The organism is Desulfurivibrio dismutans (genome assembly GCF_029210385.1).
GTDB classification, from domain to species: Bacteria; Desulfobacterota; Desulfobulbia; order Desulfobulbales; family Desulfurivibrionaceae; genus Desulfurivibrio; species Desulfurivibrio dismutans.
Window position 1 is genome coordinate 1 of sequence record NZ_JARGDQ010000007.1, and the last position, 184505, is coordinate 184505.

Below are 184505 nucleotides of genomic sequence, written 5' to 3' on the forward strand. Positions count from 1 at the left end.
AAATATGAGAGTCAAATTCAAACATGATAGCGTTTGACAGGAATGGAGAAGTTGGTGCACCTATAGAAAGCTGAAAATCATTATTCCTTTCTGGAAGACGAAATAAAATTCTTACCAACCGTTGTAAGTCTGTTGCTGACAATGAAAGTGTATTATTGGATTGTGAATATTTTAAAAAATCATCGCCTTTAATTGATGGGAAAAAATTTTTAAAATCTAATTTTAACAGATATGGTTTACTGGAGTGAGCCTTTGCATTCTGGAAAATGTTTTTTCCTTTCATATAAGCAGAAGCTGCCTGATGAACAGAGTAAGAAGGGAAAATATTTTTTATTACCCAATATTGTATCCTTTTAACCTCTTTGGCTGGTTGGGCAATTGTTCTAAAGCCACTACCCGATTTTTTTGGAATTTGATACACTTTGTAACGATAAGGGGCACTCCTGATCAAATAATCTAGCTTCGTTTTAGTGATTAGAAGATCGTCGGACATATTTCCTAATATTGTAGTCGGCATTTTTAGTCTCCAACTTGTCCGGTCGATTTTAAATATGAACGAAGGGCTCTATACTTCTCTTTTTGGTTTGTTTCATAAAAATCTACAAATTGATTTGCCCAGCGGTCAGCGTCACGATTTCTAGCAGTTTCAGTCTTATACTCCCATGAAATCCAATCATTTTGAGGTGCAGCAAGATAAAATTCATAATTCCGATAAGGTTTTAAGACAATAAGGCTAAGCGATTTCAGTAAACTTAAGTACCGTTTTACCGCCTTTTGATCGACATCAATTCCATAACCTTTTAATAAAAAAATGATCTCTTCTAATGTCGCCAGGTGAACAATTTTCAGAGAACTAATAATAAGTAGCATAATGTGACCTAGTTTCTTTTTATTAAAACTTGCAGTCTTTGGAAGTTTGCTAATCACAGACTCAATTGTTTCTGATAGGTCGATAGCATCAGAAAAGTCCTCAATGGTTATGTGGCAATCGTCATCTCTCTTTTTTTTCCAGTCATATATTGAAATTGGGTCGTCATTTCCGTTCTCTTTAGCAAGATTCTTAAGGAATGAAACTGGACCTCTCCAAATAAATGATTCTTGATGTGTGTCATCTTGATGCATCACAACAAGAAGTCTATCTTGGATCGTGTTCAGCACTGCAAATGACCCAAGTTCGGCAATAGACCCAGGGCTTTCAGAAAAAATCACAGTCAAAGAAGAGAGTTCTGCCAAATCTCTTTCAAAATGTAATAAATCTTGATAATCTGAATGGTCAAAATATTCGAAAATTTGTTCGGCAAGGACAACATTTTCACGAAAGGAGCAGCCATTTCGCTTGATGTAGGAATAGAATATGTCACGGCAGGACAAGAACTTATTCTGGTGGTTCTCAGAAATGCGCCCACCACAAAGAAAAATAAAGGAAGGAAATTGGACGATACGAGTTTTTGTTAAATCAACAGCGGATATCCATTCTGAATATATTTTTTCTGTTTTCAAAATAAGGCTCTTTACTGTGAGCGCGGCACGGTAGGCCGCTTTGGCTTATCGGCGAATACTTGGAGCCGGTGAGCCAAAGCGGCCTACCGTGCCAATAAAAGCCATCAATAGTTGCAAGTCCAGCGGAGCGCCGGACAAAGCTAAGTTAATTCAGCTTATTTCGCTAAAGAGCGTTTATACTTTCCATCAAAACTACAAACTTGTCAACATATATGCCTCTCAAACAGCTAGGCCGAACAAATAATTCTACGGGCCTGCATACCACCCGGCCACCAAGGCGGCTACTCTACCTTCCTGGGGCGAAAGATAAAAACGCGGATTTTTAGTGTCGTACCTATCACCCTTATTTGGCAAGCTAATTCATCAGAAATGGCGTGACAAGCCATTTCTGGGCGGAATGGGCCATAAACACCTACAGAACAACGCCAGATTCGGTCACCAAATGATGCAGCCGCTGGTCATGGGGTAGCAGGGGGAGTTGGGGTACTACCTGCAGGTCGAAGGCCAGGCCGATCCGTATTGCCTGGGGGGCGTGGTCGGCCAGGAAGCGGTCGTAATAGCCGCCGCCGTAGCCCAGGCGGCCGCCCTGGTGGTCGAAAACGCTGCCCGGCAGCAGGACCAGGTCGATTTCCGTTGGGTCCTGGGGTTGGCTGAAGGCCGGGTCCGGTTCGGGGATGCCGCAATAGCCGGGGCGTAGTTGGCGGTCCGGGTCGGTGAGTTGAAAAACTTCCAGGCGCTTTTCCTTTACCCGGGTCAGCGGTACCGCCAGGCGGCAGCCGGCCGGCAGGTGGGCGGCCAGGGCCGGCAGGGTTTCCACCTCGCTGCGGAAGTGCAGATAGACCATGACCACCCCGGCCCGGCGCATCGGCTTCCGGGCGGCCAGAGCGGCCAGGGCGACATGGATGGCGGCGCTTTTTTGCCGCCGCTGGGCGGGGGTTAAACCGTCCCGGGCGGTCAAAACCTGGTCTCGCAAGCGGCGGCGCTGTTCTTCGATCTGCATTGTTACCGACCTGTATTTAATGCTTACCTTATTGACCTGTAATAAATTTTTTCAATTTGCGGCAAAAGCACTCTCTTCATTTACGCGATGGCTACGAAAGAATAGTTTTAAATTTTCTTCTGCCCTTGATTCTGTAAATTGTAAAATCTCGATCGATTGTTGCAATTGTGTTTATGCTTAGCTTTTCTGCCAAGAAAACAAGGCAAGAATCTGCAAAATCCATTGGGAGGTCACGATATTTTGCAGTTAACTCTTTTAGCCGTTTGAAGTCTTCATTTTCAATATTGTGAACTTCAACAGCCCCACGATTCACCCACTCAATGAAATCAATTTGCGCATCTCTATTGAAGTCTAACAGATGCAGGGTTTCAGTTATTGACGCAAGAGTAGTGATGAGTGGTAACTTGTTGTTTTTTAAAAAATCTACGGCATCTTGGTGGTATTTGTCAGATGAGTCAAAAAGAGCGATTAACGGACCAGAGTCGATAAGAATTTTTTTCATTTTCTTTTTGCTCTGATCTTATTTTTTAATAGCTCTTTCCGGTTAGTCGATAAATTTGATAGGCCACTAGAGTATTTTCCAAATATATCTTCACCTAGTTCCCAAGGGCTAGGTTGGCTCAATTTGCCAAGATATTCTGAAATGCTTTTTCTAATTAATTCTGATTTGGTCAGGCCAAGATTCTTTGCCGTATTCTGAATAGCCTGCTCAAGTTTTGGATCTAATCTTAATGTGATCATCGTCGTATCCTCCGTATTACATATTGTAATGCGAAGGTGGATTGGTGTCAATTTTTTCTTTTCAGTACATAATGTTCAGCATAACCGGCCGGGAAATAGTCCCCTTACCCGTCCTCTTGATTGTTCCCGACCTGTATTTAATGCTTAGCTTATTGACCGGCATGGGTTATTTAAGGTAAATTCACTGAACACGCCCGGTTGATGTAACCGGGCGTAAACTTCCAGACCATCAAACATGGACAGCGGTCAAGGGTAACGTCGCCCCACCGCGAAAAAAATATGCCTGAATTACCGGAAGTGGAAGTAGTGCGCCAAGGCCTGGAGCCTTTGGTGCTGAACCGGCAAATCGCCCGGATCAGCGCCAGCGGCCTGCCTCTGCGCCGCCCCGTGCCCCTGGCCGAACTGTGCCAATGGGGCGAAGGCGCCCGGGTGACCGGGGTGGCCCGGCGGGCCAAATACCTGCTGCTGCACCTGGACAACGGCGCCCTGATGATCTTCCACCTGGGCATGACCGGCAAGATTTATCCGGCGACGAGTCGGGAACCGGCCCGCAAGCATGACCACCTGGTGCTGCACCTGGCCGCCGACCGCGGACCAGCCGGGTCGTCTAACCTGCAAATTATGGAGCCCGGTGAACAGCCACCGGTAATCGAAGCCATCCGCTTCAACGACTGCCGCCGCTTCGGGCTGGTCGCCGTCTTTGCCCCCGCCGAGGCCGCCGCCCCGCCGCTGCTGGCCGGGCTGGGGCCGGAGCCCCTGGACGAAAAGGCCTTCAGCCCCGCCTACCTGGCCCTGGCCTGCGCCCACCGGCGCACCCCGATCAAAAACCTGCTGATGGACAACAAGGTGGTGGTGGGCATCGGCAACATCTACGCCAGCGAGGTGCTGTTTGCCGCCGGGGTGCACCCGGAAACCTTAGCCCTGGCCGTTTCCCGACCCAAGCTGAAAAAGATCTGCGCCGCCGCCCGGCAGATATTGACCCGGGCCATTGCCGCCGGCGGCACCACCATTGTCGATTTTGCCAATGCCGCCGGCGAGTCGGGCTATTTCCAGGTGCAACTGGCCGTTTACGGGCGCGCCGGCCAGCCCTGTTGCCGTTGCGGCCGGGAAATTGCCCGCACGGTGCAGGCCGGGAGGGCGACTTATTTTTGCCCCCGGTGCCAGCGCCGCGCCAAGCCGCCGCAGCGCCGCCAGCCGTAATCAACCCGGCCCCGAATCGCAGGCTGGCCAACACCCGGGGGCCGCAGGTTGCGGCAAGCTTCGATGGCGACAGGTGATCGTTGGCAAAAAAACATTGTCTGGGCCAGAAAAACGGAACAAAATGAAGGCAGTGGCTCACTGTGTAAGTGCGAGCTGTTGCCCGCCACTCCATACAAGCAGGCCCCGATCCTGAGCTGTTAAAAACTGATTAAGGCGCCGACAACATGCCCATCGCTCAAAAAACGTCCGGCCGGACAAAGTTTTTAAAAATCATTCTGCCCCTGCTGATTCTCCTGCTGGGGTTTCTGCTCATGCAACTGCTGCTGTCCCAGCGCCGGGCGCCGGAGCCGCGGGAGGTCGAAGAACGCGGCGCCCTGGTGGAACTGCTGACCGTGCAGCCCGAGACCCGCCAGGTCTTGGTCCGGGGCAGCGGCACCGTCCGGGGGCAACAGGAAATCAGCATTATCCCCCGGGTCTCGGGCGAGGTTATCGCCCTGGGGCCGGATTTCGTCGCCGGGGGCTTTGTCCGGACCGGCGAGCTGCTCTTCCGCCTGGACCCGGCGGATTATGAACTGGCCCGGCAACGCGCCCGGGCTACGACGGCCCGAGCCGAGGCCCGGCTGGCGGAAATCTCCGAACGGGCCGCCGTCGCCCGCCAGGAGTGGCAGCGGTTTGAGCAGCGCGACGGGGCAAGGCTGGAACCCAGCCCCCTGGCCCTCTTTGAACCGCAACTGCAGGAGGCCCAAGCCGAACTGGCCGCCGCCGAGGCCGACCTGACCGCCGCCCGGCTGGACCTGGAGCGCACCTCGGTGCATGCCCCTTTCAACGCCCGGATCCGCCAGCGGCAACTGGAAATGGGCCAGTTCATCCAGGCGGGCGGCAATGTCGCCACTCTGACCGGCACCGACCAGGCGGAGATTGTGGTGCCGGTGCCCCAGGCCGAAGTCCCGTGGCTGGAGCTGCCCCGGCCGGGGGTGACGGCAAACGGCTCCCCCGCCCTGGTGAATTTTACTGTCGGCGACCAGGAGCACCAGTGGTCCGGCTTCCTGCGCCGGTCGTTGGGCGAGGTGGAAAGCCAGGGGCGGATGGTTCAACTGGTGATCGCCGTCGACGATCCCTACCAGCTTGCCGCCCCCCAGGCCACGCCGGTCTCGCTGCTGCCGGGGATGTTTGTCGGGGTTGAACTGGCCGGCCACCGCCTGGAGGAGGTCTTCGTGCTGCCCCGGCGGACTATCCGGGGAGACAGCACGGTCTGGCTGATGGATGAAGATAGTCGCCTGCGTTTGCGCCCGGTTAATATCGTGCGCCAGGAAAAGGAAATCGCGATCGTCGACCACGGGCTGGCGGCCGGCGACCGGGTGGTGCTCACCGAGCTAACCGGCGCGGTGGACGGCATGCTGCTGCGGGCCAACAACAACCGCGAGCAGGGCGGGCAAGTGGCGGGGGCAAAACCCGAATCTAAGCCGGAACAAGGAGCCGACCGGCCATGAACCGCCAGATTCAATGGATGGCCCATAACCACGTGGCCGCCACCCTGCTGCTGCTCTTCTTCACCCTGGGCGGCCTGATTACGGCCTTTACCATCAAGCAGGAGGTCTTTCCCGAGATCACCCTGGACCGGGTGACCATCACCGTCAACTATCCCGGCGCCAGCCCCGAAGAGGTTGAGGCGGGAATTGTTCTTCAGATCGAGGAGAGCATCGCCGCGGTTGACGGCATTAAAGAGATCAAATCCACCGCCGCCGAAGGACGGGCCACGGTCAACGCGGTGATCGACACCGGCGCCGACGTCGACCAGGTGCTGCAGGACATCAAGAGCGAAGTGGACCGGATCATCAGCTTTCCGGTCGATGCCGAGCAACCGGTGGTCAGCAAGGCGCTGATCCGCAGCGAGGTGATTTCGGTGGTGGTGTACGGCCCTGCCCCGGAGTTAACCTTGCGCCAGTGGGCGGAAATGATCCGCGACGATCTGCTGGAGTTGGAGGGCATCACCCAGGTTGAACTGACCGGGGTGCGGCCCTACGAGATTTCCATCGAGCTTGACGAGGAGATGCTGCGCCGCCACCAGCTTACCCTGGAAGGGGTGGCGGCCACGGTCCGCCAGGCTTCCCAGGATATTCCCGGCGGGGTGATCAGGGCCGAGGGCGGGGAGATTCTGCTGCGCACCAAGGAGCGCCGCTATACCGGCCGGGAACATGAAGATATCGTGGTCAAGGCCGACGCCGACGGTAGCCTGCTGCACCTGGGCGACATCGCCACGGTGCGCGACGGCTTTGAAGAGATCGACCTGATCAGCCGGTTCAACGGCCAGCCCGCCGCCATGGTCCAGGTTTTCCGGGTCGGCGACCAGAAACCCCGCGAAATTTCCGCCCTGATCCGCAATTATGTCCAGCAGCGGGAGATCGACACCGCCGAGACGGTGATCGACCTGGCCCTGTGGAACGACAACTCCGAGGTGCTGCAAAGTCGTTTTCAATTGCTGTTGAAAAACGCCGCCATCGGCCTGTTGCTGGTCTTTGTCATCTTAAGCCTGTTTCTGGAATTCAAACTTTCGCTCTGGATCATGCTGGGGCTGCCGGTCTCTTTTCTCGGGGCGCTGCTGTTCATGCCCGGCGTCGAGGTTTCCATCAACATGATGTCGCTGTTTGCCTTCATCATGGCCCTGGGGATTGTGGTGGACAACTCGGTGGTGGTGGGCGAGAGCATCCATGAACACCGGAGCCGGGGCAAGGAAAAGACCCAGGCGGCGGTGGAGGGCACCTGGGAAGTAGCGGTGCCGGTGGTCTTTTCGGTGCTGACCACGGTAGCGGCCTTTCTGCCGCTGCTTTTCATCACCGGCACCATGGGCAAGTTCATCTATTCAATTCCCCTGGTGGTGATCAGCATTCTGCTGGTCTCCCTGGCGGTCTCTCTCTTTGTTCTGCCCGCCCTGCTGGGCCGCCGGGAGAATGTTCCGGTCCCCAGCTCCGGGCTGGTGGGCAAAATCAAGGAGCTGCACCGGCGAGTCAATGACCTGCTGCAGGAGCTGATCAACGGCCCCTACCGGCGCACCCTGGACTTCTGCCTGCAGTATCGCGGCATCACCCTGGCCGCCGCCCTGGTCATGCTGATGCTGGCCGTCGGTGTGGTGGGAGGCGGGGTTGTCCAGTTTCGCTTCATGCCGGAGGTGGAGGGTGACACCATCCTGGTGGAACTGGAGATGCCCCAGGGCACCCTGGTGGAGGATACGGCCCGGGTCGAGGCCTTCATTGTGGAACAGGCTCAACAGGCCATCGCCGAGTTCGACGCCCGGCGAAAGGATGATCGCACCATCTTACGCCACCTCTATTCCATCATCGGCGGGACCGCGGCCCAGGGCGGTCCCGGCGGGGGCGGCGGCGACAGCGGCACCCACCTGGCCACCACCACCCTCTTTTTACAGCCCGCCGAGGTCCGCGAGGTGCCGGCCGCCGAGGTGGCCGCCCGCTGGCGGGAACTGGTGGGGGAGATTCCCGGCGTCCGCTCGCTGAGCTTTACCACCGACCTGGTACGTTTCGGCGACCACATCGATGTCCAGCTGGCCCACGACGACTTCGACACCCTGCTCACCGTCCGTGACCACCTGCAGGAGGAACTGGCCAAATACACCGGGGTCGGCGATATCGCCGACAATTTCCCCGAGGGCAAAAGAGAGCTGACCCTGCGCCTTAAACCGGCGGCCCGCAGCCTGGGGGTAACCGAGGAAGAGCTGGGGCGCCAGGTGCGCGGCGCCTTTTTCGGGGCCGAGGCCCTGCGGGTACAGCGGGGCCGCAACGAGGTCAGGGTCATGGTCCGCTATCCCGAGATGCAGCGGCGCAGTGTCTGGGACCTGGAACAGATGACCATCCGCACCCCGGCCGGCGGCGACGTTCCCCTGCTCCAGGCCGCCGAGGTTATCGACGGCCGGGGCTTTGCCGCCATCAATCGCACCGACCGCAAACGGGTGATCAATGTCACCGCCAGTGTCGACGAGCGCCAGGCCAATGCCGAGGAGATCCTGGCCGACCTGCAAAGCTCGGTCCTGGCTGAATTGATGGCCGATTTTCCGGGGCTCAGCTATGACCTGGAAGGGGAGGAAAAGGAGCGTCGGGAGTCCATGGGCAGCATGGCCCGGGGCTTTCTGCTGGCCCTGTTCGCCATCTACGCCCTGCTGGCTGTCCCGCTGCGGAGTTACATTCAGCCGCTGATCATCATGGCCGCCATCCCCTTCGGGATCGTCGGCGCCCTGCTGGGGCATCTGCTGCTGGGTTATAATTTGAGCATCCTGAGCGTGTTCGGCATCGTCGCTCTGTCCGGGGTGGTGGTCAACAACTCGCTGCTGCTGATTGACCGGATCAACCGCAACCGTCGCCAGCAGGGCTATGAGGGCGACTTGGGCAACTTGGACAATCGGCAGCAACCGCCGGACGGCCCAAGCCTGCCCAACGGCCCGGCAGGGCTGGGGAGATCAGAAGGTTCCGCCCGCGCCGCCACTACCCGCGAAGCGGTAATCGACGCCGGATGCCGCCGCTTCCGCCCCATCCTGCTCACCTCGCTGACCACCTTCGGCGGTCTTTTTCCCATGATCCTCGAAACCAGCGTGCAGGCCCAGTTCCTGATCCCCATGGCCATCAGCCTGGGCTTCGGGGTGCTCTTCTCCACCTTCATCACCCTGGTGCTGGTGCCCACCCTCTATATGGTACTGGAAAGGGAGCATACGTAGAGCATTAATTACCCTTACAACATGGCCGCACCCATCACCCACAGACCGATGGCGGTGGCGATCTGGGTCTTGTCGCCCATCTCCGTCAGGAAAAAGAGCACAAAGGTGGTGATGAAGGCCGTTTTGGGGATCTATTTTTTGTTGACATGCCGGTCGGCTGTAACTATTCAGTACGAAGTGACGGTTTTGAACAGACAAGCTGCACGGGTTTGTCGCTGGCACCCCGTACAGTTTGCCAGGACTCCGTAAGGGACTACGTATCAACTCACCTATCACCTGCTACTCACGGAGCTGAAAAAGCACGGGACGAATACAGCGACTTTCCCCTCCCCAGAAAATCATTCCAATATACAAGGAGATTAATATGGAACTGGAACGATGCCGTCAGGCCATTGAAAGTGCCATACAGAGCGAGATAGATGCCAGAAAATTTTATGAGCAGGTTGGTGAACGGATCAAGGATAGCTACCTTAAAGAGGTGTTTGCCGAGTTTGCCCAGGAAGAGGCCAAGCATGAGAAGATCCTGACCGAAATCCTGGAGCAGAAAAAAGTGAATGTCGCTCATTTTGACTTTCAAACGGATTTTCATGTGTCAGAGACCATTAAAATGCCAAAGGTTTCTGCAGAAATGGACCTGAAGAGTGCGATCGGCCTGGCCATGAAAAACGAAGAGATCGCCATGAAAAAATATACCAGCCTGGCGGAAAACTGTATCGACCCTGAATTGAAATCTGTTTTCATGAGCCTGGCAGCAATGGAACGGAGCCACAAGCATATTATGGAAGAAAAATTTGTGGATGTGGCCTACCCTGAGGTGTGGTAGGGAATCGTTTCAAAAATAAAGTGCCGGGCGATCATTTATCGCCCTTTGCCCCCCTGAGCTTCGCCGATCTGGCCGAGTTCATCCAGTACCACAACCCCCAAAACCGCCAACTGCAAAAGGCCATTGGGGTACCGAAAATAACCCCTAAGGCCGCTGACGCAGCTTCAGCTACTAAGACCGGAACAAGGCTCCGGTCTTAGTAGCTGAAAAGTGTCGCTGGAAATCATTTGACAACCGGCCCGGCGGTTGTTATCTACAGGGCACCAGTAACACAAAATAATAATATATAACAATATTCCGGGGAGGTCCAAAATGGTATTGCAACGCTACAAAACCGACCACAACATGCTGTTTTCGGGGGTTATCTTACTGGGACTGCTGACTTTGGGACCATTGCTGGCAGCCCCGGCGACCGCCGGCACTCTGCAGTTTTACGCCAATGGGGAAGAACTGGTCACCGAGGGTTTTCTGGCCCCCAAGCTGACCAAAGACGGCTGGCGCCTGACCTTTTCCCACGCCTATGTCACCCTGGCCGAGATTACCGCCTACCAGACCTCCCCTCCTTTTGACCCCCACGATCATAAAGACATCATCGCGGCGCAACGGATCAGCCTGCTTGGGGTGCATACCGTGGACCTGGCCGCCGGCACCGACGACGACCCGCCGGTACAGGTGGGTGAAGCAAGCCCGGCTCCGGCGGGACATTACAACGCCATTTCCTGGCGGATGCAACCTGCCGCTTCCGGGCCGGCCAAAGGTTACTCCATGCTGCTGATCGGCCAGGCCAGCAAAGGCGACCGGAAGGCTGAATTCACCATCGGCACCCGGGAAGAAGCCGTTTATCAATGCGGCGAGTTTGTCGGGGACCAGCGCAAGGGTTTTCTCACCGCCGGCGGCAGCGCCGACCTGGAGATGACCTTTCACTTCGATCACCTCTTTGGCCGGGCCGACAAGGCGGCTGACGCCCCCGTGAACCTGGCGGCCCCGGGCTTTACCCCCTTTGCCGCCGCCGGCAAAGTCCACGAAATCAGCATGGATGGCCTGCACCTGGGCCACGCCGGCGAAGGCCATTGCCGCCAGTAGAAGAAAAATCATGTTGATCAGGACCAAACAATCATACCGGGCGTTGGCGTCTGGACGAACCAGGAGCGTCAATCTGCCGGGCCTGCCTGTGCTGATGGCATTTTCAGCGCTGCTGATCGGCCTTGGCGGGCTGCTCCTGCCGGCTCCACCGGCGGCGGCCCACGGAGCCCTGGTGGAATACCGCCCGGCGCCGGGTATTGTCATCGAGGCCCGTTACGATACCGGGCAACCCATGGCGGAGGCCCAAATCATCGTTTACGCCCCGGACAACCCCACCGAAGCCTGGCACACCGGGACCAGCGATCAGCACGGCCGCTTCAGCTTCGTGCCGGACCCGGAGTTGACCGGTACCTGGACGGTGCAGGCCCGGCAGGGTGGCCACGGCGCCATGGCCCATATCGAGCTGGCCGCCGCGGACACACAACAGAAGGATCAAGCCACCGGCCCCGCCGCCGGGCCGCCGGCCACCACCTCCGGCCAGCGCTGGCTGATGGCCGGGGCGGTGATCTGGGGCTTTATCGGCACCGCCCTTTTCTTCCGTCGTCGGCCCAAAAACTGAAAAAACCCGACCGGCGACCATGTCACCCCACTCCATGTCACCCCACTCCATGACGATCCGGCAAAAAGTCCACGAATGTACTGGAAGGAATAGCGGAATGTCCTCTGCCTTACTACGCAACCTGACCATAGTAAGTGTTTTTTTGCTGCTGCTGGGCGGCGGCCCGGCAACAACGTCCTACGCCGGAAATGAAACCCGTACATTAAAGATTGCCGACGGCCGGGGCGACTGGGGATACCCCAACCCTTTTCTCCACTACCCCCGGGGGGTGGGTTATATTCGAATGTCCTGGGTGTTCGACACCCTGGTCTGGAAAGATGAAAGCGGCTTCATCCCGGCCCTGGCCCAGGAGTGGTCCTACGACCCGGAGCACCTGGCCTTCACCTTCAAGCTCAACCCCAAGGCCCGCTGGCATGACGGCGAACCCCTGACCGCCGCCGACGTGGTCTTCACCGTCGCATATTTCCAAAAACACCCCTACCACTGGGTCATGCTGGACCATGTCAAGGAAGCCAAGGCCATCGACCGCCACACCGTAACCATCTTCCTGACCCGGCCCTACGCCCCCTTTATCTCCAATATCGGCGGCATCATGCCGATTCTGCCCCGCCACATCTGGCAGGAGGTCAGCGACCCCCGTAATTTTAACGAACCCAGCGCCTTTATCGGCAGTGGTCCCTACGTTTTCAAGAATTTCGACCAGGCCCGGGGCAGTTACCTTTACGAGGCCTTTGCCGATTATTACCAGGGCCGGCCCACGGCGGAGCGCCTTATTTACCTGCGGGCCGGCCAGCCCCTAGTGGCCCTGACCGGCGGCCAGGCCGACCTGGCCAACATCCGCCCGGAGATGGCGGCCCAACTGCGGCAACGGGGTTTTGAAATTATTAGCGACCAGCGGGGCTGGAACAAAAAGCTGATGATCAACCACCGCCGCGCTCCCTTCAACGAGCGCAAATTCCGCCAGGCCCTGGCCCATGCCATCGACCGCCGGGAAATCATCGACCGGGCGCACCGGGGCTTTGGCGCCCCAGCCTCCTACGGCCTGCTCAGTGTTGACCACCCGATGTACAACCCGGACACCCCCGATTACCCCACCGACCAGGCCAAGGCCCGGCAGTTGCTGGAACACCTGGGCTACCGGGCCGACGCCCAGGGCTATTACCACCGCGACGGCCGGCCCCTCAAGGTGGAACTGCTGGCCTCCACCATCACCGCCGCCGGCGAAACCGCCGCCGACCGTGATGGCGAGGTAATCCGCCGGCAACTTAACGCCGTGGGCATCCGGGTGGAGCTGGTCAACCTGGAGCAGGCCACCACCGACAGTCGGGTGCGCAACTGGCAGTTTGATCTGGCCCTTTCCGGTCATGGCGGCATCGGCGGCGATCCCCTGATCCTGGTGGAGATGATCTCCGGCGAGGTCGGGGCCGGGTCCGTCAACAGCGCCCGGTTTGACGACAACCCGGAACTTGCCCGCCTGCTGCGCGAACAGATGACCGCCATGGACCCCGATGAGCGTCGGCGGCTGGTGCACCGCATCCAGGAGTTGCACGCCCTGGAGGTACCGGCCATCCCCCTCTACTACCCCGATTCCCTGGCCGCTTATCAACCGGCCAAAGGGGTACGGTGGTTCTTTACCCCCGGCGGTATCGGCAAGGGTGTGCCCATCCCCCAGAACAAGGTTTCCCTGCTGCCCTGAGCGATAATGAACACACGTCACCAGCCCCTTTACGCCTACCTGCTGGCCGCCCTGGTCATGGTCGGCCTGAGCTACGGCCTGCCGCTGCTTTTGCCGGGCGATTACATCGAGGCGGTTTACGGCTCCTCACAGGTGGTCCTGGATGCCGAGCAGGAGGCCCAACTCCGGCAAGAGCTGGGTGGCCGGAAGGGTTTTGCGGCCCACCTTTGGGGCCTGGTCACCCTGGACTGGGGCCATTCCCTGGCCCTGCAGACCCCGGTTTCCCGCCTGGTGCTGGAAGCCCTGCCCTGGACCCTGCTGTTGCTGGGCACTGCCCATCTCCTGGCCCTGGTCCTGGGCTTTATCGCCGGGGTGGAAGCGGCCTGGCGGCGGGGCGGGCGACTGGAAAAGGCCGGGGTCGGGGGCGCCACCATGCTCCAGGGGGTGCCGGAGATCGGCAGCGGAGTCCTGTTGCTGCTGCTGTTTGCCTACCACCTGGGCTGGTTTCCCGCCGGCGGGGCCACCACCGCCTATGCCGAGCTCAGCGGCGGCCCCTGGCTGCTGGATGTCCTCCATCACCTGGCCCTGCCCCTGCTCACCCTGGTACTGGCCTACCTGCCGGGCAATTTTCTGCTTACCCGGGCCGGCATGGTGATGATCCTGGGCAGCCCCTACCTGGAAACCGCCCGCGCCAAGGGGCTGCCGCCCCTGCGGGTACGCTACGTCCACGCGGCCCGCAACGCCCTGCTGCCGGTGCTGACCCGTTTCGGCCTGCGCCTGGCCTTCATGATCACCGGCGCCCTGGTGGTGGAGACCATCTTCGCCTACCCCGGCCTGGGCACGCTGCTGTTCACCGCCATCGGCAGCCGCGATTTGCCGGTGATCCAGGCGGTGGTGCTGCTGGCGGCCCTGCTGATGCTTTTGATCAACCTGGGGCTGGCCCTGCTCCACCGGCGACTGGACCCAAGGATCGGCCATGCCCTCTGAGTTTAACCGTATCCGCCGCGACCCCTGGCTGACCGTCGGCCTGCTGCTGTTACTGCTGCTGGCCGGTCTGAGCCTGCTGGGGCCGCTGCTGACCCCCCACGACCCCCACGATATGTCCTTCATGCCCTTAAGCACCCCTTCGGCCCAGCATTGGCTGGGGGTCAACGACGGCGGCATGGATATCTACTCCGAGCTGGTCCACAGCCTGCGCAACACCCTCTGGTTCGGCCTGCTGGCCGGGGTCTGCGGCCTGCTGCTGGGCGCAACCGGCGGCCTGGCGGCGGCCTGGTACGGCGGCTGGCTCGACCAGCTTTTGATGCGGCTGGCCGACATTATTCTGGCCCTGCCCGCCATTTTAGTACTGATCCTGCTGGCCGCCTTTTTCCGGCCCGACCCGGCCTGGCTGGCCCTGACCCTGGCCGCGCTGGCCTGGCCCAACAGCGCCAAGGTGATCCGGGCCCAGGCCCTGGGCCTGAAAAACCAACTCCACCTCCAGGCGGCCCGGCGGATGGGGGCCTCGGTCGGCTACCTGCTCCGCCGTCATCTGCTGCCCGAACTCTTTCCGCTCTATCTGGTGGCCCTGGCCGCCAAGATCCGGATGGCGGTCTTCATGGAGGCCACTTTGGCCTTTCTCGGCCTTTTTGACCCGGCTCGCAAGTCCCTGGGGATGATGATCAGCTATGCCCTGAAATATTATTACCTGGAAATCTGGCCCTACTGGCTGCTGCCCCCCATCATCTGCCTGACCCTGCTGATCATGGGCGCCACCTTCCTGGCCGTGAGCCTGGAAAAATTTTTCGACCCCCGCCTGCGCGAGCTGTGAGCTGAAGCGATGAAAACGGAAATCAAACAACTGACGGTGACCTACCGGGAGGATGACCACCGGCTGCTGGCCCTGGACCGGGTGGACCTGCAACTGCTACCGGGCCGGATCACCGCCCTAGTGGGGGAATCCGGCTCCGGCAAGACCACCCTGGGCAAGGCGCTGCTGGGCCTGCTGCCACCGGCGGCGACGGTTGACGGCCAAATCCTGCTGGGTGAGGATGACCTCACCGCTCTGGATGAAACCGCCCGCAACCAATTGCGCTGGCGGCGGGCGGCGGTGGTGCCGCAAAACGGGGCGGCGGCCCTCAACCCGGCTTACCGCCTGCTGGACCAGGTGGCGGAACCACTGCGCCGGCAGCGGGGCGTCAAGCGCCGGGAGGCCGAGGAGCGCGCCCTGGCGGGGCTGGCCGAACTGGGGCTGGACCGAGACCAGGCCCGCCGCTATCCCCATGAACTAAGCGGCGGCCAGGTGCAGCGAGGCCTGCTGGCCATGGCCCTGATTTTAGACCCGCCCCTGCTGATCCTGGACGAACCCACCGCCGCCCTGGACTGCCTGAGCAAAAACCACCTGGCCCAGCTCTTCCGCCGCCTGGCCGCCCAGCAAAAAAGCCTGCTGCTGATTACCCACGACCTGGCTCTGGCTCGGCAAACCGCCGACCAGGCGGCGGTGATCTACCTGGGCCGGATCATGGAATACCTGCCCGCCGGCCAACTGGACCGGGCCCGTCATCCGTACACTGTGGCTCTCTATCGTTCCTTTCCGGGGATGGATGCGGTCCGCGATCTGGGCGGCATTCGCGGCGATGCCTTCTACCGCCTCCTGCACGCCCATCCCGCCGTAAACGTCCAGCAGCACCGCACCTGCGGGCACGATCACCAACATCTGGTCACTCCGGCCAGCAACCACCCGGAAGAACACGCGCCGCCCGGCGCCGACGAGGACGGCCACGCGCCGGCGGCTGGCTGCCTCTTCGCTCCGCGCTGCACCCAGGCCGAGGACGCCTGCCGCCGGGAAGCTCCGGCCCTGAACCGTCTGCGGGAGCCGGACGCCCCCCAGCCGGATATTGACCAGGGCCACGAACACCAAATTCGCTGCCGGCGGGGCGGCATTATCGACCTGCTGTGCTGCCGGAAAACCAGCAAAAGCTACGGCCCGGTGACGGCCCTGCACCCCGTGGACCTGGAACTGCGGGCCGGCGAGGTCTGCTGCCTGGTGGGGGAATCGGGTTCCGGCAAGACCACCCTGGCCATGCTGGCCGCCGGGGCGCTGGAGCCGGACCGCGGCCGGGTGAGTTTTGCCGGCCGGGATCTGGCGGACTGGCGGCGCCGCGATCCCCTGGGGCTGGCTGCCCGGATCGGCATCATCCACCAGCAACCGGCCGAGGCGGTAAGCCACCGCTTCACCGTCTTTGAGATCGTGGCCGAACCCTTGCGTATTCAACGCCCGGACCTGGATGCCGCCGCCCTTGAACAGCGGGTGCTGACCAGCTTGGCCGAGGTCCGCCTGGCCACCCAGCCGGAATTTCTGCGCCGCTACCCCCATCAGTTGAACCTGGGGGCCATCCAGCGCCTCTGCCTGGCCCGGGCCCTGATCCAGCAACCGCAACTGCTGGTGGCCGACGAGCCCACCAGCGCCCTGGACCCCAGCGTCCAGGCCAAGGTGCTCAAGCTGCTGCTGGAGTTGCAGATTGAAAAGGGGCTGACCCTGCTGCTGGTCACCCACGACCTGGGGCTGGCCCGCAAAATCGCCGACCGGCTGGCGGTAATGGAGGCCGGCCGCCTGGTGGAAAGCGGCCCGGCGGCCCGGGTACTGAGTCGACCGGCGCATTCCTGCACCGCCCGCCTCATAGCCGCCGCGACAACCACTTGACATCAATCAATTTTATTCAACAATTCAGCATGGAGGCAAAAAAATGTCCTGTACCCTCTCCCCCGAAACCATCAAACAAGTAACCGAATTTCACGGCCACTGGTGTCCGGGCTTGGCCATCGGCCTGCGGGCCGCCGAGTGGGCCCTACGTGAAATGGGTCGCTCCGGCGACGAGGAAATAGTGACAGTGGTGGAAACCGACATGTGCGGCGTTGATGCCATCCAGGCGCTGGTGGGCTGCACTTTCGGCAAGGGCAACCTGATCCATCTCGATTACGGCAAAAACGCTTTCACCTTCCACCGCCGCCGGGACGGCAAGGCGGCCCGGCTGGTGGCCAGCTCCTGCCTCTTCGGGGAATCCCGCCAGGAGCTGGGCCGGCTGATGGCCAAACAAAAACAGCAGGTGTTGAACCCGGAGGAGCAGCAGCGCCTGGCCGACCTGCGAGCGGAAATCTCCCACCAGACCATGTCCGCCCCTTTTGAGGAACTGTTCACCATTAAGGCCGCCGGCCCGCTGCCCGCCAAGGCTCGGATCATGAACAGCCTCACCTGCGAGGAGTGCGGCGAAGGCACCATGGAGAGCCGCACCCGCCGGTTCCAGGAGAAGACTCTGTGCATCCCCTGCTTCGCCGACCGGGAAAGGAGGCTTTAGGGCCCGTCGCCCCACCAGCTCCCCCACCATCCGCCCACGGACGACGGGCGAGCTTTTTATTGTTTCATTTTTTTCTTTAATTTCCCTTTAACACGAAATCCATGCCCATAATTATGGCCATATGCCCACAACAGAAAGTGGTGCTCGAACCGATAAACCACGTCAGCGCCGCTGCTCTACGTGATCAATTTCGCCCTGAGCACCCTGGTGGGCCGAGGCAATCCCGAACCCGCAACGGGCGCTGATCATTTTCAGCCCGTTAAAGCAACAGGTTTTAATCTAGCCGAACAGATGCGACAATTCATCACGTTGACTTACCGACGCCCCCTTGCTAGCCTGAACACAGGCTTAACATATAATTTACCGACCAACTGTCAGCCAATAGTACCCGCAAGCGGACCACGAAGGAGGTAGACCGATGAAAACCTTGAACGTTTCCCTGTTCAGCGTAGCATTCAGCATGGTTCTGGGCTTATGGCTGCTGCCCGGTGTCGCTCAAGCCATGGGCGAGGTTGACCCCCAGCTTTTCCCTTATAACCCTTCTCTGCTACGTTACCAGCCAAGCCAGGCGACCTTCACCCCGCCCCAGACCTGCGCCGGATGCCATCCCCGCCAGTATGAGGAGTGGACCGCCTCCATGCATGCCCTGGCCTGGCAGGACCCGGTCTACCAGGGCGAACTGGCCAAAGCCCTTGATGAGGTGGGCCCCGAGGTGGCCAAACAGTGCATCGGTTGCCACACCCCCGCCGGGCTGGTCACCGGCGAAGTCTCCGGGGCCGGCGTCAGCGGCCTGAGCGACATGGCCCTGGCCGGAGTTTCCTGCGATGTCTGTCATTCAGTCAGCGGCCACAGCGGCTGGGAAACCCCATACCGGCAGCCGGAAAACGCATCCCTTATTCTCTCACCGGGGCGGGACACCGCCGATGGCCCGGTACGGACCAAATACGGCCCCTATGCCGACCAGGACCACTGCGGGGCCGGTTTTCACGAGTGCGTCGAGCAGCCCCTCCACAAGCAGGCCGAACTGTGCGCCAACTGCCACCAGGTCCACCATTATCAAACCCACACCCCGCTGGAGTCCACTTACCGGGAATGGAAGGACGGGCCCTACCAGGTCAACGGCATCACCTGCCAGGACTGCCACATGGTCGATATCGCCACCTTCCTGCGCTCGGCCGACACTTTCCAGAAGCCGCAAAGAGGGGAATACCGCCACTACTTCAACGGAGCCAACTTCCTGGTTTATTTCCTGGTGGAACAGGCCGCTTTGAAGGCCGGCGATGCCAAGCTGGCCGCTAACGCCAGGGAAAAGTACGAAATGGCCGTGGCCCGCCTTCAGACCGCCGCCGACCTGGAACTGACCCCCATCTACCGTGATGAGCAATTGGCCGAGCTCCGGGTGCGGGTAAAAAACCGGCGGGCCGGCCATAATCTGCCTACCTCACTGACCAACATCCGCCAGATCTGGCTGGAAATGACGGTCAAGGACGCTGCCGGGAAAGTGGTCATGACCACCGGCACCGTGGACGAACAGGGCAAGCTGCCTCCCTATGTCCGCAAATTCAACTCCGAAGGAATGGGAGAGAACTTTCATTTCGCCCTGGACCCCTGGGAAGTTATTTCCTTTGCCCGCCACGACACCATTCCCCCCAGAGGTTACCGGGATGTTTACTACGGAGTGAACCCAGGCCATCATCAAGGACCCTTCACCGCCGAGGTCACCCTGCGCTACCGCCAGGCCGAGCAGAAGGTGGCCCACGCCTTGCTGGCGGCGGTACCGGAAGATATCGACCTGGCTGAAATTTATGGCCTCACGGCCATGCCGGACCTGCCGGTGGTGGACATGGTCAGCATCACCCAGACCATTACCGCCGATCGCTAACAGCCCGGAGCATGAACAGGCTGTCCGGTGCGCAATGCGGCGGGGGCGCCATGGCACCCCGCCCTCGCCGTATCCCGCGGCAAACCATTTGTCTTCCCGTTTTACCGCCGTGGGAAAGCGGCTATAGGCTGGCCGGAGGAGAATGGCGGCGCTCGGTCATACTCAGGGCGTCCGTGGGGCAGGCGTTGCGGCAGAGGCCGCAGCCGTAGCACTGCAGGGGGCTGATCACGGCCCGGTGGCCGTCGGCGGTGGGGCGGCTGCCGATGGCCTGGAACGAGCAGGCTTCGGCGCAGGCACCGCAACCGTTGCAGCGCTGTTCATCCACCACCGCCAGTTGTTCCCCCCGGAACATCAGCTCCACATCCAGGGCCAGGGTTCGCAAACCCAGGCAGTCGGCGGGGCGGCAGTTGCAGATGGCACCGATGAAAGGGGTCATCATGGTCCAGATGGTATGAATGGCGCCCTCCTTTTCCAGCGCCTCCATCTGGCCGATGGCCGCCGCCGGGCTGAGCCGCTCCAGCCCCTCATCCTGAGCCATACCGAAATAGCCCATGTCCAGGTCTTCATACCAGGCGTCCGGGGTGTAGCTGACACTGTAGCAGCAGCGGTTTTCCGCCTTCAGGGCTGCCCAGCGGCAGGCGCAGGGCAGCCGCACCACCGTGGCGGCCTTGCCCACCAGGGTCCGGATATCCTCGATGGTGACCACCTGCCCGAAATGCTCCTCCTTGGCCCGTTCCTCCATGGCCCGGGTCAGCCGCGCCGGCAACCGGCCTTTACGCCGATACAGGCTTTCCAGCCGCCCCAGGGAGGCAACCCCCTCCTCGATGGTGGAGGTGAAAAAATCCTTGATGTAACCCCGGCGCCGCAGGTCGGCGGCCAGATCCCGGCCATAATTGGCGGCATTCTTGAACCAAACCTGACCATCACCATGTTTGGTGCAAAATTCACACATAACTTTCCAGCCTCCTTCTTGCCTGTTCAGTAGCGTAACTTTCAGCCCCCGGCAGGTGATCCCAGCTCCCCTGAGCCGGGATCACCTCTGTCATTATTACCGTTGGCTGAACCGCTCCAGCCAGCGATCCATCCAGCCCCAGAACCTTTCCGGCAGGCGCCGGTACCAGGAGCGTTGCCGCCATTGTGAATAGAGCATTTCGTGGCTCTGGGCAAAATCATGCTCGAAGAGTTCGGCAACCTGACCTACCAGTTGGCGGTCACGGACTTCCTGGTTGGCCTCCAGGCTCCAGCGCAGATTCCAGCGATCGATGTTGCTGGAGCCAATCGAGACCCAGTCATCACAGAGCTGGATCTTGGCGTGGATAAATCGGGGCTGGTATTCAAAAATCCTGACCCCGCTGCGCAGCAGGGAGGCGTAGAAGCGCCGCCCGGCATGGCGGACGGAGGGATGGTCGGTGTGGGGCCCGGGCAGCAGCAGACGCACATCGACTCCCCGCCGGACGGCCCGGCGCAGGCGGCGGCGGATCTTCCACGACGGAATAAAGTAGGCCGTGGCTATCCAGATCCGCTCTTTGGCCTGGCGCAGTTGCTTGAGCAACGAACGCTTAACCTCCGTGCGGGTGGGCAAATTCACGACCAAGCGGGCCAGTTGCCCGCCACGTTCGGGCTGGTCGGGCAGCGGGGAAAAGGTTGGGGATTCACGGGTCTGGTGCCGCCAGGTGCGCAGGAACATATCCATCCAGTCCGCCACCACCGGCCCCTGGATTCGCAGCATGACATCATGCCAGCCCATGGGCTGCATGGCGGTCTCGAATTCATCGGCGATCCCGGTCCCGCCGGTAAATGCCAGCCGGCCATCGATGATCAGCAATTTGCGGTGATCGCGAAACAGGTTGCGGCGCAATTTGCCGTAATGGAGTGGGTTGTAGAAGCGCAGCCGGGCCCCCGCCGCCAGCAGTTGCTGGCGATCCCTCGGCAGCAATTTGCGCGCCCCGAAGTCATCCAGCAACAGGCCGACGTAGACCCCGCGCTGGCCTGCATCACAGAGCGCGGCAATGAAACGCTCGGCGACCCGGCCCGATTCAAAGAGGTAGAACTCCAGCAGGACAAACCGCCGGGCCTGGTCGATGGCCGCCAGCATGGCCGGAAAGAACTTTTCGCCGTCAACCAGCAACTCGATCTGGTTGCCGGGGCGCCAAGGGTAGCGAAAGCGGTACTCGGAGATACTCAAGTTATTCCTCGATTCTGGGTGCAAAAGCCGCCAGCCAGTGGCCGAGACACGGAGATCCTCCCCAAGACAGATCCGGTCAAAACCAGAATTCTGTGCAATAACGGCTGCCGACCAGGGTGTCAACGAAAAATCGGTCAAATAAGCAACCTGCTGCCTGTGGAGCGCCATGACCACGGCAGCGGCTTTCTGCTTTTTACAGGACCTTGCGCCGCCGAGCAACCCGGGCAGGTATAACTTTGATTCCCGGTTTTGTTATTGACAATCATTGGGACAATTCAGGACAATGAAACGCAACAGACACGTAAAAAAGCAAAATGCCTCCGGCCGTAATGGTCGGCAATACTGGTAAGATAAATGTCTGCGAGGCCCAAAATGGCAGCCCTCCGTTCATTGCCTGCTTTACTCCTGATTGTGCTGGCCGGCCTTGGTCTGGTTGGTTGCGCCACTCAAGTTCCGGGCCCGATTCGGGAAGCCCCGGCACTGGACCTCACCCCGGACGAAATTCGCGCCGCCCCAATGCACTTCGACGGGGCCACTATCCGCTGGGGCGGAATCATCGCCACGGTGGAAAACCGGGTTGACCACGCCCTGATCCATGTGGTCTCTCGTCCCCTGGAACTTAACGGCCGGCCACGGAAAACCGATGTCGGCCACGGCCGCTTCCTGGCACAGGTGCCTGGTTTCGTCGATCCGGCAATATATACCCTCGGCCGCGAGCTGACGGTACGTGGCAAGGTGGCGGGGATAAAGCGTCTTACGGTGGGGGAGTTTGAGTATCCCTACGTGCTGGTGCAAGTGGAGGTAAAACACCTGTGGCCGATACGCGAACCTTTACCCGACTACTCCTACCCGCATCACTACCCCTACCATTACCCCCCTTGGTGGTATAACCCCTGGTACGATCCCTGGTTTCCCCAGCGCTACCCGCCTTACCGACCTCATGTTCGCTGATAAACGGCATGGCATGATGCGGATATCGAATCGCAAGCGGCTTGCGGGCAGGCTATTTCCGTGGCCAGGAGCCATTGATGACCACAAGGAGAATGGCATGCGTCAGTTAATCGTCATGTTGCTGGTGCCGATCCTGCTGGCTGGCTGCGCCACCGGCCCCCGCTACGACACCCACCAGGTGGCACTGGACCTGCTGCCGGCGACGGTATCCGAGAATCCCGAATCTTACCGGGACAACAAGGTACTGTGGGGCGGGCTCATCGTGGCCACCCATAACCTGCCTGATCACACTGAAATCGAGATGCTGAGCTACCCCCTGAACCAGGCCCAGCGGCCCCTTGCCGATCGCCCAACCCAAGGGCGATTTCTACTGCGCCAGGCGGGCTACCTGGAAGAATTGGACTATGCCCCCGGCCGGCAGGTGACGGTGAAGGGCGTTCTGGCCGCGGCTAAACAAGGACAGGTGGGCGAAGTGACGTATACCTACCCCGTGGTTGAGGCCCAAGACCTTTACCTTTGGCCGCCGGCCAGGCACGCCCCCGAGCGAACCCGTTTTCATATCGGTATCGGCGTAATCTTCGGCCGGTAGTCAGCTGTTCACGGCAAGACCAGTTCAGTTTCCCCGCCCACGATGACGGTGATCAGGCGTTCGGGGTCGAGGCGCCGCTGGAAGGCGTCGCGGATGCCCTTGGCGCTCACGCTTTCGACGTAATCGCTGTAGGTGTGCAAATAGTCCAGCGGCAGGCCGTAAAAACCCATCATGGCGAGGTTGCCCACCATGTCGCGGTTGGATGCGATGCGCAACGGGAACCCACCGATGATGTTGCGCCGGGAGGCCTGTAACTGTGCGCGGTCCGGGCCCCGGTCGCGGAAACGTACCAGGGTGTCGCGCATCACCTGGATGGCCTCGTCCGCCTGGGCGGCCTGGGTTTGGACGCCCATGACGAAAGGCCCTTCCACTTCCATGGGCACGAAAGAACTGTGAACGCTGTAAGCCAGCCCCCGACTGCTTCGCACCTCTTCGAAGAGCAGCGAGGTCAGGGAACTCCCCCCCAGCATGTGGTTGCCCACATAAAGCGGGAAGTAATCAGGGTCTCCCCGGCGCATCCCCGTTTGACCCATGAACACGTGCGCCTGCTCCGAAGGGAAAGGTACGCGGATGGTACGCGCCTCCTCAACGGGTTTGACCTCCGGCAGTGGCGCCGCGGGGCGGCCCTCGGGTAATGCCGCCGCCACCTGCGCGGCGATATCCTCGGCCTGTTCGCGACTCACCCCACCCACCAGCACCAGCACGCCATTGCGGGCCACGTATAACTCCCGGTGGAAGGCCTGCACCTGTTCACGGCTGATGGCGCCGACGCTCTCCGACGTACCCAGCGGCGACGAGGCATAGGGATGTTCCCCGAACACGGCCTCGAAAAAAAGGCGCTGAGCCACGGAGCCGGGCCGCTGGGCTTCCGCCTCCAGGGCCACCAGGGTCTGGCGGCGGGCGCGCTCCAAGTCACGCTGGAAGAATCTTGGTTGACCGAGCACGGTGGTGAAGGTTGCCAGGGCCCTTTCCAGCCAGTCGGGCTCGGTGAGGCCGCGAAGGCTCAGAAACGCCATATCGCGCAAAGCATCCGCATCGTACTGGGCGCCTACGGATTCGAAGCGCTCGGCGATGGTGTCCGCATCCCACTCGCCGGCCCCGGCCTTGAGCAGCCCGTTGGTCAGCCGGGCCAGCCCGGGCTGATCGCCGTCCCTGGCGCTGCCGGCGCGAAATATGACGCGCAGGTCCAGCATGGGCAGCGCCGGCGCCGCCATGAAATAAACCTTGAGCCCGTTCTCCGTCTCCCAATGTTCAATACCCGGCCCCGGCTCCGCCTGCGCGCCTCCCGCCGGAGTCAACAGCAGCATCAGCAGGGACCAGAACAGGAACCGCCGCCAATTCATCCGCCTAATTTTTGTCGGCGCCGCAAAAAACGGCGCCGACGGAGTACGCTTGGCAAACCCTGGTTTTCTTATTACCGACCAACCCGTTTGGCGTTTTCTTTGCGAGTCCATCATTTTTTCGCTTTGTCCTGTGTGTTTTTGTTACACGAAGTCTTGCCCGCTTGTTGGCTGCTTGCTCGAATCTGGAGCACGGATGAACGTTTACAGCCCGTTAAATCAACACTTAGCTGGCCCTGGTGCACACTTACGTCAACGCAAGTGCCCTTCAAAATACCCCGGCGGGTCGTCCGGGTCGATGGGCAGTGGCTCCAGCCAGCCCACCGTTCGCCGGTCAACGTCGAAATACTGCCGCGCCACCGCCTGCACCTGCTCGGCGGTAACCGTGCGCACCCGGTCGGTGATTTCCTCCACCGTGCTCCAGCCCAGGCCCACCGTCTCCAGCATACCGAGTTGCATGGCCTGACCCTGCACCGAATCTAGCCGATAAACCTCGCGGGCGACCACTTGCGCCTTGACCCGCTCCAGTTCCTCCTCGGACACCGGCTCCTCCTTGAGCCGCTGAAGGGTGGCGGTGAGCGCTTCCTCCAGTTCGCTGAGCCCTACGCCGGGAGCCGGGGTAGCGCTCAGGGTGAACAGGGTGTCCAGGCGGGAAAAGGCGTTATAGCCGACGCCGGCGCCGACGGCCAGTTCATGCTCGCGCACCAGCTGGCTGGCAAAACGGGCGCTCTCGCCACCGTCCAGCACGCCGGCGGCAACGAGCAGCGCATAGGATTCCCACTCCTCTTCGGCGGTCATCAATACCGGCACCTTGTAACCCATCAGCAGCACCGGCACCCGCGCCGGAGCCCGCACCACCAGACGGCGCTCGCCGCGCTGGGGCGTCTCAAGCCGGGGCTTGATCTCCGGCAGTTCGCGGGCCTCGATGGGGCCGAAATAGCGCTGCGCCATATCATATACCTGCTCCGGGTCCACGTCACCCACCACCACCAGGGTGGCGTTGTTGGGTGTGTACCACTGGTCATACCACCTACGCAGGTCAGCCACCGTGTAATGCTCGATATCGGTCATCCAGCCGATGACGGGGATACCGTAGGGGCTGTTGAGCCAAGCGGTCGAATTGACGTGCTCGAAGAGCAGGGCGTTGGGGTTGTCTTCGGTGCGCAGGCGGCGCTCCTCCTGGACCACTCGCATCTCCTGGACAAATTCCTCCTCGTCCAGGGTGATGTTGCGCATGCGGTCGGCCTCCAGCTCGAGGGAGATCTCCAGGCGATCGGCGGCGAGCAGTTGGAAGTAGGCGGTATAGTCACGGCTGGTGAAGGCGTTTTCCCGCCCGCCCTGCTCGGCGATGATCCGCGAGAACTCACCGCTCGGGTAGCGGGTGGTGCCCTTGAACATCATGTGCTCCAGGGCGTGGGAGATGCCGGTGATGCCGCCGTATTCATGGGATGAGCCCACCCCGTACCAAACCTTGGAGATCACCACGGGGGCCCGGGTATCCGGCTTTATCAGCACCTTCATGCCGTTGTCGAGCGTGAATTCATGCACATCCTGGGCTAACCCTTGCAAGGGCGACAGCAGAAGGTAAAAAATAATCAAGAAAAAGGCTGACCATTTAGGAATATTCATTTCGGCTCTTGCTCCCCGATATGTGATTGAGCGACCTCGCAACAAGTCTTGCTTTACTTCTTGACACCCGCAGCGACAAAGTGTTCATTTTCCGGCAACCTTTCGGCAGCCTTTGTCAAAAAACCTAGCCAAACAGCCCAGGAAAAACCATGAAATTTTATTTGCGGACCCTGACCATCGCCGGTTCGGATTCCGGCGGTGGAGCCGGCATTCAGGCCGATCTTAAGACCTTTTCCGCCCTGGGCTGCTTCGGCATGAGCGCCATTACCGCCATCACCGCCCAGAACACCTGCGCGGTGATGGCCATTCACCCGGTACCGGCGGCCATGGTGGGGGCTCAGATCCAGGCGGTACTGGATGATATCGGGGTGGACGCGGTCAAGATCGGCATGCTCAACACCCCGGAGGTGATTGTCGAGGTGGCCCAACGGTTGGCCGCCGGGGACTGCCCCAATATCGTTCTTGATCCGGTGATGGTGGCAAAAAGCGGCGACCAACTGCTGCAGGAAGAGGCCGTTACTGCCCTGCGCCAACACCTGATCCCCATCAGCACCATCATCACCCCCAACATCCCCGAAGCGGAAGTACTCAGCGGGCTGCCGGTGGGCAACCGTTCTCAGATGGAGACCGCCGCCCGGGCCTTGCTGGAACTGGGCGGTCGGGCGGTACTGCTCAAAGGCGGCCACCTGCGCGGCGAAGACAGCCCCGACTGCCTGGTCACCGCCGGCGCCGATCCCATCTGGCTGGAAGGCAACCGCCTGGCCACCCCCAACACCCACGGCACCGGCTGCACCCTATCTTCGGCCATCGCCGCCCACCTGGCCCACGGCCTGACCATTGCCGGGGCGGTCAGCGCCGCCAAGGAATATCTGCGCCGGGCCATCATCGCCGGGGCCGACTACCGCCTGGGCCAGGGCCACGGCCCGGTCCACCATTTCTTCGCCAGTTGGCCGCAGCCCTGAAACACCCCCAGCATAACATTACTAAATTAGTTGATGGCGGCCCCGACCGGCCGGATTATCGCCGATCTGCAAGACAACCCAGTGCGCCAGGAAGCGGCGTGCAAGCGCCCCTCACACCGAAGCCCCCCGATGAGCCGCCCGGAGCTGGACGAATATGAAAAACAGTTGCAGGCCAGAATCGACGAATCCATACTGCGCCATATTTTTTCCGGTCTTTTAAAAAGATAGCCCTCCGCAACTCCTCTTACCCAAACCGCAGGTGCGACAATTTGCCTAATTGATCTTAACGACACCAGGCCTTAAGATCGCACCATAGTAATGGCCACAATGTGGCAGTCAGCCTGCGGGCAACCAAATGAGAGGAGATTTGACCATGGAACAGAAGAAACAGGAAGCAATCGTTGCCGACAACCGCAAGGGGATCGATCTGTCCCGCCGGGAAATGCTGATCGGAACCGGCGCCTTGATGGCCGGGGCGGCGATTTCGCAGTTGGGCCTGGTTACCCCTGCCCAGGCGGCCCGGACCAACGGCGCGGCCTGGCCCTGGCCCTACGAAAAAGTGGACCCGGCCCGGGTGGGAGAAACCGCCTACCATGCCTGGTACGAGGTTTTCTGCTCCCAGGCCGTTACCACCGGCCTGTTTGAGCAGCTGCGGCAAAACGTAGGTGAGCCATGGACCGACTTCCCCATCGAGTCAATCAGCTTCGGCGCCGGCGGCATGTTGGGCTGGGGGTTGACCTGCGGCGCCCCGGTAGCGGGAGCCCTGGTTATCGGCCTGGCCGTTCCCAAGGAATATTCCAACGCCATGATCCATGACTTGCTGCAATTCTATGCGGACACTCCGATGCCGGTTTATTCCCCGGTTAACCCGAAGTTCAATGGGGAAATCCCCAGGTCTGTAGCCAAAAGCCCCATCTGCCACCAGTCGGTGGGACGGTGGATGAAGACGGCGGACCGGAGCTTTGGCAGTGATGAAAGAAAGCACCGCTGCGCCAGCGTCACCGCCAGCGTGGCCTATCGCACCGCCGAGCTTCTTAATGACTGGAAGGACGGCAAATACAAACCCGACACCGCCTGGAGTGGACCAGGCACGGTAGGCTTACCGGCCCAGCAAAACTGCATGAGCTGCCACGGCAACGATATTCCAACCGCGCCGAGGTAATTTTGTCAGGCGAGGGGTGGTACCATTTCACCCCTCGCCACTCTTTTTTTCCCGCCCCGCCTGGCGACCCCGCCATCATTGTCAATTGCCATCGGGCAAAAAACACATGACAGAGGAGCAGCTCGTCGTGGGTAAGCATTCGTTACAAGCCACAATAAAGTGGCATCGAAAAATCAAAAATAGCTTACCAGTCCAGATCGGCCAGTACCGGCAGGTGGTCGCTGGCGATTTTGGAGATCTGCATCCGGCAGCGCTGGCGCTTGACGATCTCAAATGGTCCGCGGACGAAAATCTTGTCCAGGCCACCGGTGGGGGAAAAGGAGGGGTAGGTAAGGTAAGGGCTTTGGAAATTTTCTTTATGGCTGGAAGCGCACTTAAAACCCATGATCTCGGTGAACATGGGTGCCAGGCGGGTGAACCAGTCGTTGAAGTCGCCTCCTACGACACAGGGCTCTTCCGGCCCCAAGGTGGTGAATTCCGGGGTTTTGACCAGATTGCCCACCTGCTGGGGCCGCTCGTGAAAGGACAGCCCCAGATGCAGGTTAAAGACCGCAAGAGAACGGGGGGAGCCACCGCTGACGGGCACCTCAAGGGCGGTGTAAAGACAGCCCCGGGCCTTGTGCTTGGGCAGGGTAAGATCAATATTGCGTTGGGACGTAATGGGGAAACGGCTGAGGGTGGCATTGCCGTAATGCCCTTTGCTCAGGGCCACATTTAGCCCCACCGCCCGGTGGGGGTAGTCGCAGAGCGCGGCCAGTTCCTCGGCCAGATCCAGGTGGCGGGAGCGGGGTACCCCCACATCCACCTCCTGGAGCAGCAGGATATCCGGCTCGTGGTGCTTGATGATCCGGGCGATGCGTTCGGGGCGAAACCGGCGGTCCACCCCGATGGCCCGGTGAATGTTGTAGGACATAACTCGTAAACGCATAACTGCCCTTACCGGACTCCCATTTTTTTACGCCGGGGCTTTTGCCCCAGCTTGCGGCAAAAACCGGCCAACGCCTTGAAGTAAAGATCACCCACCCGCTCGATGATATCGTTGTGGCCAGCCCCCGGTACAATTTGAAATTCCTTGCTCTGGGCACCGCAATGGGCCTGCAGGGATTCAGCCAGGCCGGGGGGGATAATCTCGTCATGCTGGGCATGAAGGATATAGGTGGGTTTTTCCACCAGGGTGATCTTCTGCAGATTGCAAAAACCGTCGGCTTCATTGTCCAGCCCGCAGGCCTGGACATCAACCCCCAACCCCAAAAGCAAGGGCAGGGTCTGGGCAATACCGCTTTCGATGATCAACCCCTCCACCTCGCCGGCCGGAGCGGTAACCGCCAGATCGATGGCCGGGACACTGCCCAGAGAGCGGCCCATAACTCCCAATCGGCCGCTCTTGCCCTGTTCGGCCAGAGTGGTACGCACCATTGGCAGCATTTGACGGGCATCACTGATCATGGCCGCCACCGAAGGGATGCCGCCGGCGGCACCGTAACCCCGATATTCGGCCACCACCAGGTTGATGCCGGCGGCGTTGAAACGGGGCCCCAATTCATCATAATCGCTGGCCACCTCACCGTTGCCATGGAAGAACAACAGGGTGGGCGCCTCCTGGGCGACCGCCCCCAGATGGTAACGAAGGGGCAGCTTAACCCCCGGGGCCACCTCCACCTCCTGGTCAAAAGCCGGAGCCGCAGGTGGCTGCCAGTCCGCTCGAGGATGGAAAAGAGCCCCGGCAATGGCGGGATGCTCCAGCTTTTTGTAACGCATTTCGCGAATATCCATTTTACAGTCCCTACTGGTGATAATATTGATGCGTGATCACGGCGCAGACTGATCACTTGCGTAAAGTTTTATCAGGGTCACCTCGGGCGGGGCCAGAAAGCGCACTGGCGGCCCCCAGGTGCCGGTCCCCCGACCCACGTAAAGGTAACGGCCGTCTTCAGCCCGGCTCAGGCCGGATGGTACCCGGTAGGCCAGCCTGGTAAAAAAGTTAAACGGCACCAGTTGCCCTTGGTGTATATGCCCCGACAACTGCAGGTCGACATGGCCGCCGGAAACTACCACCGGCTGATGCTTGAGCAGAATATTATACGTATCCGCCGGCAGTTCGGCCAACAATTGTGCTTCCTGTTCCGGTGGCGTCTGCCCCAGGGCGATGCCGGTCCGATCATCCACCCCGGCAATGCGCAGGCGGTCACCAATGGCCACACTCTCCCCGCGCAATACGGTAAAACCGGCCGCTTCCAAAAACTCCAGGGACTCCGCCGCCCCGATATAAAACTCATGATTGCCGAGAATGGCGAACTTACCCAGCGGCACCTCCAGGCGACGGAATTTTTCCGCCAGATGGGCAATCCCGTCTCCCTGACCGTCAACAATATCGCCAGTGGCCACCAGAATATCAGGCCGGGCCGCAGCAACCGCCGCCAGCATCGGCGCCAGCCGCTCTTCCCGGATCAGCAGCCCCAAATGGACATCGGTGATTTTGACAATCCGCAAAGGCCGGTCCGAAGGCCAAGGTGAGCTTGCAGTGCCGGTATCATCATCCGCCAGGGCCGGAGCAAAACCGGCCAATTCCGGCGCGGCCAGCCTTACCTCTTCAACCCTGATATCCCGGGCCTCGAAGTAACCATAACCACTGGCCGCCAAAGAGAAAAGGAGGGCCAGCTTAAAAATACCGGACGGCGTCAGCAAAGCCTCAACAAAGCCTGGAATGCCCAAAGGAGCCGGCTCATCGGTTGGCAGGGACAGCTGTGACCGGCTTCGCAACCGGCGATAACGAAGCAGCCAGGCCGGCAGCGAGAGCAGCAACGCCGCCACCGTAAACAGAAAAATAAACCCCATCCAGTAAAAACCGACATAGGCCATTGCCCGGGCCGCTCCTTCCAATTCTTGCCGTTCCAGCAAACGAACCAGAGCCGGGGCCAAGGTCAGTACCACCAAGGTAAGCACCAGCGGCCAGCGCCAGCTCCCCGGCCCCCAGGCCGCCCTCAGCCGGCGGTAGAAAAGCCAGTGCAGGCTGCCGTAAACTAAAAAAAACGCCGATAGAAACAGTAGCATTTAAGGACACTCATCGTCAGCCACCGGACCATCGGCCGATGTTTATCAATTTATTGCCCCAACGCTGACAATCTTACCAAAGCCCGCCCAACGTGTTGTTCGGTTCGCGAAAACAGGCAGTTACAAACTGCGTACCCAGTCGGCGGCGCAGCTTTTTGCGACGCCGACAACGTTGCGCTAGCCTGCGGGAACGAGTAGAATGGCCGGGATTTATCTCCGGCGAACCACACACAAGAAAATACAAGGTCGGCGCAACGCCGCCAGGCATCCCGACCTCTTACCATCCTCACGAGGGGATCAATGAGCATGGAACTAATCTCCATTGACCGGAACAAATGCAAACGCGACGGCATCTGCATGGCGGAATGCCCTTTCGGGCTCATCAGCGAGGGCGAGGATGGCGGTTACCCCGCCACCCGGCGGGCGGCGACCCGGATTTGCATCGACTGCGGCCACTGCCTGGCGGTCTGCCCCCACGGCGCCTTGACCCTGAAAGGCCAGGGACCGGAAAGCTGCCTGCCCCTGGACCGCAAACTGAACCCCAGCCCCGAAGCCACCGCTCAACTGCTGCGCAGCCGCCGCAGTACCCGCAACTACAAGGACAAGCCGGTGCCCCGGGAAGTTCTCAATGAACTGCTGGACATCAGCCGCTGGGCGCCGTCGGTAAAAAACGCCCAGCCCACCAAATGGCTGGTCATCGAATCGGCGGCGGAAAAACGCCGGATGATCGAGCTGACGGTGGACTGGATGCGGGCCAACAAATCCTTTGCGGGAGTGGTCAGCGCCTGGGAAGAAGGGAAGGACAAAATTCTCAACGGGGCCCCGAGCCTGGTGATCGCCTACGCTTCGGACAAGGCCCTGAAACCGGAAATCGACTGCACCATTGCCCTGACCTACCTGGACTTGGCGGCCCACGGCAAGGGCCTTGGCACCTGCTGGGCCGGCCTATTCCTGGCCGCCGCCTTCAACCACCCGCCCCTGCTGGAGGCCCTGGCGCTGCCGGAAAACCACCGGGTACATGGTGCCCTGATGCTGGGTTACCCCAAATACCGCTTTGCCCGGATTCCCCAGCGCCACCCGGCGGACATCACCTGGCGCTAGTAAAACTTCCGGCAGCACCACATCTTGCGGCGATCAGCCCGGCTTGCGTACCTGATGTACGCGGCGCCGGTCTGCTTGCCGCAATCTGCGGCACTGCCGGAAGTTTTACGGCAGCTTATCAGTCCGTTGAAAAACGGGCTGATAAGCTGCCCCTGGATGGGCCGCCGAATTAATTGGCACTGAAAGTGGCAATTAATTCGTGGGGTTGGCCAAATCCATCTTTGGCCAACCGTTAGTTGAAAAAGCCAGGGATGGCTTTTTCAACGGACTGTTATAGGGATTTCGCACTGCCTTACCCGGTCGCCAGCCGGGGCTGTTCGCCGTCTTCGGCAGCGGTCGGGCGTTTATCTAAACAGTAAGGTCGTCGCGGACCGTTTTACGGGGGCCGCCGTGGCCGGCGGAGCGCCAGTCGCGGATGGGGGCCACCCGCTCCAGATCCTGCCGGCGCTCGAAACGGTTGAGCCGCTCGTGGATGAACTGCCAGATGCAGGGCACTTCCTGGTGGATCTCGCAGCGGCCTTCCACCGAACCACCACAGGGGCCGTTCATCAGGCTTTTGGCGCAGCGGGCCACCGGGCAGAGGCCGCCGGTGAGATGCAGCACGCAGTCGCCGCAGCCGGCGCACTGTTCGCTCCAGACCCCCTGCTCGGCGGAACCGCCGAAGCTGGTGGTGTTGACCGCCGGGAAAACCTGGTCATTGGGGCGCAGGTTGGCGATGAAGTTGACCCCCACGCCGCAGGCCATGGAGACAATGGCATCATACCGGCCCTGCCACTGGTCAATCTCGTCGACGTACTCCTTGTCGCACTGGCGCACCAGGGTGGCGCCGATCACCTCGGCCTTCTGCCCCTGTTTCTGCTTACCCAGGCGAATCAACGAGCTGAGCAGTTCCACTTCCCGCTCACCGCCGGCGGAACAGACCGAAACACAGCCACGGCAGCCCAGCACCAGGACGCGCTTGGCATCCTTAACCATTTCCACGATTTCATTAACCGGTTTACGTTCGGCAATAATCATCTCTTTTCCCCTTTGAACGGACTGGGCCCGAGTTGCTGAAGTTTCTCGTTCATCTCCTGGGTCACCCGGACAAACTCGGGATGAAAGCCCCGTTCCAGGTGGAACATGGCCACCCGTTCGGGCTCCACTTCCAATTCCTCCAAGGCCTTTTTCACCGCCAGTACCCGACGGGCGGCCCGCTGGCTGCCCATCAGATTATGGCACTCATCGGGTCGACAGCCAATCACACAGACCCCGTCGGCGCCCTGTTCAAAGGCGGCCAGCAGGCTGGAGACTTTCAATTTGCCTCCGCAGACCAGCCGGTTGATGGTGGCGTTGGCGGGAAAACCGTCGGCGGCCAGGCCTTCCGGCCCTTCGGCCAGGGCCTGCTGGGAGGTGTAATGACAGCAGAAGACTTGAATATCCGGGGTAAAAGCCATTTTTTTTGCCCTCCCTTAGCGGCCGCCGCCGGCGGCGGCGATCAGCCGCTCGTCGGCGGACTGGTTAAGTTTAATGGCCCCGGCCGGGCACTCTTCCGGACAGATCCCGCAGGCCCGGCACTCCTTGGCGTCGATATGGGCCCGACCACCCTGGTCGATGACCGGAATCCGCCAGGGGCAGACCCGCACGCAGGTAAGGCAGGAGACACACTGATCACGCTCCACCCAGGCCGCCTTGCCGCGGGCCAGCAGATCCTCTTCGGTGAGCAGGCCCTGCTCCAGGGCCATTTCCCGCAGGGCGCCGACGATCTCGGCAAATTTGACATCCTGGGGGCAGACAAAGACACAGTTGCGGCAACTGGAACAGTAGCCGAGCAGCTCCGAGCTGAGCAGCCGCTCTTTCAGCCCCATGCGGATCATATGAATCAGCCGGCGCGGATCGAACTCCGGAATCGCCTGGCTGACCGGGCAGGCGCCGCTGCAGGCGCCGCAGGAATAACAACGGTTGAGGTGCTCGCCGCCTGGCCGGGCCGTAACCTCGGCGCTGAAGGCCGCACTTATCTCCTTATTGGTAATCGCCATAAACTTTCCCCTGTAACCTGGTAATAACTTGCTGAACACCGCCGACCTGCAAGACAAATCGGCCGAGAGCCGGAACCCGAATCAAAAACAGCGGCGAATGCTACCGAAAAGCAGCCGGTTTGTCAAACCAGAAAGTAACCTTGAAGGCTCGTAACTGTTCAGCAGTGCCCCTGATTGCGGCAAACGGGCCGGCGCCGGGTACACCAGGCACACAAGCCGGGCCGATCGCCGCAAGGCGTGGTGCTGCTGGACAGTTACACCAGAAAACGAAATTCACCCTTGCCCAGCAGATCCTGCAAATGCAGAACACCGATCAGTCGCCGCTCATCGTCGGTCACCGGCAGCACCGTAACTTCATGGCGCTGCATGATGCTCAGGGCATCGGCGGCCAGCAGTTCGGCGCTGATGCTTTTGGGGTCGGCGGTCATCACCTGCGCCAGAGTCAGTCCGGCGAAGTCCGCCCCCCTGGCCAGCATCCGCCGGACATCGCCGTCGGTAAGAATCCCCGCCATCCGGTCGGCAGACTCCATGACCAGCACCGCCCCAAGGTTTTTGCGATTAAGCTCGGCCACCGCTTCCAGCAGGGTAGCGGCGCCTTCAACCCGGGGAATCTCATCTCCGGTAAGCATCACCTCGGCCACCCTGACCTTAAGGCGTTCACCAAGGCTGCCGCCCGGGTGATTGCGCCGGAAGGCCCGGGCGTCGAATTTTTTGCGGTTGAGCAGCACCACCGCCAGGGCATCGCCAAGCGCCAGGGAAGCGGTAGTACTGGCGGTGGGCGCCAGCCCCAAAGGGCAGGCCTCACGGGGCACCGTCACCGTAAGGACCACATCGGCGCCTTGGGCCATGCTGGATTCGGGCCGGCCGGTCATGGCGATAATGGCCGCCCCCCGTTTTTTCAAGGTGGGCAGCAGCTGATTGAGTTCCGCCGTCTCGCCGCTGTATGAGATGGCAAGAATCACATCCCGGGAATCGACGATACCCAGGTCGCCGTGCATGGCCTCCACCGGGTGGAGAAAAAAGGCCGGAGTGCCGGTGGAATTCAGGGTGGCAGCAATTTTCTGGCCAATAATCCCTGATTTGCCGATACCGGTAATCACCAGCCGGCTGGGACAGGCCATGATTAGCTCCACGGCCCTGGCAAACTCCTCGCCCACCTGGTCAACCAGGGACAAAATCCCCTCGGCCTCAATCCGCAAAACCTCTCTGGCCTGTTCAATACTCATGGTTTACGGCCCGGGCATGCCAGCGTCGACCCTCCGCAGCCCAGGGCGTTTTTACGAAAGTCGCGATCCGGCGGCACGGGATAGTTGCCGTCAAAACAGGCTTTGCAAAAGTTTTCCGCCGGCGCCCCGGTGGCTTCCACCAGGCCTTCGAGGCTAAGATAATAAAGAGTGTCCAGATCCAGGTAATCGCGGATCTCCTCCACCGTCCTCTGATTGGCCACCAACTCCTCACATGAAGGAAAATCGATCCCGTAATAGCAGGGATTGCGGGTGGGCGGACAGCTGATCACCATATGCACCTCTTTGACCCCGATGCCGCGCAGCGAACGGACCCGGCTGCGGGCGGTGGTGCCGCGGATAATGGAGTCTTCCATGATGATCACCCGCTTGTTCTCTAGGAAACTGCGGATGGGGTTAAGTTTGACCCGCACCGAAAAATCGCGCATGGACTGGGTTGGCTGAATGAAGGTGCGGCCCACGTAATGGTTGCGGATAACCCCCATTTCCAGGGGAATACCCGAAGCCTGAGCGTACCCGATAGCGGCGTAGTTGCCCGAGTCGGGGAAAGGCATGACCAGATCGGCGTCGATGGGGCACTCCCGGGCCAGAATCTCCCCCATCCGCTTGCGGCTCTGGTAGACGTTAATCCCGAAAATATCGCTGTCGGGCCGGGCGAAGTAGACGTGCTCAAAGATACAGAAGCTTTTGGGCTGGTTTTGCGCAAGATACAGCGAGCGCAGGCCATCCTGATCGATGATCAGCACCTCGCCGGGCTCCACATCGCGGATGTACTGCGCTTCCACCAAATCCAAAGCGCAGGTTTCGGAGGCCACAATATAGGAGCCGTTGTTGAGCCGGCCCAGGCAGAGGGGGCGGAAACCGCCGGGATCGCGCACCGCCACCAGCTTATCCCGGGTCATCATCAAGATGGAATAGGCTCCTTTGATCCGCCGGAAGGTCTCAACGATGGCCTGATCCAACTCCATATCCAGGCAGCGGGCCAGCAGATGCACCACCACCTCGCTGTCCATGGTGGACTGAAAAATTGAGCCCTGACCTTCCAGCTCGTCGCGCAATTTACGGATATTGACCAAATTGCCGTTATGGGCCACGGCCAGGGTGGCGCCCCGGTGGGTGGCGACAAAGGGCTGGGCGTTGGTGATATGGGACGCCCCGGTGGTGGAGTAACGGACGTGCCCCACGGCCAGTCGCCCCGACAGGTGCTGAAGATCTTCCTCGCTGAACACCTCCGGCACCAGGCCCATGCCTTTGTGCTGCCGGATCTGTTCGCCGTCGGAGACCACGATCCCAGCACTTTCCTGGCCCCGGTGCTGCAGGGAGAAAAGGCCGAAGTACGTAATTTTAGCGGCGTATGGATGGCCGTAAATGCCGCAGACCCCGCACTCCTCCCGGGGGCGGTCGAATGTTTGGGCCAGGGGCGGGAGAAGCTCGGATGAACGTTTGGTAATTGTCATGATATAAGCTGTCACTGGTAATAAGAGCAACGGAGCCGTTGCCGGTTAGCGGCACAATCCTCGACACGAACACCGCGCCCGCAAAAGAGCGGAATTATACCTGTTCGGCGGCTCGGGGAAAAGTTTTTTTTCCCGTCAAAAATTTAAGGCATGGAGGAACAACGGCTGGCAAAAGCGGTCAATCAAGCCAGTGGCGCCGCTCGCGGAGGAACTCGGCTGCCAAGAGAGCGGCACCGGTTAAGGTGGCGGCGGTCAGGCCGACCAGGGGAATCCACAGTGGAAAGTGGCAGGAGGCGGGCGCCGGTGAAGATGATGGCAGGTCACGACCGCAAAAAGGGCACACCACCGCCCGGGGGTTGATTTTCTCGCAACAGTATGTACAGGTTCGCGGCGCCATACCGGCACTCTATCCCGGCTGGGTGATACTTGTCAAGAAGGAGTAGAGAAGATAGATTTGCCCTTGTCATTATCTTGCCCAGCCGGTACAATTTCCCTTATCTCAGACGGTTTAATAGTGTCCAGTTAGGCTCCGACCGGGGTCGAACAACCCACAAGACGACCGAATATTAAGTATAATCTTCAATACCAACGAACACCAAACAAAGGAGAACCGACATGGCCAGTGACAAATTATTGGAAATTACCGACGCTGATTTTGACGCCCAGGTACTGAAAAACTCCCTGCCCGTGCTGGTGGATTTCTGGGCCCCCTGGTGCGGTCCCTGCAAGGCCATCGGCCCGGTGATCGAGGAACTGGCCGAGGAATACACTGGCAAGATCGCCATTGCCAAGATGAACGTCGATGACAGCCCGTCGACCCCCGGCAAGTATGGAATCCGCGCCATTCCCACCCTGATCATGTTTAAAAACGGTGAAGTGGTTGACCAGATTACTGGCGCCGTCGGCAAGCCCCAGCTCACCGCCCTCATCGACAAGGCGCTGTAAAAGTGCCCGGCAGACAATCACCGGCAACCGGGCCGACCATCATCGGGTCGGCCCTACTCTTTGCCCTGCTGGTCCTCCTGCTGACCGTCAGCGGCTGCGGCACCAAAAACCGCGGCCAATCAGCGGAGGCTGAGGCTGACCCGCAGGTTCCCGAACTGCTGGCCATGGAGGGCATGGAAAAGTTCAACCAGGCCCGGTATCGCCAGGCCCTGGAGATCTTCCAGGGGCTTAAAGAGCGCTATCCTTTCAGTTCGGTGGGGATCCTGGCGGAACTCAAGGTGGCGGACGCCACCTATTATCTGCGGCGTTACGACGAGGCCCTGCCACTGTACCGGGAGTTTGAGAACAACCACCCCACCAACGAGGCCATCCCCTACGTTATGTTCCAAATCGGCATGTGCCATTACCAGCGGATCGGCACCATCGACCGCGACCCGGCCCACGCTTTGAATGCCATCGCCGCCTTCACCCGCCTGAACCGCGCCTTTCCCGACTCCCCATACCGGGAGGAAGCCGAGGCACGAATCATGGCCGCCCGCGACTTCATGGCCCGCCACGAGATGTTCGTCGCCGGCTTTTACCTCAACACCAAGGAATACGAACAGGCCGAAAGAAGACTGGCTTACTTGATCGACAACTATCCGGAAAGTGCAATCATCCCCGAAGCCGAGGATATCCTGGCTGCCCTGGAGGCCGGAGAGCCGCCCCGCCGGAACTGGCGAGACTTTGTGCCCGATTTCTCTCTGGGCAGCTGGCGGGATTTTATCGGCACCGTCACCGCCGCCCCGGGGGTTGAGGGCGACCACGGCCATTAAGCCCGCCGCACCACAACGGCGGAACAGGACTGCCCCATCTTGACCCGAACCGGTTCTGCCGAATTCGGCGCCCACCGCTGCCGGCAATCGCTTAGCGGCCGGCAGCTGCCCCACGGTCATATCTTTCCTGCTCGCTGTAGATACAGCCACAGTACGGCTGTCGATACAACTCCAGCTGCCGGGAAAGCTCGATTCCCTCCTGCCAGCCCGGCCGGAAATCACGGTAATAAAAACGCACCCCCTCGCGGCGGGCCGCCTGTTCGGCCACCTCACGGATCACCTCATGCTGCTGGTAGCGGCTGTAAAGCAGGGTGGAACTGAAGGCCTCCAACCCCAGTTCCCGGGTCTGCCGGGCCACCACCGCCAGCCGCATCTCGTAGCACAACCGGCAACGCTGTTCCTCGTTGAACACCACTTGCCGCAGATAATCACGCAGACCGTACCGGCGATGGTAATCCACCGGCAACTGCCAGCGTTCCGCCAGTTGCTCGAGAGCCTCCAGGCGGAGCTTGAACTCCCGGAAGGGATGAATGTTGGGGTTAAAAAAAAAGCCCCGCACCGCTACCCCTGCCCCCTGCAACACCCGCACCGGATAACAGGCGCAGGGTCCGCAACAGATATGGAGCAGCAGATTCATGCCTTTTTCTTCTCCGCCACCCGGTACAGCCTGGGCTCAATGGCGTATTTCTTGATTTTATAATTGATGATCCGCAGGCTGGTCTCCAGCAGGGATGCAGCCCTGGTCTGGTTGCCGTCGCTATTTTTCAGGGCATCGATGATCATCTCCCGCTCAAAACTCTCGACCGCGGCGATGAAGGAACTGGGGCTGACCTCCCGCAGGGAATCGGCACTCTGCAGGGTCGGCGGCAGGTGATAGCTTTTGATGGTATCCTCGTCACAGATCAGCACCGCCCGTTCCAGGCAGTTCTGCAACTCACGGACATTACCCGGCCAGTGGTACTGGGTCAGCAGATCGATGGCGGGGGTGGAGATGCGGCGAATCTTTTTATCGTTTTCAGCCGCAAATTTCTCCAGGAAAAATTCGGCCAGCAGCAGGATATCGGTTCGTCGTTCCCTTAGCGGCGGCAGGTAAATGGGAAAGACATTGAGCCGGTAATAGAGATCCTCCCGGAAGGTACCTTCAGCCACCGCCTTTTCCAGGTCCTTGTTGGTGGCGGTGATCAGGCGGACATCGCACTTCAGCGGGCGGCTACCGCCCACCCGCTGAAATTCACGGTCCTGCACCACGCTGAGCAGCTTTACCTGGACGGCGGTGCTCAACTCCCCGATTTCATCAAGAAACAGGGTGCCGCCCTCGGCCAGCTCAAAGCGGCCCTTGCGGGTCTCATGGGCGCCGGTAAAGGCCCCCCGTTCATGCCCGAACAATTCGCTTTCCAGCAGGGTCTCCGGCAAGGCCGAACAGTTGACGGTGATAAAGGGGCCGGCGGCCCGCTTGCTGTTATGGTGCACCGCCCGGGCCACCATGCTCTTGCCGGTGCCGGATTCGCCCCGCAGCAATACGGTGGCGTTACTGGCCGCCACCCGGTGGATCATCTCCAGCACTTCCTGCATGCGGCTGGAGTTACTTAAAATACTGCTGACCCGGTATTTTTCCGACAGCTCTCGGCGCAATTGGCTGTTTTCCTGTTCCAGGCGCTGCTGCTCCTGGTTGACCAGCTGTACCCGCTTGACGGTCTGGGCAATAAGGCCGCTGAGAATAGTAAGAAAGCGCAGATCCTGCTCAAACTCCTCGCCGGTCCGGTACTCCCGATCGACACTTAAGGCGCCGATGGTGTCCGGCCCCCGGCGAATGGGGACACAGAAAAAAGACAGTTCTTCCGCCCGTTTTTTTCTGGTACTGGTGCGGTCGAGAAAAAGCGGCTCTTCGCTGATCCGGGGCACCACGATGGGGGCACCGGAGGCCACCACCCGGCCGGTAATCCCCTCGCCGATCTTGTAAGTCCCCTTTTTACGGGCCTCCACCGTAATCCCGTGGGCGACCTCGGTTTCAATCTGGCCGGTAAGGGGGTTGATAATGGTCACCGCCCCGTTATTAAGCCCTTTCTGCCGGGAAAGAATGGCCAGGATTTTGGCCAGGCAAACCCGCAGGTCGGCCGAGGAAGCCAACTCGCGAGTTATTTCATAAAGACAGGCCAGGTCGGCGTAGTCCCGAGGCAGGGGGTCAGCCGCCTCGGAGTGGCCGGCACCATTTATCTCTGGTTGTTTTTTGTTTTTCCTGGTAGCAGTTGTCATCTCGAGGTTGCCATGGTCATGCACTTAAGACTAGAGTGAGTATAGATTTGTCGACATCGCCCAAAGCCGCGCCGCCGGCCACCGCTATCGGCCGGACGGCAGCATAACAAAATTGTGTAAATTTTCCGTATAAAAATACGACCATCGGCGGGAAAACTTTTCACTCCCCCAAGGTTAAGGTAAGATAGGAAGGTCCGCTTGGCGGACTCTGTCACCAACCCAGCAAACCGTCCCGAGATCATGCGCAACATTTTACCCGCCGGGCTGACCCTGCCCATCCTGGTAGCCCTATTCAAACCCCTTTGCCGATTGTTGCCCGGCCTGGACAAGGACGCCTACGTCCGCCGCACGGTGGAAGCCGGCAACCGCTTTTACGCCCGCCGCTTTCGCCGTACCCCTTTTGACCGGCGCCTGCTCTTTCTGCCCTACTGCCTGCGGGCCGCCGATTGCCCCACCACCATCGACCCCGATCAGGGCCTGACCTGCCCCCCGGAGTGCGCCCTGCCCTGCCGCTTGCGGGAGATGCGCCAACTGGCCCTGGACCTGGGTTATCTCGATGCCTACATCGTCGTCAGCGGCAAGCTGCACCAAAAGGAGGGGGTTCTGCGCAGCCGCAACTTCCTGGTCCGCCGGATCGAAGAACACCAGCCCCAAGGGGTTATCGGCTGCCTCTGCACCCGCGATCTCAGAGAAAAATACCTCACACCGGAAACCATCGGCACCAACGGCATTCTAGGTCAGCACGGCACCCCGGTCATCCCCCAGGTCTGCCTGCTGGACAACAGCCGCTGCCGCGGCAGCCAGGTTAACTGGCAAAAACTCGAACAACTGATCCGCAGCCGGGAATAAACCGCCAACGCCACTACAAGTTGCCAAGCTGCCCCCAAAAGGTAAAACGGGCCGCAGTGCCACAGGTTGCGGCAAGTTGGACGACGCAGTACCCCCGGTACGCAAGCCGGCTCGATCGCCGCAAGATGTGGTGCGGCGGCCCGTTTTACCCGGTGCTCTGCATGGCGGCGGCGATGCCATTGACACTCAAAAACAAAGCATCCCACAGGGCCTCGCGCTCCTCGCCACCGGAATCGTGGTAGCGGCGCAACAGTTCCACCTGGAGCAGGTTGAGCACGTCGGTATAGGGATTGCGCAGGGCAATGGAGCGCTGGACCTCCGGACTGCCGCCCAGCAGGTCATCCTCACCGCTCAACTCCAACAGTGCACGCCGGCCGGCGGCAAAGTCCAGACTGATCAAACGGTGAAAATCCTTTACCGCCAGATCTTTGGCCAACGCCTCGTATTCGGCGGCAATCTCCAACCGGGTGCGGCCCATCTCGCGGCGAGCGTTATCGACCAGCATCCGGAAAAAAGGCCACCGTTCATACATCTGCGCCAAAGTCTCCCGGCCATGGTCAGTACCGGACAATTCCCCCAACGCCGCTCCCGCCCCGAACCAGCCGGGTACGATGTAACGGGTCTGGATCCAGGCAAAGACCCAGGGAATGGCCCGCAGGCCGTCGAAATCCACGTCGCCGGCGGCCTTGCGGGAAACCGGGCGGGAGGCGATGGGCAACCGGCTGATCTGCTCGATGGGGGTGACCCGGGTGTACCAGGCCCAGAATTCAGGGTTTCGCACCAGTTCCCGGTAGGCCTGCATACTGAGCCCGGCTATTTTATCCATCAGGGCGGAGAATTCCACCAGCTGCTCCGGGCTGACCTCGCTTTCAACGCCCTCCAGCCGGCCGGGATCGGCATTGGCGGCCGGTTGCCCCGCAGCACCTGCCGCCTCGGCCTTTTCCTTTTGCTCCGCAAGTACCGCCATGCGGCCCGTCGTCCTGATCATGGCATGAAAAATCTGTTCCAGATGCCGATGGGCCAAGTCGGCAAAGGCATAGCGGAAGGAAATAACCTCACCCTGCTCGGTGAAGCGGAGGCGGCCGTTATGGACCACTTCCGGCATGGCGACGATGGCCTGGCCGGAATGCCCCCCACCTCGGCCGACGGTGCCGCCCCGCCCATGAAAAAGGCGCAGGTCAACCCCGTACTGCCGGCAAACACGGCCCAAACACTCCTGGGCCTGATGCAGAGCCCAGTTGGCCATCCAATAGCCGCCGTCCTTGTTGCTGTCCGAATAACCCAACATCACCTCCTGGAAGTCGTTCTGAGCCGCTAGATGCAGGCGGTACACCGGGTTGGCCAGCATCTTGTCCACCATCTGGCCGGACAGCTCCAGATCTTCTATGGTTTCAAACAACGGCACCAGTTGCAGCCGGCTTTCCACCCGGCCGTCGCGCAAGCGCCAGATCCCCGCCTCTTTCGCCAACAACAGCACTTCCAGCAGATCACTTACCTCGTGGGTCATGCTGATTATATAGCTGCCCACCGCCGCCGGGTCACTTCCCTGCAGTTCGCCGACCAGACTCAAGGTGGCCAGCAGATCCCGGGCCTCGGCCGGCAGTTCGCAACCTCTGGGCAACAGCGGCCGAGGATTGCTCAGTTCATTTTGGAGCAGGCCAAGACGGCGTTCTTCATCCAAGGCGGCGTAATCTTCCTCCACCCCGGCCAGGCGCAGCAACTCCGCCACTGTCTCTTCATGCACCTTACTGTGCTGACGAAAATCCAGCGCCACCAAGTGAAAGCCAAAGGTCCGCACCCGGATCAGCAGCCGCCCCAGACGGCTTTGGCTGACCAGCCGCCCGAAGCCACTTTTTCGCAGGCTGGCGGCCAGCAGCTGCAGGTCGGCCAGAAAAGCCGGACAATCGTAAGCCCCCCCCGGCGCCATGGCCTCTCGGGGGCGGTTAATCACCTGCTGCAGCAACTTTTCCAGGCGCGCCATGATATAGCTGATCTTCAGGCGATAGGGTTCATGCTGGTAATGACGCCGCCGCTGCTCATCGATGGTCAGAATTCGGCCATCTTCTTCCAGCGAGCGGCGCAAATCCTCGGACGGCGGCGCCTGGCGGGAAGACAGACTGAGTTCCCGGCGCAGTTCGCAAAGCTCATCCAAGTAAAGCCGCAGCACCACCCGTCGCTGATAAAGATAGGTGCGGCGGCTGACTTCGGCGGTGACATTGGGGTTACCGTCCCGATCGCTGCCGATCCAGGAGCGAAAGCGGAGCAGTACCGGCAGGGTTTCCGGGCTCTCACCATAATGCCGCCAGAGAGCCGCCTGCAGATCCCGGTAAATACGGGGCACCGTGGCCCAGATAGCGTTGCGAACAAAATACAGCCCGCTTTCCACCTCGTCGTCCACCGTGGGGCGAGTTTGCCTGATGTCGTCGGTGGTCAGCAGCAAGCCGATCTGGTTGGAAATTTCCCCCAGCAGTTCATCCCGCTCATCGGTGGTCAGGGTTTCCCGGCGTAAGCGGCCAAGCAGGGAGGCCACCTGCTTCTGCTTGTACAGAATGCTTCGCCGCCGGGCCTCGGTGGGGTGGGCGGTCAGGGTGGGCTGAATATCCAGCCGGGAGAGCACGGACAGGGCCTGCTGCAGAGTGCAACCCTGCTCCTTGAGGCCGCGCACCGCCGCGTCGATGGTTTCCCGCCGGGACCAGGCGCCGGCCTCCTCCGGCTCACGGTAAACCCGGGTAATCTCCATCTGTTCGACCTTGTTAACCAGATGAAAAAAAGCAGTGTAGGCGTGCAGCAGGTGCACGATCTCCCGGCAATCCAGGTCGGCAATCCGCTGCGCCGCCTGGCGGCGCAGCTCCGGTCGGTCTTCAACCATCGCCTGCTTGCAGAGCAGGCGCAAATCCTCTACCTGCTCCAGCACCGACGCGCCCCGCAATTCGCGGATAGTCCGCCCCAGCAAACGGCCCAGCAGCCCGACCTGACCAGCCAGGGTGGCCGAATCCTCCGGCTGCCAGCCGGTAAGGGTTGAAGTAAATACTCCCGTTTCCATATTTTTATGCCTCTGTAGTTTTTACGATACCCTGCCCTGTTTTCGGCCAAACGCTCCATTCTACAGCACTCTTTTCCGAAAGTCAGCCGGATTGTCGAGCCGGATCAGGGCCCCGTCATAGTCGCACCTGGACGGGGGCCGAGAACCCCGATGCCGCAACCAATGACTTTGGCGGATCCTGGCCGATCCCTGGCGACGAAACTCAGGCGATCAGCACAGCGGCGGCAAATTCCACCACCTGCAGACGCGCCCCCCGCACCGCCACCGCTTTGGTTTCGTCGATAATATCCGCCGGCGAAACGGCGGCGGTATCGATCAGTTGCCGCCAGCGCCGGCCGGCGGGCGGGGAAGGGAGGGAAAAGGTGCGGGGTTCGGCGGCGGCGTTGAACATGAAAAAAAAGTCCGGCTCCCCCCGACCGCCGTGCAACTGATAGGCCAGCACCCGGGCCTCGGCGGACCAGTCCTGCTGGCCCGGGGTCAAAGACTGCCAGCTGATCTCCGCCGGGCCGGCGGCCGGATCCGGGGCGAAAAAACTATCCCGCCGAAAGAGACTGTATTGCCGCCGTAGGGCAATCAGCCGCCGAAAAAAGCGCAGCAAATCACCGTTCTGTTCGGCCAGATCCCAGTTGAGCCAGGAAATTTCATTGTCCTGGCAGTAGGCGTTGTTGTTGCCCTGCTGGCTGCGGCCGAATTCATCACCGGCCAGCAGCAGCGGCACTCCCTGCGAGAGCAGCAGGATCACCGCCGCGGTGCGCGTACGCCGATGGCGCAGGGCCAGCACGGCAGGGTCGCTGGTTTCCCCTTCCACCCCGGAATTCCAGGAGATGTTGTGGTTGTCGCCATCGCGATCATCTTCGCCATTGGCCAGGTTGTGCTTGTGGTTATAACTGACCAGATCATGCAGGGTAAAACCGTCGTGGCTGGTAATAAAGTTGATGGAGTTGACCGGTTTGCGCCCGTTATGGGCATAGAGATCGGAACTGCCAGCGATCCGGGTGGCCAGGGGGGCCACGCTGCTGCTGTGGCCACAGAGGAAACGGCGAACGTCGTCACGGAAACGGCCGTTGAGTTCGGCCCAGCGGTGGTGCGAGGAAAAGGCTCCCACTTGGTAAAGGCCGGCGGCATCCCAGGCCTCGGCAATGATCTTGGTTTTAGCCAAGATGGGGTCCTCGGCGATTTTTTCCACCATGGGCGGGTTGGCCAGCACTTCGCCGTCCATGCCGCGACCCATGATGGAGGCCAGATCGAAGCGAAAACCGTCCACGTGCATCTCCATGACCCAATAGCGCAGGCAGTCCATGATCACATGGCGCACCCAGGGGTGGTTGCAGTTGACGGTGTTGCCGCAGCCGGAAAAGTTAAGGTATTCCCGGGTAACCGGATCCAGCAGGTAATAGATGGTGTTGTCGATGCCCCGGAAACTGATGGTAGGCCCGTCGGCGCCGCCCTCGGCGGTATGGTTGTAAACCACATCCAGGATCACCTCGATGCCGGCGGCGTGCAGGGCCTTGACCATTTCCTTGAACTCGCGCACCTGGTTACCGTTGCGCCCATTAACCGCGTAGGCCGCCTTGGGAGCAAAAAAAGCCAGCGGCGAATAACCCCAGAAATTTTTCAGCGCCTCCCCGGTCACCGGGTTAACCCGGGTGTTTTCCAGCTCATTGAACTCGGCCACCGGCAACAGCTGCACGGCGGTGACCCCCAATTGCTTGAGATAAGGAATTTTTTCCGCCAGCCCCCGGTAAGTGCCGGGATGCTCGACCCCGGCCGAGGGATGACAGGTGTAGCCCCGCACATGCAGCTCATAAATGATGCTTTCTTCCAGAGGGATATTGAGTGGCCGATCACCTCCCCAGTCGAAATCGTCTTCGATATAGAGGCAACGGCGCTGAAAGCTGGCCAGAGGATCCACTCGGCGGCCCTTGCGACGATAGGCCACCCCCCAGTCCGAACCGCCGGTGAGAGCTTTGGCATAGGGGTCCAGCAAAACCTGTTCCGGTTGAAAGAAATGTCCCTCCCCTTGCGGGTCGTAAGGACCGTGCAAACGGAACCCATAGCGCAGCGACGGGTCAAAATCCTTGACCAGGATATGCCAGACCTCCCCGGTACGATTAAATTCCGGATCCAGCACCAGCTCCGCCACCGGCTCCTCAGCGTTGGTCCGGAAAAAGACCAGGGAAACGGCCTCGGTATGGCGTGAAAAGAGGGCGAAGTTATAGCCCATGGGGGTCCTGCTGACCCCCATGGGCAAGGGCGAACCGCAGGAGGTGTGGGGGGCCAGCGCCAGCCCGGGCTTGACGGTTGCTTTACCTTTCATGGTTGTTTTCACCAACTCCTTAGGTTAAGATTTCTCCCATGAACCGTTCCCTGGCCCTGGTCCTGCTGATCCTGATGGCAATCATACTGCTGCACAGCCTTTACTCCTTTTACCACGGTCGTTTAGCCGAGGCCATGGTCATGTATCCTTTGCTGGTAGTCTGTTACCTGGTTTTTCTGGGGCGGGGCAAATGGAAGCTGAAAGCCGGGACCGAAGACGCGGCCGACCGACCGGCTGGCAAGTCCCCGGATGATCCGCCAAAAAACTCCTGAATAGAATCTCCCCGGACGCTGGTCCATTGACGGAACCTACCCCCAGCGGCCACCACCCATGTGTCCGCCGAAGCCGCCGAACACCCCTCCCATGACAGCAAAAAACAACGAGACAATGACAAAAATTATAATCATCGCCGGAATGGCGGCTATCGACCATTTCACCATAAAAATCACCATGGACCAGAACGGCATCCCGATGTCAACCACCACCACCTGATTACTTTTACTCTCCATAACCGGCTCCTCCACATTTTTTTACTGGTCAGACGTCAACCCATCACCACGCTGTAACAGGCTCTCCGGCTGCATAAACGGGTCATTTCCTCTGTCTTCCAGGTTACAATTTATATTTTACCAAGCCAAACAAAACCTTGCCTCAGCGGCCAATATGCATATAATAACTATATGCAAATATATGCGATTGATCCATGAAACCTAGAACTTTCATAGTAAAACGGTTGTCGCTTATTAGCAGCAGCCACCAACTACTCTAAAGGAGGCCAATATGGGACTGGCAGAAAAACTGGGGGCCAACGCCCCGACGGAATTCGGCATTGACTGGGATATCACCCCGGCGGACACCTTCGGCATCTTTGAAAGCTGGGGCGGCAAACTGCGCATCCGCAGTAAAAACGAGCGTTATTACTATTTTTATATCGACGGCTGGGCCGACCCGCCCCGTTTGCTCTTCATGGAGCGTGGGGTGAAGCACGCTCGGGTGTTGGCTCACATCATGGCCCCGCAGGAAATGGTCGACGCCTGCGTGGCCAGCCAGGGCAAGGGTTTACTGGACAAACACTACGCCATCAACGAGGAGTTGAAGCAGTGGCTGATGACCAACGTGCTGGAGGGTGGCCCCACCTCGCTGGTGGTGCCCTGTGAGCCCGAGGAACAAAAGGAGTCCACCGCCACCGGCCTGCCTGGCCTTACCGAATTGCCGACGCCGCGTGAGCTTTTGCCGTTGCGTCGCACCCCGACTTTCATTAATGAAGAAGCGATTCCGGAACTGTTCAAAAAGTTCGACTTTTTCGACACCCAGCGGCATCCGGAAGGCCGCTGCCGGGCCCTGCTGGTGGACAACGGCGACGGCCTGACGGTGAGTGATTTAAGAGGCGGAGTCATGTGGCAGCGGGGTGGTTGCGATATCACCAATCATCGTCATGTGGCGGAATATATTGACGAACTCAACCGGCAAAAGTTCGCCGGCTACGACGACTGGCGGCTGCCCACCATGGAAGAGTCCATGGCCCTGCTGGGCCCGGAACGTAACCGCAAAGGGCTGCTGATCTCCCAGGCCTTTTCCCAGGAACAGCCTTTTATCTTTTTGGCCGACCAGCGCAAGCCCGGCGGCTACTGGTTCATCGACTTTAAACAGGGCACGGTTTTCTGGGCCTCCGGCACTATCCCCGGCGGTTTTGGGCGGGCGGTCAGGGGTCTGCGGTAAGGAAAGGCATGATCAGGGGCTGGTAATGGGCCAGCCCCTCCAGCACGCCGGCGGCGTAGTTGCCGTTCATTCCCAGCAAACCGCCGGCGGCGCAATACAGACTATGTTCCCGACCGGCTTCTTTAACCCTGGCCATGGCTTCGCGGCGGACCTCCGCCGGGGCGTTGGCCACCAGCACCGCATTCAACTCACTGGCCAGCACATCAAGATCGTTGCCGGAATCACCGGCAAAGACGGTATTGGCCGGGGTAAAGCCCAGGTGCCGCATCAGAAAGCGGATGGCCGCCAGTTTACCAGCCCCCGCCGGGAGGACATCGAGCAGTCCCAGCTGGCGTTCTTCATCCACGCTCCAGACCAGGCGGCTTTTAAGGCCAGCCTGGGCCAGTCGACGGCGGATGGCAGTGAGCAGTTCCTCCCGGCCGGGGTCAGCCGCCTGCTCCTGCCCGATTGCCCCCGCGGCATCTCCGTCACCCTTGGCCGCACTTCCCGATCGGTCAAAACTGGCCGGGGTGTAGTAGCTGAGCTTGCAGTGATTCTGTTTTTCCGGCTCCTGCCGCCGGATCTCCGGCCACCCTGCCAGCAGAGGTGACAGCAGGGAAGCCAGTTCCCGGCCGTCCAGGCCGCGCCAGTCGGTGCTGATCTCCTGGCGCCAGGCAGGCCACTCCTCCCAGGCAGTGTTGTGGCCGGACTGATAAATGGTGGTGCCGACATCGCCGATGGCATAATCGGGGCGGGGAATGTCGTACTCGGCCACCGCCGCGTTGAGCAACGCAAGATGCCGGCCACTGACGTAAACGATGGTTACCTCGGGCCGCCGGGCCAGGCGGCGCAGCAGCGGCCGGGCCAGCGGGGATTCCGGCTGGGGCCCGTTGGGGAGAATGGTCCGATCCAGATCGGAGCACAAAAGCACTCCGGTCTGGCAAGCTGTGTGGTTCATCTGGGCACCTCGGCTATTTTGTCTTTTTTGGCCCCTTGGGCCCGGCTCCGGTGCCGGCAGGTAAAATTTTTCCTGCGTCACCGGAGGGGAAAAGGACAGCAACAAATAACAACAAAAATTGTTGGGTTTGCAAAAGCCGCACCTTGGCTTTGCCCTTGCCCGGCGCGGCAGAATCGGTGATAATGAAGGCTTGTCGGCTTCGTCACTGGAGACGGGAGCGGCGGCAAGGCCACCACACACAGAAAAGCACCAAACATGAGGCACTAGCATGAAAAAGCAGGGACTGGCGATGCTCCTGATCGCCTTGTTGATGTTAACCGGCCCGCTGGCCGCCGTTACCGAAGCCGCCGAGCAACCCTTTGCGAAGTGGCTGGAAGATTTGCAGGCCGAAGCCCGTGAGCGGGGTATCAGCTCCGCCACCCTGGATGCGGCCCTCACCGGCATCGAACCCATTCCCCGGGTGATTGAACTGGATCGGCAGCAGCCGGAGTTTACCCTGACCTTTGAGGAGTACCGGCAGCGGGTGGTGCCGCAATCGCGCATCGATATGGGACGCCGGCTGCTGGCCGAACACCGGGAACTGCTGGAGGAGATTGGCCGCGAGTTTCGGGTCCAACCCCGTTTCATCGTCGCCCTGTGGGGCATCGAAACCGATTTCGGCCGGATAACCGGCGGTTTTCCGGTGATCAACGCCCTGGCCACCCTGGCCCATGACGGCCGTCGCAGTAGTTATTTCCGCAGCGAACTGCTCAACGCCCTGCAGATTTTGGACGAAGGCCACATCAGCCCCGATGCAATGAAGGGGTCATGGGCCGGCGCCATGGGCCAGAGCCAGTTCATGCCCTCGAGTTTCCTCAACTTCGCGGTTGATTACGACGGCGACGGCCGCCGGGACATCTGGCACACCAGGGCCGATGTCTTCGCCTCGGCTGCCAACTACCTGGCCAAATCCGGCTGGCGTGACGACCAGACCTGGGGCCGACGGGTAACGCTGCCGGCCAACTTCGACCGCAGCCTGGCCGGGCTGGACACCCGCAAGCGCATCGGCCAGTGGCAGGAGTTGGGAATCCGCCGCCCGGACGGTTCGGCCCTGCCCGGCCGCCAGTTGCCGGCCTCCATCATCATTCCCGACCAGGAGAACCACCCGGACATGGCCTTCATGGTGTATGAAAACTTCCGCACCACCCTGAAGTGGAACCGTTCCAACTACTTCGCCCTGGCGGTGGGGCTGCTCTCCGACGCCATCGCCGAACAGTAAACGTTCAGCCGCACCCCACCTTCGGGCGATCAGCCAAGCTTACGTACACGGGGTACGCGGCACTTGGCTGCTTGCCCGAATCTGGGGCACGGCTGAACGCTTACAGCCCGTTAAGTCAGCAGGTTAGTACCCCTGGCGAACGGTTACGCCGAATAAAACAGGCGGCACACCGCTAGCGCAGGCTGATACGGGCGCCGTCTTCCAGGTCGCGGGGCGGATGGACGATTACCCGGTCACCCTCTTGCAGGCCGTCCAGCAGCTGGTGGTAGCGGCCGCCGGCCCGGCCCAGCTCCACCGGACGGAGGCGAGCGCGGCCGTTGTCCACCACGAATACCGCCCAGGCCTCTTCACCCTGGCGAAAAGCGGCGGCGACCGGCAGCCGCAACACCTCCTCTTCTTCCCACAGCACGAAACGGGCGTTGACCCGGTAGCCATCACCCAGGCGCTGCCACTGCTGGCGGGTGGCGGTGAAATCGACGATCACCAGCACCCTTTGTTCCTCCACCCCCAGGGCGGAAACCTTGGTGAAGCCGCCGGGCTCGATACGCCGCACCCGGCCGGCCAGGGGCTCCTCCCGGCCCCAGCGGGTAAAATCAACCTTCATCCCCGGGGCCAGGCGCACCGCGTCGGCGGACAGCACGTCCACCTCCACTTCCAGCGAGGCGACGTCGCCGATTTCCAGGATGGGATCACCGGGCTGCAGCGTGCGACCGCTGATGAAATGGCGACGCAACACCACCCCGTCCACCGGCGCAGTGAGTTCGATCAGGCCGTCGTCCTCATCCCGAGCCCCGGTGTAGACCAGGGCGCTGCGGGCCGATTCCAACTGGTGGCGGGCGATGGCCAGGCGAAAGCCGGCGGCCCGTTCCAGGGCCTGTTGGCGCCGGGCCTCGGCAATCATGGTGTCCAGCTCGCTGTCCGAGATCAAACGGGATGCCGCCAGTTGCCGGCTACGCGCCAATTCCGCCGCGCTCAACTCCGCCGCCGCCGCCAGGGCCTCCCGTTCCCGCTCCGCCGCAGCCACGGCGGCCACAGCCCCTTCCACCCGGGCCCGGGCCTCGGCCAGTTGTCGAGCATCCAGCGGCGGGGCCGGCGGCGCCATAAGCCTGGCCACCACCTGACCGGCGCGTACCTCGTCTCCCGGCTCCAGTTCCAGGCGCCGCACCTCGGCGGCCAGGGGGGCGGAGATCAGGTAAGCTGCGGCCACCCGGGTCCGCCCCTCCTCTTCAATGACCTGTGCCATCCTCCCTCGGCTCACCCGCTCACTGTCCACCAGCAAAGGCGTCGGCCGCAAGACCAGCACCAGCAAAAACACCATCGCCAAAGCCACTAAAATTTTACCGTAATGCCGTCGCCAAAAGCTCATCTTCACCTACCCACCTTCAAATCGACAAACCCCCCTGAACATGGCCAATAATCATTGCAATAACAGCCCGTAAACGTTCAGCCGTGCCGCAAGATGCGGTGCTGCCGGACGTTTACAAGTTTATTCGGCGGCTTTCAGGGCCGCCACCAAGTCAATGCGGTGCAGCAGCCGGCGGACGATCAGACCCGAAATCAACGCCGCCACCGCCACCACCAGGGCCGCCAGAGCGTAGGTGGAGGTTTCCAGTACCAGCGGCACCCGGTAGAGATCGGAGCGCAAACCCAGGGTCATGTACCAGCAGAAAAGCCGGCCCAACAACCAGCCCAGGGGAATGCCCAGCGCCGTCAACAGGGCCAGCTCCCCCAGCAGAATATAGTCGGTCTCCCGTTGCCTCAATCCCAGCACCCGCAAGGAGGCCAACTCCCGGCTTCGCTCGGACAGGGCGATGCGGGCGCTGTTGTATACTATACCAAAGGCAATACTGCCGGCCAACAGGGAGGTGATAAAACTGAAGGCCAGCACTGTTTCCGCCATGGTCTCCTGGAAGTTGGTAATGGCCGCCAGCCGCTGACCAACCCCCGCCACCAGCGGACTTTCCCGCAAGCGCCGGTTAACCTCGGGCCACTGCGCCGGCGACACCTGTAAAAGGGCCCCGCCCACCACGTCGCCGTCACCCAAATGACGGTTCATGGCACTTATTTCCTGGTAGGCCGCCACCCCGATATGCTCCTGCACCAGACCCGTTACCGGTAGTTCCAGCACTCGCCGTCGCCCTTCCAGGCTCTCCACCCGCACCGTATCGCCCACCTCCAGGACCAGGATTTCCGCCAGGTAATCGGTCAACACCAGGCCGTGGGTCGGCGGGCTGAGGATGGCCAGTTCGGTGTCCAGCACCCGCCGCAACCGGCCATCGGCTTCCAGTCCGTGCAACACGGTGCGAAAACTGCGATGTCCATGCCGCAAGCGCACCGGCACCGCCCGCTGTCCTTCCACCGCCGTCACCCCGGGCAGAGCCTGGAGTTCATGCAGCACCCGCTGAGGGGCAAGCTCATTGAAATTAACCGCTAGGTCATAACGCTGGGCCAGGCCGAACTCCACATCGATCATGTAATCCGCCGCGTCCTGCCAGAAGTTACCCATCATCATAATGGCGCAAGCCAGGGCCACTCCGATAACCGACAGCAGGGCCTTGCCGGGGCGGCGTTCGAAATTGCGCAGAATCATCCTTGAGGGCTGGCTCAAAAGGCCTTGCCAGCCCAGGCGCTCGATGACGGTGGGCCGGTAGGCGGCAGGAATTTCCGGGCGCATGGCCTCGGCCGGCGGCAGCAGCACCGCCCGGCGCACGGCACTCAAGGTGCCCAGCAGGGCAGCGGCTCCGGTAACCGCCGCCCCCAGCAGCAAAACCTGCCAGCTCAGATGATAGTCCAGTCGGGGAAAGCGAAAAAATTCGGCGTACACCACCGCCAGCCCCTCACCCAGCCACAGGCCGGCCAGGGAGCCCAGCCCCAGGCCCAGGCCGGTCATCAGCAACACCAACTGGCAGTAGTGCCAACCCACCTGCCAGTTACGGTAGCCAAAGGCCTTTAAAATAGCGATCTGCTCCCGCTGGGTGGAGATCAGGCGGGCCAGCACCACGTTGAGGAGAAAGGCGGCCACACTAAGAAAAATGGCCGGAAACACCCGGGCCAGCACCGCCAGTTGCGCAAACTCCGCCTCCAGGTAACTGTGGGACTGCTGATCCTCCCGCAGCAGGGCACCCACGCCACCGTAAGGCGCCAGCAGGCGATCCAGTTCGGCCACCACCGCCGGTGGCCGAGCCCGGCGATCCAGGGCCAGCACCACGCTGTTAAAGGCCCCGTCCAGATCGAAGGCGGCAGCCAGTTGGGCGCGGTTAAGCCAGAGAATGCCGTAACGCAGGTTGTCGGGGTAAAGCTCGCCGGGCTTGAGTTGATAGATATGCTCGGGGCTGACCCCGATACCACTGACCACCAGGCTTTGCAACCGGCCATTGAGCACCGCCTGGAGCTGGTCACCGGGTTGCAGGCCATGGGCATCGGCAAAGGCGTCGCTGATCACCACCTCGGGGCGGCCGGCGGCCGGCAGGCGCCCCTGCCGGATAAACAGGCGGTTTAGTTCGGGTTGCCGGCCATCGGGCAGGGAAATCAGCCGGCCGCTGATGGGATCGGCAAAGTCCCCCACCATCAGGGTGGCGTTGCTCTGCAGCCGGGTTTCCGCCAGCCGTACTCCGTCGATGGCGCTTAGCTCGGGGGCCAGTTCGTTGGGCGCTCTTTTCAGCTCGGCAAAGACCTCGGCAAAACGGTAATCCCGGTAAAAATCATCCCGGCTCAGGCGCAATGATTCCAGGGAACTCAGCGACATCAGCAGGGTGGCAAGCCCCCCGGCGATCACCACCGCGATGGCCAGGCTCTGGCCCCGCAACTGCCACAACTCACGCCATAATTTTCGATGCAGAGCTTTCACGCGAGGCCTCGTCCCAAGCCGACGGACAACTGTTGCCGCCAACTGCCTTTGCCGCCTGGTTAAAAGATTGTTTTCACCAAAACCATCTGTTACCCTGCGGACATGTTAACAGCGCCAACACCGGGAACAAAGGCTTTTCCCGCCGATTTATCCGCCAGCCGAATTTGACAAGAACAAGGAGGGACGCATGGTCCAGTTTCAGGTTGATGAACAACGTTGCATCCAGTGCGGCGAATGCGCGCTGGACTGTCCAGCAGGCGTTATTGCCATGGATGACGACAACCGGCCGCAGATGCGCGACAGTAACGGCTGCATCCAGTGCCAGCACTGCCTGGCCATTTGCCCCACGGCGGCGGTCTCCATCCTCGGCAAGGACCCTGAGGCCAGCCTGCCACTGGCCGGCAAGATGCCCAGCGGCGAACAGCTCACCGCTCTGGTCAAAGGCCGGCGCACGGTGCGCCGCTACCAGGAGGCGGATCTGGCCCCGGAGCAAATCGACGAACTGCTCAACATCGCCAGCCATGCCCCCACCGGGGTCAACGCCAACGCGGTGCTCTTCACGGTGGTGAAAAAAAGGGCGGTGCTCAATAAGCTGCGCGACGATCTGGTAGCGAAACTGGGCAAACTCAAGGAGGATGGCCGGTTGCCGGAAGGTCCGGCCGGCGAGTACATGTCGGCGGTGGTCAATGCCTGGCAGGAAAAGGGCCAGGATGTGCTCTTTCGCGGCGCCCCACACCTGCTGATCACCAGCACCCCGGCGGGCGTACCCTGCCCGGAGCAGGACTGCCTCATCGCCCTGACCACCTTCGACCTGGTGGCCCAGGCCCACGGGGTCGGCACGGTATGGGACGGAATTTTCATGTGGGCCCTGGCCGCCTGCCCGGAAATCCGCGGGCAAATGGGGATTCCCGCCGAACACCGGATCGGCTACGCCATGGCCTTCGGCGCCCCGGCGGTGGAGTATCACCGCTGCGTGCAGCGCGGCCCGGCCCAGGTCAATGAGGTGCAGCGGTAAAGGCCGCCCCGTCCTACCAGTGCAGTTCCCGGGCGGGACAGGGAATCTCGTTCACCTCGATTTTGCCGATGCGGCCGTCGCTGAGGTGGATGACCCGGTGGGCCATGCGGGCGATATCGGCGTTGTGGGTGATGAGCACGGTGGTAGTGCCCACCTGGCGGTTGATGCGCTCCAGGACCTCCAGCACCGCCACCCCGGTCTTGGAGTCCAGGGCACCGGTTGGCTCATCGCACAGCAGCACCCGGGGGCGCTTGGCGATGGCCCGGGCAATGGCCACCCGCTGCTGCTCACCCCCCGAGAGCTGGGCCGGAAAATGATCCCGTCGCTGGGCCAGCCCCACCAGGGCCAAGGCCTCGGCCGGGCTCAGGGGATCATCGGCGATCTCGGTGACGATTGCCACATTTTCCAGGGCGGTGAGACTGGGAATCAGGTTGTAGAACTGGAAAACAAACCCCACCATGAAGCGGCGGAATTCGGTGAGTTCGGCCTCGCCGGCAGCGGCCAGGTCCCGGTCGCCGCAGCGCACGATGCCGGCCGTGGGCGGGTCCAGCCCGCCCAGGATATTGAGCAGGGTTGACTTGCCACTGCCGGAAGGACCCAGCAGCACCACCAGCTCCCCCCGGTACAGATCCAGGTCGACCCCGTCCAGGGCCCGCACCTCCACCTCCCCCAGGCGGTAGATCTTCCGCAGCCCCCGGGCATGAAAAACAATTTCGGCAGACGGGGCAGACAAGCAAGGTCACCTCGTTAAGCGGAACCCATATATTTTTTAATGGAGTCAGCCATGGTCTGGCAGATCAGGCGGAAGCGGTCTTCGTCGCGCTCTAGCAGGGTGGTACGAAAACCCTGGTAATCGGTGGCAAAAGAGCTTAACGGCACCACACAGATACCGGTGGCGCCCAGCAGATAGTAGACGAACCGTTTGTCCGGCGAAGTACCAGGCTGGCTGACCAGGGACTCGACGTGGCTTTTGACCTCGGCATTGTCTATGGGCAGGGTCTGCTTATGGTTCAACGCCCCGGGCTCAAAGGCCACGCTCATGTAAAAAGCGCCGTTGGTCCGGTTGACAATCAGCCCATCCACCTCTTTAAGGATATCATAGGCGATATTGGAGGCCTTTTCATAACGTCGCACCCGTTCCTCCAGGTAACCGTCGTACTCTGGATGGCTGACAATGGCCGGCAGCACCATCTGGGGCAGAGTGGTGGAACATACCTCCACCATCTTGGCGTTGAGGATCGAGGCCACGTACTTCTGGAACATGGGGTCCCGGTCGGCGTTGTAAACCTCAATCCAACCGCAACGGGAACCGGGCCAAGGCATCTCCTTGGAAATCCCGCGCATGTTGATGGCCGGGACATCGCCGATCACCTCGCACAGAGGGCGGGTCTGCTGACCGTTATAGACGATCCGCTGGTATACCTCATCGCAGATGATAAAGAGATCGTACTTGCGGGCCAGAGCCACAATCCCCCGCAGAATTTCCTCGGGATACACCGCCCCGGTGGGGTTGTCCGGGTTGATCAGCAGAATGGCGGCCACCGCCGGGTTATACTTGATCCGCTTTTCCAGATCGTCAAGGTCGGGAAACCAGTGGTTATGAGGGTCCAGCCGGTAGGAAACCGGCCGGTCCCCGGCATGGGCCGCCTCGCCGGAGGAGTGGGTGGTATAGCTGGGGGTTGGCACCACCACCCGGGCGGTACGGCGCAACAGGCCATAAACCTTGCTGATGGCATCTCCCAGGCCGTTGAAGAAGATAATGTCATCGGGCCCAACCTTGACCCCGCCGTGACGGTTGACCTCGGCCGCCAGAAACTCCCGGGTAGCCAAAATACCGCGGGTGGGGCAGTAACCGTAGCTGGCATTCTCCATGGCATACTCGGCCACCACCTTTTTCATCCAGTGGGGAATCTCCTCACCCTTGGCCACCGGATCGCCGATGTTCTCCCAATAGGTCTTGATTCCCAGCTTCTGAAGTTTTTCGCCCACCGCTACGATGTTACGAATTTCGTAGGTCAGTTCGCCGGCGCCGATGTGCACGATGTCGGTACGCATGCCCTGAAGTCCTTATTGCCTGAATTGTTAAAATACGCTCATTGTCTTTTAATTGAAACCGTTCTCACCAGGCCCGCAACCGCTCATCACCAACACCAGTAAACGGCTCAGCAGTGCCGCCGGTTGCGGCAAGCGGGACGGCGATGCGTACATCAGTACGTGAGCCGGCCCGATCGTCGCAACCGGCGGTGCTGCTGAGCCGTTTACCGCTGGTCAATGGGTACGAAGGGGCGGCTCAGGGGCCCGATGTACACCTGGCGCGGCCGGCTGATCCGCCAGGCCGGGTCGTCCCACATCTCTTTCCAGTGGGCAATCCAGCCGGGCAACCGGCCCAAAGCGAACATCACGGTAAACATGCTGGTGGGAATACCGATGGCCCGATAGATGATGCCGGAATAAAAATCGACGTTGGGATAGAGATTGCGCTCCACGAAGTAGTCATCCTTCAGGGCCACCTCTTCCAGTTCCTTGGCCAGATCCAGCAGCGGATCGGAGAACTTGAGATCATCCAGCACCTCATCGCAGGCCTGCTTGATGATCCGGCAACGGGGATCGTAGGTCTTGTATACCCGGTGGCCGAAGCCGGCCAGCCGGAAGGGATCCTTGGGATCCTTGGCGCGCTCCACATACTGACGATAATCACCGCCGCTCTCGTGGATGCTTTGCAGCATCTCCATCACCGCCTGGTTGGCACCGCCGTGCAGCGGCCCCCAGAGGGCGCTAATCCCGGCGGACACCGAGGCGTAAAGGTTGACCCGGGCGCTGCCCACCATCCGCACCGTGGAGGTGGAGCAGTTCTGCTCATGATCCCCATGCAGGATCAGCAGCTTGTTCAGGGCGGCCACCACTTTATGGTTGATCTCGTAGGGGCGCACCGGCGAGTCGAACATCATGTTGAGAAAATTTGCACAGTAAGAGAGATCATGCCGGGGGTAAACCACCGGATACCCCAGGGATTTTTTGTAGGAAAAGGCGGCGATGGTCCGCACCTTGGAGAGCAGTCGGGCGGACATCCGGTCGATATTCTCCAACGGATTTTCGGTCATCTCCGGGTAAAAACTGCACAAGGAGTTGACCATGGAGGAGAGAATTGCCATGGGCGGGCTCTTGGGCGGGTAGCTGTCGAAAAAGCGGATCATGTCCTCGTGGATCATGGCGAAATCGTTGAGCATCTGGCTGAACTCGCCGAGTTCGGCCCGGGTGGGCAGGCTGCCGTGGTCCAGCAGATAGGCCACCTCAACGAAGCTGCAGTTTTCCGCCAGTTCGGCAATATCGTAGCCGCGGTAACTCAGCACCCCGCGCTCGCCATCGAGATAGGTGATATTGCTGATGCAGGAGCCGGTATTGGCATAACCGCTGTCGAAGGCGACATAGCCGGTTTGACCTCGCAGGGAGCGGATATCAATGGCTTTCTCACCCTCGGTGCCGACAATCACCGGCAGTTCATGGACCTGACCGTCAATTTTCAGCTCGGCTTTCTCGCCGGTATAGTAGTTATGGGGCATAACCTAAAATCCTTTGTATGGTTGGCAGAATCAGTTATTTTAACGTCGCTGGCGGCAGTTTTCAAGCAGAAAGCCGCCGGCCGCTTGCCCGAATCTACGGCACTGCTGAACGATTACGGCCCGTTATATCGACTGATTATCGGGCCTGGTGAACGGTTACGTACCCGGTAGGCGGGCCGGATTAATTTTGTCGGCGGCACCCACCGCACGGCGTCACTTTGGCCTTGCCGAACAACACCCTTGGCGTTTTTTGGCAACGCCATCAATTTTATTGAAGGAGCCGTTATGACCACGCACCAGGAACGGTTACAAAAATTTATCGAGGAAGTTACCCTCTACCCGGTTTCCTGCGAGAAATTGGCGCTGGGCCGCAGCGACCGCCAGTGGTTGGAGGCGGTGCTGGCCGCCGGGGTTAAAATTGTCCAGTTACGCGACAAGGAGGCCGACGGCCGCACCCTGTTTAACAAGGCTAAAATGTTCCGGGAACTGACCCGGGCCGCCGGCGCCCTGTTCATCGTCAACGACCGCCTGGACGTGGCCCTGCTGAGCGAGGCCGACGGTATCCACCTGGGCAACGACGACCTGCCCTGCGAAGAGGTGCGTCGCTACGCCCCGGAGTTGATCATCGGGGTTTCCTGCAACCGCGAGGAAGAGGCGGCCACCGCCGAAGCGCGGGGCGCTTCCTATTACAACATCGGGCCGCTGTTTCCCACCGGCACCAAGGAAGAGGCCCGGGAGGTATTGGGAATTGAAGCCATCGCCCGTTTTTCCCGCCACTCCCAACTGCCCATCACCGTCATGGGCGGCATCAAGAAACACCACCTGCCAGAGTTGATGGCCGCCGGGGTAAAAAGACCGGCGGTGGTCACCGCCCTAACCCAAGCCGCCGACATCACCGCCGAAACGAAAAATTGGCTGGAAAAACTCCAGCAGCACCGCGCCCTGCCGCGACCGTAACCGTTCACCAGACCCGATAATCGGCTGATTCCGGCTTGTAAACGTTCAGCAGCACCTACTTGATAACTTCCAGATAGCGGTACAGCGGTGATTCGGTGGTCAGTATCAGGCGAGTGTTGTCGTTCAGGGTGTACTGATAGGTTTCCAGGGTTTTATAAAACCGGTAGAACTCGGGGTCCTGGTTGTAGGACTCGGCGTAAATCCGGGCCGCCTCGGCGTCGGCCTCACCGCGCAGGGTCTGGGCCTCGCGGGAGGCACCGGAACGGATCTCCATCAGGTCACGTTCCATCTTGCCCAGGATCTCGGACTTGCTGCCTTCACCGCGGGAGCGCAGGTCGGCGGCGATTCTTTTACGCTCGGAGATCATCCGGTCGAAAACCCGACGCTGCACACTGTCGATATAGTTGACCCGACGCAGCATCACGTCCACCAGCTCGATGCCGTACTGCTTAACCACCTCGGCGGCCCGTTCGTGGATCATGTTGGTGATCACGTCCCGGCCCAGCGCGACATGCTCGATCTCCGCCGGCTCCAGCATGCTGACCCGCATGGTGTGGGGCTCCCAGTCCGAACTGCGGATAAACTCCACCAGGTTGTTCTGGTTGACGAAGTCCCGCACCGTACCGTCGATGATGGCGTCCAAGGTGTTCAGGGCCTGGTTTTCATTATGCACCGACTGCATGAACTGCAGCGGGTCTTGAATCCGCCAGCGGGCGGTGGCGTCGATATGGACGAAGGTCTTGTCCCGGGTGGGAATTTGGTTGGGGTCACCATCCCAGGTCAGGATGCGCTTGTCGAAATAGGTCACGTCCTGGACGAAGGGGAGCTTGAAGTGCAGACCGGCCTCGTTCACCGGCTCACCCACCGGACGACCGAACTGGGTGACCACGGCCTGGCGATCCTCGGGCAAGACATAGATCCCGTTGGCCACCAACAGGCCCAGGACGACAATAACTGCGATCAGAATGAAACGAACTATATTTTTCACGAAAGCCTCCGATTAGCTTAACCGTTGTTGTTACTGCTCAGTTGCCGGCCTTGAGGCCGCCGCCCCCGAGATTGAGCAGGGGCAGCAGGGATTTCTGTTCACTGTCGATGACCACCACCTCTTCCACCTTGGGCAGAACCTCACGCATGGTCTCAAGGTAAAGCCGCTGCCGGGTTACCTCGGGAGCCCGATCATATTCTTCCAGCAGGGCGGTGAAGCGGGCGGTCTGGCCCTGGGCCTCGTTGACCCGTTCCACCTTGTAACCGTGGGCCTCTTCCACGATCCGGCGGGCATCACCCCGGGCCCGGGGAACTTCGCGGTTGTAGATCTCCTCGGCCTCGTTGATCAGCCGCTGCATATCCTGGTCGGCCTCGTTGACCTCGTTGAAGGCAGGCTTGACCGGCTCCGGCGGGTTAACATCCTGCAACTGGACGGTGATGACCTGGATGCCGCTTTCATATCGGTTCAGAGTCTCCTGCAGCTCCCGGGCCATGGCGTCGGCCAGGACGGCCCGGCCGTCGAGCACCGCGTCGAAATCCATGTTGCCCACCAGACGGCGCAGGGTCATCTCGCTGACGTCCCGCACCGCCGGGGAAATATCGCGGATCCGGAAGAGAAAGTGGTAGGGGTTGTCCACCCGGTACTGCACCACCCATTCCATGTCGATGACGTTACGGTCGCTGGTGAGCATCAGAGACTCCTGGGTGTAGCCCTGCTTCTGGTACTGGGTGCGGTCGGCCACCCGGCGGGTGCGGAAGCCGAACTGCTCTTTACGCACCGTTTCCATGTCCACCTTGTGCACCACGTCCACCAGGGGAATTTTGAAATTCAGACCGGGATGGGTGGTGGCGTAATAGGCCCCCAACCGCAGCACCACGCCCTGCTCACCGGGGCGGATGGTGTAAAAGGATGAGGCCAGCAGCAGGCCCACCAGTACCACCCCGATGACCCCGGCGATCAGGCCGGGATTGACCCCCGGCCCCTGGCCGCCGCCGGAGTCGCGATCACCGCCGCCCTGGCCACCGCCTCCTGAAAAAAAATTCTTAATTTTCTGCACCAAAGCCGCCAGCTGCTCTTCCGGCGACTGGCCGCCCTTGCGCTGCCCCCAAGGGGGTTGCTGATTGTCCCATGACATAAAAGCCGTCCTCTGAAATACGGTTAACTTGTTTATCGAATCGGTATGATTTACCGCAGTTGAGCAGTTTGCCTTATTTCGCCGCGTGGTTCAACCCTTATTTGTCCTTCCCCCGCCCCCGGACCAGCCGTCGCCCCAGGCTGGCCTTGACTTTTTGCCTGAAGCTCAGTAGAAAGCGACCACTCGACGCCCGCTGGCCGACGGTGGGCCGAGCACCAAACAAAAAAAGCGTAACCCCGAAGGATTACGCTTTGATCGTCTTACTGGTGCCGAAGGGGAGACTCGAACTCCCACGGGGGAACCCCCACTAGACCCTGAACCTAGCGCGTCTACCAATTCCGCCACTTCGGCAGCACCTTTGAAGAGGCGATAATATAGACTCCTTGGCTTTTTTGTCAAGATAAATCGGACAAGCCCGCAAAAAGCCGCCCACACCTTGGGACGCTTACGTAAAATCAACGAGCTGCCAAACCAAAATGACACTCGCTACCCCCGGAAAACACCATGACCATGAAAATTTACACCAGCCTGGACCAGATTACCGCCCCCTTCGCACACGCCTGCGCCACCATCGGCAACTTCGACGGAGTGCACATGGGCCACCAGCAGCTGTTCAATACGGTCAGCGACCTGGCCCGCCGCCACCGGGGTACCGGTGTTGCCATCACCTTCGAACCCCACCCCCTGCAAGTGGTGCGCCCTGAAATCGGCATCAAGCTGATCTCCACCTATGAGCAGAAAGTGGAACTGATTGCCATGGCCGGCATCGACGCCCTGCTGGTAATCCCCTTTGACCGGGAGTTCGCCTCCATGGACGCCGAGCAGTTTGTCGATGATGTACTGATCAACACCCTGGGTGTCCGCGAACTGGTGGTGGGGTATGATTACGCCTTCGGCAAGGGCCGCCGGGGAGATGCCGATTTTCTCGAGACCTGCGGCAAAAAACGAGGGTTTACGGTCCGGGTGATCCCTGCCTTCAAGGTGGACGGCATGGTGGTAAGCAGCAGCAAGGTGCGGGAGTTGGTGGCGGCTGGCCGCATGGAAGATGTTACCAAGCTGCTGGGGCGCTATTACCAGTTGCGCGGGGTGGTGCAGGTGGGCAAAAAGCGGGGCGGCAGCATCCTGGGGTTCCCCACCGCCAACCTCAGCCTCAACGAGCACGACCTCTGCCCCCGGCACGGGGTGTACGTCACCCAGGTGGTCTACGGCGGCAAATGTTACGGCGGAGTGCTCAACATCGGCTACAACCCCACCTTCGCCGACAGCAAGCTGGCGGCGGAAACCCATATCTTCGACTTCAACCAGGATATTTACGGCCAGCCCATCAAGATCAACCTGCTTAAGCACCTGCGGGGCGAGCGCAAATTCGCCGGCCCCGAAGAACTGGCCGCCCAGATCGCCCGGGACGTGGCGGCGGCCAAGGAGATGCTGGCCGCCGCCGAAGAGGAGTTCTGGCTCTATTGCGCGGAAAAATACAATAGTTAGGGTAACGATCCAGCAGCACCCCCGAAAGCGGCGATCAGGTCGTTAAGTACCTGATCTACGCAACGCCGCCCTGCTTACCGCAATCTGGGGCACTGCTGAACAGTTACCTTGGTTGTGAGCTGGATAGTTACCGATCAGGTCCGGTAGTCGGCGTTGATTTTGACGTAATCCAAAGAAAAATCGCAGGTGAGATAATCGGCGTCGGCGCTGCCGGCCCGCAACTTGACGGTAACCGTGAACTCCGGGCGACGCAGCACTTCGGTGGCCGCCGCTTCCACTTCGGCCCCCAGACCGACGCCGTTTTCGACCATCACCACGTCATCAAAGGCGATGCTCACCACCTCGGGGTCAAATTCGGCCCCGGAGCGGCCAAGGGCGGCGATAATGCGACCCCAGTTGGCGTCTTCACCGAAAAATGCGGTTTTCACCAGGCTGGAGTTGGCAATGGTCCGGGCTGCGGCCCTGGCCTGGCCCTCATCTGCCGCTTGGGCCACCCGCACGGTCACCAGCTTGGTAGCCCCCTCCCCGTCACGGACGATCTGGCGGGCCAGATCCAGGCAAATCTCATCCAGTTGCTGCTGAAAAAGCAACTGTTCCTGCGAGCCGGGCACCAGCAGCGGTGCTCCGGCCTTGCCATTGGCCAGCAGCAGCACCGTGTCGTTGGTGCTGGTATCACCGTCGATGGTGATCCGATTAAAAGAGGCGTCCACGCTCTGTTTTAGCATGGTACGCAGCAGCCCGTGATCGACGGCGGCATCGGTGAGAATGAAGCAGAGCATGGTGGCCATGTCCGGCATGATCATCCCCGCCCCTTTGGCCACCCCGGCCAGATAAACCTCGACCCCGCCGATTTTGCAGCTGCGGTCGGCAGTTTTAGGCACCGTATCGGTGGTCATCATGGCCCGGGCCACCGCCTCCAGGCCCGTTTCCGTGACCCCGGCTGCTTCAATGGAAACCGCATCTCCGGCCAGGGCGGCCTGCAATTTGGGAATACCGAGCCGGAAGCATTCAACATCCAGCGGCATGCCGATGACCCCGGTGGAGGCCGGCTGCACCAGCCCTTCCTCGATCCCAAAGGCATCGGCCACCATGGCCCCGCAGAGCCGGGCATTGAGCATGCCGCCGGCCCCGGTACAGGCGTTGGCGATCCCGGAGTTAACCAAAATGGCCTGGGCCCGACCGCCGGCCAACCGCTGACGGCCCAACACCACCGGAGCGGCCTGCACCCGGCTGGTGGTAAAGACCCCGGCAGCGGCGGCCGGCACCTCGCTGACGATCAGCCCCAGGTCCAGTCGATCTTTGCCCCGAATCCCGGACTTGACCGCCGATGCTTTAAAACCTCGCACCTTCAACGTTAAAAGTCCTCAAAATCATCGTCGTCCAGCGGAAAAACCTCCTCGACATTCTTCTTCTCCGCCGACCGGCGGCGCTCACCACCGGCGGCCTTGCCACCTACCGCTGCCACCCCGGCTCCCATTCCGGCCGCCGCACCCTTACCGACTGGGCCGGGCAGAGCTTTGTGAACCGTAGCCGGCCGCTTCAGACCGCGATCACTATTCCTGGTCGACGGGCGCTTCAGGACGCCGGCCGCCCCTGGTTCGCCGTTAAAAATACTTTCGTCAATCCCGCCGATCACTGCGATCATCCGCCGCACCATGTTCCGCAGCACCGCCGACTGGGCGCTCAACTCTTCGGAAGCCGAGGCCGATTCCTCGGCGGTGGCGGCGTTGCGCTGAATCACCGTATCGATCTCACCGATGGCCGAACTAACCTGCGCCACCGCCTTTGACTGCTCGGCGGACGACTCGGCAATCTCCTGGATAAGGGTGGAGATTTTGCCGATGGACTCGGTGGTGGTCTTGAAGCTGCCGCTGGTTTCATCGACCAGGGAAGATCCGCTTTGGATTTTTCCCACCGTGCCGTCAATCAGACTGGAGGTATTCTTGGCCGCCTCCGCCGCCCGCATAGCCAGGTTGCGCACCTCGTCGGCCACCACCGCAAAACCCGCCCCGGCCTCGCCGGCTCGGGCCGCTTCCACCGCCGCGTTCAAGGCCAGCAGGTTAGTCTGAAAGGCGATTTCGTCGATGGTCTGGACAATCTTCTGGGTCTCGGCACTGGCCTTGGAAATCTCCTGCATGGAGGTCACCAGACGGCGCATGGACCCCTCGGCACTGCCGATCACATGGCCAGCCTCCGCCATGAGGTTGTTGGCCTGGCTGATATTATCGGCATCCCGCCGAGTCATGGCACTCACCTCCTCCAGGGAGGCGGAAATCTCCTCCACCGAGGCAGCCTGCTCGGTGGAGCCCTCCGCCAGACTCTGGCTGGAGGCGGAAACCTCGTTGGCGGCGGCGGCCACCTGGCTGGCCCCCTCGCCCATCTCCCGGCCGACATTACCCATGATGGAAGTCAGCCCACGATAGGTCAGAAGGCCGATGACACCGGCCAGCAGGGCTGCCAGCATCAGGGAGCCGGCAACCACCAGGGCCGTGTTGCGCATGGTGGCCCGGGCGGTTGCCTCCCGGCTGCTCACCGCCTCCCCGGTTTCGGTCCGGATGTCTCGAAGCACCCCCTGCACCCCCTGCAGGGCCGGCGCGCTTTGCCGGGCGTAAATACCGGCCGCTTGCCGGCGGTCGGCGGCCTGCTCGATGGCCACCGCCGATTCGTGCAACTCCCGGTGAGGACGCTCGATTCTGGCCAGCAACGGCGCCAGACTGGGCACCAGCTGCTCCGCCTGCCGCCGGCCCTCACCATAATACCAGAGCCCGAAACCGCAGCGGCGATAATCGGTTTCCACCTCCAGGCGGGTGGCCTGTTCGTCATCGATAAAGTCCCGCACCCGGGCGGCCCAAACCAGATGATCCACCTCCCGCTGGGCCAGTTCGCCATCCAACTGCAAACCGGTAACAATCTCACCGCTCTGCTGCTGCATGCTGCGCACCGCCAAACTGTTACCAAATCCGATCAGGACCAGCAGCAAAACAATCAGCCCGAAGCCGCCAAGGATTTTTTGCACAATTGTCATACTGTTTACCACTCCTCTCCACTTGGCATTTGCACCCTTGCCGGGCGGAACGGGACGGAATTAACAATGATGATGTCGCAAAAAGTCCGTCCATGGACTTTTTGCTCCCCGGAAAGCGAAAACGCGGTTTCCGCTTTCCTTACAAATCAATAGGTTACACAGCAAGCTATTGATTTGCGCGCCCATCCATGGGCGCGTTGATGACTTCTTGCGAAGTCATCAATAATAAGTTTGTTCAGCCCAGTAACCGACCAGCCGGCCAATCAATGTATTGATCAGGCTTTCTACCACAAGACCGAAACGGGAGCATCTTTTTTTTTAGACAACACCCTGATTTTTATAGAAAAAATACCACATTGTGACAATTATGGTAACTGCTATTGCCGACCACAGCAGCGTTTATGTTTTTTGCCGCTGCCGCAGGGGCAAGGCGCGTTGCGTCCCACTTTGTCACCCTGCCGGGTGACCGGCTGGCGGGCCCGGGCTTCGCCGCCGCCCTCTCCCCGGCTCAGTTGCATGGGCTGCCTGCGGTTGCGCTGCTGGGCTTCAAGCTCTTCCACATCGTCGCTTCTCACCAGCCGCACCCGGAACAGGGTGCGCACCGTCTGCTCATCCATCCGAGCAATCATCTCCCTGAACATCTGGAACCCTTCCCGCTTGTACTCGATCAGCGGGTTTTTCTGGCCGTAACCGCGCAGGCCGATGCCCTCCTTGAGATGATCCATGTTGAGCAGGTGCTCTTTCCAATGGTTGTCCACCATCTGCAGCAGCAACAGCCGCTCAAGCTGGCGCATGTTGTCGACGCCGATCTCTGCTTCCCGCTCCTCATAACGCGATTTGACCAGGTCCAGCAGTCGCGATTCCAGCTCGGTGGCGTTCAGATCGCTTTTGGCCGCCTCGTCCCACTCCAGAGGAAAGAAAAAGAGATCCTGGCAACGCTCTTCAAGGGCCTGCCAGTCCCAGTCCGCCGAGGGGATGTTGGCGTCCCCGATATCGGCGGCCAGGGCCTGCACCTGCTCGGTGATCATATCCATGACCGCCTCCTTGAGGTCGGTGCTTTCCAGCAGCTCCCGGCGCTGACCGTAGATCACCTCCCGCTGCTTGTTCATGACATCGTCGTACTCCAGCAGGTGCTTACGGATCTCGAAGTTATGGCCCTCCACCTTGCGCTGAGCGTTTTCAATGGCCTTGCTGATCATGTTGTGTTCAATGGGCTCATCTTCCTCCATGCCCAGGCGATCCATGATGCCGGAGATCCGGTCGGAGCCGAAGACCCGCAGCAGGTCGTCCTCCAGGGAGAGAAAAAAACGGGACGAACCGAGGTCACCCTGGCGCCCGGACCGGCCCCGCAGCTGGTTATCAATACGCCGGGACTCATGCCGGCTGGTACCCAGAATATGCAGCCCGCCCAACTCGGCCACCCCCTCCCCTAGCTTGATGTCGGTGCCACGGCCGGCCATGTTGGTGGCAATGGTCACCTTGCCTTTTTGCCCGGCGTCGGCGACGATCTCCGCTTCCTTGTCGTGCTGTTTGGCGTTGAGCACCGCGTGGGGAATTCTATCCTTCTTGAGCATCGCCGAAATCTTTTCCGACACATCAATGCTCACGGTACCCACCAGCACCGGCTGGCCGGCGGTATGCAGCTCCTTGATCTCCCGGACGATGGCCCGGTACTTGGCGGCCAGGGTTTTATAAATGGCATCCGGATAGTCTTCCCGGACCATGGGATGGTGGGTGGGGATCACCATCACGTCCAAGTTGTAGATCTTCTTGAACTCGGCCGCCTCGGTATCGGCAGTCCCGGTCATGCCGGCGAGTTTTTCATACATCCGGAAATAGTTCTGAAAGGTCACCGAGGCCAGGGTCTGGTTCTCCCGTTCCACCTTCACCCCTTCCTTGGCCTCCAAAGCCTGATGCAGGCCGTCGCTGAAACGACGGCCGGTCATGGCCCGGCCGGTGAACTCATCGACGATCACCACCTGGCCGTCGGTCACCAGGTAATCGACATCCCGCTTGAACAGCACGTGGGCCTTCAGTGCCTGGTTAAGATGGTGGAGCTGCTCAATGTTCCGCGGATCATAAAGGTTCTCCACCCCCAGCAACTCCTCGCCCAAGGCCACCCCTTCCTCGGTTAAGGCAACCGACTTGGCCTTTTCATCAATGGTGTAGTGCACCCCGGCCTGAAAACTGGGGATCAGGGTATCGACCTTGACATACAGATCGGTGGAAACATCGGCGGGGCCGGAGATGATCAGCGGTGTACGGGCCTCATCAATGAGGATGCTGTCCACCTCGTCGACAATGGCGAAGTTAGGGGCCCGCTGGCAGAAATCCTCCAGACTGAACTTCATGTTGTCCCGCAGGTAATCGAAGCCGAACTCGTTGTTGGTCCCATAGGTCACATCGGCGGCATAGGCCTCCTTGCGGGCGGCGTCATCGACCCCGGGCACCACCACTCCGACGCTCAGTCCCAGGAAGTTGTACAGCCGCCCCATCCATTCGGCGTCCCGGCGGGCCAGGTAATCGTTGACCGTCACCACGTGCACACCGCGGCCGGTCAGAGCGTTGAGATAGACCGCCAGGGTGGCCACCAGAGTCTTGCCCTCGCCGGTCTTCATTTCGGCGATCCTACCCTGGTGCAGGACGACACCGCCAATGAGCTGGACGTCGAAATGCCGCATCTGAAGCACCCGCCTGGATGCCTCGCGGACCACCGCGAAGGCCTCGGGCAGCAGATCATCAAGAGTGCCACCCTGGTTCAAGCGCTCCCGGAATTCAACGGTTTTGGCGGCCAGGGCGGTGTCGTCCAGGGCTTGCATTTCCGGTTCCAGGGTGTTGATCCGCTCCACCAAAGGTTGCATCACCTTCAGCATTCGTTCATTCTGGCTGCCGAACAGCTTTTTCAGTACTTTTGCCAACATCAGGTAATCTCCTTACGCAGAAGGCGCCGAAGGGTTAAGCCTCGGCCTCCCAGATTAGCGATTCTTCGTTGCAATCGGGGAACATCGGGCAATTGATGCAGTCGCTCCACACCTTGTGGGGCAACTCGTTTTTATCAATCGGGCGAAATTTTATTTTTTTGAAAAACTCCGGCTGATAGGTCAGGGTAAAAACCCGGGTGATTCCGTAGTTACGGGCCTCCTCCAGGCAGGTCTGCACCAGGGCCCGGCCCACCCCCGCCTGCTGAAAGCTTTCCGCCACCGCCAGAGAGCGGATTTCGGCCAGGTTCTCCCAGCAGATATGCAGCGAGCAAACCCCCAGCACCTGCTGGTCGTTATCGGCGGCCACCGCCACCTTGAAATCCCGAAGATGATCGTAGAGGGAACTGAGCGAACGCCCCAGCAGAAGATTGCGGCCGGCAAAAAACTGCAGCAGGGCGTAAATGGCCCTCACATCATCCATCCGGGCCGAGCGCACCAAAAACGCAGGCGCCGGCCGACCGGGGGCTTTGGCTTGTGACGCGGTCATGTCAGTTCCCCTCCCTGGTTTGCACGGCGGTCAAGCCGGCGGCGGTCATCTCCGGCAACGGCGCCAGGATACTCTGGCCGGCCCACAGGCCCAGCAGAAACATCCACATAAAAATACAGAACACCACCACCGCCAGGCTGAACAGACCGCCCCAGCCCAGTTCCACCTTAACCACCGTCTTTTTTTTACCCCGTCGCGCCGCCGCCATCTTGATCGCTCTCCGGCCTGCCTGTCGGCAGTTGCCCGTTGTTGATTTAGTAAACGTGCAACAGCACGGCTGAACATTTACTCAAGGTTAGATCCATGGTCAACGGCATTACATACTCTCGGGGGCGCTCACCCCGATCAGCCGCAGGCCGTTGGCAAAAACCACCCGCAGGGCCAGGGCCAGGGCCAACCTAACCTGGCTTAACTGCTCGTCTTCCCCGACGATCCGATGACGATTGTAATAACCATGGAACCTGGCCGCCAGGTCCTGGAGGTAAAAAACGATACGGTGAGGCTCCAGGGCGACGGCGGCAGTCTCCAGCAGAGAAGGCAGCCCTGCCATGGCCTGCAGCAGTTCCAGTTCTTCAGCTAAATCCAGACGGGAAAAATCAATCTCCGCCACCGCCACCGGTGTCAGCCCCTTTTCCCTGGCCTGGCGCTGGATGCTGCAGAGGCGGGCATGGGCGTACTGGACGTAATAAACCGGGTTTTCCTGTCCCTCCTTGGTGGCCAGATTCAGGTCGAACTCCAACTGGCTGTCGGCCTTGCGCATGAGGAAAAAAAAGCGGGTGACATCGGCCCCCACCAGATCCAGCAACTCATCGACGGTGACGAAGGTGGCCTTGCGGGTGGACATCTTCACCTGCTGGCCATCGCGCATCAGGGTAACAAACTGGTGAATCACCGTGGTCACCTTGCCCGGGTCGTAGCCCAGAGCCTTGATCCCGGCCATCACATCAGGCACCGTGGCGATATGGTCGGAGCCCAGCACGTTGACCAACCAGTCATAGCCGCGCCGCATTTTCTCCCGGTGATAGGCGATATCCGGCAGACGGTAGGTAGGCTCCCCGCTGGATTTAATAATCACCCGGTCCTGCTCCAGCCCGAATTCGGTGGTCTTGAACCACACCGCCCCGTCCTGGTCATAAACCAGACCCTGGTCGCGCAAGTTGGCCACCACCTCATCCACCAGGCCTTGCTCATACAGGGTGTGTTCGTTGTAATAATTATCGAACTTGATACCCAGGCGGGCCAGGGTGGCATTGATATCGGCAAAAATCACCTCTTCCGCCTTTTTGGTAAACGGCAGATGATCGGACACCTCTTTCAAGGCCTCGCCCTGTTCATCCACCAGGGCCAGGGCAATCTCCCGGATATACTCCCCCTGGTAACCGTCCTCGGGAAATTCGTAAGGGACCCCCAGCAGATCCAGATAGCGGGCCCGCACCGATTCCCCCAGCACCCGCATCTGGCGGCCGGCGTCGTTATAATAGTACTCCCGGGTCACCGTGTAGCCGGCGGCACTGAGCAGACGGGCAATGGCATCCCCCAGCACCGCCTGGCGGCCATGCCCCACACTCAAAGGACCGGTGGGGTTGGCACTGACAAACTCCACCAGCACTTCGCGACCCGCACCGCTGCTGCAACGGCCGAATTCTTCCCCCTGTTCCAGAATAACCGGCACCACCGCCTGCCAGACTGCCGGTTTGACAAAGCAGTTGACAAAACCGGGCCCGGCCACCTCCACCCGCTGGAACAGATCACCGGTGTTGGCCGGGTCGCTGAGCAGCCCCACCAGGGCCTCGGCGATTTCCCGGGGCTTGCGTTTTTCCCGACCGGCGGCCACCATGGCCAAATTGGTGGCAAAATCCCCCTGTCCGGCCCGCTTGGGCTCCTCTACTGCATAATCACCGGCAGCCGCCTCGGTCCATAATTTTTGTTCGACGCCCAGGGCGAAACAGCGGTCAATGGCCGCCTGAACCCGTGTCTTGATCATCGTTGCTAAATTCCTTAAGAAAAAAGTAAAAATTTCCGGTTAACTTAACGGGCCGTAAACCCGCTGGTTCATGGCGCCAATACGGCACAAAATCTCGTAACTGATGGTCCCGTGCCAGGCGGCAAGCTCATCGGCACCGATAAACCCTTCTCCCTGGCGACCCAGAAAAACCGCCTCATCCCCGGCCTGCACCAGCGGCAGGGAGCTGATATCGGCCATACAGGCGTTCATGCAGATGGTGCCCAACAGCGGCGCCCGGTGACCTCTCAGCAAAACCTCGGCCCGGCCGCTGATCCCGCGAGGGTAACCGTCGGCATACCCCACCGGCAGCACCGCCAGCCGGGTGCGACCGGAGGTCACATAACGGTGACCATAGCTGACCCCATGACCGGCAGGCAACTCCTTGACCTGCAGCACCCGACTGTGCAGGCTCATGGCCGGCTGCAGCGGCGGCACGACCCCAGCAAATTCCGCCGGCAAGGGAGAATAACCATACAGGCTGATCCCCGGGCGTACCAAATCGCCGTGGGCCCAAGGAAAACGCAGCAGGGCCGCCGAATTGGCCATGTGCAGCAGTGGCCGGGGAACATCGGCCGGCGGCAGACAGACCGCATATCCGGCCTGCAGCAGTTGCCACTGTTCCCGACAGCGTTCCTCCGCGCCGGGTACATCGGCCAGAGGGAAATGGGACATGAGGCCGGCCAAATGCAAGCCGGGCAGCCTGGCAATGAGCGCCGCCAACCGGGTAAGGTCAGTGGGAACCACGCCGAACCGGCCCATCCCGGCATCAAGTTTCAGATGAACCCCCACCATCCCGGCCCGCCTTTCGGCCAGGCGGGACAACTCCGCCAGCCCGGCGGGATCGAAAACCACCGGGCTCAATCGGTTTTCGACCACCTCGGCCGCCTCTCCGGGGGCAACACCCAGCAGGAGCACCACCTCGCCTGCCAGCCCGGCCCGGCGCAGCCTGACCCCTTCTTCCACGGTGCCCACCCCGAAACAATCAGCCCCGGCCCGGGCAAAGGCCTCGGCCGCCGCCTCCAGGCCATGGCCGTAAGCATCGGCTTTGACCACCGCCATGATCCTGATCCCCGGCAGCAACCGGGAGCGCACCGCCTTAAAATTAGCCTGCAGAGCCTTAAGGTCGACCTGCACCGAATTATAAGAGGCGGCGCCCCTCATGCCGGCCGCCTGCGAGACCACTGGCGCCAGAACAGCCCGCTGGCCAGCAGCAGGGACAGCCCCACCGCCAGGTAAATCAGGGCCACCCAGAACTCCGGCAAACCAAACCCCCGCAGGACGCGCCCGGCAACCATCATCACCACCACCAGGGCCCACATCTTAAACGAATACACTGCCCCCAGGCAGGTGTTTTCCTGCAGCGCCAGGATCCGGACAATATTTTTCCGGGCCGAAGGAATCAGCATAAAGTAAGCCTTCAGGGCGCCAGCGGCCAGTGCCACCAGGGGTGGCCAGTAGGCACCGTCGCCATAGAGCAGCACTCCCCTGATCAGCAGATAGACACCGATAAAGCTCCAGAGCACGGCGGCCAGCAGCAGGTGGGCCTGCACCGAGGCTCCTGGCTTGAAGCGCTGCGCGGCTTGGGTGAACATGACCAGTTTTCCGTGCCTCCCCGAGGCGGGATTACCAAACAAGAATAGGCATATCCCGCCTCGGGGACATGCCTATTCATCAGCAGCTTACACCAAGGTTTAGGCTACATTAAACCTCGGTTACGGTGATGGCGCCTTCCGGGCAAACCTCAACGCAGGTCTCGCAACCCAGGCACTCATCCACGTTAACGGGATCAGCCTTGCCGTCAACCATTTCAAAAACCTGGGCCGGGCAGGCGTTTACGCACTCTTCATCACCGCTGCATTTGTCTTTGTCGACATCAACTTGCCACATGATTCATTCCTCCGTGTTAACGAAATAATAAGTTAAATACAGGCTCGAAGCGGATCACCTTGTGGCGCTGGGGAAGCTGCGCGCAATGCTCCACTCCCAACCAGATCACTTCGAGCCATCAATTTCCGACACTTTTCTCTAATGCACCGCCTTTTTTTTGTCAACATAAAAGCGGTGACGAATCCTTTGGTGGCGGTCCGGATGGCACCGGCCGGGAGCGCCTGTTGACCGCAACGCCCAAATAAGGTAGCTTTTCGTGGTTAAACGGCTATTTTCAGTTTTACAACCACGCAGGTAATCACCGAGGTGGCAGAATATATGACCTGATTCGTTAACAGGTCAACCCATCAGGAGTACAACCGATGAGCAAAGCTAACCCCCCGGCCAAGACCAAAAACAAGGGCCTGAGCGCCGAGAAATCAGAAGAAGCGATGATTGGCGGCATCATCGAGGGCAGCCCCGAGGCGGTGGGGGTGGCAGTGCTGCGCCTGGCCTGCGGCTGTCGCAAGATGGCAGCGGTGGACAAGGAGGGGGAGCCGGCCAGCAAGGTGGTCATTTACCGCGACAACGCCCTGAACGTCTGCGATCAATGCCAGGAGGACAACGGCGCCTTCATCCGGGTCAAAGAGTCCTTCATCCACTGGACCGACCCCGCGCCGCCTGAGGAACAGCAAAAAAAGATTCGCGCCAAAGTTTTCGGCACCGTCACCACCCACTGACCCGATGCAGAAACTCGGTGCCAGACCCGTCATCATCCCCATCGCCAGCGGCAAGGGCGGCGCGGGCAAAAGTGTTTTTGCCGCCAGCCTGGCCATTAATCTGGCCCGCCGTGGGGCCAGGGTGGTGGCGGCAGATCTCGACCTGGGCGGCTCCAACCTCCACACCTATCTCGGCCTGCCCAACACCAACCCCGGGGTGGGCGATTTCCTCAAACAGCAACGCCGGGAACTGCAGAAACTGCTGGTTCCCACTTCTTTCAACGGCCTGCGTTTTCTCCCCGGCGATGGCAAAACCCCTTTCATGGCCAACATCCCCAGCCAGCAGCGTTTTCTGCTGCTGAGCCAATTGCAGCAGCTACCGGCCGATTACGTGATCATCGACCTGGGAGCCGGCTCGGCCCTCAACACCATGAACCTCTTCGGCCTGGCCCGGAACGGTATTGTCATCACCACCCTGGACACCCCGGCCATGATGAACGCCCTGGTCTTTCTTCGCAACTTCATGTTCGCCAATATCATCAGCCTCACCGCCAAACGAGCACCCATTAAAAAGGATCTGCTGGCCGCCTACCGCCGCTCCGCCGGCGGGGCCAACCTGACGGTGGAGGAGGTCTACCGGCTGATCGAACGGCACGACCCCCTGCTGGCTCGGGAAACCAGGAAACGCTGCGGGGGCTTCCAGCCGCGACTGGTTTACAACATGGCCGATGAGGCCGAAGAACTGCAGGTGGCCCAGCGTATCGAAAGCACCATGAAAAAAAATCTCTCCCTGCAAAGCTCCACCCTGGGGCTACTATTCCATGACCCGGCCGTCCGGCTGGCAGTGAGGAAAAACCGGGTATTTCTGCAAGACCACCCAGACACCCCTTATGCCCGCGGCCTGGCGGCCATTACCGAACGTATTCTGCAGCCGCCCGCCGCCCCCCGCCTGGACGACCTGATCCGCGAAGCTGCGACTCACCGCGCAGCCCCGGCCCGGTAAGCCGCGGCGCGGGCCACCAGGGCCGGGGCCCATTCCGGGGTGCCCAGGGCGTGGATGTGGGTATAAAGGGCGAGCACATTGCCGATGGTAAGGCCATCGCGGCCCTCGCTGAAGCCAACCCCCCGGGCCATGACCAGGGCCAGGCCGGCGGGGTCAATCGCCGCCTGCGTCACCGTCGAATAACGGAATTCATGCCCCCGGATCTCGGTGCCGGGGGCGTAAAATGGATTTTCCCGCTCCACCCGCAGCACCGTGTAGCCATGAGCCTGGGGCTTGCGCGCCAGCCCGAAGCGTACCGGAAAGACCCCGGCCAGGGAAAATTCCTGACCGTCCAGCACAATGGCCTCGCCAAGATAGATCAACCCCCCGCATTCAGCGTAAATTGGCAGACCGGCGGCCGCCGCCCGGCGCACCGATTCCCGGAAGGAAATATTGCTTGACAGCGCCGCCGCCGAGGTTTCCGGGAAACCACCCCCGATATAAAGTGCGTCCAGATCAGACGGCAAGGCCGCCGCCACCAGGGCATTGACCGGCACCAACTCCGCTCCCGCCGCCGTCAGGGCCTCCAGGTTGTCGGGGTAATAAAACTGAAAAGCGACATCCAACAGGTAGCCGATCCGCAACGACCCGGCCACCGTCCCAGCAGGCGCAACCTGCGGCACCCCGTGATCGTTTACGGGACCGAACCTGCGGCTGGTTACCGAGGGTTTTATCTGGTCCGCCGGTTTCAACTTTCCGTTGACGTTCACGGCCCAACCGGCAACATCAGCCGCCCCGCCCATGGCAACAACAATCCGTTCCAGATCAAGACACTTTTCCGCCTGTTCGCCCAGCTCGAGCACGGCCCGGTTCGCCTCGCCATGCTCCACGGCGGGGGTCACCCCCAGGTGCCGCTGGGGGAAAAAATCCCGGCGGCTCCGGGGCACCGCCCCCAGCACCGGCAAGCCGGTATATCGTTCCACCGCCTGGCGGACGATACTTTCATGGCGCGCCCCTCCCACCCGGTTCAGCACCACCCCGGCAATGGCCAGCTCAGGATCAAAATGACGACAACCCAGCACCTGGGCCGCCACGGTGCGGGTGGTCTTGGTGCAATCCACCACCAGCAGCACCGGCACCGCAAGCAACCGAGCCAACTCGGCGCTGCTGCAACTGCCCTCCACATCCACCCCGTCGAATAACCCCCGGTTGCCCTCCAGCACCGCCAGCTCCGCCCCGGCCAGATGCTCGGCAAAAGAGGCCCGAATCACCGATGCGGACATCAGGTAGGGGTCCAGATTATAACAGGGGCGGCCGGCGGCCAGGGCCAGCCAGCCGGCATCGATATAATCCGGCCCTTTCTTGAAGACCGCCAGTAGATGACCGCGCCGCCTCAAGGCCGCAGCCAAACCCACCGCCACCACACTCTTTCCACTGCCGCCAGCCAGGCCGGCCACCAGCAGCCCGCCTGCCACTGCTTGCTCCGCCATACTTTCTTCCCCACTGCCCACGGCAGTCGCTATTTTTTGCTCCACCCACCGGTTCTCCTTCATAACCACGGCCACTATACCTCTTCCCTTCCCGAGAAGCCAGAACCACAACTGCTCTTCCAGGGCCCATCAACGTCGGGCCACGCTTGTACAGGGGCCCGACCGCTTACCGTTTGCCCCCCTGTGATCAGTTACCTTACTTTTTTATAACTATCCAGCTCATGCGGGGGTAACTGTTCAGCAGTGCCCCAGGTTGGGGCAAGCGGCCTGGCGCCGCGTACTGTTGGGTACGCAAGCCGGGCCGATCGCCCCAAGATGGGGTGCTGCTGGACAGTTACACTTTTTTTTGACCTGGGCTCCGGGCTGTGTTATCTTTTTTGGTTTTGACCCTCACCATAAAAACAACACTTTGCCTACCCCAGGGAAACTATCATGTCGGAAAAAGCAGAAAGCCAAGAACAGTTAAACAAAATCATCGCCGAGCTGGAACAGAAATGTGCCGATAAGCCCAATAATGTGCCCGCTCACCACCACCTGGCCCTGGTTTACCGCAAGGCGAACCGCATTGACGACGCCATCCGGGAACTGGAAAAGTGCCTGGAACTTGACAACCAGGCGGTGGAGGCCTATATCAACTTGGGTGCCATCTACTTCGAGCAGGGCAACCTGGACAAGGCTCTGGAGGTCAACCTCAACGCCATCAAGGTGCTGCCGGAAATGTCGCAGGCCCATAACAACATCGGCCTGATCAGGCAGCAGCAGGGTGAGGCGGCTGCCGCCATCGCCGCTTATGAAGAGGCGGTGCGCCACGATCCCAAGCTAACCAACGCCTGGGTCAACATGGCCTCCTGCCGGATCATGGCCGGCGAGTTCGACCAGGCGCGCCAGGCGGCCAAAGAGGCGATCAAGCTCGCCCCCGATTTCGGCATGGCCCATAACAACCTGGCCGTGGCCCATTACTACCTGGAACAATACCAGGAGGCCAAAGAGGCGGCCGACAAAGCCCAAAGCCTCGGCTACCCGGTGGACCCGCGCTTCCGGCAAGCGCTTGAAGAAGCCCTGACCACATGAAAGGCCAACAGATTAAAATCCGCCCCCGCTGTCCTTTTTGCGGCGACGAAATCGAACCACCCCAGGACCAGGATCAGCGCAAGCTGGGAGAATTCAAAGTCGGCCGCTGTCAATGCGGCGCGGTTTATGCCTGTGATGCCACCGGCCACAATATCGGCTCGGCGATGATCGAGGCCCTGGTACACGCCTGTAACGACAACTGGGAACTGGCCTGGGAGTTGCTGCCGGACCAGGACTACCTTACCGGCCGGGTGGAAAGCTACGACGAAATCACCCACCAGACCCTGGAGCAGCGCCATTTGGACGGCCGCTACGTCCGCGGGGTGCTCTATTTTGTCCGGCTGCAGAAGGAGATTGAAGAGATTACCCAGCAGCTCCAAGCAAAGCCCGCCGATTATTTGCCGCCCCTGGAACCCGAACGCGACCCCCATCGCCGCCGGCAACGAGCCGACAAAAAAGAGGTGCAGCGCCTGGCCCTGGCCGGCGACATTGACGGGCTGGTGGATCTGACCCTCGATGATGTTCGCACCCTGCGTTTTCTCCAGCGCCTGCTCTACACCCCCGATGACGATCAGCGCTGGTGGCTGGCCCACGTCATCGGTCAGGTTTGTGCCCGGGTGGCTACCCGCCAGCCCGGGGTGGTCAGCGACCTGCTGCACCGGCTCTTTGACGCCAGCAGTGATTCCGCTGCCGCCAACTGGGGGCTGGTGGAAACCATGGGCGCCATCATCGCCGGCCGGCCGGACATCTACGGCGCTTTTACCCGACACCTGCTGCGCTACATCAATCATGTCAGCACCCGCCCCCTGGTCCTCTGGGCCCTGGGCAGCGTGGCCGCCCGCCGGCCGGACCTGATCCGGGCCAACCAGTTTTACCAGTTGTTCAATCTGCTGAACGATCCCGATGCCTTGACTCGCGCCCTGACCATCAGGCTTTTGGGCCGGGCCGGAGCCCGGGAAGTTTGCGACCGCCTGGCGGCGCTCACCCGGGATCAGACCCCGGTGACCATCCACGAAGAGGGCCGCCCCCGGGCAACCACCGTCGGCGATCTGGCCGCGGAGGCACTAATGATGACTTCGCAAGAAGTCATCATCGCGCCCATGGATGGGCGCGCAAATCAATAGCTTGCTTGGTAAGATATTGATTTGTAAGGAAAGCGGAAACCTCGTTTTCGCTTTCCGGGGAGCAAAAAGTCCATGGACGGACTTTTTGCGGATTCATCAATAATGATGATAGAGAAGGTGGAACAATCATGAGCAACGACATCGACAAAGAACAGGAAGAACCTAAAAGTCAGGCCCAGCAGGACTACGATGAGGGCCTGGAAAAAATGAAAAACAAGGCTCTGCCCCAGGCGGCGGCGGCCTTTCACAATTCCTTGCGGGGGTTTGAAGAAGAGGGGGACGAGACCGGCGTGGCCCGAGCAGTGACCAAACTGGCGGAAGTCTGCCTGCTGCGGGAAGAATACCCCAAGGCGCTGGAACACCTGCAACGGGCCCTGGCCATCTGCCGGGCGGCCAACGATCACCTGAGCGTAACCTACCTGGAAAAACAGCTTTTTTACACCAACCTCTCCCTGGGCAACCACGAACGAGCCCTGGAGTTGGGGCTGGAGTTGCTGGCCGCCTACCAGGATTACAACAATCCCGCCGGAGCTGTGGAAATCCTGGAGAAATTAGCGGAAGTTTACCTGGCTGTCGGCGACCGCGCAAAGGCGGCCGAAAGCCTGCGTACCGCCGCCGGCATCCATAAAAATTTCAAGCACCAGCGCGCGGCCCAGCAACTGCTGGACCAGGCCGAGGCCATCAGCCGCGGTTAAAGACACCCAAACCTGACCGGCGGGCTACCGTACCCGAGCTGCTTTGCTTGGGCCTTTTTTGCCAGCGAACGCCAACCCAGCCCGACCCGTCATGATTCGGCGCTGGCCGCACTGTCTCCAAACCACTTGACCATGATGATACTGATTTCGTAAAGGACGATCAGCGGCCCCACCATCAGCAGCTGATTGACCGGATCGGCGGTGGGGGTAAGCATGGCGGCAATGATAAAGGCCAACAGGATGGCATACCGGCGGTGGCGCACCAGAAAGGGGGCGTCCACCACCCGCAGCCGGGCCAGCATGACCATGAACACCGGCAATTGGAAGATCACCCCAAAGGCGATGAACAACCGCAATGACAGCCCGAAGTATTCACTGACCCCGGGCATGGTGGCCAGATATTCGTGGGAGTAGCCAACCAGGAAGCGGAAAGCGGGTGGAAATATCACGTAATAGGCAAAGGCCGCGCCCGCCAGAAAACAGAGCACCGAAATGACGGTAAAGGGCAGCACCACCTTCTTTTCATGGCGGTATAGCCCCGGCGCCACGAAGCTCCAGAACTGCCAGAAAATAACCGGCAAGGCCAGCAGCAGGGCGGCGGTGAAGGCCACCTTCAGATAAAAAAAAACCCTTCCTGGTAAGAGGTGAAAATCAGCGTGCTTTCGGACGGCAGGGCGGCGAACAGGGGGGCAAAGAACCAGTGGCCAATGGGCTCGGCGAAACTGTAGGTGCCCACGAAAAAGACCCCCACGGCGATCAGTGATCGCACCAAGGCCCGACGCAAATCGGTCAGGTGTTCGGCGAGAGTCTGCGACTGAAATGTTTCTTCCATAGTCGTGACATACTAACGTCACCATCGGCCGTGGTCAAGCATTTCAGCTCTCTCTTAATATCCTTCAAAGTCGGGTCGCTCCTGAACGGGGGCCGTAAAACCCACGGCCAAAACCAATAATTTTGACTGATCCTCGGATCTGTTTATGGTTTCAACTGATGCATGACGGGCTTTTGCAAAACGACAACTATGATAATCTCGCAAAAACCCGCCAAAGGGGTTGGTCGGGAGCGTGAAAACAAATAGCTACAAAGAGTGCCCAGTCGGCGACGCGGCTTTTTGCGACGCCGACCACTTTCAGGCCGGACGGCAACTGCTGCAGCGGCCACTGCTGCCGTTGGTGCGCCTGGTACACCTGCTCTTTCTCACCGGACCTTTCACCACTCTTGGAGAGTTGCTGAGCCAGCTTACCGAGCCGCTGGAGACTGCGGGGATCAATTATGACCGCCCCGCCGACCTGCTGGCTCCCCACCTGACGGCCCTCAGGCCCCTGGAGGCACTGAAGGACCCGGCCAGCGAGGCAAAAAAAATCACCATCCTGGACCAGCATGACCACCCCCTGCCGGCCATGGAAGCCTTAGCCATGCAGGTAAACCAGGCTGTGCTGGAGCAGGAACTGGAAGCCATCAACAGCCTGCTCTGCGGACCCTGCCGGTGCAGCCTCTGTTGCACCGGACCAACCGAGGAGATGCGCCAGCTTTTTTTTGAAATCCCCCTGCAGCCGGAGGAGGCGAATTTAATGGCCCTGCCGCAAATCGACACCCCGGCCAGTCAAGCCCGGGACAGCGCCACCGAACCTCCTTTTGAACTCCACGGCCGGCCTTTTTATCAACAGCCGCCGGCTGTTTATCACTGGCGGGCTGGCTGGAGCATGATCCTGCCCCACGGCAGCAGTTGTCCCCAGCTTGATGACCGGGGCGGCTGCCGTATTTACCCTGCCCGGCCGAAGGTCTGCCGCCGCCCTCAGATTTTTGCCTATATTCTGGAATGCGACGAAGAAGCCCAAAGCTCACAAGACCCTCCTGTCTACCGGGCCCGCCACAAACTGCTGGCCGTCTGGGACTGCCCTTACGTTCAGGTGCTGCAAGACGAGATCGCCGCCTTTGCCCAGCTCAGCGGCCTGGAACCGATCTTCCGCACCAATAAGAACTAGCCACAGGCCGAAACCGGTGACCGGCACAACCGCGCACCCGGCCCAGCCATCTCCCGGGTTAACGGTCAGCCTGTTCCCGTAACTGCCAAAGCGGGGTAATGCGCCGGATGCGGACCGGCGGCAACTGCTCCCAATGGATCGACCAGCCGTGAGGATCCTTGGGGGCGCGACACAGGGTCAAGCCAGAGGCGTCAAGTCGGTGGTCGGCCCGAACATCCCATGGCTCGGACGGCAGGGACCGACCGGCGGCACCCGCCGATCCCACCACCGTCACCCGGGAGGCCAGGGCTTTGGTGGCGGCCAAAATAGCGGCGGCCAGGTCAAAAAAACCTTTGCCGTCACCCAGCATTGTTCCCTGCTCATCCACCGCCAGGGCATCGGCCACCAGCAACCCCACTTGCAGCCCGGCCAGTTGTGCGGTGGTCAGTTTACGCCCATGGCGCAACATCCCTTGGGGCGTCACAGCCTGGGCCAGGCGGGCAAAGGGGATGGAGAAAGGGGCAAAGAGGTAAAAACCGTCGTGCAGGGAGGGGGCCGGCATCAGCAGGGTTTTGCCGTCCGCCAGGAGATTGATGCGAAACTGCTTGAGCAATGGCGCCGGCGACACAAAGACACACTCGGCCGACCGGTAACTTTCGGATAAGCGCAGGTGCTGGGCCAACTGGCCGCCAAACGCCGGCGGCAGGGGGCGGTAACGGGAACGCAACTGCTCCTTGCCTTCCCCTGTAGCCCCTGAATTAGAGTCCTGACTTGGCTGCATTGCTCAGCACGGTCAAAGACGCCACCGAGCCACCACCCGCTGTTCCCTGCCGGGTAAAGGCGGCATCCACTGGGGCAGCGGCCACCATGCTGCCGTCCCGCAGCTGCCGGAAGCCGTATTCCACCAACTGGCCGACATCTTCCCACATGGTATCGCTACCCATCAGCGCCACGATCAACTTCTGGTTGCCGCGCTCGAATTTACCCACGTAGGTCTGGCCGGCGGCGCGGGTAAAACCGGTTTTGCCGCCTCGCGCCCCGTTGATCTGCCACAGAGCCCGGTTATTGGTGCGCAAAGTCTGGCCGAAATTGGTGGAGGTGCTGGTGGTGCCGATGCGGCGGGCAAATTCCGGATTCTGCATGGCGCGATGAAAAATAATCGCCAGATCCCGGGCCGTGGACTGCTGCCCCCGGGCGGTCAGGCCGTTGGAGTTGCGGATCACGGTATTGGTGGCCCCCAGGGAGCGGGCCTTGCTGGTCATCAGGCGGGCGAAAGCGGCCTCGCTGCCGGCAATCCTCTCCGCCAGGGCCACGGTGGCGTCGTTGGCAGAGCGCAGCAAAGTGGCGTTGATTAAATCACCGGCCCGATACGAGCGGCCGGCCTGCAGGTAAATTTTGGAACGGGGCATTCTGGCTGCCCGCGCGCTGGTGGACACTAGCTCGGCATCACGGAGCGACTGCATGGCGATCAAACCGGTGATCACCTTGATGGTGCTGGCGGGCTGGCGGGGCTGATCGGGATTCAGGGCAAAAAGCATCCGACCGGAGGAGGGGTCGACCACCACCGCGCTGCGGGCGGTAATCCGCCGCTCCAGCAAGGCCGCCTCCCGGGTGCGAGCAAGTTGACTGCTGCCGCCGGGCGGGCTTTTGATCAGGTCCACATCAGCGGGCCCCAGCACCACCCGAGAAGGTGTTGCCGCAAAACCCGCCGAGCCCTGATCAATGTTGCCGTCCCCCGGCGAGGCCTTGTGGGTGGTAGCCAGAACCTGCCGGGCCTGAACATCCATACTCGACCAGCCCAGCACCAGACAGCAAAAAAGCATAACCTGCAACGCTCCGGCGATACGCATCCGCTCTCTCCGTGCTTTTACTTGAAAAAACACCGCACCCTCGGCTAGTAGTGAAGATGCACCTCCTCCGTACAACCTGTTAAGAGCTATAGAGAACTGATCGGCAAAAATCAAGGAAAAAGTTAAAAGTTTTTTCTATCGACCCGTTTTTTCTGAAATAACCAACATAGCCCAAAAAGCAAAGGCCCACCACATCTCGTGTTTTACCAACCAGGCACCACAATATCTAGGCCTGATCAAGGATTACGAGGAGCTGACGATGACCGCTGTTTTTTTTGCTTCACTGACCTGCCACCATCCTTTGCTGTCGTGCTGGCTCGTCCTGACCACGGCCGGCCCGATTCATGTCAGCTTTCTGCCCGGCGCGCATCAACACGGCATGGCCGAGCTATTGACCGGCAGACTTCTCCCCCCCGGCGCCACCACCCCTTACCGGCTGGTGGCTACTAATCACCCGGCAATCAAGGCCGGCGCCGAACAAACCCGGGCCGAGTTACTGGCGTATCTGAATGGCGAGAGAAGGGAATTCACACCGCTGCCGCCCTCCCCCTTCATGCGGGCGGGCACCCTTTGGCAGCAAAAAGTGTGGCGGCAGTTGAGCAAAATCCCTTATGGCGAGACCAGAACCTACGGGGAAATCGGCGCCGAACTAGGCAGTCGCCGCCTGGCCAGGGCGGTGGGCTCGGCCTGCGGGGCCAACCCCTGCCCTCTACTGATTCCCTGCCATCGGGTGGTGGCAAGCACCGGCCCGGGGGGCTTCAGCGGAGGGGGGCTGGCCGTCAAGAAATCGCTGTTGGCACTGGAGCGCGACAACAGCAAAAGAGCAAGGCGCTAGTCGTCTTCAAGAAACTTCAGCACCTGAGCAGTGATATCGTTAAGGGACAGGATCTTGTCGACGCCGCCCAACTCGATGGCCTCCTTGGGCATCCCGAAAACCACGCTGCTGGCCTCATCTTGGGCGATGGTCCGAGCACCGGCCTGCTTCATTTTAAGCATCCCCTGGGCCCCATCCTTGCCCATGCCAGTAAGGATCACCCCGATGGCGTTGGCCCCGCCGTAGGCGGCCACCGAGTTAAACAGGACATCCACCGCCGGCCGCTGATAACAGACCATGGGGCCGGTCTTGATATTGACGTAGTAACGGGCCCCGCTGCGCCGCATCACCATGTGGAAGTTGCCCGGCGCCAGCAGGGCGGTCCCCGGCACCACCGCATCGCCGTCTTTCGCCTCCTTGACCCGGATCTGGCACAGGCTGTCCAACCGCTCGGCAAAGCTGGTGGTAAACTTGGCCGGCATGTGCTGCACGATCATGATTCCCGGCGAGTTGGGCGGGAACTGGGTCAGCACTTCCTTGAGGGCTTCGGTGCCGCCGGTGGAAGCACCGATGGCAATGAGCTTGTTGGTGGTCCGGGTAAGAGAAAGTTTCGGCGCCACCGTACGGGGCTGGGTAATCACCCGTCGGCGCTGGGTAACGTCGACCTGGGCAGCGGCCCGGATCTTTTCGGCCAGCTGGGCGCTCATGTCCCCCACCGAATAGGCCTCGCCCGGCTTGCTGATCACCTCCACCGCCCCGATTTCCATGGCCTCCAGGGCCAGGCTGCCGCCTTCCCGGGTCAGCGAACTTACGATAATCACCGGCAATGGCAGATAACGCATCAGTTTGCGCAGGAAGGTGATCCCGTCCATGCGCGGCATTTCGATGTCCAGGGTGATCACGTCGGGCTTGAGTTCGACGATCTTATCCCTAGCCACATAAGGATCGGGGGCCGTGGCCACCACCTCAATGTCTTTTTCGCGCGACAGTTCCTCGGTGAAAACCTTGCGCACCACGGCAGAATCATCCACCACCAGCACTCTAATTTTCCGCATAGTCCCGCCGCATCGTCAGTTCAGTTTGCATAACCGATAATTTCCATTTCCGGCAAGCCACTCCACGTTGTCGTTGAGTGACCGGGCCAGTTAAGCCGCCAGTTTGCCAATCCCGCCGGGCTGATGTCAGTTTTTGAATACTACCCACAACGCCCCGAAGTCGGTATTAAAAAGCAGCGCCCCCGGCTGTTCAAGCAGTTCCTGAGCGGAAAAATCATCCAGCAGGTACGCCTCCGGGATGTGCAGCTTGGCTTCACCGCCCGGGTCAACCCGGCCCAGCAGACTGCCCACCGCCATATTGGCAGTCTCTTTGGCCGTATCCAGTATCTGTGCCTCCCCGACCTCACCTGCTTCGACCCCGAGGAAGTTCATGGTGATATTGCGCGCCAGGCGCTGGGGCAGATAAAGGGCGAAGCGCCCCGATTCGGGACCGTGATAGGAAATATTGGCCTGGATATAGTCATCGTCGGCACTCAACGCCACCGCCCCGGACAACTCGTCAATGGGCTCCAGAAAGGTAAAAAACATGGTTTCAAAAACCTCGCTGAAGGTATCGTAAATCATTTGCCGGAATTGCTCATCCATGGGGAACCTTCCTCTAGCTCGGGTTAACGCAAGTGTAACTATCCAGCTCATTCTGGCACGTAACTGTTCAGCAGTGCCCCAGGTTGCGGTGCCGAGTCGGCGTAGCGTACATCAGGTACTCAAGCCGACCTGATCACCGCTTTCGGGGGTGCTGCTGAACAGTTACACGCAAGCTTCAGAAATCCATACCATCATCATCATCAGCATCAGCGGCCGGCTGGGGTGGGGCCTCAATCTTGTGCTGGAAGGCCTTTTCCAGCACATCATACAAAATGGTCTTGATGGTTTCCGGCTGAAATGGTTTTTTGATGTAACCGGCCGCGCCCTGTTGCCGAGCCTCTTCCATGCGGGCCTCACTGGACTCGGTGGTGATAAAAACCACCGGAATATGCCGAAAGTCGTCGTTTTTCTTCACTTCAGACAACAATTCCATGCCCCCCATCACCGGCATATTGATGTCCGAGAGGACCACGTCAATCCAGTTGCGCTCCAGTATCTCCATGGCTTCTTTGCCGTGGGCCGCCTCAAAAAACTCTCCCACTGGCACCCCGGCCATTTCCACGGTTTTTTTGATCACCACCCGCATGGTCGCCGAGTCATCCGCCACCAGAATGTTGAATGCCATTATCTTGTCCTTTTACCACGGGTTGTTCTCTGCGGCTCCCGGTCTCCCGGCAACACGCACCGCTGACACTGCCATCACCGGGCGGCTTCTGTATAAGCCGGCCCCGGGCTGCTAAATATGCATTACCGCTCAGCCGTGTCAAACGCTACAGCTGCAATAACTCCTCGGCCTGCTCCAGCTCCTCCATCAGGCTGACCAAGGCCAAATCCAGATGCGGCTGGCTTATCCCGAAGCGGCGCAATCCTTCACCTTTAAGCCGGGTGGCCAGGCCGTCGGCCCCTACCCCGATGCCAGCGGAAATCACCAGGGCATTACTCAAGGCCACCAAAGCGGTCAACGGCTCTCTGGCCAACGCCTCGGGGTCATGATGCAGCTGCACCGCTCTTTGCATCTCGGGAGGAAAGTCCCAGCGCTGCAGAATCAACCCGCCCAACTCGGCATGGGTGATCCCCAGGATCTCCTTTTCCGCTTCCACAAAGGAGGTTTTTTCCTGCGTCACCTTGTTCATAATGCGCTCAAAATCGTCGGAGACAAAGGCGCTTAAAAAGCGCTTACCAATATCATGCAACAGCCCGGCGGTAAAAGCCGTCCCCGCCTCAACTTCCTTGATCTTCCCCACCAGGTGCTTGGCCAAAATACCCACCGCCACCGAATGGCGCCACAACTCACCCTGCTCCAGGGCGTAACCGGCGCCCACTTCACCCTTGAAATAAGCGGCACTGCTGCTGGTGACAATGATTTCCCGCAAAGCCTCATGGCCGAGCATCACCAGAGCTTCGTTCAAGGAAGAAACTTTCCGGGCCAAGCCATAATATGGTGAGTTACAAATTTTCAGCACATTGGCGGTGATCACCTGATCATACTGGATCACCTCGGCCAGGGCCTTGACTTCCACCTCGGGATCGGCCAGCAGATCCATTACTCGGCGGCCCACCTTGGGAAAGGGCTGGACAAACTCTAACAGATTTAAAATTTCTTCAACTCTGCTCATAGTTCGAATTCCCCCCGCCCGGAAACCTTAAGCATGGTCCGCCCGGTATCCACCTCGATGCTGACGGTGCGATTCCCCGATTCACCGACATCCTCGGCGGTTACCATGATGTGATTTTTCCAGAACATCTTACGCAGCACCGCATAATTACGCTTGCCGATATTAAAAATTCCGGAGCTGTCCATAATCTGCGATCCGCCCACCACTTTCACCACCAGCCGGCTTTTGGCCGCGCCGTATTTGTAAGTTTCTTTAAAAAGGCGAGGGATGCCGGTATCGGCAAACATGAACGGCTTTAATTGGGCTTTCTCTTTATCCAACGAAGAGTCAGGCAGCATATAGTGGAGCAAACCCGCCACCTTGGCCACCGGATCCCAGATCACCACGCCGATGCAGGACCCCAGTGAATAGGTAATCAACACATCCTCGGGATTGTTGCTTACCTTCATATCGGAAATACCAACCACAATTTTCATGCCGTCTGTATCCTCTCGCCCCCCTCAGGGCCATAGCCTCGCTGTCGCCGAGTAAGCGATCACGGGGGCACCGCCGGTAGCGACGATCGGGCCGGCTCACGTACTTAGGCACGCATCGCCGTCCCGCTTGCCGCAACTTGCGGCACCCGGTGACCGTTTTACTTCAGGCGATCAGTTATGTCGCCAATTCCACGCCCGTTAAAGTTGTCTGCTGAACCAGTGCGCCAACGTCTGGCGCGCCCGATGATTCCTGTTTTTTCGCTGCCACCAACCAACCTCCTGGGCCGGTTTTGGCGGCCGCCAGAGTTAATTTTCCAGCAGTAATCCGGCAATATGGCCGGAAACATAACGCGATTTAGCCGTTCTTCTGGTAAACCGTGGATGCCACCGGCGTAAAATTATGCTTCAGGCTGGAAATACTCTCCGAGTGCCCGATGAACAGATACCCCCCGGGCGCCAGCGCCCGGTAAAACTTGTTGACCAACTGCTGCTGGGTTTCACGGTTAAAATAAATCATGACATTGCGGCAAAAGATAATGTCCAGTGAGCCGTTCCAGGGGAAATCGTCCATCAGATTAAAGCGCTCAAAGCTGATCCGCTGGCGCAGAGCCTCTTTGACCCGGACATGTCCGGACGCCCTCCCCTGGCCACGTTGAAAATATTTTTTCAGGTAGTTTTTGGGTACCTTGATCATCCTGTCCAGGGTATAAACGCCTCGCTGGGCATGGGCCAGCACCCGGGTGGAGATGTCGGTGGCCAGAATTCGATAGCCCCACCCCGGCTGCTGTTCAAAAAAATCCTCGGTTACCAGGGCAATGGTATATGGTTCTTCACCGGAAGAAGACGCCGCCGACCAGATCACCACCTCTTTTTTGCCGCCGGGACGGGAGACCAAGGCCGGCAACGCGTGGTCGACCATAAACTCGAAATGAGCGTTTTCCCGGAAAAAACTGGTAAAATTAGTGGAAACAACATCAATCATCTGCACCAGTTCATCGCCGCTGGTGTCATGAACCACGTAATTGTAATAGTCGCTGAAGCTTTCAATCCCCAGGGCCCGCAGACGCTTGCCCAGGCGGGCATTAAGCAGTTCCTTTTTTTCCGGTTTCAGATAAATTCCGGCCTTTTCGTACACCAGAACGCTGAATTTCTGAAAAAGCGCGTCGGTAAGCTGGCTTTTACGCAGGCTTAATTGATCGTGGTAATTGGCTGTCATGCAAGTTGTGGCCGGCGGAGGAAGGCCGGTCTTACATCTCCTCGAACTGGCGGAGTAAACCTTCGCCCACAACGCGATCGACATCAAGCAGAATCTTAACCTCGCCCTTCACCTTGGCCATCCCTAAAATGTTATCACTTTCGGTGGAAGCACCCATGGAAGGCGGCGGCTCTATTTCGGAACCGGCAATATTGACCACCTCGGAAACCGAATCGACCACCATCCCGACCTGTACGGCACTGCTGCGACCCTGCACCTCAACCACAATGACGCAGGTCCGTTCGTCGTACCCCTTGGCCGGCATGCCGAACTTAAGCCGCAGGTCCATCACCGGAATAACCCGGCCGCGCAGGTTGATTACCCCTTTGATGTGGGGCGGGGTGTGCGGCACCGCCGTGATCTCCATGACCCCTATGATTTCCCGAACTTTCAGAATGCCGACCCCGTACTCCTCGTTGGCCAGCGAAAAAGTCAGGTACTTGCCAGCCAGCTCACTGACCCCCTGCACGCTTTCGTCGGCGCGCTTGCTGGTACTTTCCGCCGGTAGTGTCATGTCGCCTCCTTCGGGCTTAAGACCCTGTTGTTTAGTAAGCCGTTCATCACCGCCGCGGCCGATCCGGTGGCGGCGGCGATGAAAGCTTATAAGATCTTTGTTTCGTTAGTGACCACTTAACTTTCTTCCGCCGCTGAGGCAATCACTCCGGCCAGATCGAGGATCAGCCCCACGCGGCCGTCACCCAGAATGGTCCCCCCGGCCACGCCGCGCACATCCGACATCCCGCCCAGGTTTTTGATCACCACTTCTTCCTTGCCCAACAACTCATCCACCATCAAAGCCCGGCGGCGGCCCTCGTTCTCCACCACCACCACGATGGCCTCACAAGGGTCGTTGTGGGTGGGGTCCTCGACCCCAAACAGTTGGTAAAGCCGGATGACCGGCAGTAACTCTCCCCGCACCAGCAAGGATTCCCCTCGACCATGAACGGTGTTGTAATTCTTGCGCTCCGGCTTCATGGACTCCTGAATGGCGGTGGTGGGAATGATATAACGCTCACTGCCCACCCGCACGATAATCCCGTCGATGATCGCCAGGGTCAGCGGCAGGCGGATGGTAAACAGCGATCCCTTGCCGGACTGGCTTTGCACCTCAACCTTGCCGCGCAACTTCTCCACCGCCTTTTTGACCACATCCATGCCCACTCCCCGGCCCGAAACGTCGGTGATCTGGTCGGCGGTGGAAAAGCCGGGCATGAAGATCAGGTTGTTGAGCTCATGATCGGAAAGGTTGTCGCCGGACTGGATCAGCCCCCGGCTTTCGGCTTTTTTCTTGATCTTGATGGTGTTCAGCCCTTCACCGTCATCCTCGATCTCAATGACCATGTTGCCGCCCTTCTGATAAGCCCGCAGGCTGACCGTACCGGTGGGCGACTTGCCGTGCTTGACCCGTTCGTCCGGGGGCTGGATGCCGTGGTCCACCGAATTGCGCATCATGTGCACCAGGGGGTCGTAGATGGAGTCCACCATGTTGCGGTCGATTTCAGTGTCCGCACCCTCCATGACCAGGTTCACCTCTTTGCCGCTTTTCTTGGAGAGATCGCGCACCAGGCGAATCATTTTGTCGAAGGTTTGCTTGATGGGCACCATCCGCATGGACATGGCGGTGTGCTGCAGATCGGAAGTAATACGGCTGAGCTGGGAAAAATCCTTGATCAGCTTGGGGTCGGCAATCTTGGACACCAGCGGGTTCTGGCGCACCAGCGACTGCATGATCACCAGCTCCCCCACCGCGTTGACCAGGGCATCAAGCTTTTCCACGTCGACTTTGATGAAGGCCCCCATTTTTTTACGGGGGGCGGCCTGACCGTTGGCAGCGGCCGGGGCGGGGCCCTCGCTGTTCGAGGGCTGGCCGGCACGGGGCAGGGCGGTGAAAGAGTCCGCCGGCTCCATTCCCGGGGCGGTGGTTTCTGGCGCCGCTTGATCCTCCGGAGCGGCGGCACCTTCATCAATCACCGCCGCCTCCGGGGCGCTGTCGGCCGGGCTTTTCCCTTCCTGCAGGGCCAGGATGTGCGCAACTTGGGCGGAAATATCCAGATCCTGATAACGATCGGGACCGTTTTCCAGCACATCTTTGATGTTCTCCACCATGCTGCGGAGCGTATCCCCCACGGTCAAAACCAGGTCGATGACATCGGAATCCATCTCCCGTTTGCCGTTGCGGACGTCATCCAGGAGATTTTCGGTGGCATGGGCCAGTTTGTTGATGGTGCGCAGGTTGAGAAAACCGGACACCCCTTTGATGGTATGAAAGGGGCGAAAGATGTTGTTAATGATATCCAGGTCTCCGGGGTTCTGCTCCAGTTCCAGGACATTGACCTCGATACTCTCCAGATGCTCAAAGGCTTCATCAATAAAGCCGCCGAGCAGCTCCTTGTCCTGGAGAAAATCCGGAACGCCGCCGCTGCCGGTCGCTGCCGGTTCCGGCGCCGCCGGTGCAGTTGCCGGCTCGGCCTCCTCTTCGGGGGGAGGCGAGGCGGAAGCATCGTCGCCGGACGGCGCTGCCGCCGCGGCCTGTTCTTCCTCCTTCGGGCCGACTTGGCCCGGATCGCCCAGCAACTCAGCGGCGCTAACCAGATAACCGGCATCGCTGAGGTGCCGGGCAAAAGCCTCCACCCCGGCTTCATCCATGTCCGCCCCTTTGCGTACCGCCTCCTGTATCTGGGTGATGGCCTTGCCCAGCAGTTCATAATTTTCAGCCGAGTCCGGCAGTTCACCCATGATCATCCGTTCCAGAGCGGACTTGAAGGCGTGTGCCATGGCGTGCAGCACCGGCAGGTTGGCCACTTCATCCCGGGTGGCCAACAGATCCTCCGCCGCCGCCAACAGCTCTCCCACCACCGAAAGGTCACCCGGTTCAACCATGAGGATTTTCACGGCCATATCATCGAGAATTTTAGCTACGGCATGTTCGTCCTGGGGCATGGCTGTTCTCGGTTTTGGTTAATAATCGGCGATACCACAGCGTTTGAGGGGCGACAAAGAGCAGTAACTTTTGTTGACGCAAGGCCACCTCACCGCCGCATACTGCCCAAAAAACGGCATAAAGACAAGCTTTTTCTCATTCATTATCAATAAGCCAGGCCACCTATTCGCTCTCCCCCCGCTCCTGTAGTTCCTTGAGCAGTTCGGGATCCAGATCGGCAAGATAATCCTCCACCGAGGACAGATTGTCCATCACCCGGTCGACGATGTCGCTGTCGGGATAAACGGTGACAATCCGATGCAATAATTGCCATGATTCGCCGGCCAGGGCCGCTGCCCGCTCCGGATCATCACTGCGCCGCGCCCGGACAAAAAGGGCGGCGGCTTCCCGGCGCAATTCAGTGGCCGCCTCCCGGGTAGCCTCGGCCATGCGCCGCCGGGCCTCTTCGCGGTAGTCGCTTTCCAGCAGGCGGGAGAAGAGCACGCTTGCTTCGTCGTACTGCCCCAGATCAAGCAACCGATTAGCCTCTTCCCACTGCATGGACAGCGCCTGCTGTTCCAGCAGCTGCCGCCGCTCCGCCGCTGCCCGCCGGGACTCTTCAGCTTCGACCAGCATCTGCCGGACCAGATATTCCTGCTCCCGGTTCAAGTTTTCCGTCAGGAGAGCTTCAAGCGCGGCGACGGCATGGTCGAAGGCCCCTTCTGCCTGCATTCCTTCCACTTGCCCCAGTCGTCCCTGGAACCATCCCTGGGCCCGGCGCTCAACCTCGTCGACCAGCAAACGGGCCCGAAAAGTCAGGATGCCGGCCGGAAAACGTTCATCCAGCCGCTGCATGCGCTGTTGCATGCCAACAGGCATGGCACGGCCGTCAAAAAGAATCGCATCTTCCAGCAGCCCCAGAAACAGGGAGCGTTCTTCCCGACTGGCCGGAATCTGACCGCTTAACAGCCGCAGCTGCTCATCAACCCACTGACGCTGCTCTTCCAAGGCCGCGTGGCGGTCGGCAATTTTCTCATACTGTCGGCGAGCCTCATCGGAACGCCCGGCAATCAACAGCAAATCCCCCCTCAGTCGGGTGATATCGGAGGTCTCCATCCTCGTTGCCGCCACCGCCTCTTCCTGCTCCGCCAGCAACTCCAGAGCGGGTTCCCTTTGGCCGGCGCGAAAAAGGGCCAGGCTGATTTTTTGCAGCAGGGAGAAAGGCAGAATCCGCTCGGGATAAATCCAACGCCACTCTTCCAGGGTCTGCCGAACTTCGTCGGCCTTACCCTGGCGAGCGTAATGAAACAACACCGCTTGCAACTGCTCGGCGGCCAATTCATGAAATTGGTCAAGCCGGACGGCCACCGTTTTCTCCGCCAACCGGCGGTAAGTATCGCAATTACCAGCGACAAACTCCCGGTCGGCCCGGTAGGCCACACTCAGCGCGGCAACCGCCGCGCTCCAGTTGCCGCCGGTTTCCCATTCCAGATCGCCCAGTTTTTCCCGGGCGCGCTCAAAGCTTACCGTTACCTCATCCAACTGAACCAGGCAATTGCTCCACCCGTCCGGCCAGTTCGCCCGGGGGATCAACTCGGCCAGGGCGGTCGCCAGTTGCTGCCACTCTCGCCGTTCCTCCCGGTAGTACTCAAGCCGTGGTGCAAGGTTCCGCTCCTCCGCCGCCACAAAGCGCAACAGCTCTTCCTCGTCAAAGTCAGACCGAACCGGCGACGGCATCGGCGGCGGTTCCGCCACCGGTCGCGGCGTCACCTCCGGCGGCGGCATCGGCACCGTCACCGGCGGCGGCGCTGTGGCGCAGCCAACCGTGACCGCAGCCCCCAACAGCAACAACCCGTATAAATATTTTTTCAGCTGCAATTATTTCCCCCCGCAAGATCAGCTTTCAGCCAGCAAACGCCGTCACTCCACCGAGCGCCAGTAAGGCTCAAAAAAGCGCTCCAGCACGATTTCGCCGTCGCCGACGCGTTGGCCGAAGGTGGTAATTTTAGCGCCATCCCAAGTATCGGATGGCTCCAGGAGCAGGTTTCTGCTTACCACACCACCGCGACCAGCATCAACCGGAATTTCCACCTGGAAAAGCTCGGGATAGGCCACATCAACCCTCTCCTGGCCGGAAAAGGCCATATCTTCAAGGTCCAGGCTGACGGCGTAATCCCTGTGCCGATAGACGGCTTCGGCCAGCCTGGCCCAAACCGGCATGGCCCCGGCCCCTCCGGTAATCCTGGTCACCCCGTGCACCATGGGGCGGTTATCATCGTAGCCCACATAAACCGCCAGAGTGTGCCCCTGGCCCAGGGTAAAGCGGTCACGCCCCCCGGGGCTCGGTAAATAGCCGGCAAAGGCGGTGTTCAAATAGCGATTGGCGGTACCGGTTTTGCCAAAAAGCGGCACCCGGAGGTCGAGATCCGCCAAAATCTCCTGGCGTGAGCCATCGGTGCTTTGCAGGCGCACCTGGTTCTGGGCTCCACGACCGGTGCCGTGCGCCATGGCGTTATAAAGAATATCGCTGACCGCCAGAGCGACCCGGGGGGCAAACACCCGCCGCGGGGTAAGAGAGGACTCATAAATGACCTTGCCGTCACTGGTCTCGATTCTTTCAATGATGGCCAGCCCGCCGCCATCCACCCGGCTGCCCGGCAAAAAGAACCGGCCATCCTGAAATGATTCATAAATCCTCCCCAACTCCAGCAAGCTGATGGCATTGGAGCCCAGAGGAAAAGACAGCACCGGATCCAACCGGCTTTCAACCCCCAGCGCCCGACTCAGCCCCACCAGGTATTCAAGGGCCACCATCACTCGGAAGTCTCTGGTCCGGTAAAGCACCTGCGGATCGTACGGAGAAAACGCCGCCAGGCGCCGGTACTCATCTTCCAGGTACTCCTCCAGCAAATCCAGAGTGTCCATCCGCAGACGTCCTTCCACCAGGACTTCCCCCCAAAACCGCCGGGGAGAAACCCCGCCGGTTGCCGGCGGTTCGGCCACATCCCAGATCTCCACCGGCCGCCAGCCCGCCTGTCGCCCTTGTTCGCTGTAGATATAGGCGCCACTCTCCTCATCGCGGTAAAGACGGATCGGGCGAAACTCCTCAAAATCATCGACATTTTCGGCGGTGGCAATCAGCTCCCGCAGGTTGTCCCGCAGAGCCAGGTAACGCAACAGGTTCCGGTCCAAAATGGCCAGCCTGGTCCGACCTTCCCGCTGGTCCGCCGCCGAACTGTCGGGACCGAAGAACTCGGCCTCCACCTCCGCCCGGAAGCGGTCAAAATTGTCGCCGTAATGAATCTCCTGCAGAAACTCAAATTCTTCGGTCAAATCATTAAAAATCAGGTCTGGCTCCACCAGTTCCACGGCCCGCTCGAAAGCGGCTTTATAGAGGGCGGCACGATCCGCCACCACCCCCATCCGATCCCTGATCCTCCGGATATATGCCTCCCGGTTTTCATGCGCCCCCCGAGCAAGCCCCAAGTGCTCGACCAGTTCGGCAAACCGGGCCGGCGACAAATGATCCAGCAAGTGGTACAGTAGCCAGATGCTGGCCAAATTCTCCGAGGTCACGCCGGCCCAGCTCAGGGAAACCTGCTCATCGCGGATGGCCTGAAACGGCCGGGGAAAATAGGCCTGCTGCTGGTAGACAAATACATTGCGGCGGTTGTCCAGGACATCGGCACTGTTCCAGCCCAGTTGCAGAGCCGCAGCATACACCAGGGGCTTCATCGACGAACCCATGGGCCGACGGGCGGTAACCGCCCGGTTGTAATGCAGGTTGTCCACTCCGCCGACCATGGCCCGTACCGCCCCCTTTTCCAGCGCCAGCACGCCGCCCTGCAATTCGGGGTATTTTTCCAGGCTCAGCCGTAACTCCCCGTCCGTCCGTCGCGCCCGCACACTTACATAAACCAGATCATCCTCTTTAAGCTGCGCCAGCAGCCGGGTCAAGTCAGCATCCGTGGTCTCCAGCCAGCGGCGGTTGGGCTGGCGGTAATGGGCCAGCGGCTGAAGCAAATTTAACAATCCCGCCCGGTCAATATAGGCCGGAGGCGGGGTTTCACCGACGGGGGATCTGGCGCCGGCAAGATCCACCCGTATTTCAGGGCTTTGCTCCGAACCTTCAATGGCGGCGATGCGGCCGATCATGAAAGGCGACGGTCGCTGCCGCCAATCGCCCCCCCGGGGCAGATCAGCGTAAACCTCCTGCATGGCCCGGTGATCATACCCCTGTAGCCGGGTATCAAGCCGGGAGAGCTCGGCCCGCAGGGCATGATGGGCCTCGTTCTGCAGATCACCGTCCACCGAAGTAATGATCCTGATCCCCGAAGTCGCCACGTTGTCGATCCCGTGCCGGCTTAAGGCCTCCACCACCTCCGGCTCACTCAGGCCTTCCCGGACCAGATCCAACAGGGTGTTAAGGGCATAGGCCATCTGGCCCCGGTTGAATGGGATCTCACGGTCGCGAACGGCCACCAGCTGATCGGCGTCAAGATAGTTCTGCCGGTACATTTGGTCCAGCACATAACCGGTACGCTGCCGAGCCCGCTGCCGAGCCCGTTCTTCACGTTCCTCGTCGCGCTGAATAAAGGGGTTGTAGTGGTTTGGTCCTTTGACACTGCCGGCAATGAAAGCGCTTTCCAGCAGGCCAAGCTGCTCCACCGGCTTGTCGAAGAAATAACGGGCCGCCATCCCCAGCCCCCGGCCGTTGCCGCTGACAAAAAACTGGTTGGCGTAAAACTCCAGAATGTCTTCCTTTTCGTAGTGGTACTCCAGCCGCAGGGCATACAGCAGCTCCCGCAGTTTGGAGGCCAGTGAGCGGTCTCGCCGTTCAAAAAGATTCTTAGCGGTCTGCTGGGTGATGGTACTGCCGCCCTGCACTACGCGCCGGGCCTTGATATTGGCAATCGCCGCCCGGGCCACCCCGGTAAAATCGATCCCGTAGTGATCAAAAAAGGAACTGTCTTCAGCGGCTACGATGGCGTGGATGAAATCTGTGGGAATCTGCTCAAAATGGACGTACTGGCGGTGGGCCTGTTCAAAAAAAACCCCGATCCGCCGGATACCGTCCCGGTAGTAAACCGGGCTTTCCATGGCCAGGATTTTTTCAATATTTCCTCGCTTGATCGCCTCCCCCGGACTGACCACCACCAGCCAGAACAGAGTCACGGCGCCCAGCAGCAGACAAGCGGTCGCCGCCAGCACAAAGATATAAAAGATTTTTTTCAGCATAATTAAGAACACTCGATTTTACTGGCCGGCGCAGGACACCGAGGGCGGGCTGCACCCGATATCTGCTTGCATATCCGCCGAGAGTCAAGTAAAAAACGGCAACTTTATTGATTGATGTGTGACGACTGCGCAAGAAGTCGTCATCACGCCCCCGCGCGCCCCCCGCGCCCCCTAATGGACGGACGCACAAATCAATAGCCTGCTTTGTCAGCTACTGATTTGTAAGGGAAGCGGAAACCGCGTTTTCGCTTCCCGGGGAGCAAAAATTCCATGGACGGACTTTTTGCGGATTCATCATTATGTCGTTGTCGCTGTTATTTACCGAGTAACCGGCACCAAAAAAAGTTTCATCATTTTCAGCTTAGGGAGAATTCCGACCATGGCGCCGTCACCGCAAAATGAGCCCAAACCGGCGCCGATGGCCGGTTTCCTCGCCAATCGGCCATCGGCGCCACGTCTCGGTGGCTTGCCCCTCTTCATCTGCCTGCTCGGCGCCATCGCGATCATGACAGGTGGCTGCGCCCCCGGCAAAGGGACGTCAACCACCAGCCGCGAACTCCCCACCACGCCCCCCACAGCTTATCAGTATACCCTGCCGGCGCCGGTTATCGACCCGCTGCTAAGCGAAGAAGCCAGCGAACTGACCCCGGCCGAACCTGACCAGTTTCTGGAAGAAGAGCTGGCCCGCTTCGAAGCCCTGGGCGACCTGGATCCCGCCGCCGAGTCCGAAGAAGAACTCAGCGACACCGTTTACGATTTCCCGGTGGTAATGAACAAGCACGTCGAGTTTTATCTGGACTACTTCCAAAACGACCTGCGGGTCACCTTTGATCGCTGGCTGGCCCGCTCCGGCCGTTACGTGCCGATGCTCCGGGAAAAACTCCGAGAGGCCGGGCTGCCCGAGGATCTGGCCTATCTGCCGATGATTGAAAGCGGCTACAGCCTGACTGCCTATTCCCGGGCCCGGGCCGTGGGCCCCTGGCAATTCATGGCCCCCACCGCCCGCCAGTACGGCCTGGCCATCAACGACTACACCGACGAACGCCGCGACCCCATCCGCTCCACCCAGGCCGCCATCAATTTCTTGCGCGATCTACATGAAGAGTTCGGCTGCTGGCACCTGGCGGTGGCGGCGTACAACGCCGGCGGCGGCCGGATTCGCGGAGCCATGCGCCGCTTCAACAGCGACGATTTCTGGGAGATCTCCGGCAACAACCACCTGGCCAAGGAAACCCGGCACTATGTGCCCAAGCTGATCGCCGCCATCATCATCGCCAAAAACCCCGAAGAGTACGGTTTCACTAACATAACATACGATGAGCCCCTGCGCTACGAAACCCTGCAGGTTCCCCGCTGGACTGCCTTGGAGGCGGTGGCCCTGGCCGGCAACATCGACCTGGAAGAACTGCACGATCTTAACCGGCAGTTGCGGCGCCTGGTCACCCCGCCGGAGCAGGCCAGCTACACCCTGCGGCTGCCGGCGGACACCAGGCAACAAGTGACAGCCAATCTGCCCCGGGTGCGGGCGGTGGCCGAAATCGAATACCGAACCCACGTGGTCCGCCGCGGTGACACTCTGACCGGCATCTGCAACCGCTACAACATCAATAAAACCACTTTATTAAAGGCCAATAGCCTGCGCTCCGAGCAGCTGATGATCGGCCAGCGCCTGCGAATCCCCACCCAGAAAACCGCCTACGTCCTGCTGCCCGAGGGATCCGATCTCCAACAGGCCGGGCTCACTGGCGCCGGCCCCGACGGCCTGGTACTGCACAAAATCAAGCCCGGCGAATCACTGTGGGTTATTGCCCGCCGTTACGGCGTCAGTGTCGACACCCTGGCGGCCTGGAACGATATCAGCGATCCCCGTCGGATCCGGGCCGGCCAGCAACTTGCCCTCTATCTGCAACCCGCCCCGGCCGAATATCTGGTTCTGGCGGCCGGCCCCGGCAAACAGGCACCCGGCGACCAGGCGCAACCAGAGGTTACCTATTACCAGGTCCGGGGCGGCGACACTCTGTGGTCCATCGCCCGCAAGTTCCAGACCACCACCGAGATGATTCGCCAGTGGAACCAGCTCAGTGGAGATTTGATCCATCCCGGCAAAACCCTGCTGATCCGGCTGGCCGAGCTACGCTGAAACCAGCGCTTTAATAAGGTGGCCATGACTTCTCCTCTGACCGGCAAGACCGCCCTGGTACTCGGGGCCAACCGTGGCATCGGCCGCCACCTGGCCCTGGAACTGGCCCGGCGGGGCGCCACGGTCATGGCCGGGACTTACGACTGGCCGGCCGACACCGCCTCTCTAACCCGGCAACTGCAGGAAATGGACCCCCGGCACCGGGTACTCACTGCCGATCTGCAAACTCCGACAGCGGTGACAAAGTTCTTCACCACCCTCCGCTCGCACTGTTCTTCGCTTAATTACCTAATCAACAACCTGGAACGTGGCGGCATGCCGGTGGTGCATGGCCCCTACACCGAACAGCAATGGGATCTGGAGATCAACACCACCCTGAAGGCCAAATGGTGGGTGATGCAACAGGCCTTGCCCCTGCTGCAAAAGGGCGGCAGCAAAGAAAACCTGGCGGCAGTGGTGGTGATCTCTTCCATCGCCGGCCTGATCGGGCGCAGCGGCCCGGCCGGGATGATCTTCAACGATGCCTACGCCGCCGCCAACCACGCCCTGGCGGCCTGCACCGCCACCTGGGCCAGGGAGGGGGCTCCGACGGTGCGGGTCAACGAACTGATGCTGGGCCTGATCAAAACCCGCCACGCCGAAGAAACTCGGGGCTGGGGACTGCTGGACGAAACACAGCGCCGGGCCCTGCACGACCACACGCTGCTGGGCCGCAGCGGCGAACCGGAGGAGGTGGTCAAAACGGTGCTGTTTCTGCTCACCGAGGCCACCTACATGACCGGCAGCACCCTCCGCCTGGACGGCGGCTATCTGTTGGGCGGCGAGCGGGTCCCCCCCATGCCCCCGGGCGTCCTGTAAAGGCACCGCCCGGTTGTCCTTGGGAGACCCCAGAAGGTTATCTGTACCAGAGGATCCTTTTGTTATGCCTGGTGTCCTGTTTTCGCCGCATTGAGCGGGTGTTTACTCCTGCTCTGCCGCCCAGGTGGGGATCTGGTGGAGGACCAGCTCCACTGCTTTGGCCTTCAGATCATCTTCCTTCTTGGGTAGCCCACCTTCCATGGCCGCCAGTTCGGCCATGATTTCCTCGGCATCAAACCAGCACAGCTCCCGCTCGTTCTTATCGTACACGGTGAGCACCCGGCGATCCGGCTCATGAATATGCTCTTCTTCCATCACCGCCCCCACCAGTTTCAGGGCCTCTTCGTAGGGCAAAAAACTTACTTCGTCACTCATCACATCACCTCTTGCAAAATTGTCGGCGTCGCAAAAAGGCGCGACGACCACGGGGCACGTTTTGTAACTACTTGTTTTCGCATTACCGACCAATTAGTTTGGGGTGTTTTGCGAGGTTGTCAAAATTGTCGGCGTCGCAAAAAGGCGCGCCGCCGACTGGGCACGCTTTGTAACCAGTTGGTTTCGCGTTGCCGACCAACCCGTTTGGCGGCTTTTTGCGAGGTTGTCAAAATTGTAACCGATCCCCAGACCCGATAACCAGTCGATATATAAGTGATCACAGGGGCCACAAGGTAAGCGGTCACGGGGTGCCGCAGGTTGCGGCACGCGGGACGGTAAAGCCTACACCAATGCGTGAGCCGGCCCGATCGCCGCAAGATGTGGTGCCCCGTGATCGCTTACGTTGCGGGAAACCTGAAATCCGGATATGTTGCCGCCATGATTACCCCAACCCCCAACGCCGCCGGTCAGCAAGCCCGAACCCTGTTCTTTCAGCCCGGCGAACGCAACATTTTTTTTCACCTGCTGACCAGTTGCAACCTCCGTTGTCGGCACTGTTATATCAACCCCGCCCAGCACGGCAGCGGCATGGTGTCGCGCCGGGAGATGGAGCAATGGCTGGAGTTGTTTGCCGCCCCGGCCCAGGAAAGCAACCTCATTTTGCTGGGCGGTGAGCCCACCCTGCACCCGAACCTGGTGCACGGCGTCCGACGGGCCCGGGAACTGGGGTACCGGGGAGTGACCATCGACACCAACGGTTATCTGCATCACAATTTGCTGGCCCGGCTGGCCCCCGACGAGGCGGTGCTAAGCTTCAGCCTGGACGGCCCCACCCCGGCGGTCAACGATCCCATCCGGGGAGACGGGGTTTTTGCCACCTGCACCGCCAATCTGCGCCAGGCGGTGGCGGCGGGGTTTGATGTCAGCCTGATCTTCACCGCCAGCCGGCTGAATATCGACCATCTGGCGCAGATGCCGGCCCTGCTGGAGCAACTGGGCTGCCGTCGCTTTTTCATCCAGGTCATCGGCATCCGGGGCAAATCGGCCCAGCCCGGCAAGCCCGACGGGGCACCTCCTGACAACCGACCGGAAAATGACTCAACCCTGCAACTGAGCCCCGAGCAGTGGCTGGAAATCGTGCCGCAGGTGGCGGCGGACGCTGCCGCCCGGGGCATCCGGGTTATCTATCCCAAGGTTTACCTGGAGGACGGGGAACCATTCCAGTGCGCCGGCCGGCAAGAGCAAAGTTACTTTATTTTTCCCAACGGCCGGGTCTACCTTTGCCCGCTGTGCGAAGACTTTCCGCTGCACACCTGGCAGATCGAAGACGGCCGGCTGCGGCCCAACCCGGGCCTCACCGAACGCCAGCTGTTCACCCTGGAAATCGCCGAAGGCTGTGTGATGAACAAACTGCTTCAGCCCGGCAACATCGTCTACGACGCCCCGGGCCGGCCCCGTCACCGCATCTCCTGCTGCCTGCTGAAGCAGGAAATGCGACCCGTCTGACCTCGACCCTCGGACCCTCGACCCGCCGCTCCGGCTGCTGCCCTCGCAATCGTTCACCAGCGCCAATCACCGGCTGATTCAACGCGCCGTATAAGTTCAGACGGAGCCGTTACGAAGGCGGAAAAATTTTGCCGATCAGAATCCCGGCTTCATAGAGCAGGCATAACGGCACGGCCAGCATGAAGGCGGCCACTGGATCGCCGGCCACCAGCAGCAAGGCGATAACAATCATCCCGATATATGAATAGGTCCGATAGCGGACGAAATAATCGCTGGCCACCAGTTCCAGCCGGGTGGCCATGACCATTAAAAATGGCAACTCGAAGGCCAGGCCGAAGGCAATAGAGCTGCGTACCACGAAATTAAGGTAAGGGGCCAGCTTGAGATGGGGGTGAATCTGCTCGGTGGCAAACCAGAGCAGAAAACTGAGCATCTGGGGCAGTACCACCAAATAAGCAAACAACGCCCCGCCGGCAAACAGCAGAACCCCCCAGGACGCCACTTTGATCGCCGTCACCTTCTCCCGGCGGTGCAGCCCCGGCGCCACAAACATCCACAACTGATAGACCGCCACCGGCAAGGCCAGGATCACCCCCAGCAGCAGCGACAGCTTTAGATAGCTGAGCAGGGCCTCAGGCAGGGCGGTATAAACCAGCCGACTGAGTTCCGGATCAATCCGCACCAGGGGCCCGGAAAGATGGCGAACAAGATCCTCCACAAACCAGTAAACACCGGCACTAGCCAGCACCACCGCACCGATGACGGTCAGCAGCCGACGCCGCAACTCCCGCAGATGGGGGGTGAAATGCGGAGCCAGAGTGCTCATGGGCCGGCGGCGGCTTTCGGTGGTGCAGCCGTTTTCTCATCCTGCTCCTGGCCGTCAGCCGCCGGCGCAACGCCGCTGGCCGGCCCTTCCCCCCCGGCACCGGCCGCCTCACCCCGGTCTACCCCCGCTTCCCAGCCATCATAGGCTTGCTCCGCCTGCTTTTGCTCATCCATGGTCAGGCGAGGCAAGGGTTTTTCCAGATCCCGGCTCCAGCCCTCGACATCCCCAACCTCATTTTCCACGTTCGCCTGCAACTCCTGGACGGCCTTTTTCACCTCCAGCACGCCGCGGGCGATGGATTTGGCCATCTCGGGCAACTTGTCGGGACCCACCACGATCAGGGCCACCGCCATGATTATCAGTAATTCGGGTAAACCGATACCAAACATAATGTCCTGTCCACAAGCAAAGGCCCCGCCCAAGCAGGGAGCCGTCAAAGTGATTGGTTTTAGCACCGGGATGGGGGCCACGAAGCCCGGCAACGGAATTAAACATTTACGCCAGAGCAATCTACGGCAGACCCCAGCCCCTGTCAAGTTATCCGGTAACGCGTGATTCCTCGCGATTGACTTTTAAAGGGGTGTTGGCTATGTTGGCATCATTTTGACTGGCGCAACCCTCTCGGTTGGTGCCGGACACAACATCAAAAACAACTTCTTAAAGCAGGCGGGAACAAGCCATGGCCAATGTCGTAATTGTGGGAACCCAGTGGGGTGACGAAGGTAAGGGGAAAATCGTCGATCTGCTCACCGAGCATGCCGACAGCGTGGTACGCTTCCAGGGCGGCAACAATGCCGGCCACACCCTGGTGGTGGACGGCAAGCAGTACATCTTCCACCTGATTCCCTCCGGGATCCTGTACGAGAACAAACAATGCTTCATCGGCAACGGGGTGGTGGTGGACCCAGGCGTACTGCTGCTGGAGATGAAAAAGCTTAACGACCAAGGCCTGCCGGTTACCCCTCAACGGCTGATGCTCAGTTCCCGGGCCCATATGATCATGCCCTATCACAAGCTGCTGGACGCCGGCAGCGAAGCCCAGCTGGCCTCAGGCCGCAAGATCGGCACCACCGGCCGGGGCATCGGCCCCTGCTACGGCGACAAGGTTCTGCGCCGCGGCATCAAACTGGGAGACCTGCTGGACCGGGAGTCCTTCCGGGAGCGGCTGCAGGAGAATCTCGAGGTCAAAAACTTTCTGCTGGCCCAGCAGTACGGCATGGAACCCCTGGCACTTGATGCCGTATACGACGAGTTCATGACCTATGCCGAGCAACTGGCGCCTTTTATCGGCAATGTCGCCTTGGCCTTGGACCGGCAGCGGCGGGAGGGCAAAAACATCCTTTTTGAGGGCGCCCAGGGCACCCAGTTGGATATCGACCACGGCACCTATCCCTTTGTCACCTCCTCCAACACCATCGCCGGCAACGCATGCACCGGCAGCGGCTTCGGGCCGGCTCACATCGACGCGGTGATCGGTATCCTCAAAGCCTACACCACCAGGGTCGGCGAAGGCCCCTTCCCCACTGAACTGTTCGATGCCACCGGCGAATCGATCCAGAAAAAGGGTGGCGAATTCGGCGCCACCACCGGCCGCAAACGCCGCTGCGGCTGGCTCGACGGCGTAATCGCCAACGAAGCGGTGCGCCTTAACGGTATTACCGACCTGGCAATCACCAAGCTCGATGTCTTGAGCGGCCAACCGGAACTGCAACTGGCCACGGCCTACCGGGTCGGCGACCGCACCCTGGAAACCATGCCCGACAACATCAAGGATTACCAGAAACTGCAGCCGGTTTACGAAAAACTCGCCGGCTGGAGCGAAGAGATCAGCCACGCCCGGCACCCCGACGAGCTGCCGGCCAAGGCCCGGGAATATATCAAGCGAATTGAAGAATTCACCGAAACCCCGGCCTCCATCATTTCCGTCGGCCCGGGCCGTGAGCAGACCATGCTCCTCCGCAACCCGTTTACCCGGTAAACGTTGGGCAGCACCGCATCTTTGGGCGATCGGCCCGGCTTGCGTACCTGGGGTACGCGGCGCCGGACCGCTTGCCCAAATCTGCGGCACTGCCCAACGTTTACCGGGTTGTTCTGTAACTGTCCAGCAGCACCACATCTTTACGGCGATCGGCCCGGCTTGCGTACCTGGGGCACGCGGCGCCGGACCGCTTGCCCAAATCTGCGGCACTGCCCAACGTTTACCGGGTTGTTCTGTAACTGTCCAGCAGCACCACATCTTTACGGCGATCGGCCCGGCTTGCGTACCTGGGGTACGCGGCGCCGGACCGCTTGCCCAAATCTGCGGCACTGCCCAACGTTTACCTGGTTGATCTTACCTTAAGATCGGGGCTGCCCGTTTAGCGGGCCACTTGGTGGGCGCCTTGCATGACCTCGGCCATGTCTACGGCCATGGCGGCCAGCATGTTGGGCAGCGGCGGCGCGCCCCGGGAGGGGCGGATGGGCGGCAGGGTAAACGACTCCTTGATCCTGGTCCAGGGGCCGACATCGTGGTGATCCACCGGCTGATCCATGGCCTGGGCGATATGCCAGACGGTATTGCCGCTGTGGACGTTGATCAGTCGGATGGAGATCTCCGCCCGGGCGCCGCCCAGCTCGGTGGCATCCAGGGCCCGGTGCAGGCGCCCGGCCAGCACCAGGTCCACCCCGGCCTGGCGGCCCAAGGCAATGGCGTCGTCAAAATCGCCGTAAGCCTGACGGCTGGCGATTACCCGGGGAAAAACCTCTTTGGCCAACAGCACATCCCGAAACAGGGCGGCCAGGGCCTCCCCTCGGGCCGGGTCATGGTTAACCGGCACCCGGAAGGGCAGCACCCCCACCGTGGCCCGGCGATAATTACCCGGGTCTTCGGGATGCAGATAAACCACCGGCGACCCCTTGACCGGCGGCACATAAATGCTGCTTTGTGGTGGCTCTTTACTCGCGCAGGAGGCGAACAACAGGCCCAGCAGCAACACTGCCCCCCAGCACCAGCAGGGCAATTTGCCGATGGGCACCGCCGACGCCAACCGCGGAGACTTCATAAACCGCCCGGCTGGCCTCACCGAACGGCATGGTTGATGTTTTTTTTGCCGGCTCATCATCGTTCATACCCCGAAAGTCCAGAGTCCTGCAGCCCTTCATGGCGGCTCCGGCCCATTACCGTCCCCTCCTGCAGCAGATGATCGATGGCCGGTGAACGCTGAATCTCCATGCCGGCCACCGAAAGTACCGAATGGGAGGTGGCATCCAGCAGACGCAGATTGACGATCACCGTCTGCCGGGTCAGGGAATAGGTGCCCGCCACCACCGCGTGGGCCTCATGGGCCCGCGCCAGCCGACCAACATCCCGCGACAGCACCAGTTCACCGCCGGGATCACGAAAGATCAGCGAATCCGCCTTGCGCACCTCCTCCACCGCAAACCCGTGCCGAAAAAGCTGGGTGGCCAGCGATTCGCTTACGGTTCGCCCAAAACGGCTGGAGTTGTCCAGGTTATCCAGATCCACCAGAGAGGTCAGGATCAGCTTGGTCCTGCCCGGCTGGCCGCTGTGGCGGTAATTGCCCACCAACTGCCCGGCCAGCTCTTCACCGATACCGAAAAAGTCAGGGCTGATCACCGAAATCGTAGCCCCCGTCTGTACCGGTCGGGGCTCGGGCTCACTGCTCCGGAAGCCGCAGGCGCTCAACCCCAGCAGCAGCACCGCCAGGAACAGCGCCCAGCAACCGTAGCCGATTTTTGTTATCATCTTTTGCATGCCGTTATCCCAATTAGTGATGAACTCGCAAAAAGTCCGTCCAGGGACTAATGATGACTTCTTGCGAAGTCATCATTAGTCCCGTTGATGGTAATCCCGCACCGGCACCTGCGCCACTGGCCGCCGCGGGCTCTCTTCGTCGGCCAGCAGGAGGCTGAGCTCCTGGCTCATGTCAAAATCACGACGGGCCGAGGCCAGCACCCGGTTGTCCCGGTTGCGCAACACCCGCAGGTCCACCAGCAGTCGCGACCCGGTTACCGTATAGGTGCCCACCATAACCGCCTGAGCCTCCTGCACGAAGGATAGTTCGTCCATATCACGGGACAACCCATATTCGCCATGGGAATCCTTGATCAGCAGCGCCGGTGTTTTACGGACGTCAATCACCGCCAGGCCGGAACGCTGCAGTTCCCCCAGCAAACGCTCCCCCAGCAGGCGCCCAAAAGAAGAGGTGGCGTAAAGATCCCGCAGACTGACCGGGGTGCTGACCGCCAGGGTGTATCCGTCGCGCAGTTCCTCCCGGCCGGAAGACAGCAGATCGGCCACCAATGCCCGGACGGCTTGATCGGTAAGCCCCTTTGCCGGCCTCCCTTCGGCTACCGCCGGGCCGGCCGGTTCACCGTCGGCACCGTCAAAACGGCCGGCCTGGCGGGCCAGCTCTTCCGGTGAAAAAACCCGGCCGGTGCGATAAACATAGTCGGCGGGAATCTCATGGGGATAATTATAGTAATAATGGTTATGCGGCACCCCGGTAACTGCGGCCGACCCGGCCACCGGCGGGGGAGCGGCGGTGGCCGACACTGCCGGCGGCCCCACCAGCAGCAGACCGGCGGCCATGAACCATAAACTTTTTTTATGCAGCGTCATCATTTTGACCTCATCAGGCTAAACTTGCCGTTTTGCTGACTCTTCATCTTGTCGGCGTCGCAAAAAGGCCGCGCCGCCGACTGGGCTCTTTTGGTAACTCATTGTTTATGCGTTACCGATCAACACGTTTGGTGGTTTTTTGCAAAGCAATCACCTTCACGCACCTTCACGGCTCAAATGGATTAAAACTGTAATCCTGGTAAACTGGCTCCAGCCCCTGCCATGCTGGGCCGAAGTTGGCGGTCATGGGATTATCCCCACGGTCGCCGCCTTCACGGGCTGTCGCCCCGGCCGGATAAACCACCGGCACCACCGCCTCCGCTTTCTCATCCTGTTGACCAAAGCGCAGCCAAGAGGGGCGCTTGTCCGCCTCTAGCAGCGTTGACCGCAACCCGGCACAGCCGGCGGACAGCAGCAAAACCAGCCCCAGCAACAAAATAAGCCGAGCAACCCTTCTTTCAGCCTGACTTTTCGGCCATCCCACAGCTTTTCTCCAATCAAACATCACACACCTCCTGAGCAACAAAAATGCCGTGGCCACCTCGAAATCGCTCACCCGGCTGCCGCACTCCACGCGGCAACCTCTTCCCAGCTCTGGCGGGCGGCAGAAATTGCCGACCCGGACCATCGGCGCGGTCTGTTGCCGGGAGATATTGCAGATTCCATGCCATAACCCGAAAAAAGAAATAGACCTTTACCTTGCGGCTGTGATCAGTTATATAGTTACGGTTTGGCGACAAAGCGTCCCAATTCATTAAACTAACGAATCATGTCCAAACTTGTCGGCGCTCCCTGAAGCGGCAGCGCCGACGGGGCGCGCCTGTAGCTGCCTGTTGGCGTATTACCTACCCAACGCGCCTGGTGGTTTTTGGGTAGGCCATCAAAATTTTACTGACCGACCGGAGGAAGTTATGGCGAGGATCACCGTGGAAGATTGCCTGCAGCAGATCGGCAATGAAAATCGTTTTGCCTTGATCCACCTGGCTGTGGAGCGAGTAAAGCAGCATCGTCAGGGCGCCCCCTTTCCCGAACGCTGCAAGAACAAGGAAATTGTCTGCACCCTGCGGGAGATTGCCAACGGCCAGGTCAACTTCAACAACGTCCGGGAGCTGAAAAAGCAGTTGCAACAGCAGACCGCCGCCAACGCCGAACCAGAAGCCGAACCGGCTCCCGCCGCCCCGGCCGCCGAGGCATAACCCCCCGCGCGGCCGCAACCACGGCGGCTAACGAAGCCAGGTCAAGCCGGCCCGGCGTCGCCGGAAAACGCAAAAAAACAACGTTTGCCAGGGATTTATGAGTAACCAGCAGCAAAGCATGGATATCGACTACTATCAGGTCCTGGGAGTTGCCCCCGACGCCTCCAAGGATGAAATCAAAAAGGCCTACCGCAAATTGGCCCTGAAATACCACCCTGACCGCAACCCGGACGACAAAGAGGCGGAAGAGCATTTCAAAACCGCCACCGAGGCCTACGAGGTTCTGGGCGATCTGGAGAAGCGTAAGATTTACGACCGCTACGGGGTCGCCGGCCTGCGGGATAGCGGCTATAACGGTCCCGGCGGATTCGACGACATCTTCAGCGGCTTCAGCGACATTTTCGGTGATCTTTTTGGTTTCGGCGGCCGCCGCGGCCCCCAACGCAGCCACCAGGGCCCGATTTCCGGCCACGATCTGCGCTACGATCTGAACATAAGTTTTTTCGAAGCGATTTTCGGGGTCGAAAAGGAAGTTGAGATCCGCAAAAACGACACCTGCTGGACCTGCGAAGGCTCGGGACTGCGACCCGGCTATCAGCCGGAAACATGCACCACCTGCAAGGGAATGGGGCAGGTGCTTCAAGCCCAGGGACCCTTCCGGATTCAGACCGCCTGCCCCCATTGCCGTGGTCAGGGCGCCGTAATCACCGAACCCTGCCAGGACTGCCAGGGCCTGGGCCTGATAGAACGCCCCAAAAAGGTGACCCTGAAAATCCCCGCCGGGGTGGACACCGGGGCCAGAATGCGCCTGCGGAGTGAAGGGGAAGGCGGCCGCCGGGGCGGGCCGGCCGGCGACCTTTATGTAATCCTGCATGTCGAGCCCCACGATTTTTTCCAGCGGGAGGGAGACCATATTTTCGCCACCATCCCGGTCTCCTTTACCCAGGCGGCCCTGGGCTGCACCTTGGAGGTGCCCACCGTTCACGGTCCACACAAGCTGAAAATTCCCGCCGGCACCCAGCCAGGCAAACACCTGACCCTGCCCGGCCAGGGCGTCCCGCGACTGCGGGGCGGCGGCCACGGCGACATGATCTGCGAAATCAAGCTGGTGGTGCCCGGCAAGCTCAGCAAACGACAGAAGGAACTTCTTCGGGAATTCGCGGAAATTGAAGACAAGAGCGAAGAGAAAGAAAAGAAGGGTGCCGGTTTTCTTAAAAAGTTCTTTCATTTATAGACCGGCCAAGGCTATATAAGCAGAGTACCTACCACCACAACCGGTGGCGAGACGGAACCCAAGGGGCGGCAAGGAACCGGCAATGCAGCAGGGAGATGAGCACACCGGCGGCGGATTGACGCACTTTGACCCGGCCGGACAGGCCTGGATGGTGGATGTCACCGGCAAGCAGGATACCGCCCGGCAGGCCACCGCCACCGGCCGGATAACCATGTCGGCGGAAGCCTACCGGCTGCTTAAAGGCGGCCGGGCCGGTAAGGGTGATGTGCTGGGAATCGCGCGGGTGGCCGGGATCATGGCTGCCAAAAAGGTGGGCGACTTGATTCCCCTCTGCCATCCGCTGAACCTGGGCAAAGTAACGGTGGACTTCCGCCTGAATGACACCACAACGGCCGTGGACATTGAAGCCACGGCCAGCCTGGTCGGCAAGACCGGAGTTGAGATGGAGGCCCTCACGGCGGTATCGGTGGCGGCGCTGACCATTTATGATATGTGCAAGGCGGTGGACAAGGCCATGGCCATCGACAATATCCGCCTGCTTACCAAAAGCGGCGGCAAAAGCGGGACCTACCGGGCCCGGTAACAACCCTGTAACGATTTGGCACGAGGAACAGCATGGACCAGAAAGATCGCGACTATTTTCGCAAAAAGCTAGATGAAATGAGCCAGCAACTGCTCAGCGAGGCGGAAAAAACCATCCATGAGATGACCGACCACAGCGACAGCTATCCTGACCCCACCGATCGAGCAACCGCCGAAAGCGACCGGAGCTTCGAGCTGCGCATCCGCGACCGGGAGCGCAAGTTGCTGGTCAAGATCAAGGAAGCCCTCGCCCGGATCGACGACGACACTTACGGCATCTGCGAAGCCTGCGGCGACGATATTTCCCTCAAACGCTTGGAGGCCCGCCCGGTCACCACCCTGTGCATAGCGTGTAAGACCGCACAGGAAAGCCAGGAAAAGGCCCAACAGGGACGTTAAAGCAACCATGCCGGAACTCCGCAAAGACCCGATCATCGGGCGCTGGATCATTATTGCCACCGAACGCGGCAAGCGCCCCAGTGATTTTATTATCGATCAGAGCAAGACCAAGGGCGGTTTCTGCCCGCTGTGCCCCGGCAACGAAAACACCACTCCGGCCGAAGTTCTGGCCTACTCCGACCAACCCCAGCGCCTGAAAAATCATCCCGGCTGGAGCCTGCGGGTGGTACCCAACAAATACCCCGCCCTGGTGATCGAGGGCGACATCAACAAGCAGGGCGAAGGTCTTTATGATCGGATGAACGGCATCGGGGCCCACGAAGTTATCATCGAAACTCCGGATCATACGGAAACTTTCACCTATTTACCGCCGGAAAGGATGATTCAGGTTTTTTGGGCCTACCGGGACCGGTTGGTTGATCTGGGCAAGGACGAGCGCTTCCGCTACGTAATGATCTTCAAAAACTTCGGCGCCGCCGCCGGGGCCTCGCTGGAACATTCCCACTCGCAACTGGTTGCCCTGCCCATTCTGCCCCGCATGATCACCTCGGAGCTGGAAGGCAGCCTGTCTTACTATCGCTACAAAGAGCGCTGCGTTTTCTGCGACATCATCCACCAGGAACTGGAACAAGACACCCGGGTGGTGACCCAAAACGACAAATTACTCGCCATTGTCCCCTTTGCGCCGCGTTCGCCGTTTGAAATGTGGATTCTGCCCCGCAAGCACAGCTCATCGTTCTGCAACTCGGACAATGAAACCTTCCGAGCCCTGACCGAAATTTTCTCCGAATGCCTGCGGCGGCTGGACAAATGCCTGCCCGACGTCCCCTATAATTTCGTGCTCCATGCCGCACCGCTGCGGTCGCCGGCTTTAGAGCACTACCACTGGCACTTTGAAATAACCCCCAAGCTGACCATGATTGCCGGTTTCGAATGGGGCTCCGGCTTCTACATCAACCCCGTAGCTCCGGAAGAAGCGGCCCGGTTTCTGCGGGAAGCCGATATCGGGTAACTGGCGTCTGACTTTGAAGGGAGCTGGATCATGAAGAAAATACTGCTGGTCGACGACGAAGAATCCATCCACCTGCTATACCGGGAAGAACTTGAAGAGGAAGGTTTCGAGGTACACTCGGCCCTGACCGGAGAAGAGGCTTTGGAAAGGTTGGGCATCGTTAAGCCGGACCTGATCATCCTGGACATCAATATGCCGGGGATGAACGGCATTGAGGCCCTGCGCCGGATCAAGGAGATCAACTCCGCCATTCCAGTGATTCTCTGCTCCGCCTACCAGGAATTCAAGCAAGATCTGGCTTCCTGGGCCTCGGAAGAATACATTGTCAAATCCGCCGACCTGAGTGAACTGAAGGCCGCGGTCAAAAAACATCTCTCCTGAGAGCCGTCGGCAGGATGCGGGATATTCAGGGCCAGCCGGACCACCGGCGAATCAACATCCGCAAGGTAGGGATCAAAAACATCTCCTACCCCGTCAAAGTGCTGGACCGGGCGCGGCGCAGTCAGCGCACCGTGGCCACGGTCAACATGTACGTCAACCTGCCCCACCATTTTAAGGGCACCCACATGAGCCGCTTTGTGGAAATCCTCAACCGTTTCCACGGCGAGATCGACCTGGAGAGTTTCCCCCGCATCCTGGAGGAGATGAAACAGCGGCTGCAGGCCGAAGCGGCGCACCTGGAAATCGAGTTTCCCTACTTCGTCAGCGAAGATCCCCAAACCGGCCGGCCAACGGCGGCCGGGCCGGACGGCATCGGGCTCAGTGAATACCGTTGCCGGATGCACGGCTCGCTGGCCGACCGGGATGAACTGACCCTGGAAATCCGGATTCCCATTGCCCCCCCCAAAGCACCGGTGCACTGCAGCGGCTTGCCCCGTTCGCTGGGACACTGGGGATATGCCGAAATCGCCCTGCAGTTTCGTCGCTTTGTCTGGATCGAGGAGATCATCGAACTGGCCGCCGCGGTTACCCGCCACGATGTCTGCTGGCCCTCCCCCGATCAGCCCGCCGGTGGCGACCCTGATGCCGATCGCGGCGAATGCGCCCTGGCGGTGGAAAACCTGGCCAAGGCCCTGGGCCGCAAGCTGAAACAGCACCCCGACATCCGCTGTTTTTCGGTCCGGGTGGAAAACCTGGCCGCCGGCTTCAACACCTTTGCAACCATCAACCACACGGCACCTAAAAATCATGACTGACACGGCAACAAGCGGCGAACTGCTGCTGGAAATCGGAGCGGAAGAAATCCCCGCCGGCTACCTCAACCCCGCCCTGAAGGCCCTGCAGAGCAGCCTGACACAGAGCCTGCGGGAGCACAACCTGGAATTCGGTGAGATCACCACCGGCGCCACTCCCCGCCGACTGACCATCAGTGTCCGCAACTTAGCGGCCCGCCAGCCCGACCGGGTGGAGGAGGCCATGGGCCCCCCCAAAAAAGCCGCCTTCGACGCTGACGGCAACCCCACCAAGGCCGCCCAGGGCTTTGCCGCCACCAAAGGGGTGGCGGTGGCGGACCTGCAGGTGGTAAGCACCCCCAAGGGGGAATATCTCCAGGCCCGGGTGGAACTGCCGGGCCGCGACAGCGCCGAAATTCTCAGCGACCTGCTGCCCGGCCTGATCACCGGCCTGCCTTTCCCCAAGTCCATGCGCTGGGGCAACGGCAAAACCCATTTCGCCCGTCCCCTGCGCTGGCTGCTGGCGGTTTACCGGGATCAACCCCTGAATTTCCGCCTGGAAGAAGTGGCCGCCGCCAACCAGACCTGCGGCCATCGCTTCCTGGCCCCCCAGACCCTGCGCGCCACCACCTACGAAAGCTATCGCGACCAGCTCCGCCGGGCCCAGGTGCTGGTGGACCCGGTCGAACGGCACCAGGCCCTGGTGGCGGAGATCAACCGGGCCGCCGAAGAAGCCGGCGGCCGCATTCTGCCGGACCCCGAACTGGAGGAGACGGTCACCAACCTGGTTGAATCCCCCTTTGCCATCTGTGGCAGCTTCGCTGAACGTTTTCTGCAACTGCCGCAAGAAGTGCTGATCACCTCGATGAGGGAACACCAGAAGTATTTTGCGGTGGTGGACCAGCAGGGCAAGCTGTTGCCCCGCTTCGTGGCGGTCAACAACACCAGGGTCAAGGACGCCAGGGTGGGAGCCCAAGGCCACCAGCGGGTGCTGCGGGCCCGCCTGGAAGACGCCTTTTTCTTCTTCAGCGAAGACCAGCAGCGCCCTTTAAGCCAACTGGCCGGCCGTCTCGACGGCATCATCTTCCAGCATCAGTTGGGCACCATGGCTGACAAAACCACCCGCCTGGAGCAACTGGCCGGCCGCCTGGCCGATGAGTTTGCCCCTGAACTGGGCGCCACCGTCCGCCGGGCCGCAACGCTGTGCAAGGCCGACCTGCTGACCAGCATGGTGGATGAATTCCCCTCGCTGCAGGGGATCATCGGCCGGGATTACGCCCGCCGCCAGGGGGAAAGCCAGGAGGTGGCCGAGGCCCTGTACAGCCACTACCTGCCCCTGCGGGCCGGAGGCGTTCTGCCCCAGGACCAGGCCGGCGCCATCCTGGGGATTGCCGACCGGCTGGACACCCTGGCCGGCTGTTTCGGCATCGGCCTCAAGGTAACCGGCGCCGCCGACCCCTTTGGCCTCAGGCGCCAGGCCGTGGGCCTTATCCACCTGCTGCTGGGGCATGGCCTCAAACTGCCGCTGACCACTTGGATCGACAGCGCCCTTGCGCTTTACGACTGCCAGCTTAAAGAAGAGCCGGCGGCGGCCCGCCAGCGCCTGCTGGAGTTCATCAAGGGCCGCTTCGCCAACGACCTCACCGGCCGCGGGATCCCCCCCGAGGCGGTGGAAGCGGTACTCAGCGTCGAATTCAAGGAAATAAACGACGCCAAGGCCCGCATCGAGGCCCTGGTGGCGGTCCGCGAACAGCCGGCTTTCACACTGCTGGCCGGATCTTTTAAGCGGGTCAACAATATCATCAAGGATAACCCCGACGACCGTATTGATCCAGAATTACTGGAAGAAGCGGGGGAAAAAGAACTGGCGGCGGTGCTGGCCCGGATTACTGCCGCCACCGATCCCCTGCTGCAGCAAGGTGCCTACCAGGAGGCCCTGGAACACATCCTGACTATCAAGGAGCCCATCGACCGCTTTTTCGACCAGGTCATGGTCATGGCCGAAGACGAGGCCCTGAAACGCAACCGCCTGGCCCTGCTTACCGCCATCGCCAAGCTTTTCCGCCGGGTGGGCGATTTTTCCAAGATGTACGCCCTGCAGAAATAGCTGCCAGCCGGCACCCACCAGAGCATTAACGGGACAACAACCACTACCACCAAGGGGCAAAGATGAAAATAACCTTCTTCGGTGCCGCCGGCACCGTCACCGGCTCCCAACATCTGATCGAAGTCAACGACCAGCGCCTGCTGCTGGACTGTGGCCTGTTCCAGGGCAAACGCAAGGAATCCTTCGAGCTCAACCGCCGGGGTTTCTGCGACGCCCACAGCCTGGACGCCCTGGTCCTCTCCCACGCCCATATTGACCACTCCGGCAACATCCCCTGCCTGGTCAAAAACGGCTTTACCGGCGATATCATCTGCACCCCGGCCACCCGCGATCTCTGCGCCATCATGCTGATGGACAGCGCCCACATCCAGGAGCAGGACGTGCAGTTTGTCAACAAACGGCGGGCCAAAAACGGCCAGCAACTCTTTGAGCCGCTGTATGACAAGGAAGACGTGGTCCGGGCCATGGGCCAGTTCATCGGCATCAGCCCCAAGCGGTCCAAGGAGATCCTGCCCGGAATCCGGCTGACCTTCACCGAGGCCGGCCACATGCTGGGCAGCGCCAACGTGATTCTCGACATCCATGAACAGAAAAGCGGCCGGGATCTGCGGCTGATCTTCAGCGGCGATATCGGCCGCCCCGGCATTCCCATCATCCGTGATCCCGCCAAACTGAGCGAAGGGGCGGACATCCTGATCATGGAAAGCACTTACGGCCATCGCAGCCATCCGCCTTACCCGGATTCCGAGCATGACCTGGAACGGATCGTCAATGAAACCTACCAGCGGGGCGGCTGCCTGCTGATCCCCGCCTTTGCCGTGGGCCGCACCCAGCAGCTGGTGTACGCCCTGCACAAGCTTTATTTGGAAAAAGCCATCCCCGACCTGCCGATTTACGTCGACAGCCCGCTGGCCACCAGGGCCACCGACATCTTCCGACTCCACCCGGAAGCCTACGACCGGGAAATCAGGGACTTCATTCTCAAAGGCAACCACGACAACCCCTTCGGCTTCGACACCCTGCGCTATACCCAGTCGGCGGGAGACTCCAAGCAGCTCAACCACCTTAAGCAACCGGCCATCATCATCAGCGCCAGCGGCATGATGGAAGGCGGCCGCATCCTGCATCACCTGCGCAACCGGATCACCGACCCCAAAAACACCATCTTGGTCACCGGCTGGCAGGCGCCCAATACTCTGGGCCGCAAAATCGTCGAAGGGCAGGAAACGGTCAAGATTTTCGGCGAGGAATTTCCCCTGAAAGCCCGAGTGGAGCAGCTCACCGGCTTCAGCGGCCACGCCGACCGGGAAGGTCTACTGGCCTGGGCCGGCGCCATGGAGCAGAAACCCGCCCACACCTTCCTGGTCCACGGCGAAGCGGAGGCCAGCCAGGCCCTGGCCTCCGCCATGCAGCAGGAATTGGGGTTCACCAACATCAAAATCCCGGAACTCTACCAGGAGTTTGAGGTATAGACCGCCCTCCCACCACCTCCACCTGACCAACCCCACCTGCGCTTTTACCGTCGCGAACCACCCCGGCAATAATACGCAGGATCACCGGCATCTTCGACGCCGGCAGGTTTGATAGTAAATCAGGACAAGCGGGTGAGCAACTCGGCAAGCAGACGGTTGAAGCCTTGGGGGGCTTCCATCTGCAGGAAGTGACCAGCGCCGGGGACGATGGTTTCCTGGACGAAGGGAGCGCAGCGGTGGCGGGCCGATTCGGGGATCAGGGCGCCGTTGATGGCGTGCAGGGGGATCTGCAGTTGAGCAAAGGACGGGGCCGGATCCCAGCTGAGCAGGTCGCGCCAGAGCGGTAGGGCCCAGGCGGGATCGGCCTGGGCCATTTCCCGGCGCAGTTTTTGTTTAAGCTCCGGCGGGGTGGCGGCGGTGGCGGTCTGCTCCACCAGGCCGGCGACGGCGGCGGGGAAATCAGCGGCAAAGGGCGCGAAGATGCTCTCCACGGTCTCCGAATCCAGACCGCCATAGTCGATAACAAAAGTGTCCACCATGATCACCGCGGCGACCGCGTCGGCAAGCTGGCGGGCGGCCTCCAGGGCCACCGCGCCGCCCATGGAATGGCCCACCAGAATCACCCGGCCGGCCTTCAGTTCCCGTACTGCGGCCGCCACGTCGGTGGCCAGCCCGGTTACCGTCCATGCTTCCCGCCGGCCGGGACCGGAATCGCCGTGGCCCGGCAGATCCAGTGCCGCCACCGCCTGGCGGCGGCCGAAATAACTCAACTGGGGCGCCCAGTAGCTCCGCCGACAGGTCCAGCCATGGACAAACAGCAACAGCGGCTCCCCCTCACCCCGGCAATCACATATCATCGGCGTGCCGTCTTGGCCCTGCAAGGTACAGCCGGTGAAGCCGGCAACTGCTTCCGTCATCGTTTAAAACCTCCAAACATAAGATTTAAGCCGACCTGATCGCCGCTTTATGGGGTGCGGCTGGACATTTTCATCCCACCTACAGTTCAGCGGCGCCGGGCCGGACCGGAGAGCAACAGCTTAATCAGCGCCGCCTGGCTGCCGGTGCCGGTTTTGAGAAAAATCGACTTAATATGGGAGCGCACCGTGTGCAGGCTGACATTACAGCGCCGGGCCACCGCCGCCGGTTCCGGGGTTACCGCCAGGGACTGGGCGATCCTGATTTCCGCCACCGACAGTTCATAAAGGCGGCGCAGACGCTCGCCATCGATTACCGCCCCGGCCGCCGGGTCGAAAAGATACACCGCCACGTGCGCCGGCGGCTCGCCCATCACCACCGGCACCTCAGGGTGAATGGGGCGCACCAGCAACTGCAGGCCCAACCCGTCCGCCGGCGGCATCTCCACCGAACCTCCGTCATCGTCAAACAGGCGACTGGCCGCCGCCTGCCAAGCGGTCCGCAACAATTTCTGGAAGCGAGCATCGGCCGTCTCATTGACCAGCCGCAACCGGCCGCCGCGACTGGTCAACCCGCCGCCGGCGGCCAATAACTCCTCGGCGCCGGGGGTGGTATACACCAGGCGCAGTTCATGATTCAGCAGCACAAAAGGCAGGGTTTCCCGACCCGCCGCCAGGGCCACTGCTTCATCGCGGGCCCGGCCGGCCGCCACCTGCCCGGCCAGCACCAGCGACTGCTGCAGGTGGGGGATAAAATCGTTGATAAATTCGGTTTCCGCCTCACTGTAGTGCCCCTGACCCCGAGTACGCTGAATCAGCAACTGCACCGAGCGCTCGGCATCCTGGTAAACGGTGCCGCAAACCCCGTGGTGAATATCCTGGGGGCCGGCCCATTCATTAAAAAATTCGGTGCGATAATAATCCGGCTGCCGGCAACTGAAGTGCAGATGGGTGGAATAGAGCCGGCCGGGCTTTTTGCGCCGCAACTCCGGGCGCCAGGGGCAGGTATTGACATAGTGCTCGACGTAGCGCCGATGAAAGTCGTCGTCGATGTTGAGCTTGAAGCTGGAAAGAACCTGGTCGGCCTCGGCATTGAGCATCAACAGCCGTGCCGAACGCGAACGGCTTAAGGCTACCAGTTCACCGAGAAAGGTCATCCAGCCGGCCGGATCGGTAATGGTGGCGTAAATGCCGGCGATTAAACGTTCCCGTTCACGCCAGAGGCGAAATTCCTTTGAAGCTTTAATCCCGCTACCCATTGCCGGACCAACTGGCAGTGGCGCTTTTCAGCACCTTTAAACTCCCTCCCCCTTACCGGTTCCCATAACGCCGGACACCCCGCAACGGCAAGGAGGGTTTACCTTTTCCATAATAAAACCGGCTCGCCTGTCAGTCAACGGAAAAAACGACATTACAAAAAGATACCGCCACAACTCAGGCCGGTGTAATAATATCACAATTAATCAAAGTCGTGGTCACTTCAGCCAACGGCAGACCGATAACATTGCTCACCGAGCCTTCGATTTTCGCCACCAGCATCCCACCCCGGCCTTGGATACCGTAGGCCCCCGCCTTATCCAACGGTTCACCAGTGGCGACATAGGCGCGAATCAGGGAGGGGGACAACGGGGCAAACCACACCCTGGTGGCCACCACCTCGGCCACTTGTTCCCGGCCCCGCAGCAGGGCAAAGCCGGTCCAGACCGTGTGTTCCCGGCCGCTCAAAGCCGCCAGCATGGACGCGGCCTGGGATTGGTCGGCTGGCTTGCCCAGAATACGCTCCCCCAGGGCTACCACCGTGTCAGCGGCCAGCACCCAACTCTCCGGCCGGGCCGCCGCCACCGCCGCCGCTTTCTCCAGGGCCAGCCGGCGGACAAAATCAGCCGGCCCCTCCCCCGTCGCTGCCACTTCCGCAATCTCCGCCGCCGCCACGGTAAATTCAAGCCCCAGCTCGGCCAGCATCCGCCGCCGTCGCGGCGACCCCGAAGCCAACACCAGGGACTGCAAAGTAGTAAACATCATAAGCTCACACCAACTCACCCACGACCAGGCAATGACGGCAATGACGGCAAGCGTTCAGCTGTGCCGCAGATTTTCGCAAGCAGTCGCGGCGATTATAGCAGCGCTATATCGCCGCGACTGATCGCGGAAAGATGCGGTGCTGATGAATGCTTGCCGTTATTGCCCGGAGGCCCAGTTCAGCAGACTGCCGGCCAATAAAATCTCCCGGTGCCGGGGGGAGACCTCCAGGCGCACCGGAATCTGCCGACCGCCGGATTCCGCTGTCAGGGTTTCGGCCCCGGCCGCCAACTGGTCGCGCAGGCCGGGAATCCGCACCATCTCCCCCTGGCTCAACTGGCCATAATCGGCCGGATCAACAAAGGTTAAGGGGATAATGCCGAAGTTGATCAGATTAGCCTTGTGAATGCGGGCGAAACTCTTCACCAGTTTCACCTGCACCCCGAGGTAACGGGGTGCCAGAGCGGCATGTTCCCGCGAGGAGCCCTGGCCGTAGTTGTCGCCGCCCACCACCAGGCCGGGCCCCCGCTCCTTGGCCCGCTGGACGAAATCCTGGTCCACCGCCTCGTAAACAAACTCACTGATGGCCGGCACATTGCTTCTAAGCGGCAGCACCCGAGCACCGGCGGGCATGATATGGTCGGTGGTAATGTTGTCCTCCACCTTGAGCAGCACCTCGCCCTGCCAGTCCTCCGGCGCCGGCTCGAAAACCGGGAAAGGGGCGATGTTGGGGCCGCGAATGATCTCCACCCGCTCACCCTCGGCGGCGGCCAGGGGGGCTTCGATGCGGGCATCGCCGGGCAGATATTTTTTCGGCATGGCAAAGGTCGGATATTCGCCCAGTTCCCGGGGGTCGGTGATCTTGCCGGTGATGGCCGCCGCCACCGCCACCTCCGGGCTGCAAAGATAGACCTGGTCGTCCTTGGTGCCGCTGCGGCCGGGGAAATTACGGGGAAAGGTGCGCAGCGAGATGGCGCCGGTGGGCGGCGCCTGGCCCATGCCGATGCAGCCCAGGCAGCCGGCCTGGTGTACCCGGGCGCCGGCCTTGACCAGGGTCAGCATATCGCTCTGGGCGGTCATATTTTCCAGCACCTGACGGCTGCCGGGGTTGATCTCAAAGCTCAGTTCCCGGCTCACTTCGCGAGTTTCAAGGGTTTTGGCCACCACCATCAGATCCCGCAGCGAGGAGTTGGAACAGGACCCCACCAGCACTTGGGCCACCGGCTTACCCGCCACTTCCCGCACCGGCACCACGTTGTCCGGCGACGAGGGGCAGGCGATCAGCGGCTCCAGCGCCCCCAGGTCGATCTCCATCACCTCGTCATACTCGGCGTCGGCATCGGCGGTCAGTTCCAGCCAGCCCTCCCCGCGGCCCTGGCTGGCGAGAAACTCTTTAGTTTTGGCATCGGAGGGAAAAACCGAACTGGTGGCCCCCAGCTCAGCACCGAAGTTGGTGATGGAGGCCCGGTCGGTCACCGACAGCTCGGCCACGCCGGGACCGAAGTATTCCATTACATAGCCCACCCCGCCCTTGACCGACAGCCGCCGCAGCACCTCCAGCAGCACGTCCCGGGCCGACACCCAGGGCGAGAGTTTGCCGGTGAGTTTAATGCCGTACACCTTGGGCATTACCAGGTAAAAGGGCTTGCCGGCCATGGCCATGGCCACGTCCAGGCCGCCGGCCCCCATGGCCAGCATGCCCAGGCCACCGCCGGTGGGGGTGTGGCTGTCGGAACCCAGCAGGGTCTTGCCCGGCAGGCCGAAACGCTCCAGATGCACCTGGTGGGAAATGCCGTTGCCCGGCGGCGAGAAATAAAGGCCGAACTTGCGGGCCACCGACTGCAGGAAACGATGGTCATCGGCATTGCGGAAATCCGACTGGATCAGGTTATGGTCGACATAGCAGACCGACAGCTCGGTCTGCACCCGGGGCAGGCCGATGGCCTCAAACTCCAGGTAAGCCATGGTGCCGGTGGCGTCCTGGGTTAGGGTTTGATCGATGCGAATACCAATTTCCTGTCCTTTTACCAGCTCGCCTTCCACCAGGTGGGCGGCGAGAATCTTTTCCGTTACCGTCTGTCCCATGACTGCTCCTGTAAATTGTCAAGTTGCCGGGGGCAGCTGCCGCCCCGTCGAATTGAAGTAAGCGATCACGGGGCACCGCATCTTGCGGCGATCGAGCCTGCTCACGTACTGATGTACGCATCGCCGCCTCGCTTGCCGCAACCTGCGGCACCCCGTGACCGCCTACAGTTTGACTCCCTGTGATCTGTTGCGACTTGAATTGTCAATTGAAACAAATCAGGCTTCTTACCACAATTACCAGGTTTTGTACATCCCCAGCCGGAGTTGGTACACGCCAAAAGCCGCGCCGCCAACTGGACACGCTTGGTCGCTACTTGTTTTCATCTTACCGACCAACCCCTTTGGCGGGTTTTGGCGAAGTTGGCAAAATTGTTGGCTTTGGCCCCGCCCAGTGCCCATGCGACCTTGACTTTGCTCCGGCGACAACGGATCCGTCAAATATCCCCCGCCGCCACTCACTCGTAGTCAATAAAATGACCCACCTGGTCACCAAACGCCCGGGGCAAAAAGCTTGGGAACAGCGGCTCATTTTTCCAAAAACGCCAGGAAATCGTTGAATAACGGGAAAATCAACGTTACATTGGCGTCTGTTTGCCGGCAACGGCACACCCTTTGCATTGCCCACCGGCCAGAAGCAAGGATACAGTTGAACTGTTTACGGAGAAGCCATCATGGTCGACGAAAAAGAAGCACCGAAAAATGAGGAAGAGGCGCCGCCAAAGAAATCCAAGACCCTTTTCTTCATCATTGCCGGCATCGCCCTGCTGCTGTTGGCCGGCGGCGGTTTTTTCGCCTACACCACCTTTATGGCACCGCCGGCCGATGAAGACCCCCGGGAGCCGCTGGGGGAAATGTTTGCCCTGGAACCATTTGTGGTCAATCTGGCCGACCCCACCGGCAAACGCTACCTGAAGGTACAGATCGCCCTGGAACTGGAAAATGAACGGGCGGTAGCCAACGCCGAGCGGTCCGTGCCCAAGCTGCGGGACACCGTGATCAGCATGCTCACCGCCCTCTCCTTCGAGGAGGTGATGACCCCGGAAGGGAAAATCCGCATCCGGGATGAGCTGCTGGAACGCTTCAACGTGGTCATGCGCCCGGACCGGGTGCGTAACATCTATTTCACCGAATTCGTGGTACAGTAGCCCATGGCGGAACAAATTCTCAGCCAGGACGAGGTAGACGCCCTACTCAAGGGAATCTCCGGCGGCGAAATCGAAGAACCCGAAGAGGCGACGGAAGCCGAATCGCTGGGCTACACCCCTTACGATTTCACTCGCCAGCAGCGCATTGTCCAGACCCGAATGCCGGCCATGGACGCCATCAGCGACGCCTTCATGCGGAGCATGCGCAACTCGCTGGCCTCGGCCCTGCGCCGGATTCTTGACGTCACCGCCGCGCCCATGGAGCTGGAGCGCTTCGGGGCCTTCGTCCGTACCCTGCCGGTGCCCAGCAGCCTGCAGATCTTCAAGATGGCCCCCTTCCGCGGCCACGCCCTGATCGTTCTGGAACCCCGCCTGGTTTTCAACCTGGTGGAAAGTTTCCTCGGCGGCAGCGGCTCCCGCAACGTGCGGATCGAAGGCCGGGACTTTACCGCCATCGAACAGCGCCTGATCCGCCGGGTGGTCAATCTGCTGCTCACCGACATGGAAAAGGCCTGGTACTCGCTGCAGCCGCTGAAGGTGCAGTACGTGCGCAGCGAGATCAACCCCCAGTTCGCCAAAATCTGCCAGCCCGAAGACGTGGTGCTGATCAACCGTTACGAGATCGACATGGACCGGGCAGTGGGAAGTATCACCACCTGTATCCCGATGAGCAACCTTGAGTCGGTGCGCAGCAAACTGATGACCACCTTCCAGCGGGAGCAGAGTGAAGAGGATATCGCCATCCAGCGCACCATCACCGAAAACATCAAAAACGCGGATCTGGACATCAAGGTGGAGCTGGGCAAGGCCATGGTCCCGGCCCGGGAAATCATCAATTTGCAGGTAGGCGACACCCTCTCCCTGGACCGCCGCACCGACGAGCAACTGCCGGTCTTCGTGGCCGGCCGCCGCAAATACATGGCCACGCCCGGCGTACACCGGAACAACAACGCCGTGCTGATCAAGAAAAAAGTTCTGGACCCCAACCGCGATTGAAAGAGGAGAAAAACCCATGGCAGAAGAAGAAACCACCAAAAAAGCGGAAGAGGAAGCCGGCGACGACTGGACTTCGGCCCTGGCCGACCAGGATGACAAAGCAAGTTTCGACCAACTGCCGGGCGACAGTGGCGGCCCCGCGCGCTCCGGCAGCGCTGCCGGCAGCCAGAACCTGGAATTCCTGCTTGACGTACCATTGGAGGTCAGCGTCGAACTGGGGCGGACCAACATGATCATCAACAAGATGCTGCAACTGACCCAGGGCTCGGTAGTCGAACTGGACAAGGCCGCCGGCTCGCCGGTGGAGATTTACGTCAACCAGAAGCTGATGGGCAAAGGTGAAGTGGTGGTGGTCAACGAACGCTTCGGCATCCGGGTGACGGAGATCATCAGCCAGGCCGACCGGATTAAAAGCATAGGCTGATGCCCATGCCCACCTCTCTCACTGGCATACAACCGTCTGCCGTCAAACGATCCCTGCTCTGGCAGCCCTTGATGCTCGGGCTGCTGGCGTTGCTGTGGCTGCTGTCGGCCACCGCCGCCGCTGCCTCCACAGAGGAAATATCGACCGCCGCCACCGAGTCGTCTCCGGCATCGCCGGTGGCCTACAGCCCCGGAACCGGGGTTGAAAAATCGGCCGAAAGCGACCGGGAACCCCGCCAAGATACTTCCCCATCAGCCACCGACGACCCCTGGAGCACCGGCTACCAGCGCGGGGAGCACCAGAGCGAACCCTTCTCTCCCACCCTCTCGCTGTTCAAGGCCTTCGGGGTGCTGCTGCTGCTCATCGGCCTGATGGTATTTGTCGCCACCCTGCTAAAAAAACTGGGCTTGGGCCAGGGGGGCTTCGGCAGCCAGGGAGACCTGATCCGGATCATCGAAACCCGATCCGTGGGCCCCAAAAAATATGTGGCGGTGGTGGAGGCGGCGGAAGAATTTTTTCTGCTGGGCATCAGCGACCAGCAGGTCAACCTGCTGACCAGACTGGAAAACGAACAGTTGATCCGCCAGAGTCAAAGCCGCCGGCCGGGAGCCGCCGGCGGCTTTGCCGACCGGCTGGCCGGCGCCATGAAGCAGCGCCGGGAACGCAAGGACTGAGCCATGTCTACCCTGTTCACCATGTTCAAGGCTTGTCTGGCCGTCGCTGCCCTACTGTTGCTGCCCGACCTGGCGCTGGCCCAGCAGGGAATCCCCCTGCCCAGCATCCAACTGGGCATTGAAGAGGCCACCAGCCCCCGCGAGGTGTCGGTGATCATCGAGCTGCTGCTGGTCTTTACGGTCCTGGCCATGGCCCCGGCCATCCTGCTGATGATGACCTGCTTCACCCGCCTGATCGTGGTCTTTTCCTTTCTGCGCAACGCCATCGGCACCCAGCAGATGCCGCCCAACCAGGTGCTCGTCGGCCTGGCCATGTTTCTGACCCTGTTCATCATGGCCCCGGTTTTTTCCCAGATCAACCAGACCGCCATCGGCCCCTACATGGAGGAAGAAATCGGCGCCGAAGAGGCTCTGCAACTGGCAGCCGGGCCGATCCGGGAATTCATGTTCAAACAGACCCGGGAAAAGGACCTGGAACTCTTCCTCGGCCTGGCCCAGGCGCCAAAACCCCAGACCAGGGCCGACGTGCCCACCCACATCCTGATCCCCGCCTTCATGATCAGCGAGCTGAAAACCGCCTTCACCATCGGTTTCGTACTTTTTCTGCCCTTTCTGATCATCGACATGGTGGTGGCCAGTGTCCTGCTATCCATGGGCATGATGATGCTGCCCCCGATCATGGTGGCGCTGCCCTTTAAAATATTACTCTTCGTCCTGGTGGACGGCTGGTACCTGATCGTCGGTTCACTGGTACGAAGCTTTGGATAAAAGAAAAGCAAGTCAGATAAAGGCCAAGCAGAAGGAGGTTGCAAAACCATGAGTCCGGCGGACGTGGCGGTTTTGATCCAGCAGGCGGTTAAAGTTACCCTGACCCTGGCCGGGCCCATCCTGGGCATGGGAATGGCGGTGGGGCTGACCATCGCCCTTTTTCAGGCGGTCACCCAGATTCAGGAAATGACCCTGACTTTCGTGCCCAAAATCTTTGCCGTCCTGCTCACCATCCTGTTCCTGGCCGGCTGGATGATCACGGTCATGGTGGACTACACCCACAACCTGATCGTCAGCATCCCTCACCTGATCAGGTAGGGTCAGGCAAGGACAACGGCGCGGCTAAACCGCCGGAGCCGAGGATAAAAGGGAAAAATGGTAGACACGGCCCTGCTCAACTGGACCATCGACCACATCATGCGGGTGCTGATCGTGATGACCCGGGTCGGCCCCCTGCTGTTTTTGATGCCGGTTTTAAGCGCCCGCGGATTACCGTCCCAGGTCAAGATCCTGCTGGTGGTCATGACCTCGCTGGTGCTGGCCCCGGTGGTGCCGGTAACCATCGCCGACCTGCCGGTCACCGCCGTGGGTTTCGGGCTGTTCGCCGTACTGGAGATCACTTTCGCCGCCATCCTGGCGCTCTTTGCCCGCTTCGTCTTCTCGGCGGTGGAAACCGCCGGCCAGGTGGTGGGGGTGCAGATGGGCATGGGCATGGCCGGGGTCATGGACCCCCAGTTCGGCAACCAGGTCTCGCCGGTGGGGATGCTCTGGAGCGTGGCGGCGATTCTGCTCTTCCTGGCCATCGACGGCCACCATCTCTTTTTCGCCGCCATGGTCCAAAGCTACCAGTGGATAGGCCCCGGCCAACTGGCGGCAGTCAGCCATTTAACTTATCAGGGGATGATGGATGGCGCGGCCCAGATGTTCGTTCTGGCTGTCAAGATCATGGCCCCGGCCAGCGCCACCCTGTTTTTTTCCCACGTCGGCATGGGGATCATCGCCAAAACGGTACCCCAGATTCCCATCCTGATTGTGGGCATGCCGATGAACATCGCCCTGGGACTGATGATGGCCGGCCTCTCCATGGGCTACTTCGTGCCGGTGATGCTCTCGCACTTTGAAATGCTGCACCGTTTGCTGCCACGAATTGGCGCGGGGTTGGGGTGATGGGGGGAAAACGTCCAGCAGCACCCCACCTTCGGGCAAGCAGCCAAGCTTGCGTACACGGGTACGCAGCGCTTGGCTGCTTGCCCGAATCTGGGGCACTGCTGAACGTTTGGGGCAATGATAGTCAGGGTGGGGCCAAAAATCGCCAAGGCCAACCTGACAAACTGAGCCACAACCCCTGACGGTTCCGGTGGCGACCATGTTTCTGACGCCGCGGGTTTGCCGGGGGCTGGAGGCCATGGACGGCCGGGAGGCCCCCGGTACCTCGGAGGCCGGCAGGATGCCGGCCGAGAATGAGCGGCGACAGAAACATGACCGCCACCTTAACGGGAAAGCGGCGCCACCACCCACAAGCTCTATGGGGTGCCAAACAACGTGCCGCCCCTGAGCGGGAAAGCTTGATAACAGCCAAGGGCAAAAAGGATGGCGGAAGAGCAATCCGGGCAGGAGAAAACTGAGAAGCCGACTGAGCGGCGACTGCTGGAGGCCCGCAAAAAGGGGGACGTGGCCAAGAGCATGGAGGTGCCATCGGCGGCGGTGCTGCTGGCCGGGGTGACCGTGCTCTATTTCACCGGCGAGCGGATGTTCGGCCAGCTCACAGGTATGATGCAGTTCTACCTGGGCAACCTGGACACCCTCAACCTCAGCCCCGGCAACATGCCCGCCATCTCCCGCCAGGCTCTGATCAGCATCTTCGATTTACTCTGGCCCCTGATGCTCACTGTCTTCGTCGTCGCCCTGCTGGCCAATTACCTACAGATCGGGGTGCTTTTCACCACCGAGAAGATCACCCCCAAACTGGAGAAAATCGACCCACTCAAAGGCCTCGGTCGCCTCTTTTCCAAACAGGCTCTGGCCAACTTCTTAAAATCCATGGCCAAGATGGGCCTGGTGGGCTATATCGCATACAGTGAGGTAAGAAGCGCCCTCAACGAAATCCTGCCGCTGATGGACAAGGCCCCTTACCCCATCGTCATGTTCATGGCCGAAACGGCCTTCTGGATTTTTTTAAAATGCGCCCTGGCCATCGTCATCATCGCCGCCATCGACTACGCCTTTCAGCGCTGGCAGTTCCTGGAAAAGATGAAGATGACCAAGCAGGACATGAAAGACGAGGGCAAACAGACCGAAGGCGACCCCCACGTCAAGGGGCGGATCCGGGCGATCCAGACCGAGATGGCCCGCAAGCGGATGATGGCAGAGGTACCCAAGGCCGACGTGGTGATCACCAACCCCACCCGCCTGGCCATCGCCATCAAATACGATGCCCTGACCATGCCAGCCCCCAAAGTACTGGCCAAAGGCGCCGGGGTGGTGGCCGGCAAAATCCGGGAAATCGCCCAGGAGAACAACATTCCCATCGTGGAGGACAAACCCTTGGCCCAGGCCCTGCACCAGTCGGTGGAGATCGATGAGACCATTCCCGAAAACCTCTTCCAGGCGGTGGCCGAGGTGCTGGCCTACGTCTATAACCTGAGGAAGTAGAAAACATGGCGGAAGCGGAAGAAAAAGCAGGGGGCATCAATTTCAAGGCCCTGGTGGCGGAAGCGCCCAGCATGGTGGTGGCCCTGGGGGTGGTGGCGGTGCTGGCGGTGATGATCCTGCCGCTGCCCACCTTTATCCTGGACCTGCTGCTGAGCACCAACCTCACCATCGGGCTGGCGATCCTCCTGATTGCCATGTACAACAGCAAGCCCCTGGATTTTTCTTCTTTCCCCGCCGTCCTGCTGGTCACCACCCTCTTCCGGCTATCGCTGAACATCGCCTCCACCCGCCTGATCCTGCTCCAGGGCCACGAAGGGCCGGGGGCGGTGGGCCAGGTGATCCAGGCCTTCGGTAACTTCGTGGTGGGCGGCAACTACGCGGTGGGTATTATTATCTTTTTGATCATGGTGCTGATCAACTTTATCGTCATTACCAAGGGCGCCGGCCGCATTGCCGAGGTGGCGGCCCGCTTCACCCTGGACGCCATGCCCGGCAAACAGATGGCCATCGACGCCGACCTCAACGCCGGCCTGATCAACGAGCAGGAGGCCAAGACCCGGCGCAAGGAAGTCTCCCAGCAGTCGGAATTCTACGGCGCCATGGATGGTGCCTCCAAGTTCGTGCGAGGCGAGGCCGTCGCCAGCCTGATCATCATGGCCATCAACATCATCGGCGGCCTGCTGATCGGGGTGTTCATGATGAGCATGAGCGCCGGTGACGCCGCCGTCACCTATACCCTGCTGACCATCGGCGACGGCCTGGTGGCCCAGATCCCGGCCCTGGTAATCTCCACCTCCACCGGTATCATCGTCAGCCGGGCGGCCAGCGACCAGAGCATGGGCAAGGAGTTCGCCCGCCAGTTCGGCATGCAGCCTCAGGCCCTGAGCGTAGCCTCCGGCATTGTCATGCTGCTGGGCCTGGTGCCCGGCCTGCCCACCCTGCCCTTCCTGACCCTGGGCTGCATCATGGGCGGCCTGGCCTGGCTGGCATACCAGAAGAGCGGCGAGGCGGCCCTCCTGGAGGACGAGGAAGAGGCGGCCAAACAGAAAGAAGCGGAAGGTCCGGAATCGGGCTCACCGGAAGCGGTGGAAGCTCTGCTGCCCCTGGACACCCTGGAGCTGGAGGTGGGTTACGGTCTGATCCCGCTGGTGGATGAAAGCCAGCAGGGCGACCTGCTGGAACGCATCCGGGCCATCCGTCGACAATTCGCCACCGAGGTGGGCATGCTGATTCCGCCATTGCACGTACGAGACAACCTGCAGCTCAAGCCCGATGAATACGTGCTGCAGCTCAAAGGAGTGGAAATCGCCCGGGGCGAGGTGATGATGGGCCACCTGATGGCCATGGATTCTGGAGCGGCCAAACGGGAGCTGGACGGCATCCCCACCACCGAACCGGCCTTCCAGCTGCCGGCGGTATGGATCACCGAAGAGGCCCGGGAAGAGGCCCAGGTGGCCGGCTACACCGTGGTGGACCCTTCAACGGTGATTGCCACCCACTTGACCGAAGTGCTGCGGGCCAACGCCCACGAGCTGCTGGGCCGCCAGGACACCCAGAAACTGCTGGACAACCTGGCCAAGACCCATCCCAAGGTAATAGAAGAACTGGTGCCCGGCCTGCTCACCTTGGGCGGCATGCAGAAGGTGCTGCAGAACCTGCTGCGGGAACGGGTCTCCGTCCGTGATTTGTTGACCATTTGCGAAACTCTGGCCGACAACGCCGGGCGCAGCAAAGACCCGGACCTGCTCACCGAATTCGTGCGCCAGAAACTGGCCCGCTCCATCGTCAGCGGCTACGTGGACCAGGATGGCATCCTGTCGGTGCTGACTTTAGCCACCAAGGCCGAGGATATCATCCGGGAAAGCCTGCAGCAGACCGACCAGGGGGTTTATTTAAACCTGGAGCCGAACCTGGCACAGCATTTGCTTGAACAAATCCAACAGGCGGCCGACCAGGCGGCGAACGACGGCTACCAGCCCATCATTCTCTGCTCACCCGCCATCCGCCGCCACTTGCGGCGCCTGCTGGAACGTTTCATGCCCCACGTGATGGTGCTCTCCCACAACGAGGTCACCACCCAGACCAAGATCCGGTCGCTGGGGACCATTGAAATCAACCCGAAAAAGTGACGGTGACTTAACACCATGAAAGTGAAACGCTTCGAAGCTCCGGACACCAAAAGCGCCCTGGCCCTGGTCAAGGAGGAACTGGGCCCGGATGCGGTCATCCTGTCGACCAAAACCCTGCCCCGGGCACCGGGTCGCGCCCCGGTGGTCGAAGTTGTGGCGGCGGTGGATTTCGCGGTGGAAAACATGGCGGTAACCGATCATCAGGCGCAGCGCCGGGTCAACGGGCGGCGGACGCCGCAGGCGGCCACCGAACCGATCCACACGGGACGGTCGACCACCACCAGTGAGCAGCGACAACCGGCCTGGCCCGTCCCCCGCCGCGGGGCCTGGCGGCCGCCGGCAATGGACCCTCAGACCGGGCCGGGTGCAGCACTGTACGCCGATGACGAGCCAGTGGCCGGCGTCAACCTGAGCCGCGAGGCCAGGTTACTGCAACAGCGTTTTGCCGGTTGCAATCTTGACCCCCAACAGCGTCAAAACGCCAACGCCATGTCAGATTCCCCGACACCCCGGTCGGACCGGCCAGCCGAAGGTAAAAAGTCGCGCCCCACGCCGGAAGAAGTGGCCCACTGGCGCAACCAGATCCTGGACCAGTTGGCGGTGCGCCCCCTGCAGGTGGGCGGCAGCGCCGAACCTCTGGTGATCGCCCTGGTGGGCCCCACCGGGGTGGGCAAAACCACCACCGCCGCCAAAATCGCCGCCTGGTTCAGCCTGCACGAAAACGCCCGGGTGGCCCTGTTCTCCATGGACTGCTACCGCATCGGGGCCACCGACCAACTGCGCACCTATGCCCGGATCATGCGGCTGCCCTGCGAAATCATCCTGCGCCGGCAGGACCTGAAGACAGCCCTGCACAAGCACCAGCAAAAGGACCTGATCATCATCGACACCGCCGGCAAGAGCCCTTTCGATGAAGACCATATTCCCGAGCTGAGCCGCTGGTTTGCCGACCACGGCGGGATTATGCCCTACCTGGTGCTGAGCGCCACGGCCAAAAAGGAGGATATCAACCACATTATAGCCACCTACCGCCCCCTGGGAGTGCCGGCGGCGATTCTGACCAAGCTGGATGAAACCCGGGCTTACGCCGCATTATGCCAGCAGATGACCCGGGCCGAGCTGCCCATCGCCTGTCTCTGCACCGGACAGAAGGTGCCGGAGGACTTTTTGCCCGCCGACAAGGATTTCCTCAAAACCCTGTTCGGCGACGGTTGGGATGCCGCCATGCGGCAGCAAGAAGCGGCTGCCGTCAACGACGGCTGGCTTGCACCGTAAAAACAAAACTGAATTGAGCTGGATATTTACACTGAAAGAATAAAATAATGCGGGGATATTTAAGATGACCCAAGCGCAGACCCTGGAAAGAATGATGAACAAGAAAAGCGCCCCCGGTCCGACGCCCGGCCTCGTCGCCGGGAGCAAACGACCGCCCCGGGTGATCTCGGTCACCAGCGGCAAGGGCGGGGTGGGCAAGAGCAACATCGCCACCAACCTGGCCTACGCCCTGCGACAGCAGGGCTTAAAAACCCTGGTACTGGACGCCGACTTGAACCTGGCCAACGTCGACATCCTGCTGGGCCTGACCCCCAAATACAACCTCCAGCACGTCTTCAGCGGCGAAAAGGGTCTGCGCGATATCCTCATTGAAGGGCCGGGCAACATCAAGATCTTGCCGGCCAGCTCCGGCATCATGGAACTGGCCGACCTCAACGAAAACCAGCGTCTCTATTTCCTGGCCGAAATGGAGGCCCTGGAAACCGAGATCGATGTGCTGATTATCGACACCGCTGCCGGCATCAACAACAACGTCATTTATTTCAACCTGGCGGCCCAGGAGCGGCTGGTGGTGCTGACCCCGGAACCCACCTCGCTCACCGACGCCTACGCCTTGATCAAGGTTTTAAGCACCCGGCACGACATCAAAAAATACCGCTTTCTAATCAACCAGGCCCGCTCGGAAAAGGAAGCCATCGCGGTGTACCGCAAGCTCTGCCTGGTCACCGACCGTTTTCTCGGCAGCCTGTCGTTGGATTACCTGGGCTACATCCCCTACGACGCCAAACTGCCCCAGGCGGTGCGCAGCCAGCGACTGGTCTGTGATCTTTTCCCGGACTCGCCCGCCGGCCGCACCTTTACCCGGCTGGCGGAAACCATCGCGGCGGAAAAACCCCACCGGGAGCAGGACGGCAATATCAAATTTTTCTGGCAGGGACTTTTCGGGGGTTGATAAATGATGCAAAAAAACCCGAACCCGACCAAATTCAAGGATTACACCAGCGCCTATTTCGGCCGGCAGAACCAGCTCGACCCGGCCCGGCGCGAGGAACTGATCCTGCATTACACCCCGCTGATCAAGTACATCGCCAACCGCCTGGCCTCTCGGCTACCGCCCCAGGTGGCGGTGGACGACCTGATCAGTTGCGGTATTGTCGGCTTGATAGACGCCATCAACAAGTTCGATCCGACCAAAAACGTCCAGTTCAAAACCTACGCCGAGTTCCGCATCAAAGGCGCCATGCTGGACGAACTGCGGGCCCTGGACTGGGTGCCCCGTTCCATCCGGCGCAAGGTCACCGAGTTGGAGCAGATCTGCAGCGAGCTGGAGGTCAAACTGGGCCGGCCGGCCACCGACGAAGAAACCGCCGAGGCGCTGGGTATCAGCCTGGAGGAGTACCACCGGCTGCTGGACGAAACCAAATCGGTCAGTTTCCTGGATATCGAATACCTGCGGCGCCAGGCCCCGGCGGAAATCGAGGGCAATCTGGCGGAGGTTTTTGGCAGTGACGACAAGGACCCCTTTGCCGCCCTTAACCTGGGTGAAACCAAAGAGCTGCTGGCCAGGGCAATCAACGAACTGCCGAAAAAAGAAAAGCTCACCGTGGCCCTTTACTACCAAGAAGAGTTGACCATGCGGGAAATAGGCGAGGTGCTGGGTTACACCGAAAGCCGGATCTCCCAGATGCACAGCAAGGCCATGCTGCGGCTGCGCGGTAAGCTTAAAAAAACCCTCGAAGCATAGGTTATAAATTTTCGCTTGTACTTTGCAGTGGTTCTCAATATATTCGAATATTTGATGACCTCTAGCTTGAGGGCCGGGAACCAGCGCCCCTCGCCTGCCCTAAAAAATACCGCTCGGAGGAGTTATGGCAGCAGATCCGAATATGAAAATCATGGTGGTGGATGACTTTGCGACCATGCGCCGCATTGTCAAAAATATTCTCAACCAACTGGGGTTCAAAAACATCGTCGAGGCCGACGACGGCAGCACCGCGCTTAACACCCTCAAACAGGAGAAGGTGGATCTAATCATCTCCGACTGGAACATGCCCAAGATGACCGGGCTGGACCTGCTTAAGGCGGTACGGGCCGATGCCAACATGGCCGACACCCCTTTTATCATGGTCACCGCCGAGGCCCAGCAGGACAACATCATCCTGGCAGTCAAGGCCAAAGTCAGCCAGTACATCGTCAAACCTTTTACGGCGGAAGTACTGGGCGAAAAGATGGAAAAGATCTTCGGTAGCTGAGCGACGGGATAAATTTCCATGGCGCAGGAGAAAGGCTCCGACCAGGGCGATCTTGGCTCCCCGCCGGCAATCCTGGACAAACTTGGCGATAACGACTGGGGTGACGACTGGGAAGCCGCCTTTCAATCCGAGGACCAGGAAGCCGACGAAGAAGAACTGGCCGGGGAATTCAGCTTCGACGACGACGAGGAGAAGGCGGATCGGACCACCGGCCCATCCCCCGCCGAAGAGGTCGACAACGCTACAAACAGCCCAGGCGGCGGCCCCGGGCTCTTCTCCCGACTGGCCGGAATTGCCCAGCTTCTCCCCGCCCTGCTCCGCCTGCCCCAAAACCTGTGGCGCAGCTTCCAGGGCCTGGGCACCCCACAAAAAATCGTCGGCGGCGTTATCTTCCTTACCCTGCTGTTGAGTCTGCTGCTTTTCTATACTCTCACCCGCCCCCCCGTCACCCGGGACATTATATTACCCGACGATCCTTTTGGCCTGCGAGAATCCCTGGAGATCGCCGCCCCGGCCGAACCGGCCGCTACCCCGCCCCCGGCCGAGATTCCGGAGCCAACCGCCTCCGCCGCCGAACCGGAACCACCGCCCAGCCCGCCGCCGCCTGAACCTGATCGCCACCGACTTTCCCTGCCTGATTTCCTCATCCCCGTACCTGGCGACACCGGGCATGGCGACGTTTTTCTCCATCTCGACCTGACCCTTACCGTCCAGGCGCCACCGGGTGAACCGCTGAAGCCGGTGATTACGGGCCAACTCCGGGAAAGCGTCTATAATTTTTACCGCCGCCAGGACCCCGCCACCCTGCGACGCTACTCATTGGCCCGGGGCGACATGCTGCGGGATCTCCGACTCTGGCTGGAAGAACAACACCCGGAGCTGGCCGCCGACTCCATATCATTCGATCGTTACTGGATTAACTAGGACGCCCTCGCAAAAACCCGTCAAACGTGTTGGCTGATAACGTGGGAACTTAGAGTTACAAAGCGTACCCGTCAGCGGTGCGGATTTTGGCGACGCCGACAACTAAGGAACAAGCCATGAAGAAGATTGAAGAGGTAACCCGGGCCGGCACCGGCAAGCGCGAGGACGAGACCCGATGATCGCCCTGTCGGATGAGCTGAACCGCCGGATGGAGCAGTTGCTGGCCTGGATTCGCCGGAAACCGGAGGTAACGGAAAACCGCTGGCTCCGCAGGCTGCGCGAGATGATGCTGGTCCTGCTGATTTTCGCCCGGGAGTTCAGCCGGGACCGGATCCCGCTGCGAGCCAGCGCCCTGACCTTTACCATTATCCTTTCCCTGGTTCCCACCCTGGCCTTGGGTACCGCAGTCCTCAAGGGCCTGGGTGCCGGCGACCAAATGCGCCAGGCGGCCCATCGCTTCATCGACCAGATGGAAAGCGCCGCTAGCATTTGGGGCGAGTCGGAGGCGGGGAGCAGCGAACGGCACTTCTCGGCCCCGTCCACCCAAGACCTACCCGTTGACGCCGCCGCAGACAACCAGGCGGCGACTTACGCCCCTGACCAAGCACCTTCGCTAAGCCGCGCCCCCCCCGCCGACGAGGAGCCGGCCAGCAGCAGTGCACACCTGCGTCAGGCCATTGACCAAATCTTCGACTACGTGGAAGCCACCGACTTCACCACCCTGGGCGCCTTTGGGATCATCGGCCTGGTGGCGGCGGTGATTATCGTGCTGGGTAGCATCGAACGCTCGATGAACGCCATCTGGCAAACCAGCGGCGGCCGCCCCATGGGTCGCCGGCTGATGGATTACCTGGCCCTGATGATCATGCTGCCGCTGGCGGTCAACCTCACTTTAGCCACCGAGGCCACCCTGCAAAGCGAGGCCCTGCAGGCACGGCTGCGCATCTTCATCCCCCTGGAAGGGCTGGAAAGCTTTTTGGTGAGCCTTATCCCCCTGCTGCTGCTGACCGTCACCTTCACCCTGCTCTACCGTTTTCTGCCCGCCACCCGAGTCAAGTTCACCCCGGCCTTGATCGGGGCCTTCTTCGGCGCCGTGGCCTGGCTGCTGGTCCAGGGGCTGTACCTCAAGCTGCAGATCGGGGTGGCCCGCTACAACGCCATCTACGGCTCCTTTGCCACCCTGCCCTTGTTTCTGGTCTGGCTGCAGCTCTGCTGGACCATCTTCCTGGCCGGTGCCGAGATGTCGTTCGCCACCCAGGCCCGCCACAACTACCGCTGGGACGACGAGGAGCTAAGCCCGGCCAACCGGCTTACCCTGGCCTTCACCCTGCTGCTCAAGGCGCAGGAAAATTTCCAAAACCGCCAACTCAGCGACCCGGCCCGCCTGGCCACCGAACTGCAGCAACCGGAACTGGTCATCCACCGGGTGGCCGGCGAGCTGGTCAGCCACCAACTGCTGCGCTACTACCAGGACCCGGAAAACCAGGTCCACGGCTACCTGCCGAGCACCCCCCTGAACCAGGTAAAACCGGTAGAAGTGATGGACATCATCCTGGGCACCGACATCCCCCCCCTGGCCGGCGCCACCCTGACCCAAGAAGCCCTTTCCGCCGCAAGGCAAGCGCTTTCATCGAAAACTTTTCACGACAACGGATGGCAACAACCCACGAGCGTCCCCGGGGTGCCGGCCCCACCGGATGCCGCGGGTTTGCCCGCCGCCGAGCGCACGGACGCGCAGGAGGCGGCGGGCGCCTCGGAGGCGGGCATGGATGCCCGCCGAGAATGAGCGGCATCCGGTGGGGCCGGCACCCCCAAACTGGCGAATGCAACAACCATAAGTTAAGGGAAGGGATTGCATGATCCGCATGCAGCAAGTAAGCAAAACCTTCGACCACGGCCAAACCTTCGCCGTGCAAGAGGTCAACCTGGAGGTGGCCGACGGTGAAACCCTGGTGCTACTGGGCACCTCCGGTTGCGGCAAGACCACCACCCTGAAGATGATCAACCGCCTGGTGGAACCCAGCAGTGGCATAATCGAGGTGGACGGCCGCAACGTCATGGACTGCCCTCTGCAGAAATTGCGCCGCAACATCGGCTACGCCTTCCAGGGGGTCGGGCTTTTTCCACACTTCACAGTGGGGGAAAACATCACCATCGGCCTGCGCCTGGATGGACGGCCCAAGAAAGAAAGACTGGCCCGGGCCCGGGAAATGCTGGCCCTGGTGGCCCTGGAGGAGGAGTTCATCGACCGCTACCCCCATCAGCTTTCCGGCGGCCAACAGCAGCGGGTGGGGGTAGCCCGGGCCCTGGCCGGGGCCCCGAAAAATCTGCTGATGGACGAACCCTTCGGCGCCCTGGATGCCATCACCCGGGACACCCTGCAAAAGGAGTATCTCAAGCTGCAGCGGGAGTTGAACAAGACAGTGATCTTCGTCACCCACGACATCATCGAGGCCCTCACCGTGGCCGACCGGATTGCGGTGATGCACGCCGGCCGTATCGAACAGGTGGGCAGCAAAACGGAGATTCTGCAGCAGCCGGCCACCGACTTTGTCCGCCACCTCTTTGCCAAGCCGGCGGAGCAACTCCGGGATTATTGGGAGGCCATGCATGAGTGAGTCCGCCCTGGCCCTGTTTTTGGCCAGCCATGCCACCGAACTGGGGCAGAAAACGGTGGAGCATCTGCTGCTTACCGGGATCTCCACCGGTTTGGCCATCGGCCTGGGTCTACCGCTGGGGGTTCTGGTGGCCAAAAACAGCCTGGTGCGGGGGCCGGTGCTGGGTATCGTGGGAGTTTTTCAGACCATCCCCAGCCTGGCCATGCTGGCCTTTCTGCTGCCCCTGCTGGGCATCGGCTTCAAACCGGCGATTACCGCCCTGACCCTTTACGCCCTGCTGCCCATCGTACGCAACACCTACACCGGCCTGGCGGGCATTGACCGGGATATCATTGAAGCCGCCGCCGGCCTGGGTTTTACCGAACGGCAAAAGCTGCTGCTCATCGAACTGCCTCTGGCCACCCCGGTGATCATCGCCGGCATCCGCACCGCCGCGGTGATCGGGGTGGGGATTGCCACCCTGTCGTCGTTCATCGGCGCCGGCGGCCTGGGCGATTACATCAACCGCGGGCTGGCCATGAACAACACCCAACTGATCCTGCTGGGCGCCTGCTCGGCGGCGATACTGGCCCTAATCATCGATTTCCTGCTGGGCCTGCTGGGCCGCGCCCTGCGAAAAGCCTGAAACGCACAATCAATAAAGGAGGGACTATATGACCTGCAAAAAGATTCTTGTCGTGCTGCTGCTCTGGCCTTTGTTGCTGGCCGGCTGCGGTGACCGGGACAAGAACGGCGACGGCATGGTGATCATCGGCTCCAAGAACTTCACCGAGCAGTTTATCCTGGCTGAAATCATGGCCCAGCTCATTGAAGCCCATACCGAACTTACGGTACGCCGCACCTTCAACCTGGGCGGCACCATGATCTGCCACCAGGCTCTGTTGGAAGGGGCAATCGACCTTTACCCCGAATACACCGGCACTGCCCTGAGTGCCATTTTAAACGAGGATCCCGGCCTGGACGCCGATGAGGCCCTGGAACTGGTGCGCACCCGTTACCGCCGGGAATTCGGGGTCGACTGGCTGGACCCATTCGGCTTCAATAACACTTACGCCCTTACCGTAAGAGCCGCGGAGGCCGCTGAACACGGCTGGCAAAGCATCGGCGACCTGGCAGCGGCGGCGGGCGATCTACAGGCCGGTTTCACCGCCGAGTTCATCGAGCGCAGTGACGGCTACCCCGGCCTGCGACAGGCTTACGGCCTCAACATCGGCGGCATCCGGGACATGGACCCGGGCCTGATGTACCAGGCCATCGCCGCCGGCAATGTCGACGTCATTTCAGCCTTTTCCACCGACGGACGGATTCCCGCTTACCAGTTGCAACCGCTGATCGACGACCGAGGTTTTTTCCCGCCCTACTACGCCGCCCCGTTGCTGCGCAACGAAGTGGCCCGGCGCTATCCGGAAGTCCCCCAAACCCTGGCCCTGCTGGCCGGGGCCATCAACAACGCCACCATGCAGCGACTCAACCACCAGGTGGACGAAGAAAAAAAAGCCATCCAGAAGGTGGCCACCGCTTTTCTTAATGAACTTGACCTGATATAAGAGGGGTGAGATAAAAAATCAACCTGCAGGAGAATGCCATGTACACCATGAAACTGTTACTGCTGACCGGGATGCTGGTGTTGTTCGGAGCCGGGGCGGCGCTGGCGGAGTTTGTTGAGAAGCGCTACGAGGCGACCATCGATGAGGATGGTGTACAAAGAGTGGCAATGGAAGGGGGGGAATATTATTTCGACCCCAACGTGGTGGTGGTCAAGGTCAACGTGCCGGTGGAGCTGAACGTCCGGGATACCGGAGGTATTGCGCCCCACGACATTGTGCTCCATGCCCCGGAGGCGGGGATTGATTTTGCGGTGGATTACGGTCGCGAACCAGTAACCATCAGCTTCACCCCCACCAAGGTCGGCGAATATGAATTTGACTGCAGTAAACGCTTTCTCTTTTTCAAAAGCCACCGGGACCGGGGCATGCACGGTATTCTGAAGGTCGTGGAATAAAAGCTGAACAGTTACGTGCCAGAGTGAGCTGAATAGTTACTAAAATTGAAGACTAAGGAGGTTCCGCCATGCTCCCCATTGGCGAGGAACTACCCCAGGCCATTCGGCAACTGATTCCCTGGCTGGCCTTGGGGCACGGCGTTTTTCTGGCCCTGCTGCTGCTGTTTTTTATCTATCAGGCCCGGCTGGGCCGCCGCATCCGGCTCCGGCGGCAGGCCGGCGAACCACCGACCGGCCATGCTGCTCAGGTGGTCCGCCGACACCGCCACCTGGGGCCCCGGCTGGCCCTGCTCTGCGTGCTGGGTTTTACCGCCGGGCTGGTCATCGTTTTCCTGGACATGGGCCGGATTGCCGTCTACCCGCCCCACCTGCTGCTGGGGCTGGCCATTGTACTAACCGTAGGTGGCCTTTACGCCGCCTCCCGGCAGATCAGGCCCGATGACACTCTCTGGCGGCATCGCCACCGCCGCCTGGGCATCCTGTTGCTCTGCCTTTACCCACCGCAATTGCTGCTGGGGCTGGCGGTGCTGCTGTAGGACATTGCCGACCAAAACAGCTTTTTATTCCTTAGTTATTCGTTGACATGCTGACAGGCAGCCGCTAGTAGTAAGCAATACGGTTTTTGATGGGCAAGCTGGGCGGATTGTCGTCAGCATCAGTTTTTTTGTCTGGGAGGAGATAAGTGATTCCCCATCACCCACCATCACCTTTGTGTGCAGCATTTCGGCTGCGAAGGTTTCAGCATGAATAGCAATGAACAGCTTTCAGCCGAGGAGTTGAGCGCCTTTGTTGATATTTGCAAGCACCCCACTGTTGTGGAATCTTTGGCAGTAGCAACCCCCCAGCCCCAGCATCTTCCCGGGAAGCAAAAAAGGTTTTTCCGCCTGGAGCGGCATCTTCCGGTCGTTTTGAAGGTTAACGGCAATGCTATGCCTGCCGAGGCAATCAATATCGGGCTCGGCGGAGCCCTTCTCCGGGGACCTTTTGGCGTTTTTATCCGCGGCTACCTGGAACTGCCGGTTGGCAAAAAGGTCGAGGTTGAGGTTGAACTCCCCAAACCCAAGTCAGTAATCACCCTGGAAGGAAGTGTTTGTTGGCGGAAAATAAAGCAGGGGCAGGTAACCGGACTTGGAATTCGCTTTTTTGCTCATCCTGTTGAAACTATTTGGGCCATTATTGCCAACATAGATCAGGCAATAAAGGACGACTTAGCCGCTGTTGACTGAACAAGAGCAAAAACCGCCACGCTCATGGTCCGAAGGTAACCAAGCGGTTCCGCCCGGCGCTCTTGCCCATGTACAGCCTTTGATCCGCTACCGAAAAAAGCCTTTCAATGCTTTTGCCATCATCGGGAAAAGAAGCAACTCCAACCGTAATAGTAAGTTTTTCCCGCTGAGCCGTACTTGGCGGGGCCAGTCCTTTTTGTTCCACTTCCCGGCGGAGCTTTTCCGCCAGGAAAGCGGCGGCAGAGGCTGGGGTGTTCGGCAGCAGTACCGCAAACTCCTCCCCTCCATAGCGAGCCAGGACATCGCTCTGTCGAATTATACATTTCAAGGAAGCGACCAGTTCGCGCAGGACCTGGTCACCATAGAGGTGACCGTAGTTGTCGTTAACCTTTTTAAAGCGGTCAATATCCAGCAATATCAAAGAAAAAGCATCGTTGCTCCGCAAGCTTTTGCTTAACTCCTTATTAGCGTAGTCGTATAAAAAACGGCGATTGTAGGTCCCGGTCAATTCATCATGCATTGCCTCTTGCCGAGCCTTTTCAAAAAGACGGGTCCGCTCCAGAGCAAAGGCCATATTCTGGACCAACGAGCAAAAGAACACCTCGTCATCCTGGCGAAAATAACGGCCATCTTTTTTGTGAATATTCAAAAGCCCGAAAACCCGCCCATCGGCACCGAGCAGCGGCAACGAGAGCAGAGAGCTGACATTGGGCAACCTCCCCTTATAGAGCACAAAACGCACGTCATTATCAATATTCTGTAATAAAAGCGGCTTGCCACTCTCAATAACTGAGGCGAACAAACCTTTGTCTTCACGAAAAATCAGGTCGTCGGTGATATCCATCAAGTCTTCATCGGCGGCCCAGATCTCAAAAAAACCGCTCCCCTCATCCTTCAGCAGCAGGTAAAACTCCTCCAGTTCGAGTGTTTTTTTTAGCAATTCGACAATATTGACCAGCAGCGAACTTACTTTCACGGCCATGCCGCACGTTTTGCTGGCGGAGTAGAGCTGATAAAGCTTATGCAGTCGCCCCTGCAGGACTTCGTTATCTTGCTTGGCGGACAGAAAAAGGCTGTCATCCATCCCTGCCAAAGGGCTTGTTGACGGTCCCATCATTTCAATTCCCCTCTTATAAATGCTTAATTGGCAAGAAACAAAGGTAGCGGTTTTCTTTTTCTAGGCTCCCATTACCTGCAACAGCTCGGTGGTCTTGGCCCGCATCAGTGCTTCATCGGCGCGGGATTCCACGTTGAGCCGCACCACCGGTTCGGTGTTGGACGAACGCAGGTTGAAGCGCCAGTCGGCAAACTCCAAAGAAAGACCGTCGGTGCGGTCCACCGCCAGGGCCGCCGGGGCAAATCGCGCTTCCACCCGGGCCAGCACCGCCGCCGGGTCCGCCAGCCGCCGGTTGATCTCGCCGCTGGCCGGGAAAAGCCGCATCCGTTCGCCCACCAGGGCGGACAACGACCGGTTCCGACGGCAGATCAGTTCCAGCACCAGCAACCAGGGAATCATGCCGCTGTCGCAATAGGCGAATTCGCGAAAATAGTGGTGGGCGCTCATCTCGCCGCCGTACACCGCATCCTCGGCCCGCATCCGCTCCTTGATGAAGGCATGGCCGGTCTTGCTCATCACCGGCACCCCGCCGGCCTGCTGCACCACATCGACGGTGTTCCAGGTCAGGCGGGGATCATGAATAATCCGCGCACCGGGATGTTTGTTTAAAAAAACCTCGGCCAGCAGGCCGACGATATAATATCCTTCAATGAAGCGTCCGGTTTCGTCAAACAGGAAACAGCGATCGAAGTCACCGTCCCAGGCAATGCCGACATCGGCTCCGTGTTCACGCACCGCCGCCGCCGTGGCCTGCCGGTTTTCAGGCAGCAAAGGATTGGGAATTCCATGGGGAAAAGTACCATCCGGCTGATGATGCACCCGGATGAATTCAAAGGGCAGGTGCGGCGCCAGGGCATCCAGCACCGGTCCGGCGCAGCCGTTACCGGCATTAACCACCACTTTCAGAGGCTTGAGCTTTGCCGGCGACACATAAGAAAGCAGGTGGCGGATGTACTGCTCGCGGAAATTACCGGCCGCAACCTCCCCCCGCCGGTCCGCCGCGGGCAATCGGCCGCCGGCCACCAGCTCCCGAATGGCCTGCAGGCCGGAATCGCCACTGATGGGCCGGGCCCCGTGGCGTACCAGTTTCATCCCGTTGTAATCGGCCGGATTATGGCTGGCGGTAACCATGATCCCGCCGGTAAAACCACCGCTGAAGGCGGCATGATAAATCTCCTCGGTGCCGCACAGGCCGATATCCACCACCCCGCATCCCCCATCGCACAAGCCCTCGGCCAGGGCCGCGCTCAATTCGCCGCTGGAAAGTCGGATGTCCTGGCCGATCACCACCCGGCCAGGACCGAAAACCTCCCCAAAGGCCCAGCCAATGGCCCGGGCCACCCCGGCATTGAGCTCATCCGGCACCCGGCCACGGATATCGTAAGCCTTGAAGGCCGTTGTCGGATAGCTGCTGTTCTGTTCAGCGGCCATACTTGTCCTCCAGGCGAACGATGTCATCCTCGCCCAGGTAGCTGCCGGACTGCACTTCGATCAGTTCCAGGGTGATCTTGCCGGGGTTTTCCAGTCGGTGGGAAGACCCCAGGGGGATGTAGGTGGACTGGTTCTCGCTCAGCAGCATAACCTGGTCGCCGCAATTGATGCTGGCCGAGCCCTTGACCACGATCCAGTGTTCGGCCCGATGATAATGCTGCTGCAGCGAAAGACTGGCACCGGGCTTGACGGTGATCCGCTTCACCTGGAAACGCTCATCTTGGGCCAGTCCTTCGTAAGTTCCCCAGGGACGGTGCACCACCCGGTGCAAGCGGGCTTCATCCCGGTTCTGGGCCTTCAACTGCTCCACCACCTGCTTGACCTCCTGGTCCCGCCCCCGGTGGGCCACCAGCACTGCATCGGCGGTCTCCACCACCACCAGATCCTCTACCCCGACGGCAGCCAACAGGCGCCGGTCAGCATGGAGATAACAGTTGCGGCTGTCGGTGACCAGCACATCGCCCCGGCAGGCGTTGCCCTGCTCGTCACATTCACCCACCGCCATCAATGCCGACCAGGAACCGACATCGGACCAGCCGGCCTCGGGCAACGGCACCACCGCCGCAGCCGCGGTTTTTTCCATCACCGCGTAATCGATGGAATCCGCCGGACAGGCGGCAAACTCCTGCGCCGTCAGGCGAATGAAGTCCATATCCCGCTCCGCCTTGGCCCAGGCCCGGCGGCAGGCCGCCAGCATATCCGGCGCCAGCCGCTCCAGCTCCGCCAGCCAGACCGAGGCCCGCATCAAAAACATGCCGCTGTTCCAGTAATAACCCCCGTCATCAAGATACTGCCGGGCAGCGGCCAACTCGGGCTTTTCAATGAAACGCTCCACCCGGCAGGCCGCCGGAATAGGGCCGGCTTCCGCCCGACCGCTTTCCAACTCCTCGCCGGCCTTGATGTAGCCGTAACCGGTTTCCGCCCCGGTGGGTACGATGCCGAACGTCAACAAATGACCCTGCTCGGCCAAGGGCACGGCCACCGTCAAAGCCGCCGCCAGAATCTCCGGCCGGTTGAGCAGATGATCGGCCGGCAGCACCAGCAGCAAGGGATCGTCCCCCGCCGCCGTGGCCTGCAAAGCCGCCACCGCCAGAGCGGGGGCGGTGTTGCGCCCGCAGGGCTCCAGCATAATCCCCGCCGACTCCACCGCCACCTGACGCAGTTGCTCAGCCACCAAGAACCGATGGTCCTCGTTACAGACCACCAGCGGCGACCCCACCCCGGCGAAATCAGCCACCCGCAGGGCGGTTTCCTGCAGCATGGTACGCTTCCCGACCAGGGGCAAAAACTGTTTAGGGTACAGTTCCCGGGAAAGAGGCCAGAGCCTGGTGCCGGAACCGCCGGATAAAATAACGGGAACAATCATAAAAAATCCCCCTCAGGCAAATAAAAATTGTATCATACGGTGAAGACGTTTAATCATACCGGAGTGCCACTCAATGGGCAAGAAAAGACCGGACATCAACTTTGCACTGTTAACCAGGAGTAAACACAAAAAGCGCTTTTTCTGGCAGATACATTTGCCATTCATCACAATGTGTGCTAGAGGAAGTGTGTGCTAGAGGACACAAAGCTGCAATAAGTTTGTAACAAAAAAGTTAACAGTACACCACAAACCGAACGGTGCGACCGTTTGGCAGGAAAGATCTGTAAAAGCCAAATAACTTTGCTGGGAGCAGAGAGATGAAGGTTCCATACGGTGTTGCGTTTTTGGTCCTGCTGGCTGCAGGTCTTCTTTTCCCCTCCGTCGGCTCTCTGGCCCGAGCCGAAAACGGAGTTCAGCAGTCCGTGGCCGTCGGCAGTCTGCCAATATGGCTCCTCGACGTAACGAATGGAATTGGCTAAGTTGAGCGGCGGAAAAACCGTCACCCTCAACAGGAGCCGATCCCATGCAAAGTAACGACATTTTTGCCCTTGGCCTTGGCCTCACCGCACCCTGGAAACTGGTGGAACAACAATTGGATACCACTAAAACTCCCCATAGGCTGGATCTGCGAATAGCCGCCGATCGCGGCTCACTGTACCCCTGCCCGGAATGCGGCAAGTCCTGTAAGGCTCATGATTTCAAGGAAATGACCTGGCGTCATCTCAACTTTTTCCAGCATCACTGTTACATTACGGCCCCGGTTCCCCGCACCAACTGCCCGGAACATGGGATCAAGCGGATCGTCGTCCCCTGGGCCAGGGAGGGTAGCCATTTCACCCTGCTGTTCGAGCAAGTGGCCATGACCATACTCCGCGAGATGCCGGTTGCCGTCGCCGCTCGCCATATGGAGGTTACCGACAAGCGGCTGTGGCGGGTAGTTTTCCACTATGTAGGCAAGGCTATGGCGAAGCTTGACCTGCGAAACCTCAAGGCCCTTGCCTTGGACGAGACCAAGTCCCGGCGCCGGCACAAGTACGTCACCATCTTCATCGACCTTGACCGCCGTGAAAGACCGGTGGTCTTTGCCACTCCCGGCAAGGGGAAGGATACGGTCCAGCGCTTCACTCAGTTCCTCAAAGAACACGGCGGCAATCCGGACAACGTCCTGGAGGTGGTTTCCGACATGTCGGGGGCCTTCATCTCCTCCATCAAAACCCATTTCAAAAACTCCGAACTCACCGTGGACTGGTTCCATGTGGTTCAGCTTTTTACCAAAGCAGTCGAAGAAGTCCGCCGGGCCGAGGCCAAAGAGATCGCCATGCCCAAAACCACCCGCTGGGCGGTACTCAAAAATGCCGATGGCGCTTTGACCAACCGCCAGTTTGACGCCCTGGTCGAACTTGCCGCCCTGGATTTCCATACCGCCACCGCTTGGCGGGTCAAGGAGGCCCTGCGTTGGATTCGCAAGGCCACTACTGAACAAGGGGCCAAATGGCGGCTCTCCAACTTTCTCAACTATGCCCGCGAACTGATTGGACAAGAACCGATTCTGACCCCGGTCCGTAAAGCGGTCAACACCGTCGAAAAGCACCGACAGGCCATCGTGGCCCGATGGCGTTCCGATCACAGCAATGCCCGCCTGGAAGGGCTCAACAGCTTGTTTCAGGCTGCCAAAGCCAGAGCCCGGGGGTATCGCAAAGATCTAAGCTTCATCACTATCATTTACCTGATTGGGGCGCCCATTCAGGATTTACTCGTTTCCACATGAAACGTCGAGGAGCCAAACCACCTCCATCAGGGGTCAAGTCTTGACATGACAGTCTTAAGGCAGACCTCCATCAGGGGTCAAGTCTTGACATGACAGTCTTAAGGCAGACTGTCATGTCAAGACTTGACCCCTATTGTAATACTCCCGGTACCAGGCGGCGAAACGGCCGATGCCCTCTTCCACCGTGGTGTTGGGCTGGTAGTTAAAATCGCGCACCAGGTCGCTGACGTCGGCGAAGGTATCCGGCACGTCGCCGGGCTGCAGGGGCAGAAATTCTTTCTTCGCCGTTTTGCCCAGGGCATGCTCCAGGGCCGAAACGTAATCCATCAGCTCCACCTGCCGGTTATTGCCGATGTTGTAAACCCGCCAGGGGGCGGTGCTGCTGCCCGGGTCGGGATTATCGCCGGACCAGTCCGGGTTGGGGGCGGCGGGCTGATCCAGCACCCGCACCACCCCTTCGATGATGTCGTCGATAAAGGTAAAATCCCGCCGGTGCTTGCCGTAGTTGAAGATCTTGATCGGCTCATCGGCCATGATCGCCCGGGTAAACTTGGCCAGGGCCATGTCCGGCCGGTCCCAGGGTCCGTAAACGGTAAAGAAGCGCAGGCCGGTGGTGGGCAGACCGAACAGGTGGCTGTAGGTATGGGCCATCAGCTCGTTGGACTTCTTGCTGGCGGCATAGACCGACAACGGGTGATCGACGTTGTGGTGAACGGAAAAGGGCATGGCGGTGTTGGCCCCATACACCGAACTGGACGAGGCGTAGACCAGATGATCCACCCCGTGGTGGCGACAACCTTCCAGAATGTGGGCAAAGCCGACAATGTTGCTCTCCACGTAGGAGAGCGGATTTTCAATGGAATAACGCACCCCGGCCTGGGCCGCCAGATTCACCACCCGTTGGGGCTGGTGGGTGATAAAAACCTCTTCCACCGCCGACCGATCCGCCAAGTCGATACGGCAGTGAGTGTACTGAGGATGATCGGCGTGGCGCGCCAGCCGGGCCTCTTTGAGCGACGGGTCGTAGTAATCGTTGTGGTTGTCGATCCCCACCACCTCATCACCCCGCTCCAGCAGCCGCAGGGAAAGGGCGGAACCGATAAAGCCCGCCGCGCCGGTGATCAGTACTTTCATGTTATTATCTCCTTTACTTTACAGCTGCTATGCGGCCGACCCCAACATAGGCAAACCCGGCCTCCCGCATCCTGGCCGGCTCGTACACATTGCGCAGGTCGATGAACAACGGCTGGGCCATGGCTTCCTGCAAGCGCTGCAGATCCAAAGCCCGATACTGGTTCCACTCGGTCATCAGGACCAGGGCGTCGGCGCCGGCGGCGGCGGCGTAGGGGTCGTCGACATATTCACACTCCGGCATGATGCCGGCGGCCTCCCGCATTCCCTGGGGATCATGCACCTGCAGTCTCGCCCCTCTTTCCAGCAGGGCCGGCAGGATGGTAAGGGCCGGGGCCTCGCGCATGTCGTCGGTCTCCGGCTTGAAGGTCAGCCCCAGCACGCCGATAGTTTTACCCGCTTCGCTGCCCCCCAGGGCATCGCGGATCTTTTTGATCATCCGCCCCTTCTGGGCCGCGTTCACTTCCACCGCCGCCTCCACCAGGCGGGTGGAACTGCCGTGCTCCTGGGCGATGCGCAGCAGGGCCAGGGTGTCTTTGGGGAAGCATGAACCGCCGTAGCCGGGGCCGGGGTGGAGGAACTTGCCGCCGATACGGCCGTCCAGTCCCACCGCCTTGGCCAGCGAAATGACGTCGGCCCCCACCGCCTCGCAAAGGTTGGCTATTTCGTTGATGAAGCTGATCTTGATGGCCAGAAAGGCGTTGGCGGCATATTTGATCAACTCGGCGGTTTCCAGGGTGGTCACCACAATGGGGGTGGCGTTAAGGTAAAGGGGGTTGTAGATCTCCCGCATCACCTCGGCGGCCCGCTCGCTTTCGCTGCCGATCACCACCCGGTCCGGTCGCATGAAGTCGTTGATTGCCGCCCCCTCCCGCAGAAATTCGGGGTTGGAAACCACATCGAAGTCCGCCTGCGGGTTGGTCTCGACCATCAGCCGTTGCACCTGACGACCGGTGCCCACCGGCACCGTGCTCTTGTCGATGATCACCGTGTAGTCGGCGCCAAGGTTACCGGCAATTTCGCTCGCCGCCTGGTAAATATAGGTCAGGTCGGCATAGCCGTTGCCTCGCCGCTGGCTGGGGGTGCCCACGGCGATAAACACCGCCTGGGCACCGGCCATGGCCTCGGCCAGGTCGGTGGTGAACGAAAGGCGCCCTTCGCGCACATTCTTGGCCACCAGATCATCCAGGCCGGGCTCGTAAATGGGAATGCCGCCCTGGCACAAGCGCTCGATGCGCTCTTCCGCCTTGTCCATGCAGACCACCCGATGGCCGAATTCGGCCAGGCAGGCACCGCTGACCAAGCCCACGTAGCCGGTCCCTACTACCGCTATATTCATCTTTTCTCCTTAGTTTACAAATGACTGGAAACCGGCTTTAAAACCGCCCCCGCAATGTTTAATCTGTACTGCGGCAACCACGGCCAAGTCGGCAAGCGCCTCAGGTCGGATCATAGCCCGCGGGGTTTCGGGACTGCCAGCGCCAGGCGTCGGTGACCATATCGGCCAGGGTGCGCTCGGCTCGCCAATTGAGTTCGTGCTGCGCCTTGGCTGAGTCGGCGAAGCAGACGGCCAGATCGCCGGGCCGGCGGGGCAGGATCTCGCAGGGAATAGCCGCACCGCTGGCCTTTTCAAAGGCCTGCGCCATCTCCAGCACGCTGTAGCCGCGACCGGTGCCCAGATTCCAGACCTTGCAACCGCTGAAACGCGCAAGCGCCTGCAGGGCCTGGACATGCCCCCGAGCCAGGTCCACCACATGAATGTAGTCCCGCACGCCGGTACCGTCCGGGGTGGGGTAGTCGTTGCCGAAAACCCCCAGCCGTTGGCGCCGCCCAACCGCTACCTGGGCGATACAGGGCATCAGGTTGTTCGGCTCGCCCCGCGGATCTTCACCGATCAGGCCGCTTTCGTGCGCCCCCACCGGGTTGAAATAACGCAGCAAAGCGATGCGCCAGCGTTCATCGGCCGCCGCCACATCCTGCAGAAGCTGCTCGATCATCCACTTGGAGCGGCCATAAGGGTTGGTCAGCCCTACCCCAGTGTCCATCTCCTCTTTGAGCGGCGAGGCGTTGGCCGTGCCGTAGACCGTGGCCGAGGAACTGAACACCAGCACGAACACCCCCGCCTCCACCATGGCCCGGCAGAGGTTCAAAGTGCCGGCGACATTGTTTTCGTAGTAGTCCAAAGGCAGTCGTACACTCTCCCCCACGGCTTTAAGACCGGCAAAGTGGATCACGGCATCGGGTTTGTGCTGCGCAAATACGGCGTGCAAGGCCGCCTGGTCCCGCATGTCGCCCTTAAACAGCGCGACCGGTTGCCCCGTCAACTGCTCAATGCGGCGCAAGGCCTCGGGCGAACTGTTGACCAGGTTATCGAACACTACCACCCGGTAGCCGGCTTCAAGCAGAGCAAGCGCTGTATGGCTGCCGATGTAGCCCGCACCCCCGGTAAGCAGCAGTGTTTTCATAAAATTGCCTCCCAACCTAAACCCCAAACCCGACGGGGTCGGTCTATTTGATTTTGATCCGCTCGGCGGGTTTTTGCGAGCTTATCATCCTTGGCTTTTTCAACGGGCGGTTAAACCGCTACCACGTCAATCCTGAGGAGTGTACTCGGGGATGATCTTTTTCAGTTCGGCCTTGATGCCGGCGGCGTCGTGCTGACCGGCCAGTTTCTTCAGGTTGTCCAGCGAGCTGCGCAACTCAGCCAAGCTGTAGCCCTGGCCGCGCAGCACCATGATCTTCTCGTGCTCAGTACTGACGATCCCCTCTCCCTCGGTGATCAACTCCTCGTGCATTTTCTCGCCGGAACGCAACCCTATGTATTTGATCTCGATCTCGCTATCCGGCTCTTTGCCACAAAGCCGGATCAAATCCCGGGCCATCTGGCCGATTCGTACCGGGGTGCCCATCTCCAGGATAAAGATCTCACCGCCCTCGCCCATGGTGGTGGCCTGCAAGATCAACTGGCTGGCCTCCTCAATGGACATGAAGTAGCGGGTCATGTCCGGATCGGTCACGGTCACCGGCCCGCCCAGTTCAATCTGCCGTTTGAACAAAGGGATCACCGACCCCGAGGAGCCCAGCACATTGCCGAAACGCACCGCCATGAAGCGGGTCCGGCAAGCCGGCCGGCCTTCGTCGGCCGCCAAGCCATCGTTATGTAGCCGGCAGCATCCCTGCAACATCATCTCGGCCAGCCTTTTGGTGGCCCCCATCACATTGGTGGGGCGTACCGCCTTGTCGGTAGAAACCAGAACAAAACGCTCCACCCCGTGCTCCACCGCCACTTCCATCAGCCGCTTGGAGGCAAAAACATTGTTATAAATCCCTTCCCAGGGGTTATGCTCCACCAGCGGCACATGCTTGTAGGCGGCGGCGTGAAAGACCACTTGGGGCCGATGCTCGGCAAAAACGTGCCGCAGTAGCTCCCGATCCTGGACCTTGCCCAACACCACAGCATATTCGGCAAAACCCTTTTCGTGCAGGATCTCCATTTCAATGCGGTAAAGATTGGCCTCATCGGCGTCGAACATCACCAACCTGGCCGGCTTGAAACGGACAATCTGGCGGCATAGATCGGAACCGATGGAACCGCCGGCGCCGGTTACCAGCACCGTACGCCCCCGCAGTACCTCTTCGATGCGCTCCTGCTCCAGCCGCACCGGCGGCCGGCCCAGCAGATCTTTGTAGGAAACGTCACGGATGGTTTTAATGGAAACCTTGTCGCTGATCAACTCCCCCAAACCGGGCAGGGTTTTAAAGGGCAGCTTGGTCTCCCGGCAAAGCTGCACCGCTCTCTCCATCTGCTCCCGGCTGGCCGAAGGCATGGCAATCAAAATTTCCTCGGCCTTTACATGCCCGGCATAAAATGGCAGCCGGGCGGTGGGGCCGTAAACGGGGATGGCGTGAATCCAGCGGCCTATCTTATCGGTGTTGTCATCCAGGAATCCTACTACGCGATAGGGTAAGTCCTGGTTGTCCATGACCTCCCTGACAATCTTTTCCGCTGCGTCCCCCGCCCCAACCAACAGCAACCGCTTACGCCGACGAGATTTATTACCAGGCCTGGTAAGATCACGCCACCGCGGCAAACCCTGGTAGAAAAGGCGCAGGCTAAAGCGCAGACCGGCAATAAACAGAAAGGCCAGGATGGTGTCCAGCACGAACACCGAACGGGAAAAACCATCGAAACGGGTGGCCAGCAGGATGGCTCCCATGATCATCAGACCGGTGACGAAATTGGCCCGCAAAATATTAAGCAGGTCGGTAACCCCGGTGTAGCGCCACATCCCCCGGTAAAGCCCGAAGAAGGCAAAGATGCCGATTTTTGCCGGCACCAGCCAGGGCAACACCGCCCGGATATTGGCCCACTCCCGCTCGCCCAGCACAAAATCAAAGCGGATGCCGTAAGCCAGCAAATGGGCGGCCACCAACATCAAAATATCCGCCCCCAGGATAAGCCAGAAATTCAGCCTTCGCATAAAAATATATCCTCAAAACGGCTGCCCGCTTAAAAGCGCCGGCAACTGTCGGCAAAACATCACTAAACGGCAAACTCCCCCACCAGCCTGCAAATTTACCGGAAATAATTGGTTAAAACAAGTTGAATCAGGGGAATCAGGGGTCAAGTCTTGACATGACAGCTTGCTGGTGCCAACACAGCCTCTCTTTCACCCAACGCCTTTTCAGCCGCCGGATATTCTGACTGACCGCTGAGTAGTGAATGTTACCGAAGAGGACCCCGATCTCCCGCAAGGTCAGCCCGGCTTCCTGTTGGCACAGCCACATGGCAAAGGGACGCGCCTCGGCGGCGCCGGTATTGCCGCGGGCCAGGATATGTTCCACCTCCAGATCGAACCAGGCGGCCACGGCACGTAACAGCGCCTCGGGTTGTTGCAAGGGGCGGGTCTGGCGGCGAGGAACCTCTGGCACGCGGCGGCCACCACCCAACACGCGCTCTCGAAAGGCTTCCCGGCCCAAAATCGGTTCCTGGCGTTCCCGGGCATGGAAAATATCTACCACATCCTCCTCGCCGGACTCCACGAACGCCTGGTATCTCGCCGGAAAATCATGGGAACCGATGCAATTGCGAATATCGTCAAGAACCAGCCAAGGTGGCGGCTCACAGTGCCCGGTGTAAACAGGATAGCTGGACCACGGCCAATCGCCCAAAGCCATCACCAAGGGAGCCTCCCCCGCCACGGGATTACGGTGAATATAGCGCGAAAGAGCCAAGAGATAGGCATCCGCTTCCGCCAGGATAGCCTTGTAACGGCCTCGAAAAAGGGAACCGTCGGTATTGACCAGCCGATTGTGACGCTGGGTGTAAAGACCATCGATATGACGCATTATGCGCGAAAGATTACCCAGAGGAGTACGGACCAGCAGATGATAGTGATTGGGCATAAGGCAGTAGGCATGGACTTCAAGCTGAAAACGCTCCACTGCTTCGTCCATGGTGTCAAGAAAAGCCCGGTAAGCCGCATCTGCCGGAAAGGTAACGCAACGTCCACGGCCCCGGTTCATTACATGATACCAGGCGCCTTCATATTCAATACGAAGTGGGCGAGCCATAACAACACTCTACTGCGACAACAACTGTCATGTCAAGACTTGACCCCAGTCCTGGCCAAAATGACCAGCGGGGTCCAGGCCAGGATGATTCCTGCCAGGCCGTCCAGGTGGCCCAGTACTACCAGGGCCGCCAGGGGTAGGAGCCAGATCAGGTTGATGGCGGCTACCGTCAGGGAAATTGGGATGTGGGAGCCGTGGTGGCGGGCGGCGTGTTGGTAGGCGTGGCTGCGGTGGGCCTCGTAGACCCGTTCGCGGCGTAGCAGGCGGCGTAGTAGGGTTAGGGTGGCGTCCACCACGAAGACCCCCAGCAGAATTCCCCAGCCCCAGAACAGTTCCGGGGCCAGCCAGCCGGCCTGCAGCGACAGCAGACCCAGCAGCAGGCCGACAAAGCCGCTGCCGGCATCACCCATGAAGATTCTGGCCCGGGGGAAATTCCAGAGCAGAAAACCTGCCGTCGCCGCCGCCAGCAAGAGCGCCGGTTGGGCCAGGGAGAGATAAGCGGACCAGTCAGCGCCGAAAAACAACCAGCCCAGCAACACCCCGCCGCCGCATACCGTTATCGCCTCGATCCCGGCGATCCCGTCGATACCGTCCATGAAGTTGTAAAGGTTGAGCAGCCAGACCAGATAAAGCACCGCCAAACCTTGGCCCAGCCAGCTTAGATCGACCACCTGGCCCGCCAGCAGCAAAGGGGGAAAACCACCCAGCCAGACCAGCCCCCAGATCGCCGCCGCGAAATGGACCAGCAAACGCCAGCGGGCCGCCACATGGCCCTGATCATCCAGCCAGCCCACCAGGGCCACCAGCCCCCCGGCCCCGGCCAGGGCCGCCAGCACCGTTGCGGCCATGCCCCCCTGCCACCACAACAGCGGCAACCCAACCAGCACCACCAACACAATGGCCACCCCGCCGCCCCGGGGCGTGGGCAGCTCGTGGGAACTGCGGGCATTGGGCACATCCAGCAGATTACGGGCCAGGGCAAAACGCCGCAGCCAGCCGGTAAACAAAAATGCCGCGATAAACGCGGCCGCGGTCAGCAGAATATTAAAAAGAGCCGTGGTCATATTCAGGCCCCATGCTCGTGCAGGGTTTTTCGCAGGGCTTCCGTTCTGCTTATCGGAGGCGACCAGCCGAGCAGCCGGCGGGTTTGGCTGATGTCCACCTGCAGAGTGCCGCATAGGCGTTCCACTTCGGCGCTTTTACCCAGCAGTCGGCCGGCCAAACGCAACAAGGCCGGGGGCACAGGCAGCAGGCGGGGCCGGCGACCCGTGGCCCAAGCGATTTCCCTGATTAACTGCGGGGTGGAAACATCATCGTCATCGCTGACCAGCAAGGTTTGCCCGGCCGCTGCCGGGGCCTCCAGGCAGTGCGCCAGCAGATCAACCAGGTTGTCCCGGGCCACCAGGCTGCGCAAGTTGTTCACCGCTCCCAGCGGCAAGGGAATGCCGCGGCGCACCAAGGCCACCAGGCGGGCGAAATTGCCGGGCGCACCGGGGCCGTAAACCAGCGGCGGCCGCACGATTACCGTCTCGAAACCGGCAAACTCCGCCGCCACCCGGCACACCGCCTGCTCCCCCAACCATTTGGAACGGGCATAAGGCCCTACCGGCGCGGGCGGGCTATCGGCGGTAAAGGGGCGCGCTCCGCTGCTGTTGCCCAGCACCCCAATCGAACTGACATAAACCAGCCGCCGCACCCCGGCCCGGGCCGCCTGGCGGGCCAGGTTTTCCGTGCCGGCGGCGTTAACCGCCATGAAGGCCGCCTCCGGGTCGCCACCTTTTCCCTGCCGCCCATGGGCCAGCCCGGCCAAATGGACCACCGTTTTCACCTCCTGCAAAGCCGCACTCCAATCGGTGGCCGGGCCGATGTCGCCCACCGCCACCCCGCGGCCATCATCGGCTCGACGGCGCAATTCGCGCAATAAACGGCCATCGGCCTGCAGGCGGGCCACCAAAGCTCGGCCGATAAACCCGTCGGCGCCGGTAACAGCCAGCATCAATCGGCCTCCGCCACCAGAAATTCGGGCAACTCTTTGGTAATCAAAGCCATGGCTTGACGCATCCCGCTTTTTTTCCAAATGCCGATATTACAAGCCGATTCAGCCACCACAAAAGGCCCCGGCCCCCAGTCGCCGGCCATACCCGCCACCGCCAGAAAACTCTCCACCTCGGCCGTCAACTCGCTACGCAAGCCGCCCCGATCCATCACAAAGTCTTCAAAAGAAAAAAGCCGAAACCGGCGATTAGCACCGGCACAACGCCCCATCACCGCCTGGGCCTGCCGGTGCCGCCGCCGGTAATCCCGGATAAACCGGCGCACATTCCAGGACCAGGTGGAGCGGCTGTAGCGCACCAAGTCGGCAAACTGATCCCGGGGGTCGCGCCGCACCAGCAGTATCAGTTGCCGTGGAAAGATTTCCCGGTGCAACAGGGCTAGATATTCCGGTTCCCGCCCGGACAGGGCATTGTCGAAAATCGGCAGTCGACCGTCCTCGGCCCGCCAACGGTCGTAAAACAGGGCGATCAGGCGCGAGGCTGCAAGCTGCACCCGTGGCTCGGCGGCAAGGTCATCCCCACCGCCTTTCACCTCGCGCAAACAGGCCGCATAATCGCCCAGCCGGCGCAGGTATTCCGCGTCACCACGATAATTACGGCGCAACTGCCGGCTCAAATCGGCATCATACCAACGCACCCGATCAGCCGTCAGAACCAGCGCCGCTGCCATAAAAACCAGATCCGCCCACCGGGCCAGGGTTCGCCCGGCCCGCCCTTTACCGGCCAGCCAGGGGCCAAACACGTCGCCCCAGAGCCGGCGTTCCGGGCACATCGCCAGCCGCGCCAAACGCTCACCATGCCACCTTTTGCCTTCCGCCAACTGCAGCAAACCCATCACCCCGTAGTTGATGGCAAAAATCTCGCCGTCACCGGGCAGCACCGCGCCCCGGTGCGAACGCAGCCAGTCCACCACGGCGCCCGAGCCGCTCCAGCGAAAACCGGAAACAAAAAGGGCCGAGCGTTCTCCGCTCGACCCCGCTTCATCAAACATTGCCACCTTCTTCCAAGCGCCTCCGCAACTGCCCGGGCGGCTCATGGCGAATCGCCCCGTCATCGGCCCAGTAATACCATTCCCGCACCGGCTGCCGCCACTCTCCGTAACGGTAAGCCAGGTATTCCTCCAACCGGGCGGGCACGGGGTAAGCCCGACCCGCAAACTGCATCTCCCCAAACGGCAGCACCAGCTGCTCCGGCACCGCCCAAGTCAGAGGTACATACACCTCCCGCCAGGGCCAGGTTTCCGCCAGCCACCCCTTGTCCAGCCGCAAATAAAAAAACCGCAAAATCCGGCTCACCAGCGAACGCCGCCGGGGCACCGGCACCAGGCGGGCCTCCGATCGGCCATACATTTCCCGCTCCAGCCGGCGGCACAGCCAGCGCCCTACCAGGGAGCGCCGCCCCCGATAAACATCCGGCGCCGGCGGCGGCACATAAAGTTGGGTTTGCGGCGCCCACAACCAGCCCCCCGCCCGGTGAAAAACATGCACCGAGACGGTCAGGCGGCAACCCGCATCATCCCCCACCGGCTCCAGACCGACACAGAAAACCTGACCCCGGTAGCGCAGCACCAGGCTCCGATAACCCAACTGTTCCAGCTCCGGCAACACCGCCAGCAGGGTATCCAGCCCGGCGGCCTCCACCCCCAGGTCGATGTCCCTGTCCTGGTGGTTAAGCCGCCCGTCGCGCACCAACGCCAGCAGCACGCCACTGTCCAGCCAGAAGGGAACACCCAACTCACGCAAGCGTTCGCAAACGGTATGCAGCCCCGCAGGGTCGTGATCATGGTTCAAGCCTGCTCCGCCTTTGCAAAATCGATAACTTCCTCCGGCGGAGCCGGCCTGATGCAGCCGTCATCGGTCCAATAACACCAATCCCGCACCGGTTTACGCCAGTCATAATAACGCAGTTGAAGATAAGTTTCGACCTCTGAAGGTACCGAGACTTCCATGCCTGCGATGTTTTTCGTATCCAGAGTCTCAAAATGCCGAGCCGGCACCACCCAGGTATACATGGCGTACAAAACCGAAAAAGGCCATACGGAACACCAGTGTTCCCGGTCAAAACGGTTACGAACCACCACAAATCCCCCCCACAAAGGAAGGCAAACCCCCCAACGCCATATCCGTTGTAACAAAGGAACTTTGTTTGTCTTGCGCTGCCGCGCCTCATCTCTCAGGTACAAAATCTGGCGACGCAGAGCAGGCCATGGTGCAAAACCAACCGTAGCCTTCTCTCCGCGCCCAACGGGAGAAAAAAGAACTGTTTGCGGCGACCAGGCCAGGTCACCATGGCGGAAATAGACATGGACATGAATTGGCCTCATCTCATTCCCATTAATATTTCTGATAGTACAACCGTACAGCAGACCACGGTATCGTCGCACAGACACCTTGTAACCACTGCGCTTTATTTCGGGCAGCACTTCCAGCAGCCGTTCCATATCCACATCCCAGATTCCCAAGTCTATATCCGAATCCCAGGCAATCTCGGCGCCATCCCGAACAAGCCCCAAGAGGGAACCGCTGTCCAACCAGTAGCTAATACTGTACTTGTTAAGCAGCTCGACACCGGCCAAAATGCCCGGCGCTGCAGTTTGCATCTTCATGTATCAGCTGCCAAACTCTGCCCCAAAAGCGGGCTTGCAAGAATTTGCCCCATCATACGCAGGGCAGCCTTATACTCCTGCCTGATTATATGAAACTCCAAATAACAACAGTTAGCCGCCAAACGAATATCATCAGCGCTCAAAGAATCCGGCACATCGCTGCGCACTTCTTTTAAACGCGGGAGAAATTTCACCAAATCATCCTCCGCACGGATATCCAACCGCCCCGCCCCTAAAGGTTCCAGGCTCCAGCGCCCCCAGGTCATTACCGCCACTTCATCATCGTTTACATAAACAGTATTACCCGCCGTCAGGTCCGGGTTGTAAATATACAAAGGCATAATCTGCAGGCGAGCCTGCAACGTCGGCAATGACTCTTTAAACAACTGCAGAGTTCTCTCTTCCTGGGCACTATCTACTCCCACAAAAACCCGGCCGATCTTTTCATCGTTAAGTCTCTGATACAACAGGGGGCGGGAAGCATTGTAATCTTTAACCAAGCTTTTTGGCGGCATGCAGGTCCATAAATTTTTCAGCAAGCGCACGCGCCAGGTCGGCCACTCACCCACGGCTACGGTTTCTCCTTTGCCGTAAGAGTAAACCATGCACTCGAAATCACCACAGGTAAAACGCGTCAATGCTTCCGGTGCCTTAAGCATTGAGCGCGTAGCGTGTCGAAAAAGAAACTCCTCGTTTTCCAGACGTTGTATATCTCGTGCCGAAAAAATTTGTTGATAAAAACAAGCATTGTTCTCTCCGTCGGCATTGCTGACGGCTATAAACAAAGTACCCACGGGCTGCATGGCAGAATCGGCCCAGCAAACATCAACTTTTACACCATTTTCCAACAGATTGGCGGCAAGCAACGCGTCCGTGGTCGATCGTTGCCGATTATGCTTGTTAAACATATCACGCAAAGCGATATTACGACGCAGTTCCGGACGGCTCTCCAACTGATGTTCACGAAACACCAAGGCGTTGACCTTAAGCTTGTCCTTACCCAGGCGCACAGCGCTATTAGCCGCGTCTGCCAAAGCACCCAGGGCCTGGCGCAAGAAAATGACACTTATAATGGCAATCAGAATATTGCCCCCCACCCCTCGCAAAAAAGGAATGAGGATTACCACAAAAGCAGTAAGGAAATTGACAGAAGCAAGGATTTTTAAAAAGTTTTTAAGATTTCCCTGCACATATGCCCTTAATTTCCCGGGATTAAGCTTGTCCTCGCCGGACACCGCCCACCAGGTAAGAAAGTACTGAGAGACAACCAGAAGTGTCATAACAAAAAACAACCACGTGTTCAGAAAAGCCAACAACAAAAAGCCCAATGAAACAAACAACAGATCTACGCTGATCAGGCAGAATCCCACATAATAATCTTTGGCGGTAACACTTTGGTTACGGAGCACCGCCATGGCGTTGGCATCCCGAATAATATCAACGCTGGCGCGGGCAGACATTCGATCGGTCCACGCATCCAGAACCAAGGTAAGCCCGTAACAAACAAAGGCGCCACCGGCCAGGCCGATGATCCAGGCCATTTTTTCGGCCGGATCGATAAATGGAAAATAGCGAGGAACCCCGGACGAACCGGCAAGCAGAATAACTTTTAACGGCAAGAAGAAAGCCAGCAGGGAGGTAATCCGCGATATTACCGAAGCAATAATAAACAATACGGTAACACCCGGCCGCACTCGCAAAAATACGCTCATCACCTGAGCGTACCAGTGCAAAAAATTTTCGGTTTCACGCAGCAAATTCATTGAAAAGGGTTTGCTCCCGTCATCTGGTCAACGCCTGGCATTCCGCCCTGGAGCGTTCGATGTGCTCAACCAACTGGTTCCATTCAGTGCCGAGGCCGGCAGAACGATAAATTCCAATATTCTTTCGGGAAACTTCGGGGGAAAATCCACCGTCAAGCGTTTCCGGTTCAATATCCAAAACATCTAATATCCCAGCCCGGCATTTCGGCTCACAGACAAATTCTTCAAAAGCAATGTCGTGCCAACTGCTACAGCTTGCCACCACCCGTTTTTTCTGCCTGGCATACAGTTTGATGCGCCTCGTCAGTTGCCTTTCCCACTTTTGGCGATCTAAAACACTACCAGGGAAAGCGGCTCTTTTGGAGAGAAAGGAGTCCCGCGGGTCACGCCAGGAAACAAAAACGACCGGCTGCCGAAAAAGTTCCACTGCCTCAATGTTCTCCGCAGTCAGGCAGTTGCTCAGCAAGGCGTAACGGGCCGACGGCGCGGTTATTTCTAAAATTCCCTGGGAAAAATCACGGAAGGCCTCAATGGCCCCCCGGGATGAACGCTCCTTGCTGACAATGGCCGGAACCAGCCCTGCCGCCAAACGGACAAGTTTGCCACGTCTGGCTCCTGCTATTCTTCCCCAGAGATTCTGCCTGCCTTCACTGGCAAACCCCTGAAAGCTGCCGCCAAAACAATATCTGGTCAGAAACTCGGCCAGGGCCTCTCTTGCCTGAGCTGGCCGGTGGCGGCGTGAAACCAGCCGATAAAGCTGGTTCAAACCATCTTTCCCGGTCCACAAACGAAACTCCGAGCCGGCAAAAGGATCGCCTACCCCCTTTGCGTTGCGCAGGAAATCAAACACCGCCCCGGAACCGCTCCAGCCAAACCCGGACAGAACGATGGCCGTAGGACCATCGACTGCGTGTAACGTCTTGCTCGCTTTGCTTGGCACCGGTTTTTCGGCCCCCCAGATTGCAGCATAAACACCCGCAATCTGCGCAGCATATTTATTGCCGGAAGGCAACCCGGACCAGCCGGCCTCCACCGCCCGTCTTCCGGCCTCCACCTTGCCGCGGCGCATCAGGTGCAGGCCGTCACGCACAATCCGCCAACACAACCATTCCGAGTGGCGGTTTTCAACAGAGCCGGGTAACGACTGAACTAGTTGCAGGGCCTGGTCTTCCCTACCATTCCGCCAGTACAGTGCCGCTACTTTATGGACCGCCTCACGGCAGTAACGGCTGGTGGACTCATCCGCCGCCAGTTGAGTAAATATCTCTTCCGCCTTACGCCTTCTGTTCGCGGCCATTGCCGCCATCGCACAATTATACTGCGCCTTCTTAGAGCCGGGCCGCAGCAGCGTAATCATCTCCCATAACTTGACGATTTCCTGGCGGTGCTGATCAGCATAATGACTCTCATACTCGAATTTTACCGCCTCCAGCTCATTGGCAGCCCGTTCCAGCACGGCGGCCACTCTGGCCGGAGGCCGAAGTAGTGCCTGAATGGGAGCAGGCAGGCTTGCATCAACCTTCATGGCCCGCAGGGTGTTAAAAACACGAATTCGACGCTTAACGGCAGCAACTGCCCGCGTAAAATACTCGGTAACTCGCTGAAAAACGGCTATCATGATTTTTCCCAAGCAGCCTTAAAGGGAAACATTTTATCCAGCATCTCGCGCAAAGCCTTTTCCTGCCACGACCAATCCAGATCATCATCGGCTTCCGTATCATTCAAGCAAAAAACGTCAAAGCGGCCTCTGGCTACGCGAGAGATATTTTTAACCAGGTTCTGGTCGGCAATGTCCACGTAGGCATAACGCACAGTACCCCGCACCACACAACCTTTAAGCAGCCCAAAGGCCATATGCATACTGGTTACCGGGGCAATGTCTTCACGGCTGCGAAAACGGCGCCCTCGCACGGCCCTGAATTCATCGGCATACTTAGCTTCCAGTTCTTCCATGAGTGATTTGCGCAATGGAATGGGAGTATGTTTCGTTTTGTAACGAATGGTGCGCTGGAAGCCCTGGCAGGTCAGGCGGGAAGCATTAAGCGCCCCCCACTCGGAAGCGCGGTCCGACGCCTCCGGCAAACAAATGGGAACCATGGCGGTGCTCAAGAATGTCCGGGCGATCCCGTTGGCTTCAAAAAACTGGGTGGGCCAAACAGGACGCCCAAAAAATACATCGTCGTTCATGTATAAAAAATGCTCAGAAAGCCCGGGGACCCGGTGCAGGACAGACTCTATCGCATGACTGTTAAAGGTCGGCAAAGCCGCATCGGCTGGGAACAACTCCCGATGATCAACAATTTTCAGCCGCGTATACTGGTAGTTACCCAACCAAGACGGCATTTGCCGGTCGGTAACCAGGTAAATGTTACGCACCCAGGGCGCGTAATAGTAAAGCGACCGCAACGAGTACAACAATTCATCACGGTTCTGGTAGCGGGAACGGTTGTTGGCACGAAGATCAACTTCCTCGGCCCCCCTCCCCTCAGCCTCCAGCTTTCGCGCCAACCAGGCTGGGTCATCGCCGTCAACCCAAGTATACACGACATCAATGGGAAAAGTTATTTCATCCACACCAGGATGCGACCAAAGAGGGTGCGCAGACTCATCTTCAAGTGGTAAAAGCTGCCGGGAAAGAACCGGCAGAGTGTCTTTGTTGCCGGTCGCCTGCAGCGTTTCAGCACACTCCGAAGGTGTGTAGAAGTATACCCGCGTGGCGGCATGCCAGCCATAAGGGCTGGCATCGGCACCCGGCAAGTAAACACGGCCGGCCATAAACGAGGTTATCTCGGCCAAATCGTCTCGGCGCAGAAACTGCTTCAGTTCGGATGGTTTACGTAAAGGGGCGGCTTCCGACTTGGCCGCAAAAAATGCCCGGGCGTGCATTTTTTGGTTAACAACCCGGCCGACAAACTCTTTTACTTCGGCCTCACCACCTTCGACCAGCGCCCATATTTCCCCAAAATGACAGGCTTCATGGGTGCACAAAATCTTAATACCCGCGTCTTGAAGCAACGCTTCCACCTCGCGCAGGTTACGGGTTCTGATCTGGTCGGGATCAACTTCTTCTCCCCTGACTTGCTTGAATGTAGGGCGAAACTGCTTCAGGAGAAAAAAATACAAACGGGGAGATAAAGCGCGAATCTTGCTAACGAGGTATTTTTTCAAAAAAGTCATTGTCCACCAGTTGACCCGAAATCGGTGATATTATCCGGGACTAAAAGCATCGTCAAGCTCCGTCAAAAGCACAGAGACCATTACCAGTTATTACTTTTACCCTGTTTCCCAGTTTTCTTCAGCCAAATCTACAACCGATACCTGGTCTGGGCAATCACTTAACATTGCGGCTCTGACCTCGGAATTAACCGGACACCAAACGGCGGTTCGTCCGAAATAGGCCAACAACTGCTCGTTACCGCGTTTAATGTTGTACCCTGCCATTGTTGCCGGCTTAACCGACGACGGACACCCGGTTACCACCACCTTTACGCTGTTGGCTTTTACTGCCGGAACATAATGCTGCTGTTCATCAAGAACGTTTGCGTCTATGACCACGACCGTTTCGCAAGACAAGTTTTCGCCATAGGCCAGAAACTGCACCACATCGCCATCCAGCAGCGCTATAATTTCCGGGCTGAACGGCGACTTGGCGTTTGCTTCGTAGCTGTACAACTGGAGCAACCCGACGCGCTTTCCCCGTCGACGCTGATTTTCGATCTCTTGTATCTGGCGATGCAGTTCCGTACCAATCGCCCTGAAATCTGACGCGACAATCACATCAAAGTAACGCACACCGGCCTGAGCCAACTTGTATTTTTTCAGTAACGGCTCCGGCACCGGAAAAGGCCGCGATGCCGACATAAAAGGATAATAAAGATTTTCCGCTTGGCTATGGTGACTAATCTGCAAATTAAAATACAACCTGCGAGCACCGAAAAGAAAACCATCCGCCCCAAAAGAACTACTGATATGGGTCAGGGAGTCTAGATGGTGCCGCTGTAAACAAATTGGGCCGGTTTCAATGGTCGCCACGGCGTCATCACCAAAAACCATTCTGGCCCGGCGGATATACTCGTGATCGGCGCTGAAACGGACACCATCGTAATAACCAAGCGCCGCAAAGACCGGCTCCCGGCGAAACATGAACGAAGGAAAGTTACGTGTAACCATGCGCCCATGGTTGCCCCGGCGGCAACATTTCAACTCCGGGGTAACCCGCACCTGCATGCCGATGTTGGCCATCACCTGGGGGTTGGCCTGCAGGTGTGCCACCTGGCGGGCAATGGCCTGGGGGTGGGACCAGTCGTCGGCGTCGTGGAAGGTTATCAGCTCGCCGGTGGCCTGCTGCAGGGCCAGGTTACGGGCCACATAGGGGCCGGCATTTACCTTTGCCGGCAGCACCTGCACCCGGGAATCCCGACGGGCAAATTCCTCCACCCTGGCCACGGTGTCGTCGGTACTGGCATCGTCCACCACCAGCACCTCCAGGTTGCTCCAGGTCTGGGCAAGCACCGAGTGCAGGGCGGTAGCGATAAACCCGGCCGCGTTATAGACCGGCATGATCACCGTAACTTTGGGGCCCACAGAGTTCTCCGCCGCCGTCCCGGCCGCGTCTTCGCCCTTCAGCCGGTCGAACGGCGGCAGATCCGGCGCCACCGCCAGGCTTATGGCCGACAGATCGTGCAACCGCAGGGCCTTGTTGACCCATTTAAGCCGATCTTCGACAACCGGCTCCAGGTTGGCCAGGGCCAGAAAAAGATCCGCGTGCTCGCCCTGCTCAGCCACGGCCTCCTGCAAAACCTGCCGACCACGCTCCGGCTCTTGCAGCAGCTCGTGGCATTCGGCCGCCAGTACCGCGGCCTGGCGCAACAGTATAACGCTTTCGGTGTTCTCCCGCAGCAACTGCAGCAGGGGCAGACAGTTGCGGGCCCCGGCCGGAGTGCGTTGATTGGCATACCAGCGGGCCAGCTCCCGCGCCGCCAGGGCCGTCATCCCCGGTTCCCGGTTTTCCGCCAGCAACCCGACAAGATCACGCACCGCCCGCCGGTGAAACCCCAGCTCAAACAGCTTGATGCGCAACTGCCCAATCTGACGGCTGATCCGTTTCGGGATTTTCCCTTTTTTCACCAGCGGTGCCTTGGGACCCCCGCGTATCGTGGGATCTACCAGGGGCCGCAGTTCGGCCCAGGCATCATGTTCCAAAAGCAAGCGCCGCAGGCCCGGCCGCTCTGCTATCACCGCCCCCGACCGACGGCGCGTTGAGCCGATCAACTCTTTAAGCCTTTGCGGGGCGGCAGAATCGGCGTCCGCCACCACCGTGCCCCCATGACAGTCGCGCAAAGCGGCATCGGCCACCGTAACCCCGTCCAACTCCTGCGCCAATACACGGGCAATACTGCTCCACTCCCGCCCCAGCAAATCCCGGCAGGGCGGCCACCCCGAAGGCCCTGGCAGGCCGCTTTCCGTACAGGTCATTGGCTCATTGCCCGGCTCTTCGGATGCTGCCGGCTCCAAATCGACCAGCACCAAGGCATCCCAGGCCAGCTTATAAAGCAGTCCCAGCAAAATGTTGGGCATCCGCGCCCCCGCCAGATGCACCACATCGTAGGGATGCGCCGCCACCAGGGTTAAGGCCTGCTGCAGAAACCTCTCCTGCCGTGGCACGATAAAACTGCGCACCGGCAACTTGACGCTGTCCAGTTGTGGAGCCAGGGTTGGGGTCTGGTGCACAAAAGTGCTGCCGACGATCTCGACTTCAGCATGTGGGGAGTATAAGCCGGCCAGAAGGTGCAAGCGGTCAAGATCGCCGCCGGCCAGGTCCCAGCCGCCAATGGCAACCTTAATGTCCCCGGCCCGGTCCCGTTGCCGGCGATAACGGCCACGGGCCACCGCGATGTTGGCGCCGACCAGATGAGGAAAGATAATGGAGGAATCTTTCAGAATCTGCAGATAACGGCCAATGGCCGCGGCATTCTGCCCGTCCCGCAGGGTTACGTTACTTTCTTTCAGGGTCATTCGATGATCTGCCATACATAATCAGAAACCTTGCATCAGAAAATCAACTGCCGCGACTATTTCGTCACGTTTCGCCTGAAGCCTCGTGATCGGTGTTCGTAAAATACTGGTGGGAACGGCCGCCATAAACTGAGTGGTCATAATATGGGGTTCGCCTGTTATTGCCAAGCAGGGATTGAGGATTGCGGCCGGCTGTGGTGCCACGGACACCGGCAGCAATGGAATAACCACCCGCGTGTTCAGGTGGCTGACCAGATCAGCCTGAACATCAAGGAGATACCCCTCTCCGTCGGGATTTTTGTACACATCGAAGCGGGCCATCAGAACCCCCGGTACTTAGCCAGAGGCAAGCCGAGCCGCTCAACGTATTCATTGGAACTTTCCAGGGCGGACTGATTCTCCTCCAACCACAAAAGCGCCCGTTTTTCAGCAGTTGCCTGTGCCAGACCCTGCTCCGCTGCCCGCGAGACATTAACCCGCAGCTTCCTGGCTTCCTCCAGCAACCGGGCATTGATCGATACATTGGTAGCACGGCGTGCGTTCTTGGAAGCGGGTTGAGTTGCTTTCATGGTGTATCCCCCAGGCATAAAATGTTGGCAATTATTCGCTAAATACTATCCATGTTTTATGGATAAATCAACAGCCAATCTGAAAACCCGGAAGAACCGATTGTCGTGATGTTTCCCCCCCCCGCATGATCTCCCACCTTTTCAGGCGCCCTCGGCATCCCTTGCCGTTTCGAAGGCGACGATGTTGCGGGTCTTGCGGGCGAACTCCACGCCTACCAGGTGGACGGGTTCGCCCCGGTTGCGGTACTTGGCGGCGTAATCTTTGGCTTTGATCTGAGCCAATGCCTTGCCTTCCGGCGCTTCCTCCACCACCTTGAACTCGAAAATGTAAACCCCGCCCTCGCAGATCAACACCAAGTCCACCCTTCCCCGGCTGCTGCTCTCTTCCACTCGGACATCCAGGCCCAGAGCCGCCAAATGGCTATAGAAAACGCTGGCGTAATAGCCTTCAAAACGGTCCAGCTCGTTCTTGCGGTACCAGTCGTGGGGGATGCTGGCGAAAAAGGCGCTGAAATGCTCCCGCAGGGCGGAGAAATCGGCCTGCCGCAGGGCGCCCAGCACCGCCAGGCGGTTGCGGAAGGCCTGCTGGCCATCCAGGCCGAAGGTAGAGACCAGAGCCTCGTTGAGGCTGCCGGCCACCTCCAGGTTGGGAAAACCCAGGGTGTAAACCCAGCGCCCCCGCACCGGTTCATCGACTGCGGTGATGGTCAGGTAGCCGGTTTGAAAGAGCAGTGCCTCGGTGCCGATATCGTTGACCTCGAAGCGGCCCAACAGATCGGCGCTGGTTTGCAACTTAGCTAAATCCGGGGCGAACACCCGGCGCTGGAGCAGGATATCCAGCAAAAAAGTGGGGGTGCCGGTTTCAAACCAGTAGGGGCGGAAATCACGCTTTTCAAAGAGCAAAAGTAAGTCGAAGGGGTTGTAAACCTTCTCCCCCAGCCAGCAGTAGCCGTTGTACCAGCGGCGCACCTCATCCCGGTCCAGCCCCGGCAGTTCAGGGGCGAACACCGTGTCCACATCGGCCTCGGTGTAGCCGCAGATGGTGGCATAAGCCGCATCCAAAGTTATGTCGTTGAGGTTGTTCAAGCCGGAAAAGAGGCTGACCTTGGAAAACTTGCTCACCCCGGTGAGCATGGCGAACTTGATGTGGGCGTCGGAATCTTTGATCACCGAGTAGAGGTTGCGCAGACCGTCCCGCATCTCCCGGGCCAGGTCGTGGTTGCTGATGTTGTCCAGGATTGGCTTGTCGTACTCATCCACCAGCACCACCGCCCGCCGGCCGTACTTGGTGGCGGCACAGCGGATCAGTTCGGCGAAACAGCCGGCAACATCGGCGGGATCGGCACAGTTCAGCCCCAAATTTTCCCGGTTCTGCCGTAAAATATCGAAAACCCGCCGGTCTAGTTCCTCCCGGCTCCGTAGCACCCCGCCGCCGAAACTGATCCTAATCACCGGGTACTTAACGCTCCAGTCCCACTTGTCGTGGACGTACAGGCCGCGAAAGAGCGGCTCGTTGCCGGCAAAAAGTTCGGCCACGGTGTCGATGAACAGGGATTTACCGAAACGGCGGGGGCGGGAGAGAAAATAGTACTTGCCCTGGTTGATCAGTTTCAGGGCATGGGGGGTCTTGTCGACATAGTAAAAATCCCCCTCGCGAATCTCGCGGAAGGTCTGAATCCCGATGGGCAGTTTACGACGGTGCATGGTCAGGGCCTCCGGTGGTTGACGCCGGGCGGCAACAGCCAAAAGATTAACGTTGCCCCGGACAGTGACAATCTACCGGAAAAAAGTACAGCAAACAAGCCGGGATCAAATGATCTTTTGATGACCTCATTCATTACCTACGCGCCTTAAAAGTCACAATGTCAAGCCTGACCCCCCTTCCTTGACCCCCCTTCTCTGCCAGGTCGATTATCGTGTTTCGTTCTTGTGGAGTAATTGTTTTCATAGCGCACCGAACGGTTACCAACCGTCAGCTTACGACTGATCCGGCGGTTGCCGGTGCTGAAGGTTGCCTGCATCGGAATCTGATCGGTTTTCCCTTCCGCATAAGCTGTCTGCCATTTTCTCAAAATCCGCCCGCAGCACCACTTCACTTTTGCGCTTGGTAATGGAGCGCAGCATTCGCTCCCTGATAATAAGTCGACTCATCCTGTCCTCCATAAAGGAAGGATCAATGGAAGACTTCATCAATGGTATTGGCCGTCAGGATTTTCTCCGACCACGTATGAAGGGACTGGGAATCGGCCTCCTCGACCCGTTTGCGCCAATCGGCGGCTGCGCGGGGGCCGTACTTGAGTTCAAGCTGACGAAGCAGAACCTTAACCTCACCCTGTTTTTCTCCTTCCTTAACCCCCTGCTCACGGCCATACCGTTCAACACTGGTTACATAAGGCATTTTCATTTCCTCCTCGAAGGCTTTGAGTTCTGCAATAAACCGTTCTTGGGCCGACACCGGCAGGGTGAGTACCCAGTCGATCACCCGGAACAGCTCCAGGATGTCGGCGCGGGAGTATTGCCGCTGGTAGAGCATCCGGATCAACTGCATCTTCCAGTACAAGCGGTGGTCACCGTCACGGCTCTCGTTGGCTTTGATGTGGGCCATCACCACCACCGCGAAGAGATTGTCCGAGGCCTCCAGTTCCGACCAGCGGCCGACCCAGTCCTGAAGCGAGCAACTGGGGAATTGGAACAACAGCCGACAACCGGCCCGCTCCCGGCGGTATTCGCCAATCTTGGCGTCACTGCCGCCGGTGATCACCGCCAGGCTCAGCACCTCGACCTTGTAGCGGTCGAAGATGCGGTAGTTGTAGACAAACATCCGTTGGTCAAAATCCTGATCCACCCGGCCCTGGACCTCGACGTGGATCGGTGTCAAATTTCAAATCTGTCCCCTTTACGGCCCTTCCAAAAATAAATCTGTCCCGGTTTATTCAAAAGTCAAAATGTCAAGCCTGACCCCCTTCTTCCCTGACCCCCTTCTTCCCTTCTTCCCGCTCCTCCTGGGCCATAATAACCCCTTTTCGAGTGTCCGTAAAACTGGGGGGGGGGTTCAATCTGTCCCCACCATCCTGCCTTACAACTTCCTCACATGCTAGGCTCAAGGAAAACGCCAGCGCAGGCTTTGGGCCGTTTTGCGGGCATTGGCGGCCATGGAACCTTTGGCCTCCGGGGACAAAGCCAGACAGCTACGCACGACTTGGGCCAGCTCTTCGCTGTTGCCATAGGTGAAACCGTTCCAGCCTTCCGCCACGTAGGCCGGAATGGTGCCCAGACGCGGGGCGATTACCGGCACGCCCCAGGTGAAAGCTTGAAACAGGGTGCCTGAGGTTAGAATTTTGCGGTAGGAAAGAAAAATAAAATCCGCCGCTGCCCCGTAGGCTGCCAAATCGGCTTCGGGAACAAACTCGTCCCGCACAATTAACCGTTCTCCGTCCCGAGCGGCAATTATTTCGCTTACCTCCGGGGTTGAAACCTGGCCGGCCAGCATAAATTTCAGTCGTGGTTCAGCGTCCAGCACGTTCAACAAGTGGGGAAGCCACAACTGCAAGTCTTTATATGGTCGCACCTGCCCGAAATGGAACAAAAGCAGATCCTCATCTCGCAGCCCCAACTCCTGCCGCACCGCCTCACGCCGCACCCCCCCGGGAACATCAGCGCCGTAATTGCCGTGCTCGGCCAAACGCAATTTGAGGTCCGGCGACAGCCAGTCAACCAGATCCACCACCATGGGGTGATGCAGATAAACCCGGTCCACCAACTCAAAGAAAGACCGGCGCAAGGACCGCTCCCCAACGGGATCGACACAACGGTGGCTTAACTCGTTATGCACGGTCCAATAAAGCTTGAACCCCCGCGCCTTGAGTTTTTTGATCAAGCCCAGTAAAGACTCCGCCGCCCCGGCAAACTCCGCTTGCGTCGCATTTTTTTTCCAGGCCGCATCCAGCCAGTGGATATGAAGAATATTGTCCCGCCCGACTTTCGGCCAAAGCACTGCCAACTCGGTCAGTTTTTTAACTCCCTGTACCGTACCTCCAGATTGAGCTATCCCCCGATAAAGCAACTTCTGGTAGGCATTGCGGGTATAGTCCGGGAAGTACCAGAGATTGATCTTGCCGCCATGTGCTGCTTCGTCCCCGGCCACTTGCATTTGGCCTAACTTCCGCACCATATCCGGCAGGGGCACGGTAAAGCGATAAACATCCGCCAGGGCCGACCAAAAGGCAACCGGGTTCTGTTGCTTCACCATCTGCAACAGAGCGTTTTCCCCAACTTCATCCCCCAACCGGCGGTACAGAAAGGCCAGAGCAACCAACCAACGCCAGTCCCGGCTGCAAACATGACCATCCACCAAAGCGCCCTGCAACACATGGATGGCCAAGCCGTTGTTGGGCCCTTCCCAGTCCGGCTGATGCAACAGGTCGATAATGAAACGGAGAATCGTGGGTAGGGGACAGATTTCAAATCTGTCCCCGAAGTGCGCCGGTTGTTCGGGGACACCGAAATAATGCCGTCCATATTGCTGCAATAGTTGCCGGCCGGTATCATCCGGGGACAGATTTGAAATCTGTCCCCTATTCTGTACGAGCCATAAGCCAACCATTTCCAACCAGGCCCCACAGCGGGCCAGTTCCGGCATGACGGCCAACTCCAGGCCCAGGGGCCGAGCAGCCGTACCCGCCGGTGGCGGTTCTTGCCGATAGAGATGGCCATATTCCGCCAGAATGCGGCGGTCAAAGGTGGCCGTTGGGTTTTCCCGGCGCCAGTAGGAACCTTCATCCTTCAGGTACAACCCCAACGGATGGGCCAAATGGCGAAAGCGCCCCCCGCTTTGCCCCACCCGCAACCAGAACTCCCAGTCCGCCGAGGGGCCGTAAGCTCGTTCCTTGAACCAGCCGTGGCAGGCATGCAGCTCCCGGCGCCAAACCGGCATGCAGTGGGGCAAATTCCGGGAAGCCAGGCCATCCTTGGTTTCTTTAATCAGGCCGTCGCCGCCATAAGCCAAATCCCCCAACCCGGCAAACCAGGTGGGACAGGCGGCAGAGTTTTCCCAATCCAGGTTCGGGGTCTGGCTTATACGTAAAGCCGTGCCGGCCGCCGCAAGCTCCGGCCGCGCCTCCAGTTCCCGGCTTAACACCGTAAGATGCTCCGGCGCCCGCCGGTCATCAAGATTGGCGTTGGAAAGATAACGGCCGGTGGTCAGCCTGGCCCCCAGGTTCCATACTTCATACAAGCCGGGATCGGCGGGCAGGTTGATATAAACCGCGCCGGGCCAACGCCGGGCATGGGCCAGCAGAAGCTCGTGCTCCTTGCCGCTGGAACCGGGCCGGATCAAAAAGTGTTCACAACGGTCATACTGCTCCAGCCCGGCCATGTTGGCCAGGAAACCCTTCAGGTAGGCATCCCCGTTAAAAACCGAGGTAAGCAAGCCGACCAGCCGGTCGGCAGGCTGTAACTGCCGCTGAAAATCCTCATACTCTCGCTGGGCCTCAGAATAGGCAGCGGCCAAGGTCTTCATCATGGCAGCCAACTCTTCTTTCAGGTCCGGGCGGGTAAGCAAAAACCAGTAAAGGCGGGGTTCAAGCAGGCAGGGCCAAGCCGCAGGCTCGACAAACAGGCGGGGAAAACGGCGCACCAGCTTGGCGGAAAGCACGGCGGAACCGCTAAGATAAGCAAAAGCGCCGGCAACATCCGGCCCCGGCAGATCATCATCACTCAAACGCAGCCAGGAATACCCCCGGCTAAACCGCCGATCCGCCAAAACCTCCCGCACGGACTCGGCCAAATCCCTCCGCCCCACCAGCACTTCCAGCGGCACCCGGCCCTGCTCCACCAGCAAACGAACCAGCCAAAGCCAAGCAAGCTGCCCACCCGGCGACAGCCGCCGCAGACTCAACAGCAGTTCATGCTTATGCCGACCGCCGCCTAACATTGCCGCAAACGATCTTGAGACATATGCCAAACTCGCAGGATTTCAATGGCATCGTCCCTGACCGCGTAAACCAGCAGATATGGCGTGTTGCGAACCAGCCACTCACGGGTTTCTTCATCCTCGCCTACCCGACCGATCCCGGGGAACTTAAGCAGATTCTCAGCCGCATCCAATACCCGCTGAGCAACCTTTCGAGCCGCTTCCGGGTTTTCTTGCGCTATGTAATCGTGAGCATGCTCGAAGTCCTGCAAGGCAAGCCTGGTCCAGCGCAACTTCAAGCTTTTACCCCGTACTTGGCAAAAACCCGGCTCACATCCGCCGCATCAGCAAACTCACCGCTTTCAGCAGCTTTTTTGCCTTCAGCGACTGCCTGCCGAAAACGTATCCGCTCAATAACATCATCCCAGGTTGCCTTTTCTGGTAGTTGCTCGGCAATGGTATGCAAGGCTACCCGAATATCCACCGCTGATGAATTCTCCATGTCACTATCCCCAAATTCGCAGGTATGCCACTTCGTGATTGGTGCAATGACTATATTTTACCCAGCCGGCAAAGAGTGGTCAACTGCGGAAGCGATCCTGGTTTTGCAGGAACCATTGGTAGGCGTTTTGGAGGCCCTCTTCCAGGGGGATGCGGGGTTGCCAGCCCAGGGCTTTTAGTTTGGCTACGTCCAGGAGCTTGCGGGGGGTGCCGTCGGGTTTGGTGGGGTCGAAGAGCAGGCGGCCGGTGAAACCGGTTACCCGGGCCACGGTTTCCGCCAATTCGCGGATGGTGCAGTCCTCGCCGGTGCCGACGTTGAGGTGGGAGAGCATGGGCTGGGTGTGGGCCTGCCAGGTTGCCGCCGGCAGGTTCATGACGTGGACGGCGGCGGCGGCCAGGTCGTCCACGTGGAGAAATTCCCGTTTGGGCTTGCCGCTGCCCCAAACCACCACCTCGGCGGCGTCGGTTTGCGCCGCCTGGTGAAAACGGCGCAGCAGGGCGGGAATAACGTGGCTGTTTTCGGGGTGGAAATTGTCGTTGGGGCCGTAAAGGTTGGTGGGCATCACGCTGCGGTAGTCCCGGCCGTACTGGCGGTTGTAGCTCTCGCAGAGCTTGATCCCGGCAATCTTGGCAATGGCGTAGGGCTCGTTGGTGGCCTCCAGGGGGCCGGTAAGCAAAACCTCCTCGCTCATGGGCTGGGGGGCCAGCTTGGGGTAAATACAGGAAGAACCCAAAAAGAGCAGCTTCTGCACCCCGGCGGCGTGGGCGGCCTGGATGATGTTGCACTCCACCATCAAGTTGTCGTAGATAAACTCGGCGGGATAGGTGTTGTTGGCATGAATCCCGCCCACCTTGGCCGCCGCCAGATAAACCTGGTCGATCTTCTCCGCCTGAAAAAACTCCGCCACCGCAGCCTGATCAACCAAATCCAACTCGGTCCGGGTACGGCCAATTACCTCACAGCCGCCCAAGTCCTCCAGCCGGCTAACAATGGCCGACCCAACCATCCCCCGATGGCCGGCTACGTAGATTTTGATTTTTTTGTTCATGATATCAGGCTCAAGGGGCAAGGGTTAAGGAGGTATTCAACTGAACAGGTAGCTTGCAAGCCCGATAATCAGAAGAACAAGCCCGCTCAAAGCTCCAATCGCCCCGACAAAGAAATGCAGCCGATCTTTTTTGATCTTCTTGTTTAGCTCTTCTCGGGCCGCATTGAGCTTGCTGACATTTCGCGTAATCACCTCAAGATGCTCCCGCCCGGCTTGATAGGACTCACCACGCGTTTTGCTCTGATTATTTTTGCGGGCAAAATCCCGCGCCTCGGCAACCTGAGCGAGAATATCGGAGTAGGAAGGAATAACATCGGTGACAATGGTGTTCCGGTAATCGTCCTTAAATTTCTGGAACTCCATGAGCTGGTACAAAATGGCCGCCTCATAAGCATCATAGGTGGCCCGTTTGCAATGTTTGATGGCGTCGGACAGTTCTTCTTCCGCTGCAGCACAATCGGGATCAGCAAGATAACGGATAAGGTGGTTGCCAGTATATCGAAGTTGATTGGCGGCCGGGACAACCAACTCGCCGCCAAAATCTTCGACCTCTTTAATCACCTGTTCAGCTTCCGCGAACAGATCGCGTATTTCCTGGAGGGTCTGCCGATGATCGGCGGGCGGCAATTTCATCAGTCGTTAAACAGAAGTACTTTTTTACGCTCGTTGATATCTTCCTTGGTGGCAAAATGCCCACACTGAACCAACACATTGCCGGTAGCCGCAAGGCTGGCGGCCTTACGCCGCAAGGCCCGCCGCTCCTTATCACCATGAACCGGCGGTTTGGGCGGAATCATGGCCATGATGTCTCTTAACCTGATTTTCATAATCATCAGCCCCTTTTTTCAGATCTTCTCATAGGCAACGCCTATGTTGTATCCGACAACATGCTTTATTTTCAAGATTTTTCTTAAAACAACAAGCTTACTCCCCCACCATACCACGAACACGACGGCTCTTATTCGTGGTAATTGTAGGTATCATAACCATGGCGCTTAACCAGTTCATCGCGCTCGGCGGCCTTCAAATCTTCCCGCACCATTTCAGCCACCAGCTCAACAAAACTGATCTTAGGAACCCACCCCAACTTCTCCCGAGCCTTACCAGCATCCCCCAGCAAAGTCTCCACCTCAGTAGGCCGAAAATACCGAGGATCAACAGCAACAACCACCCGCTCACTTGAACCTTGCCCCTTGCCCCTTGAACCTCCCAAAAATCCCTTCTCCTCCACCCCCACGCCCTGCCAACGAATAACCATCCCCAACTCCCTGGCGGCAGCATCAACAAAATCCCGCACCGAATGTTGCGCCCCGCTGGCAATAACATAATCCTCCGGCTGCTCCTGCTGGAGCATCAGCCACTGCATCTCGACATAATCACGGGCATGGCCCCAGTCCCGCTTGGCATCCAGGTTGCCCAGGTAAAGGCACTCCTGCAAACCCAGTTTGATCCGGGCCAGGGCCCGGGTGATCTTGCGGGTAACAAAGGTCTCGCCCCGCACCGGCGATTCGTGGTTGAAGAGAATCCCGTTGCAGGCGTACATGCCGTAGGCCTCCCGGTAGTTAACGGTGATCCAGTAGGCGTACAGCTTGGCCACCGCGTAGGGGCTGCGGGGGTAGAAGGGGGTGGTCTCCTTCTGGGGGGTTTCCTGGACCTGGCCGAACAACTCGGAGGTGGAAGCCTGATAAAAACGGGTTTTATCCTGCAGGCCGAGAATGCGGATCGCCTCCAGCAGCCGCAGGGTGCCCAGGGCATCGGAGTTGGCAGTGTATTCCGGCTCTTCAAAGGAGACCGCCACATGGCTTTGGGCGGCCAGGTTGTAGATTTCATCGGGCTGAACCCGCTGAACAATGCGGACCAGGCTGGAGGAATCGGTCATGTCGCCATGGTGGAGAATGAACCGCCGGTGGGGGGTATGCGGGTCTTGATAGAGGTGGTCGATGCGATCGGTATTGAACAGCGAAGTGCGGCGTTTGAGGCCATGGACCTCGTAGCCTTTTTCTAAGAGCAATTCGGCAAGATAGGCCCCGTCTTGACCGGTAATGCCAGTAATTAGTGCTTTTTGCATTATATTCTCCAACCAAACAATTGATTTAAAACCATAAGGCTTGTGACATATTTTTCTGCTATATAGTGTCCGACTTGGAAAGCAGGATGAATTGTGCAGTTTTATTCCTTGAAAATTACAGAGGGCATGACACCCAAACGCTTGGCTGCTCTTAACGCATTATCTTTATACATACGCAACGGACGAATTTTGTGAAGTTCCAAATACATTTGAAGAGCGGTCGAAAAATCTCCGTTACGGAAGGCTTGATTGGCTTCTCGAATATCGAGATTTGAAGCGATATTAATTCTCGTGGGAGTTTTGGCCAGCGCGTCACCATTCGTATTTGAGGATATTTTCAACACCTTTTTCACCGCCACCACCAAAGCCTGCTCGTCGATAGGGTCGCGGAAGGCCAGCAGATTCCCCCAGCCCTTTGGGTCTGCCAATTCGCAGGGGTAACGCACCAGGCGATTCCAATCGTGTTGAATGCCATAGCGGATGATCGGGTGCCACTCGCTTACATAAACTGTGTAACCCTTATCCACCAAAAAACGGGACAGATCATGAAAGGTGTAACCTAAAGGCACGGTCTTGACATCTTCAAACTCACATTCGATCACCGCAGGCTTACCGCGGTCCCACGGGTAACCCTGTAACACAAACAGATCATGCCCCTCGGTATCAATTTTGAGGAAATCGACCGCCGGCATCGGATTATCCCGGAAGAACTCCGTCAACGTAGTGACATCAACCTTCTGTGCCTCAACATGGCTTTCGTGGAAAGCTGACAAACCGCTAATGCCAGTACTTTGCTCCGACTGATAAAAAGAAACACCTTTTTGTGATTTATTGCTGACGCAACGGGTATCAAGGGAAACAAGATGCTTGTTTTTATTCTTGGCGAGTCGTTCAAGGAGTTTGGTGCGATTTTTATCGTCAGGCTCAAAGGCAAACACCTCCCATCCCTTTTTTATAAAAGGCATAAGTGCCGAACCCCCATGAGCACCAACGTCGATCATTGTCGAGCCGCACATGAAACCAGAAAACAACTGGGCGATGCCGCTCGTTTCATCCCAGTGTGCACATTCGCTACGCGTAAATGGGCCTACTAGTGCCTGCTCCAAGTCCACAAATGATCCCCTCTCCTTCGGTCGGCCACTTCTTTTCTTGGTTGCCTCTAGTCTTGCCTTGCGTGCAAATACCAAAGAGGATTGGTACAACGCATGACGCGTTGCTAGCTCCATGATTTCGATAGCAACAGGCTCACGAAATCCAATAAGGTTCCCCCATGCATTTCGATCAATCAACTTAGATGGCCATCGATGCATTGCGCGCCAGCGATGTTCTCCACTGCCGTAACGCGTAATCGGGTGCCATTCGCTAACGAAAACTTGATAACCACGAACATGAAGATAACTCGCAATATCCTCAAAGCAATATCCAAGTTTTTCTGTTTTCGCATTCTCAAACTCACAGATAATTACCCTTGGCTGAATGCTTGTCCAGTTATTGCCTTTCAAGACCATCAAATCGAATCCCTCGGTATCGATCTTTAGAAAATCAACACTGTCGATATTGTTGCGAAGACAATAATCATCCAGTCGGATTGTATCTACGACTGCCGTTTGACGATGACTATCGCGAAAAGAGGATAATGAACTTATACCTATACTCTCTTCCGAAGTATAAAACGGCACCTGGTTGCCAGTGACCTCAGAGACTGCCAATTGATTGACAATCAGATCTTTATTTTTCGCATATTTCTTTTTAATCCTCTCGTGCATTGGTGGATTGGGCTCGAAAGCATGTACGTGCCATCCTGCTTCGAGAAACGACTTAAACGAATCACCTTGGCAGGCTCCAACATCCAGCATTATTGAAGGTCGCTTTTTATTACTCAATGTTTTCCATCTAAATAAGTTTTTCACAATCTCCACTTCGTCAATAAGGCGTTCACGAGACCTGCTAAATGGCCCGTACACAATATCCAGGTCACCTAAATCCCCTGTCGCAGCAGATGGCAGCAGATCAGGCGCTGTCAGATCTATGCCTTGCAATTTATTCACCATGTCGGCACGAGAAATATTTTTCCACTCGATTTTTTTTGCAGCGTCGCGCTCAGGAAAGTATTTGTTTAAAAATCGATCGGCACCTTTATTGGAGCAATCATTTTCGACAAAATAGTACTTCCCAATAAAGCCGACAAACCGATGGAGCTTGGCGTCGGCCTTTTCATTTGCTGTAAACTCAAGTGCACGCCCAATTTGTTCCTCTATATCGCTAACTTCTTCGCAATGAAATGCAATACCACTTAATGCAGCCACATTTGGCCCTAGAGTGACGAGCGGCTTCCTCATGGCCATGGTAGCCCATGCAACTTTTGTAAGAAAGCAAAACACAACATTTGAGCTATTTAGTGCTTCTGAAATATCTCCTTCAAATAGCTCCACCCCTTCTGGCAACGACATATGTTTACCATATTCGTCTGAGGGGTGGGGTTTTACAACTAATCTGGCAGAAAATCGTCGTGCCATGTCTGCCAAATATAAAACCGCTCCTTCGGGAGTCTTGAAAAGCGGGTAATTTTCTGCACGCAGAGGATGGTGTTGCTGTGCCCAACCGGTATTCTTAACTGCATCAAGAGCCAGCAAAAAAGTTCGCTTAGTGTTTTTTCGGACAGCCGTGATGTTTGCACCCTGTGAGACAGGGTCCGCCAATATTCTATGGGCCGCAGGAAAACTGCGCAGCTGATCAATAATGAATCGGCCTGTTTCCTCATGCGACCCTGGTTTTTCCCATGAGCTATCCGCAATAAATTCAGGAATGTGTGATTGCGCGTAAAAGCCATCCGGCTCAAACCATTGACTCCCTACGGGGGAACGCTCCGAATATATTGCCGGTATCGATAGACTTTTGGCGCAGCGATGGGCAATAAAGTGGAGCGGAAGCGTATCGTTATTGACGATAACTTGCGCTGGATTCAATTTTGCAATTAAGTCCAATATGTAACCAACGAAAATTTCGACACCTTCTATTACCCGCGAAAAGCAAGCAGCCTTATCCTTTTCTGCAATCGTCTTACAATTTAGAATTGACTCAACAAGCGATTCAAATGCTTCCTTGCCTTGTACTGTCTGGTTGAATTCCGCGCATAGTTTCTGATATTTTTTTCTGCTACTAGCAAAATCCTCCGTAAAGTTAAATATGTCAAACTGAATAGGAATAAAAATCCTCGGGCACGAAATAAACTCATTGACATTCGAAAATGAAATCACGATCGGATAATAGCCACGCTCTCTCAATGTATCAATCATCCGGTCCCAAAAATCTCTTTCCCCTGCTGTAACCAAAGTAGGGTGGAAAATTAATACATGATTGGAACGATCATTACTTGTGCCAATGACAACCGCAGGTTGCTTCAAAGGTGCTGGCTTGCGCGGCGCAACAATCTTCCGCGACGTCTCCCCATCCCCGACTTTTAGCACTTTATTTATAGGAACTTCAGTGCGGACACCAAGACTAACAATCGTCTCGACAAGGTTGGCCCAAGAATTTTCGCGCAGGTACCGCTCTCTTGCCCGCTTGACATTGGTTTGAAACACTCCCAGCCGCCTTACAACCTCGGCTACGGACTGACGTACCGATAAAGCAGTCGCATCCGCACTGACGCCAATTCCAGTATCCTTTACAATGTCAGAAAGCCAAGTGCCCTTTACAACGACGACAGGTTTTCCTAAGATAATCGAGTCGATAAGGATGCCACTAGTGCGCCTCTCGAACGCATCCGGCAGATAAGGCAGTACGACAACGTCACTCCCTGACATCATGCGGATAAAATCATCATCGCTTAACTCCTGGTCAAGCACCTGGATTGCGGTTTTGTCTACAGACTCAAAGGCGTTAATCAACTCGGCACCATGATCATTGCCAGGCTTTTCCCGAGCCATATCTAGTTTTGCGCGAAGAATGACTTCTAAATCGGTATTACTTGATAATTCGGAAGCCGCGTAAACCGAAAGCAGAAAACCTTTTGCCCTACTGGCACCACCAGGGAATAAAATTCTGACAGGCTTATGAGAACTGCCAGAACCTTGCAACAATGAGACCAGCCTTCCTTTATCATCTCCAAAAGTTGTACTAGGGTGAGGAAGAACCGGAATAACTACCCCCCAGTCACGTTTGTACTGCTCGGCGATTTGCGTCGTGGAGTGTGTCAGCACCACTTGGCCTGACCTCAACATTCTTTGCATTACGGGCCGCCAACGGTTCCGGTATGCCTCATCATGGTGATCTTTGTTATATGACCAGAACAGGTTGATAACTGCGGAAAACCTCGGAAACTCAATCAGAAGAAATTCAACGAGTTCAGCAGCCTCAATGCTCCCGGTGTAGAAGTAGATAACAATCCGGCCCTTAGAAAAGGCTAGGTCAAGCTCTGTGATTGCAGTGTGTAACTCTTTCACAAATGCTGCCAGTGCGACCTCCTTAATCGCAGCATTATTTTTGTTCCCGTAATCCCAACTGTGGTGTGAAAATACCCCTATTGATCTGTCAACGGATCTCGGGAAGAGGGTCGGATCAATATCCTTACGCGAAATGACCGCCATATTGTAGTCTAGTTCACTTACAGCCTCAGCGATTCTCTTGTCGTATGCTAGGAAATGTCCCCATAGCCCTTTAGCATCCGGGTCAAGGATTACGATGGACTTCACCCCGATGACGTCGGTGTGCAAAGCGGCTTGCCACTGGTCATTACCAGACCGACTGTGTAGCGCAGGAATAAACGACGGCGTCTCGCTGCATATTGTTTTTCCTGCGCTTTCGATCGCGCAGGCAGACTCCTCCAAGTCACGGCTATGACCTAAATAGTAGTTATTATAGTTGATAGCAAAAAAACCCGGATGGGCTTGTTGAATATCAGCCATCCGCTCGTTGAATTGAGCCTTCTTGTCGTGAGACCAAAAGAATTCATTCTCGGTTATCTTACGGCCGTCACAACCTACTACGGAGATATGATCCGAGAAAGTTGATGCAACCGGCAGCAACATCAAAGTCAGAATGTTGGGATAGGGCTTCAGGCAAAAATTGGTGCCCAAGTCCGTAACTGGTGCCGACTTTTTATCGAACGGTATTCCTATAACCCGATCCAACAGTGATTCGGGGATGCAGGATTCATAGATTGAATAATCGCGCATCGGACATAGAAAGTACGCCGACGTCCTGCGCATGGCTTCAACAAGTTCTGCCCGGAAATCGGCAGCATAGGTAGAACAACCAGCATGGTATAGGGGGTCGGCCGCCACAATTATTTTCGGGTTCGTCTTTTCAAGTATTTCTGTGTTTTTAACGATAGAATTGGAAATCACGGAAATACCATCACTGAAATCTTTCGTTTCAGAAAACTCGCTCAGTGACGGCCCAGTCCCAAAAACGTAACACTTCCTGTGATGACCGATCAATGAGGCCATCGCCTCGAATTTCTCTCTATTTTTTCTTATCAAGTCAGCCTGGTTGGCAAATTTGTTCCAACCGGCATGCAAATAGTGGGAGCCCTCAAGGCGATCCTTAACCGGATCGACACGCCAGAAACCAGATTTTTTCTTCGCCGCCTCTATCGCTGCCACTAAAGGTTTTGGCGCCTGAGCTTCGCCCCCCTCCTTCCAAAGAAGAATCAGATCCTCGGCAGGATCGAATTGTGCAATCTCCTTGTTGAAATTTGATAGATCAAGAAGGCGCAACCTACTTAATATTGCAGGAAGTTCATCTTTTATTGATGGATCGATAAAATGCGGAATATTTACCGCATCGACCTTTATATGCGTACTTGCAACATGAATTTCCTCAATCCGATCAAGATAAGGCTTGAAGTACCACGCCAGTCGACTTATAATGTTATCCAGCTCTGATTTGCCCAAGAAAGGGGGGTAGAGAAAAATTTTTGACATGTAAAGTTTCACCTCGTTGTGTGCAATATTTTAGGGTCTAATCGCTCGATTGCAGCATGCGCAAACAAACGAGAAAATCCATGCAATAATAGGGGACAGACCAGAATGGCGCTAGTTTAAGCGATTGCAGCATGATATCTGCTCCGGTGCATAATCTCTTTCATGTCATGCCTTGGTGAGGTCAACAGCTGGTAATTTTTTGGGCGTCGCTTAAGGCATCGGGGTTCACTTCGCCCTGGGCGTTGCCTGATCGGAGTGTTGGTCATCGCGTCATACAAATCACTGATCAACCTGAAACGCTCTGCCCGGCTGATCTTCGCCTGATTTAAATGGGGCTCCCAGTTACGAAGGGCCTGCACACTGCCCTTGAAACTCACAACCCGAACCTCAATATCCGCTTCTTCCGCAGCCTCATACATCAATCGCCGGATGCAGTTGTAGGCGATAAAGTACATCAAGATTTCCTTGCGGATCATCTCCGGAGTTCGGCAGCGCAGAATGTCCAGGCCCATGGTCGTTTTGATGTCGCGGAAAAACAGCTCGACATCCCACCGTTTGAAGTAAAGTTCGGCAATCTCTTCCGCAGGATATCGCTTGGCATCGAGAAGGGTCGTGACAATGTAGAACCCCTGAGTTCTGAATCCAGGATGTTTCACCGTGACCTTGATCTGTCTCAAGACAAGCTCCTTCGGAAGCTCCTCCCATGCCTCTTTCGAATACGACAGAATAGTGTTATAGACGGGGCGTTTCCACGTTATCAGCAGGTCATCAGGCCCGAGCTTTTTAAGGCTGCCTGCCGAACTGACCGGAGTTCTTCTGGCAAGGGTAACAACGCTGTCGACGCCTTGTTTCTCCAGGTTTGCGATGTCGAAATAACTACAGAACCCTTTGTCTCCGAGGAAGATGTCTCCCCGCTTAAACATCTTCCACTGCTTGCGGAACAGCGGCAGCTCGTTATTCTTTTTATTACCGATGGCGTAACTGAGCAAAGCCCCACTTTCCGGCGAAAAACAGGCACAGATACGTGCCGTCGGAAAACCGCATCCCGGCTTCTGAGAGGACGACTGCGGCCAAACCTCCTGGCTCGCCGGTGTATCCGGCATGCTGACCCCCGTCCCGTCGACAACAATGACTCGCCGGTTGTTCAACAAGCCGGCCTCCGGCATTTTGTCAAGCCGATCCGCCGTGTGTTCAAAAATTTCGGAGAGCATCTGTTCGTCCAATTTCCTGCGAGCCGTGCAATAGGAGGCGGTCGAGGATGATGGAATCTTTACTCCCTTAATAGAGGCATAGGATTGAAGCTTGCGGATCACTTCCTTGCAGCCCCCGTCCGCATCCAGCACCTGACTGAAAAAAGCCCAGAATGTATTCTCTTTTGAGAAAAGCCTCCGGCGACTCATGGCCCCATCCTGTTCCTGCTTAAGAAACGGGCGGGGGATAAACTTT

164 protein-coding genes, 1 tRNA gene and 1 pseudogene are annotated in these 184505 nt (G+C 59.5%); 68 read left to right on the forward strand and 98 right to left on the reverse strand.

Annotation, left to right across the window (positions count from 1 at the left end):
• The 5 genes from P0N66_RS08985 to P0N66_RS09005 form a co-directional block, all read right to left on the reverse strand.
• Window positions 1-517 (reverse strand): reverse transcriptase domain-containing protein (locus P0N66_RS08985; RefSeq protein WP_275804524.1); only part of this gene is annotated, 517 nt, incomplete at its 3' end.
• Window positions 518-519: 2 nt separating this feature from the next.
• Window positions 520-1500, reverse strand: a complete 981-nt coding sequence (locus P0N66_RS08990; protein ID WP_275804526.1) for a retron St85 family effector protein — start codon at window positions 1498-1500, stop codon at window positions 520-522.
• 412 nt (window positions 1501-1912) lie between these two features.
• Window positions 1913-2500, reverse strand: a complete 588-nt coding sequence (locus P0N66_RS08995) for a 5-formyltetrahydrofolate cyclo-ligase (RefSeq protein ID WP_275804528.1) — start codon at window positions 2498-2500, stop codon at window positions 1913-1915.
• 91 nt (window positions 2501-2591) lie between these two features.
• A complete protein-coding gene (locus P0N66_RS09000) occupies window positions 2592-3002 on the reverse strand; it encodes a type II toxin-antitoxin system VapC family toxin (RefSeq protein ID WP_275804530.1) in 411 nt (136 codons plus the stop codon).
• Window positions 2999-3241: a ribbon-helix-helix protein, CopG family gene (locus tag P0N66_RS09005; protein WP_275804532.1), complete on the reverse strand. Its 243-nt coding sequence runs from the start codon at window positions 3239-3241 to the stop codon at window positions 2999-3001. The genes P0N66_RS09000 and P0N66_RS09005 overlap by 4 nt, the downstream gene beginning before the upstream one ends.
• A 279-nt stretch (window positions 3242-3520) precedes the next feature.
• Between P0N66_RS09005 and mutM the strand changes: the two genes are divergently transcribed.
• The 3 genes from mutM to P0N66_RS09020 all read left to right on the forward strand — a co-directional run bounded on the left by mutM (window position 3521) and on the right by P0N66_RS09020 (window position 9161).
• On the forward strand, window positions 3521-4441 hold the full coding sequence (mutM, locus tag P0N66_RS09010) for a bifunctional DNA-formamidopyrimidine glycosylase/DNA-(apurinic or apyrimidinic site) lyase (protein WP_275804534.1): 921 nt from the start codon (window positions 3521-3523) through the stop codon (window positions 4439-4441).
• A gap of 224 nt (window positions 4442-4665) precedes the next feature.
• Window positions 4666-5931, forward strand: coding sequence for an efflux RND transporter periplasmic adaptor subunit (locus P0N66_RS09015; protein ID WP_275804536.1), 1266 nt, complete (start codon window positions 4666-4668; stop codon window positions 5929-5931).
• Window positions 5928-9161, forward strand: a complete 3234-nt coding sequence (locus P0N66_RS09020) for an efflux RND transporter permease subunit (protein ID WP_275804538.1) — start codon at window positions 5928-5930, stop codon at window positions 9159-9161. The genes P0N66_RS09015 and P0N66_RS09020 overlap by 4 nt, the downstream gene beginning before the upstream one ends.
• Before the next feature lie 14 nt (window positions 9162-9175).
• Here P0N66_RS09020 and P0N66_RS09025 read toward each other — a convergent pair whose 3' ends face one another.
• On the reverse strand, window positions 9176-9292 hold the full coding sequence (locus P0N66_RS09025) for a TMEM165/GDT1 family protein (RefSeq protein WP_338140555.1): 117 nt from the start codon (window positions 9290-9292) through the stop codon (window positions 9176-9178).
• A 233-nt stretch (window positions 9293-9525) separates the two neighbouring features.
• On the opposite strand from P0N66_RS09025, the gene P0N66_RS09030 reads away from it, so the two are divergent.
• From P0N66_RS09030 to P0N66_RS09070, 9 genes are all read left to right on the forward strand, one after another.
• Window positions 9526-9984, forward strand: coding sequence for a ferritin-like domain-containing protein (locus tag P0N66_RS09030; RefSeq protein WP_275804540.1), 459 nt, complete (start codon window positions 9526-9528; stop codon window positions 9982-9984).
• 312 nt (window positions 9985-10296) lie between these two features.
• The gene (locus P0N66_RS09035) at window positions 10297-11067 is read left to right on the forward strand and encodes a hypothetical protein (RefSeq protein ID WP_275804542.1); all 771 of its coding nucleotides are present in this window, start codon (window positions 10297-10299) and stop codon (window positions 11065-11067) included.
• A 94-nt stretch (window positions 11068-11161) separates the two neighbouring features.
• Window positions 11162-11626 (forward strand): carboxypeptidase-like regulatory domain-containing protein, encoded by a 465-nt coding sequence (locus tag P0N66_RS09040; RefSeq protein WP_275804544.1) that lies wholly within the window; start codon window positions 11162-11164, stop codon window positions 11624-11626.
• Window positions 11627-11723: 97 nt separating this feature from the next.
• Window positions 11724-13322: an ABC transporter substrate-binding protein gene (locus tag P0N66_RS09045; RefSeq protein WP_275804546.1), complete on the forward strand. Its 1599-nt coding sequence runs from the start codon at window positions 11724-11726 to the stop codon at window positions 13320-13322.
• Window positions 13323-13328: 6 nt separating this feature from the next.
• A complete protein-coding gene (locus P0N66_RS09050; RefSeq protein ID WP_275804548.1) occupies window positions 13329-14288 on the forward strand; it encodes an ABC transporter permease in 960 nt (319 codons plus the stop codon).
• On the forward strand, window positions 14278-15111 hold the full coding sequence (locus P0N66_RS09055) for an ABC transporter permease (protein ID WP_275804550.1): 834 nt from the start codon (window positions 14278-14280) through the stop codon (window positions 15109-15111). Before P0N66_RS09050 ends, P0N66_RS09055 begins: the two co-directional genes overlap by 11 nt.
• A gap of 9 nt (window positions 15112-15120) precedes the next feature.
• Window positions 15121-16983: an ABC transporter ATP-binding protein gene (locus P0N66_RS09060; RefSeq protein WP_275804551.1), complete on the forward strand. Its 1863-nt coding sequence runs from the start codon at window positions 15121-15123 to the stop codon at window positions 16981-16983.
• A gap of 43 nt (window positions 16984-17026) precedes the next feature.
• Window positions 17027-17635, forward strand: coding sequence for an FmdE family protein (locus P0N66_RS09065; RefSeq protein WP_275804553.1), 609 nt, complete (start codon window positions 17027-17029; stop codon window positions 17633-17635).
• Between the two features lie 418 nt (window positions 17636-18053).
• Complete coding sequence (locus tag P0N66_RS09070; RefSeq protein WP_275804555.1) at window positions 18054-19517, forward strand: cytochrome c family protein; 1464 nt, start codon at window positions 18054-18056, stop codon at window positions 19515-19517.
• 121 nt (window positions 19518-19638) lie between these two features.
• Here the strand turns inward: P0N66_RS09070 and P0N66_RS09075 are convergent, their stop codons facing one another.
• Together P0N66_RS09075 and P0N66_RS09080 are read right to left on the reverse strand one after the other, a co-directional pair.
• Window positions 19639-20469, reverse strand: a complete 831-nt coding sequence (locus P0N66_RS09075; RefSeq protein WP_275804558.1) for a 4Fe-4S binding protein — start codon at window positions 20467-20469, stop codon at window positions 19639-19641.
• Window positions 20470-20565: 96 nt separating this feature from the next.
• On the reverse strand, window positions 20566-21702 hold the full coding sequence (locus P0N66_RS09080) for a phospholipase D-like domain-containing protein (protein ID WP_275804560.1): 1137 nt from the start codon (window positions 21700-21702) through the stop codon (window positions 20566-20568).
• A 372-nt stretch (window positions 21703-22074) separates the two neighbouring features.
• Here P0N66_RS09080 and P0N66_RS09085 point away from each other — a divergent pair, with 372 nt between their 5' ends.
• Window positions 22075-22653: a Slp family lipoprotein gene (locus P0N66_RS09085; RefSeq protein ID WP_275804562.1), complete on the forward strand. Its 579-nt coding sequence runs from the start codon at window positions 22075-22077 to the stop codon at window positions 22651-22653.
• A gap of 97 nt (window positions 22654-22750) precedes the next feature.
• A complete protein-coding gene (locus P0N66_RS09090; protein ID WP_275804563.1) occupies window positions 22751-23242 on the forward strand; it encodes a Slp family lipoprotein in 492 nt (163 codons plus the stop codon).
• Between the two features lie 8 nt (window positions 23243-23250).
• Here P0N66_RS09090 and P0N66_RS09095 read toward each other — a convergent pair whose 3' ends face one another.
• Both P0N66_RS09095 and P0N66_RS09100 read right to left on the reverse strand, forming a co-directional pair.
• On the reverse strand, window positions 23251-24585 hold the full coding sequence (locus P0N66_RS09095) for a M16 family metallopeptidase (RefSeq protein ID WP_275804565.1): 1335 nt from the start codon (window positions 24583-24585) through the stop codon (window positions 23251-23253).
• Window positions 24586-24834: 249 nt separating this feature from the next.
• Window positions 24835-26211, reverse strand: coding sequence for a M16 family metallopeptidase (locus P0N66_RS09100; RefSeq protein WP_275804567.1), 1377 nt, complete (start codon window positions 26209-26211; stop codon window positions 24835-24837).
• Window positions 26212-26360: 149 nt separating this feature from the next.
• Between P0N66_RS09100 and thiD the strand changes: the two genes are divergently transcribed.
• Together thiD and P0N66_RS09110 are read left to right on the forward strand one after the other, a co-directional pair.
• Window positions 26361-27173, forward strand: coding sequence for a bifunctional hydroxymethylpyrimidine kinase/phosphomethylpyrimidine kinase (gene thiD, locus P0N66_RS09105; protein ID WP_275804570.1), 813 nt, complete (start codon window positions 26361-26363; stop codon window positions 27171-27173).
• Window positions 27174-27546: 373 nt separating this feature from the next.
• The gene (locus P0N66_RS09110; protein WP_275804572.1) at window positions 27547-28335 is read left to right on the forward strand and encodes a C-GCAxxG-C-C family protein; all 789 of its coding nucleotides are present in this window, start codon (window positions 27547-27549) and stop codon (window positions 28333-28335) included.
• A 184-nt stretch (window positions 28336-28519) separates the two neighbouring features.
• On the opposite strand, the gene P0N66_RS09115 is transcribed toward P0N66_RS09110, so the two are convergent.
• From P0N66_RS09115 to P0N66_RS09125, 3 genes are read right to left on the reverse strand one after another with little or no spacing between them, the layout of a single operon-like run.
• Complete coding sequence (locus P0N66_RS09115) at window positions 28520-29263, reverse strand: endonuclease/exonuclease/phosphatase family protein (protein ID WP_275804575.1); 744 nt, start codon at window positions 29261-29263, stop codon at window positions 28520-28522.
• Window positions 29264-29271: 8 nt separating this feature from the next.
• The gene (locus tag P0N66_RS09120) at window positions 29272-30108 is read right to left on the reverse strand and encodes an alpha/beta hydrolase (protein WP_275804577.1); all 837 of its coding nucleotides are present in this window, start codon (window positions 30106-30108) and stop codon (window positions 29272-29274) included.
• Window positions 30109-30144: 36 nt separating this feature from the next.
• On the reverse strand, window positions 30145-31386 hold the full coding sequence (locus P0N66_RS09125) for a metallophosphoesterase (RefSeq protein WP_275804580.1): 1242 nt from the start codon (window positions 31384-31386) through the stop codon (window positions 30145-30147).
• Between the two features lie 300 nt (window positions 31387-31686).
• Here P0N66_RS09125 and P0N66_RS09130 point away from each other — a divergent pair, with 300 nt between their 5' ends.
• The gene (locus tag P0N66_RS09130; RefSeq protein ID WP_275804582.1) at window positions 31687-32487 is read left to right on the forward strand and encodes a nitroreductase family protein; all 801 of its coding nucleotides are present in this window, start codon (window positions 31687-31689) and stop codon (window positions 32485-32487) included.
• 348 nt (window positions 32488-32835) lie between these two features.
• On the opposite strand, the gene P0N66_RS09135 is transcribed toward P0N66_RS09130, so the two are convergent.
• The 6 genes from P0N66_RS09135 to P0N66_RS09160 form a co-directional block, all read right to left on the reverse strand.
• Window positions 32836-33504, reverse strand: coding sequence for a methylenetetrahydrofolate reductase C-terminal domain-containing protein (locus P0N66_RS09135; RefSeq protein ID WP_275804584.1), 669 nt, complete (start codon window positions 33502-33504; stop codon window positions 32836-32838).
• On the reverse strand, window positions 33501-33923 hold the full coding sequence (locus tag P0N66_RS09140; protein ID WP_275804586.1) for a hydrogenase iron-sulfur subunit: 423 nt from the start codon (window positions 33921-33923) through the stop codon (window positions 33501-33503). The genes P0N66_RS09135 and P0N66_RS09140 overlap by 4 nt, the downstream gene beginning before the upstream one ends.
• 15 nt (window positions 33924-33938) lie before the next feature.
• Window positions 33939-34505, reverse strand: coding sequence for a 4Fe-4S dicluster domain-containing protein (locus tag P0N66_RS09145; protein WP_275804588.1), 567 nt, complete (start codon window positions 34503-34505; stop codon window positions 33939-33941).
• 254 nt (window positions 34506-34759) lie between these two features.
• On the reverse strand, window positions 34760-35731 hold the full coding sequence (locus P0N66_RS09150; RefSeq protein ID WP_275804590.1) for a KpsF/GutQ family sugar-phosphate isomerase: 972 nt from the start codon (window positions 35729-35731) through the stop codon (window positions 34760-34762).
• Window positions 35728-37206: an amidophosphoribosyltransferase gene (gene purF / locus P0N66_RS09155; RefSeq protein WP_275804592.1), complete on the reverse strand. Its 1479-nt coding sequence runs from the start codon at window positions 37204-37206 to the stop codon at window positions 35728-35730. The genes P0N66_RS09150 and purF overlap by 4 nt, the downstream gene beginning before the upstream one ends.
• A 178-nt stretch (window positions 37207-37384) precedes the next feature.
• Entirely contained in the window at window positions 37385-37603 is a 219-nt protein-coding gene (locus P0N66_RS09160) for a hypothetical protein (protein ID WP_275804594.1), read from the reverse strand.
• 218 nt (window positions 37604-37821) lie between these two features.
• Here P0N66_RS09160 and trxA point away from each other — a divergent pair, with 218 nt between their 5' ends.
• Window positions 37822-38151: a thioredoxin gene (gene trxA, locus P0N66_RS09165; RefSeq protein ID WP_275804596.1), complete on the forward strand. Its 330-nt coding sequence runs from the start codon at window positions 37822-37824 to the stop codon at window positions 38149-38151.
• Window positions 38152-38153: 2 nt separating this feature from the next.
• Window positions 38154-38966, forward strand: coding sequence for an outer membrane protein assembly factor BamD (bamD, locus tag P0N66_RS09170; protein ID WP_275804598.1), 813 nt, complete (start codon window positions 38154-38156; stop codon window positions 38964-38966).
• A 91-nt stretch (window positions 38967-39057) separates the two neighbouring features.
• On the opposite strand, the gene P0N66_RS09175 is transcribed toward bamD, so the two are convergent.
• Both P0N66_RS09175 and P0N66_RS09180 read right to left on the reverse strand, forming a co-directional pair.
• Window positions 39058-39603, reverse strand: coding sequence for an epoxyqueuosine reductase QueH (locus P0N66_RS09175; protein WP_275804600.1), 546 nt, complete (start codon window positions 39601-39603; stop codon window positions 39058-39060).
• Window positions 39600-41219: a sigma 54-interacting transcriptional regulator gene (locus tag P0N66_RS09180; RefSeq protein WP_275804602.1), complete on the reverse strand. Its 1620-nt coding sequence runs from the start codon at window positions 41217-41219 to the stop codon at window positions 39600-39602. Before P0N66_RS09180 ends, P0N66_RS09175 begins: the two co-directional genes overlap by 4 nt.
• A 198-nt stretch (window positions 41220-41417) precedes the next feature.
• Between P0N66_RS09180 and P0N66_RS09185 the strand changes: the two genes are divergently transcribed.
• A complete protein-coding gene (locus P0N66_RS09185) occupies window positions 41418-42068 on the forward strand; it encodes a DUF116 domain-containing protein (protein WP_275804604.1) in 651 nt (216 codons plus the stop codon).
• 145 nt (window positions 42069-42213) lie between these two features.
• Here the strand turns inward: P0N66_RS09185 and P0N66_RS09190 are convergent, their stop codons facing one another.
• Both P0N66_RS09190 and glgX read right to left on the reverse strand, forming a co-directional pair.
• Complete coding sequence (locus P0N66_RS09190) at window positions 42214-45111, reverse strand: phosphoenolpyruvate carboxylase (protein ID WP_275804606.1); 2898 nt, start codon at window positions 45109-45111, stop codon at window positions 42214-42216.
• A 202-nt stretch (window positions 45112-45313) separates the two neighbouring features.
• The gene (gene glgX / locus P0N66_RS09195) at window positions 45314-47428 is read right to left on the reverse strand and encodes a glycogen debranching protein GlgX (protein WP_275804607.1); all 2115 of its coding nucleotides are present in this window, start codon (window positions 47426-47428) and stop codon (window positions 45314-45316) included.
• 38 nt (window positions 47429-47466) lie between these two features.
• On the opposite strand from glgX, the gene P0N66_RS09200 reads away from it, so the two are divergent.
• The gene (locus tag P0N66_RS09200) at window positions 47467-47700 is read left to right on the forward strand and encodes a DUF2752 domain-containing protein (protein ID WP_275804610.1); all 234 of its coding nucleotides are present in this window, start codon (window positions 47467-47469) and stop codon (window positions 47698-47700) included.
• A gap of 36 nt (window positions 47701-47736) precedes the next feature.
• On the opposite strand, the gene P0N66_RS09205 is transcribed toward P0N66_RS09200, so the two are convergent.
• A complete protein-coding gene (locus P0N66_RS09205; protein ID WP_275804612.1) occupies window positions 47737-47937 on the reverse strand; it encodes a hypothetical protein in 201 nt (66 codons plus the stop codon).
• Between the two features lie 271 nt (window positions 47938-48208).
• Here P0N66_RS09205 and P0N66_RS09210 point away from each other — a divergent pair, with 271 nt between their 5' ends.
• Window positions 48209-49147, forward strand: coding sequence for an Lcl C-terminal domain-containing protein (locus P0N66_RS09210; RefSeq protein WP_275804615.1), 939 nt, complete (start codon window positions 48209-48211; stop codon window positions 49145-49147).
• On the opposite strand, the gene P0N66_RS09215 is transcribed toward P0N66_RS09210, so the two are convergent.
• Entirely contained in the window at window positions 49131-50084 is a 954-nt protein-coding gene (locus tag P0N66_RS09215) for an HAD-IIB family hydrolase (RefSeq protein ID WP_275804617.1), read from the reverse strand. The two genes, P0N66_RS09210 and P0N66_RS09215, sit on opposite strands and share 17 nt — an antisense overlap.
• 268 nt (window positions 50085-50352) lie before the next feature.
• On the opposite strand from P0N66_RS09215, the gene P0N66_RS09220 reads away from it, so the two are divergent.
• Window positions 50353-51342 carry a lytic murein transglycosylase gene (locus tag P0N66_RS09220; protein WP_275804619.1) on the forward strand — a complete coding sequence of 330 codons (990 nt, stop codon included), beginning with the start codon at window positions 50353-50355 and terminating at the stop codon, window positions 51340-51342.
• A 172-nt stretch (window positions 51343-51514) separates the two neighbouring features.
• Here P0N66_RS09220 and P0N66_RS09225 read toward each other — a convergent pair whose 3' ends face one another.
• On the reverse strand, window positions 51515-52708 hold the full coding sequence (locus P0N66_RS09225) for an efflux RND transporter periplasmic adaptor subunit (protein ID WP_275804621.1): 1194 nt from the start codon (window positions 52706-52708) through the stop codon (window positions 51515-51517).
• Window positions 52709-52828: 120 nt separating this feature from the next.
• Window positions 52829-55189, reverse strand: a complete 2361-nt coding sequence (locus P0N66_RS09230; protein ID WP_275804623.1) for an ABC transporter permease — start codon at window positions 55187-55189, stop codon at window positions 52829-52831.
• Between the two features lie 187 nt (window positions 55190-55376).
• Here P0N66_RS09230 and P0N66_RS09235 point away from each other — a divergent pair, with 187 nt between their 5' ends.
• Window positions 55377-56204 (forward strand): nitroreductase family protein, encoded by an 828-nt coding sequence (locus P0N66_RS09235; RefSeq protein WP_275804625.1) that lies wholly within the window; start codon window positions 55377-55379, stop codon window positions 56202-56204.
• A 13-nt stretch (window positions 56205-56217) separates the two neighbouring features.
• On the opposite strand, the gene P0N66_RS09240 is transcribed toward P0N66_RS09235, so the two are convergent.
• The 3 genes from P0N66_RS09240 to P0N66_RS09250 form a co-directional block, all read right to left on the reverse strand.
• Window positions 56218-56937 carry an ABC transporter ATP-binding protein gene (locus tag P0N66_RS09240; RefSeq protein WP_275804627.1) on the reverse strand — a complete coding sequence of 240 codons (720 nt, stop codon included), beginning with the start codon at window positions 56935-56937 and terminating at the stop codon, window positions 56218-56220.
• A 14-nt stretch (window positions 56938-56951) separates the two neighbouring features.
• Window positions 56952-58259: a pyridoxal phosphate-dependent aminotransferase gene (locus P0N66_RS09245; RefSeq protein WP_275804629.1), complete on the reverse strand. Its 1308-nt coding sequence runs from the start codon at window positions 58257-58259 to the stop codon at window positions 56952-56954.
• 203 nt (window positions 58260-58462) lie between these two features.
• A complete protein-coding gene (locus P0N66_RS09250) occupies window positions 58463-59764 on the reverse strand; it encodes a citrate synthase (RefSeq protein WP_275804631.1) in 1302 nt (433 codons plus the stop codon).
• Between the two features lie 285 nt (window positions 59765-60049).
• On the opposite strand from P0N66_RS09250, the gene thiE reads away from it, so the two are divergent.
• The gene (gene thiE, locus P0N66_RS09255) at window positions 60050-60721 is read left to right on the forward strand and encodes a thiamine phosphate synthase (protein ID WP_275804633.1); all 672 of its coding nucleotides are present in this window, start codon (window positions 60050-60052) and stop codon (window positions 60719-60721) included.
• A gap of 55 nt (window positions 60722-60776) precedes the next feature.
• Here the strand turns inward: thiE and hflC are convergent, their stop codons facing one another.
• The 3 genes from hflC to P0N66_RS09270 form a co-directional block, all read right to left on the reverse strand.
• Entirely contained in the window at window positions 60777-61709 is a 933-nt protein-coding gene (gene hflC, locus P0N66_RS09260) for a protease modulator HflC (RefSeq protein ID WP_275804635.1), read from the reverse strand.
• A gap of 37 nt (window positions 61710-61746) precedes the next feature.
• Window positions 61747-62844, reverse strand: coding sequence for an FtsH protease activity modulator HflK (gene hflK / locus P0N66_RS09265; protein ID WP_275804637.1), 1098 nt, complete (start codon window positions 62842-62844; stop codon window positions 61747-61749).
• 264 nt (window positions 62845-63108) lie between these two features.
• Window positions 63109-63195: transfer RNA gene (locus P0N66_RS09270), tRNA-Leu, on the reverse strand.
• A 153-nt stretch (window positions 63196-63348) separates the two neighbouring features.
• Between P0N66_RS09270 and P0N66_RS09275 the strand changes: the two genes are divergently transcribed.
• Window positions 63349-64329, forward strand: coding sequence for a bifunctional riboflavin kinase/FAD synthetase (locus P0N66_RS09275; RefSeq protein WP_275804639.1), 981 nt, complete (start codon window positions 63349-63351; stop codon window positions 64327-64329).
• A gap of 134 nt (window positions 64330-64463) precedes the next feature.
• Here P0N66_RS09275 and argJ read toward each other — a convergent pair whose 3' ends face one another.
• From argJ to P0N66_RS09320, 9 genes are all read right to left on the reverse strand, one after another.
• Window positions 64464-65681 carry a bifunctional glutamate N-acetyltransferase/amino-acid acetyltransferase ArgJ gene (argJ, locus tag P0N66_RS09280; RefSeq protein WP_431190035.1) on the reverse strand — a complete coding sequence of 406 codons (1218 nt, stop codon included), beginning with the start codon at window positions 65679-65681 and terminating at the stop codon, window positions 64464-64466.
• Window positions 65682-65683: 2 nt separating this feature from the next.
• The gene (locus P0N66_RS09285; protein WP_275804643.1) at window positions 65684-67354 is read right to left on the reverse strand and encodes a methyl-accepting chemotaxis protein; all 1671 of its coding nucleotides are present in this window, start codon (window positions 67352-67354) and stop codon (window positions 65684-65686) included.
• 377 nt (window positions 67355-67731) lie between these two features.
• Window positions 67732-70275, reverse strand: coding sequence for a preprotein translocase subunit SecA (gene secA, locus P0N66_RS09290; protein ID WP_275804646.1), 2544 nt, complete (start codon window positions 70273-70275; stop codon window positions 67732-67734).
• A gap of 34 nt (window positions 70276-70309) precedes the next feature.
• Window positions 70310-70822 (reverse strand): N-acetyltransferase, encoded by a 513-nt coding sequence (locus P0N66_RS09295; protein WP_275804648.1) that lies wholly within the window; start codon window positions 70820-70822, stop codon window positions 70310-70312.
• A gap of 1 nt (window position 70823) precedes the next feature.
• Complete coding sequence (locus P0N66_RS09300; RefSeq protein ID WP_275804650.1) at window positions 70824-71030, reverse strand: hypothetical protein; 207 nt, start codon at window positions 71028-71030, stop codon at window positions 70824-70826.
• Window positions 71031-71138: 108 nt separating this feature from the next.
• A complete protein-coding gene (gene argS, locus P0N66_RS09305) occupies window positions 71139-72806 on the reverse strand; it encodes an arginine--tRNA ligase (protein WP_275804653.1) in 1668 nt (555 codons plus the stop codon).
• A gap of 39 nt (window positions 72807-72845) precedes the next feature.
• The gene (gene alr, locus P0N66_RS09310; protein WP_275804655.1) at window positions 72846-73988 is read right to left on the reverse strand and encodes an alanine racemase; all 1143 of its coding nucleotides are present in this window, start codon (window positions 73986-73988) and stop codon (window positions 72846-72848) included.
• Window positions 73985-74419, reverse strand: coding sequence for a hypothetical protein (locus P0N66_RS09315; RefSeq protein WP_275804657.1), 435 nt, complete (start codon window positions 74417-74419; stop codon window positions 73985-73987). Before P0N66_RS09315 ends, alr begins: the two co-directional genes overlap by 4 nt.
• Window positions 74420-74528: 109 nt before the next feature.
• On the reverse strand, window positions 74529-74714 hold the full coding sequence (locus tag P0N66_RS09320) for a ferredoxin family protein (protein WP_007294967.1): 186 nt from the start codon (window positions 74712-74714) through the stop codon (window positions 74529-74531).
• A 362-nt stretch (window positions 74715-75076) separates the two neighbouring features.
• Here P0N66_RS09320 and P0N66_RS09325 point away from each other — a divergent pair, with 362 nt between their 5' ends.
• Window positions 75077-75433: a hypothetical protein gene (locus P0N66_RS09325; protein WP_275804666.1), complete on the forward strand. Its 357-nt coding sequence runs from the start codon at window positions 75077-75079 to the stop codon at window positions 75431-75433.
• A 4-nt stretch (window positions 75434-75437) separates the two neighbouring features.
• Window positions 75438-76415, forward strand: a complete 978-nt coding sequence (locus P0N66_RS09330) for a P-loop NTPase (protein WP_275804668.1) — start codon at window positions 75438-75440, stop codon at window positions 76413-76415.
• Here P0N66_RS09330 and P0N66_RS09335 read toward each other — a convergent pair.
• Window positions 76391-77884 carry a cobyrinic acid a,c-diamide synthase CobB gene (locus P0N66_RS09335; RefSeq protein ID WP_275804670.1) on the reverse strand — a complete coding sequence of 498 codons (1494 nt, stop codon included), beginning with the start codon at window positions 77882-77884 and terminating at the stop codon, window positions 76391-76393. The two genes, P0N66_RS09330 and P0N66_RS09335, sit on opposite strands and share 25 nt — an antisense overlap.
• Before the next feature lie 432 nt (window positions 77885-78316).
• Here P0N66_RS09335 and P0N66_RS09340 point away from each other — a divergent pair, with 432 nt between their 5' ends.
• From P0N66_RS09340 to P0N66_RS09350, 3 genes are all read left to right on the forward strand, one after another.
• Entirely contained in the window at window positions 78317-78955 is a 639-nt protein-coding gene (locus P0N66_RS09340; protein WP_275804672.1) for a tetratricopeptide repeat protein, read from the forward strand.
• Window positions 78952-80079, forward strand: coding sequence for a DVU0298 family protein (locus tag P0N66_RS09345; protein ID WP_275804675.1), 1128 nt, complete (start codon window positions 78952-78954; stop codon window positions 80077-80079). Before P0N66_RS09340 ends, P0N66_RS09345 begins: the two co-directional genes overlap by 4 nt.
• A gap of 128 nt (window positions 80080-80207) precedes the next feature.
• Window positions 80208-80774: a tetratricopeptide repeat protein gene (locus tag P0N66_RS09350; RefSeq protein WP_275804677.1), complete on the forward strand. Its 567-nt coding sequence runs from the start codon at window positions 80208-80210 to the stop codon at window positions 80772-80774.
• A gap of 89 nt (window positions 80775-80863) precedes the next feature.
• Here the strand turns inward: P0N66_RS09350 and tatC (P0N66_RS09355) are convergent.
• Window positions 80864-81606, reverse strand: a pseudogene (gene tatC, locus P0N66_RS09355) (twin-arginine translocase subunit TatC).
• A gap of 232 nt (window positions 81607-81838) precedes the next feature.
• Between tatC (P0N66_RS09355) and P0N66_RS09365 the strand changes: the two are divergent.
• Window positions 81839-82759, forward strand: coding sequence for a YkgJ family cysteine cluster protein (locus tag P0N66_RS09365; protein WP_275804684.1), 921 nt, complete (start codon window positions 81839-81841; stop codon window positions 82757-82759).
• A 58-nt stretch (window positions 82760-82817) separates the two neighbouring features.
• On the opposite strand, the gene P0N66_RS09370 is transcribed toward P0N66_RS09365, so the two are convergent.
• Both P0N66_RS09370 and P0N66_RS09375 read right to left on the reverse strand, forming a co-directional pair.
• Window positions 82818-83519, reverse strand: coding sequence for a 5-formyltetrahydrofolate cyclo-ligase (locus tag P0N66_RS09370; RefSeq protein ID WP_275804686.1), 702 nt, complete (start codon window positions 83517-83519; stop codon window positions 82818-82820).
• On the reverse strand, window positions 83497-84588 hold the full coding sequence (locus P0N66_RS09375) for a D-alanyl-D-alanine carboxypeptidase family protein (protein ID WP_275804688.1): 1092 nt from the start codon (window positions 84586-84588) through the stop codon (window positions 83497-83499). Before P0N66_RS09375 ends, P0N66_RS09370 begins: the two co-directional genes overlap by 23 nt.
• A 259-nt stretch (window positions 84589-84847) precedes the next feature.
• On the opposite strand from P0N66_RS09375, the gene P0N66_RS09380 reads away from it, so the two are divergent.
• Complete coding sequence (locus tag P0N66_RS09380) at window positions 84848-85423, forward strand: methylated-DNA--[protein]-cysteine S-methyltransferase (RefSeq protein WP_275804690.1); 576 nt, start codon at window positions 84848-84850, stop codon at window positions 85421-85423.
• Here P0N66_RS09380 and P0N66_RS09385 read toward each other — a convergent pair.
• The 10 genes from P0N66_RS09385 to P0N66_RS09430 form a co-directional block, all read right to left on the reverse strand.
• Entirely contained in the window at window positions 85420-86457 is a 1038-nt protein-coding gene (locus P0N66_RS09385) for a protein-glutamate methylesterase/protein-glutamine glutaminase (RefSeq protein WP_275804692.1), read from the reverse strand. The two genes, P0N66_RS09380 and P0N66_RS09385, sit on opposite strands and share 4 nt — an antisense overlap.
• Window positions 86458-86583: 126 nt before the next feature.
• Complete coding sequence (locus tag P0N66_RS09390) at window positions 86584-87042, reverse strand: chemotaxis protein CheX (RefSeq protein WP_275804694.1); 459 nt, start codon at window positions 87040-87042, stop codon at window positions 86584-86586.
• Between the two features lie 175 nt (window positions 87043-87217).
• Entirely contained in the window at window positions 87218-87667 is a 450-nt protein-coding gene (locus tag P0N66_RS09395) for a response regulator (protein WP_275804696.1), read from the reverse strand.
• Window positions 87668-87812: 145 nt separating this feature from the next.
• Entirely contained in the window at window positions 87813-88658 is an 846-nt protein-coding gene (locus tag P0N66_RS09400; RefSeq protein ID WP_275804699.1) for an HDOD domain-containing protein, read from the reverse strand.
• A complete protein-coding gene (locus P0N66_RS09405; RefSeq protein ID WP_275804701.1) occupies window positions 88655-89134 on the reverse strand; it encodes a chemotaxis protein CheD in 480 nt (159 codons plus the stop codon). The genes P0N66_RS09400 and P0N66_RS09405 overlap by 4 nt, the downstream gene beginning before the upstream one ends.
• Before the next feature lie 355 nt (window positions 89135-89489).
• Entirely contained in the window at window positions 89490-90350 is an 861-nt protein-coding gene (locus P0N66_RS09410) for a CheR family methyltransferase (protein WP_275804703.1), read from the reverse strand.
• Between the two features lie 31 nt (window positions 90351-90381).
• A complete protein-coding gene (locus tag P0N66_RS09415; RefSeq protein WP_275804705.1) occupies window positions 90382-90903 on the reverse strand; it encodes a chemotaxis protein CheW in 522 nt (173 codons plus the stop codon).
• 116 nt (window positions 90904-91019) lie between these two features.
• Window positions 91020-93329: a chemotaxis protein CheA gene (locus P0N66_RS09420; RefSeq protein WP_275804708.1), complete on the reverse strand. Its 2310-nt coding sequence runs from the start codon at window positions 93327-93329 to the stop codon at window positions 91020-91022.
• A gap of 163 nt (window positions 93330-93492) precedes the next feature.
• Window positions 93493-95187: a hypothetical protein gene (locus P0N66_RS09425; RefSeq protein ID WP_275804710.1), complete on the reverse strand. Its 1695-nt coding sequence runs from the start codon at window positions 95185-95187 to the stop codon at window positions 93493-93495.
• A gap of 42 nt (window positions 95188-95229) precedes the next feature.
• On the reverse strand, window positions 95230-98547 hold the full coding sequence (locus P0N66_RS09430) for a transglycosylase domain-containing protein (protein ID WP_275804712.1): 3318 nt from the start codon (window positions 98545-98547) through the stop codon (window positions 95230-95232).
• 379 nt (window positions 98548-98926) lie between these two features.
• On the opposite strand from P0N66_RS09430, the gene P0N66_RS09435 reads away from it, so the two are divergent.
• Window positions 98927-100687, forward strand: coding sequence for a LysM peptidoglycan-binding domain-containing protein (locus tag P0N66_RS09435; protein WP_275804714.1), 1761 nt, complete (start codon window positions 98927-98929; stop codon window positions 100685-100687).
• 24 nt (window positions 100688-100711) lie between these two features.
• Window positions 100712-101545 (forward strand): SDR family NAD(P)-dependent oxidoreductase, encoded by an 834-nt coding sequence (locus P0N66_RS09440; RefSeq protein ID WP_275804716.1) that lies wholly within the window; start codon window positions 100712-100714, stop codon window positions 101543-101545.
• A gap of 102 nt (window positions 101546-101647) precedes the next feature.
• Here P0N66_RS09440 and P0N66_RS09445 read toward each other — a convergent pair whose 3' ends face one another.
• Entirely contained in the window at window positions 101648-101920 is a 273-nt protein-coding gene (locus P0N66_RS09445; RefSeq protein ID WP_275804718.1) for a hypothetical protein, read from the reverse strand.
• Window positions 101921-102358: 438 nt separating this feature from the next.
• On the opposite strand from P0N66_RS09445, the gene P0N66_RS09450 reads away from it, so the two are divergent.
• Window positions 102359-103426 carry a radical SAM protein gene (locus P0N66_RS09450; RefSeq protein ID WP_275804720.1) on the forward strand — a complete coding sequence of 356 codons (1068 nt, stop codon included), beginning with the start codon at window positions 102359-102361 and terminating at the stop codon, window positions 103424-103426.
• A gap of 109 nt (window positions 103427-103535) precedes the next feature.
• Here the strand turns inward: P0N66_RS09450 and tatC (P0N66_RS09455) are convergent, their stop codons facing one another.
• The gene (tatC, locus tag P0N66_RS09455) at window positions 103536-104252 is read right to left on the reverse strand and encodes a twin-arginine translocase subunit TatC (protein ID WP_275804722.1); all 717 of its coding nucleotides are present in this window, start codon (window positions 104250-104252) and stop codon (window positions 103536-103538) included.
• Complete coding sequence (locus tag P0N66_RS09460) at window positions 104249-104641, reverse strand: twin-arginine translocase TatA/TatE family subunit (RefSeq protein ID WP_275804724.1); 393 nt, start codon at window positions 104639-104641, stop codon at window positions 104249-104251. Before P0N66_RS09460 ends, tatC (P0N66_RS09455) begins: the two co-directional genes overlap by 4 nt.
• A 290-nt stretch (window positions 104642-104931) precedes the next feature.
• Here P0N66_RS09460 and P0N66_RS09465 point away from each other — a divergent pair, with 290 nt between their 5' ends.
• On the forward strand, window positions 104932-106230 hold the full coding sequence (locus tag P0N66_RS09465; RefSeq protein ID WP_275804726.1) for an adenylosuccinate synthase: 1299 nt from the start codon (window positions 104932-104934) through the stop codon (window positions 106228-106230).
• A 379-nt stretch (window positions 106231-106609) separates the two neighbouring features.
• On the opposite strand, the gene P0N66_RS09470 is transcribed toward P0N66_RS09465, so the two are convergent.
• From P0N66_RS09470 to P0N66_RS09485, 4 genes are all read right to left on the reverse strand, one after another.
• The gene (locus tag P0N66_RS09470; protein ID WP_275804728.1) at window positions 106610-107293 is read right to left on the reverse strand and encodes a hypothetical protein; all 684 of its coding nucleotides are present in this window, start codon (window positions 107291-107293) and stop codon (window positions 106610-106612) included.
• A gap of 56 nt (window positions 107294-107349) precedes the next feature.
• Window positions 107350-108006: a FlgO family outer membrane protein gene (locus tag P0N66_RS09475; RefSeq protein WP_275804730.1), complete on the reverse strand. Its 657-nt coding sequence runs from the start codon at window positions 108004-108006 to the stop codon at window positions 107350-107352.
• A gap of 75 nt (window positions 108007-108081) precedes the next feature.
• Window positions 108082-108876 (reverse strand): FlgO family outer membrane protein, encoded by a 795-nt coding sequence (locus tag P0N66_RS09480; RefSeq protein WP_275804732.1) that lies wholly within the window; start codon window positions 108874-108876, stop codon window positions 108082-108084.
• A gap of 163 nt (window positions 108877-109039) precedes the next feature.
• Window positions 109040-109429, reverse strand: a complete 390-nt coding sequence (locus P0N66_RS09485; RefSeq protein ID WP_275804734.1) for a hypothetical protein — start codon at window positions 109427-109429, stop codon at window positions 109040-109042.
• A 355-nt stretch (window positions 109430-109784) separates the two neighbouring features.
• Between P0N66_RS09485 and rpoZ the strand changes: the two genes are divergently transcribed.
• The 9 genes from rpoZ to P0N66_RS09530 all read left to right on the forward strand — a co-directional run bounded on the left by rpoZ (window position 109785) and on the right by P0N66_RS09530 (window position 118047).
• Window positions 109785-110069 carry a DNA-directed RNA polymerase subunit omega gene (gene rpoZ, locus P0N66_RS09490; protein ID WP_275804737.1) on the forward strand — a complete coding sequence of 95 codons (285 nt, stop codon included), beginning with the start codon at window positions 109785-109787 and terminating at the stop codon, window positions 110067-110069.
• 97 nt (window positions 110070-110166) lie between these two features.
• Complete coding sequence (gene dnaJ / locus P0N66_RS09495) at window positions 110167-111303, forward strand: molecular chaperone DnaJ (protein ID WP_275804739.1); 1137 nt, start codon at window positions 110167-110169, stop codon at window positions 111301-111303.
• An 82-nt stretch (window positions 111304-111385) separates the two neighbouring features.
• Window positions 111386-111886: a cyclic pyranopterin monophosphate synthase MoaC gene (moaC, locus tag P0N66_RS09500; protein WP_275804741.1), complete on the forward strand. Its 501-nt coding sequence runs from the start codon at window positions 111386-111388 to the stop codon at window positions 111884-111886.
• Between the two features lie 32 nt (window positions 111887-111918).
• Window positions 111919-112284, forward strand: coding sequence for an RNA polymerase-binding protein DksA (gene dksA / locus P0N66_RS09505; RefSeq protein WP_275804743.1), 366 nt, complete (start codon window positions 111919-111921; stop codon window positions 112282-112284).
• 7 nt (window positions 112285-112291) lie between these two features.
• A complete protein-coding gene (gene galT / locus P0N66_RS09510) occupies window positions 112292-113296 on the forward strand; it encodes a galactose-1-phosphate uridylyltransferase (RefSeq protein WP_275804745.1) in 1005 nt (334 codons plus the stop codon).
• 30 nt (window positions 113297-113326) lie between these two features.
• Window positions 113327-113677 carry a response regulator gene (locus P0N66_RS09515; protein WP_275804747.1) on the forward strand — a complete coding sequence of 117 codons (351 nt, stop codon included), beginning with the start codon at window positions 113327-113329 and terminating at the stop codon, window positions 113675-113677.
• A gap of 14 nt (window positions 113678-113691) precedes the next feature.
• Window positions 113692-114492, forward strand: coding sequence for a GTP cyclohydrolase I FolE2 (locus tag P0N66_RS09520; RefSeq protein ID WP_275804749.1), 801 nt, complete (start codon window positions 113692-113694; stop codon window positions 114490-114492).
• Window positions 114485-116575 (forward strand): glycine--tRNA ligase subunit beta, encoded by a 2091-nt coding sequence (gene glyS, locus P0N66_RS09525; RefSeq protein WP_275804752.1) that lies wholly within the window; start codon window positions 114485-114487, stop codon window positions 116573-116575. The genes P0N66_RS09520 and glyS overlap by 8 nt, the downstream gene beginning before the upstream one ends.
• Window positions 116576-116637: 62 nt before the next feature.
• A complete protein-coding gene (locus P0N66_RS09530; RefSeq protein ID WP_275804754.1) occupies window positions 116638-118047 on the forward strand; it encodes an MBL fold metallo-hydrolase RNA specificity domain-containing protein in 1410 nt (469 codons plus the stop codon).
• A gap of 119 nt (window positions 118048-118166) precedes the next feature.
• Here P0N66_RS09530 and P0N66_RS09535 read toward each other — a convergent pair whose 3' ends face one another.
• From P0N66_RS09535 to P0N66_RS09550, 4 genes are all read right to left on the reverse strand, one after another.
• Entirely contained in the window at window positions 118167-118964 is a 798-nt protein-coding gene (locus tag P0N66_RS09535) for an alpha/beta fold hydrolase (protein WP_275804757.1), read from the reverse strand.
• An 86-nt stretch (window positions 118965-119050) separates the two neighbouring features.
• A complete protein-coding gene (locus tag P0N66_RS09540) occupies window positions 119051-120220 on the reverse strand; it encodes a helix-turn-helix transcriptional regulator (RefSeq protein WP_275804759.1) in 1170 nt (389 codons plus the stop codon).
• A gap of 175 nt (window positions 120221-120395) precedes the next feature.
• Window positions 120396-120980, reverse strand: coding sequence for a Maf family protein (locus P0N66_RS09545; protein WP_431190036.1), 585 nt, complete (start codon window positions 120978-120980; stop codon window positions 120396-120398).
• Between the two features lie 159 nt (window positions 120981-121139).
• A complete protein-coding gene (locus tag P0N66_RS09550; RefSeq protein WP_275804763.1) occupies window positions 121140-123065 on the reverse strand; it encodes an aconitate hydratase in 1926 nt (641 codons plus the stop codon).
• Between the two features lie 671 nt (window positions 123066-123736).
• Between P0N66_RS09550 and P0N66_RS09555 the strand changes: the two genes are divergently transcribed.
• The 21 genes from P0N66_RS09555 to P0N66_RS09655 all read left to right on the forward strand — a co-directional run bounded on the left by P0N66_RS09555 (window position 123737) and on the right by P0N66_RS09655 (window position 142150).
• Window positions 123737-124210, forward strand: a complete 474-nt coding sequence (locus P0N66_RS09555; protein ID WP_275804765.1) for a flagellar basal body-associated FliL family protein — start codon at window positions 123737-123739, stop codon at window positions 124208-124210.
• Between the two features lie 3 nt (window positions 124211-124213).
• Window positions 124214-125206 (forward strand): flagellar motor switch protein FliM, encoded by a 993-nt coding sequence (fliM, locus tag P0N66_RS09560; protein WP_275804767.1) that lies wholly within the window; start codon window positions 124214-124216, stop codon window positions 125204-125206.
• A 16-nt stretch (window positions 125207-125222) separates the two neighbouring features.
• Window positions 125223-125630 carry a flagellar motor switch protein FliN gene (fliN, locus tag P0N66_RS09565; RefSeq protein ID WP_275804769.1) on the forward strand — a complete coding sequence of 136 codons (408 nt, stop codon included), beginning with the start codon at window positions 125223-125225 and terminating at the stop codon, window positions 125628-125630.
• A gap of 5 nt (window positions 125631-125635) precedes the next feature.
• Window positions 125636-126304: a flagellar biosynthetic protein FliO gene (gene fliO / locus P0N66_RS09570; protein ID WP_275804771.1), complete on the forward strand. Its 669-nt coding sequence runs from the start codon at window positions 125636-125638 to the stop codon at window positions 126302-126304.
• Between the two features lie 3 nt (window positions 126305-126307).
• A complete protein-coding gene (fliP, locus tag P0N66_RS09575; protein ID WP_275804773.1) occupies window positions 126308-127072 on the forward strand; it encodes a flagellar type III secretion system pore protein FliP in 765 nt (254 codons plus the stop codon).
• Window positions 127073-127120: 48 nt separating this feature from the next.
• Entirely contained in the window at window positions 127121-127390 is a 270-nt protein-coding gene (gene fliQ / locus P0N66_RS09580) for a flagellar biosynthesis protein FliQ (RefSeq protein ID WP_275804775.1), read from the forward strand.
• Between the two features lie 57 nt (window positions 127391-127447).
• A complete protein-coding gene (locus P0N66_RS09585) occupies window positions 127448-128239 on the forward strand; it encodes a flagellar biosynthetic protein FliR (RefSeq protein ID WP_275804777.1) in 792 nt (263 codons plus the stop codon).
• Between the two features lie 423 nt (window positions 128240-128662).
• A complete protein-coding gene (gene flhB, locus P0N66_RS09590; protein WP_275804780.1) occupies window positions 128663-129724 on the forward strand; it encodes a flagellar biosynthesis protein FlhB in 1062 nt (353 codons plus the stop codon).
• Window positions 129725-129729: 5 nt separating this feature from the next.
• A complete protein-coding gene (flhA, locus tag P0N66_RS09595) occupies window positions 129730-131853 on the forward strand; it encodes a flagellar biosynthesis protein FlhA (protein WP_275804782.1) in 2124 nt (707 codons plus the stop codon).
• Window positions 131854-131868: 15 nt separating this feature from the next.
• Window positions 131869-133128 (forward strand): flagellar biosynthesis GTPase FlhF, encoded by a 1260-nt coding sequence (gene flhF, locus P0N66_RS09600; protein ID WP_275804784.1) that lies wholly within the window; start codon window positions 131869-131871, stop codon window positions 133126-133128.
• A gap of 64 nt (window positions 133129-133192) precedes the next feature.
• Entirely contained in the window at window positions 133193-134080 is an 888-nt protein-coding gene (locus P0N66_RS09605; RefSeq protein ID WP_275804786.1) for a MinD/ParA family protein, read from the forward strand.
• A 3-nt stretch (window positions 134081-134083) separates the two neighbouring features.
• Window positions 134084-134872, forward strand: coding sequence for a sigma-70 family RNA polymerase sigma factor (locus P0N66_RS09610; RefSeq protein ID WP_275804788.1), 789 nt, complete (start codon window positions 134084-134086; stop codon window positions 134870-134872).
• A 124-nt stretch (window positions 134873-134996) separates the two neighbouring features.
• Window positions 134997-135380, forward strand: coding sequence for a response regulator (locus P0N66_RS09615; RefSeq protein ID WP_275804790.1), 384 nt, complete (start codon window positions 134997-134999; stop codon window positions 135378-135380).
• Between the two features lie 18 nt (window positions 135381-135398).
• Window positions 135399-136304, forward strand: coding sequence for a hypothetical protein (locus P0N66_RS09620; RefSeq protein ID WP_275804792.1), 906 nt, complete (start codon window positions 135399-135401; stop codon window positions 136302-136304).
• Between the two features lie 175 nt (window positions 136305-136479).
• Entirely contained in the window at window positions 136480-138090 is a 1611-nt protein-coding gene (locus P0N66_RS09625) for a YihY/virulence factor BrkB family protein (protein ID WP_275804794.1), read from the forward strand.
• A gap of 70 nt (window positions 138091-138160) precedes the next feature.
• Window positions 138161-138922: an ABC transporter ATP-binding protein gene (locus tag P0N66_RS09630; protein ID WP_275804796.1), complete on the forward strand. Its 762-nt coding sequence runs from the start codon at window positions 138161-138163 to the stop codon at window positions 138920-138922.
• Window positions 138915-139547, forward strand: coding sequence for an ABC transporter permease (locus tag P0N66_RS09635; protein WP_275804798.1), 633 nt, complete (start codon window positions 138915-138917; stop codon window positions 139545-139547). The genes P0N66_RS09630 and P0N66_RS09635 overlap by 8 nt, the downstream gene beginning before the upstream one ends.
• 28 nt (window positions 139548-139575) lie before the next feature.
• The gene (locus P0N66_RS09640) at window positions 139576-140469 is read left to right on the forward strand and encodes a glycine betaine ABC transporter substrate-binding protein (protein ID WP_275804800.1); all 894 of its coding nucleotides are present in this window, start codon (window positions 139576-139578) and stop codon (window positions 140467-140469) included.
• A gap of 38 nt (window positions 140470-140507) precedes the next feature.
• Window positions 140508-140924, forward strand: a complete 417-nt coding sequence (locus P0N66_RS09645) for a quinol oxidase (RefSeq protein WP_275804803.1) — start codon at window positions 140508-140510, stop codon at window positions 140922-140924.
• A gap of 68 nt (window positions 140925-140992) precedes the next feature.
• On the forward strand, window positions 140993-141460 hold the full coding sequence (locus P0N66_RS09650; protein ID WP_275804806.1) for a DUF4079 family protein: 468 nt from the start codon (window positions 140993-140995) through the stop codon (window positions 141458-141460).
• A gap of 207 nt (window positions 141461-141667) precedes the next feature.
• Window positions 141668-142150, forward strand: a complete 483-nt coding sequence (locus P0N66_RS09655; protein WP_275804808.1) for a PilZ domain-containing protein — start codon at window positions 141668-141670, stop codon at window positions 142148-142150.
• A 22-nt stretch (window positions 142151-142172) separates the two neighbouring features.
• On the opposite strand, the gene P0N66_RS09660 is transcribed toward P0N66_RS09655, so the two are convergent.
• From P0N66_RS09660 to P0N66_RS09670, 3 genes are read right to left on the reverse strand one after another with little or no spacing between them, the layout of a single operon-like run.
• On the reverse strand, window positions 142173-143267 hold the full coding sequence (locus P0N66_RS09660; RefSeq protein WP_338140554.1) for a sensor domain-containing diguanylate cyclase: 1095 nt from the start codon (window positions 143265-143267) through the stop codon (window positions 142173-142175).
• A 60-nt stretch (window positions 143268-143327) separates the two neighbouring features.
• Window positions 143328-144698, reverse strand: a complete 1371-nt coding sequence (locus tag P0N66_RS09665) for a phosphohexomutase domain-containing protein (RefSeq protein ID WP_275804810.1) — start codon at window positions 144696-144698, stop codon at window positions 143328-143330.
• On the reverse strand, window positions 144688-146124 hold the full coding sequence (locus tag P0N66_RS09670; RefSeq protein WP_275804812.1) for a mannose-1-phosphate guanylyltransferase/mannose-6-phosphate isomerase: 1437 nt from the start codon (window positions 146122-146124) through the stop codon (window positions 144688-144690). Before P0N66_RS09670 ends, P0N66_RS09665 begins: the two co-directional genes overlap by 11 nt.
• A 523-nt stretch (window positions 146125-146647) precedes the next feature.
• Here P0N66_RS09670 and P0N66_RS09675 point away from each other — a divergent pair.
• Window positions 146648-147892 carry an ISL3 family transposase gene (locus P0N66_RS09675; RefSeq protein ID WP_275804814.1) on the forward strand — a complete coding sequence of 415 codons (1245 nt, stop codon included), beginning with the start codon at window positions 146648-146650 and terminating at the stop codon, window positions 147890-147892.
• 111 nt (window positions 147893-148003) lie between these two features.
• Here P0N66_RS09675 and P0N66_RS09680 read toward each other — a convergent pair whose 3' ends face one another.
• The 28 genes from P0N66_RS09680 to P0N66_RS09815 form a co-directional block, all read right to left on the reverse strand.
• On the reverse strand, window positions 148004-149026 hold the full coding sequence (locus tag P0N66_RS09680) for an NAD-dependent epimerase (protein WP_275804817.1): 1023 nt from the start codon (window positions 149024-149026) through the stop codon (window positions 148004-148006).
• Between the two features lie 13 nt (window positions 149027-149039).
• Complete coding sequence (locus P0N66_RS09685; protein WP_275804819.1) at window positions 149040-150362, reverse strand: UDP-glucose dehydrogenase family protein; 1323 nt, start codon at window positions 150360-150362, stop codon at window positions 149040-149042.
• Window positions 150363-150462: 100 nt separating this feature from the next.
• The gene (gene galE / locus P0N66_RS09690; protein WP_275804821.1) at window positions 150463-151488 is read right to left on the reverse strand and encodes a UDP-glucose 4-epimerase GalE; all 1026 of its coding nucleotides are present in this window, start codon (window positions 151486-151488) and stop codon (window positions 150463-150465) included.
• Window positions 151489-151614: 126 nt separating this feature from the next.
• The gene (locus P0N66_RS09695; protein WP_275804823.1) at window positions 151615-153504 is read right to left on the reverse strand and encodes a polysaccharide biosynthesis protein; all 1890 of its coding nucleotides are present in this window, start codon (window positions 153502-153504) and stop codon (window positions 151615-151617) included.
• A 136-nt stretch (window positions 153505-153640) separates the two neighbouring features.
• Window positions 153641-154597, reverse strand: coding sequence for a transposase (locus P0N66_RS09700; RefSeq protein ID WP_275804825.1), 957 nt, complete (start codon window positions 154595-154597; stop codon window positions 153641-153643).
• 32 nt (window positions 154598-154629) lie between these two features.
• Window positions 154630-155661 (reverse strand): MraY family glycosyltransferase, encoded by a 1032-nt coding sequence (locus tag P0N66_RS09705; RefSeq protein WP_275804827.1) that lies wholly within the window; start codon window positions 155659-155661, stop codon window positions 154630-154632.
• A gap of 2 nt (window positions 155662-155663) precedes the next feature.
• Window positions 155664-156593: an NAD-dependent epimerase/dehydratase family protein gene (locus P0N66_RS09710; protein WP_275804829.1), complete on the reverse strand. Its 930-nt coding sequence runs from the start codon at window positions 156591-156593 to the stop codon at window positions 155664-155666.
• Complete coding sequence (locus P0N66_RS09715; protein ID WP_275804831.1) at window positions 156593-157642, reverse strand: hypothetical protein; 1050 nt, start codon at window positions 157640-157642, stop codon at window positions 156593-156595. The genes P0N66_RS09710 and P0N66_RS09715 overlap by 1 nt, the downstream gene beginning before the upstream one ends.
• Entirely contained in the window at window positions 157635-158441 is an 807-nt protein-coding gene (locus P0N66_RS09720) for a hypothetical protein (protein WP_275804833.1), read from the reverse strand. Before P0N66_RS09720 ends, P0N66_RS09715 begins: the two co-directional genes overlap by 8 nt.
• Entirely contained in the window at window positions 158438-159256 is an 819-nt protein-coding gene (locus P0N66_RS09725; RefSeq protein ID WP_275804835.1) for a LicD family protein, read from the reverse strand. Before P0N66_RS09725 ends, P0N66_RS09720 begins: the two co-directional genes overlap by 4 nt.
• Window positions 159253-161019: a hypothetical protein gene (locus tag P0N66_RS09730; protein WP_275804838.1), complete on the reverse strand. Its 1767-nt coding sequence runs from the start codon at window positions 161017-161019 to the stop codon at window positions 159253-159255. The genes P0N66_RS09725 and P0N66_RS09730 overlap by 4 nt, the downstream gene beginning before the upstream one ends.
• 19 nt (window positions 161020-161038) lie before the next feature.
• On the reverse strand, window positions 161039-162544 hold the full coding sequence (locus P0N66_RS09735) for a hypothetical protein (RefSeq protein ID WP_275804839.1): 1506 nt from the start codon (window positions 162542-162544) through the stop codon (window positions 161039-161041).
• A gap of 89 nt (window positions 162545-162633) precedes the next feature.
• On the reverse strand, window positions 162634-164196 hold the full coding sequence (locus tag P0N66_RS09740) for a stealth family protein (RefSeq protein WP_275804840.1): 1563 nt from the start codon (window positions 164194-164196) through the stop codon (window positions 162634-162636).
• A gap of 96 nt (window positions 164197-164292) precedes the next feature.
• On the reverse strand, window positions 164293-167049 hold the full coding sequence (locus tag P0N66_RS09745) for a glycosyltransferase family 2 protein (RefSeq protein ID WP_275804841.1): 2757 nt from the start codon (window positions 167047-167049) through the stop codon (window positions 164293-164295).
• Window positions 167050-167055: 6 nt separating this feature from the next.
• Window positions 167056-167355, reverse strand: coding sequence for a CcdB family protein (locus P0N66_RS09750; RefSeq protein WP_275804842.1), 300 nt, complete (start codon window positions 167353-167355; stop codon window positions 167056-167058).
• Window positions 167355-167603: a type II toxin-antitoxin system CcdA family antitoxin gene (locus P0N66_RS09755; protein WP_275804843.1), complete on the reverse strand. Its 249-nt coding sequence runs from the start codon at window positions 167601-167603 to the stop codon at window positions 167355-167357. Before P0N66_RS09755 ends, P0N66_RS09750 begins: the two co-directional genes overlap by 1 nt.
• Before the next feature lie 141 nt (window positions 167604-167744).
• Window positions 167745-169307, reverse strand: a complete 1563-nt coding sequence (locus P0N66_RS09760; protein WP_275804844.1) for an ATP-binding protein — start codon at window positions 169305-169307, stop codon at window positions 167745-167747.
• Window positions 169308-169580: 273 nt separating this feature from the next.
• Complete coding sequence (locus tag P0N66_RS09765; RefSeq protein WP_275804845.1) at window positions 169581-169754, reverse strand: hypothetical protein; 174 nt, start codon at window positions 169752-169754, stop codon at window positions 169581-169583.
• A gap of 22 nt (window positions 169755-169776) precedes the next feature.
• Window positions 169777-170481, reverse strand: coding sequence for an RpnC/YadD family protein (locus tag P0N66_RS09770; protein ID WP_275804846.1), 705 nt, complete (start codon window positions 170479-170481; stop codon window positions 169777-169779).
• A 222-nt stretch (window positions 170482-170703) separates the two neighbouring features.
• Window positions 170704-173535, reverse strand: coding sequence for a glycosyltransferase (locus P0N66_RS09775; protein ID WP_275804847.1), 2832 nt, complete (start codon window positions 173533-173535; stop codon window positions 170704-170706).
• On the reverse strand, window positions 173529-173813 hold the full coding sequence (locus tag P0N66_RS09780; protein ID WP_275804848.1) for a type II toxin-antitoxin system RelE/ParE family toxin: 285 nt from the start codon (window positions 173811-173813) through the stop codon (window positions 173529-173531). Before P0N66_RS09780 ends, P0N66_RS09775 begins: the two co-directional genes overlap by 7 nt.
• Window positions 173810-174016, reverse strand: coding sequence for a hypothetical protein (locus P0N66_RS09785; RefSeq protein WP_275804849.1), 207 nt, complete (start codon window positions 174014-174016; stop codon window positions 173810-173812). Before P0N66_RS09785 ends, P0N66_RS09780 begins: the two co-directional genes overlap by 4 nt.
• A gap of 79 nt (window positions 174017-174095) precedes the next feature.
• A complete protein-coding gene (gene fcl, locus P0N66_RS09790; protein WP_275804850.1) occupies window positions 174096-175064 on the reverse strand; it encodes a GDP-L-fucose synthase in 969 nt (322 codons plus the stop codon).
• A 36-nt stretch (window positions 175065-175100) separates the two neighbouring features.
• Window positions 175101-175691, reverse strand: coding sequence for a hypothetical protein (locus tag P0N66_RS09795; RefSeq protein WP_275804851.1), 591 nt, complete (start codon window positions 175689-175691; stop codon window positions 175101-175103).
• Between the two features lie 5 nt (window positions 175692-175696).
• The gene (locus tag P0N66_RS09800) at window positions 175697-175891 is read right to left on the reverse strand and encodes a hypothetical protein (protein ID WP_275804852.1); all 195 of its coding nucleotides are present in this window, start codon (window positions 175889-175891) and stop codon (window positions 175697-175699) included.
• 131 nt (window positions 175892-176022) lie between these two features.
• The gene (gene gmd / locus P0N66_RS09805; RefSeq protein ID WP_275804853.1) at window positions 176023-177132 is read right to left on the reverse strand and encodes a GDP-mannose 4,6-dehydratase; all 1110 of its coding nucleotides are present in this window, start codon (window positions 177130-177132) and stop codon (window positions 176023-176025) included.
• A 101-nt stretch (window positions 177133-177233) separates the two neighbouring features.
• On the reverse strand, window positions 177234-183059 hold the full coding sequence (locus tag P0N66_RS09810; RefSeq protein ID WP_275804854.1) for an FkbM family methyltransferase: 5826 nt from the start codon (window positions 183057-183059) through the stop codon (window positions 177234-177236).
• 116 nt (window positions 183060-183175) lie between these two features.
• Window positions 183176-184505 (reverse strand): IS4 family transposase (locus tag P0N66_RS09815; RefSeq protein ID WP_275804855.1); only part of this gene is annotated, 1330 nt, incomplete at its 5' end.

Coding starts and splice junctions, on each gene's coding strand:
- P0N66_RS08995 (WP_275804528.1), bottom strand. CDS start 2,500: ATGCAGATCGAAGAACAGCGCCGCCGCTTGCGAGACCAGGTTTTGACC.
- P0N66_RS09000 (WP_275804530.1), bottom strand. CDS start 3,002: ATGAAAAAAATTCTTATCGACTCTGGTCCGTTAATCGCTCTTTTTGAC.
- P0N66_RS09005 (WP_275804532.1), bottom strand. CDS start 3,241: ATGATCACATTAAGATTAGATCCAAAACTTGAGCAGGCTATTCAGAAT.
- mutM (WP_275804534.1), top strand. CDS start 3,521: ATGCCTGAATTACCGGAAGTGGAAGTAGTGCGCCAAGGCCTGGAGCCT.
- P0N66_RS09015 (WP_275804536.1), top strand. CDS start 4,666: ATGCCCATCGCTCAAAAAACGTCCGGCCGGACAAAGTTTTTAAAAATC.
- P0N66_RS09020 (WP_275804538.1), top strand. CDS start 5,928: ATGAACCGCCAGATTCAATGGATGGCCCATAACCACGTGGCCGCCACC.
- P0N66_RS09030 (WP_275804540.1), top strand. CDS start 9,526: ATGGAACTGGAACGATGCCGTCAGGCCATTGAAAGTGCCATACAGAGC.
- P0N66_RS09035 (WP_275804542.1), top strand. CDS start 10,297: ATGGTATTGCAACGCTACAAAACCGACCACAACATGCTGTTTTCGGGG.
- P0N66_RS09040 (WP_275804544.1), top strand. CDS start 11,162: ATGGCATTTTCAGCGCTGCTGATCGGCCTTGGCGGGCTGCTCCTGCCG.
- P0N66_RS09045 (WP_275804546.1), top strand. CDS start 11,724: ATGTCCTCTGCCTTACTACGCAACCTGACCATAGTAAGTGTTTTTTTG.
- P0N66_RS09050 (WP_275804548.1), top strand. CDS start 13,329: ATGAACACACGTCACCAGCCCCTTTACGCCTACCTGCTGGCCGCCCTG.
- P0N66_RS09055 (WP_275804550.1), top strand. CDS start 14,278: ATGCCCTCTGAGTTTAACCGTATCCGCCGCGACCCCTGGCTGACCGTC.
- P0N66_RS09060 (WP_275804551.1), top strand. CDS start 15,121: ATGAAAACGGAAATCAAACAACTGACGGTGACCTACCGGGAGGATGAC.
- P0N66_RS09065 (WP_275804553.1), top strand. CDS start 17,027: ATGTCCTGTACCCTCTCCCCCGAAACCATCAAACAAGTAACCGAATTT.
- P0N66_RS09070 (WP_275804555.1), top strand. CDS start 18,054: ATGAAAACCTTGAACGTTTCCCTGTTCAGCGTAGCATTCAGCATGGTT.
- P0N66_RS09075 (WP_275804558.1), bottom strand. CDS start 20,469: ATGTGTGAATTTTGCACCAAACATGGTGATGGTCAGGTTTGGTTCAAG.
- P0N66_RS09085 (WP_275804562.1), top strand. CDS start 22,075: ATGGCAGCCCTCCGTTCATTGCCTGCTTTACTCCTGATTGTGCTGGCC.
- P0N66_RS09090 (WP_275804563.1), top strand. CDS start 22,751: ATGCGTCAGTTAATCGTCATGTTGCTGGTGCCGATCCTGCTGGCTGGC.
- P0N66_RS09095 (WP_275804565.1), bottom strand. CDS start 24,585: ATGAATTGGCGGCGGTTCCTGTTCTGGTCCCTGCTGATGCTGCTGTTG.
- P0N66_RS09100 (WP_275804567.1), bottom strand. CDS start 26,211: ATGAATATTCCTAAATGGTCAGCCTTTTTCTTGATTATTTTTTACCTT.
- thiD (WP_275804570.1), top strand. CDS start 26,361: ATGAAATTTTATTTGCGGACCCTGACCATCGCCGGTTCGGATTCCGGC.
- P0N66_RS09110 (WP_275804572.1), top strand. CDS start 27,547: ATGGAACAGAAGAAACAGGAAGCAATCGTTGCCGACAACCGCAAGGGG.
- P0N66_RS09115 (WP_275804575.1), bottom strand. CDS start 29,263: ATGCGTTTACGAGTTATGTCCTACAACATTCACCGGGCCATCGGGGTG.
- P0N66_RS09120 (WP_275804577.1), bottom strand. CDS start 30,108: ATGGATATTCGCGAAATGCGTTACAAAAAGCTGGAGCATCCCGCCATT.
- P0N66_RS09125 (WP_275804580.1), bottom strand. CDS start 31,386: ATGCTACTGTTTCTATCGGCGTTTTTTTTAGTTTACGGCAGCCTGCAC.
- P0N66_RS09130 (WP_275804582.1), top strand. CDS start 31,687: ATGAGCATGGAACTAATCTCCATTGACCGGAACAAATGCAAACGCGAC.
- P0N66_RS09135 (WP_275804584.1), bottom strand. CDS start 33,504: ATGATTATTGCCGAACGTAAACCGGTTAATGAAATCGTGGAAATGGTT.
- P0N66_RS09140 (WP_275804586.1), bottom strand. CDS start 33,923: ATGGCTTTTACCCCGGATATTCAAGTCTTCTGCTGTCATTACACCTCC.
- P0N66_RS09145 (WP_275804588.1), bottom strand. CDS start 34,505: ATGGCGATTACCAATAAGGAGATAAGTGCGGCCTTCAGCGCCGAGGTT.
- P0N66_RS09150 (WP_275804590.1), bottom strand. CDS start 35,731: ATGAGTATTGAACAGGCCAGAGAGGTTTTGCGGATTGAGGCCGAGGGG.
- purF (WP_275804592.1), bottom strand. CDS start 37,206: ATGACAATTACCAAACGTTCATCCGAGCTTCTCCCGCCCCTGGCCCAA.
- P0N66_RS09160 (WP_275804594.1), bottom strand. CDS start 37,603: ATGGCGCCGCGAACCTGTACATACTGTTGCGAGAAAATCAACCCCCGG.
- trxA (WP_275804596.1), top strand. CDS start 37,822: ATGGCCAGTGACAAATTATTGGAAATTACCGACGCTGATTTTGACGCC.
- P0N66_RS09175 (WP_275804600.1), bottom strand. CDS start 39,603: ATGAATCTGCTGCTCCATATCTGTTGCGGACCCTGCGCCTGTTATCCG.
- P0N66_RS09180 (WP_275804602.1), bottom strand. CDS start 41,219: ATGACAACTGCTACCAGGAAAAACAAAAAACAACCAGAGATAAATGGT.
- P0N66_RS09190 (WP_275804606.1), bottom strand. CDS start 45,111: ATGGAAACGGGAGTATTTACTTCAACCCTTACCGGCTGGCAGCCGGAG.
- glgX (WP_275804607.1), bottom strand. CDS start 47,428: ATGAAAGGTAAAGCAACCGTCAAGCCCGGGCTGGCGCTGGCCCCCCAC.
- P0N66_RS09200 (WP_275804610.1), top strand. CDS start 47,467: ATGAACCGTTCCCTGGCCCTGGTCCTGCTGATCCTGATGGCAATCATA.
- P0N66_RS09205 (WP_275804612.1), bottom strand. CDS start 47,937: ATGGAGAGTAAAAGTAATCAGGTGGTGGTGGTTGACATCGGGATGCCG.
- P0N66_RS09210 (WP_275804615.1), top strand. CDS start 48,209: ATGGGACTGGCAGAAAAACTGGGGGCCAACGCCCCGACGGAATTCGGC.
- P0N66_RS09215 (WP_275804617.1), bottom strand. CDS start 50,084: ATGAACCACACAGCTTGCCAGACCGGAGTGCTTTTGTGCTCCGATCTG.
- P0N66_RS09220 (WP_275804619.1), top strand. CDS start 50,353: ATGAAAAAGCAGGGACTGGCGATGCTCCTGATCGCCTTGTTGATGTTA.
- P0N66_RS09225 (WP_275804621.1), bottom strand. CDS start 52,708: ATGAGCTTTTGGCGACGGCATTACGGTAAAATTTTAGTGGCTTTGGCG.
- P0N66_RS09235 (WP_275804625.1), top strand. CDS start 55,377: ATGGTCCAGTTTCAGGTTGATGAACAACGTTGCATCCAGTGCGGCGAA.
- P0N66_RS09245 (WP_275804629.1), bottom strand. CDS start 58,259: ATGCGTACCGACATCGTGCACATCGGCGCCGGCGAACTGACCTACGAA.
- P0N66_RS09250 (WP_275804631.1), bottom strand. CDS start 59,764: ATGCCCCATAACTACTATACCGGCGAGAAAGCCGAGCTGAAAATTGAC.
- thiE (WP_275804633.1), top strand. CDS start 60,050: ATGACCACGCACCAGGAACGGTTACAAAAATTTATCGAGGAAGTTACC.
- hflK (WP_275804637.1), bottom strand. CDS start 62,844: ATGTCATGGGACAATCAGCAACCCCCTTGGGGGCAGCGCAAGGGCGGC.
- P0N66_RS09275 (WP_275804639.1), top strand. CDS start 63,349: ATGACCATGAAAATTTACACCAGCCTGGACCAGATTACCGCCCCCTTC.
- P0N66_RS09285 (WP_275804643.1), bottom strand. CDS start 67,354: ATGACAATTGTGCAAAAAATCCTTGGCGGCTTCGGGCTGATTGTTTTG.
- secA (WP_275804646.1), bottom strand. CDS start 70,275: ATGTTGGCAAAAGTACTGAAAAAGCTGTTCGGCAGCCAGAATGAACGA.
- P0N66_RS09295 (WP_275804648.1), bottom strand. CDS start 70,822: ATGACCGCGTCACAAGCCAAAGCCCCCGGTCGGCCGGCGCCTGCGTTT.
- P0N66_RS09300 (WP_275804650.1), bottom strand. CDS start 71,030: ATGGCGGCGGCGCGACGGGGTAAAAAAAAGACGGTGGTTAAGGTGGAA.
- argS (WP_275804653.1), bottom strand. CDS start 72,806: ATGATCAAGACACGGGTTCAGGCGGCCATTGACCGCTGTTTCGCCCTG.
- alr (WP_275804655.1), bottom strand. CDS start 73,988: ATGAGGGGCGCCGCCTCTTATAATTCGGTGCAGGTCGACCTTAAGGCT.
- P0N66_RS09315 (WP_275804657.1), bottom strand. CDS start 74,419: ATGTTCACCCAAGCCGCGCAGCGCTTCAAGCCAGGAGCCTCGGTGCAG.
- P0N66_RS09320 (WP_007294967.1), bottom strand. CDS start 74,714: ATGTGGCAAGTTGATGTCGACAAAGACAAATGCAGCGGTGATGAAGAG.
- P0N66_RS09325 (WP_275804666.1), top strand. CDS start 75,077: ATGAGCAAAGCTAACCCCCCGGCCAAGACCAAAAACAAGGGCCTGAGC.
- P0N66_RS09330 (WP_275804668.1), top strand. CDS start 75,438: ATGCAGAAACTCGGTGCCAGACCCGTCATCATCCCCATCGCCAGCGGC.
- P0N66_RS09335 (WP_275804670.1), bottom strand. CDS start 77,884: ATGGCGGAGCAAGCAGTGGCAGGCGGGCTGCTGGTGGCCGGCCTGGCT.
- P0N66_RS09340 (WP_275804672.1), top strand. CDS start 78,317: ATGTCGGAAAAAGCAGAAAGCCAAGAACAGTTAAACAAAATCATCGCC.
- P0N66_RS09345 (WP_275804675.1), top strand. CDS start 78,952: ATGAAAGGCCAACAGATTAAAATCCGCCCCCGCTGTCCTTTTTGCGGC.
- P0N66_RS09350 (WP_275804677.1), top strand. CDS start 80,208: ATGAGCAACGACATCGACAAAGAACAGGAAGAACCTAAAAGTCAGGCC.
- P0N66_RS09370 (WP_275804686.1), bottom strand. CDS start 83,519: ATGCAGCCAAGTCAGGACTCTAATTCAGGGGCTACAGGGGAAGGCAAG.
- P0N66_RS09375 (WP_275804688.1), bottom strand. CDS start 84,588: ATGCGTATCGCCGGAGCGTTGCAGGTTATGCTTTTTTGCTGTCTGGTG.
- P0N66_RS09380 (WP_275804690.1), top strand. CDS start 84,848: ATGACCGCTGTTTTTTTTGCTTCACTGACCTGCCACCATCCTTTGCTG.
- P0N66_RS09385 (WP_275804692.1), bottom strand. CDS start 86,457: ATGCGGAAAATTAGAGTGCTGGTGGTGGATGATTCTGCCGTGGTGCGC.
- P0N66_RS09390 (WP_275804694.1), bottom strand. CDS start 87,042: ATGGATGAGCAATTCCGGCAAATGATTTACGATACCTTCAGCGAGGTT.
- P0N66_RS09395 (WP_275804696.1), bottom strand. CDS start 87,667: ATGGCATTCAACATTCTGGTGGCGGATGACTCGGCGACCATGCGGGTG.
- P0N66_RS09400 (WP_275804699.1), bottom strand. CDS start 88,658: ATGAGCAGAGTTGAAGAAATTTTAAATCTGTTAGAGTTTGTCCAGCCC.
- P0N66_RS09405 (WP_275804701.1), bottom strand. CDS start 89,134: ATGAAAATTGTGGTTGGTATTTCCGATATGAAGGTAAGCAACAATCCC.
- P0N66_RS09410 (WP_275804703.1), bottom strand. CDS start 90,350: ATGACAGCCAATTACCACGATCAATTAAGCCTGCGTAAAAGCCAGCTT.
- P0N66_RS09415 (WP_275804705.1), bottom strand. CDS start 90,903: ATGACACTACCGGCGGAAAGTACCAGCAAGCGCGCCGACGAAAGCGTG.
- P0N66_RS09420 (WP_275804708.1), bottom strand. CDS start 93,329: ATGCCCCAGGACGAACATGCCGTAGCTAAAATTCTCGATGATATGGCC.
- P0N66_RS09430 (WP_275804712.1), bottom strand. CDS start 98,547: ATGCTGAAAAAAATCTTTTATATCTTTGTGCTGGCGGCGACCGCTTGT.
- P0N66_RS09435 (WP_275804714.1), top strand. CDS start 98,927: ATGGCGCCGTCACCGCAAAATGAGCCCAAACCGGCGCCGATGGCCGGT.
- P0N66_RS09440 (WP_275804716.1), top strand. CDS start 100,712: ATGACTTCTCCTCTGACCGGCAAGACCGCCCTGGTACTCGGGGCCAAC.
- P0N66_RS09445 (WP_275804718.1), bottom strand. CDS start 101,920: ATGAGTGACGAAGTAAGTTTTTTGCCCTACGAAGAGGCCCTGAAACTG.
- P0N66_RS09450 (WP_275804720.1), top strand. CDS start 102,359: ATGATTACCCCAACCCCCAACGCCGCCGGTCAGCAAGCCCGAACCCTG.
- tatC (WP_275804722.1), bottom strand. CDS start 104,252: ATGAGCACTCTGGCTCCGCATTTCACCCCCCATCTGCGGGAGTTGCGG.
- P0N66_RS09460 (WP_275804724.1), bottom strand. CDS start 104,641: ATGTTTGGTATCGGTTTACCCGAATTACTGATAATCATGGCGGTGGCC.
- P0N66_RS09465 (WP_275804726.1), top strand. CDS start 104,932: ATGGCCAATGTCGTAATTGTGGGAACCCAGTGGGGTGACGAAGGTAAG.
- P0N66_RS09470 (WP_275804728.1), bottom strand. CDS start 107,293: ATGAAGTCTCCGCGGTTGGCGTCGGCGGTGCCCATCGGCAAATTGCCC.
- P0N66_RS09475 (WP_275804730.1), bottom strand. CDS start 108,006: ATGCAAAAGATGATAACAAAAATCGGCTACGGTTGCTGGGCGCTGTTC.
- P0N66_RS09480 (WP_275804732.1), bottom strand. CDS start 108,876: ATGATGACGCTGCATAAAAAAAGTTTATGGTTCATGGCCGCCGGTCTG.
- rpoZ (WP_275804737.1), top strand. CDS start 109,785: ATGGCGAGGATCACCGTGGAAGATTGCCTGCAGCAGATCGGCAATGAA.
- dnaJ (WP_275804739.1), top strand. CDS start 110,167: ATGAGTAACCAGCAGCAAAGCATGGATATCGACTACTATCAGGTCCTG.
- moaC (WP_275804741.1), top strand. CDS start 111,386: ATGCAGCAGGGAGATGAGCACACCGGCGGCGGATTGACGCACTTTGAC.
- dksA (WP_275804743.1), top strand. CDS start 111,919: ATGGACCAGAAAGATCGCGACTATTTTCGCAAAAAGCTAGATGAAATG.
- galT (WP_275804745.1), top strand. CDS start 112,292: ATGCCGGAACTCCGCAAAGACCCGATCATCGGGCGCTGGATCATTATT.
- P0N66_RS09515 (WP_275804747.1), top strand. CDS start 113,327: ATGAAGAAAATACTGCTGGTCGACGACGAAGAATCCATCCACCTGCTA.
- P0N66_RS09520 (WP_275804749.1), top strand. CDS start 113,692: ATGCGGGATATTCAGGGCCAGCCGGACCACCGGCGAATCAACATCCGC.
- glyS (WP_275804752.1), top strand. CDS start 114,485: ATGACTGACACGGCAACAAGCGGCGAACTGCTGCTGGAAATCGGAGCG.
- P0N66_RS09530 (WP_275804754.1), top strand. CDS start 116,638: ATGAAAATAACCTTCTTCGGTGCCGCCGGCACCGTCACCGGCTCCCAA.
- P0N66_RS09535 (WP_275804757.1), bottom strand. CDS start 118,964: ATGACGGAAGCAGTTGCCGGCTTCACCGGCTGTACCTTGCAGGGCCAA.
- P0N66_RS09540 (WP_275804759.1), bottom strand. CDS start 120,220: ATGGGTAGCGGGATTAAAGCTTCAAAGGAATTTCGCCTCTGGCGTGAA.
- P0N66_RS09545 (WP_431190036.1), bottom strand. CDS start 120,980: ATGTTTACTACTTTGCAGTCCCTGGTGTTGGCTTCGGGGTCGCCGCGA.
- P0N66_RS09550 (WP_275804763.1), bottom strand. CDS start 123,065: ATGGGACAGACGGTAACGGAAAAGATTCTCGCCGCCCACCTGGTGGAA.
- P0N66_RS09555 (WP_275804765.1), top strand. CDS start 123,737: ATGGTCGACGAAAAAGAAGCACCGAAAAATGAGGAAGAGGCGCCGCCA.
- fliM (WP_275804767.1), top strand. CDS start 124,214: ATGGCGGAACAAATTCTCAGCCAGGACGAGGTAGACGCCCTACTCAAG.
- fliN (WP_275804769.1), top strand. CDS start 125,223: ATGGCAGAAGAAGAAACCACCAAAAAAGCGGAAGAGGAAGCCGGCGAC.
- fliO (WP_275804771.1), top strand. CDS start 125,636: ATGCCCACCTCTCTCACTGGCATACAACCGTCTGCCGTCAAACGATCC.
- fliP (WP_275804773.1), top strand. CDS start 126,308: ATGTCTACCCTGTTCACCATGTTCAAGGCTTGTCTGGCCGTCGCTGCC.
- fliQ (WP_275804775.1), top strand. CDS start 127,121: ATGAGTCCGGCGGACGTGGCGGTTTTGATCCAGCAGGCGGTTAAAGTT.
- P0N66_RS09585 (WP_275804777.1), top strand. CDS start 127,448: ATGGTAGACACGGCCCTGCTCAACTGGACCATCGACCACATCATGCGG.
- flhB (WP_275804780.1), top strand. CDS start 128,663: ATGGCGGAAGAGCAATCCGGGCAGGAGAAAACTGAGAAGCCGACTGAG.
- flhA (WP_275804782.1), top strand. CDS start 129,730: ATGGCGGAAGCGGAAGAAAAAGCAGGGGGCATCAATTTCAAGGCCCTG.
- flhF (WP_275804784.1), top strand. CDS start 131,869: ATGAAAGTGAAACGCTTCGAAGCTCCGGACACCAAAAGCGCCCTGGCC.
- P0N66_RS09605 (WP_275804786.1), top strand. CDS start 133,193: ATGACCCAAGCGCAGACCCTGGAAAGAATGATGAACAAGAAAAGCGCC.
- P0N66_RS09610 (WP_275804788.1), top strand. CDS start 134,084: ATGATGCAAAAAAACCCGAACCCGACCAAATTCAAGGATTACACCAGC.
- P0N66_RS09615 (WP_275804790.1), top strand. CDS start 134,997: ATGGCAGCAGATCCGAATATGAAAATCATGGTGGTGGATGACTTTGCG.
- P0N66_RS09620 (WP_275804792.1), top strand. CDS start 135,399: ATGGCGCAGGAGAAAGGCTCCGACCAGGGCGATCTTGGCTCCCCGCCG.
- P0N66_RS09625 (WP_275804794.1), top strand. CDS start 136,480: ATGATCGCCCTGTCGGATGAGCTGAACCGCCGGATGGAGCAGTTGCTG.
- P0N66_RS09630 (WP_275804796.1), top strand. CDS start 138,161: ATGATCCGCATGCAGCAAGTAAGCAAAACCTTCGACCACGGCCAAACC.
- P0N66_RS09635 (WP_275804798.1), top strand. CDS start 138,915: ATGAGTGAGTCCGCCCTGGCCCTGTTTTTGGCCAGCCATGCCACCGAA.
- P0N66_RS09640 (WP_275804800.1), top strand. CDS start 139,576: ATGACCTGCAAAAAGATTCTTGTCGTGCTGCTGCTCTGGCCTTTGTTG.
- P0N66_RS09645 (WP_275804803.1), top strand. CDS start 140,508: ATGTACACCATGAAACTGTTACTGCTGACCGGGATGCTGGTGTTGTTC.
- P0N66_RS09650 (WP_275804806.1), top strand. CDS start 140,993: ATGCTCCCCATTGGCGAGGAACTACCCCAGGCCATTCGGCAACTGATT.
- P0N66_RS09655 (WP_275804808.1), top strand. CDS start 141,668: ATGAATAGCAATGAACAGCTTTCAGCCGAGGAGTTGAGCGCCTTTGTT.
- P0N66_RS09660 (WP_338140554.1), bottom strand. CDS start 143,267: ATGATGGGACCGTCAACAAGCCCTTTGGCAGGGATGGATGACAGCCTT.
- P0N66_RS09665 (WP_275804810.1), bottom strand. CDS start 144,698: ATGGCCGCTGAACAGAACAGCAGCTATCCGACAACGGCCTTCAAGGCT.
- P0N66_RS09670 (WP_275804812.1), bottom strand. CDS start 146,124: ATGATTGTTCCCGTTATTTTATCCGGCGGTTCCGGCACCAGGCTCTGG.
- P0N66_RS09675 (WP_275804814.1), top strand. CDS start 146,648: ATGCAAAGTAACGACATTTTTGCCCTTGGCCTTGGCCTCACCGCACCC.
- P0N66_RS09680 (WP_275804817.1), bottom strand. CDS start 149,026: ATGAAAGTACTGATCACCGGCGCGGCGGGCTTTATCGGTTCCGCCCTT.
- P0N66_RS09685 (WP_275804819.1), bottom strand. CDS start 150,362: ATGAATATAGCGGTAGTAGGGACCGGCTACGTGGGCTTGGTCAGCGGT.
- galE (WP_275804821.1), bottom strand. CDS start 151,488: ATGAAAACACTGCTGCTTACCGGGGGTGCGGGCTACATCGGCAGCCAT.
- P0N66_RS09695 (WP_275804823.1), bottom strand. CDS start 153,504: ATGCGAAGGCTGAATTTCTGGCTTATCCTGGGGGCGGATATTTTGATG.
- P0N66_RS09700 (WP_275804825.1), bottom strand. CDS start 154,597: ATGGCTCGCCCACTTCGTATTGAATATGAAGGCGCCTGGTATCATGTA.
- P0N66_RS09705 (WP_275804827.1), bottom strand. CDS start 155,661: ATGACCACGGCTCTTTTTAATATTCTGCTGACCGCGGCCGCGTTTATC.
- P0N66_RS09710 (WP_275804829.1), bottom strand. CDS start 156,593: ATGCTGGCTGTTACCGGCGCCGACGGGTTTATCGGCCGAGCTTTGGTG.
- P0N66_RS09715 (WP_275804831.1), bottom strand. CDS start 157,642: ATGTTTGATGAAGCGGGGTCGAGCGGAGAACGCTCGGCCCTTTTTGTT.
- P0N66_RS09725 (WP_275804835.1), bottom strand. CDS start 159,256: ATGAAGATGCAAACTGCAGCGCCGGGCATTTTGGCCGGTGTCGAGCTG.
- P0N66_RS09730 (WP_275804838.1), bottom strand. CDS start 161,019: ATGAATTTGCTGCGTGAAACCGAAAATTTTTTGCACTGGTACGCTCAG.
- P0N66_RS09735 (WP_275804839.1), bottom strand. CDS start 162,544: ATGAAGGTTGATGCAAGCCTGCCTGCTCCCATTCAGGCACTACTTCGG.
- P0N66_RS09740 (WP_275804840.1), bottom strand. CDS start 164,196: ATGACTTTTTTGAAAAAATACCTCGTTAGCAAGATTCGCGCTTTATCT.
- P0N66_RS09745 (WP_275804841.1), bottom strand. CDS start 167,049: ATGGCAGATCATCGAATGACCCTGAAAGAAAGTAACGTAACCCTGCGG.
- P0N66_RS09750 (WP_275804842.1), bottom strand. CDS start 167,355: ATGGCCCGCTTCGATGTGTACAAAAATCCCGACGGAGAGGGGTATCTC.
- P0N66_RS09755 (WP_275804843.1), bottom strand. CDS start 167,603: ATGAAAGCAACTCAACCCGCTTCCAAGAACGCACGCCGTGCTACCAAT.
- P0N66_RS09760 (WP_275804844.1), bottom strand. CDS start 169,307: ATGCACCGTCGTAAACTGCCCATCGGGATTCAGACCTTCCGCGAGATT.
- P0N66_RS09765 (WP_275804845.1), bottom strand. CDS start 169,754: ATGAGTCGACTTATTATCAGGGAGCGAATGCTGCGCTCCATTACCAAG.
- P0N66_RS09775 (WP_275804847.1), bottom strand. CDS start 173,535: ATGTTAGGCGGCGGTCGGCATAAGCATGAACTGCTGTTGAGTCTGCGG.
- P0N66_RS09785 (WP_275804849.1), bottom strand. CDS start 174,016: ATGGAGAATTCATCAGCGGTGGATATTCGGGTAGCCTTGCATACCATT.
- fcl (WP_275804850.1), bottom strand. CDS start 175,064: ATGAACAAAAAAATCAAAATCTACGTAGCCGGCCATCGGGGGATGGTT.
- P0N66_RS09800 (WP_275804852.1), bottom strand. CDS start 175,891: ATGAAAATCAGGTTAAGAGACATCATGGCCATGATTCCGCCCAAACCG.
- gmd (WP_275804853.1), bottom strand. CDS start 177,132: ATGCAAAAAGCACTAATTACTGGCATTACCGGTCAAGACGGGGCCTAT.
- P0N66_RS09810 (WP_275804854.1), bottom strand. CDS start 183,059: ATGTCAAAAATTTTTCTCTACCCCCCTTTCTTGGGCAAATCAGAGCTG.